The sequence below is a fragment of the Ancylobacter moscoviensis genome (assembly GCF_007559435.1).
In the GTDB taxonomy this organism is placed as follows: Bacteria; Pseudomonadota; Alphaproteobacteria; order Rhizobiales; family Xanthobacteraceae; genus Ancylobacter; species Ancylobacter moscoviensis.
On the sequence record NZ_VMBP01000006.1, the window covers coordinates 56,957 to 281,739 of the forward strand.

Sequence of the window (224,783 nt, forward strand, 5' to 3'; positions counted from 1 at the left end):
AAGGCCGGCCGGTGACACTGGCGGGGAGCCCCTTTCGGGGCGGGGTAGGGTGTGATGACGGACGTTTCGGCGCGTGCCTTTCTTGATCGGCTGTTCACGGCGGCGGTCGCCGCCGCCCATCCCGCGACGTGTCTGCCTCCGGCCCTGCCGCCGCCGCCCGCGCGCGGCCGCCTGATCCTGCTCGCCGCCGGCAAGGCGGCCGGCTCCATGCTGGAAGTCGCCGAGAAGCACTATCTCGACGAGCTCGGCTTCGACCCCGAGCGGCTCGCCGGCATCGGCGTCGCCCGCCATGGCTATGGTCGCCCGACCCGGCAGCTGGAGATGGTCGAGGCGGGGCATCCGGTGCCGGACGCCGCCGGGCTCGCCGGTGCGCAGAAGGCGCTCGACCTCGCCGCCTCGGCGACCGCCGACGATCTGGTCCTGGTGCTGCTTTCCGGCGGCGCCTCGGCCAACTGGATCGCCCCGGCGCTCGGCGTCGAGCTGGACGACAAGCGCGCCCTGACCCGCGCCCTGCTGCGCTCGGGCGCCAACATCACCGAGATCAACACCGTGCGTAAGCACCTCTCGCGCATCAAGGGCGGCCGTCTCGCGGCGCTGGCCCAGCCGGCGAAGGTGGTGACGCTCTCCATCTCCGACGTGCCGGGCGACGATCCGGCGGTCATCGGCTCCGGGCCGACCGTGCCGGACCCGACCACGCTGGCGGAGGCGCGCGACGTGCTGGCCCGCTACCGCATCGACCCGCCGCCCTCCATCGCGGTGGCGCTGCGCGATCCGGCCAATGAATCGCCCAAGCCGGGCGACGCGGCTTTCGCCAATTCCGAATACATCCTCATCGCCCGTCCGGCGGATTCCTTCGTGGCGGCGGAGAAGCTGGCCCGCGAGGCGGGTGTCGAGCCGGTGCTGCTGGGCGACAATCTCGAAGGCGAGGCCCGTGAGGTCGCGGCCGCTCAGGCGGCAAAGGCGCAGGAGCTGAAGGCGGCCGGCAAGAAGGCGGTGCTGCTCTCCGGCGGCGAGCTGACCGTGACCATGCGCGGGCAGGGGCGCGGCGGCCCGAACCAGGAATACGCGCTGGCGCTGGCGGTGGCGCTCGCCGGCGCGCCGGGCATCTACGCGGTGGCCGGCGACACCGACGGCACCGATGGCGGCGGCGGCGACGCCAGCGACCCGGCGGGCGCCTATGTGCTGCCGGATACGCTGGCGCGCGCCAAGGCCGCCGGTCTCGATCCTGCCGCCTTTCTCGCCAATAACGATTCCACCAGCTTTTTCGAGCCCCTGGGAGACCTGCTGAACCCGGGTCCCACCTGCACCAACGTCAATGACTTCCGAGCGGTCCTCGTCGACGAGTAATAGCGCTGCCGCCGGCAGGAAGCCCGGCCGGGCCGCCCTTGGCGCGCTGCTGCCGGTACTCCTCGCGGCGCCGGTGCTGCTTGCGCTGATGCCGACGCCGGCCTCGGCGGATTTCCGCCTGTGCAACCGCTCGACCAGCCGCATCGGCATTGCGCTCGGCTACAAGGACGGCAATGCCTGGGCGACCGAGGGCTGGTGGAACATCGGCCCCAACAGCTGCGAGACGCTGCTGCGCGGCGATCTCGTGGCGCGCTTCTATTACGTCTACGCCATCGACTACGATCTCGGCGGGGAATGGGCCGGCAAGGCCTATATGTGCACGCGCGAGAAGGAGTTCACCATTCGCGGCATCGAGAACTGCCTGGCGCGCGGCTATGACCGCACCGGCTTTTTCGAGGTGGACACGCAGGAACAGAAGAGCTGGACCGTGCAGCTCACCGAGCGCAAGTCGCAGCAGGCGGGCGCGCCGCCGACCGCCCCGCTGCCGCCGAAGAAGCCCTGACGGGCGGGGCGTGCGCGCCTGCCGTTTTCTCCGGCGCTTTCCTGAAAAGATGATGCGATTGCCGGGCTGATCGGACGGTGCCGTGTCGGATGCCGTCATGGGCGCGCATGGCCCCGGCGGGCGTCAATGTCCGTGGCGTATCGGCCGCGATGTCTGCGGCCATGCTCCCCGGGCCGGGGCCCGGGGATGAGGTTGGGATTATCGGGCGAAGCCCGGATCGGCCCGCGGGCGCCTCGATCTCACTCGATCGGCAGGGCGGTGAAGCGGACCTGGCCTTCGGCGTCGGACAGCATGAGCAGGGCGGAGCGCCGGCCCTCCTTCTTGAGCGCCGCCACGCGGTCCTGCACTTCCTTCGGCGTCACCGTCGCTTCCTGATTGACCTCGACGATGAGGTTGCCCGGCGCGATGCCGCGCTCGGCGGCGACCGAGCCCGGCTCGACCGTCACCACCACGACGCCCTTGAGCTCGTCCTTGATCTTGAAGCGGGTGCGCAGCTCCGGCGTCAGCTCGGCCATCTCGACGCCGAGCGCCTTGGTCGTGGCGACCGGGGGCTGCGCGTCCGGCTTCTGCTCGGGCGTCTCGGCCGCGCTGTCCTTGGTTTCTTCCTCGTCGAGGCGACCGACGACGAGCTTGAGCTTGTGCTCCTCGCCCTTGCGGATCACCACGACCTCGACCTGCTTGTCGACCGGCGTGTCGGCCACGATGATCGGCAGGCCGCGCATGTCCTTCACTTCCTTGCCGTCGAAGGTGACGACGACGTCGCCGGCCTTGAGGCCACCCTTGGCGGCGGGGCCTTCCTCGGTGACGCTGCCGACCAGCGCGCCGCGCGGCTTGCCGAGCGACAGGCTCTCGGCGATCTCCGGCGTCACCTGCTGGATGCGCACGCCGATCCAGCCGCGCCGCGTCTCGCCGAACTCCTTGAGCTGGGCGATGATCGGCACGGCGGTGTTCGACGGCACGGCGAAGCCGATGCCGATGGAGCCGCCCGACGGCGAGATGATGGCGGTGTTGATGCCGATCACGTCGCCGTCCATGTTGAACAGCGGGCCGCCGGAATTGCCGCGGTTGATGGCCGCGTCGGTCTGCAGGAAGTTGTCGTAGGGCCCGGAGTTGATGTCGCGGTTGCGGGCCGAGATCACGCCCACGGTGAGCGTGCCGCCGAGGCCGAACGGGTTGCCGATGGCCATCACCCAGTCGCCGACGCGCAGAATGTCGGAATTGCCGAACTTCACCGCCTTGAGCGGCTTGTCCTTCTCGGGCGTCACCTTGAGCAGGGCGAGGTCGATCTTGGTGTCGCGGCCGACCACCTCGGCCTTCAGCTTGGTGCCGTCGGAGAAGTTGGCGAAGATCTCGTCGGCGTCGGCGATGACGTGGTTGTTGGTGACGATGTAGCCGGTCGCGTCGATGACGAAGCCCGAGCCGAGCGAGGAGACGCGGCGCGGGGCGTTGTCCTCGCCCTGCTGCTGGCGGCGCTTGAAGAATTCCTCGAAGAACTCCTCGAAGGGCGAGCCGGGCGGCAGCTCCGGCGTCGGCACGCCGCGCGAGGGGGCGACGGTCTGCGAGGTGGAGATGTTCACCACCGCGTCCATCACCTGGGCGGCGGTGTCGGCGACCGTGTCCGGTCCCTTGGTGGCGGCGGCGAGCGTGGCAGTCGGTGCGGCGAAGGCGGATGCGACCATCAGGCCGGCGGCAGCAAGGCCGCGCATCAGGCGGCGGCCGCGGGGCGGCGCGGGACGGTTGCGAACGATACGCTCAACACGCTGAAACATAAGGCCTCCTAGGTGCCGCTGCGCCGCAGGGGCGGTGCCGCCACGCCGAATGGGCGGCACGGTTGCGCGCCGTGCGCCGCGATCCGACCGACGCTAACCCGCGCCGGGCGTGATGCAAGCCAAAAGCGCGCGAGGCGGGAGGCGTGCGGCTGACCCGGAGACGGATCAGCCGCGGATCAGCCACACGATGAGGACGCCGAGAATGGCACCGCCGATGCCGGCGATGCGCAGGGGCATGTCGGGCACCTGTCCGATCGCCTCCGCGGCGTGGCGAACCGCGCCGGGGATGGCGGCCAGCATCAGTCCCTCGATCACCAGGACGAGGCCGAGGGCGACGACGAGATCGGACATTGCCCGCCGCGTCAGTTGGCGGGCGCGGCCGGGGCGGCGCCGGCGGAAGCCGGAGCCGGAGCGGTCGGCGCGGGATTGTTGAAGAACCGGAAGAACTCCGAATCCGGCGTCAGCAGCATCCGCGTATCCCCGCTCTTCATCGAGGCCTCGTAGGCCTGCATGGATCGATAGAAGTCGAAGAATTGCTTATCGCGTCCATAGGCCTGCGCGAAGATCTCGTTGCGCTGGGCCTCGCCCTCGCCGCGCAGCTTGTCGCCGGTGGCGTTCGCCTCGGCGACGATGATCGTCGAATCGCGATCGGCGCGCGAGCGGATGGTCTGCGCCGCCTCGCCGCCCTGAGCGCGGATTTCGGACGCCTCGCGCTGGCGCTCGGTCTGCATGCGCTGGAACACCGCCTGGCTGTTGGCTTCCGGCAGGTCGGCGCGGCGGATGCGCACGTCGATCACGCTGATGCCGAAGCCGGCGGCCTCGCGGTTCACCTGATCGCGGATACGGGCCATCAGGTTCTCGCGTTGGTCGCGGACCACCTCGGTGAAGGTGGATTCGCCGAGCACCCGGCGCAGCGACGAGTTGAGGATGGTGGCGAGACGCGAATTGGCGCCCTCGATCGACCCGACCGACTGGTAGAAGCGCAGCGGGTTGACGATGCGGTAGCGCGCGAAGGCGTCCACCACGAGGCGCTTCTGGTCGGCGGCGATCACTTCCTGCGAGGGGTTCTCGAGGTCGAGGATGCGCTTGTCGACGAAGATCACGCTGTCCACCAGCGGGATCTTCACGTTGAGGCCGGGCTGCTCGATCACGCGCACGGGCTCGCCGAAGCGCAGCACCAGCGCCTGCTGGGTCTGGTAGACCGAGAACAGCGCGGAATAGAGGACGATCAGGATCGCGGCGGCGACGACCGCGAGGATCAGGCCGAGGCTGTTCTTCATTTCGCAGCTCCCTGGCCGGCCGCCGGGGCGGCGCCGCGACCACTGAGCGGGGCGAGCGGCAGATAGGGGACGACACCGGAAGTTCCGCTCGCCGCCTGATCGATGATGACCTTGTCCATGCCGCCGAACACGCGCTCCATGGTTTCGAGATAGAGACGCTGGCGCGTCACGTCCGGCGCTTTCTGGTACTCGGTCAGCACGCTGAGGAAGCGCGAGGCCTGACCGCGCGCCTCGATGATCGCGCGCTCCTTGTAGCCCTCGGCGCCCTGGGTGATGCGGGCGGCCTCGCCGCGCGCTTCCGGCACCACGCGGTTGGCGTAGGCCTGCGCCTCGTTCTGCAGGCGCTCGGCGTCGGCGCGTGCGGCCTGCACGTCGCGGAAGGCGTCGATCACCTGCGAGGGCGGATCTACCTTCTGCAGCTGGACCTGGGTGACGAGGATGCCGGACTTGTAGCTGTCGAGCGTGCGCTGCATCAGCTCCTGCACCGCCGTCTCGATGTTCTGGCGGGCGCCGGTGAGGATCGGCTGGATGTTGGTACGGCCGACCACCTCGCGCATGGCGCTTTCGGCCACGGCCTTGATGGTGCCTTCCGGGTTCTGGACGTTGAACAGGAAGTTGGCGGCGCCGATGTCCTCGGCCGAGCCGGGGGCGGCGGGCTTCACCATCCAGAACACGGCGAAGTCGACATCGACGATGTTCTCGTCGCCGGTGAGCATCAGGCTCTCTTCGGAGACGTCGCGCATGGCGGCGCCGCGGCGCGGATCGTCGCCGGTGCGGATGCCGATGTCGATGCGGTTGACGCGCGTGACCTGGGGGGTGAGCACGGTCTCGATCGGGTAGGGGAGGTGGTAGTTCAGGCCGGGATTGGAGGTGGCGACGAACTTGCCGAAGCGCAGCACCACGCCCTGCTCGTCGGGCTCGACGCGGTAGAAGCCGGAGAGCAGCCAGGCCACGATGGCGAGGACCACCACCACGACGATGCCCTTGCCGCTGCCGAAGCCGCCGGGCACGGCGGTGCGCAACCTTTCCTGGCCCCGGCGGATGAGTTCTTCGAGATCGGGAGAATTATTCGGTCCCGACGATTGCGGACCAGTGCCCCAGGGGCCGCGCGGACCACCACCCCATGGCCCACCGCTCTGGTTCTTCCACGACATTCCGCGCCCACTCCGTTTGCGCGCCCGGCAGTGTCAGGGCTCGCATGCGCAGAACCGCCAGACGCCACCGTGCAGGAAAGACCGCGCCCCTCCATGCGAAAAGCGCGGAGAGGCGGTTATAGGTGACGAGGCATTCGGTTACAACGCACCGCCAGTGCCGATATGGTGTACGGCGCGGTCTTACGCAACGGTAGGGCGCGCGGCCGCGTTCCGTTCGGGGGCGTCGATCGTGTCGCGGGTCGGCGGATTGCGGTAATGGGCCAGCACGTAGAGACGGATCGCTGAGGACAAGTTGCCCTGATTGCGCCCCGAATCAATGGAAGCCACAATCTCCGAAAGTGTACTGCGGCGATTTGCGGCGATTTCCTTGAGGGCATCCCAGAACTGATCTTCCAGGCTGACGCTCGTCTTGTGCCCGGCAATCACGATGGACCGCTTAACAACGGGGCTCTTCATGTGTCGTCCTCTCGTATGCGTCTGTGCCCGTCGAGCGACTTTTCATCTTGCCGCTCCTGTGCGGCCTCCAGCTCCCGCTGAGCCTTTGACCGGCCAAACTCCAAACGCCGCGCCGCGGCGTTTTGTTCCGCGTGCGCCCGCGCGATGCGCTTGCGATACCGATTGAGATTTACAATGTCGGCCACGAGCGCCATTTCCAGAACAAAGAGAGAAGAAACGCGGCCAGAAGTTGTTCGCGTCGCTCACTCTTCTTAGTTGATTCGATAATGTCGGCGAAAGTTTGATACTGCCAGATACCGCATTGCGAAAGAGAGTCTAGCTTCATTATTCGTTAAAGTACAAATTTGTCGGGTGTTATATAATTAATTTTGGTCGTTATTTATAAGTATAGAAATACCGCCCCCTTTGTTCGCGCGGTACTTGGTTGCTCTTCGGCTCGCGCCTTCGTGATTCCGAAAGGGGGAATGCGTCAAGCGGGCGTCCCGTCCGAGGTCGCATTTTCCCACATCCTTCCGCATGCTAAACGGACGGCGCACACCCCGGCGTCCCGCCTAATGGCGTGGCCGTGAGACGCCTGATCCCGAAAGGCTTTGACGATGACCAACACCCGCATCGAAACCGACACGTTCGGTCCTATCGAGGTGGAGAACGACAAGTACTGGGGCGCGCAGGCGCAGCGCTCGCTCGGCAACTTCAAGATCGGCTGGGAGAAGCAGCCGCTGCCGGTGATCCGCGCGCTCGGCGTGATCAAGCGGGCGGCGGCGGAGACCAATCAGGAACTTGGCCATCTCGACCCCAAGGTCGCGGCGGCGATCGTCGCGGCGGCGCAGGAGGTGATCGACGGCAAGCTCGACGCGCATTTCCCGCTGGCGGTCTGGCAGACGGGCTCGGGCACGCAGTCGAACATGAACGCCAACGAGGTGATCTCGAACCGCGCCATCGAGATGCTGGGCGGCGAGAAGGGCTCGAAGAAGCCCGTTCACCCGAACGACCACGTCAATATGAGCCAGTCGTCGAACGACACCTATCCGACGGCGATGCACGTCGCCGCGGCGGTGGAGATCGTCCGCCGGCTGCTTCCGGCTCTCGTCAAGCTGCGCGACGCGCTGGCGGAAAAGGCGGAAGCCTGGCAGCACATCATCAAGATCGGCCGCACCCATACGCAGGATGCGACGCCGCTGACGCTTGGCCAGGAGTTCTCCGGCTACACCCAGCAGGTCACGAACGGCATCGCTCGCATCGAGCAGACCCTGCCGGCGCTGATGGAGCTGGCGCAGGGGGGCACCGCTGTCGGCACGGGCCTGAACGCGCCGGTCGGCTTCGCCGAGAAGGTCGCCGCCAAGATCGCGGAGATCACCGGGCTGCCCTTCACCTCGGCGCCGAACAAGTTCGAGGCGCTCGCCGCCCATGACGCCATGGTGTTCTCGCACGGGGCGATCAACACGGTGGCGGTGTCGCTGTTCAAGATCGCCAACGATATCCGCCTGCTCGGCTCGGGCCCGCGCTCCGGCCTCGGCGAGCTTTCCCTGCCGGAGAACGAGCCGGGCTCCTCGATCATGCCGGGCAAGGTGAATCCGACGCAGTGCGAGGCGCTGACGCAGGTGTGCGTGCAGGTGTTCGGCAATAACGCCGCGCTCAGCTTCGCCGGCAGCCAGGGTCATTTCGAGTTGAACGTCTACAACCCGGTGATGGCCTATAACTTCCTGCAGTCCGTGCGCCTGATCGCCGACGCCGCGATCAGCTTCACTGACAATTGCGTCGTCGGCATCGTGCCGCGCGAGGACAATATCAAGGCGGCGCTGGAGCGCTCGCTGATGCTGGTCACCGCGCTGGCGCCAAAGATCGGCTACGATAACGCCGCCAAGATCGCCAAGACCGCGCACAAGAACGGCACCACGCTGCGCGACGAAGCGGTGGGCGGCGGCTATGTCACGAACGAGGAGTTCGACGCGATCGTTCGTCCGGAGAAGATGATTTCTCCCGGTTAATGACTATTCATGAACCTGAATGGCTGTTAATCTTTGTTTCTGAAAGTCATTCAGGTTCATTACCGAAGTTTCATTTGAAGTTCTTCGGTGTCCACTGCAACATCGGTCTCACCTCCACAGGAGATGAGACCGATGAAACGTACGATTATCGCGGCTGCCGCCGCCGCCCTTCTCGCCAGTGCAACGTTTGGCCTGGCCGCGCCGGAACTGAAGTCCGGCGAACGCTCCCGTCCCAGCCCCGAACAGATCGCCGAGTTCGCCGGCGCGATGAGCGATGCCCGCATCGCCGCGCTCAAGGCGGGGCTGCGCCTCACGGCGGAGCAGGAAAAGCTGTGGCCGGCGCTGGAGACCGCGCTTCAGGACGCTTCGAAGGCGCGTATCGAGCGCCGGGCCGAACGCCACGCCGCGAAGGCCGGGCCGGCCAAGGATGAGAATGCCGCGGGCGATGTCGCCAAGGTGGAGCGCCCCGACGTGATCGAGCGCCTGCGCCAGCGTGCCGACGGCATGGTTGAGCGCGGCGCGGCGATGAAGAAGCTGGCCGATGCGGCCGCCCCGCTCTACGACAGCCTCGACGAGGCGCAGAAGCGTCGCTTCGGCGTGCTGTTCCGGCAGGTGCAGCATCCGCACATGGCCTTCGCCGGGCATGACGGCGAGCGGGGCCACGGCGCGCACCGCTTCGGCCCGGGGCGCGGCGGCGAGGGCGGCCCGATGCACCACCGCATGGGCCCCGGCCCGATGCCGGATGGCCCCGCCCCCGAGGGCGAGCCGCTCTGAACGGCGTCTCTCCTTCTTTCGGACCAATGACTCCCGAGCATCCCCGCTCGTACTTGCCGCCGGCTCCGTGCCGGCGGCTTTTTTCGTTCAGCCGGCGGCGAGCTTCTTCAATGCCCCGCCGCTGACCCTCTGCAGGGTCCAGGCGTCCATGGGCAGGGCGCCGATCGCGCGATAGAACCGGATCGCCGGCTCGTTCCAGTTCAGCACCGACCATTCGAAGCGGTCGAGGCTTTCCTCGACGCAGCGGCGGGCGAGATGGCGCATCAGCTCCGTCGCGATGCCCCGCCCGCGGAAGGCCGGCCGCACGAAGAGGTCCTCGAGGAAGATCCCGTGCCGGCCGCGGAAGGTCGAGTAATTGTAGAACCACAGCACGAAGCCGGCCGGCGCGCCCTCCCATTCCGCGATGTCGGAGAACACGCGGGGATTGGGGCCGAAGACGTCGCGTTCGATATCCGCGACCGTGGCACCGACCTCGTGCAGCAGCTTCTCGTATTCGGCGAGCTCGCGCACGAAATCGAAGATGAGCCCGGCGTCGGCGGGCTCGGCGGGGCGAATGGTCAGCGACATCGATATCTCCGGCACAGCGTGGTGGCACCAGCGCTTGCCGGAAGCAGGCCCGCCGGGTCAAGCCCGAAGCCCGTACCGCATCAGACTGCGACGGGCGCCTTGATGGCCGGATGGGGATCGTAGCCCTCGATGGCGATGTCCTCGAAGCGGAAGGCGAAGAGGTCCGCCACCGCTGGATTGAGCTTCAAGGTCGGCAGCGGGCGCGGGGCGCGCGAGAGCTGCTCGTGCACCTGCTCGAGGTGGTTGAGATAGATGTGCGCGTCGCCGAAGGTGTGCACGAAGTCGCCGACCTTCAGCCCCGTCACCTGCGCCACCATGTGGGTGAGCAGGGCATAGGAGGCGATGTTGAACGGCACGCCGAGGAAGATGTCGGCCGAGCGCTGGTAGAGCTGGCAGGAGAGCTTGCCGTCCAGCACGTAGAACTGGAACAGGCAGTGGCAGGGCGGCAGCGCCATCTTCGGCACATCCGCCGGGTTCCAGGCGGAGACGATCAGCCGGCGCGAATCCGGATTGCGGCGGATGTCGGCGACGACCTGCGCGATCTGGTCGATCACGCCGCCATGCCCGTCCGGCCAGGAGCGCCACTGATGGCCGTAGACCGGGCCGAGATCGCCGTTGGCATCGGCCCATTCGTCCCAGATGGAGACGCCGTTCTCCTTGAGGTAACGGATGTTGGTGTCGCCGGCGAGGAACCACAGCAGTTCATGGATGATCGAGCGCAGGTGCAACTTCTTGGTGGTGACGAGCGGGAACCCCTCGGCAAGGTCGAAGCGCATCTGGTGGCCGAACAGGGAGAGCGTGCCCGTCCCGGTGCGGTCGTCCTTGCGCAGGCCCTCGCGCAGCACCCGTTCCAGAAACTCGTGATATTGCCGCATGCCTATCGTCCCGTGGGGTTCGGACCCCACTACATATAGCGCATCGACGCGGGCGGCGCATCCGGCCGCCCGCGTCCGATCGGGTGCTATCAACGCTTAGTCGCAGACCGTGCCGACCGTCACGATGCCGGAGCGCGACTGGCGCTCCACCGTCTGGCAGCCGCTATCGTAGAAGCCGTGGGGCACGGGCTCGGGCGGAAGGGGCGTGCGGCGCACATAGACCTCGGGGGCGAAGGGGCCGTCCGCCGGCTCGGTCACGATGACGCGCTCGGGCGCATCCTCCACGATCACCGGCGCCGGCGCCTCGCGGACGATGACCCTCTCTCCGGCGCCGAGATAGCCGGGCTCCTCGACGACGACCACGCCGGGCCCCACCGGTTCGGCGCTGCGTACATAAAGCTCCTGCGCCAGGCCGGGCGTCACCGCCAGCGCCGTCAGGCCGAGGCCGGTCGCAAGGCCAAGGGTGAAGTTCGCGGTCCTCATGGTCCTGTCTCCATGTCTTCCCCCATACCTGCTCCCCAAACCGTCCCGGAGCGTTCCGGGCGGTGCAGGGGCAAACGGCCGGGAGCGCCGGGCGTTCCACCCCCGGCCGGGGCATTTCTGGGGTCTTTTCGGGGCGGGATCGAACCGGAGGCTGCGGCGGCGCGCGGGCGGCGGTAGCATGGGAACCCGACGCATCGCGCGCGACTTGTTCCCGTATCGCCGCGGCCGGAGGGAGGATGGAATGATCGAGAGCATCGACACGCTGCGCACCGAGCGCCACCGGCTGCGCCGCCATCTGGAGCTGCTGGAGCAGGACCCGACGCATCCGCTCGACTTCGCGGTGGAGCATGCGCACACGACGCCGGTTCTGGTGCTGCGCGAGGGGCAGGCGCTGCGCAGCGCCCATTCGGACGTGCGGCTCGATTATGCGCTGATGCGGCGGATCATCCTCACGGCCCTGCGGGAGAAGATCGCCGGCCTCGACCAGCGGCTGGAAGGCCGCGACGCCGGCGATCCGCCGATGGAGCGGGCGCAATTCGGCGACCAGACCGAAGCGTGAGCGGGGATGACGGCGACCTCTGTTGCCGGCCCCTCTTCCAACCCGGCGGGCAAGTCCCTATATTCATCCGTGCCGGCGCAAGCCGGCTATGGCGATAAACGGTTGTCGGAATAAACCCATCGGACCCGGGGGCAGTACCCGGCGCCTCCACCGGAGCCCATCCCGCGCGGGTGGCCTGCGGCGGGGGCGAAACAGGATCGACGGGGGCGTAAAGGGCATTCTTTCGCTCGGCATGGTACCGCCGTCATCGGACCAAACTTATAGTTGCCAACGACAACTATGCTCCGGTTGCTCAGGCCGCGTGAGCGGTTTGATCTACGGAAAATAAGTCCTAGCGGGTAGCACCGTGAGGCGGGGTTCGGAGGCACCTGGCAACAGAAGCCTCCACTTCATTCTCACCTTCCGGCTGGCGATTGTCGCTGGAATCGGGTTCATTGCCGGCATGAGCGTCGACCTAATTCGTTATGACCTGCTCGTGCAGGATGCGCTGCGCGGCGTCGTGCGCCGGGTGCTGACCGATGTCGCGCGCGACGGGCTGCCGGGCGATCACCATCTCTATGTGTCCTTCGACACGCAGGCCCCTGGCGTGCGGCTTTCCCCGCGCCTGAAGGAGAGATACCCGGAGGAGATGACCGTCGTCCTCCAGCACCAGTTCTGGGATCTCGTGGTCACCGACCAGTTCTTCGAGGTTGGGCTGTCCTTCAACGGCATTCCCGAGCGGCTGCACATTCCCTTCGCCGCGCTCAAGGGCTTCTTCGATCCTTCCGTGAAGTTCGGACTGCAATTCGAGCCGATGACGGATGACGAACTGGAAGATGCCGACGAGGAAGCCGAAGAGCCCGTCGCGCCGGCGCCGGTGACGCCGATCTCCGGCGCCCGGCCGACCTCTGTGCCGTCGACCCGGACCGCCGCGCGGTCGGGCGGCGCCGCGAAGGAAGAGGCCGGCAAGTCGGACGTCGGCAAGTCGGAAACCGGTAAATCCGACGCCGACAAGTCCGATTCCACCAGAACAGAAGCGAAGGCGCCGAAGCCGGCGCCCGCCGCCAAGGCGGAACCCAAGGCTGAACCCAAGCCGGTGCCTGCTGCGGCCCGGGCTGTCGACGCATCCGGCGATGCCCCGGAGGGGAAGGCCGGCAAGCCGACCGGCAAGTCTGCTGCGGCCAAGCCGTCGCCCGCTTCGAAGGCCGACGAGGGCGAGGCCGAGCCGAAGGACGGCGGGACCGGTGGCGCGCAGGTGGTGCGGCTCGACGCCTTCCGCAAGAAATAGTTTTCTCCAGCCGGGACGTGAGCCGTGTCCGCCAGTCATGAGGTGATCGTCGTCGGCGCCGGAGCGGCGGGGCTTGCCGCGGGCACGCAGCTGCGCCGGGCCGGCATCGACGTGCTGGTGGTGGAAGCGGCCTCGCGGACGGGCGGCCGGGCGTGGACGGACACCGCGACCTTCGGCGTCGCGTGGGATCGCGGCTGCCACTGGCTGCATTCGGCCTCCGTCAATCCGCTGCGCGCGGCCGCTGACGAACTCGGCCTTTCCTATCTCTCCCGCGGCAGCCGGCAGGCCCGCGCCACGCATCTCGGCGACCGCTGGGCGGACGAGGACGAGCGCAAGGCGGCGTGGCAGGCGATCGACGCGGCCTACGCCGCCATTCACCACGCCGGCGAGGAAGGCCGGGACATCGCCGCCAGCGAGGTGCTCGACAAGGGCAGCCCGTGGATAAGGCTGGCGCGGCACTGGCTCACCCTGATGTCGGCGGCGGAGCCTGAGCGGCTCTCCACGCTCGACTACGCCGCCTATACCGACACGGGCGAGAACTACCCGGTCGAGAAGGGCTATGGCGCGCTGGTGCAGGCGGTGGCGGCCCACGCGGCGCCGGACCTGCCCGTCGTCACCGGCTGTCCGGTGTCGCTCGTCGACTGGTCGGGCAGCGGCGTGGCGCTCCAGACGCCGCGCGGCACGCTGAAGGCGCGGCTCGTCATCATCGCCGTGCCGACCACGGTGATCGCGCGGGGCGGACTGGCCTTCGCGCCGCTGCTGCCGCCGGACCTCGCCGAGGCTTTCGAGGCGCTGCCGCTGGGCGCGGCGGAGAAGGTGGCCTTCCTGTTCGACCGCGACGTCTTCGGCGTGGCGCCGACGACCTATGTCGACACCATCGACCTGCGGAATCCCGACCGCCGTCCGGTCAATTTCACGCTCAATCCCTTCGGCGCCAACATGGCCATCGGCCAGCTCGGCGGCGACAACGCCGCGCGGCTGGTCAAGGCCGGCCCCGATGCCATGCGCGACTTCGGCCTGGCGGCACTGAAGGATGCCTTCGGCGCCGATATCGAGAAGCACGTCGCCGGCTTCGCCACGACCGGCTGGGTGGCGGACCCGCTGATCGGCGGCGCCTATAGCTGCGCGCTGCCGGGCTTCGCGCATGTGCGCGCACGCCTTGGTCGGCCGCTGGGCGATCGCATCCTGTTCGCCGGCGAGGCGGTGTCGGCGCATGCCTATTCCACCGCGCACGGCGCGCATCTCACGGGCCTTGCCGCGGCGGACGCCGCGCTCGCGCAGCTCACCGGGAGGGCCGCATGACGGATCTGATCCTTGTTGCCGCCGTCGCCGAGAACGGCGTGATCGGACGAGGCGAGGAGTTGCCCTGGCGCATCTCCGGCGACCTCAAGCGCTTCCGCACCATCACCTGGGGCAAGCCGATCCTGATGGGGCGGCGCACCTTCGAATCCATCGGCAAGCCACTGCCGGGCCGTACCAGCATCGTCATCACCCGCGACACCAGCTTCGCCGCGCCGGACGGCGTGCTCGTGGTGCCGTCGCTGCCGGCAGCGCTCGACCGCGGCGGGCTGGAGGCCGAGCGGCTCGGCGTCGACGAGATGGTGGTGATCGGCGGGGCTCAGATCTATGCGCAGGCCCTGCCGCGTGCGGCTCGCCTGCGCTTCACCGAGGTGCACGGCACCCCGGAGGGCGACGTGCACTTCCCGGCCTTCGACCGGGCGCAGTGGCGCGAAGTGAGCCGCGAGGGACCGATCCAGGGCGAGAAGGACGAATATGCCTTCAGCTTCGTGGATTACGAGCGGGCGTGAGCGGGGCTTTCAGATCGGCCGGCCCTCGACGCTGATCGACAGCGTCTTCTCCATCTCTTCCACCTCGTCGAGGCGGGGATAGATCGCGAGCGCGTTGCGCGCCGCTTCCAGCGCGTGCTTCTCGTCGCCCAGCTCCTTGCAGATGATGGCGATGCCGGCCCAGGCGCCGTAATGGCGGGGCTCGCGCGCCACCACCTGGCGCAAATCGGCGAGCGCGTCGGAGAAATCCTGCTTGAGATAGAAGACGGTGGCGCGCTTGTTCCACGCCTCCAGATGATCCGGCTCGATCCGGATCACGCCGTCGAGCAGCTGGAGGGCGAGGTCGAAATCCTTGGCCTGCAGCGCGAGAGCGGCGCGTCCCATCAGGAGATCGGCGGTATCGCTGTCGGAGGGAGTGAGCGCGACGTCGATGCGCTCGGCGATGCCCTTGGCGGATTCCTCGTCCGGCGCCACCTTCAGCGCGGCGAACAGGGCGTCGAGCCGCTTGGCGCGATCCGGTTCCGACGTGCCGGCCCGTGTCGCCTCTGCGGCAGGAGCGGCGGGCGCCGTCGCGGCCGGGGTTTCCGGCGTGTTCTGGGCAAGGGCACCGGTGGCGCCTAGCGGCGCGGCGGCGACGAGCAGGACAGCAAAAAGGGCGCGCATAACTCCACTCTAGGAGCGATGGCGCCCTCGTTCAATGTTGCAAGGCAGCAGGCCGCGAAATCGTGAACGCGGCCGGCCCGGCCCTGAGGAAGCCTCAGCCCTGGCGGGCCTTGAAGCGCTTCTGGGTCTTGTTGATGATGTAGACGCGGCCCTTGCGGCGCACCAGACGGTTGTCCCGGTGACGGCCGAGCAGCGACTTGAGGGAATTGCGGATCTTCATGACACGTAACCTTCGGATCGACTGCGCCCGCGCATGAGACGGCGCCTCCATGGCCGCGCCCCGATCCGCCAGCTTGAATTCGAGGCCCGGCTGATAGCGGAGGGAAGGGGCGTTTGTCAATCTCGCGACGGGTTTTCCCGCGCGCAAAACGTCGTCATCCCATGCCGCGTGCGGCCTTGTAGGGGGCCATTCCCGCGCGGGCGAGCTCATCGGCGCGCTCGTTCATCTCGTCGCCCGCATGTCCCTTCACCCAATGCCAGCGGATCTCGTGGCGCTCCATGGCCATCTCCAGCCGCTCCCACAGGTCGACATTCTTCACCGGCTTCTTGTCGGCGGTGCGCCAGCCATTGCGCTTCCAGCCGGCGATCCATTTGGTGATGCCGTTGCGCAGATATTCGCTGTCGGTGTGCAGGTCGACCGTGCAGGGGCGCTTCAGCGCCTCCAGCGCGGAGATCGCCGCCATCAGCTCCATGCGGTTGTTGGTGGTCGGGGATTCGCCGCCGGATAGCTCCTTCTCGGCGCCGGCATAGCGCAGGATGGCGCCCCACCCGCCGGGTCCCGGATTTCCCGAGCAGGCGCCGTCGGTCCAGACGGCGACGATTCCCTTCGGCGGCTCCTTCGGCGCGTCGTCGGAGAAGACGCGGGCGGTTCCCGGCGCCGTCTTCACGCCATCTGCCCTTCGGCGATGCCGTAGTCGCGCGGGCTTTCCACCGAGCGGTGGAAGCGCAACTTGCGCAGATACTCCAGCGGGTCGTGCGGGCGCACCAGCGCGCCGGGCGGCACGTTCAGCCAGTCCACGAGGCGGGTGAGCAGGAAGCGCAGCGCCGCGCCGCGCGCCAGCAGCGGCAGCGCGGCGATCTCGTCCGCCCCGAGCGGGCGCTCGGCGCCGTAGGCGGCCAGCAGCGCGCGGCCCTTGGTCTGGTTGTAGGAGCCGTCCGGCTCGAAGCACCAGGCGTTGAGGCAGATGGCGACGTCATAGGCCAGCAGGTCGTTGCAGGCGAAATAGAAGTCGATCAGCCCCGACAGCCGCCCGTCGGTGAAGAACACGTTGTCGGGGAACAGGTCGGCATGGATCACCCCCGCCGGCAGTCCCTTCGGCCAGTGTTCTTCCAGAACGGAGAGTTCGTCGGCGATCAGGACCTGCAGGCCGGGCGCCACCGTGTCGGCCCGCGCTGCCGCCTGGTCGTAGAGGGGGCGCCAGCCGGCGACGGAAAGGGCGTTGACGCGGCTGTATCCGGTGAAATCCGCGCCGGCCTTGTGCAGGGCCGCCAGCGCCGCGCCGAGGGCGGCGCAGTTGGCGGCGGTGGGACGGCGCACGGAGGTGCCGAGCAGGAAGGTGGCGATCAGCGCCGGCCGGCCGGCGAGGGTGCCGAGCGCCACGCCCTCGCGGTTGCGCACCGGCTGCGGGCAGTCGATGCCGCGCCTGGCCAGATGCTCCATCAGCCCGATGAAGAAGGGCAGGTCCGCCGGGTTCACCCGCTTCTCGTAGAGGGTGAGGATGAAGCTCCCCACCTCGGTCTGGAGTAGGTAGTTGGAATTCTCCACGCCTTCCGCGATGCCCTTGAAGGCGCGCAGGCGGCCCAGCTCGTAGGTGGCGAGGAAGGCTTCGAGCTCTTCCGGGGTAACGTCGGTGTAAACGGCCATGGGGTTCGATCAGGCTATTCCGCCGCGTCGGGGCGGAGCTGCCGGGGCAGGGGGAAGAAGACGTCCTCGTGCGCGGTGTACACGGTCTCGACCTGAACGGCGAAGCGCTCGGCGAAGGCGTCGATGATCTCCTCGACGAGGACTTCCGGCGCGGAGGCGCCGGCGGTGATGCCGAGGGAGGAGATGGTGCCGAAGACGTTCCAGTCGATGTCGCCCGCCCGCTGCAGCAGCACGGCGACGCGGCAGCCCTCGCGGTCGGCGACTTCGCGCAGGCGCTGCGAGTTCGAGGAGTTCGGCGCGCCGACCACGATCATCGCGTCCACCTGCGGGGCGACGCGCTTGACCGCCTCCTGGCGGTTTGTCGTGGCGTAGCAGATGTCTTCCTTGTGGGGTGCCGCCATCGCCGGGAAACGCTCCCGCAGGATCGCGACGATCTCGGCGGTGTCGTCGATCGAGAGCGTGGTCTGGGTGGTGTAGGCGAGGTTTTCCGGATCGCGCGGCACGAAGCGGCGGGCCTGCTCGGCGGTCTCCACCAGCGTCACCGCGCCCTCGGGCAGCTGGCCCATGGTGCCGATGACCTCGGGGTGGCCGGCATGGCCGATCAGCACCACCTCGCGCCCCTTCTTGTGATGGACGGTGGCCTCGCGGTGCACCTTGGTCACCAGCGGGCAGGTGGCGTCGATGGCGAAGAAGTTGCGGCGGGCCGCGTCCTCCGGCACCGACTTCGCCACGCCATGGGCGGAGAAGATCACCGGGGCCGCGGTGCCCACCGGCACCTCGTGGAGTTCCTCGACGAAGATCGCACCCTTCGCCTTCAGGCCTTCCACGACATATTTGTTGTGCACGATCTCGTGGCGCACATAGACCGGCGGGCCGTAGAGCTCCAGCGCCCGCTCCACCGCGTCGATGGCGCGCACCACGCCGGCGCAGAAGCCGCGCGGGGCGCAGAGCAGGACGCGCAGGGAAGGCTTTTCGGCAGCTGACATCGCCATGTCCAGATGGGGCCGCCCAGCCGGCCACGCCACCGTCATGGGTGGCGCGGCACGTGCTGTCAAGCCGGAGAGCTATGGCTCACGGCTGCTTGGTGAAGGCGCCGACGATGTCGAGTTCCACCTCGTCCGACACGACGGGTACGGCGTAGCCCATGCCGAAATCGCTGCGCTTGATGTCGGCCGAGGCGGTGAAGCCGATGTTCTCGACCTTGCTCATCGGGTTGACGCCCGCGCCGAAAAGCTCGGCATCGAGCGTGACGCGCTTGGTGACGCCGTGAAGGGTCAGGTCGCCCTCGATGGTCGCGTCGTCGTCGTTCACCGTGACCTTGGTCGATTTGAAGGTCGCGGTCGGGAATTTTTCGGCGTCGAAGAATTCCGGGCCGGCCAGATGCTTGGCGAAGCCATCCGAGGTCACGCGCAGGCTGGATATCGGGATGGTGATGTCGAGCTTGGCTTCGCCCGGCTTCTTCGGGTCGAGGACCAGAATGCCGCTCGCCACGCCGAATATGCCGGTGAGGGGGGAGAAACCCATGTGGTCGACGGTCCAGACGACCTGGCTGTGATCGGGGTCGACCGCGTAGGTGCCGCCGGTGATGCGGGCGACGTCTTCCTTTCCGGGCATTTCCTGCGCGCCGGCGCCGGCGGTGAATCCGATCAGCAGGGCGGCTGCCAGAAGTCGAACAGGCTTCATCATTGTCTCCTTGTTTCCGGGAGCGCGGACGCTATCAGCCCTTCTGACGCAGCGGCAATGTCGACCTGCGTCTTAGGATTTGCAGGACGGCGCGCGGGAGCCTATATTTAGCGCATCCCGGTCATCGTGAGACGGTCCGAGGCTCCGCCCCCCAGGGTGGGCGGAGCGCGTGAGGATGTTTGCGCGGCCAAACGACAATTATTCTTCGAGCCAATCTCGGTTTCAGCCAGCTTGGCGCATCAATGGATGGAGACGCGTCCCATGGCGAACGCCCCCCTCATGCCGAAGGCCACCGCCGTGTGGCTGGTCGAGAACACCGCGCTGACCTTCGACCAGATCGCGGATTTTTGTAAGCTGCATGTGCTCGAGGTGAAGGGCATCGCCGATGGCGAGGTCGCGCAGGGCATCAAGGGCCTCGACCCGGTCTCGACCGGCCAGCTCGCCCGCGAGGAGATCGAGCGCGCCGAGAAGAACCCGAACCACCGGCTGAAGCTGCTGGAATCGAAGGTCCGCCTGCCGGAGGCCAAGCGTCGCCGCGGCCCGCGCTACACGCCCGTCTCCAAGCGTCAGGACCGCCCCAATGCCATCCTCTGGCTGCTGCGCAACCATCCCGAGCTGAAGGACAGCCAGATCATGCGTCTGGTGGGCACCACCAAGACGACCATCGAATCGATCAAGGAGCGTACCCACTGGAACGCGGCGAACCTGACGCCGATGGATCCGGTCACGCTCGGCCTGTGCTCGCAGATCGACCTCGACATCGAGGTGCAGCGCGCCTCCAAGGACCGTCCGGCGGCCACCGCGGCGGCGGGGGAGCACGACGTCACCCTGCTGCCGGTGGACGTCTCGACCGGCGAGGCCGAGCACGAGCCCTTCGTGGCGACCCGCAAGCCGCGCGAGGAGCCCATCGATCTCGACACCGTGTTCGCCAAGCTCGGCGGTTCGCGCAAGAGCGAGGCCGAAGACGAGGAGTGATCCTCGGGAGGGCGTTCTGCAAGGGATCGCTGGCTGAGAACAAAAAGCCCGGAGCGGACGCCGCTCCGGGCTTTTTCTTTCGCTATCGGGCGCTTCTCAGGCCGCCGAGACCTTCGCCAGCCCGCGTGCGTTGAGCGCGGCGGCGATCTCGTCCAGCGAACTGGGGTCGTCGATGGTCGCCGGCATGTTCCACGGCTCGGCGTCGGCGATCTTCTTCATCGTGCCGCGCAGGATCTTGCCCGACCGGGTCTTGGGCAGGCGGTTGACGGTGATGGCGAGGCGGAACGCCGCCACCGGGCCGATGCGCTCGCGCACCAGTGCGATGATCTCGGTCTCGATATCCGCGGGCGAACGGACGACGCCGGCCTTCAGCACGACGAAGCCGCAGGGAACCTCGCCCTTCAGCTCGTCATGGATGCCGATCACCGCGCATTCGGCGACATCCGCATGCGCCGCGAGCACTTCCTCCATGCCGCCGGTGGAGAGGCGGTGTCCGGCGACGTTGATGATGTCGTCGGTGCGGCCCATGATGAAGAGCTGGCCGTTTCCGTCCTTGAAGCCGGCATCCGCCGTCTTGTAGTAGCCGGGAAACTCCTCGAGGTAGCTCTCGCGGAAGCGCTCGTCCTGCCGCCAGAGCGTCGGCAGGCAGCCGGGAGGGAGCGGCAGCTTGATGGCGATGGACCCCATCCGGTCAGCGCCGACCGGGTGGCCGCCCTCGTCCAGTATGTCGACCTGATAGCCGGGCATCGGCACGCCGGTGGAGCCGACGCGGATCGGCAGGGCGCCGAGGCCGACCGGGTTGCCGGCGATGGCCCATCCCGTTTCGGTCTGCCACCAGTGATCGACCACCGGGACGTCCAGCTTGTTCTGCGCCCACTCCACGGTGTCGGGATCGGCGCGCTCGCCGGCGAGGAAGAGCGTGCGCAGGCTGGAGCGGTCGTAGTCGCGCATCAGCACGCCGTCCGGGTCTTCCTTCTTGATGGCGCGCAGCGCGGTCGGGGCGGTGAACAGCGCCGCGACCTTGTATTCCTCGATCACCCGCCAGAAGGCGCCGGCATCGGGCGTGCCGACCGGCTTGCCCTCGTAGAGCACGGTGGTGCAACCGGTGAGCAGCGGTGCGTAGATGATGTAGGAATGGCCGACGACCCAGCCGATGTCGGAGGCCGACCAGAAGACCTCGCCCGGCTCGACGCCGTAGAGACCCTCCATCGACCAGCGCAGCGCCACGATATAGCCGCCGCTGTCGCGCACGACCCCTTTCGGCTTCCCGGTCGTTCCGGAGGTGTAGAGAATATAAAGCGGGTCGGTTGCCTCGACCGGCACGCATTCGGCCGCCATGCCGCCGGCGATCGCCTTCTCGCGCAGCGCCGCCCAGTCATGGTCCCGGCCGGGCTGGAGCTTGGCCTCCACCTGCGGACGCTGGAAGACCACGCAGGCTTCCGGCTGGTGCTTCGCCATGGTGAGGGCGAGGTCGAGCAGCGGCTTGTAGGTGACGATGCGCGAGGGCTCGATGCCGCAGGAGGCCGAGAGCACGACCTTGGGCTGGGCGTCCTCGATGCGGCTCGCCAGCTCCGCCGCCGCGAAGCCGCCGAACACCACCGAATGGATAGCGCCGATGCGGGCGCAGGCGAGCATGGCGAACACCGCTTCCGGAATCATCGGCATGTAGATGACGACGCGGTCGCCCTTGCCGACGCCAAGCTCGCGCAGCACCCCGGCAAGCACGCTCACCTCGGTCTGCAACTCGCCATAGGTGACGGTGCGCTTCGCCCCGGCCACGGGGCTGTCGTAGAAAATGGCCGGCTGCGCGGCGTGCCCGTTCGCGACATGGCGATCCACGGCGTTGTGGCAGACATTGGTGACGCCGCCGGGGAACCAGCGCCCGTAGATGCCGAGTGCCGGATCGAAGGCCCGGCGCGGCTCCTCGAACCAGTCGATGCCACGGGCCGCCTCGCGCCAGAAGCCCTCCGGATCGCGGATGGACTGCGCATAAACGTCAGGATAGCGGCTGGCGGAGCCGGTCATTTCGGGAGCCTCCCACGGGTATCGTTCTTGTTACCGGCACATTCCGGCGTCTCTCTTTGCGTGACAAGAACGCTCAATTGCTTACGCCCTTCGTCGAGTGTCCGGGCGGAGGGCTGGGAAACGCGGCGAAGCGCGGGATGCGGGGCCCGAAATGCGAACCGCCGGCGTGGAGCCGGCGGCCGAGCGATGATCCCCGACGCTCGGTCGGAGCCTGTTGCGGTGATGCGGGCCGTCGAACCCGCATCATGACACTCCTAATGGAGGGTCGCGTCCTTCAAACGTGTGATCTCGTCCTTGAGATGCAGCTTGCGCCGCTTGAGGTCGGCGATGCGTGAATCGTCGGCCGCGGGACGAGCAACCTCTTCCCGTAGTTCCTTCTCCAATGCCTGGTGACGTCGTTCCAACTCCGCAACATGCGCCTGCATGGACATGGACAGTATCTCCCTGTCTTTCGAAGTGAACGTCATCAGTCTGTCACGGGTAGATCGGGCTGTCGACGAATCGATGCGCTGCAGTGCAACATGGCAGCGGGGCGTCCTGGCGCGTCACGGCAGGGCTGCAGACCATGTGTCGGCGGGCGCTGTTGCAGCCGGTCGCGAGGACGGCGATACTCCGTCCCTGCTCCCGCGCAAGCCGGGGCGAGTCGGGGTTTGGGTCGAGCGTTTGGCACATGACGGCAGATGAGGAACGCGAGCTCCTGGCGCTACTTGAGCGCCTGCGGCAGGAACATCGCGATCTGGATGTGGCGATCGAGACGCTGCAGGAAATGCCGGGTAACGACCAGTTGCAGCTCGCGCGCTTCAAGAAGCGCAAGCTGATGCTGAAGGACCGTATCGGCTATATCGAGGATCAGATCTGCCCCGACATCATCGCCTGACAGGGCGATGGGAAGCTCCCGGCGCGGGCGCCGGGAGCCGTGGCAATCCACTCAGAACTGCGTGAGCAGCACGTCGGCGTTGGTCTTGTCGGCCTTGCTCGGCACGTCCTCGACATTGAGGACCTTCACCTCGCCGTCCTCGACCAGCATCGAGTAACGCTTGGAGCGCAGGCCGAGACCGGCGCCGGAAGCGTCGAGGTCGAGGCCGATGGCCTTGGCGAACTCGCCGTTGCCGTCCGACAGGAAGAGGATCTTGTCGCCGGCGTTCGAGGCCTTCTGCCAGGCTTCCATGACGAAGGGATCGTTGACCGCCGTCACCGCGATGGTGCTGACGCCCTTGGCGAGGATCTCATCGGCGCGGGCGATGAAGCTCGGCAGGTGGTTCTTGTGGCAGGTGGGCGTAAAGGCGCCCGGCACGGCGAACAGGACGACCTTCTTGCCGGTGAAGATGTCTTCGGTGGTCTTCGGCACCGGGCCGTCCGCGGTGGCGACGCGGAAGGTGGCGCTCGGCAGCTGGTCGCCGACCTTGATCGTCATGGGCATTTCCTTTCATACGCTGGAAAGCGGTTGGGAACGGTGCCCGCCGCCAGCTCGCGCGCACGGAGCCCGCCGCGACCGGCGGGCCCGGTCGCGGGGTAGAATAGTCATTTCCCGCGTGTCGGGAAGCGGCTTCAGCGTGCGGAAAGAGGGGCGTCCACCTCGACGGCGCGGTTGCCGTCGACCAGGGTGAAACGCAGCTTGGTCGCGGCGATATCGGCACCTTTCGGCACGCCGTCCACCGGCAGCACGAAGACCGTGCGCCCGTCCGGCCCGGTCTCGCGGCTCGGCAGCGGCAGGGCCCAGTCCTCGTTCGGGCCCTCGACGAAAAGATCGGCTTTCGCGGCGTCGGCGACGTGGGCCTCGATGTGGATCGAAGGGCCGTCCCCGCCTTCGCGCAGCTCCGCGGAGGCGATTGCCGGCTCGCCGGCGGCGCCGATCTGCGTCGTGCGCGGGACCGTGGCGAGGGCATTGACCAGCATCGGCGGTGAGGGGGCCGCGCCGTCCGACGGCACGTCGAGGGTCAGTGAGGCGCTGGCCGGCTGGCAGATCTTCTCGCAGACGGCGAAGTCGAGGTTCAGCCGCAGCTCGACCGGCTTGCCCGCGTCGCGCGGGATGACGCGGAACGGGATCACCACGTCCCTCTTGTAGCCGATGGAGAAGGAGCCGCCGTCGTCGAAGCGCACCGGCGCCGGCCACAAAACCTCGATGTTCTCGACGTTCTGCGAGCCGCTCCAGTCGAAATGCGGCGGTACGCCGCTGTCGCCGGGGTAGCGCCAGTAGGTCTTCCAGCCGGGCGTGAGGCGGATTTCGACGCCGCCGGTCACGGCCTTGCCGTCGGGCGCGCCGGCAACGAGCCTGACCGCCGTGCCGACCGGCGAGGACCAGTCCGACATCAATTCGGCGCGCGCCGCTCCCGCCCCGATAAACGGAACAGCGGCGAGGGCGCAGAAGGCGGCGAGGCGCAGGTCCGAACGCAGATCCGAAATCATGCCCAATGCCGTAGCGTTTCCCGGTGCATTGCGAAAGCGGCGGCGGCGCACTTTCATGTGAGGGCCTCCATACGGTTGTCCGCCTACGCCGGAAGCGGGCTTGAAAATGCGCCGATGGGGTTTACGCTTCCTTGTATGTGGATCGGACGAGAGCGCCGCACGGGTTCCGGCGGCAATTCGGGCGGGACCTTTCTCGATGGGCAGATGCTGGTCGCCATGCCCGGCATGCGCGACGAGCGGTTTGCCCGCGCGGTCATCTATCTGTGCGCGCATTCGGCGGAAGGGGCGATGGGCATCATCGTCAACCAGCCGGCGCATCACATCAATTTCACCGACCTCCTGGTGCAGCTCGACGTCATCCCGCAGGACGAGCGCATCAGCCTGCCGCACAGCGCGGAGGGCGTGAAAGTGCTGCGCGGCGGCCCGGTGGAGACCGGACGCGGCTTCGTGCTGCACAGCGCCGATTTCTTCATCCAGGATTCGACCCTGCCGATCGATGACGGCATCTGCCTGACGGCGACGCTCGACATCCTCAAGGCCATCGCCACCGGCGGCGGCCCCGCCAGCGCGGTGCTGGCGCTCGGCTATGCGGGATGGGCGCCGGGGCAGCTGGAGAACGAAATCCAGCAGAATGGCTGGCTGCACTGCCCGGCCGACCGCGGGCTGGTGTTCGACGCCGAGGCGGGGGCGAAATACGATCTTGCCTTGCGCAAGATCGGCATCGATCCGGGTATGCTGTCCTCGGATGCCGGCCACGCCTGAGGGGTGGGGCCGGCGGTTCGGGGATGCCCTCCGCCCAGGATCAGGCGGAAAATCCGGTCAGCTGGACGACGCGGGGCTCGAGGCGGCGGTGTCCGCCGCCGGCGTTGCGGCCGGCCTGGCGGTGGGGGCCCGCGCCGTCGGCGCTTCCGCGCTCGCCGCCGGTTTGCCGGCAGCGGTCTGCGAGGCCTGCCGGGCCAGCCTTTGCGGCTGTGCGGCCGGCGCGGCCGCGCTCTGCATGCCGGCAGTCTGTGCCGCTTCGGAGCCCTCGGTTGCCGCGGCCGCCTTCTCGTGCGGCGCGGCGGCGTTCTCGGCCGGCTTCGATGCGCCGAGGCCGGCGACGGCCCGCGCACCGCGCGACAGCTGACGTCCGCGTTCCAGCAGCGAGGCGGGGGCCTGCTCGGGCTGGAGGCGCTTGCGCGCATCGTCGGCGCTCATCGGTTCGCCGAACAGCCGCCCCTGCCCGTAACGGCAGCCAAGCTTGGCGAGCGCGGCGGCGACCTGTTCGGTCTCGATGCCCTCGGCGATGATGTCCATGCCGAGGTCATGCGCCATGTTGATGATGGTGCGCAGGATGATCGGACGCTGGGTCTTGTTGCCGGCGCGGCCGAGCGCCTTCATGAAGGTGCGGTCGACCTTGATGCTGTCGAACGGGAAGCGCTGGAGATAGGCCAGCGAGGAATAGCCGGTGCCGAAATCGTCCAGCGTCAGCCCGGCGCCGAGTTCGCGCATGCGCAGGAGGATCTGCGAGGCGTATTCCGGGTTCTCCATGGCGAGCGTCTCGGAAAGCTCGAGCTTGAGCGTGCCGGGGGCCACGACATTGCGGGCGAGGACCGCCTTGAGGTCCTGCAGCAGGTCGTGGCGCAGCATGTGTCGCGAGGAGATGTTGACCGAGACGAAGATCGGATCGCCGCGCAGGCTGCGCTGCCACACGCCGAGCTGGCGGGCGGCGGTGTCGAGCACGAAGAGGCCGATATCGACGGTGAGGCCGGTATCCTCGGCGATGCCGATGAAATCGTCAGGGCCGAGCAGGCCGAGGGTCGGATGCTGCCAGCGCACCATGGCCTCGAAGCCGGCGATGTTGCGCGAGGTCAGATCGACCACCGGCTGGTAGACGACGCTGATCTCGTTGCGCTCCAGCGCCTGGCGCAGGTCCGTCTCCATGGTGAGGCGGTCGAGCTTGTGGGTGCGCATCGACGGCCGGAACACCTCGATGCGGTCGCCGCCGACGCGCTTGGCGAAATACATCGCCAGTTCCGCGTCCTTCAGCATCTCGGACGGCGTGCGCTTCTGCCCGTCGGCGAGCAGCAGGCCGATCGAGGCGGTGATGAAGATCTCGCGGTCGCCGAAGGTGATGGGCGCGCGCAGGGTCCGGCGCAGCGTGTCGGCGAAGGCGGTGATGCGCTCGGGATCGCGCTCGGAGAGCAGGATCAGCGCGAAATGGTCGCTGCCCAGGCGAGCGAGCGTGTCCTGCTGTTTGACGAGGCGCATCAGGCGCCGGGCAACGGTGAGCAGGATGGAGTCGCCGGCCGGCATGCCGAGGCTGGCGTTGACCTGCTTGAAGCGGTCGAGATCGATCAGCATCACCGTCGGGCGGATCTGCTCGTCGGTGCGCGCGAGCCCGTTGGCGGCGGAGAGGCGGTCGAGGAACAGCTCGCGGTTGGGCAGGCCGGTGAGGTTGTCGTGCACGGCGTCGTGCAGCATGCGCTCTTCGGCGGTACGGGTGTCGGTGACGTCCGACAGCGTGCCGATGCAGCGCACCACCTCGCCATCGGTGCCGACCACCGGCCGGGCACGCAGGTTGAACCACAGATAGTGGCCGTCATGCGCGCGCAGACGGAAATCCTGGTCGATGCGCCCGCGCCGCTGGTCGAGCAGCCCGTCCAGCGTGGCGCGGAAGCGGTCACGGTCGCCGGGATGGATGATGTCGAGCCAGCCGGCGGCCTCGGTCTCCAGCGTGCCCTGCTTGAGGCCCAGCATGTGCTCGGCCTCGGGGCTGACATGGATGCGGTCGGTGTCGACGTCCCAGTCCCACACGATATCGCCCGAGCCGGCGACGGCCAGCGCCCGGCGCTCCAGTTCCTGCGCGCTGCCGGCCACCGAGCCGATGCCGGCGAAGGCGTGCTGCATGACGGTGAAGCCGATCAGCATGACGATGAGCACGAGGCCGCCGAGCAGGGCGGGGGCCACGAGATCGTTGCCGATGCGGCCGGAGACCGCCATGCCGGCCGTGATCACCCACACGACCAGCAGGAACAGGGTCGGGATGATCAGCACGGCGCGGTCGTAGCGGTGCAGCGCGAGCCACATCACCACGCCGAAGCCCATGAAGGAGACGACGAGCAGGGAGGGGCGGGCGATGCCGGCCGCCGCCGAAGGGTCGAGCAGCGCGAGGCCGACGATGGCGGCGAGGAAGACCAGCCAGCCGGCGGTGACATGCGCGTAGCGCACGTGCCATCGGTTGAGGTTGAGATAGGCGAAGAGGAACACCACCAGCGTCGCGGCGAGGATCGCCTCGCCCGCCGCGCGCCAGAATTGCTGGGCCAGCGGCGAGATGCCGAACACCTTCGACCAGAAGCCGAAATCGAGGCCGATATAGCCGAGCACCGCCCAGGCGAGCGCCGCCGCCGCCGGGAACATCGCGCTGCCCTTCACCACGAACAGGATGGTGAGGAACAGCGCCAGAAGGCCGGCGATGCCGATGACGATGCCGTTGTAGAGCGTGAAGGAGTTGACCTTGTCCTTGTAGGCTTCGGGCTCCCACAGATAGAGCTGCGGCAGGCCGCCGTCACCGAGTTCGGCCACCAGCGTCACGGTGGTGCCGGGGTCGAGGGTGATCAGGAACACGTCGGCGTCGGGGGCGTTCTGCCGCTCCGGGCGGAAGCCCTGGCTCGCCGTGACGTTGAGGATGCGGCGGTTGCCGAGATCCGGCCAGAAGACGCCGGAGCCGACCATGCGGTAGTGCGGCGCCACGATCAGCCGGTCGACCTGCTCGTCGGTGTTGTTGGCAAGGGCGAAGATCGCCCATTTGCTGCCGTCCGGCCCGGGGGCGACGGAGCGCACCTCGATGCGGCGGACGATGCCGTCCGCGCCGGGCACGGTGGAAACCTGAATGCGGTCGGTCTCGCTGGTGCGCCGCTCCAGCGCCGGGGCGAGGTCGACGACCAGCGCGTCGAGCCGGATGGCCACCGCTTCCAGCGCCATGGCGCGCGGGGCGCCGAGCAGCAGCGTCGCGAACAGCAGGGCCGCCATCACCGCGAAAAGCCGGGCCGGGGCCAGCCGGCAGGACGCGGGACGCAGCAGATTCCACGACGATACTGGACGGACGATGGCCAAGCGAATTCCTCAGATACTGCCTGGAAGGCCGCACCACCGGCTCCCCCACGGCGACGCGGCCACGATGAGTAACGGCGGGACGCGGCCGGAGCAAGGCGTGGCGTCTATCGTCAATGAACGCCGATTTTTCCCGCCGCGGATACCGTGATGCTAATCGACTGAAATTGGGTCGTTATTTGGACCATACCGGCGGCGGCTACAGCAACTGTCCGGGCGACCAGATTTTGAGCCGGGCCTGCGCCTGCGCGCGCTCTTCAGGCGTGAGATCGGCGACGAGCTTGTCGAGCATGGAATCATCGAGCTTCTGGGCCTTGGCGGCGAGGTGCCACGCGGCGGCCGCAATAATGTCCTTCGGCACGCCGCGGCCAGCAGAAAGGATGCGGGCATAGCGGTTCTGGGCGATGGCGTTGCCTCCCAGCGCCGCCTTGCGGAACAGCTCGGCGGCGCGCTCCTCGTCCTTGGGCACGCCAGTGCCGTTGAAGATGATGATGGCGAGCTCGGTGGTGGCGACCGGATTGCCCAGCTCGCTCGCCCGCTGCAACAGCCGCGCGGCCTCGATGGGGTCCTTGGGCAGGCCGTTGCCGTCGCGATAGAGCGTCGCCAGCGCGTAGAGCGCGTCCGGCTGGTCCTCGTCGGCGGCGCGCCGGAACCAGTCGGCGGCGATGGCCGGCTCCCGGGGCGCGACCTGTCCCTGAAGATAGATGAGGCCGAGATTGTAGGCGGCGCGCGAGCTGCCGGCTTCCGCCGCCTTGCGGAACATGCCGACCGCCTCGTCCTTGTTGGTCACCGAGGCGGAGGTCATCAGGATGGAGGCGAGGGTGAACAGGGCGTCGGGATTACCTTTCGCCGCCGCGGCCTCGTACCATTTCTGCGCCGCTGCCGCGTCCTGCCGGACGCCATAGCCCTGCGACAGCAATTCGCCGGCCAGCACCATGGAGACCGGGTCGCCCTGCTTGTTGGCGCGTTCCACGGCAAGGTCGAGCGCGGTCCGGTAGTGGCCGAGCTGGTAGGCGGCGTAAGCGGGGTCCGGGGCAGGAGCGGCGGGCTTGGCGGCCTGCGCGGGCTTGGATCCGGTTGCCGGCTGAGCTGCCGGTTTGGCCTGAGCCGCAGGCTTGGCGGGAGCCGTCGGTTTGGCGGGGCTTGTCGGCTTGGCCGCGTCGGGCTTCGCCGGTGCCGGCGACTGCGCGGCGGCCGGCAGGGCGAGAGCCGTCAGCAGGGCGGTCAGCAGCGTAATGCCGCCCATCCTCGTGCCGACGATGGCATGGGTGGCGCGTCGGTAGCCCATCACGTCTCTCCGCCGGTGGAGAGGCGCTCGGCCAGCGCGTGGGCGCCGTCCTGCGGGGCGTCGAGCAGAAGGGTGTCGACGGCGATGAAGTCGGCACCGGCCTCGACCAGCGCGTCGACCTCCTCCAGCGTCCGGGCGTAGCCGACGCAGGGCGGCTCGAAGATCTGCGCCCACCATTCGATGCGCTCCAGTGTCGCCTCGAAGGGTTGCCGGCGGCCGGCGGCGTCGGGTTCGCCGAACATCACATAGTCCGCGCCGCTCTCAGCCGCCGTCATGGCGTCGTGCTTGGTACGCAGCCCGCCGGCCCCGGCGATGCCGTGGGGCCGCAGGGCGGGAAGCGCACTCTTCAGCGCGGCGATGCCGTCGAGATGCGCGCCATCCGCTTCGGCCGCGCCGGCAAGGGCGGCGTTGCCTTCCACCAGGCAGGCCGCGCCGATTGCGTGGCTCGCGGCGACGAGCGGCTGCAGCGTTGCCACCGCGTTGTCGCCTTGGGCGGCGGCGCCGGGGCGGATCAGCACGGCAGCGATGTCGGCAAGCTGCCCTGCGGCACGCAGCTCCTCGGCACGCGCGGCGACGTCGGCGGGCGTCTCCGGGAGAGACACCAGCACATAGAGCCGGGGAGCCGGCCGTGCGGGTTCGGGATCGTGTCGGGCCGGGGAACGAGCCATCGATGACAAGCCATGTGACGGGACTAGACGAGCCATTCCGCAGGATGGCGGCGAAAGCGCGGCATGCCGCACCTGTCTAGAGCCCTTTCCCCGGAGATGGAACCGTTCGGCCGGGAAATGCTCCTGCACGCCGGATGATGAGCGGCCCGGCCGGTACGTGTAGGCTGGCGGTCGTGCCGCGACAACTTCGCGTTTTCGCGAACGGCTGGCGTCTTATCGCGGGGAAATGCCGGTGATATTGATGTGCCCGGTGCCGAGCGGACCGGTCTGTCGCCGGGCGTCGCCGCCTGTGGGGGAAATATGCGCCTTCGTTCCAACCGCTTCGTTCTCATGGCCGCCGCGGCCGCGATCGTCGCCACTCCGGCCCTCGGCCAACAGCCGGCGGCCCCGGCTGGCCAGACGGCCGCGCCGGCGTCGGCCATTCCGCAAGCTCTGGCCTGGCCGCGCAATTTCGATCTCGGCGACAAGCGGCTCGAGGTCTATCAGCCGCTGATCGAGCAGTGGAACGGCGACCAGCTTTCCGGACGCGCCGCCATCGCCATCGGGCCGAAGCCTGCCGAGGGTGCCTCCACGACGTCTTCCACGACACCTTCCGCCGCGCCGACCTACGGCATCGCCCGCTTCACCGCACGGGTGGCGGTCGACAAGCCGTCGAAGCTCGCGCAGCTCAGCAATGTCGCCATCACCTCCGTCGACGTGCCGACCGATCCGTCGCAGAACACCGCCCTGCTCAGCGCCCTGCAGTCGCGCATCTCCCCGCAGGGCATGACCTTCGCGCTCGACAACCTGCTGACCAGCTACGCGGCGACCAAGCAGCTCGACAAGGAGATGACGCAGCCGGTGGACAATACCCCTCCGCGCATCGTCTTCGCCGACAAGCCGACCCTCCTTGTGCTGGTGGCCGGCCAGCCCGTGCCGCGTCCGATCGACGGCGTCACCGGCTTTCAGCGCATCGTCAACACGCCGGTGCTGATGCTGGTCGAGGGTTCGGGCACCTATCATCTCCAGGCGGCCGGCACCTGGTACCAGGCTCCGGCCGTGGAGGGGCCGTGGACGGTCACCGCGCAGCCGAGCCCCGCGCTGCAGGCGGCCGGCACGATGGCAACCTCGGTGGAGCCGGCCCAGTCGATGATGCCGGCGAACGGCCAGAAGCCCGATACCCCGCCGGCGATCCTCTCCTCGACCAAGCCCACCGAGCTGGTGATCACCGCCGGCGCGGCGCAGATGGTGCCGGTGGGCGGTACCTCGCTGCTGCGGGTGAGCAATGCCGACCACGCGATCCTGCTCGATCCGTCGAACAACCAGTACTACGTGCTGGTCTCCGGCCGCTGGTTCCGTGGGCCGGGCTTCGAGGGGCCGTGGAGCTTCGTCCCGGGCACCAGCCTGCCTGCCGGCTTCGCCAAGATCTCGCCGACCGATCCGGCCTCCAACGCGCTTGTCGCCGTGCCGGGCACGCCGCAGGCGAAGGAGGCGGCCATCGCCGCCACGGTGCCGCAGACCGCCACCATCAAGCGCGATACCCAGCTCACCATCCAGTATGACGGCGGCACGCCGAAGTTCGAGCCGATCAAGGGCACCATCCTCAGCTATGCGGTGAACACCCGCACGCCCGTCATCCAGCTCGACCCGACGCGCTACTACGCCCTGTTCAAGGGGGCATGGTTTGTCTCCAGCACGCCGACCGGGCCGTGGCTCGTCACCGACGTGGTTCCGGCGGCGATCTACACCATCCCGGTGTCCTCCCCCCTGCATTATGTGACCTATGTGCGGGTCTACGCCTCGACCGCCGACGCGGTGACGGTCGGCTACACGCCGGGCTATCTGGGCGTGGTGATCGAGCCGGGCGGAACGGTCGTCTATGGCACGGGCTACAATTGCGTCGGCTATGTCGGTACCTTCTGGTACGGCTGCCCGTCGACCTATGGCTATGACGCCTCCTTCGCCTGGGCCGACGGTTTCGGCTTCGGCTATGATGCTGACTTCGGCTGGGGCGCGATGTCTCCCTGGTGGGGTCCCTATTGGGGCGTCGGCCCGTGGTACGGCCCCTGGGCGGGCGTGAACATCAACCAGGTCAACATCTATGGCGCCTGGGGCGCGGCGGCGGCCTGGGATCATGCCTGGGGCGCCGGTCCGTGGGGCACGGGCTGGACGGCCAATGCCGTGCACGGCGTGACCCCTTGGGGCGCTGGCTTTGCCGGGCGTTCCGGCGCGGCCTTCAATCCGTGGACCGGCAATTTCGCCGCGGGGCGCTCCGCCGCCTTCTTCAATCCCTATACCGGGGCGGAAGGCGCGGCGCGGGCGGGCGCCGTCGGCAATGCCTATACCGGCAACTTCGCCGCCGGCCGGCAGTCGGCGGGGTTCAACCCGACGACGGGCATCGGCCATGCCTCGGAGACCGGCATCACCGACCAGAACGGCCATATCAGCGCCGACAGCCGCGGGATCGCCGGCAATATGCGGACCGGCAACGCGGTCGGCTGGAACAACGGCAACATCTACACCGACCACGACGGCAGCATTCATCAATACGATGCCAATAATGGCTGGCAGCACCAGACCATCAACGGCTGGAACCAGGACAGCAATGCCGACCAGATCGGCCGGCTCGACCAGCAGCGGCAGTTCCAGGACCTCGGCAACCAGCGCGTCGACAACTTCGCCCGCGCCGGCGGTTATGGCGGCTTCGGCGGCGGCGGTTTCGGTGGCGGCGACCGGTTCGGGGGCAACTTCGGCGGCGGCGGCTTCCACGACGGCTTTGGAGGCGGCGGCTTTGGTGGAGGCGGCTTCGGCGGCGGGGGCTTCGGTGGAGGCGGTTTCGGTGGCTTCCACGGCGGTTTCGGCGGTGGCGGCTTTGGCGGCGGCTTCCGGCGCTGATCCCGATAACAAAAACGCCGCCCCTCGGGGCGGCGTTCTCGTTTCCGGCGACGGAAGGAAGACGGCCCGCGCCGCCTTCCTTGTGATCTTCCGTCAGGCGGCCTTCTTGCGCTCGACCTCGGTGGTCCACTGACCCAGCGCCGCGAGATAGTTCATCTTGGCACGATGGGTGAACGCCGCCTGGCCGGCCGCGATGTTCTCGACCTTGCCCGACCACGCCTTCTGCGGCGCCGCCTGCAGCGCGCGGCCATAGGAGAAGGTGAGGTTCCACGGCAGGCCGCCGCCACGGATCATGGCGTCGAGATGGGCGGTGGCTTCCTCGTCCGACTGGCCGCCGGAGAGGAAAGCGATGCTCGGGATCGCCGTCGGCACGCAGTTCTTCAGGCAGCGCACGGTCTTCTCGGCGACTTCCTCGACCGAGGCCTGCTTCGCCGACTTCTTGCCGGCGATGACCATGTTCGGCTTCAGCACCGTGCCTTCGAGCTTCACGCGGCCGTAGAAGAGCTGCTGGAACACTTCCTTCAGCACCCACTCGGTGACCTCGTAGCAGCGGTCGATGCCGTGGTCGCCGTCCATCAGCACTTCCGGCTCGACGATCGGCACGATGCCGGCGGCCTGGGCCAGCGCCGCGTAGCGGGCGAGCGCCTGGGCATTGGCGAGGATGGAGGTGTAGCTGGGAATGTGCGCGCCGATGTCGATCACCGCGCGCCACTTCGCGAAGCGGGCGCCGAGCTCGTAATATTCCTTGAAGCGCTCGCCGAGACCGTCGAGGCCTTCGGTGATGGTCTCGCCGGGGCAGCCGGGCTGCGGCCTGGCGCCGAGGTCGACCTTGATGCCGGGGATGGAGCCGGCCTGCTCGATGAGCTTGACCAGCGGCGTGCCGTCCTTGGCGTTCTGGCGGATCGTCTCGTCGAACAGGATGACGCCGGAAATATACTGCGACATCGCCTCTTCGGACCGGAACAGCATCTCGCGATAATCGCGCCGGTTCTCGAAGGTGGATTCGACACCGATGGCGTCGAAGCGCTTCTTGATGGTGCTGGCACTCTCGTCGGCCGCAAGGATTCCCTTGCCGCCTGCCGCTAGCTTGTACGCAACCTCTTCGAGGCTAGCCGTCATTTCTCTCTCCCGCGCGAAACAGACCGGTCCGGCCCCGCGGCCGGATCGAACGCGGGGCCGGACCGGTCAGATTTATAGCACCCGGGAGCAAAGTCCCGAACCGCGGGACAATTTGCCGCCGGGCGCCCAGCTCAGCGTCTCAGGGCCTCGACCCCCGGCAGGGCCTTGCCTTCCAGCCATTCGAGGAAGGCGCCGCCTGCCGTCGACACATAGGTGAAATGGTCGGCCACGCCGGCATGGTTGAGGGCCGCTACCGTGTCGCCGCCGCCGGCGACCGACAGAAGCTTGCCGGCATCGGTGAGTTCCGCCGCCGCCTTGGCGACCGCGACGGTGGCCGTGTCGAAGGGCGGCAGCTCGAAGGCGCCGAACGGGCCGTTCCACACCACCGTCCGGGCGGTCTTCAGCTTGGCGACGACATTCGCCGCCGACGCCGGGCCGGCGTCGAGCATCATCTCGTCGGCCTTGATGTCGTCGACCGAGGCGACACGATGGGGTGCGTTGGCCTTGAATTCGGTCGCCGCCAGCGCGTCGACCGGCAGCACCACCTCGCAGCCGGCGGCCTTGGCCTTTTCGAGGATCTCGCGGGCCGTGCCGGCGAGGTCGTGCTCGCACAGCGACTTGCCGACATCCTTGCCCTGCGCCGCAAGGAAGGTGTTGGCCATGCCGCCGCCGATGACGAGGATATCGACCTTGGCGACGAGGTTGCCGAGCAGCTCGAGCTTGGAGGACACCTTGGCGCCGCCGACGACGGCGAGCACCGGGCGCTCCGGCTTCTCCAGCGCCTTGGCGAGTGCCTCGATCTCTTCCTGCATGCAGCGGCCGGCATAGGCGGGCAGCTTGTGCGCGAGGCCTTCGGTGGAGGCGTGGGCGCGATGGGCGGTGGCGAAGGCGTCGTTGACATAGAGATCGCCGAGACCGGCCAGCGCCGCCACGAAGTCGGGATCGTTCTTCTCTTCCCGCTTGTCGAAGCGGGTATTCTCCAGAAGCAGCACGTCGCCGGGCTGGAGCTTCGCGACCGCCGCCTCGGCGACGGGGCCGATGGTGGCCGGCGCGAAGGCGACCGGCTTGCCGAGCCGGGAGGCGACCTCGCCGGCGATGGGGGCCAGCGACAGCGCCGGATCCTCGCCCTTGGGGCGGCCGAAATGGGCCAGCAGGATCACCTTGCCGCCCTTTTCGGAAATCTCGCGGATAGTGGGCAGCACGGCCTGGATGCGGGTGTCGTCCGTCACCTTGCCGTTGTCGACCGGCACGTTGAGGTCGACACGCACCAGCACGCGCTTGTTCGCGACGTCGGCGTCATCGAGCGTACGAAAGGCGGAAGCCTCGCTCATGGGTATTCTCCCTCGATGTGTTGATCTTGATGCGAAACGGCCGGGCCTTCTTGGCGGAAGGCCCGGCCGGGCCGGAGATCAGATCAGCTTGCCGAGGGCGACCGCCGTGTCGGACATGCGGTTCGAGAAGCCCCATTCATTATCGTACCACGACAGCACGCGAACGAAGTTGCCCTCCAGCACCTTGGTCTGGTCGAGGTGGAAGATGGAGGAGTGCGGGTCGTGGTTGAAGTCGGTGGACACATTGGGCTGGTCGGTCGTGCCGAGGATGCCCTTGAGCGGGCCGGCGGCGGCGGCCTTGATTGCCTCGTTGATCTCCTCCTTCGTCACCTTCTTCTTGGCGACGAACTTGAAGTCGACGACCGAGACGTTCGGGGTCGGCACGCGGATGGAGGTGCCGTCCAGGCGACCGGCGAGTTCGGGCAGCACGAGGCCGACGGCCTTGGCCGCGCCCGTCGTGGTCGGGATCATCGACAGCGCCGCGGCGCGGGCGCGGTAGAGGTCCTTGTGCATGGTGTCCAGCGTCGGCTGGTCGCCCGTATAGGAATGGATCGTCGTCATGAAGCCGTGGTCGATGCCGACGGCGTCGTTCAGCACCTTGGCCACCGGCGCGAGGCAGTTGGTGGTGCAGGAGGCGTTGGAGACGACGAGGTGATCCTTCGTCAGCTTGTCGTGGTTCACGCCGTAGACGACCGTGAGGTCGGCGCCTTCGGCCGGAGCCGAGACCAGCACGCGCTTGGCGCCGGCGGTCAGGTGCGCGGAGGCCTTGTCCCTGGCGGTGAAGATGCCGGTGCATTCCAGCGCGATGTCGACGCCCAGCGCCGCATGCGGAAGCTCGGCGGGATTGCGCACCGCGGTCACCTTGATCGGCCCGCGACCGACGTCGATGGTGTCGCCGTCGACCTTCACCGTGCCGGGAAAGCGGCCGTGAACGCTGTCGAAGCGGAACAGGTGCGCGTTGGTCTCGACCGGGCCGAGATCGTTGATGGCGACGACTTCGATATCGGTGCGGCCCGACTCGATGATGGCCCGCAGCACGTTGCGACCGATGCGTCCGAAGCCGTTGATGGCAACCTTGAGCGTCATGCGTTTATTCCCCAGGTAAGCGTCTCATCACGTCCGCGCGAGGGCCTCATAGCGCGGAGGACGTTGCGACACCAGTCGCACTTTTGACGCTGCGACCTCAGGGCAGGGCTGGCGCAATCTGCATGCGCCAGCCGCATGGCTTGTCCGGTAACCCGTTCCGCCGGCTGGTGCAGCCGGCGGCCCGTGGCGGGTCGTTTCAGCGCTTCAGGCGGCTGAGCGCCGTCGCCACCACGCCTTCCGGGGTGATGCCGAAATGGGCGAAGACCTCGGGCGCGGGGCCGGAGGCGCCGAAGCCGGTCATGCCGACGAAGGCGGCGTCCGAGCCGACGATCTGGTCCCAGCCCTGGCGGATGGCCGCCTCGATGGCGATCTTCACCGGCGCCTTGCCGACGACCTGGCGGCGGCTTTCCTCGGGCTGGTTCAGGAACAGCTCGAAGCACGGCACCGAGACGACGCGGGTCGGCACGCCCTGCGCCTCGAGGCTCTCGCGGGCCTTCATGGCGAGCGAGACTTCCGAGCCGGAGGCGAAGAGCGAGACCTGCGCCTCGTCGGAGGCCGAGGCCAGCTCATAGGCGCCGCGCGCGGTCAGGCAGCGCTCGGTGTCGTCGGTACGCAGCAGCGGCAGGTTCTGGCGGGTCAGCGCCATCACGCTCGGGCCGGTCTTGTGCTCGAGCGCGAGCTTCCAGGCTTCCGCCGTCTCGACCGTGTCGCACGGGCGGAAGACGAGCAGGTTCGGAATGGCGCGCAGGGCGGCGAGGTGCTCCACCGGCTGGTGGGTCGGGCCGTCCTCGCCGACGCCGATCGAATCGTGGGTGAAGACGTAGACCACCCGCACGCCCATCAGCGCCGAGAGGCGGATCGAGGGGCGGCAATAGTCGGAGAAGACGAGGAAGGTGCCGCCATAGGGGATGAAGCCGCCGTGGAGGGCGATGCCGTTCATCGCCGCCGCCATGCCGTGCTCGCGGATGCCCCAGTTCACGTAGCGGCCGTCATATTTCGGCGGCTCGACATAGACCGAGGTCGCCTTGGTCTTGGTGTTGTTGGAGTGGGTAAGGTCGGCCGAGCCGCCCACCATCTCCGGCAGCGCCTCGGTCAGCGCTTCCAGCGCGATCTCGGAGGACTTGCGGGTGGCGACGGCGCCCCCGTCGGCGCGCGCCTTGGCGATCACGCCGGCGACCACTTCGCCGGTCTTCGACGGCAGGTCGCCGCGCACCCGGCGCTCGAACTCGCCGCGCAGCGTGGCGTCGGTGTCCTTGAGGCGCTGGGTCCAGTTCTTGTGTGCCTGGCGCGAGCGCAGGCCGGCGAGGCGCCACGCATCGAGAACGTCGCTCGGGATGACGAAGGGATCGTATTCCCAGTTGAGGAAGGCGCGGGCCGCCGCGATCTCGGCGGCGCCGAGCGGGGCGCCGTGCACGCCATTGGTGCCGCCCTTGTTGGGCGCGCCGTAGCCGATCGTGGTGCGGCAGGCGATCAGCGAAGGCTTGTCGCTGGTCTTGGCGCGCTCGATGGCGGCGAGAATGGCGTCCGGGTCATGCCCGTCGATGCGGGTGGCGTTCCAGCCGGAAGCCTCGAAGCGGGCGAGCTGGTCGGTGGCGACCGACAGGGCGGTCGAGCCGTCGATGGTGATGTGGTTGTCGTCCCACAGGACGATCAGCTTGTTCAGCTTCTGGCGGCCGGCGATCTCGATCGCCTCCTCCGAGAGGCCTTCCATCAGGCAACCGTCGCCGGCGATGACATAGGTGTGGTGGTCGACGAGATCCGAGCCGAACTGCGCGGCCAGCATGCGCTCGGCGAGCGCGAAGCCGACGGAGTTGGCAAGGCCCTGGCCGAGCGGGCCGGTGGTGGTCTCGATGCCGGTGGTGTGGCCGAACTCCGGGTGGCCCGGCGTGCGCGAGCCGAGCTGGCGGAAGTTCTTGATGTCGTCGAGCGTCATGCCCTCGTAGCCGACGAGGTAGAGCAGCGAATAGATCAGCATCGAGCCGTGGCCGGCCGACAGGATGAAGCGGTCGCGGTCCGGCCAGTGCGGGTCGGTCGGATCGAACTTCAATACCTTGCCGAAAAGAACGGTGGCGACGTCGGCCATGCCCATCGGCATGCCGGGATGGCCGGACTTGGCGGCTTCGACGGCATCCATGGTCAGGGCCCGGATGGCATTGGCCATGCGATCGTGCTTTTCGCGGTTCGACATGAGGACGGATGTCTCCGAGGGGACGCGTTGAGGGTGTTCGGCGCGATGCCTTGAGAATGGCCGCTCGCCGAGCGGCGGATGCTCCCAGGCTGGCCTTTTCAGCGTGCGGGTAAAGGGCGGCCGAGTGATAGCATCACCCGGCGCCCTGTCAAAGGCGGGGACGTTCGCGGCCGGGCGGGCCGCGGTTGACGCTCCCGGCCGGCACAGGCTCAATATCGCCGGAATCACTTGGCGATATCGCTTCCCGAATCGGGCGGGAACGGGCGGAGAAAGCATGAGCGTGCCGGGAGGGAGCGAGCCGACCGTACTGGAGGCGGCGCTCCGGCGCTTCAGCGGCGCTGTCGATGCGTTGGAAGCGGCGATCGAGCGTCGGCTGGAGGTCGAGCGACAGGAGGCGGCGCTCGCCCAGCAGCTTCACGTGCTCGGCGCCGATCGTTCGCGTCTTGCCGACGCGCTCGACGGCGCGCAGGCGCGGGCCGACCGGCTGGAGAACGCCAATGACGAGGTCTCCCGGCGTCTCGGCAGCGCGATGGAGACGATCCGCGCGGTGCTGGCCGCGCATGAGCGCTGAAGCGGGACGGAGGAACGACCATGGCCCACGTCACCGTCACCATCGGCGGACGCGCCTACCGGATGGCCTGCGATGACGGGCAGGAGGAGCATCTCGTCGGCCTCGGCGAGGAGGTCGACGCGCGCATCGACCAGCTTCGCGCCGCCTTTGGCGAGATCGGCGACCAACGGCTCAGCGTCATGGCCGCGATCACGATCGCGGACGAGCTGAGCGAGGCGCGCCGGCGCATCCGAGCCCTCGAGCAGGAGGCCGCCAGCGAGCGCGCTGCCCGCGGAGCGGCCAGCCAGCGCCTCGACCAGACCGAGGCGCAGCTTGCCGGCACCGTGATCTCTGCCGCCGAAAGGCTGGAACGCCTTGCCCGCGAGCTGGGGCCGAGCCCGTCCGGCGGGGTGGGCATGGGGTGAGCCGATCCTCGGCTGCCCCCTGTGACTGTGAGGCGTACTTGACGCGGCAGGGCGTCGGGCGCAGAGGAGCACTCCGCCCCTTATCCCGCCCGTGCCGTATCTGGAAGTCGACATGATCCGTTCCCCCCTGATGACCGTCATGGTCCAGGCCGTCCGCAAGGCCGGCCGCTCCCTGGTTCGCGATTTCGGCGAGGTGGAAAACCTGCAGGTCTCGCTGAAGGGGCCGGCCAATTTCGTGTCCAATGCGGACCGCAAGGCCGAGCGCATCCTGCAGGAGGAACTCTCCAAGGCACGCCCCAGCTACGGCTTCATCATGGAGGAGGGCGGCGAGGTCGACGGCTCCGACGAGAGCCATCGCTGGATCATCGACCCGCTCGACGGCACCACCAACTTCCTGCACGGCATTCCGCTGTTCGCCGTTTCGCTGGGCCTTGCCCGCGACGGCGTGCCGGTGGCCGGGGTGATCTACAACCCCATCACCGATGAACTCTTCATCGCCGAGAAGGGCGCCGGCGCCTTCGTGAATGATCGGCGCATCCGCGTCGCCGCCCGGCGCAATCTGGCCGATGCCGTGGTCTGCTGCGGCATGCCGCATATGGGGCGCGGCGATTTCGGCCGGTTTGCCCGCGAATACGGCGCCATCGCGCCGAAGGTCGCGGGCATGCGTCGCACCGGCTCGGCGGCGCTCGACCTCGCCTGGGTGGCGGCCGGCCGCTTCGACGGCTTCTGGGAGCGCGGGCTCAGCCCGTGGGACATGGCGGCGGGCATCGTGCTGGTGCGCGAGGCCGGCGGCTACGTCTCCGATCTCGACGACGGCGACAAGATGCTCGCCAAGGGCGACATCATCGTTGGCAACGAAACCGTCCGCCGCGACCTGCTGGGACTGCTGCGCAAGGCGTAGCCGGTGCGAAGATAGGGGCGCGCGGGAAGGCCGTCGCGCGTTCCATTTCCGTCCGGCTGTGGCATAGTCCGGCGCGAGAGGCGGTTTTGTCCGGAAGCTTTTCTCCGGCGATTGCCCCCGCCCGCAGGACGGCCACTTTCATGAACGCGACGGATTCGTTTCATCAGCTTTCTTCGCCCCGCATCTTCCTGGTGCGGATGTTCGTCTTCGTGCTGCTCTGCGTGGCGCTGGCCTCTGTCCTCTACCAGCCGATCTGGCGGGCCTTCCTCAACAATCCCGGGCTGAACGGCGTCATCTTCGGTGTGCTGTTCATCGGCATCGTCTTCGCCTTCCGGCAGGTGGTGCGCCTGCTGCCCGAGGTGGCGTGGGTGAACAGCTTCCGCATCGCCGATCCCGGCCTCGAAGTCGCGCGCGCCCCCGTCCTGCTGGCGCCGATGGCCTCGCTGCTCGGCGACCGCGTGGGGCGCATGTCGATTTCGCAGGCGACGATGCGCGGCATCCTGGAGTCGATCGGCACCCGCCTCGACGAGGCGCGCGACCTCTTGCGCTACCTCACCGGCCTGCTGGTCTTCCTCGGCCTGCTCGGCACCTTCTGGGGCCTTCTGGAAACGGTGAGCTCGATCGGCCGGGTGATCGGCTCGCTGGATGTGGGGCCGGAATCGGCCTCGGTGCTCGACGCGATGAAGACCGGCCTCGCCGCGCCGCTCGGCGGCATGGGCATCGCCTTCTCGTCCTCCCTGTTCGGTCTGGCCGGCTCGCTCGTGCTGGGCTTCCTCGATCTTCAGGCCGGGCAGGCGCAGAACCGCTTCTACACCGACCTCGAGGACTGGCTGTCCACGACGGTCGAGGACCTTGGCGTGGAGGCCGCCCGCGAGCGGCCGGCGCGCGCGCCCGCGACGGCCGCGGCCACGGTGCCGGGCGCGGCTGTGCCCGCGGCGGCGGTGCCGCCGGCGGCCGACTTCGGCAACCTCACCGACGCGATCGCCAAGCTCGATCGCACCATGACGGAAGCGGGTTCGCAGCGCGTGACCACCGCCATGGCGCATCTGGCTGAGAGCCTTCAGGGACTGGTCCAGCACATGCGCAGCGAGCAGCAGATGGTGCGCGACTGGGTGGAGGCCCAGGCGGAGCAGCAGCGCGACATTAAGCGGCTGCTGGAGCGCATCGCCGAGAAGCAGTCGGATCGCGAGAGCGCCTGATGGCCCTGGGACGCGCCCGCCGCGGCGAACGCCACATCGACTACTGGCCCGGCTTCGTCGACGCGCTGTCGACGCTGCTGCTGGTCTTCGTCTTCCTGCTCTCGGTCTTCGTGCTCGCCCAGTTCGTGCTGACGCAGGAGATCGGCAGCAAGGACGACGCCATGGCGCGGCTGCAGGCGCAGATTCGCGAGCTGACCGACCTGCTGGCGCTGGAGCGGACCAACGACGCCGAGGCGGAAAGCCAGATGGGCGCGCTGCGCGCCAGCCTGCTGCGGATGGAGCAGGAGCGCGACGCGCTGCAGGAGGCGGCGACCGCCGTCGCCACGCCGGAGGAGATCGCGGCGGCGCAGAACCGGGGCGACGACCTCGCCCGCCAGCTCGGCCAGGAGAAGGACGCGGCGGCGCAGGCCGCCTCGCAGATCGCCATCCTCAACCAGCAGATCGCCGCGCTGCGCCGGCAGATCGCGGCACTGGAACAGGCGCTGGACATCGCCGACCAGAAGGACAAGGAAAGCCAGTCGCGCCTCGCCGATCTCGGCCGCCGGCTCAACGTCGCCCTTGCCCAGCGCGTACAGGAGCTGACGCGCTACCGTTCGGAATTCTTCGGCCGGCTGCGCACGATTCTCGGCGACCGCCCGGACGTGCGCATCGTCGGCGACCGCTTCGTCTTCCAGTCGGAAATCTTCTTCGACCGCGCATCGGCGGAGATCCGCACCGACGCGGTCCCCGCCCTCGACCAGCTCGCCGCCGCTCTGGTGCAGCTGGAGAAGGAGATCCCCCCCGATCTCGGCTGGGTGCTGCGGGTCGACGGCCACACCGACGACCGTCCCATCGCGACGCCGCAGTTCCCGTCCAACTGGGAACTCTCGGCGGCGCGCTCCATCGCCGTGGTGCAGTATCTCGCCAGCAAGGGCGTGTCGCCGCAGCACCTCGTCGCCGCCGGCTTCGGCGAATACCAGCCGATCGATACCGGCAGCAGCGACGAGGCGCGTGCCCGCAACCGCCGCATCGAACTGAAGCTCACCGAGAGATGACCGAACGGCGATGACATCCGGCCCATCCGCCACGCTCGCACAGTTCGACTGGAACCGTATGCCGGCCATGACCGACCTGTGGGTGGAGGCGTGGCAGGAGGCGATGCCCGAGATCGACTTCGAGGCGCGGCGCGGCTGGCTGTGCCACCGCATCGGCACGCTGATCGAGGAAGGCGCGGTCATCGAGCTGGCGCTGGAGACGCGCGGGGAGGCGGCGCCGGCACGGCTGCTGGGTTTCGTCTCGGTGCATCCGCGCACCGGCTATGTCGACCAGCTCGTCGTCCATCCCGACCATTGGGGGGAGGGGGTCGCCAGCCGGTTGGTGGCCGCCGCCGCCGCGCGTTCGCACGGGCGGCTCTCGCTCGACGTGAACGAGGAGAACGAGCGGGCCGTGCGCTTCTACGAGAAGGCCGGCTTCGTGGCGACCGGGCGCGGCGTCAACCCCACCTCCGGCCGCCCGACGCTGCGGATGGAGCAAAAGAGCGGGTGAACTGCCGCTCCGCATCCCATCCGCGATGACGGCTCATCTGCGATGACGGCGAACCCCGCCTACTTGCCCCCATTGCCCTCGCCGAACTGCAGCGCCGCGAGGCGGGCATAGAGGCCGCCCTGCGCGACGAGGCTGGCATGGTTGCCTTCCTCCACCACGCGCCCGCCTTCCATCACCAGGATGCGGTCGGCGGAGAGCACGGTGGCGAGCCGGTGCGCGATGACGAGCGTGGTGCGCCCTTCCATCGAGCGATCGAGCGCCTGCTGCACCAGCGTCTCGCTTTCGGCGTCGAGGGCGGAGGTCGCCTCGTCCAGCAGCAGGATCGGCGCCCGGCGCAGGATCGCGCGGGCGATGGCGATGCGCTGGCGCTGGCCGCCGGAGAGAGTGACGCCGCGCTCGCCCACCGCCGTCTCCCAGCCTTCCGGCAGGCGGGTGACGAATTCGTCGGCGCGGGCGAGGCGCCCGGCCTCCTCGACCTCGGCATCGGTGGCGTCCGGCCGGCCGAGGCGGATGTTCTCGCGGATCGAGGTGGCGAAGATGGCGACGTCCTGCGGCACCAGCGCGATGCGCGCGCGCACCGCCTCCGGATCGGCCCTGGCAATGTCGACGCCATCCACCTCCACCCGCCCGGAGGCCGGATCGTAGAAGCGCAGGAGAAGCTGGAACAGCGTGCTCTTGCCGGCGCCGGACGGGCCGACGACGGCGACGCGCTCGCCCGGCCGCACGGCGAAGCTGACCCCGGAAAGGGCGGGCAGGTCCGGCCGCGTCGGATAGGCGAAGGCGACGTTCTCGAAGGCGACGGCCCCGCGCGCCGGCTCCGGCAGCGCTTCCGGCACGGCGGGGCGGGAGACCTTCGGCTGCTCGGCCAGCAGCTCGGCGATGCGCTCGGTGGCGCCGGCCGCCTGCGAGATTTCACCCCAGACCTCGCCGAGCTGGCCGAGGCCGCTGGCCGCCAGCACGGCATAGAGGACGAACTGGCCGAGCGTGCCGGCGGTCATGGTGCCGGCGAGCACGGCGTTGGCGCCGGCCCATAGGATGCCGACCACGCTGGCGAAGATGAGCAGGATCGCGAAGCCGGTGAGCCAGGCGCGGGCGCGGACGGCGTCGCTCGCCGCGTTGAACGCCTGTTCGACCTCGCCGGCGAAATGGCGGGCGGCGCTCGCTTCCGCCGTGTTGGCCTGCAGGCTGCGCACGGCGCCGATGGCCTCGGCGGCATAGGCGGAGGCCTCGGCCAGCGTGTCCTGCGCGTTGCGCGAGCGCTTGCGCACGCCGCGCCCGGCGCCGAGCAGCACGGCGACGATGACGGGAATGGCGATGAGCAGCGTCGCCGAGAGCCAGGGGCTCGTGACCACCATCATCACCGCCGCGCCGAAGAACAGCACGAGGTTGCGCAGCGCGATGGAGGCGGAGGCGCCGACCGCCGACTTGATCTGGGTGGTGTCGGCGGTGAGCCGCGAGATCAGCTCGCCGGACCGGGCGCTGTCGTAGAAGCCGCCGTCGAGGGTGAGCACATGGGCGAAGAGCTGGGCGCGCAGATCCGCCACGATGCGCTCGCCGAGCGTCATGACGAGGTAGTAGCGCGCGGCCGAGGCGATGGCGAGCACCGCCACGACGCCGATCATCACGCCGAAATAGCGGTCGATGAAGCCGGCATGGCTCTCGTCGAAGCCGAGATCGATCATTCGCCGAACGGCGATCGGCACCACCAGCGTGGCGATGGCGGCGACCACCAGCGCCGCCAGCGCCGCCGCGGCGCGGCCGCGATAGCGCAGGATGTGCGGCCAGAGCGCCCGCAGGGGCCTCAGCCGGGGGCGGCGCGGGACGGGGGCGGCCGGCGTGGTCTCGGAAGGAAGGGAGGCGGCTTGTGTCACAGGCATGTCTCGGTTATAGAGCCGCTCGGATTTCCGGCAGGATCGTTTTGTAGATCGCCGCGTGGCTCCCGCAAGGGGCCGGCCGTGCGGCGGCTGAGGATGCTACCCATGAAGAGCGACATCCATCCCGACTACCACATCGTCAAGGTGGTGATGACGGACGGCACCGAGTACACGACCCGGACGACCTGGGGCAAGGAGGGCGACGTCCTCCAGCTCGATATCGATCCGACCTCGCACCCGGCCTGGACCGGCGGCTCGCAGCAGCTGCTCGACCGCGCCGGCCGCGTGTCCAAGTTCCAGAAGAAGTTCGCGGGCTTCCTCAAGGCCTGATCGGCCTTCCGGAACCAGTCTTGCGATCCGACGATGCCGACCCTCGCGCCGGGCGATGCCTCGCGCGAGGGTTTTCGTTTGCGCGGAGGTCGGAACGGTCCGGCAGCGTGACGGGCGTTCCGCGCGGGGATTGGCGGCTCGTCGTCAGCCGCGCTCGAAGGCGCGGCGCAGGCGGCCGATCTGGCCGGCGACGGCGTTCGGCCGCAGCTCGCCGGGCGTCGGCGAGGGGGCGGAGAGGGTGTCGTCGAGCTGGACGATCTGCCGCTGCAGCTCGTAGCCGCGCAGGATGAGGTCGACGAGCGGCTCCGGCAGCAGCGATTCCTGGTCCATGTCGCGCAGCGGACCCTTGAGGTCGATCTTCGCCGCCTCGCGCCGGGCGGTCTCCCCGCTCATCTCGCCCTCCGCCACGGCGCGCCGCAGCAGCAGCCAGGAGGCGAGCTGCATCAGCCGGGTGGAGAGCCGCATGCTCTGCTGGGCGTAGGCGGCGAGGGCGGTGCGGGAGAGGGCGCGGCTCGCGGTGCGGCCCTCGCCGTCGAGATAGGCGGCGGTCTCGTCGACCAGCGCCATGCCCTGCTGGAACAGCGCGATGAAGGCGGGGGAGGCGAGGCGGCGCTCGGCGAGGCGGATCATCTCGCCGCGGGCTGCCTCGTCCGTGCCGGAATCGCCGGTGCCGGAATCGTCCCGATCGTCGTTCATCGCCCTGGGTCCGCTGCATCCGTGGCCGCGCGGCGCGCGCCGACATGCCTGTCGCCCAGCGCGGGCGCGCTGTCCAGTCGTCCCGGCGGATGAGGGCGTGGGATTGCGGGGATGAAAAAAGAGCCGCCCGGTGGGGCGGCTCGATAAGTCTAGACAGGGATGCGTCAAACAGAGTGGACAGAGGCCACTCGCGGTCAAAACTGGACCGCTGCCAGTAATAGTTCGGAAAGCTTAATGCCGGGTTAAGCCCCCCGTCGGCGGGTTCAGCGCTTGAAGAAGGTTTCCGCTGCCTCGCGCGAGGCGCGCTTCTTCTGGAGGGCGCCCTTCAGCCGCTCGATCTCGCCGGTGAGCTGGCCGATGCGCTCCTCGATCTCGGTCTCGGACAGCGCCGAGAGATCGGTGCCGATCTCGTGCCCGGGTGCCTTCACCGCGGGGGCCGAGAGGAAGAGGTCGTCTTCGATCGCCATGGCGTCACTCCTTTTCAGGTCCAGCACGCCTGTCCCAATCTAGCCCCTGCCGGCGCCGGTTGCCAGCCGGGGCGGCTTGACCTAGGACGGGACAACAATCGCGACAGGATGAGGAAGACGCCGTGACCGACCTGCCCGTTGGCTTGCCCGCCCATCTGCCCGCTACCATGACGGCCGTTGGCCTGCCGACCCCCGGCGGCCCGGAAGCGCTGGTTCCCGAGCAGCGCCCGGTGCCCGTGCCCGGCGCGGGGGAGATCCTGGTCAAGGTCGCGGCGGCGGGCGTCAACCGGCCGGACGTGATGCAGCGCAAGGGGCTCTATCCCCCGCCGCCCAGCGCTTCCGACATCCCCGGCCTGGAGATCGCCGGCGAGGTGGTGGCGCTCGGCGCGGGCGTCACCTCGTGGAAGATCGGCGACAAGGTGTGCGCGCTCGTCTCCGGCGGCGGCTATGCCGAGTACTGCCTCGCGGACGAGGGCGCGGCGCTGCCGGTTCCGGCGGGGCTTTCCATGGTCGAGGCGGCGGCGCTGCCCGAGACCTTCTTCACCGTGTGGACCAACGTGTTCGACCTCGCCGGGCTGAAGGCGGGCGAGAGCTTCCTCGTGCATGGCGGCACCTCGGGCATCGGCACGACGGCGATCCAGCTCGCCAAGGCGTTCGGCGCCACGGTGCTGACGACCGCCGGCAGCCCCGAGAAATGCGAGGTCTGCCGTTCGCTCGGCGCCGATCTCGCCATCGACTACAAGGCCGCGGATTTCGTCGCGGCGGTGAAGGCGAAGACCGGCAAGGGCGTGAACGTCATTCTCGACATGGTCGGCGGCTCCTATATCGGCCGCAACTACGAGGCGGCCGCGCCGCAGGGCCGCATCGTCCAGATCGCCTTCATGGAAGGCTCCAAGGTGCAGATCGACTTCATGCGTCTGATGCTGAAGCGGCTCTCGCATATGGGTTCGACGCTGCGCTCGCGGCCGAAGGCGGAGAAGTCCGTCATCGCCGCTTCGCTGAAGGAAAAGGTCTGGCCGCTGATCGAGGCCGGCAAGGTGAAGCCGGTGCTCGACCAGACCTTCCCGCTGGAGAAGGCGAGCGAGGCGCATGCGCGCATGGAGACCAGCGCCCATATCGGCAAGATCATGCTGAAGGTGGGGTGAGGGACTTCGCCGAGGGTTTTGCCGAAGAGGCCTGTGTGGGATCCCGGATCGGCGCTTCGGCCTCGCCTCCGCTGGTCCGGGATACGGGAGGTATCTTGGCTTCCTGTTTCCCGGACAAGCTGCACGCCCTGCAGCGTCGATCCGGGACCCAGCGCCAGACTCTTCCGCAATTTCGCGACCTGTCTGCTGGAACGCGATCCCGGCTCTCCGTTCCGCCGCGGCGGGAATGACGAACGAAAGGCCCCTATCGCGGAAAGCTGTTCGCCGTTTCCGGCTCCCTCTGGCAATATTTCCCATCGCATCCTAAATTTGTCATGCGGGGCTGCAAGGCTCGTCAGGAGAACATATTCCCCGGGGCCTTATCGATCTCCAAGGGAGCTGTCCCTGACCGAACCCCTGGGTTCGGACAAACGGCGCCCACCTACGTTGTAGGTTCCCGGGATCGATCCTCCAACGGCCATTGTGGCTCCGCACCTGTTTCATCATGCCTTATTCGCCCGACGCGCAATTCGACAAGGCCAGCCTCCGCTCGGAGGCGCTCGCACGGCGTGCGGCGCTTCATCCGGATGCCCGCGAGGCCGCCGCCGAAGCCGCCGCCGCCAACGCGCTGGCGTGGCTTGGAGACGTGCGCGGGGAGGTCGTCTCCGTCTTCACGCCCATCGGCACCGAGATCGGCACCGGGCCGCTCATCCGGCGCCTGCGCGAGGGCGGTGCCGCCGTCGCCCTGCCGGTGGTGGTGGAGAACGGCAAGCCGCTGATCTTCCGCCAGTGGGAAGCGGGCGTGGAGCTGGTGGCCTCCAAGGGCCCCGGCCGGATCGTCATTCCCGCCCCGCCGGAGACGGCGCCCGCCGTCGTGCCGGACGTGCTGGTGGTGCCGCTCGCTGCCTTCGACGCGCGCGGCAACCGGCTCGGCTACGGTGCGGGCTTCTACGATCGCACGCTGGCCCTGCTGCGCGGCGCCAAGCGCATCGAGGCGGTCGGCTATGCCTTCGCCGTGCAGGAGCTTGCCGCCGTGCCCGCCGAACCGCATGACGAGCGGCTGGACGCCATCGCCACGGATGCCGGCATCGTGCGCCCGGCGGAGGACTGAACGAATGCGCCTACTCTTTCTCGGCGACGTGGTCGGGCGCCCCGGCCGGCAGGTCGTGCTCGAACACCTGCCGCGCCTGCGCGAGCGCTGGGAACTCGATTTCGTCGTGGTGAACGGCGAGAACGCCGCCGGCGGCTTCGGCATCACCGAGGCGATCTACGAGGAATTCCTCGAAGCCGGCGCCGATGCGGTGACGCTCGGCAACCATGCCTTCGACCAGCGCGAGGCGCTGGTCTTCATCGAGCGCGCGCCGCGACTGGTGCGTCCGGCCAATTTCCCGCCCGGCACGCCGGGCCGCGGGGCGGCGCTGGTGGAGGCGCGCAACGGCGCGCAGGTGCTCGTCGTCAACATCATGGGTCGGGTCTTCATGGACCCGCTGGACGACCCCTTCGCCGCCATCGACCGCGAGCTCGACGCCGCGCCGCTCGGGCAGGTGGCGGATGCGACCATCGTCGATTTCCATGCCGAGACCACCAGCGAGAAGCAGGCCTTCGGGCACTGGTGTGACGGGCGCGCCAGCCTCGTCCTCGGCACGCACACCCATGTGCCCACCGCCGACCACCGCATCCTCCCCGGCGGCACAGCCTACATGACCGATGTCGGCATGTGCGGCTCCTATGACGGGGTGATCGGCATGGACAAGGAGGAGCCGCTGCGCCGCTTCACCCGCAAGATCGGCGCGACGCGCTTCGAGCCGGCGGGCGGGGCGGGGACGCTTTCAGGCCTCGCGGTGGAGACCGATGCCGGCCTCGCCGTCCGGGTCGCGCCGGTGCGGATCGGCGGCGCGCTGGAAGAGACGGTGCCCTCCTTCTGGTAGAAGGCTCCCGCTTTACGTGCGCATGCCCTCTCGCCTATAAGCCGCGCACCCAATTTTTCAGGACTTCAATGCGGCCGGGCGGCAAGTCCGTCCGGGACGACGTGGAGGCGGCGATGGCCGGGCATTCGCAATTCAAGAACATCATGCACCGCAAGGGCAAGCAGGACGCGGTGCGTTCCAAGCTGTTCTCCAAGCTGGCGCGTGAAATCACCGTCGCCGCCAAGATGGGCATGCCCGACCCGAACATGAATCCGCGCCTGCGCGCCGCCATTCTCGCGGCCCGCGCGGAAAACATGCCGAAGGACAATATCGACCGCGCGATCAAGAAGGCGGCCGGTGGCGACGCGGAGAACTATGACGAGATCCGCTACGAGGGCTACGGCCCCGGCGGCGTCGCCGTCATCGTCGAGGCGCTGACCGACAACCGCAACCGCACCGCCTCGGAAGTGCGCTCCTATTTCACCAAGTCTGGCGGCTCGCTGGCCGAGACGGGCGCGGTGTCCTTCATGTTCGACCGCATCGGCGTCGTCGAGTTCGACGCCGCCAAGGCTTCGGGCGACGACATGCTGGAAGCCGCCATCGACGCCGGCGCGGACGATGTGTCCTCCGACGATGACGGCCACGAGATCGTCTGCTCGGTGGAGAACCTGCACGAGGTGGCCCGCGCGCTCGAAGCCAAGTTCGGCGAGCCGCGCAAGTCCGGCCTCGTCTGGCGCCCGCAGAACACCATCGCCGTGGACGACGAGACGGCGGAGAAGCTGATCCGGCTCGTCGACACGCTGAACGACAATGACGACGTGCAGAACGTCTACGCCAATTTCGAAGTGTCCGAGGCGATGCTGGCGAAGATGAGCGACTGAGGGCTCACCCGACAATCGTCATCCCGGATGGAGCACCGTCATGCCCGGCCTCGTGCCGGGCATTCGCGTCTTCGGGACAGGGCGAAATCGTGGATGGCCGGGCCAGGCCCGGCCATGACGCTGCATGGAATGGCAGTGATTACCGGCCGAGCAGGACGTCGAACAGCGGCAGGCTGAGCAGCGCGGCGGCGGCGATGACCCAGTAGGCGGCGATGCGGTAGGCACGGTCGGACGCGCCGCGAAAGGCGCGCGCCCCGGCATAGAGGCCGATCGCATAGGCCGGGCCCAGCAGCAGCACCAGCCGCCCGACCTCGGCGGTCATCATGCCGTTGGCGATGTAGGTCGTGCCGCTGGCGAGCGTGACCAGCGCGAAGAAGCCGAACAGGTTCGCCCGCACGAGCGCCGAGGGCTGGCCGCTGCCGAGCCAGTAGGCGACGACGGCGGGCCCGGACATCTGCGCGGCGCCGCCGAAGAAGCCGGCGACGGCGCCGACCGACAGCGTCGTCGGCAGGTTCTGCCGGCCGGAATGGCGCCAGCCCGACACCAGCAGCGCGAGCAGGCCGAGGCTGAGCGCCGCCAGCGACCAGCGCAGCAGCAGCGGGTCGAGATGCTTCAGCACCCACACGCCGAGCGGCACCATGACCACCGCGCCGACCGCGAGCGGCGCCACCTGCCGCCAGAGGCAGGCGCGCAGCGCCGGCACCAGGAAGGGCAGGGTCAGCACGGTGTCGATGACGAGCAGGGAGGGCGCGGCCACCTGCGGCCCGAAGGCGGCGCTTACCAGCGGCACGTAGATGAGCGCGCCGCCGAAGCCGGAAAAGCCGCGCGTGACGCCGGCGACGAGCGCCGTGAGGAAGGCCCAGGAGAGGGCCGGATCGAACGACATGGAAGGAAACCGGGCCCGAACGCGCCGCGCGAGAGCGTGCCGGCGAGACCTAATCCGGCGCCCCCGGCCCGTCAACGCGGAAATCGATGGTTGCGGCCGTTCCATCGGGTTTCCTGCTTTGTCGCCTTCGCTCTCCCATCGCGTTTGCTGAACGTGCCTATTCGGAAAACTCGTTTGCCGGAAAGGATCGCGCGCGGCACATTCGCGGCAACCTGCCGCCTCGCGGCCCCCCATCGCCGCCTCGGCGGCCGGACCTTGAACATGGAAAAGCCCCTGGCTCCCGCGGCGACCCGCGCCGCGGCCGATCCGCCCCTTTCCGACCGCTTCGTCGGCATCGGCTGCGCGCTGCTCGCCATCGCCATCTGGGGCGGCTGGATCGTGTCCACCCGCCACGCCGTGCACGGCCACCTGCCGCCGGCGACGGTGGGATGGCTGCGCTTCATCGTTCCCGCGACCGTGCTCGCGCCGGCCTGGATACGGGTCGGGCTGTGGCCGAAGAGCGGGCTGGTTCCCTTCGTGCTCTGCTTCTTCGGGGCCGGGGGAATCTTCTTCCTCGTCGTCGCCAACGCGATGCGCTTCGTGCCGGCCGCCGATGTCGGCCCGCTGCTGCCCGGCACCATGCCGCTGATCGTGGCGGCGATCTCGGTGCTGTTCCTGCGCGAGCGGCTGGGCCGCCTGCGGGCGCTCGGCTTCCTGTGCATCGCCTTCGGCGTGCTGACGCTCGGCGGGCGGGGGCTGCTGTTCCCGGAGGACGGCGCCTGGCGCGGGCACCTGCTGCTGCTGAGCGGCGCGGCGATGTGGGCGGGCTACACGCTGGCTTTCCGCCGCACCGGCATGAAGGCGACGGAGATCGTCGGGCTAGTCGGGCTCTGGTCGACGCTCATCCTGACGCCCTACGGCCTGCCGGGGGTGATCGACGCGGTGTCGAGCGGCTACGGCACGGAGGTGCTGGTCCAGCTGCTCATCCAGGGGCTGCTGTCCGGCGTCGTGGCGCTGGTGGCCTTCGGCATCGCCATCGAACGGCTCGGCTCCTCGCGCGCGGCCGCCTTCACCGGGCTGGTGCCGGCGCTCGCGGCGCTGATCGCCGTGCCGGTGCTCGGCGAGCACCCGGACGCGGCGGCGATGATCGGCGTGGCGGCGACGGGCGTGGGCGTGGCGCTGGCGAGCGGCGCCTTCGGAGCGCCGCGCGCCAGCCGTTGAAGCCGGAGGAGAGTGGCCGCCTAGTCGTTGACGGCGTGCCAGACGCCGCCGCGCCCGTCGCCCAGCTTGTCGCCCTTCTTCTTGTCGCCGGCGAAGAAATAGACCGGCTTGCCGTCATAGGCCCATTGCTGCGCGCCGTCCTTGCGGGGGACGAGGGTCCAGCCGCTCTTCATCTTCGCGCCCTCCTTGCCGAGATAGGGCGGCCAGTTGGCGGCGCAGGAATCGTAGCAGCTGGGCATGCCGCCGGCGTCGGAATCGAAGATGTAGAGCGTCATGCCGTTGGGGGCGGTGAGCAGGCCGGCGGCCTGGGCGGGCACCAGGGTGGACATGCCGAGCAGGAGAAGACCGGCGGCGGCGCCGCGCGCGAGGCGTTGGCGGGCGAGGTCCGGGCGGGCGAGAAGAGTGCTCATGGCGTTTCTCCGGGGTGAGAGCCCCTTAATCCCATGTTCACCATGTTCCCTTTCCGTGGCGAAGTCGCGGCGATGGCGGAGGTCCTCGGTACTAGGCGTTCGTCATTTGTTCGGCTACGCACTGTGCGTATGGCGCCGCATCCGATTCGCATTCTCGGGCTCGATCCGGGCCTCCGCCGCACCGGCTGGGGGGTGATCGAGGCCGTGGGAACGCGGCTCTCCTTCATCGCCTGCGGCACGGTGATGCCGCCCGAGGACGGGGAGCTGGCGATGCGGCTCGCCCATCTCCACACCGAGCTGGCCGCCGTGCTGCGGAATTTCGTGCCCGACGAGGCGGCGGTGGAGGAGACCTTCGTCAACATGAACCCGGCCTCGACGCTCAAGCTGGGGCAGGCGCGCGGCGTGGTGATGCTCACCCCGGCGCTGGCGGGCGTGCCGGTCGCCGAATACGCGGCGCTGCTGGTCAAGAAGACCGTGGTGGGCGCCGGCCGGGCCGACAAGACGCAGATCCGTATGATGATGAAGGTGCTGCTGCCGCAGGCGGACTTCGAGACCGACGACGCGGCGGACGCGCTTGCCGTCGCCGTGACCCATGCGCAGCATCGCGGGATGGCGGCGATGACGAACAAGCTGGTGAGCAGGGTGGCGGCGCGATGATCGGGAAGCTCAAGGGTCTCGTCGACAGCTATGGCGACGACCATCTGATCCTCGACGTGCAGGGGGTCGGCTACCTCGTGCACTGCTCGGCCCGCACGCTGCAGGCGCTGCCCTCGGCCGGGGAGGCGGCGACGCTGTTCATCGAGACCTTCGTGCGCGAGGACATGATCCGGCTCTACGGCTTCGTCTCGCAGGCCGAGAAGTCGTGGTTCCTGCTGCTTCAGAACGTGCAGGGCGTCGGCTCCAAGGTGGCGCTGAGCGTGCTCTCCACCCTCTCCCCTTCCGAGCTCGCCAACGCCGTGGCGCTGGGCGACCGGGCCATGGTGGCGCGCGCCAACGGTGTGGGGCCGAAGGTCGCCGCCCGCATCGTCGCCGAGCTGAAGGACAAGGCGCCGGGCTTCGCCGATGTCGATCCGGCGGTGGCGGGGCTTGCCGCCTCGCTCGACGAGAAGCGGGCGCCCGCCCCGGTGGCCGACGCGGTCTCGGCGCTGGTCAATCTCGGCTATGCGCAGATCCAGGCGAGCGCCGCCGTGGCGGCGGCGCTGCGCGAGGGGGGCGAGGAGGCCGATACCGCCAAGCTCATCCGGCTCGGGCTTAAGGAACTGGCGCGATGAACACCAAGCGCCTCATCACGCCCGACAAGCACGAGGAGGATCTCACCGAAGCCTCCCTGCGCCCGCAGAATCTCGCCGAATTCGTCGGGCAGGAGCAGGCGCGCGCCAATCTCGACGTCTTCATCAGGGCGGCGAAGACGCGCGGCGAGGCGCTCGATCATGTGCTGTTCGTCGGTCCGCCGGGGCTGGGCAAGACCACACTGGCGCAGATCGTGGCGCGCGAGCTGGGCGTCGGCTTCCGCGCCACCTCCGGCCCCGTCATCGCCAAGGCCGGCGATCTCGCCGCGCTGCTGACGAACCTCGAGGAGCGCGACGTGCTCTTCATCGACGAGATCCACCGGCTCAACCCGGCGGTGGAGGAAATCCTCTACCCGGCGATGGAGGATTACGAGCTCGACCTCATCATCGGCGAAGGGCCGGCGGCGCGCTCGGTGAAGATCTCGCTGTCGAAGTTCACGCTGGTGGGCGCGACCACGCGCTCGGGCCTGCTGACCACGCCGCTGCGCGATCGCTTCGGCATTCCGATCCGACTGAATTTCTACACCGTCGACGAGCTGGAACTGGTCGTCACACGCGGCGCGCGGGTGCTGGGCATCCCGATCTCCAAGGACGGCGCGCGCGAGATCGCCCGCCGGGCGCGCGGCACGCCGCGCATCGCCGGGCGGCTGCTGCGCCGGGTGCGCGACTTCGCGCTGGTGGCGGGCAAGGAGATCATCGACCGCGGGGCGGCGGACCATGCGTTGTCGCATCTGGAGGTCGACGGCGCCGGGCTCGACCAGATGGACCGGCGCTATCTCTCGGTCATCGCGATGAACTATGGCGGCGGGCCGGTGGGCGTCGAGACCATCGCCGCCGCGCTCTCCGAGCCGCGCGACGCGATCGAGGAGATCATCGAGCCCTATCTGGTGCAGCAGGGCTTCCTCCAGCGCACCCCGCGCGGCCGGGTGCTGACGGCGCACGCCTTCAAGCATCTCGGCCTCGCCGCCCCGACGAGCGTCAACCAGATGCCGCTCTTCGACGAGGGCGAGGATTAACCCCTTGCCAACGGCGCCATCGACGCGCGTCCGCGCCTGATGTAAGTCCCCTTCACATGAGCTGGTCCCGAAACGGCGGAGAGTCGCGCGGCTACCATCACGGCAACCTGCGGGAAGCCCTGATGAAGGCGGCGCTCGACCTGATCGCCGAGAAGGGCACCGCCGGCGCCACCTTCGCCGAGGCGGCGCGGCGCGCCGGCGTGAGCCCGGCCGCGCCGTACCGGCACTTCCGGGACCGGGACGAGCTTCTCGCCGCCGTGGCGGCGGAAGGGTTCGAGCGTTTCGCCAAGGCGCTGCAGGCCGGCTGGAACGACGGGCGGCCGACGGCGGCGGAAGCCTATGAACGCATGGGGCGGGCTTATCTCGACTTCGCCCGCCAGCATCCGGCCGAATATGTCGCCATGTTCGAATCCGGCCTGCCGCCCGAGGCGCACCCGGTGCTCGACCAGGCCGGCCAGCGCGCTTTCGGCGTGCTGCGCGAGGCGGCGGACGTCCTCGTCGCTTCCATGCCGGTGCAGGGACGCCCGCCGGCGCTGATGGTGGCGCTGCACACCTGGGCGCTGGCGCATGGCGTCGCCTCGCTGTTCGGCCGTTCGGACGGCTCCCGGCGGAAGCTGCCGATGACGCCGGAAGACCTCCTTGAGGCCGCATTCCTCGTCTATCTGAAGGGCCTCGGCGCGCCGACGAGTTGAGCCGGACGACGGCAAGGCACCGTCATCCCCAGGCTTGATCCAGGGATCCACGTTCTGACCGATGACGTCTTTGGCCGATGAAGACGTGGATGGCCGGGACAAGCCCGGCCATGACGTCGGTCGGGGGGTATCCGGGCATCCGGCCGGCGGCGGCGCCCGCAAAATCGAACGCGCTCTTCTTGACAAGCCGGGGTTGCGCTCATACCTATGTAAATGTGATTAACATTAACCGCGGGGCTTCAAGCCGCGTGGTCTGACCCAGGAGCGGACGCCAATGGAGCTCGCGCAAAAGCTCGACAGTTACGGCAAGCCGGCCTGGATCGCGCTTACGGTCCTCGGCTTCATGGCCTGGTGGCCGCTGGGTCTGGCGATCCTGGCCTATTCGATAGGGAGTGGACGGATGTTCTGCAGTGGCAGGCGCGGCTTCGGCCGCTGGCAGGAGGAAGGCGCGGAAGCCTTCCGCAGCTTCGGCGGCCGCTTCGGTCGCGGCTTCCAGTCGAGCGGCAATCGCGCCTTCGACGAATATCGCGAGGAGACGCTGCGTCGCCTCGAGGAAGAGCAGAAGGATTTCCGGTCCTTCCTCGACCGCCTGCGGCAGGCCAAGGACAAGGCCGAGTTCGACCAGTTCATGGCCGATCGCCGCAACCGCCCGGCGCCCGTGCCGGAGTCGGCCGAGCCGCAGAGCTGATCGTCATCGGATTGCTTTCGGGCCGCGCCCTTCGTCGAGAAGGGCGCGGTTCTTTTTTTGCCGCGTGCTCTCGTTTATGAGGAGCGCCATGAACGAGCGCCCCGATCCCCTCTCTCCCGAGACCCTGAAGGCCGACCCTTTCCTGCGTCTCGCCGGAAAGCTGGTGCCGGGCGGCCATGTGCTGCCGGTGCGGGTCTATTACGAGGACACGGATTTCTCCGGCATCGTCTATCACGCCAACTACCTGAAGTTCATGGAGCGCGCCCGTTCCGACCATCTCCGGCTCATCGGGGTGGTGCAGGGCGAACTGTTCGGGGAGGCGCTGGCCGAGGCGCCGGGCTTCGCCTTCGTCGTGCGCTCGATGGACCTGCAGTTCCTGCGCCCGGCGCGAATCGACGACGTGCTGGAGGTCCATACCAGCCCCATCGAGGTCGCCGGCGCCTCGATCACGCTGGCGCAGCGGGTGATGCGCGCCGGCGAGGTGCTGGTCGAGGGCAAGGTGAAGGTCGCCTTCGTCGCGCAGGGGCGCGCCCGGCGCATACCTGACGCGCTGCGCAAGGCCATGAAGGCGGCGCAGGATGAAGCGCCGCAGGGCTGAGCGCCGAAAGCGGTTTCCCCTTACCGTGCAATCTGTTGCGATGCGGCAACGCTAACCCGCTATTAACCCTAGCAGAGGTTTAATGGGTGCGGCGCAAGCCCTTGCACGCCCTAGTTTCGACGGATTCCCCGTCGAACAGGGGCAACAGGTTAATTGCTGGACGATCCGCCGGAGTGTTTCCGGCGTCCGGCCTGCCGGACCTGCTTCAAGGGCGTCGTCGCGTCGTGAGTTCCGGCTGCCCGTCCGGGCGAAGGCCGGTCCTGTACTGAGGTTTGTGATCCAATGAATCCTGCCGATGTGGCACAGACGGCCATGGCAGCCCCGAGCGCCGACTTGTCGCTGATCGGGCTGTTCCTTCAGGCCCATCTGGTTGTGAAGATCGTCATGGCGGGGCTGATCATTGCCTCCGTGTGGGTGTGGGCGATCATCATCGACAAGACGATTCTCTTCCGCCGCATGAAGAGCCAGATGGACCGCTTCGAGGCGACCTTCTGGTCGGGCCAGAGCCTGGAGGAGCTGTACCGTTCGCTGTCGTCCCGGCCCAACCACGCGATGGCGGCGATCTTCGTCGCCGCGATGCGCGAGTGGAAGCGCTCCTACGAGGGCGGCGCCCGTTCCTTCGCCGGGCTGACGCAGCGTCTCGAAAAGGTGATGGACGTCACCATCGCCCGCGAGGTCGAGCGGCTGGAGAGCCGCCTGCTGGTGCTGGCGACGGTCGGCTCGGCCGGCCCCTTCATCGGCCTGTTCGGCACGGTGTGGGGCATCATGACCTCGTTCCAGTCGATCGCCGCGTCGAAGAACACCAGCCTCGCGGTGGTGGCGCCGGGTATCGCGGAAGCCCTTTTCGCGACGGCAATCGGCCTCATCGCCGCCATTCCGGCGACGATTTTCTATAACAAGTTCGTTTCCCAGGTGAACCGGCAGGCAGCCCGGCTCGAAGGCTTCGCCGACGAGTTCTCGGCCATCCTGTCCCGCCAGATCGACGAACGGGGCTGATCGAATGGGGATGTCCGCAGGAGGCAGCGGAGGCGGCTGGACGTCGCGGCGCTCACGCCGTCGCGGCGGCGGTGCCGTCATGTCCGAGATCAACGTCACGCCGATGGTCGACGTGATGCTCGTGCTGCTCATCATCTTCATGGTCGCCGCGCCGATGCTCACCGTCGGCGTGCCGCTCGACCTGCCGCAGACGCAGGCCCAGGCGGTCTCGCAGGACCACGAGCCGCTGGTCATCTCGATCAACACGCAGGGACAGGTGTTCCTGCAGGACACCGAGATCCAGGTCGACGAACTCGTGCCCAAGCTGCAGGCCATCGCCAAGGCGGGCTATGACGAGCGCATCTTCGTGCGCGGCGACAAGTCGGTCGACTACGGCGCGGTCATGAAGGTCATGGGCCGCCTGTCGGGCGCCGGCTTCAAGCGCGTCGCGCTGGTTTCCGAAGTCGAGCAGGGGAGCTGAGCGGTATGCGCGCGGGTCTCATGTCCTCGGCCGCCCTTCACGCCGGCATCATCGGTTTCATGGTGATCTCCTTCGCGTCGCCGTCGCCCTTCGACGCGTCGCCGACCGAGGCCATGCCGATCGATATCGTTTCCGACGCCGAGCTGTCGCAGATGATGGCGGGCAAGAAGGACGCGCCGAAGGCCGAGGCCCCCAAGCCGGTGGTCGAGAAGGTCGACACGCCCAAGCCGACCGAGCAGCTCGAGGCCAAGGTCGACGACAAGAAGCCCGAGGTGAAGGCCGCGAACGAGGCCGCCGCCCCGCCGCCTCCGCCGCCCGAGAACAAGCCGCCGGAGCCCAAGCCGCCGGCCGCGCAGGCGCAGGCCAAGCCCGAGCCGGCCCCGCCGAAGGAGGCGGAGTCGCTCGCCGCCAAGCCGCAGGAGGCCAAGCCCGACCAGCCCAAGCCGGAGCAGCAGGCCCAGGCGACGCCGCCCGCGCCGCGCCCGCCCAAGAAGCCGCCACCGCCGAAGGTCGTGCAGGCGCCGCCGAAGGAGCAGACCGAGTTCAAGCCGAACGAGATCGCGGCGCTGCTCGACAAGCGCACCGCCTCGCGCCAGGCGGCGGTCGGCGACACGATCAACAACACCGCCTCGCTCGGCACGCGCGTCGGCACCGCCGCCACGCTCTCGCAGACCGAGATCGACGCGCTGCGCGCGCGGCTGATGCAGCTGTGGAACCCGCCGGCCGGCGCCTCGAATCCGGAGGAGCTGATCGTCACGGTCCGCATCCGCCTTAATGTCGACGGCACGCTTTCCGGGCCGCCCATGGTCGTGACCTCCGGCTCCAGCCCGTTCTTCCTGACGGCGCGCGACAGCGCGATCCGCGCGATTTTCCGCGGTCAGCCGTTCGATATGCTCTCACCCGCAAAATATGACGCGTGGAAGGACATCGAAGTGACGTTCGATCCGCGTGAAATGGTACGGGGCTGACCGGCCCCCTGATTTGCTCCCTCGAGTATTGATCATGACGCATTCGACCCGCCTTGCTTTTTCGGGCCCTCTCATCGGTCGCCGCGGCCTCATCACCGGTGCCGGCGCGCTGGCTGGCGCCGGACTCCTGACCCGCCCGGCGCATGCGGTGCTGAAGCTGGACGTGACGTCCGGCACGCCGCAGCCGTTGCCGATCGCCATCACCGAGTTCGTCGGCGGCGGCAGCCCGCAGGACGCCGAGGCCGGAAAGGGTGTGACGCAGATCATCTCGGCGGACCTGCGCCGTTCGGGCCTGTTCGCGCCGATCGATCCGGCCGCCTTCGTCGAGAAGATCAGCAACCCCGACGCTTCGCCGCGCTTCCAGGACTGGCGCGTGATCAACGCCCAGGCGCTCGTCACCGGCCGCATGACGCGCCAGCCGGACGGGCGGGTGAAGGCCGAATTCCGCCTGTGGGACGTGTTCGCCGGCCAGCAGCTGATCGGCCAGCAGTACTTTACCCAGCCGGATAACTGGCGCCGCGTCGCCCACATCATCGCCGACGCCATCTATGAGCGCCTGACCGGTGAAAAGGGCTATTTCGACACTCGCATCGTCTTCGTCGACGAGAGCGGCTCGAAGGAGAAGCGCGTCAAGCGCCTCGCCATCATGGACCAGGACGGCGCCAACGTGACCTATCTCACGCGCGGCGACGACCTCGTGCTGACCCCGCGCTTCTCGCCGACCAGCCAGGAAATCACCTATATGAGCTATGGCCGCGGCGAGCCGCGCGTCTATCTGCTCAACATCGAGAACGGCCAGCGCGAGGTGGTCGGCAACTTCCCGAATATGAGCTTCTCGCCGCGCTTCGCGCCGGACGGGCAGCGGGTGATCCTGTCGCTCCAGCAGGGCGGCAATTCCAACATCTTCGTCATGGATCTGCGTTCCAAGGCGACCACCCGCCTCACCGACACGGCGGCGATCGACACCGCGCCCTGCTATTCCCCGGACGGTGCGCAGATCTGCTTCGAGAGCGACCGCGGCGGCGGTTCGCAGATCTACGTGATGAACCCGGACGGTTCGAACCAGCACCGCATCTCCTTCGGCGACGGGCGCTATTCGACCCCGGTCTGGTCGCCGCGCGGCGACGCCATCGCCTTCACCAAGCAGGCGCAGGGGCGTTTCGCCATCGGTCTGATGCGGCCGGACGGCTCGGGCGAGCGCATCCTGACCGAGGGCTACCACAACGAGGGCCCGACCTTCGCGCCGAACGGCCGCGTGCTGATGTTCTTCCGCGATCCGGGCGGCGGCGGCGGGCCGCAGCTCTATACGGTCGACATCACCGGATACAATGAGCAGCGCGTGCCGACCCCGAGCTATGCCTCGGATCCGGCATGGTCGCCGCTGCGTTCGTGAGGCGTGCGGCCCAGGGCGTCACGCTCCCGGGGCTTCACGCTAGGGAATGATTAACCATAAATGGCGGTTTAAGTCGCAGCCGCCAAATCGACGCAATTGAGCAAGGTTCCGTAAAGCACGACGGAACATTGATGAATGCAATCACGCAGATCGGGGCGCCCGGTCGGGGAATTTGGGAGTCAGCGGTTATGATCCGTATGTTGCGTCAGCTGGGCGGTGCGCGCGCCGCCCTCATCATCGGCTTCGCGATGCTCGCGGCCGCCTGTGCCAAGAACCCGATGGACGGCGCCGCCGGCCAGGCGCTGGGTTCGGCCCCTCCCGGCAGCCCGCAGGAGTTCGTCGTTTCGGTCGGCGACCGCGTGTTCTTCGAGAGCGACCAGACCAGCCTGACGCCACAGGCCCAGGCCACGCTCGACAAGCAGGCGCAGTGGCTGAACAACTACGGCAAGTACAGCTTCACCATCGAAGGCCACGCCGACGAGCGCGGGACGCGCGAATACAACATCGCCCTCGGCGCCCGCCGCGCCCAGAGCGTGCGCGACTACCTCGTCCAGCGCGGCGTCGCGGCGAACCGCATGCGCACGATCTCCTACGGCAAGGAGCGCCCGGTCGCGGTCTGCAACGACATCTCCTGCTGGTCGCAGAACCGTCGCGCCGTCACCGTGCTGAACGGCACCGGTTCCTGACCGCGTCGCCTTCGGGAGCGTCCGGAGCCCGGTCCGCCGCAAGCGGGCCGGGCTTCGCTTTTGTGAGCTCGGCTTCTGACGCTGGGTCACACTTTGGACGCGATCGGCTTCGTATGTTCAAATGATATCCGCCGGCCTGACCGGTGCGTCGCACAGCCCCCACCAGTTCATCGTCATCATGACCGTTCGCTTGACCGCCTGCCTGCCCCGCCTTGCCGTCCTCGTCCTGTCCGCTGCCCTCGTGGCGCCGCTGCTGCCCGTCGAGCCGGCGCGGGCCCAGGCCGACAACAACTTCTTCGGCAATCTGTTCAAGCCACCCGGGCAGGTGCGCTCCGGCGGACAGGCGGGGGGCGGGCAGCCGGTCGAGACCGACGATGCCGGCAGCGTCACCACCCGCATCGACCGGCTGGAGAACCAGCTCCGGCAGATGACCGGCCAGATCGAACAGCTGCAGTACCGCAACCAGCAGCTGGAGCAGCAACTGCGCCAGCTGCAGGGCGAGATCGACTTCCGCGTTGGCGGCGGTGCCGGCGGGAGCGCGGGAACGCCGCCGCGCCCGGGCCCCGCGACGACCGCGCCCGCTACGCCGGCGCCGGCCGCCGATCCCGCGACCGGACGGCGTTCGGACGCCTTCGATCCGTCGTCGCAGGCGGCGGCGCCGGGCGCGCCGCGCCCGCTCGGCACCACCGCGCCTTCCGGCGGCGCGGCCGGCGCGCCGATGGACCTCGGCGCCCTGTCCGGGGCGGTGGCGGGGGAGGGCGCGTCCACCCAGCCGCCGACCAACAGCCCCAAGGACCTCTACGACCTCGCCTATGGCTACATGCTGCGGCAGGACTACGCGCAGTCCGCCCAGAGCTTCGAGCGTTTCCTCAAGCTCTATCCGAACGATCGCGCGGCGCCCGATGCCTATTATTGGCTCGGCGAGACGCAGTTCCAGCGCAAGACCTACAAGGAGGCGGCGCAGAACTTCCTCAAGGTCTCGACGGACTATCCGAACGCGGTGAAGGCGCCGGATGCGCTGCTGCGGCTCGGCCAGTCGCTCGCCGCCATCGGCGAGAAGGATGCAGCTTGCGCGACGCTGAACGCGGTGAACAACAAGTACCCGCGCGCCTCCGCCACCATCAAGCAGGGGGTGGTGCAGGAGCAGAAGCGTGCCGGGTGCTGAGCCCGCACCGGATCTCCATCGCCTGAGCGAGGCCGACCTCGCCACCTTCTTCGCGCCCTTCGCCCGCCATGCGCGGGTGCTTCTTGCCGTCTCCGGCGGCCCCGACTCGACGGCGCTGCTGCTGCTGGCCCGGCGCTGGGGCCTTGCCGCCGGCGCCGCGACGGAGCTCCATGTCGCCACCGTCGACCATGGGCTGCGCGCCGAATCGCGCGCGGAAGCCGAGGCGGTGGGCGCGCTGGCGGCGCGGCTGAGCCTGTCCCACGTCGTCCTGACCCTGCCCGTTCCCTTGCCGAAGGCGCGGCTGCAGGAAGCCGCCCGCGACGCGCGCTACGAGGCGCTCGTCTCCCACGCCCGCGCGCTCGGGGCCGGCGCGGTGGCGACCGCTCATACCCTCGACGACCAGGCCGAGACCGTGCTGTTCCGGCTGATCCGCGGCTCGGGCATCGCCGGGCTGTCGGGCATGGCGGCAGAGCGGGAGCTGGCGGACATCCGGCTGCTGCGTCCGCTGCTCGGCCTGCCGAAGGCGATGCTCATCGGCGTCTGCCGGCAGGCGGGCGTCGCCTTCGTGGAGGACCCGTCGAACCGGAATCCGCGCTTCGCCCGGGTGCGCCTGCGCACGCTGCTGCCGGAGCTCGCCGCCGAAGGCCTCGACGCGCCGTCGCTCGCCCGGCTGGCGCAGCGCATGGCGCGCGCCGAGGCGGCGCTGGAGGCGGCGACGGACGGTGCGCAGGCGCGGCTCTGGCCGGCGGGCGAACCTTTCCACATCCGCCGCGACGCCTTCGCCGAACTGCCCGACGAGATCGGGCTGCGCCTGCTGGGCCGCGCGGTTTCAGCCGCCGGGGAAGGCGTCGTCGAGCTCGGTAAGCTGGAGGCGCTGCACGGCTGGATCGCCGCGCTCGGGGCGGAAGGCCATGGCGCGCGCACGCTCGCCGGGGCGGTGGTGCGGGTGAACCAGCGGGCCCTTCTCGTCGGGCCGGCTCCGGCGCGGCGGTTGCCGCAGCGTTCACGCTGACGTCAATTTGCACCTTCCGGACCGCACGCCTTGGCCCCGCCATCTTGGCAAGGATCAATGCCGGACCTAAATTACGGTGCGATAAGGGAGGGCCCGCCAGCGCCGGCGGTACCCGCGCGTCGGTCGAGCCCGACGCCGAAAGGAACGTGATGAACGCCAATATTCGGAATTTCGCCCTCTGGGTGATCATCGTTCTTCTGCTTCTGGCGCTTTTCTCGCTGTTCCAGAATCCGGCGCAGCGTCAGGCGACGAACGACATCAGCTTCTCGCAGCTGCTCAGCGAGGTCGATCAGGGCCGCGTGCGCGACGTGGTGATCCAGGGGCCGGAGATCACCGGCACCTTCACCGACGGGCGCGCCTTCCAGACCTATTCGCCCAACGATCCCTCGCTGGTGCAGCGCCTCTACGGCAAGGGCGTGTCGATCACCGCCAAGCCGCTGACCGACAACGTGCCGTGGTTCATCAGCCTGCTGATTTCCTGGCTGCCCTTCATCGCGCTGATCGGCGTGTGGATTTTCCTGTCGCGCCAGATGCAGGGCGGCGCAGGCAAGGCGATGGGCTTCGGCAAGAGCCGCGCCAAGCTGCTGACCGAGGCGCATGGGCGCGTCACCTTCGAGGACGTAGCCGGCATCGACGAGGCCAAGAGCGACCTCACCGAGATCGTGGAGTTCCTGCGCGACCCGCAGAAGTTCCAGCGCCTCGGCGGCCGCATCCCGCGCGGCGTGCTGCTCGTCGGCCCGCCCGGTACCGGCAAGACGCTGCTCGCCCGCGCCATCGCCGGCGAGGCGAACGTGCCGTTCTTCACCATCTCGGGCTCCGACTTCGTCGAGATGTTCGTCGGCGTCGGCGCGAGCCGTGTGCGCGACATGTTCGAGCAGGCGAAGAAGAACGCGCCGTGCATCATCTTCATCGACGAGATCGACGCGGTGGGCCGCCACCGCGGCGCCGGTCTCGGCGGCGGCAATGACGAGCGCGAGCAGACGCTGAACCAGCTCCTCGTCGAGATGGACGGCTTCGAGGCGAATGAGGGCATCATCCTCATCGCCGCGACCAACCGCCCGGACGTGCTCGATCCGGCGCTGCTGCGTCCCGGTCGCTTCGACCGCCAGGTCATCGTGCCGAACCCGGACGTCGTGGGCCGCGAGCAGATCCTGAAGGTCCACGCTCGCAAGGTGCCGGTGGCGCCCGATGTGAACCTGAAGGTCATCGCCCGCGGCACGCCCGGCTTCTCCGGTGCGGACCTCGCAAACCTGTGCAACGAAGCTGCCCTGATGGCCGCGCGCCGCAACAAGCGCATGGTCACGATGAGTGACTTCGAGGACGCCAAGGACAAGGTGATGATGGGCGCGGAACGCCGTTCGCTCGTCATGACCGAGGACGAGAAGATGCTGACCGCCTACCATGAAGGCGGCCATGCCATCGTCGCGCTCAAGGTTCCGGCGACCGACCCGGTGCACAAGGCCACCATCATTCCGCGCGGCCGCGCGCTCGGCATGGTCATGCAGCTCCCCGAGCGCGATAAGCTCTCGATGAGCTACGAGCAGATGACCTCGCGCCTCGCCATCATGATGGGCGGCCGCGTCGCCGAGGAACTGATCTTCGGCCACGACAAGGTCACCTCCGGCGCCGCTTCCGACATCGAGCAGGCCACCCGCCTCGCCCGCATGATGGTCACGCGCTGGGGCTTCTCGGACAAGCTCGGCCAGGTCGCCTATGGCGAGAACAATGACGAGGTGTTCCTCGGCATGTCGATGCAGCGCCAGCAGAATGTCTCCGAGGCGACGGCGCAGACCATCGACAGCGAGGTGCGCCGGCTGGTCGACGAAGGCTATGCCGAGGCGACACGCATCCTGACCGAGAACAAGGATCAGCTCGAGACGCTGGCCCGCGGCCTGCTGGAATACGAGACCCTGTCGGGCGACGAGATCGTCAACCTGCTCGACGGCCAGCCGCCGGTCCGCGACACCACCATCGAGCCTGCCAACACGCGCGGTTCGGTGGTGCCGAGCGCCGGCAAGAACCGTCCGCCGCGTCCCGACGCCGGCATGGAGCCGCAGCCGCAGGCGTAAGCCGGGCGAACCAGCTCTTACGAAAGGGAGACCCTCACGGGTCTCCCTTTTTATTTCCGCAAGGTCACGTTCTTCGTGTTAGCTGGGCATTCCGGTAGTCAGATGACGGTCGAGGACCGCCAATGCCCCCATCCGCCGCCCGCTCCTTCGTCTGGTCCATCGATCCGGGCGCTGTTGTCGACCAGCTCGGCATGAACGCACCTCTGGTGCGCACGGTGCCTTTGCGGCGCCCCAAGGGGTCCGAATGGATCGGCCACATTCCCTTCGCCTTCTGGCTCGTCGGCGCGCTGAGGCCCAGGCTCTTCGTGGAGCTCGGCGCCCATAGTGGCGCTTCCTACGCGGCATTCTGCCAGGCGATCCGGGAGCTGGGGCTCGACAGCCGGGCCTTTGCCATCGACACGTGGCAGGGGGACGAGCAGGCCGGCTTCTACGGCGAGGACATCCACGCCGATCTGCTGGCCTTCAACACGGCCGAGTTCGATGGTTTCTCGACGCTGTTGCGCATGACCTTCGACGAGGCGCTGCCGACCTTCGCCGATGGCTCGATCGATCTCCTGCACATCGACGGTTTCCACAGCTATGAGGCCGTACGGCACGATTTCGAGAGCTGGCGGCCCAAGCTTGGCCCGAATGCCGTCGTTCTGTTCCACGACAGCTACGAGTTCCACCCCGGCTTCGGCGTCTACCAGCTCTTCGCCGAGCTTTCCGAACGGTATCCGCATTTCGAGTTCCACCACGGGCATGGCCTCGGGGTGATCGGCATGTCGGACCGGGTGCCGGGGCCGCTCGGCGGGCTGTTGCGGCCGGCCGGCTGGAAGAAGGGCCCGTTCAACGGATTCCGTCTTCGCCGCGAGCGTCGTATTCGCGCGCATTTCGCGCGTCTGGGAGGGGCGGTAGGTTGACCGCCCGTCCGGATGCGGACGAAAGGAACGCTTACACTTTGTGAAACCCTCGCGTGCATGCTGAATGGTAGAGAGATCGCAACGCGAGCGGGATATCCATGCCGCCGGATTCGCCACGGGCGTCCGGCGGCATCTGCATGAGGCAGGTCATGGCACGTAAATTCTTCGGTACGGACGGCATTCGCGGCCGTGCCAACGGCACGATCACCCCCGAGCTGGCGCTGCGCGTCGGCATGGCGGCGGGATTGGTCTTCCAGCGCGGCGACCATCGCCACCGCGTGGTGATCGGCAAGGACACGCGGCTGTCCGGCTACATGATCGAGAACGCGCTGGTCGCCGGTTTCACCTCGGTGGGCATGGACGTGCTGCTGCTCGGCCCGATGCCGACGCCGGCCGTCGCCATGCTGGCGCATTCCATGCGCGCCGATCTCGGCGTCATGATCTCCGCTTCGCACAACCCTTACGACGACAACGGCATCAAGCTGTTCGGGCCGGATGGCTACAAGCTCTCGGACGAGCTGGAGAGCCGGATCGAGGCGCTGATCGTCGGCGACGTGGCCGGCAAGCTGGCCGACCCCTCCCAGATGGGCCGTGCGAAGCGCATCGAGAGCGTGCACGCCCGCTATATCGAGTTCGCCAAGGGCACGCTGCCGCGCAACCAGTCCTTCGACGGCCTGCGCGTCGTCGTCGACTGTGCCAACGGCGCGGCCTATCGCGTCGCGCCGGAAGCGTTGTGGGAGCTGGGCTGCGAGGTCATCACCATCGGCGACAAGCCGGACGGCTTCAACATCAACCGCGAGGTCGGCTCGACCGCGCCGGAAGCACTGATGGCCAAGGTGCGCGAAGTGCGCGCCGACATCGGCATCGCGCTCGACGGCGACGCCGACCGCGTGCTGATCGTGGACGAGAAGGGCCATCTGGTCGACGGCGACCAGCTGATGGCGGTGGTCGCCGAGAGCTTCAAGGAAGACGGGCGGTTGTCGCGCGGCGGCATCGTCGCCACCGTCATGTCCAATCTGGGACTGGAGCGCTATCTCGGCTCGATCGGCCTGACGCTCGACCGCACCCCGGTCGGCGACCGCTACGTGCTGGAGCACATGCGGGCCAACGGCTTCAATGTCGGCGGCGAGCAGTCCGGCCATATCATCCTGTCGGACTATTCGACGACCGGCGACGGCCTCGTCGCGGCGCTTCAACTGCTCGCCGTGGTGCAGCGGCGCCAGCGCCCGGTGTCCGAGGTCTGCCACCGCTTCGACGCGCTGCCGCAGGTGCTGAAGAATGTGCGCTACAAGAACGGCCGGCCGCTGGAGAATGACGCTGTTCTCAAGGCCATCGCCGCGGCGGAGCTGAAGCTCAACAGCCACGGGCGCCTGCTGATCCGCCCCTCCGGCACCGAGCCGGTGATCCGGGTCATGGGCGAGGGCGATGACCGCGATCTCGTGGAGGCGGTGGTCAACGACGTGGTCGAGGCGGTGGGGCAGGCCGCCGCCTGATCGGGCGCGTGCGCTCTCCTCGAGGAGGGTGCCGGCCTCTCCTTTGTGAGGAGAGACCGGTCCGGGCGACCCCCTCCGCGCCCGAAAGCACTTCCCGAATCGACTGTTGAGGTCCGATCCCAAGGGAAATGCTCACATCCGGCGTGCGTGGCGCGTGCGTCGGTGGGCGGCCCTAGCCGTCCAGCCGCCGCAGCAGGCCACGGTAGATTTCGTCGTCGTCGCACAGGCCGGCGAGGCGGCCGAGATTGTCGACCAGCAGGATCGGCAGATCGGTGTGCCGCTTGAGCTCGATCGCCGCCTTCAGCTTGAGATCGACCGGCGCGACGATGCAGTCGCTGTCGCTGGCGAGCTTGTCGTCGATCTTGCCCGCCTCGCCGTCGGCGACCGCCAGCAGCCCGGCGCGGCCGTCGAGATCGAGGCTGACCGGCCGCCCGTCGGCATCGACCTTCACCTTCACCCGACCGCCCTTGTCGAGCACCACGGCATCGCCCTCGCGCCGCAGGCTCGCGGCCGGGCGCATCACCGCCGTGCCGCGCAGCACGTTGAGCGGGTTCATGTGCTTCACGAATTCGGCGACATAGGCGTTGGCGGGGCGCAGCAGGATGTCCTCTGCCGTTCCGGCCTGCACGATCCGCCCGCCTTCCATGATGGCGATCTTGTTGCCGAGCTTGAGCGCCTCGTCGAGGTCGTGGCTGACGAAGACGATGGTCTTGTGGATGCGCCGCTGCAGGTCGAGCAGTTCGTCCTGCAGCTTGTCGCGGATCAGCGGATCCAGCGCCGAGAACGGCTCGTCCATCAGCAGGATGTCGGCATCGGTGGCGAAGGCGCGGGCGAGGCCGACGCGCTGCTGCATGCCGCCGGAAAGCTCGTTGGTGTATTTCTCGGCCCAGTTGGTGAGGCCGACCATGGCGAGCTTCTCGTCGACGATGCGCCGGCGCTCGGCGGCTCCCATGCCGCGCAGTTCGAGGCCGAAGCCGACATTGTCGCGTACCGTGCGCCAGGGCAGCAGGCCGAACTGCTGGAACACCATGGACACGGTGTGCATGCGGATGTCGCGCAGCGTGTCCTCGTCGCAGCGGGCGACGTCGACGGCGCCGCCCTTGTGTTCGACCAGCACCTCGCCGCGTGCGACCTCGTTGAGACGGTTGATGGCCCGCAGGATGGTGGACTTGCCGGATCCGGACAGGCCCATGAGCACGCAGATCTCGCCGCGCTCGATGGCGAGGCTGACGCCCGCCGCGCCCAGCACGGCGCCGGTGGCGGTGAGGATCTCCTCGCGCGAGCGGCCTTCGTCGATCAGCTTCAGCGCGCCCTTCTGGTCGGCGCCGAACACGATGTCGATGTTGCGGAATTCAACGGCGGGCATGGCTTATCCCTTTCGCGAGCGCCGCTCGGGCCGCTTGCAGACGCGGTCGAGGACGATGGCCAGCACGACGATGGCGAGGCCCGCCTCGAAGCCCATGGCGATGTTCACCGAGTTCAGCGCGCGCACCACCGGCTTGCCGAGCCCGTCGGCGCCGACCAGGGCGGCGATGACGACCATGGACAGGCTGAGCATGATGCACTGGGTGATGCCGGCCATGATGGTGGGCAGCGCGTAGGGCAGCTCCACCTTGAACAGCAGCTGGGTCTTGGTCGCGCCGAAGGCCTTTCCCGCCTCGTAGAGCGCCGGCGGCACCGACGAGATGCCGAGATGGGTGAGGCGGATCGGGGCGGGGAGCGAGAAGATCACGGTCGAGATCAGCCCCGGCACCGCGCCGAGCCCGAACAGCACCAGCGTCGGGATCAGGTACACGAAGGTCGGGATGGTCTGCATCAGGTCGAGGATCGGCCGGATGGCGGTGTAGAGCCAGGGGCGGTGCGCGGCGGCGATACCGATGGGCACGCCGACGATGACGCAGACCAGCGTGGCGCAGATGACGAGAGAGAGCGTCTCCATCGTCGCCTGCCAGTAGCCGAGATTGGTGACCAGCAGCAACGCGCCGACGATGAAGACCACCAGCCCGATCGAGCGGTGCATCAGCCAGGCGCCGAGCCCGAACAGCGCGATGAGCAGGAGCGGGGGCACCCAGAGGAGGGCGGCGGTGAAGCCCCCGATCAGCGCGCCGAGGACGAGCGAGACGAAATCGAAGAACCCCTGACCGTGCGTGGTGAGCAGGTCGACGAAGTCCCGCAGCCAGATCCCCAGCGGGATCTTGTGCTCGGTCAGCCAGTCATACATGGCGCACTCCCGACGGCGCAGGTGGATGTGTGGTGATGTGCGGGTGGGGCCCCCGCCCATGCGGTGGCGGGGTCAAAGCCGGTTCTCGCCGCGAAGTTGCCGACCGGGCTCCCGCCGCCGGTGCGGCGGGAGGCCGGCGCGGTCATCAGATCTTGAGGGCCTTCTTGACCGCCGGCACCGCCGGCTGGCCGTCGATGGTGGTCACGCCGGCGAGCCAGGGCTCCCAGACGGTGGGATTGGCCTTGAGCCACTTCTCGGCCGCCTTGGACGGCTCCATGCCGTCGAGCAGGATGTAGCCCATCACCACGTTCTCGGTGTCGAGCGAGAACTTCAGGTTCTTGATGAAGGTGCCGACATTCGGGCAGTCGGTGGCGTAGCCGGCGCGGGTGTTGGTGTAGATGGTCGCGCCGCCGTAGTTCGGGCCGAACACGTCGTCGCCGCCCGAGAGGTAGCTCATCTTGAACTTGGCGTTCATCGGATGCGGCTCCCAGCCGAGGAAGACGATGGCTTCCTTGCGCTTGGAGGCGCGCTCGACCTGGGCCAGCATGCCCTGTTCGCTGGATTCGACGAGATCGAAGCCCTTCAGCCCGAACTTGTCGTCCTTGATCATGTCGAGGATCAGACGGTTGCCGTCATTGCCCGGCTCGATGCCGTAGATCTTGCCGCCGAGCTTGTCCTTGAACTTGGCGATGTCGGCGAAGGACTTCAGGCCTTCCTCGTAGAGATAGGTCGGCACGGCAAGCGTGTACTTGGCGCCTTCGAGGTTCACCCCGATGACCTCGACCGACTTGTCCTCGCGATAGGGCTTGAGGTCGGCTTCCATGGTCGGCATCCAGTTGCCGAGGAAGACGTCGATGTCCTTGGTCTGCATCGACTTGTAGGTCACGGGCACCGACAGCACCTGCGTCTTCGGCGTGTAGCCGAGGGCTTCGAGGATCGAGGAGGCGATGGCGGTGGTGGCGGTGATGTCGGTCCAGCCGACATCGGCGAACCGCACCGTCTTGCAGGCGGCGGGCTCGGCGGCGCGGGCGGTGTCGCGGAGCGTCGGGGCGGCGGCCAGCGCCAGCCCGAGAGCGGCCGCGGCCGCGAGTTTGAAGGTGCGCATCGTTTCTGTTCCCGGTTGGCATCCTGGCAGGATCATGGAACCGGCATGGCCTGACGCCAAGTCCGGCACGACCTCAATCGACAAGTCGGAGTCGGATACGTCCCGCCCGCCGCCCGAAAGAGAGCGATGCTGCCCGGAACCCTGTGCGGGGCCGGACGGAGATGGACGTACTCAACCCTGTCGGCACCTGCGGCGCGCTATGGCACCCGATACCGGATGCGGCCTCTGGAAGGCTCTTTTGAATGATCATTCAAAACATGATCGGGCATTTTGTCACGCGTAATTTTTGCCCAGATTTGCGAATTCTCGTCCCGTTTTGGTGCAGTTTGACCGAATCCGCCATCGTGCCAGAAGCATTGCGACGTCAGGGGTTGGGATGCGGGAGGCTCTTTGCGGCCCGATTGGATCGATGTATTGTATGTTCATTCAATAAGTCGATCAGGAGGGGCCGGTGGCCAGGGCGAATGCGCACGCGCAAGTCCATTCCGACCGGGGCGACGATTCCCTGCACGAGGAGGAGACGCGCCGGCGCGAGCCGGAGGACGTCCGGCGGCGGCAGCTGATCGACGCCACCATCGAATCCCTCGCCGAGATCGGCTTCAACGCCTCGACGCTGGCACAGATCGCCCGCCGCGCCGGCGTCTCGCCCGGCCTCGTGGCGCATTATTTCGGCGACAAGGACGGGCTGCTGGAGGCGACGCTGCGCTCGCTCTCGCTGCGGCTCTATCGCGCCACGGCGGCCCGGCTGGCGATGGCGGGGGACGCGCGCGGGCGCGTGCAGGCGCTGATCGATGCCAATCTGGCGCCGGAGGAGTTCGACCAGCGCACCTCCAGCGTCTGGCTCGCCTTCTGGGGGCAGGTCCTGCATTCCGAGCGGCTGCGGCGGGTGCAGCGCATCTATCAGGCGCGCATGCTCGCCAATTTGCGCCACGACCTGCGCAGCCTCGTCGCGCCCGGCGATGTGCACCGGGTCGCCATCACCATCGCCGCCGTCATCGACGGGCTGTGGCTGCGCTCGAGCCTTTCCGCCGCCGGCGAGACCGATTCCGTGAGCGCCCGCCAGGTCGCCTCGCTCTTCGTCGACGCCCAGATCACCGCCGCCCGGGACTCCCTTTCCGCTCCGGCTCCCGCCACTGATGGATCTCCTTGCATGACCAGCCGCCCCCCGCTCCACGCCAATCATATCGGCGGGCGCTACCGCCCGACTGGCGGCGCGACCTTCGAGACCCGCAATCCGGCCACCGGCGAGGTGCTCGCCGAGATCGAGATCGCCGGGGAGCCGGAGGTCGAGGCGGCGGTCGCGGCGGCGCGGCAGGGGCAGAAGCGCTGGGCGGCGATGACCGGCGCCGAGCGCGGGCGAATCCTCAAGCGCGCGGCGGAACTGCTGCGCGCGCGCAACGATGAGCTGGCGCGGCTGGAGACGCTCGACACCGGCAAGCCGATCCAGGAGACCAGCGTCGTCGACGTGCTCTCCGGGGCCGACTGCCTTGAATACTATGCCGGCCTTGCCGCCTCGCTGTCGGGCGAGCATGTCGATCTCGGCCCGAGCGCCTTCGGCTATACGCGGCGCGAGCCGCTCGGCATCGTCGCCGGCATCGGCGCGTGGAACTATCCGCTGCAGATCGCCTGCTGGAAGTCGGCCCCGGCGCTTGCCTGCGGCAACGCCATGATCTTCAAGCCGGCGGAATTGACCCCGCTCACCGCGCTCAAGCTGGCGGAAATCTACGTCGAGGCCGGCGTGCCGGAGGGCGTGTTCAGCGTGATGCAGGGCTTCGCCGATACGGGGCGCCTGCTCACCCGGCATCCCGCCGTCGCCAAGGTCTCGCTCACCGGCGAGGTCGGCACCGGCAAGAAGGTCATGGCGGATGCCGCCGGCACGCTGAAATACGTCACGCTGGAGCTGGGGGGTAAGTCGCCGCTCATCGTCTTCGACGACGCCGACCTCGACGACGCCGTCTCGGGCGCGATGCTGGGCAATTTCTATTCGGCCGGCGAGGTCTGCTCGAACGGCACGCGCGTCTTCGTGCATGAGAAGGTGCGCGCGGCCTTCCTCGACAGGTTGGTCGCCCGTGTGGCGAAGATGGTGGTGGGCGATCCGCTCGACCCGGCGACGCAGGTCGGCGCGCTGATTTCGCCCGACCACATGGAGAAGGTTCTCTCCTACATCGCCAAGGGCAAGGCCGAGGGCGCCAAGGTGCTGGTCGGCGGCGAGCGCGTGGTGGCGAACGGGCTTGGGAAGGGCGCCTTCGTCGCGCCGACCGTGTTCGACGGCTGCGCGGACGGCATGAGCATCGTGCGCGAGGAGATCTTCGGTCCGGTGATGGCGGTGCTGTCCTTCACCGACGAGGACGAGGTGATCGCCCGCGCCAACGACACCGAGTTCGGCCTCGCCGCCGGCGTCTTCACGCGCGATCTGGCGCGCGGCCATCGGGTGATTGGACAGCTCGAAGCCGGCACCTGCTGGATCAACCACTACAACATCACGCCGATCGAACTGCCCTTCGGCGGGGTGAAGCAGTCCGGCCTCGGCCGTGAGAACGGCAAGGCGGCGATCGAACACTACACCCAGCTTAAGAGCGTCTACGTCAATCTTGGCCGCGTCGAGGCGCCCTACTGATGCTGAACGGCGCGGGGGAGGCCTTCGACTATGTGATCGTCGGGGCGGGTTCCGCCGGCTGCGTGCTGGCCGACCGCCTGAGCGCGGACGGGAAGAACCGCGTCCTGGTGCTGGAATTCGGCGGCTCCGACCGCTCCGTGTTCATCCAGATGCCGAGCGCGCTCTCCATCCCGATGAACATGAAGAAATACAACTGGATGTATGAGAGCGAGCCCGAGCCGGGGCTCGACGGCCGGCGCATGCACTGCCCGCGCGGCAAGGTGCTCGGCGGCTCCTCCTCCATCAACGGGCTCGTCTATATGCGCGGCGCGCCGGCCGATTTCGACCGCTGGCAGGAGGAGGGCGCGCAGGGCTGGTCCTATGCGGACGTGCTGCCCTATTTCCGCCGGGCGGAAACGCGCCGCGACGGGGGAGACGCCTATCGGGGCGCCGACGGGCCGCTCGCCACCCGCTACGGCACGCTGGCCAATCCGCTCTACAAGGCCTTCATCGAGGCGGCGCGCCAGGCCGGCTATCCCGCGAGCGAGGACGTCAACGGCTACCAGCAGGAAGGCTTCGGCCGCATGGACATGACCGTCAGGGACGGCGTGCGCTGGTCGGCGGCCAATGCCTATCTCAAGCCGGCGATGAAGCGGGCGAACCTGAAGGTCGAGACCCATGCGCGGGTCGAGCGCGTGCTGTTCGAGGGGCGCCGCGCCGTCGGCGTCGTCTGGTCGCGGGGCGGCGAGAGGCACGAGGTGCGGGCGGCGCGCGAGGTCATCCTTTCCGGCGGGCCGATCAACTCGCCCCAGCTGCTCAAGCTTTCCGGCATCGGCAATGCCGACGAACTGCAGGCGCTCGGCATCGATGTAGTCGCCCATCGACCGGGGGTGGGCGAGAACCTGCAAGACCACCTCGAATTCTACTTCCAGGTCGCCTGCACGCAGCCGATCACGCTCTATTCGCAGATGGGACTGTTCGCGCGCGGGCTCATCGGCGCCCGCTGGCTGCTCACCGGCGAGGGGCTCGGGGCGACCAACCATTTCGAGGCCTGCGGCTTCATCCGCTCGCGCGCCGGCATCGCCTCGCCGGACATCCAGTACCATTTCCTCCCGCTGGCCGTGACCTATGACGGGCAGGGGCTGGCGAGCGAGCACGGCTTCCAGGCCCATGTCGGGCCGATGCGTTCGAAGAGCCGGGGCTGGGTAAGGCTCAACTCCCCCGATCCGGCCGCGCCCCCGCGTATCCAGTTCAACTATCTCACCCATCCCGACGACATGGTGGAGTTCCGTGCCTGCGTGCGGCTCACCCGCGAGATCTTCGCGCAGAAGGCCTTCGACCCCTATCGCGGGCGGGAGATCCAGCCGGGCGCGGAGGTGACCGACGACGCGGCGATCGACGCCTTCGTGCGCGCCAAGGTCGAGAGCGCCTATCATCCCTCCTGCACCTGCAGGATGGGCGCGGCTTCCGACCCGATGGCGGTGCTCGATCCGCAGATGCGGGTGATCGGGGTGGAGGGGCTGCGCGTGGTGGATTCTTCCGCCATGCCGTCGATCACCAACGCCAATCTCAACGCGCCGACCATCATGATGGCGGAGAAGGCGGCGGACCATATCCTCGGCAAGCCGCTGCTCGCCCCGTCCAACGCGCCCTACTACGTCGCGCCGAACTGGCAGGTGGCGCAGCGTTAGGAGCGCCGGGCACCGCCAAATCGCCGGCGATGCAAGGCAACTGTCAGGCATGGGATTCTATGCCGGGTCAGGTTCATATGTGCGTCACCGACGACGCGACAGATGGGCTGGCGAACCCGGATCGGTCCATGCGTGTTTCGGTTGTGATCCCGGCCTATAACGAGGCCGGCAATATCGGGGCTCTCGTTCGCGAGACGCTGGATGTCGTCCCGCCATCCCTGCTCGGTGAGATCATCGTCGTCGACGATTGCAGTGCCGACGCCACCGCCGCCGAGGTGGCGGAGGTCGGCGATCCGCGTGTGCGTTGCCTCCGCCACCAGCGCCGCGCCGGCCAGAGCGCGGCGCTGCGTTCCGGCGTGCGGGCGGCGGTGTTTCCGGTCATCGTGACCATGGACGGCGACGGCCAGAACCCGCCCGCCGACATCGCCGCGCTTGCGGCCCGGCTGGGAGCCGAAGGGCAGGAGCCGGCGCTGGTCGGCGGCGTCCGGCAGAAGCGTCGGGCGTCCGGCTCGCGGCGCTGGGCCTCGCGCTTCGCCAACGGCCTGCGCGCCCGGCTGCTGGCCGACGATTGCCCGGACACGGGATGCGGTCTGAAGGCCTTCCACCGCGTCGCCTTTCTCGACCTGCCCTATTTCTCGACCATGCACCGCTACCTGCCGGCGCTGTTCCTCAGCTACGGCCATCAGCCGGCCTATTTGCCGGTGGGGGATCGCCCGCGGCGCGTGGGGCAGTCGAAATACACCAATCTTGGCCGGGCGTTGGTGGGCCTCTACGACCTGTTCGGCGTGGTCTGGCTGAGGCGGCGCACGCTGCTGCCGCCGGTGGTCGAGGAGAGGAGCACCAGCACCGTCGCGCCCATGCCTCTGGCGGCCTCCGCCCCGATGAGCGAGGCTCCGATCCGCCGGGCCATGGCGCGCTGAGCGCCGAGACAGGCGAGGACGGCCATGCCGGCTCCGGCGAGGCTCGCGCGGATGCTACGCCGGAAGGCCGCGCGGCGACCCGCCCAAAGCTCGCCGAACGCGGTGAGCCGCGCCTCCAGCGCCGCGTCGGCGAAGGTCTCGGCATAATCGACGAAGATCACCCGATAGAGCGCGGCGGCGAGCGTCAGCATCAGCCCGATCGAGATCGTCACGTCCGACAGGAAATGGGCGCCGAAGGCGATGCGATTGAGCGACACCGCCGCGACAAGCACGCCCAGGATCGCCGCGACCTGCACCCGCCATTCGCGCGGCACGAACAGGGCGAGCGGCAGAAGGCAGGCGATGGTGGCGGCCTCGCCGGAGGTGAAGGAGCGGTTGAGCAGCCCTTCCGGGCCGATCACCCAGGCCGGCTGGAATGGCCAGGCGCCGCCGAACTCCTCGATGTTCACCGGCCGCGGTCGGCCCCAGAAGCTCTTCAGCGCGCCGTTCACCATCAGCCCCGGGCCGATGGAGAACAGGGCGATGAAATAGAGCGAGAAGCGGGGGGAGACGAGGCTCGGCTTGGCCGGATAGAGCAGCTTCAGGCCGATGGCGAGCGCCAGCAGGATCGGCAGGGCGACCGTCAGGTGCGAGGCGAGCGTGCGGAAATCGCGCAGGACATCGATGCGCGCTGCCGGGAAGCCCTGCTCATGGACGTAGAAGAGATGCGAGAAGGATCGATCTATGAACGGAAAGAGATAGAGTAATGCCGAGATAACGAATGTCGAAATAACGCAATAGGAGATAGGGTTATTTGAAATGTAAACCATTTTATTATGAAATATTTTGCCGTTCTTGTTCATTTTAATCTGCTTTGCCCCGCCTGCAATGCAGGAAAGCAGAAATCATGAATCGATGACGCCCGAATGAAGGGGTGGAGGCTGGCGAAAATATCCTGTGACTATCGCTCGCCCCGGTCATCGGCGCGCAGGGCGGCGCGTTCGCGGGAGATGAAGTAGATGTTCCGCCCGTAGATGAGCAGGCCCACCGCCTGACCGAAGATGAACACCGGGTCCTGCCGGTAGATGGCGTAGGCGAGCAGCGTCAGACCGCCGAGCATCGAGAACAGCCAGAAGGTCGACGGCACCACGCTGCGTCCGGCCCGCTCGCTGACGATCCACTGGGCGAGAAAGCGCGCCGTGAACAGGCCCTGGCCGACGAAGCCGAGCACCAGCCAGGGATTGATCGCGCCCAGATTGACCAGCGCGGCATTGGCGAGCGTCATGGCTGGGAACCTTTCTGTTCCGGCGAGACATAGACGTTGAACGACAGGCGCCGGGAATTGGCGCTGTTGATGCCGTTCGTGGTCGTCGCGACCGTGGGGGAGCGGCCCAGCACCTGGTTGCGGATGTCGAAGAGCTGCTGCTGATGGTCGGCGACCACGACTACGCGGCAACCGGGCTGGGCGAGGAAGTCGGCCGCTTTCACCCCGTCGCCGGTCTGCGCGTCCTGGCCGAGCACGAACATGACGCTCGGCTCGCTGAAGCCGGCGACCATGACCTGCGGGCCGGGGCAGGCGACACGGGCGATGGCGGCTTCGAGGCGCGGGGCGATCCACAGCCTGTTCGCCTGCGGCGCGACGAGGCCGAAGAGCAGCAGATAAAGGGCGGGTGCCTCGACGAGCAGGACACGAACGGCGGCAGCCACGCCGGAGACGAAGGCCTGCCGGACGGCATAGCCGGCCATGAGGACGACGAGCGCCGCCACGGCCAGCGGCAGAAGCGGGAGGCGTTGTTCCAGCAGATAGAGCAGCACGGGCCCGGCGATGGCGGTCAGCCCTCCGCCGATGGCGGCCACGGCGACCAGCAGGCGGGCCCAGAGCGGATCGCGGCCGGCGCGCGGGGTCGTCAGCCCGCCGGCGGCGAGAAGGGCGAGCGCCGGATAGGCCGGCAGCGTGTAGTGCGGCAGCTTGGTGGCGATCAGCTCGAACACGATCCAGAACGGCACCAGCCAGGCGACGCAGAAGCGCACGGCCGGGCTGGTGCGGTTGGCCCAGACCCATGGCACGGCGATGGCGACCAGAGCGGCGCCCGGCCAGAAGGCGACCCAGAAGGCGGCGAAATGCGCGCCCGGCGGGGCGCCGTGGAATTCCTGCCCCTTCGCCACCTTGCTGAGCAGATCGACACTGACCGATTCATGGAAGAAGGCCGGACCGGCCTGAACGGCGATGGCGATGAGCCAGGGCAGCACCAGCAGCAGCAGGAAGGGCAGGCCGATGGCCGGCCGCAGACGCTTCAGCCACGCGGCGCGCCGGTCCCAGAGCGCCAGCGTCACCGCCGTCAGGGCGGCGAGCATCGGCACGATGGGGCCTTTGATCAGGATGGCGGCGGCCATGGCACCCCAGAACAGCAGCACCCAGCCCAGGCGCAGGCGCTCCTGCGCGCTGGCGAGGTAGAAGCGCGCCAGCGCCAGCTGCCCGGCGACGGCGGCTGCCAGCTGGGCGGCATCGGTCTTGGCGAGCCGGCCTTCCACGGCCAGAACGAGGCAGGTGCCGAGCAGCGCGGCGGCATAGAACGCCGTCCGCTCGTCGAACAGGCGCCGGCCGATGGCAAAGGTGAGCAGCACGGCGAGGAGGGCGGCGGCGAGGCTGGGCAGGCGGAACACCCAGATCGGCGCGTCCGCGCCGTGCCCCGTGAGCTTCACGGCGGCGACCTGCAGCCAATAGATGCCGATAGGCTTCTTGAAGCGGTTCGCCTCGCCGAGGCGCGGCACGACATAATCGCCGCTTTCCACCATCTGCCGCGAGGCCTGCGCGTAGCGGGTCTCGTCGCGGTCGACGACCGGGATGGAGAAGAAGCCCGGCAGCAGGCTGGCGAGCACGAGGGCGATGAGCAGCAGAAGGCGCCAGCCCGTCGTCATGTCGGCGGCGCGCGACGGCGCGGCATGGGACGGGGAGAGCGCTTCGGGAGGGGCTCCGATCGCTTCGCTCATTGCCGCCGTTCCAATCGCGTCGTGCCTCTCCATCGGCCGGGTGTGGGGGCAACGCGATCCCGCGCGGAGGGAGATTCCGCGTTGCGGATGCCCGTGCGTCCACGGCGGCAAACTTGCACGTGCTTCCTGACGGGTTCCTGACAAGCGGGCCGGAATCGGGAGCGGATTGCGGGTCTGGACGCGGAGCTAGGCGAGGACGCCGATTTCCCTGAGATGGGCCAGAATCGCACGCGCGGCGTTGTCGGGCGTGGGCTCGACCAGCAGCTTTCCCCCGCCGCTCGCCGATTCCGTGGCCGCCTTCAGCCGCTCCGCTGCCGAGGCGCCGCCGGCGGCTTTGGCGATGAGCTTCGGGCGGGGGCGATAGGGACGCTCCTCCATCTCGGAGGGCGCGCAGGCAGCCGCGATGCCGGGCCGTGTCTCGACATCGCCCCGCCGCGCGGCGGCGAAGGCGAAAGGCAGGGGGGCGGGCGCAGCCGGATGCACCGTCACCAGCGCGGGCAGACGGATGACGAGCCGGCGGCGGGCGCCGCGCGGCAGCGCCTGCTCGACACGCAGCGTGCCGGGCTGCGGCCCTTCCGCCAGCGCGACGGCATCCGCGACGATGGGCAGCCCGAGCGTACGGGCGAGCGCGTAGGGCAGGAGGCCGGCATCCTCGCCGCCCTGGCCCGACCGCCCGGCGAGCACGAGGTCGAACGCTCCCTCGCGCAGCGCGTCGGCAAGGCTCGGGGCGGGATCGTCGTTCTCTGCGAGACGCAGATGCGTGAGCCGCGGCAGGCCGTGGCCGAGTGTGTCGTGAAGCGGCCCGATGGCGGGACCGGCATGGAGGCCGAAGGCCTCGCCGCCGAGCTCGGCGGCGAGGCGGATGGCCTGAAGCTCGACCGGCACGGGGGCGGGATGGGCGGAAACCCGGTGGCGGCCGGCTGAGAGGAGAACAGCGATCCTCATCCGCGCTTTTCCTCCGCGATCAGCCGGAGCAGGGCCGGCATGACCTCCTGCGCATCGGCGACGATGGCAAGGCCGGCGCGCTCGATCATCGCCGCGTGGAGGTCGGTGTTCACCGCCACCACGTGCTCGCAGCGGGCCACGCCCTGCAGGTGCTGCGGGGCGCCGGCGATGCCGAGGGCGAAGTAGCAGCGCGCCTCCAGCACGGTGCCGGAGGCGCCGACCTGTGCGGCGCGCGGCATCAGGCCGGCGTCGCACACCATGCGGCTGGCGCCCGGTGTCGCACCGAGCGCCGCCACGAGAGCGCGGAAGACCTCGAAATCGGTGACGCCGTTGCCGGCGGAGGTGACGAAATCCGCCTCGGCGAGCGACACCTTCGCCGGATCGGCCGGAATGTACTCGGCGGAGAGGATGGCCCCGGCCGTGGGCTCGGGAAAGGCGAATTCGACCGGCAGCGCCTCGTGCAAAGTGCCGGCATGAGGCGCCACTGCGTCGGTGGCGAGGCTGATGAGGCGCGGCGGTGCGCGGCGCTGCTCGATCCGTCGGCCCTGCGCAGCCCGGGTCACGGCCTTGGCCGACAGGCTTTCCGCGCCGGCGAACAGCGCCTCGCCCGACAGGGCGGCAAGCCGGCGGGCAAGGTCGCCGCCATCGGCGCTTTCGGGAAACAGGACGTGTCGGACGGCGAGGCCGTCGAGCACGGAGAGGAGGGCGAGGGCCTTCGCCTCGGGATCGTAGCCGGAAGCGGGAATCGGCAGCACGCGGTCGGCGCCGGCGATGGCGAGTTCGTCGCTCCAGCTCTCGACGAGCGCGAGCACGGCTCCGCCGTTGGCATCGGCCAGCAGGCGCGCGGCGCCGAAGAGCTGGCGGTCGTGCGGGGTGAGCCGACCGCCCGGCGCGTCCGGCACCACGGCGACGAGACAGGCCGGCTCGGGGATCGTTCGCAGCCTCGGAGGCGTCTCCACGGCCGGCGTGGTGGGAGCGGGGAGGGCACCGACGGCCGCGACGCGCTGGGTACGGTCGAGACGGCGGCGGACGGTGCCGGGTACGAGAGCGAGCCGCTCCTCGGCACGCCGATCGCGGCGCGGACGGCCTGTCGCGGCGGGGGCGGCGGCGAGGTCGAAGCGTGGACGGATGCTACCCTCCACGCGATGGGTGGCGCGCTCGGTGCGCGGATCCTTGCGGCTGCGGCTCATGCGACCGCCTCCGCTTGCCGGCTCGCGGCCGTCTCCACCGCCATCAGCACCAGTTCGGCGATGTCGTGGACGGCGGGGCGCTCGCCGGTGACGCCCTCCAGCATGGCCGAGCACTGCGGACAGGCGACCGCCACGATGGCGGCGCCGGTGGCCGCGGCCTGATTCATGCGGAGGTCGGGGATGCGATGGTCGCCCTCGATGTCGCTCACCGGCGCCCCGCCACCGCCGCCGCAGCACATGGAGCGCTTGCCGGAGCGTTCCATTTCAAGGCGTTGCAGCCCCAGCCGGTCGAGGAGGCGGCGGGGGGCGTCGGTCTCGCCATTGTAGCGTCCGAGGTAGCAGGGGTCGTGATAGGTAGCGCTCACGTCGCGCAGCGTGGCGACGGGAAGCCGGCCCGCGGCCACCAGTTCGTCGAGGAAGGCGGTGTGGTGGACCACCTCGTAATCGCCGCCGAAGGGGCGGTACTCGTTGCGCAGGACGTGGAGGGCGTGCGGGTCGGCGGTGAGGATGCGCCCGAAGGCGTAGCGCGCGAGGGTCGCGACGTTCTCGCGGGTGAGGCGCTGGAAGGTGGCCTCGTCGCCCAGCCGGCGGGCGAGGTCGCCGCAGTCGCGCTCCTCCTCGCCCAACACGGCGAAGTCGACACCGGCCTTCTGCAGGAGGGTGACGAGGGCGCGCAGGGTGCGGCCGTAGCGCAGCTCATAGGCGCCCTCGCCGAGCCAGAGCAGCACCTCGGCCTTGCCCGTGGCGGAGATCAGCGGCAGGGTCAGGCCGGCGGCGAAATCGGTGCGGGCCTTGAGCGGGCGGCCGCCCGGCTCGTCGGCATAGCGCATCTCCACCAGCGGGGCGGCCGCCTTGGGCGGCGTGGCGCCGAGCTCCAGCGTCTGGAAGCGGCGCAGCTCCACGATGGCGTCGACATGCTCGATCATCATCGGGCATTCCTCGACGCAGGCCCGGCAGGTGGTGCAGGACCACAGCGTGTCCGGATGGATCATCGCGCCCGCGCCGACGATCGGCCGCTCCGGTCCGCCCACGCCCGCCACCTCGCGCGCATGTGGATAGGGGCTGCCGGCATAGGCGGCGTTGGTGGCGCCGGGCTGGAGGCTGGCGGCGAGGTCCTGAATGAGGCGCTTGGGGTTCAGCGGCTGGCCGGCGGCGAAGGCGGGGCAGGCGACCTCGCAGCGCCCGCACTGGATGCAGGCATCGAAGCCGATCAGCCGGTTGAAGGCAAAGTCGGCCGGAGTCGCGACACCGAGGCGTGGGCTATCGAGGTCGAGCGGGAGCAGGGCGGTGGCACGTTGCCCCTCGAAGCGGCTGGGGCGGGGATGGGCGACGAGATGCGCCGCGCCGGCGAAGGCATGGCGCATCGGGCCGCGGTCGATCTGCAGCACGAGGCCGAGGCCGCCTGCCGCCGCCAGCGCCAGCCCGGCCCAGGCGAGGGGGCCGAGGATGCCGCCCAGCGTGGCGTCGAGGGCGACGAGCAGGGCACCGCCCGAATAGGCGGCGAGAAGGAAGGGCAGGCGCTGGAAGCGCCCGCCGGAGAGCCGGGCCGGCCTCACCGGCAGGCGCCGCCGCCCGACCATGGTGCCGCCAATGAAGGCGACGGCGAAGGCGAGCGCGACGATGGCCCAGACGAGGCGCAGGCCGCCGAGCGGAGGGACGAGGGCGAGAAGCGCGAGGACAGAGCCGCCGAGCAGCCCGCCGGCGGCCAGCGCATGCATGCGTGCCGCATAGGGATCACGGCCGACGACATGGTGCACGTCGACGAGATAGCGCTTCGGCAGCGCCATGAGCCCGGCCAGCCAGTCGACGCTGGCCGGACGGCCGATGCGCCAGAGCCGGGCGCGGCGGACCATCATCGCCGCCGCCATGAGCGCGAGGGCGAGGATGACGAGCGAGAGACCGGGCGCGGCGTTAGTCATGGGCGTACCCGGAGAGCGCCGTCGGGCGGCCCCTCACCCGGCCCTTTGGGCCGACCTCTCCCCGACGAGGAGAGGTTGAGAAAGGATCGTTCTCTCCAAAACTCTCTCCTCAACGGGGAAAGGGGAGGGTGCATGGACGAACCCAGTCCGATGGCCGGTTCGCGTTCGATGGCCGTCATGGCCGGGCTTGTCCCGGCCATCCATGTCTTTCGCGGGCGAAGGAAGTCGTGGATCCCCGGGTCGAGCCCGGGGATGACGGCGTTCAGGTGTGGCACCGTCATCCCGGACCGCCGGCAGGTCGATCCGGCATCGTCCGCGGAACGGGAGGGTGATCCCGGCCCTGCGCTTCGCTTCGGCGGAGATGACGTGTTTGAGGCGAGCATCCTCCGAGGCTCACTCCGCTCGCACCTCAGGATGACGGCGTTCATGATCGGATCGCCTCACAGATCCTTGCAGAGCCGCAGCGAGTCGTAGATCGCGGCGTGGATGTTGCGGCCGGTCCAGGCGTCGCCGACGCGGTAGAGGGCGAAGCCGGGCTGGCCGGTCCAGCGCTGCGGGCGGCCGGCGACCAGCGCTTCGAGGTCCGTCTCGCCGTCATTCACCGACGAACCGCGCAGCGCCTCGAACAGGCTGTCGACGGGCAGCGTGCCGTAATCGACGACCACGCGGTCGATCACACGCTCCTCCTCGGCGTCGGTCATGGTGTTGCGCAGCGCTGCGACGAGGCGGTTGCCCTCGGGGTAGATCTCGATCAGCTCGGTGTTGGGGGTCATCACCACGCCGAGCTTGTAGAGCTCGCGCAGATGCACCGGCTTGTTGGTGGTGCCCACTTCCTGCGCGACCTGAAGATCGTGCGTCACCATCTCGACGAGGCAGCCCTTCTTCGCCAGCACCTCGGCGGTGGAGGCGGCGTTGTGGCCGCCGATCTCGTCATAGAGCAGTACCGAGCCGGTGGGCTCCACCTTGCCCGAGAGCACGTCCCAGGTGGTGACGGCATGCTCGTGGCCTTTCGCGTGGCCGGTGATCGGCAGGCCGCCCGTCGCTATGATGACGACGTCCGGTGCTTCCGCCAGCACGTCCTCCTGCGTGGCTTCCCGGCCGAGGCGGATGTCGACACCCTTCTTTTGCGCCTGCGCGTAGAGCCAGCGCGGAATGCCGGACAGCGCCTCGCGCCATGTCGCCTTCGCGGCAATGTTGATCTGGCCGCCGACGACCGGCTCCTTCTCGAACAGCACCACCTTGTGGCCGCGCTCGGCGCAGACGCGGGCCGCCTCCAGCCCGCCAGGACCGGCGCCGATGACCACCACCTTGCGCGCCAACTCCGCCTTCGGGATGACGTGCGGCATGGTCGCCTCGCGGCCAGTGGCCGCGTTCTGGATGCACAGCGCGTCGCCGCCGACATAGATGCGGTCGATGCAGTAGCCGGCGCCGACGCACTGGCGGATGTCGTCGTCGCGGCCTTCCATCAGCTTCTTGACGAGGTGCGGGTCGGCGATGTGGGCGCGGGTCATGGCGATCATGTCGACATGGCCTTCCGCCACGGCGCGGGCGCCGGTGGCGAGGTCGGTGATGCGCTGGGCGTGGAAGATCGGCACGTCCGCCTCGCGCTTGATGGCGCTCGGCAGGAACAGGAAGGGCGCGACCGGGAAGGACATGTTCGGCAGGGAAATGGCGTGGGACATCTCGTCCCGCGCCTGGCCGCCGATGATGTTGAGGAAGTCGACGAGGCCGGCTTTCGCGTATTCCGAGGCGATGGCCACGCAATCCTCATGGCTGAGGCCGTCGGCGATCATCTCGTCGCCGGACATGCGCATGCCGATGACGTAATCATCGCCCACCGCCTCGCGCATGGCGCTGAGCACCTCGATGCCGAAGCGCATGCGGTTCTCGAGGCTGCCGCCATATTCATCGGTCCGCTCGTTGACCGACGGCGACCAGAACTGATCGACGAGATGACCGTGGGCGGCGGAGATTTCGCATCCGTCGAGCCCGCCTTCCTTGCAGCGACGGGCGGCCTCCGCGAAGGACTTCACCACGCGGCGGATGTCGTTCCTGTCCATCGCGCGGGGGATGGTGCGCGAGGCCGGCTCGCGCCGGGGCGAGGAGGAGAGGGTGGGGAACCAGTTCTCCGTGTCCCACTTCGTGCGCCGGCCCATATGGGTGAGCTGGATCATCAGCTTCGCGCCGTGGGCGTGCACTCGCTCGGCGAATTGCTGGAAATAGGGAATGACGCTGTCGTCGGCGACGGAGATCTGCGCCCAGGGCGCGGCCGGGCTGTCGATGGCGACGGAGGAGGAGCCGCCGAACATGGTGAGCCCGATGCCGCCCCGGGCCTTCTCCATGTGGTAGAGCTGGTAGCGCTCCTGCGGCTTGCCGTCCTTGCCGTAGCCGGGGGCGTGCGAGGTCGACATCACCCGGTTGCGGATGGTGAGGCCCTTGATGGTCAAGGGTTTCAGCAATGCCTCGGCATTGGCGATCATGATGGCCGCGCGCTCCTTCGACCATGGGTCCGGGGCCGGCCCGGTTCCCGGCCCGATGGTCGCACGATAGGTCGCGCGCGCCTATGCCGAACAGAAGATTTGCGCCATCGCGCCGGAAGGCTTGCGACCGTCCCCCGGGTGAAAGAAGTCAGGCCGGCGAAAGCGGGCGTTTCAGCGCGCGAGGATGCGCAGCGCCGAGGGGCCGGCGAGCGCGAAGACCAGCAGCGACAGCGGCACGGCGAAGACGAAGCCGGCATAATTGAAGCCGATGGCGCCGACGATGCCGCCGCCGAAGAAGCTGAACAGGAAATAGGCCAGCAGCTTCAGCTTCTCGCGGTCGGCCAGCACCAGCGGCACATCGGTGCCGCGGCGGCGGCGGTTGGAATAGAACAGCTTGCCGAGCTCGATGCCGATATCGGTGACGATGCCGGTCATGTGGGTGGTGCGGATCTTCGCGCCGGAGAGCTTGGTCACGGTGGCGTTCTGCAGGCCCATGATGAAGCACAGCACCGCGACCTCCATGCCGAGGGCGATGCTGGAGCGGTGGGTGTAGAAGCCGAGCAGGCCGAAGGCCAGCAGCAGACACGCCTCCAGCGCCAGGGGCAGGGAATATTCGCGGCCCGCATAATGCCGCCGGCCCCAGTTGACGAGGATGGCGGAAGTGGCAGCGCCGAGGACGAAGGCGACGAGCGCGCCGCCGCCGGCCAGCACGAGGTCCATGGCGCCGAGGACGGCGTTGTCCGCCGCCGCCGAGATGATGCCCGACATGTGCGAGGTGTACTGGCCGACCGCCAGCAGGCCGCCGGCATTGGTGGCGCCGGCGACAAAGGTCATGGGCAGGCCGAGCCACGCGTCCGCGAGCGGCGTGCGCTCGGGCGCCAGCATGTCGGCAGTCAGGTGCGTGTAGCGTTCCGCCAGATGGCGGCGGTAGCTGGTCGGCTTGAGAGGCGCATTCATGTCAGTGGCGCGGCGAAGGCCGTGTCCATCGGGCGGTATGATATGCAGAAAACGCAATCGGACGGTGTGTATTTAATACCAGATGTTGCGTCGCGCCATAATAAACAACGCTTACGTGGCATGCGAACACTTCACGCTTTCGCGGCATCGCGGGAGGACGCCGCCCGTTCGCGGCTCGGCGGGCGGCCGAAATGGCGGGCATAGGCGGTGGAGAAATGCGCCGCCGACTGGAAGCCGCAGGCAAGGCCGACGTCGGTGACCGGCAGCGGCGACAGGCGCAGCAGTTCGCGCGCCCGCTCCAGCCGCAGCGCCAGATGGTAGGCGGCGGGCGTGACCCCGAGATGGCGCCGGAACAGCCGCTCCAGATGCCGGGGCGAGACGTCGAGGCGGCGGGCGATGGCGGCGATGCCGGGCGGCTGCTCGATGGCGGTCTGCATCATCTTTACCGCGCGGGCGAGCGTCGGATCGGGCAACGCCGGGCGCGGGCGGGCTTCGACCTTGGCGTGCGGCGGGCGGGCGCGGTCGACGATGAACTGTTCCGACACCTTGTCGGCCAGCGCGCGCCCGCCGCGCGCCTCGACCAGCGCCAGCATCATCTCCAGCGGCGCCACGCCGCCGGTGCAGGTGAGGCGGTCGCGGTCGATGACGAAGGCTTCCTCGACGAAGGAGATGTCGGGGAATTCCTCGCGGATGGCGGAGAGGTTCTCCCAGTGCACGGCGCAGCGGTAGAAGTCGAGCAGGCCGGCGTCGGCGAGCACGAAGCTGCCGGTGCACAGCGCGCCGAGCGCGACGCCGCGCCGGGAGAGCCGGCGCAGCGCGTCCTCGATGGGCGGGGTGGCGGCGTGGCGCACGTCGATGCCGCCGCAGACCAGCAGCAGGTCGAGCGGCCCCGCCTCGTTCAGGGCGAGGGTGGGCGAGAGGGTGAGGCCGTTGGAGGCGGTGGCGGGGGCGCCGTCCAGCGTGAGGATGCGCCAAGAATAGATCTCGGCCTCCGCCACATAGTTCGCCATGCGCAGCGCCTCCAGCGCGTTGGCGCAGGCGATCATCGAGTGGTTCGGCAAGGTCAGGAAGCCGATGCGCGTGAGCGAGGCGAGATCGAGCACGATGGAGCCGAAGACTGTTGCGTTGCCGAATGTTGCGACGGTCCATCTTCGGACAACATCGCGCAGAAATACCTAGCCTTTGTCACGGGCCAGCGCGAATGGTGCCGCAAATTTGTCGCCGGAACAGGGGGAAATGACCTCGAAACAGAGAGGTATCCTTCCATGCGGTCCCGTACGACCTTGCTTTCCGGCTTTCGCGGCTCACTGCCCGGCCGCGTCATGCTGCCGGTCGGCTTCGCCCTCATCCTCGCCGCCGGCACCTATATGGTGGCCGAGAGCGAGGGTTACCAGCGCGGCAAGACCGACCAGGCCAACGCGCAGGAGAGCGTCAAGAACCTCGCCCGCCTCGTCGCCCAGCCAATCGAGCTCGACGCCGAGCCGACCGAGAAGGGCGACCAGCTCGATATTCCGAAGATGATCCGCGCCATCGAGCCCAGCGCCGTCTATCGCCCGACCGAGAAGGCAGCGGCGAAGCCGGCCAGGCCCGCCGGCACGGTCGCCACGGCGATGCCGGTGTCGCTGCCGGTCGGCGTGGAGCGCTTCGACCGCTGCGAGGGCAACTGCGACACGCGCGATCCGATGATCACGCACAGCTCCTATCCGGTGCTGGTGTCGACCTCGGCTCCCGCTCCGGCGGCGAGCGCTCCGGCGTCCGGCACCCCGGCACCTACGGCTCCGCAGGCGCGGGCGGAGGAGGACGAGAGCTTCCTCAGCCTGACCTTCCTGCCGTCGGCGGGCGAGATCGTCGACCGCACGGTGCAAGGCGCCAGCGCCACCTACGACACGATGAAGCAGGCGGTGAGCGGCGCGATTGACTTCCTGCGCTGACGCCGCCTGTGCTTCAGCGGTCGACGACCAGGTTGCTCGTCGGCTTCGAGCAGCACAGCAGCGCCATGCCAGCGTCGATCTCGCGCTGGCGGATGCCGCCGCCGTGCTTCATGTCGACCGTACCCTCGATGAGCTTCGACTTGCAGGTGCCGCACAGACCCTTCGAGCAGGAGGAGGGCAGGCGCACGCCGGCGCGGCGGGCGGCGTCGAGCACGAAGGTGTCGGAGCGGCACTCGATGGTGCGCTTCTGCTTGGCGAATTCGATGGTGTAGGTCGCGACCTCCGGAGCGGCGACCGCCTCCTGAACCGCCTGCACGCCTTCCGCCAGCTCGACCTCGGCCGCGACCTCGGGCTCCGCCCGGGCCAGCTCGGCGAAATCGAAGCTCTCCTCGTGATGCCGGCTCATGTCGAAGCCGGCGCCCTTCAGCATCTCGCGCACCGCCGCCATGAAGGGGGCGGGGCCGCAGACGAAGACCTCGCGCTGCTTGAAGTCCGGCGCGATGTGGTTGAGCACGCCGAGATTGAGCCGGCCGCGCAGCCCGTGCCACGGGTCGCGCGGGCCGTCCGCCTCGCAGACCGGCGCGAAGCGGAAGCTGGCGGGCTGGTTGCGCGCCATGAGTTCCAGCTCGCCGCGGAAGATGATGTCGGCCGGCGAGCGTGCGGCGTGGACGAACACGATGTCGCGCGGTTCGCCGAGGTCGTGGAAGGTGCGGGCCATCGACATCAGCGGGGTGATGCCGCTGCCGCCGGAAAGGAACAGATATTTCGGCGCCGAAGCGGGATTCGGGCTGGGCGTGCCCTGCATGAAGCAGGAGAAATCGCCCATCGGCCCGATGGCGTGCAGCACCGAGCCGACCTTCACCTGATCGTGGAGGAAATTCGACACCGGGCCGCCGGGCACGCGCTTCACCGTGATGGAGAGGGTGTGGGGGCGTGCCGGCGTGGAGGCGATGGTGTAGCAGCGGTTGATGCTCTCGCCGCCAATGTCGAGATCCAGCGTCAGGAACTGGCCCGGCTGGTAGCGGAAGACGCAGGGCTGCTTCGGCGCGAGGACGAAGGTCTTCACGTCGGCCGTCTCGTCGCGGATCTCGCGGACGATGAGGGCGTCGTCGGCCTCCGGGTTCCATTCCGGCAGGGCGCCGGACAGGCGCAGGGCGGCGGGATCGGGCGATGCCATCGGGCTCAACGCGTCCATCGTCAGCGGCCGAGATGCTCGGCCATGCGGCCGACGTACCAGTTGCAGAACTTGTCCACGAGCATCTCGGTGTGCGGCGAGTAGGGGCCGGGCTCGTAGGCGGGCGAGCGGGCGCCTTCCTGGCAATAGCCGACGAGGGTCGAATCCTGATCGTTGGTGGCGTCCCACACGGCGACGAGGTTCTCGACGTCGTAGTCGACGCCTTCGACCGCGTCCTTGTGCACCAGCCACTTGGTACGCAGCAGCGAGCGCTCGGCGTCGAGCGGCAGCACCGAGAAGACGACCGCGTGGTCGGACATGAAGTGGTGCCAGGAGTTCGGCTGCGTCCAGAAATGCAGCGCGCCGTGCTTGGGATCGTTGATCCGGCCGAGCAGCTTGCGGCACGCCGCCCTGGTGTCCGAGGTGTGGCTCTCGCCGTCGCCGGCCAGCGGCAGGCGCTCGGTACGGAAGCCGGTCACCATGTCGTCGAGATGCTCGATCATCTCCGAGGGGAAGCCGCAGCTTTCCCATTCGCGGTGGCTGGCCTTGAGCAGCTTGTCGTAGCTCTCGGCTTCGGCGCGCTCATGCTCGTCTAACTCCTCGGGGGCGAAGCCGAAGCCATAGGCGAAGAGCGGCACGGTGAGCTCGGGATGGTTGCCCGCGCAGTGATAGCACTCGCGGTTGTTCTCCATGGTGAGCTTCCAGTTGCCCGGCTCGATGATGTCCTTCTCGAAGGCGACCTTGGCGTTCTTCAGGTCGTGCGGGGCGAGATAGGGCGCCATCTTCGCCGCCATGACGTCGAAGTCGGCCGGCGGATCGTCGGACAGGCAGACGAAGATCAGCCCTTCCAGCGAGCGCACATGCACGGGCTTGAGGCCGTGGCAGGCGGCGTTGAAGCCCTCGCCCATGTGCTCGGCGAAGAGCAGCTTGCCGTCGAGGCCGTAGGTCCAGGAGTGATAGCGGCAGACGAGGTTGCCGACCGTGGTCTTGTAGTCGAGCACGAGCCGCGCACCGCGGTGGCGGCAGACATTGTGGAAGGCGCGGACCTCGTTGTCGTCGTCGCGCACGACGATGATGGCGTTCTTGCCGATGTCGAGGCTCATCGCGTCGCCCGGCTCGGGAATGTCGGGATCGACGCCGACGAAAATCCAGTGCCGGCCGAAGATGACCTCCATGTCGGCGTCGAAGATCTCGGGGCTGGTGTAGAACGGGGCTTCGAGGCTGTAGCCCGGCTTGCGACGGCGAAGCAGCGCCTTGAGCGGCGTATCGGTGGTGTCCAGCATCGGTCTGTTCTCCCTCGCGGGTCCCGGCCCGCTTGTCGTCTGGAATTGTTCGACGGAAGCGTTCCGTCGACTTTCACCGAAGCGACAGGAAGTTTGCGGGAAGCGACATTCGCCGCTTCCCCGGACCGCCTATTCGAACAGGCGGTGGCCGGCGACGCTCTGGGCGGCCGGGCCGGGGGCACGGGCGCGCGCGTCGGACGGGGTGAAGCCGTGCTGGGCCTTGAACTGGCGGGAGAAATGCGCGCAGTCCGAGAAGCCGGCCTCCAGCGCGATGTCGGTCACGGAACGGCCGGTCGTGTCGAGCAGGAAGCGGGCGTAGCGCAGCCGCAGCCGCCGATAGAATTCCGCCGGGCGCTGGCCCATGATGGTCTGGAACAGCCGCTCCAGCTGGCGGGTGGAAAGCTGCAGCCGCCGGGCGATGTCGGCGATGGGCAGCGGATCGGCGAGATGCTGCTCCATCATGAGCAGGGCGCGGCGCACGCGGTCGTCCGCCACCAGATCGGCGATGGGCGGGTGCGGCTGGGATTCGGTGCCCGGGCGCTGGCGGTCGAGCAGCAAGACGTGGCGGCTCTTCTGGGCGATGGAGCGGCCGAGGAACTTCTCCACCAGCGCGGTGGCGAGGTCCGCCGCGCCGCCGCCGCCCGCACAGGTGATGCGGTCGCCGTCGATGACATAGAGCCGGTCAGCCACAGGCGTGTGGTGCGGGAATTCCTCGAGGAAGTCCTGGTAGTGGTACCAGGAGACGCAGCAGCGCCGGCCGGTCATCAGCCCGGCGCGGGCGAGCACGAAGCTGCCGGTGCACACGCCGACCAGCGACACGCCGACCTTCGCCGCGCGCTTGAGATAGGCGACGCTTTCCTCGTCGAGCTGCTGGCCGCCATGCAGCAGGCCGCCCACGACGACGATGTAGTGGAAGTTCGAGGGGTCGGCGAGCGGGCCGGAGGGCGAGACGGTGACGCCGCAGCTCGCTCGGATCGGTTCGGGCCGGGAGGACATGACCTGCCAGCGGGCGAGGATCGGCCGCGAGCGGTCGCCGTCATCGGCGGCGAGGCGCAGCTGATCGACGATCAGCGAGAAAGCCGAGAGGGTGAAATTGTCGGCGAGGATGAAGCCGACATTCAGCACCGGCGCGGCGGCGGCCGCGTTGCCGGAGGCTGGCGAGCCGAGGGGCGAGGGTCCGGCGGGTATAGGACGCTGCTGGTTCATGGCGTGCTCCGACGGGCAGCATAGCAAATTTGCCGCTTCCGGTAGCAAGGATGATGCCGTTCCCGTGGGTCATGTCCTCGTATCGGCCTTCGGTTCAGCATTCGGGCAGGTTCACCGCGAGGCCGCCGAGCGAGGTTTCCTTGTATTTCGAGGCCATGTCGCGCCCGGTCTCGCGCATGGTGGCGATCACCTTGTCGAGCGAGACGATGTGCGTGCCGTCGCCATAGAGCGCCAGCGAGGCGGCGTTGACGGCGCTGATCGCGCCGAAGGCGTTGCGCTCGATACAGGGCACCTGCACGAGCCCGCCAATGGGGTCGCAGGTCATGCCGAGATGATGCTCCATGCCGATCTCGGCAGCGTTCTCGACCTGCGCGTTGGTGCCACCCAGCGCCGCCGCGAGCCCGCCCGCCGCCATGGAGCAGGCGACGCCCACCTCGCCCTGGCAGCCGACCTCGGCGCCGGAGATCGAGGCGTTCATCTTGAACAGTGCGCCGATTGCGGTGGCGGTGAGCAGGAAAAGCCGCATGCCGGCGGCGGTGGCGCCGGGGCAGTGGTCGCGATAGTAGCGCAGCGTCGCGGGAACGACGCCGGCTGCGCCGTTGGTGGGAGCGGTGACGACCCGCCCGCCGGCCGCGTTCTCCTCGTTCACCGCAATGGCGTAGAGGCTCACCCAGTCCATGATCTCGTGCGGGGTGCGGGCGTTGCGCGCCAAAAGGCTCTCGCGGATCGCCTTCGCGCGGCGGCGCACCTTCAGCCCACCGGGCAGCTCGCCGGAGGTGGCGATGCCGCGGTCGACGCAGGCCATCATGGCGTCGATGACGCGGTCGAGATGGGCGTCGACCTCGGCGGCGGGCCGGCGGGCCCGCTCGTTGGCGGCGACCAGTTCGGCGATGGTGAGGCCCGCCGCCTCGGCCAGCGTGAGCAGCTCGCGCGCGTTGCGGAAGGGGTAGGGCACGGCGCTGTCATCGGCCCGCGCCGGCTGGCCGACCTCCGCCTCCGGCACGACGAAGCCGCCGCCGATGGAACACCAGCGGGCCTCGGCGAGCGGTTCGCCATCGGCAGCGAAGGCGCGGAAGGCGAGGGTGTTGGGGTGCGCGGGGGTGGGGGAGACGCCGTCGAAGACGATGTCGCGCTCCGGCTCGAAGCGCACGCCGTGACGCCCGCCGAGCGACAGGCGGCGGTCCTGCGCTGCCTCGGCGACGAGGGTGTCGGCGCGGTCGGGGTCGATGGTCTGCGGACGCTGCCCGGCGAGGCCGAGGACGACCGCCTTGTCGGTGCCGTGGCCCTTGCCGGTCCAGGCGAGCGAGCCGTAGAGCACGGTCTCGACGCGGGCGACGCGGGGCAGCAGCTCCTGCGTGGCCAGCTCGTCGACGAAGGTGGCGGCGGCCACCATCGGCCCGACGGTGTGCGACGAGGAGGGGCCGATGCCGATCTTGAAAAGCTCGAACGCGCTGATCATGGGCGCATCACATTCCCTCGGTCGCGCAGGCGGGTGAGGCGTGCGGCCGGACGATTCCTCTGGCAGGACCTTTGCGGCCCCTTCTTCTTGTCGCATGTCTGGCACGTCCCCCGGTCTGGCACCGGGGGACGGCAAATCTCAGGCCAGCTCGCGCCGGCCCTCTTCCAGCAGTTCCCAGACATAGGGCGCGAAGGAGCGCCAGACGTCGATGTGGAAGGTCTCCGGCGCGACGCGCGAGAGCACGATCTCGGCCTTATGGAAGACGGTGCGCGTGCACATGCCGACCGGGAAGCTCTCAAGGGACAGGTCGAGCGGGTTGCCCTGATTGAGCACGAAGGCGGCCCGGGGACCGGAGATCTCGATCCCCACGCTGCGCGAGGACACGTCCACCAGCGAATGCGGCAGGCCGGCGGCGGCGCTGTCGATCGCCGCGAAGAGCGGCGCGGGATCGGCGCCGGGAGCGAGCAGGATCCACTCGTCCGGGCCGAGCCAGAGCGCCGCGCGCCCGTTCGCCTCAGCGCGCCGGCAGGCCTCGCGCGGAAGGGCGACGCCGAAAGCCTCCCCGACCGGGCCGATGGCCGCCTCGCGGCCCCGGAAGGCGAGGCGCGCGGCTGGGCCGAGCGGGACAAGTCGCGCAGCTGCGACGTCATGCGACGCGGCGGCGAGCGCGTGCAGCGGATTGACCGAAACGGCGGCAGCCGTGGTGGCGGGGGCGGTGATCGAAGCGATCTCATCCATTGAGACGCTCTCCCTTCGGATCGTAGAAGACGGGTTCCACCACCTCGACCTCGATGGCGTGGGTCTCCATCGGCACGGTCAGCTTCTGGCCGATGCGTGCCCGACCGCCCTTGATCATGGCGAGGGCAATGGAGCGGCCGAGCACGGCGCTGTTGTAGGACGAGGTCACGAAGCCGAGCATCGGCACCGGGATCGGCGCGGAAGGATCGGTGACGATCTGCGCGCCTTCCTCCAGTACGACCCTGGGATCGGTGGTTCGCAGGCCGACGAGCTGCTTGCGGTCGGGCGCGGAGAAGGCGGCGCGGGCGAGCGAACGCTTGCCGACGAAATCCTTCTTCGCCTTGCCGACCGCCCAGCCGAGGCCGACATCGTCCGGTGTCGCGGTGCCGTCGGTTTCCTGGCCGACGATGATGTAGCCCTTCTCGGCGCGCAGCACGTGCATGGCTTCGGTGCCGTAGGGCGTGATGCCGAACCTCTCGCCGGCGGCATAGACGGCTTCCCAGACCGAGCGGCCATATTCGGCCGGCACGTTGATCTCGAAGCCCAGCTCGCCGGTGAAGGAGACGCTGAACAGGCGCGTGGGGACCCCGCAGATGCGGCCCTCGCGCACGCTCATATGGGGGAACGCCTCCTTCGAGAGGTCGATGCCCTCGATAAGCGGGGCGATGACCTCGCGGGCCTTCGGACCCTGCACGGCGATGACCGCCCATTGCTCGGTGGTCGAGGTCAGCCACACGTCGAGGTCCGGCCACTCGGTCTGGAGGAAGTCCTCCATATGGGCCAGCACGCGCGGGGCGCCGCCGGTGGTGGTGGTGACGTGGAAGCGATCGGGCGCGAGGCGGCCGACGACGCCGTCATCCATGACGAAGCCGTCCTCGCGCAGCATCACGCCGTAGCGCAGCCGGCCGGGCTCCAGCTTCGCCCACGCATTGGTGTAGATGCGGTTCATGAACTCGGCGGCGTCCGGCCCGACCACCTCGATCTTGCCGAGGGTGGAGGCGTCGAAGAGGCCGACCGAGGCCCTGACCGCCTTGCACTCGCGCGCCACGGCCGCATGCATGTCCTCGCCGGCCCTGGGGAAGTAGTGGGCGCGCTTCCAGAGGGAGACGTCCTCGAAGGCGGCGCCGTGCTCGGCGGCCCAGTCGTGGATCGCGGTCTTGCGCAGCGGATCGAACAGGTCGCCGCGCGCCTCGCCGGCGAAGATGCCGAAGGTGGTCGGCGTGAAGGGCGGGCGGAAGGTGGTGAGCCCGATCTGCGGCACCGGCGTGTCGAGCGCCTCGGAGACGATGCCGAGGGCGTTCATGTTCGACGTCTTGCCCTGGTCGGTCGCCATGCCCGTGGTGGTGTAGCGCTTCACATGCTCGATGGAGCGAAAGCCTTCGCGGGTGGCGAGCTTGATGTCCTTGGCGGTGACGTCGTTCTGCCAGTCGACGAAGGCCTTCACGAAGGCCGGGTTGCGGCTGTGCGGGGTGGCGCCGATGAAGCCGTCCGTGCCGAGGTCCTCGGCGCTGGCGGGGATGCTGCGCGAGGATTCGGCCGGAGCGGGCGTCTGGCCGCGCGCCGGGGAGGTGAAATCGCGCGCCGCCTTCGCCGCCGCCTCGCCCTGCGCATAGCCGTCTTCCAGCACGCGCTGCAGGCCCGAGAGGCCGCGCGAGGCGCCGGCCGAACGCTCGCGCTCGACCGAGGTGCCCGGCAGATAGGCGCCCGCCGCGCCATCCCAGACCAGCTTGCCGCGCGACTGCGAGAACAGGTGCACACTCGGCGTGAAGCCGCCGGACATCAGCACGACGTCGCAGGCGACGCTCTCGGAGGGGCCGACAGTGCCGTGCTTCACCTTGGCGAGGCTGGCGCCGCTGACGCGCAGGCGGCCCGACGTGCCAGTGACGACCGTGGAGGGGCGCACGTCGATGCCGGCCTTGAGCGCATGGGTGGGCAATTCACCCGTCAGCTCGGAGCGCAGATCGGCGATGGCGGCGATGGCGACGCCGCCGGCCTTGAGATCGAGCGCGGCGCGGTAGCCGGCATCGCAGGCGGTGAAGATGACGGCGCGCTCGCCGGGCCGGACGCCGTAGCGGTTGAGATAGGTGCGACCGGAATCGGCGAGCAGCACGCCCGGCCGGTCATTCTCCGGGAATACCAGCGGGCGCTCCAGCGCGCCGGTGGCGAGCACGACCTCCTTCGCCCGCACCTGCCACAGCCGCTCGCGCGGCAGGTCGGCGCCGGGGGCGGCGAGGTGATCGGTGACGCGTTCGGCGAGCGCGATGAGGTTGTGCGGGAAATAGCCGAAGGCGGTGGTGCGCGGCAGGAGCGTCACATTGTCCTTCGCAGCGAGATTCGCCAGCGTGTCCGCGAGCCAGTCCGCAGTGGGCTTGCCTTCGATGATGGCGGTGGTCTCGGAGAGCAGCGAGCCGCCGAACTCGGCCTGCTCGTCGACGAGGATGACCTTCGCGCCGCTCGAAGCCGCCGCCAGCGCCGCCGCGAGGCCGGCCGGGCCGGCGCCGACGACGAGCACGTCGCAATGGGCATAGTTCTGGGTGTAGCGGTCCGGGTCCGGCAGGGTGGGGGCGACGCCGAGGCCCGCCATGGCGCGGATCTTCGGCTCGTAGAAGCGCTTCCACGCGCCCGCCGGCCACATGAAGGTCTTGTAGTAGAAGCCGGACGGCAGGAAGGGCGAGAACAGGTCGTTCACCGCGCCGGCGTCGAAGCCGAGCGAGGGCCAGCGGTTCTGGCTCTCGGCTTTCAGCCCTTCATAGATCTCGACCTGGGTGGCGCGCAGGTTCGGCGCCTGACGGGCGCCGTCGCGCACCACGTTCACCAGCGCGTTCGGCTCGTCCGAGCCGGCGGAGATGAAGCCGCGCGGGCGGTGATACTTGAAGGAGCGGCCGACGAGATGCACGCCGTTGGCGATGAGCGCCGAGGCCAGCGTGTCGCCGCGATAGCCGGTGAAGGTCTTGCCGTCGAAGCGGAAGGAGACCGGCGTGGCGCGGTCGATGCGCCCGCCGGAGGGGGTGCGGAAGCGGTTGGTCATCTCACTTGTCCCCGCCGATGCTGGCGCCATCGACATCCGGGCCGAGGTTTTCGGGTCTCTGCTCGCCGGCCTTGTAGGTGACGACGAAGAAGTCGCTTACCGTGTCGCGCACGGCGTTGAAGTAGCGGCCGCAGCCATGGATGTGGCGCCAGCGCTCGGCGTGCAGACCCTTGGGGTTGGTGCGGTTGTAGAGGAACTCCGCCCATTCCTCGTCCGAAAGGGCGGAGGGGTCGGCCGGGCGGGCGATGTGCGCCTCGCCGCCGTAGCGGAATTCGATTTCGGGCCGCTTGCCGCACCAGGGGCAGTCGATGATGAGCATGGATCGCCCTCCTCAGTGCGCGACGGCGGCGGCCGCCGCCTCGTCGATCAGGAACCCGTCGCGGAAGCGCTCCAGCGTGAAGGGCGCGTTGATCGGGTGCGGGGCGTCGCGGGCGATGGTGTGGGCGAAGACGTTGCCCGAGCCCGGCGTCGCCTTGAAGCCGCCGGTGCCCCAGCCGCAGTTCACGTAGAGGCCGGGGACGGGGGTTTTCGCGATGATCGGCGAGCGGTCGGGCGTCACGTCGACGATGCCGCCCCAGTTGCGCAGCATGCGCAGGCGCCGGAACTGGGGAACCAGCTCGCAGATGGCGTCGAGCGTGTGGGTGGTGATGTGCAGCGCGCCGCGCTGGGAATAGGAGGTGTAGGCGTCGGTGCCGGCGCCGATGACCATCTCGCCCTTGTCGGACTGCGAGATGTAGGCGTGGATGGTGTTGGACATCACCACGGTCGGGAAGGCCGGCTTCACCGGCTCCGACACCAGCGCCTGCAGCGGGTAGCTCTCCAGCGGCATGCGCAGGCCCGCCATGGCCATCACCACCGAGGTGTGGCCGGCGGCGGAGACGCCGATCTTCTTCGCGCGGATGAAGCCCTTCGTCGTCTCGACGCCCTCGACCGCGCCGGAGGGGCCGCGGCGGATGGCCTTCACCTCGCAGTTCTGGATGATGTCGACGCCGCGCGCGTCGGCGGCGCGGGCGAAGCCCCAGGCCACCGCGTCGTGGCGGGCCGTGCCGCCGCGCCGCTGCAGCGCGCCGCCGATGATCGGGTAGCGCATCGAGGTGATGTTGAGCGGCGGGCAGAATTCCTTCACCTGCTCGGCGGTCAGCCATTCATTGTCGACGCCGTTGAGGCGGTTGGAATGGACGTGGCGCTTGAAACTGATCTCGTCGTGATGATTGTGCGCCAGCATGAGCACACCGCGCGCCGAGTACATCACGTTGTAGTTGAGGTCGGCGGACAGGCCTTCCCAGAGCTTGACCGCGTGCTCGTAGAGCGCGGCGCTCTCGTCGAACAGGTAGTTCGAGCGCACGATGGTGGTGTTGCGGCCGGTGTTGCCGCCGCCCAGCCAGCCGCGTTCGATCACCGCGACATTGGTGATGCCGTGTTCCTTGGCGAGATAATAGGCCGCGGCGAGGCCGTGCCCGCCGGCGCCGACGATGATCACGTCGTACTCGGCCTTGGGCTCGGGACTGCGCCATTGCGGCTGCCAGCTCTTGTGGCCGCCGAGAGCCCGGCGAAACAGCTCGAAGCCGGAGAATTTCTGCACCTTCGCCTCCGACGGGGATGCGCCCCGCTTTCGTGATGTCGCATGCTTGCGCGGCGGCACCATGGAAGCGAGCACTGTTTCGGCGCTGGCGTTGTACGGATGCGACATGAAAAGCGACAGTGATGTGGAGCGCGTCGCGCGCTGACATCTGCGTGCGCTGACTTGCGCCGGACATGATCGGGCCGTTTACTCCCTGGGAACGGGGACAGCGAGCCTCGGCGACAAGGAGCGGAGTGCAGCGATGAGCAACGGACGCAATTTCGACGCAGGGCAGCTCGTCGACCAGCTGCTCGGCATGAGGTCGGGCGGCGGTGGCGCGGGCAACAATCCGCTCGGCGACCTTCTCGGCGGTATCCTGGGAGGTGGTGCGCGGCAGGGTGGGGCGCCGGCGGGCGGCGCTCCGGCCGGCGGCCAGCCGGGAGGGATTTCGCTGCAGGACCTGCTCGGCGGGATTCTCGGCGGCGGTGCCGGTGGCCGCGTGGCCCAGCCGAGCGATGCCTCGCTTCCCTCGGGCGGCGCGCCCTCGGGTGGTCAGCCCGGCGGGATTTCGCTGGAAGACCTTCTGGGTGGGATTCTCGGCGGCGGCGCGGCCGGTGGTCGCGTGTCGCAGCCGGGCAACACCGCGCCTCCCACCGGCGGCGCGCCTTCGGGCGGCGGCGGTGGGTTGCCCGGCGGCATCTCGCTGGAAGACCTTCTGGGCGGCCTTCTCGGGGGCGGGGCCGGACGCGCGCCGCAGCCGGGCGGCGGCTCCGCTTCCGGCGGTGCGCCTTCGGGTGGCGGCGGCGGGCTGCCCGGCGGCATCTCGCTGGAAGACCTTCTGGGCGGCATCCTCGGCGGTGGCGGCGCGGCCGGTGGTGGACGCGCGCCACGGGGCTCGGGCGACGATTCGCTCGGCGATTTCGCGGCGGACGCGCTGGCCGGGCGCCGTGGCCAGACCCCGGCGCAGCTCGGCGATTTCGGCGGCGGCGCGCCCACCGGGCTGACGAGCGAGATCGCCGGCAATCCCGATGTGGTGAACGCCATCAAGGACTATCTCTCCCGCAATGGCGGTGTGCTGGCGGGTGGTGCCGCGGCCGGCTCGCTGGCGACGCTTGTGCTCGGCAGCAAGGGCGGGCGCAAGCTGGCCACGAACGCGGTGGCGCTGGGCGGCATCGCGCTGGTCGGCACGCTCGCCTACAAGGCCTACCAGAACTATCAGCGCGGGCAGGCGCCGCAGGACGTGGCGACCCCGCCTGAGCCGGCGCAGCTTCCCCCGCCCCAGTCGCCATTCCACCCGGCCCAGGCCAGCCAGACCGAGCTGCCGGTCGTGATCCTGCGCACTATGATCGCGGCGGCGCTGGCGGACGGGCATGTCGACGATGTCGAGCGCGCGGCGATTGGCGCCAAGCTCAGCGAGGACGGCGCCCAGCTCGACGCGGCCGAGCGCTTCCTGAGCGAGGAGCTGGCCAATCCGGCGACGGTGGAGGAGATTGCGAGCGAGGTCACCGCCCCCGAGGCGGCGGCGGAGGTCTACATCGCCGCGCTGCTCGCCATCGACGCCGACAACACCGCCGAGCGGGCCTTCCTCGCCCGCCTGGCGACGGCGCTGAAGCTCGATCCGGCGCTGCTGCCGCATCTTGAAGCCGCCGCGCATGCGGCACGGCAGGTCTGACGCCGGCTGTGCCGAGGTTTACCTGCCCGAGACGCTCGGGCAGGCCATGCGGCGGCAGGCAAACGTGGTTAATCGTTAAGGTTAAGCTCGCCTTAAGCACTCGCGGCTAAGGTCACGGCGATCGAGGATTGCCGGGACTCTCTCCCGGCATGTCTGAAAGCCGGGTCCATGCGTCGCGTCGCGTCTTGTCGTAAGTCTTCCCGCTACGGGGCGTTCGCCCTGATGACGGGGCTCCTGGGCGCCAGCCTTCTCGCGGGTCATTCCGCGCGGGCGGACGAGGCGGGCCTCTCGATGGACGACGACGATCTGCTGGCGAAGGCGCCGAAGATCGAGGACACCAGCGGCTGGTATCTGCGCGGCGATGTCGGCTACGTCTTCAACGAGACGCCCGACGGCCTGCGCCCCGGCTTCGGGTTGCGGGATTCTTCCCTCGACGACGCCTGGCTGGTCGGCATCGGCGCCGGCGTTCGGCTGAACGACATGTTCCGCGTCGACGTGACGGCCGACTACCGCACCAGCGCCGACTATGCGGCGACCGGCGTGACCGCCGACTTCAGCGCCACCACCGTGCTCGCCAATGTCTATGCCGACCTCGGCACCTGGCACGGCATCACGCCCTATGTCGGCGCGGGAATCGGCGGCGGCTATGTTTCCGCCGGCGACATCCGGCTGTTCGGCCTTCCCGCCGGCGACAGCAGCGGCTGGGGCTTCGCCTGGGCCCTGACGGCGGGCGCCGCGGTGACCGTGGCGCCGAACTGGCAGGTCGATGTCGGCTACCGCTACATCAACCTCGAAGAAGCGGGCGGCGGCCGGTTCGATTTCGGCCAGAGCACCCACGAGGTGCGCATCGGCCTTCGCTACCTGATCGATTGAAGGCCGCCGCGCCGGGTCAGCCCTTCAGCAACTGCTCGGCTTCGTCGAGGGCGCGCATGCAGGTGGCGCTGTCGCCGGCCTGATCGGCGGTCTTCGCCCGCTTCAAAGCATCGCTGAGCTGCATGGCGGCCGAGGCGCCGCCCTGCGCCGCCGTGCCGGAGCCGCTGGTCTGCGCGCGGACGTCGGCGGGCGAGGTCGCGCGGTTGCCGACCGTGGCGTTCATGCCGGCGGTGCCGCCCGTGCCGGGCGTTTCGCCAGCCCTCGGCACGCTCTCGTTCGGCGCCGTGGTCGGCATGTCGGTCGAGCGGGTCGGGCCGGAGCCGGCATCGCTGGTCGACAGCGATTTCTCCAGCGTGGTGATGCGTTCGGTGCACGGACCGGCCCAGGCGGCGCCCGCGACGCCGGCAAGAGCCGTTCCCAGAACGATTGCGGTCATCTTCATGACGCTCTCCCGTTTTTGCAACGACATGGGAGAACGACTTTGCGATCCGATACGTTCCACTGAGGAATACTGTACCTCGCGCCAGGTATTATCTGGAGGTCCGGACAATTCCGAAGCCCCTTGCGTTCGGTTCGGGACGGGAGTACATCCCCGCTCGGGCTACCCCTCCCCACCGAGGGTAGTGGGTATTAAGCTGAAACAGTTGATATTAAACGGTTTTTCGGTGCACCTTTGGGCGTTGTGCCACTGGTGTGTCAATTATTCGATTTGTGACTGTCTCATCCTCCATCGCATGACCGTAGGTCGCGAAGACGTGTTGCACGTTTTTCCATCCGCCGCGTTTAGCGACGGTCACCGGGTCAATGCCGGCATGTAGCATCGCTGTCGCGAATCCGTGCCGGCAGGCGTGCGGCGACAGATGAGCGATCCCGGCGCGTTTGATCGCGGCATCCCATGACTTCCGGACGCTATCGCGCTCCACATACCGGAACACCGTGTCCCGATCACGCGGGCAATTCGCCATCGCCACGATGAGGGGTGGCGGGAGGTGCGCAAAGCGCTCTTCACCATAAAGCTTGCTTTGTCGAATTCGCGCTTTCTGCGTAGTGAAGTCAACGTCGTCCCAACGCACGGCGAGCGCTTCTGATATGCGAGCGCCGGTCAGGAACATGAAACATGCCAGCGCTCCAAGATGCGCCGGAGAATGCTTCATGAACGACTGAACCCATCCCCAACTCGCGGGGGTCTTCTCCACCCTCGCTACTTTAAAACGAGGCACCGTGATGCGTTGGCATTTCTTGAGGCTCGCCGCGTGGTTGATGATCGCCTGCGTCGGCACGATCACTTCTCGATTCCGGGTAGCGGACTTGGCCTTTGGATAGAGCGTAACTGCGGCCTGTCTTACAGCCCCCTCGTTGATATCCTTCACGAGGGTCGTCTTCCAATAGTCCATCATCCGCAGCGTCCGGTGGTCACCCTTCCCAGATATAGTGTAGAGCGCAGCGGCCTGTGCGAAGGTCAGGACTGACTCTGGGCCATCAAGATGACCCTTCCACGCCGTGGCCTCTCTCTCGGCGGCGATGCGTTGCGCAACTGCTTTGTCACTCGAGCCCGTAGAGCCTCGTAGTCGCCTTCCGGCAACCGTGCCTCGGTAGTGCCAGACATCGCCTCGCTTGTAGATCTTGAGGGGCATGGCCGTGACGCCTCCAGAATGGCGCTGACATCTGCTTCGGTGAGCAGCATAGTCTTGCCGATCAGGCGGCAGGCGCCAAGCCGGCGAGCGAGGGAGCGAAGGTGACGCTCAGAGCAGTGCAACTCGGCTGCCACCTCGGACGGTAATCTAAGTCCAGCCATGGGACCACTCCCATAACGCCGCCCCAGCCACGAGCACGGCAGCGAACACGATCTTGATGAACCAGCTACGCCCGGTGCGTTCGGGTGTCATGGGCGGCTCCCCAAGAATGAAACCCGGATATGGTCCGGGCCGCCCCACACCGCAGCCTTCACGCTGTCACCATAGATCACGCAGTTGCGCGGCCGCGGTCGACTGCCGTCATCGTAGCCAGACTTTCGATACTCGCGGACGAAGACGGTAGCGAATATCAGATCCTCAGGCTTCCCATTGAGGATGGTGAGCTTCATTACTCCTCCCCCTCGTTCAGAGCGGCTAGCGCGGCGCGGTCGGCGGGGGTGCGCTCCCGTAGAGGCCCGGTGAATTGGTCTGCAAACTCGGCCGCGCGCATGACGAACGGCATGCATCCGAGGCGGCGCGCCATGACATAGCCTTCGGCAACCGCCATGACGCGAACGATTTCGAGCCTCGTGCCGAGCGAATAATCTCCGCGCGTGTCCCGCCACTTCTGGCCGGCGCGTGCCGCCTCACCCGCCATTCTTCCCTCCCTCGTCATCGCCAGCCGGCGGGGCAGGAAGCGGCATCCAGTGGGTGGCCTCGCCGTGCCTCGACATCCTAGACGCTACCTCATTGCGCCAGCCCCAAGAGGCCTCGCCGGCTTCCATCCTCCACTGTCCCGGCAAGGACCAGTCTCGCCACGCGAGCAATACGTTCACTTCGTGCGGCGCCGTCTCGATAGGCCGCCAGTCGTCAGCGGGCCGCGCCTCCCGGCGCACCGCGTCGGTGGAGGGGGTGAGTGGGGCAGCTAGCGCCAAAACTGACTGTGCGTCGCTGAGACAGCCGCAGTATCCTTCTCCGTTCCGCTCGCAATCGCGGTCGCAGCCGCAACCGTTGGCGATGATCTCCTTGGCTCCCGCCACCACCTCAGCGCCAGCGGGAGAGGCGGCCTTATCCCACATGGCGCGCCAGATGGCGCCTATGTTCTGCGTCGAAGGCACAGCATGATCGCGACCAGCCGTCAGCATTTCCTCAGTCGGCTCTCGCCCGACCGTCTTCACGCTATCCATGGCGCGCTCCTTCCGTGTGCTGGCGCATGTTCTCCTGGCCTTCCGGGGAGATTAGAATCTGGCCACGCCACCAATCGCGGTGAACCGTCTCTGCTCAACAAAGCGCTTGAACTGAACAAGACGGCGTTTTCCGGCCCGACCGCATCCGTTCAGGCTATGGCCGGCAACAATTTGCCCGACTGGCTGGCGCCGGGAAGCCCGGAGGCAGCGCAGGCCACCACAGAGCTGGATAATGTCGTACAGACCCAAGCCCTTACGCAGTTGAAGGCTATCTTCGGAGCCGCTCCGACCGAAGGCGAGCGTCAGATCCTGCTCGACATTTCCGGTTCGTCCCGGCTCCCGCCGAAAGTGAGAGAGGGCATCTACAATCGGGCGCTTGATGCGGTGAACCGCCGGCTGAGCTTCTACAGCCAGCGCGCCAATGCGATGCGCGGCGGCGATTATTACAAGCCCGGCGGCTCCGGGACGCCGCCAGCGCCTGACGCCACGACTGTTCCCGATCCTCTGGGGCTGCGCTGATGCCGACTATAGCTGAAGTCCGCCAGAAGTTCCCGCAGTACAATGACCTGTCGGACACGGAGCTTGGTGACGCGCTCTACAGCAAGTTCTACTCGGATATGGACCGAGGGGACTTCAATCGGCGCATCGGGCTCGATAACCCCCCCAAGCAGGACCCGGCTGGCGTTCGCCCTGCGAATGACGCACCGAACCCCTATGGCTTCATGGATGAGAGTGTGAACGCCTTTGCCCGCGCGATGAAGGATAAGCTCTATACGAACGATATGCGCGACGCGACGGCCTCGGTTTGGAACAGGCGCACGCGCGAGGTTTTCAACGAGCTGTTCCGCACGCCGCAGGACCGAGCCAATTTCGAGCGGTTCATGTCGGCGGAGCGCGGCCAGATCGCCACGCGCAATGCCGTCAGCGGCAATTCGACGACCGCCGCGCAGTTGGCGGATATGGCCGAGGAACAGGGCGGCGGGCAAGGAGCGGCCGGGTATCTGCTCGACCAGTTCCGGGGCGGTGCCGTCTCCGGCGTCGCGAATATCGCGCGTGATGCTCTCGGCCGAGCCGGCGGGCTCAATGAACGGTCGGGTGCGGAAATCGCCCGCCTGCTATTGGGGCAGGCGCCGGACGCTCAGGCGGCCATTCTCCGGTCGATTGCCGAGAGGCAGGCATCGCAGCAGGCATCGGCGCAATCGCGCGCGGCTCTTGGGCGGCTGCTCTCGCGGGGGCTTATTGCTGGAACAGTCCCACAATAAGGGCGTCCAACCATCTCCAGAATGAGTTGAGGTGCGGCGCCGCCAGTACTGCGAATGTTGCCGACCCGACGATGAAGGCAAGCACACCCCAGCGCACCGACCACGATCTATCTGCGGGGCCGTGCTGAATATCAGCTACGCGCCGCGCCCATTGCTCATCCGTCATGCTTGCGGGTTTTCGCCAGATCATCCGCCAGAAATAACACGCCCGCGATCATCCCGCGAGGCCCTGTCAGAGCCGCCCCACAAGGGCGGCTTTTTTCATGGAGCCGTGCATGCCCGGTCAGTCCCAGTGGTCTTTCTGGCGAGCGCTTCAGAACGGCGAACCCGTGCCGGGAGCGCTGCTCTACATCTACGAAGCCGAGACCAGCACGCCCAAGAGCGCCTATGCGGAATACTCGCTGGCGACCAAGCTGACGAACCCGCTGGTAGCGGATGGGAATGCCGTGTTCCCGTCCTTCTGGCTCGATGACAGCGCGTCTGCCTTCTATCGCGTCCGCATCACCGATCCAGACGGCGTGTCGCTGGTCGATATGACCACCTGTCAGGTGTTCGGCGTGGCGGCCGGCAGCGAGACGCCCCCCGAGCCTATCGACGTGACCGCCATTCCCAAGACCGGGGATCTGAAGGCGCGCTATGACACCAACGAAATCGACGGATGGCGCATCTGCAACGGCAAGTCTGTCGGCAGCGCCACATCGGGCGCCGACTATGCCAACTCCAACGCGCAGGCGCTACCCACGGCGGAACGGTCGGGAATGCTGACCCGGATGCCTTCTCGATCATCCCGCCGACTGCCGGCATCACGATCTACATCAAGCTGTGACCTTCCCCTTCCCCGTCATGCTCAACGGGATCGAGTGGGGCAACTCGATCTGGACGGACTTCCGGGACAAGTGGGCAGGCGAAACCTACCTCGGCTCCTATTCGGCCGGTTCGTTCATGCCGGATTGGTCGCTGGTCTATGGCTCCGGCACCGCGACGGCCGATATCATCGCCATCCCCGGCGCCATCAGCGGGCAGGCGTTCCGGCATGCCAACACGGAGTCGGTCGGCTCCGTCGACATGTACCGCTGGGACACGCTGCCGACAGCCGTGAACATGGATGTCCTGATGGGCGGCTTCGTCCTTCAGGCAAACGACACCTCGGAAAAGATCGTCGGCCCACTGGCGACGCTTAGCGCATCCAGCACCTTCAACGGCGCCTATCTGAACGCATCCGACGTTCTGGGAGACGAGTTCCGCATCTGGTCGCAGAACGGTGGCGTCCCGTCCGTCGCGTCGCTGAGTGCCCCTTGGGCGCCCCTTGTCTGGTACTGGTTCCGAATAAACGTCAACGGCTCGACCATCCGCGCGAAGTATTGGCAGCGTGGATCTACTGAACCGTCCGGATGGACCCTTACACTTCCGTCTGGAACAGCGCCATCAGCGCCGGGTAGGGCCGGCGTGATCATGTCCGCCGAGGTAACTCTTGGCGGGCCGTCCTCTCATTACATCGATTTCTTCTCTGTCTGCATGGATGGGAACCCCGCGTGGGGCCCGGTCTAGGGCGAGTCATGACCTATCATCAGCATTATCATCACCATCACGACCACGAAGACCGCATTGTGATCTACCGGGGCACGAACGCGCCTTCGGTGCGCATCGTGTTCAAGGGACAGGATCTCACCGGCTCGCTGATCGAGTTTGTTGTCTCGCCCGCCGCGAGCGTGTCCACGACTTTCACGACAGATGACGGGTCGGTCGTGCTGGAAGACGAGAAGACGACCGTCTGGACCTATGGGCGGGCGTTCGCGGACGCTCTTTCTCCCGGCATGTCGGCCAAGCTCGACGTGTTCCGCACGCTGGGCGGCAAGCGCGAGAAGATCGGGGCGTTTGATCTCCTGATCGGCGGCATCGGCGACTACTTCGAGCCAGATTGCCATGTCGTGCAGGTGCCGGGCATTCAGGGCCCGACCGGGCCGCAGGGCCCCGTTGGTCCGCAGGGTATTCAGGGGCCGCAGGGGGTCATTGGCCCTCAGGGCGAACAGGGCATTCAAGGCGAGCAGGGGCCGCAGGGCGATCCGGGCTTGGTGCAGTCCATTGTTGCCGGCTCGAATGTCTCGGTTGACGACACCGACCCGGCTAATCCGTCTGTGTCGGTCGATTTCTCCGGGCTTGTTCCAGCTACCCGCCAAGTCGCCACGCAGCACAGTTTGCAAGGCGGCGGGGACCTTTCTGCCAATCGCGCGCTCTCACTTGTCAACGACACCGCCGCCCCCGGCAACAACAAGCTCTATGGCACCGACGGCGCGGGCGCGCGCGGCTGGTACGACATCCCCATCACCTCCGGGGTAGAGGTCAGCCTGCTCGCGACCAGCATCGCCTCGACGATCATCCCCGGCACGATCTCCACGATCCGCACCATCGGCTATTCGGTTGTCGGCGATCGCGGTCAGGGGGCGATCTACAAGAAGGCAGTGAGCGAGCCGACGCACCCCGGAAAGGCTCAGTCGGCTGATGGCCAGTGGTGGGAGCTGACGAACACCGTCGTCACGCCTGAGATGTGGGGGGCGGTCAATTCAAGCGTGGTGAGTTCGCAGGCGGCTTTTGACGCGATGCGGCTGTATGTTGATGCGCATACTGGATGCACCTGCATCTGCGCGTCTTCTTATTATCTGCCAGACGGTTGTGTGGCATCTCCCTATACGACCTACGACGGTCAGGGTAGTGGGGCGCTATATACTGATGGAACGCCTTCGTCTCCTGAAGGTCCGAACGCCGGATTTTATGGGAGGGGTGCTCATAATTTCAAGATAAAAGATATCTACATTGAGCTGCCGTCTAGCCTAATTAGAGGCGATGATATGGCGGCTATATTCTTTATTTCGTGCAATAATTTGGTATTCAATAGAGTTACTACTAATTACGCAAATGGCATTTGGTTTTATAATTGCCATGATGCGCTTATTCAAAATTGTCAATCGCTAAACAGTCAAGCTGACGGAATTCATTTTGCGCGGTGCATTCGTCCGATTGCAGTCGGATGCAAGGTGATCGGATGCAATGACGATGCCTTCGGCGCAACTCCGGGCGATGCAGTAAATGCATCAATGGATGTTACATTTATCGACTGTCACAGCTATGACGCCCCGCGTTGGGGAGGTGGGTTTGCGTTCTACAGCGTGAAACGCGGGATTATTGCCGGGTGCTCTGTCAAGGGTATTTCTGGGCCGGCGGTAAAGCTGGCTGAGTATGTTGGGGCAGGCCCTTGCCAAGACATCACCATAAGCGGGATTCAGGCTACGGAAATAACCATGCCCGCCGTCATTCCGAACAATTTCTGGTATGGGACCTCTGACGAAGCGAATACATTCGTAACAGGGGCGCTTGATTTTACGCTTGCATCTGATGTCGTAGTCACCGCTGCTCAAATTAGGAGCGTCGCAAATCTATCCGGAACCACGTCCGGACATGGCGTTGTAATCGGTGGCTGCACAAACGTTACAATAAGCGACTGCGAAATAAACGGAGTGGCGGCTCACGGAGTTCAGTTCCCCGCTTCGCTGCCGGCGTCCGGGTTCGTCACCATTAGGGGGTGCTTGTTCAACAATGTCACATCTAATGGGATACGTCTGGCTAGAAGCACGTCAGGCGGTATTGTCATTCAAGGCAACACCATTGCATCGGTAGGGGATCCGATATTCGTATCTAGTACGACAGCGCGCGTTTTTATGGTGAACAACATGTCATTGTCTTCTGGGCCTTTTACTGATGGCGGTGGTAACTCCGATCTGATCATGCTCGACAATTACGCTTAGGTCATGAATTGTTATTTATTTGTGACGACAAAATACGACACCCCTCATGCCTCCACACTTGTTCCCGGTTGGCTAAAAACCTCTCCACCAGCGGCATGGAGCGCTTGTAGTCCTTCAGCCCAGCGTCGCACACGACAATGGCACCCAATGTATTGTTTCCGAGGAACCGCTGAGGATCGCTGAAGATCTGCTCGGCAAGCTCTGGTGGCGTCCATCCCGGGATCGTCAGTGTCTTGCGCTTCGAGTAGTAGGCGACTGCTGACGACCAATCGTCCCCCAGCACGATAAGGCTTTGCTCCGGCCCGGTGATACGGTGGGCCATGGTCGCGGCCTGCCATAGCCAATTCGGGCGCTGGTCCGTCTCCACGATGGGTTTGTAGGCGGTGACGAAAAGGGAGATCTGGCCAGCGGCGATCAGGGCAAGAAAGGTGGCCGCGACCGCGTAGTTGCCTCTGTCGAAGATGATGCCAAGGCACACGCCGACAGCGATTGCCAAGAATACCGCGTTCGCGACCTGATAGTAGGTGTGCACCATGTGAAGATTGGTGAATGCCAATATCGAGGCCAGAAAGCCGATGACGGAGACCGTTGCGATAGCGATGTTGCGGGTACAAGAGAAGGCGACAATCGCGACGGCCAGACCCAGCAGGTAGAGGTATCCCATCGCGTCGGGGATGATGCGCCCGGCGATGATATTGACCCATAGGTCACGGCTGAGCTTCTGGGAGATGCTGCCGAAATTCCATGCCGATAAGGCGGACGATGTGAGGTGCTGTCCTAGCGGATTGGCGGATTTGACGCTGTCCGTGTACCCGACCCAGAGAAGGCCTATCACGAACGGGATGGCGACGAGCAGGAGCGAGAGCGCCGTCAGTTTGATCAGCGAGCCGACAGGAGCGCCGGCACGGAGCCGCGATACGAGCACCCACAACACACCGAGGCCGCCCACTAGCGCGAACGCAGGGAACGTCGTGGCCTTCGCGAGGATGGCGAGCGACCCGGCCACGATCATTCCGACTGCTGAGCCCTTGTTCCCGCTCTGAACGAAGCGCGCCAGACAGGCGAGCCATAGAACGGAGAAGAAGAGGGCGCAGCTCTCAATGAGGAATGTCCGGCTCCAATACAGGTAGGTCGGAGAGAGGACGTAGAGGATCGCCGTAGCGAGATAGCTTGCGCGGCTGAGACCGAGCGTCTGAGCCAACATGCCGAGCGGCCAGAGTGTCGCAATATAGAAGGCGAAGTTCACGCTTCGGCCAGCTACGTCGAGATGAATTCCGAGTGACGCGACCGCCGCAGTTATCAGTTGAAAGACGGGGAATTCAAATGGAATGGACCATGGATAGCCTAGCACGGGCGTCTCGTAGGCGAGCCATGGCCCTCCCTGCGTCAGCCAATACGTGGTGAGCGCGGTCTGTGTCTGGCGGAAATAGAAATTGTCGAGGATTGGTGTCTTTATGCCGATCAGAAGGACATACAATGCGAAGCAGATGGATGCTCCCAGAGCCATCCATAAGGCACCATCGACATGGCGACTGACGGCGGCAGCTCGGCTTTCTGGCGTGCTGGTTTTGTTGATGTCCATTTGTCCCCCCGGCAATGTTCGGAAACGGTAGCAGAGGGCGGCGCCAAGTCGAAGCCCCGTAGAGACACCTAGCCCCCTCCGGGCGGCTTTTTCATTTCCGCGCGCGGGCCGGGCGACCGTGCAATCCCTGGCGGGTAGCCACCCGGCCCATACCAGCGCCGGTACAGCGAAACCATAGCACAATCTGGAGACTGCGATGAACCGCACGGTCCTGTTCGACCGGGTGCGAGCGAAGCCGTTCGGCGGTTCGCTTACCCAAACTCAGGTCAACGGCATCAATGCCATCCTTGACGCTGCCGGGACCTACGGCGTGAAGGATGTGCGGCACCTCTCCTATGCGCTGGCGACGGCCTATTGGGAGACCGCGCGGACCATGCAGCCCATTGCCGAGTATGGCCGGGGCAAGGGCCGGAAGTACGGGGTGAAGGGCAAGTACGGTCAGGTTCCTTATGGCCGGGGATATGTGCAGCTCACTTGGGACGAAAACTACGAGCGCGCCGACCGCGAGCTAGGGCTGAACGGGGCGCTGCTGAAGAACTTTGACCTTGCGCTCAAGCCCAACATCGCCGCCGCGATCATGTTCCGAGGCATGGCCGAAGGCTGGTTCACCAGCAAGAGGTTGAGCAACTATTTCAGCGGCACCAAGGACGACCCGACAAACGCTCGCCGCATCATCAACGGCACGGACAAGGCCAGCACCATCGCCGGTTATCACCGGGACTTCCTCGCCGCACTGAAGGCTGCTGGATGGACGCCCGGTGTCGCCAAGCCAACCGAAACGGGGATTCCCGCAACGGAGCCGGCGACAGGACCGGCCGCGCCGAAATCCTCCTTCTGGGCCGATCTCATCGCCGGCCTGATCGCGATCTTTCGGAGGGACGCGAAATGATCGGCCCGTTTTCACGCATCGCCCTGCGCTATGTCGCGGGCTTCCTCGTAGCCAAGGGGCTTCTATCCGGCACTGACGGCGACTTCCTGTCGTCGGACCCGGACGTGGCATTCGTGGTCGAGGCGGGGGCGGGCTTCGCTCTTGGTTTCGCCGTGGAAGGCTTCTACTGGCTCGCCAAGCGGATGGGGTGGCGGACATGATCGCAACCATACTCGGCTGGCTCACCGGCGGCACGTTGAAGCAGATCACATCATCGCTCTCGGATGCCTACAAGGCCAAGCTGGCAGCCCAGAATGACACACAACGCATGGAGGCCGATCTTGTCATCTCCAAGCTGGAGGCGGCGCGTGACATCGCCCTTGCCGAGGCGTCCGACCGCTGGTCCGCGACGCGTCTCGGGCGCCTCCTGATCGTGGTGCCCTTCTCGCTCTGGTGGACGGCTATCTATCTCGTGCAGATCGTCAACCCGTGGTTCGGGCTGACGCTGACCGTGGTGGACGTGCCGCCGCACGTCAACGACATGGCCCGAATCCTTATCCCGGCGATCATTCTCGGGGATGCCGGCGCCCTGATCGCCCGCAAGATCGGGGGCCGCTGATGGGACCGACAGTGCCAGAAAGGCTCGCCACCGTGGAATCTGAAGTGCGTCACCTCACCGAGAAGCATGAGGAATTCCGTGACGAGGTTCGAAGCGAGTTCAAGGCCGCAAAGGCCGACATTGCGGAGATCAAGGCGATCCTCACCCAGGCTCGCGGAGGCTGGCGCACCATGGTCGTTATCGGCGGCGCGCTCAGCGTGATCGCCACGGCGGCAAGCTATGTCTGGGACTGGCTCGCCCCGTTGTTCAGGGCTCTCCCTCGATAATTCCTGAGGGCCGCATCGTCCGCGACGCCAAGTCGGGCATCATCATCGTGCAGAGCGGCCATCTCCGCGTGCATGGGTATGCTCACCAGCTAAACGCCTTTGCCGCCCTGCTGATCCGAGCGGCCTATGAAGCCCCGAAGGGAATGCACGACGGGGCGCCGCTGCCAAAGAGCGATTGGCGACCGGCGGATTGACTCCCGTCCAAGTTTGTTCTCATTCTGTTCCTATGCAGGGCAAGCCGCCAGACGGGAACATTTACAGCATGATCCACCAGCATCAGGTGCTGGGGGTGGAGTGCCCGCTGTGCAAGCACCGAAAGGTCTTCCGGCCGGCCGATCTGATCGACTCCACCAACGTTGGCGAAATGGCGTCTCTGGCGGCCCTCTTGCGCCGCATGCGCTGTGCATCGTGCGGAGCGCGATACCCGGATGGGATGGTGCTGCCGGGGGCGGACGGGGAAGAATGGGCTAAGGGGCGGGTAGGCGATGACGACGCGCTATTTCCAAATCTGCTGCTGCCATTGCCCCCATGGCGCTAGTGTATTCAGCAGCGCGGGCCGCTTGGCTCTGCTGGTCGAACAAAAGAACGCGCCCATCTTTCGTTTCTCGGACCAAATATTGACCCTTGGTCCAGTCTCGTGACCCTATCAAATAGTCATAGCTCATTTCCCAAACGGCATCATTGCCCATCCAATGCCTCCGTGGCCAGCCGCCGCATATCCTCTACTGTGAGGTCGGGGCGTTCGATTATCGCCCGCAAGGTGGCCTCCAGCCGCTCGGCACGCTGGAGCATATTCTCCTGCACCGGCATATACCCTTGGAACTGCGCTAACCGCAGCATGTCCTGATCGCCACCATTCCCCAAAAGCCAGTTCAGCATCTCACCCCTCCAAAGCCTTCACCGCAATATAGCGCATATCCTGCACCTTGGACGATCCGAGAGAGCCGTTGTCGGCGCGTTCGATGATGGCGCGGAGGGCGGCGGCGTACTTGGCGCCGTTCGCTTGATCGGTCGTCAGATGGTCATTGCGTGGCATCTGATCTACTGTGAGCGCGTGCCGCTGCAATTCCATGACCGTGTTGTAGGGAAGCGGCTTTGCCCCATCTGCCCCGAAAGTCGCGATTTCCAGAGCGCGAAGCCGGCGCTCGTGATTGTCGTTCAGAATCTCAGTCATCGTCTATTTCTCCATCTCCTCACCCGCCACGCACACCGCGTGCCTGTACGGCACGCCGGCCTCGCGTCGGCAGGTTGGTCTCTCAGGGGCAAGCATCAGGATCGCCACTATCAGAATGATGGTCACAGCCGTGATGGATAGGGCGAGGAGGGCGCTTCCATCCGGAACGGCACCAGAACGGCCCTGTGTCAGTTTTGTGCCACTTCCTGACACGCGTTCCCGACTCGTTCCTGCACTCAAACTGCATTCGTCGCGTTCCGGAAAATCCCGCATACCTTGGAAACCCTTTTCCTGTTGCGCTTTCCGAACGACGGGAGTACATCCCCGCTCGGGCTACCCCTCCCCACCGAGGGGCACCCATCTGGAAGGATGGCTAAAATGACGAATATCGCTCTGCCGGCGGCGAAGCCGGCGAATCCCAATTTTTCTTCTGGTCCCTGCGCCAAGCGTCCCGGCTGGACGCTGGAGGCCTTGAGCGATGCTCCGCTCGGCCGCTCGCACCGTGCCAAGGTCGGCAAGGCGAAGCTGAAGCTCGCCATCGACCTCACCCGCGAAATCCTCGAAATTCCCGCCGACTACCGCATCGGCATCGTTCCCGCGTCCGACACCGGCGCGGTCGAGATGGCGCTGTGGTCGCTGCTCGGCGCCCGCCCGGTCGACATGCTCGCCTGGGAAAGCTTCGGCGAAGGCTGGGTGACGGACGTCGTCAAGCAGCTCAAGCTCAAGGACGCCCGCGTCCTGAAGGCGCCCTATGGCGATCTGCCGGACCTGAACGAGGTGAATTTCGACCACGATGTGGTGTTCACCTGGAACGGCACCACCTCCGGCGTGCGCGTGCCGAACGCGGACTTCATTCCGGCGGACCGCAAGGGCCTGACCATCTGCGACGCCACCTCGGCGGCCTTCGCGCAGGATCTCGACTGGGCCAAGCTCGATGTCGTGACCTTCTCCTGGCAGAAGGTGCTGGGCGGCGAGGCGGCGCACGGCATGCTCATCCTCTCGCCGCGCGCCGTGGAGCGCCTGGAGAGCTACGTGCCGGCCTGGCCGCTGCCGAAGATCTTCCGCATGACCAAGGGCGGCAAGCTGATCGAAGGCATCTTCGAGGGCGAGACGATCAACACCCCGTCCATGCTCTGCGTCGAGGACTATCTCGACGCGTTGAACTGGGCGAAGCGGATCGGCGGGCTGAAGGGCCTGCGCGCGCGCTCCGACGCGAACTTCAAGGTGCTCGCCGACTATGTGGCGAAGACGCCCTGGATCGACTTCCTGGCCAAGGACGCGGCGACGCGCTCCAACACCAGCGTGTGCCTCGTCGTCGCCGACGCCGAGGTGAAGGCGCTCGCCGCCGACGCGCAGGCGGCCTTCGCCAAGTCGCTGGCCTCCGCGCTGGAGAAGGCGGGCGTCGCCTATGACGTCGGCGCCTATCGCGACGCTCCGGCGGGCCTGCGCATCTGGGCCGGCGCCACGGTCGAGACGTCCGACCTGGAAGCGCTGCTGCCTTGGCTCGACTGGGCCTTCGCCAGCGCCAAGGCGGGCCTCAAGCAGGCCGCCTGATCCTTTCCGCGCGTTCCCCCGCCGCTGACGCGAGGGGACGGCGAAGGGGCCGCTTCCGGCTCGACGGCGAATTGGCTCTCTCCTCCCGGCCGCGTCTCGCCGTCGAACCTTTTTCCGAGCATGCGCCCGACGAACGCTTCGTCGTCCCCTCCCGCCAGCGGCGGGACCCTTTGCCCTCCCGCCAGAGGCGGGTCGACATCAACCGTCTGACTGGACGAAAACCATGGCTCCCCGCGTTCTGATTTCCGATGCCCTTTCGCCCGCCGCCGTGCAGATCTTCAAGGATCGCGGCATTGAGGTGGATTTCCAGCCGGCCCTCGGCAAGGACAAGGACAAGCTCGCCGAGATCATCGGCAATTATGACGGTCTCGCGATCCGCTCGGCGACCAAGGTGACGCCGAAGATCCTCGAGAACGCCACGCGCCTGAAGGTGGTCGGCCGCGCCGGCATCGGCGTCGACAATGTCGATATCCCGGCCGCCACCGCCAAGGGCGTGATCGTGATGAACACGCCGTTCGGCAACTCCATCACCACTGCCGAGCACGCCATCGCGATGATGTTCGCGCTGGCCCGCGAGATCCCCGCCGCCGACGCCTCCACCCAGGCCGGCAAGTGGGAGAAGAACCGCTTCATGGGCGTCGAGCTGACCGCCAAGACGCTCGGCGTCATCGGCTGCGGCAATATCGGCTCCATCGTCGCCGACCGCGCCCTCGGGCTGAAGATGAAGGTCATCGCCTTCGACCCGTTCCTCTCGTCCGAGCGCGCGCTCGACATCGGCGTGGAGAAGGTCGAGCTCGACGACCTGCTGGCCCGCGCCGACATCATCACGCTGCACACGCCGCTGACCGACAAGACCCGGAACGTCCTCTCCGCCGAGGCGCTTGCCAAGACCAAGAAGGGCGTGCGCATCATCAACTGCGCGCGTGGCGGCCTCGTCGACGAGGCGGCGCTGGCGGCGGCGCTCGATTCCGGCCAGGTCGCGGGCGCGGCCTTCGACGTGTTCTCCTCCGAGCCGGCGACCGAGAACGTGCTGTTCGGCCACCCCAACGTGATCTGCACCCCGCATCTCGGCGCCTCGACCACCGAGGCGCAGGAGAACGTGGCGCTGCAGGTGGCCGAGCAGATGAGCGACTACCTGCTGCGCGGGGCGATCTCCAACGCGGTGAACTTCCCCTCGATCACCGCCGAGGAAGCCCCGAAGCTGAAGCCCTTCATCGAGCTCGCCGAGAAGCTCGGCTCGTTCGCCGGCCAGCTCACCGACACCGACATCAAGACCGTGCGCATCACCTATGACGGCGCGGTGGCGGGGCTGAAGATCAAGGCGCTGACCTCGGCGGCGGTGGCCGGCCTGCTGCGCCCGGCGCTGCAGGACGTGAACGTCGTCTCCGCCCCGAGCATCGCCAAGGAGCGCGGCATCGTGGTGGAGGAGACCACCCGCGAGATCGCCGGCGACTATGAGAGCCTGGTGACGCTGACGGTGGTGACCGAGAAGATGGAGCGCTCGATCTCCGGCACGGTGTTCGCCGACGGGCGCCCGCGCATCGTCGATATCAAGGGCATCAAGGTCGACGCCGAGTTCGCGCCGTCCATGCTCTACGTCACCAACGAGGACCGGCCGGGCTTCGTCGGCCGTTTCGCCAGCCTGCTGGGCGACGCCGGCATCAACATCGCCACCTTCGCGCTCGGCCGCGACCGCCAGGGCGGCGACGCCATCGCGCTGGTCGAGGTGGACGGCAAGGTGCCGGCGGAACTGCTCGACAAGGTGCAGCAGATCCCCTCGGTCAAGCAGGCCAAGCCGCTGGTGTTCTGAGAACGCCGGCGTGCCGGACGGTCATGGCCGCGGGTCTCCCCGGGGCGATGACCGTGAAGCCAGAGAAAAAGCCCGGCCGCGTGTACGCGCAGCCGGGCTTTTCGTTTGCGAAGGGGTCGGAAGCGGTCAGAGCGGGAAGGAGGCCCGGTGCAGTTTCGAGGCCGCCTTGGCCAGCGCCACGATCTGCTCCCAGTCGCCCATGTTCACCGCCTCGCTCGGCGCCACCCACGAGCCGCCGACGGCGAGGATGTTGGGCTGGGCGAGGTAGGAGCCGACGTTGGACGGACCGATGCCGCCGGTCGGGCAGAAGCGCAGGTCCGGCAGCGGGCCGGCGAGGGACTTGATGAGGCCGACGCCGCCGACCGATTCGGCCGGGAAGAGCTTGAGCACCGGGAAGCCCAGGGCGTGCAGCGTCATCGCCTCGGTGGCGGTGGCGCAGCCGGGCATGACCGGCACCGGCGCCTCGGCCAGCGCCTCGGCCAGCGCGGTCGGGCAGCCGGGGCTGACGAGGAAGCGCGCGCCGGCGTCGATCGACTTCTGGATCAGCTCCGGCCGCGTCACCGTGCCGGCGCCGACGATGGCGTCCGGCACCTCGGCGGCGATGGCGGCGATGGCTTCGAGCGCCGCCGGCGTGCGCAGCGTGACCTCGATCAGCGGCAGGCCGCCTTCCGTCAGCGCCCGGGCGAGCTTGACGCCAGTCGCCACGCTGGGGACGGTGACGACGGGAACGACCGGGGCGCGGGCGAGGAGAAAGCTGGGATCGGGAAGCGACATCGGGCACCTTGGTGACTGTTCCGGCCCATCAAGACCACCAGGAGCCGGCTTGTCGAGAGGACCAAGCAAGATTTATGCGACAAGGGCGGGATAATGTTCCGCCCCTGCCTGTAACGCATTAGCCTGACGGACGGACGACGTTCGTTCCGCTTCCACCCGCCGAGTACGCTTCGCATGTTCAAGATCGATTCCGCCTATCCCCGCGACATGATCGGCTATGGCCGCAATCCGCCGGACCCGAAATGGCCGGGCGGCGCGCGGATCGCGGTGCAGTTCGTGGTCAATTACGAGGAAGGCGGCGAGAACTGCATCCTGCATGGCGACGCGGCCTCGGAGGCGTTCCTTTCGGAGATCGTCGGCGCCCAGCCCTGGCCGGGCCAGCGGCACATGAACATGGAGTCGATCTACGAGTACGGCTCGCGCGCCGGCTTCTGGCGGCTGTGGCGGCTGTTCACCGCGCGCGGCTTGCCGGTGACGGTCTACGGCGTCGCCACCGCTTTGGCCCGCAACCCGGAAGCGGTGGCGGCCATGAAGGAAGCGGACTGGGAGATTTCCAGCCACGGGCTGAAATGGATCGACTACCGCAACCATTCCCATGCGGCGGAGAAGGCGGATTTCGAGACGGCGATCCGCCTGCACACCGAACTCGTCGGCGAGAGGCCGCTCGGCTGGTACACCGGGCGCACCTCCGAGCATTCGCGGCTTCTGGTGATGGAGGAGGGGGGCTTCCTCTATGATTCCGACATTTATTCCGACGACCTGCCGTTCTGGGTCGAGGGGCCGCGCGGGCCGCATCTGAGCATTCCCTACACGCTCGACACCAACGACATGCGCTTCGCCACGCCGCAGGGCTTCAATTCCGGAGACCAGTTCTTCGCCTATCTGCGCGACAGCTTCGACGCGCTTTATGCCGAGGGGGCGGAGGCGCCGAAGATGCTGAGCATCGGTCTGCACGGGCGGCTCGTCGGGCGGCCGGGGAGGATCGTCGGCCTGCAGCGCTTCCTCGATCATATCGAGAAGCACGACCGGGTGTGGGTGCCGCGCCGCATCGACATTGCCCGGCACTGGCACGCCCACCACAAGCCGGAGTGAGGCTGAGATGCCGGGAGCTCTCAGGTCTCGTTGTCGCTCTTGCTTTCGATCCGGCTGTGGGCGATGCGCGGCAGGTGGCCCTGCAGCACATAGATGAGCAGCGCCGTCGACCAGCCGAACATGAGGATGCCGCTGCCGGCGGTCATGGGGCCGAGCAGGCGCGTGCGGGTGCCCTGCAGCACGTCGCCGTAGCCGAGCGTCGTGTAGTTGACGAAGGCGGAGTAGTAGGCATCGGCCGGATCGGCAACGAGATCGCGAATAGCATAGACGGCGGCCCAGAGGCCGACCTCCACCATATGGGCCGCGAGCAGCACGATGTTGACGATGATCAGCGCCACCATGAGTCGCAGATAGGGGCGTTTCACCAGCCATTTCTCGAAGGGAGTGACCATCAGAATCAGCAGGATGGTGGCGCTGAGGTGCACGAGCATCACCAGAAGATTCATGACGATGCCGACGATCATTTCATTCAGCATGATGGTGCTCCCATAACGAATCGGCGGCGCGCGCCATGACCGGCACGATCACTATCCGGCCTCTCGGGGCGAACGAAATATGCCTCGCCGTCGACTGGGCGGCGCAGGAGGGGTGGAATCCCGGTCTCGCCGACGCGGCCTGCTTCGGCGCGGTCGACCCCGAGGGCTTCCTTCTCGCCGAGCTCGACGGCGAACCCGCGGCGACCATCTCGGTGGTGAACTACGACGCGCGCTTCGCCTTTCTCGGCTTCTATATCGTGCGCCCGGACCTACGCGGGCGCGGCATCGGCTGGAAGCTCTGGCAGGCGGGCCTCGCCCACGCGGGCGGGCGCAACGTCGGGCTCGACGGCGTGCCGGCGCAGCAGGCGAACTATGCGAAGCAGGGCTTCGCGCTCGCCTACCGCAACATACGCTTCGCCGGGAACCCGGCCGCCGGCGAGGCAGGGGACACGGCCGATCTCGCGGACCTGCCCTTCAGCCTCATCGAGGCGAGCGACGGCGAGATCTTTCCGGCGCCGCGCGCCGCCTTCCTGAAGGCGTGGCTTTCGGCGCCGGGGCATATCGGACGCGGGCTGCTGCGGGGCGACAGGCTCGCGGGCTGGGGCGTGGTGCGTCCGGCGCGGGCGGGCCGGAAGATCGGGCCGCTGGTCGCCGAGGACGAGGCGGCGGCCGAGGCGGTGTTTCGCGCGCTGCGGGCGGCGGCGGGTTCCGACGACATCGTGCTCGACGTGCCCGAGCCCAACCCGGCGGCCCTGGCACTGGCCCGGCGCCACGGTCTTGCTCCGGTCTTCGAGACGGCACGGATGTACAGGGGCGCTGTCCGGCCGGTGGCGCTGGAGAAGCTCTACGGCGTCACGAGTTTCGAGCTGGGCTGATGCGCCTGGGTGACCAGAGGGTGGCGATCACCACGCCGAGGAGCACGAGCGCATAGCCGACCGCGTGGTAGAGAAAGGGCTGCTCCCCCAGGAACACGATCGCCAGCGCCGAGCCGAACACCGGCATGAGGTGGAAGAACGGCGCGGCCCGGTTCGGCCCGACGAGCTGGATGCCGCGGATGAAGAACAGATAGGCCAGCACCGAGGGGAAGATGGCGACGTAGATGATGGCGGCGATCGCCTGCGCGTCGAAGGTGACGGGCGGGCTGACCATGCGTTCGGCGACGAAAAGCGGGGTGAGCAGCAGCGCGCCGATGGCGAGGCTGTAGCCGAGGAAACCGAGCTGGGAAAAACCGGGGCGGCGGGCCAGCAGCGCGGAATAGATGCCGTAGATGATCATCGCCGCGATCATCCACAGGTCACCCTGGTTGAACTCGATGTTCGCCAGTACCGCCGGATCGCCCCGGCAGATGATGGTGAGCACGCCCAGCAGGGACAGGCCGATGCCGGCGGCCTGTCCGGCCGAGAGCCGATCGCCGTTCAGCACCAGCGCCCAGAAGGCGATGAGCAGCGGGCCGGTGGACTGGATGAGCAGCGCGTTGAGCGCCGGGGTGAACTCCAGCGCGTGGTACTGCATGGTGTTGAACAGCGTGATGCCGGTGAAGGACAGCACGCCGACCAGCAGCCAGTGACGGCGCACCAGCGGCCATTCCGTGCGCATCGCCCGCCAGGCGAAGGGCAGCAGGATGAGCACGGCCAGCACCCAGCGCAGCCAGGCGAGCGTCGCCGGCGGCACATGCCCGGCGATGTGCCGGCCGAGCACGATGTTGCCCGCCCAGAACAGCGGTACCAGGGTGAGCAGCAAGTAAGGCGCGTCCAGCAGGCGGCGGAACATGGCGGGACCGGGTGCGAGGTCGTTGGCGCGCAAATGCTCTAGAGCATTTCCACGTTCTGTGGCACCGGCCGATCCATGAATTAATCTGATTGCCCGGCGCGGGCGGCTTATGACGCGCCGCACGCGCCCGGTTTCAGACGCGGCTCAGCACATGCAGGCGGGTGCCCCAGGGATCGGCGATGGCGAAGCCGCCTTCCACCGGCACGACGCTCTCTCCGGCCGCGAGGATGCGCGCGCGCAGCGCCTCGACCGCCGTGGCATCGGGAAGAACCACCTCGAAATGAACGAGACCGACGCTGCCGGCGGGAGCCGGCCCGCCGCCCCGGCTCTGCCAGATGTTGAGGCCGAGATGGTGGTGGTAATGGCCGGCGCTGACGAACAGCGCGCCCGGATAGCGATCGGTCGTCAGCTCGAAGCCGAGGAGGTCGACATAGAAATGACGGGCACGGGCGATCTCGCCGACCTGCAGATGGACATGGCCGACGCGGGTTCCGGCGGGCATGGGCGTCCCGACAGTCGCCGTGGCAGGGAGATCGGCGAGCAGGCCGCGCAGGTCGAGCGGGTAGGTCGCCATCTCGACCGTGCGGCCGTCCCAGTTCCATTCGTCGGCCGGGCGATCGCGGTAGATCTCGATGCCGTTGCCGTCCGGATCGTCGAAATAGAGCGCCTCGCTGACCAGATGGTCGGACGCGCCGATACGTACGCCCTGCGCGATCAGGCGATTGAGGACGACGGCGAGGGACGGTCGGTCCGGCACGAGGATGGCGACGTGGAACAGGCCGGTGGTGCCGCGCGGACGTGGACGCGCCTCGGGCGCCTCCTCGAGTTCGACGACGACCTCGTCGCCGGCGCCGAGGCGCACGATGCCCTCGGCGGTCCTACCGAGAAGGGTGAGGCCGACCGTGCCGGTGTAGAAGGCGATGGAGCGCGCGGCATCACGCACCCGCAGGCGCACGGCACCCATGTGCAGGGTGGCAGGCAGGGAGGGCGCCTCGGCGAGGGGCGCGACGATTCCGGCATCGGCGGTGATGGTGGTCATGACGGCTCCTTCCGGCGGAAGTTCCGCCGTTTGCATAAAGTTGTGCGGGACGGGCCCGTGCGCAATCGTCCGCCGCTTGCGCGGGTGCAATTGCCTCCTGTCGTACCTGCCGACCCGGTTGATCTCCCGGTTGCGGCCTGCCGTCGCGGATGGGCTGTCCTTGCCTGACCCGGAGTCATCCCTTAAGACGATGCAGCCCCGGTCGGACCGTTTCGCCGGGGTTTTGTCTGTGCGGCGGGCACGGCACCATGCCGGCCCCCGGCTCGCAATCAGGAGCGTGGCTCGTGGCGAATGTGGTCGTCGTCGGTTCCCAGTGGGGCGACGAGGGTAAGGGCAAGATCGTCGATTGGCTCAGCGAACAGGCGGACGTCGTCGTTCGCTTCCAGGGCGGCCATAATGCCGGGCATACGCTCGTGGTGGGCAATACCACCTACAAGCTTTCCCTTCTGCCGTCGGGCCTCGTGCGCGGCGCGCGGCTCTCGGTGATCGGCAACGGCGTCGTGCTCGACCCGTGGGCGCTGGTGGACGAGATCGGCCGCATCCGTAACCAGGGCGTCGAGGTGAGCCCCGAGCGGCTGCGCGTGGCGGAGAACGTCGCGCTCATCCTGCCGCTGCACCGCGAGCTCGACGCGATTCGCGAGAATGCGAGCGCCGGCACCAAGATCGGCACCACCAAGCGCGGCATCGGTCCCGCCTATGAGGACAAGGTCGGCCGGCGCGCCATCCGCCTGATGGACCTCGCCTTCCCCGATTCGCTGGATGCCAAGATCGAGCGGCTGCTGGCGCACCACAACGCATTGCGGCGCGGGCTTGGTATCGATGAGGTGGACGGGGTGCGGCTGCGCGCCGAACTGCTGGAAGTGGCGCCCAAGGTGCTCCCCTTCATGGACCGGGTGTGGGCGCTGCTCGACGATGAGCGCCGGCACGGCTCCAAGATCCTGTTCGAGGGCGCGCAGGGCGCGCTGCTCGATGTCGATCACGGCACCTATCCCTTCGTGACCTCTTCCAACACGGTGGCGGCGCAGGCGGCGACGGGCTCGGGCCTTGGGCCGGGCGCGATCGGCTACGTGCTGGGCATCACCAAGGCCTACACGACCCGTGTCGGCGAAGGGCCGTTCCCGACCGAGCTGCACGACGACACCGGCCGCCGGATCGGCGAGCGGGGCCACGAGTTCGGCACCGTCACCGGCCGTCCGCGCCGCTGCGGCTGGTTCGACGCCACGCTGGTGCGCCAGACCGTGCGCACTTCCGGCATCAACGGCATCGCGCTGACCAAGCTCGACGTGCTCGACGGCTTCAAGGAGCTGAAGGTGTGCACGCGCTACCGGCTCGACGGCCAGGAGATCGACTACTTCCCTGCCGGCCAGGATGCGCAGGCACGGGTCGAGCCGGTCTACGAGACGCTCGAAGGCTGGACCGAATCCACCGCCGGCGCCCGTTCGTGGGTCGACCTGCCGGCCGAGGCTATCAAATATGTGCGCCGCATCGAGGAACTGATCGGTTGCCCGGTGGCGTTGTTGTCAACCAGCCCGGAGCGTGATGATACGATCCTGGTGCAGAATCCCTTCGAATCGTGATCGCTCCCTGATCCCCGCCAGCTGATTGCATTATGGCCGACTATTACCCGCTTCTCGCACGCGCCATCGGCGGCCTTCCCGACAAATCCGGGGAGGCGCGCAAGGCCGTTTATGAGCGGGCGCGCCGGGCGCTGCTCGCCCAGCTCCGCGCGGTCGATCCCCCGCTGCCGGAGGACGATGTCCATCGCGAGCAGCAGGCGCTGGAGAATGCCATCGGCCGGCTGGAGGCGGAACATGCCGGCAGTGGGGAAACGGTTTCCTCGCCCGTCGTGCCTCCGGTTCCACCGGTGTCGCGGCCGGCGCCCGAGGTCTCCGCCGCGAAGCCCGCTCCGGAAGGCGCAGAGGCGCCAGAGGTCGGGGCGGGCGGGCGCCATGACTGGCGCAGCGACGCGGCGCGCATGGTGCGCGCCCGCGAGGCCAGCGCAACGGAATACGCCGATGAAACCGAGGCAGCCGAGAACGACATCGGCGAGCCTCAGCAGGAAGAAGCGGCGCCCGCCCGCGGCGGTCGCGGCAAGCTGGTCGCGCTTCTTGCCTTCCTGCTGCTGCTGATCGCGGCTGGCGCGGTCGGCTACACGCAGCGCGAGACCATCCTCGCGCTCGTCGGCGGCCAGACGGCGCCGCGTCCGACCGCGCAGGCGCCGGCGCGCCCGGCCACGCCCGAGACGCAGAAGTCGACCGACCGCATCACGCAGGCGCCCGACTCGTCGCGTCCCGCGATGAGTGCCCCCAGCAATGCCCCCAGCGAGCAGGACATCAACGCGCCGCAGCGCGCGGTGCTGTTCGAGGAGAGCCCGGGCGGCGGCGAGCAGGGGCTGCAGCAATATGTCGGCACGGTGAAGTGGAGCACCGAGACCAGCCCCGCGAGCAACGGGCAGGCGCCGGATATCGGCATTCGCGGTGATATCACCATTCCGGCCCGCGACATCGCGGTGACGCTGACGCTGCGGCGCAACCAGGATCCCAGCATTCCGGCGTCGCACATCATCGAGGTGCAGTTCCGCCTGCCGCAGAACTTCGACCTCGGCAATGTGTCGAACGTGCCGGGCATGCGGGCGAAGGCTTCGGAAGGCGCCCAGGGCGCGCCGCTGGTGGGCCTCGCGGTGCGGGTGGCGCCGGGCTTCTTCCTGATCGGTCTTTCGGCGCTCGATGCGGATATCCAGCGCAACCTCGCCTTCCTGATCACGCGGAACTGGCTCGACCTGCCGATCGTGTTCGAGAACGGGCGCCGCGCCATTCTGGTGCTGGAGAAGGGGGCCGCGGGCAACGCCGCCTTCCGCAAGGCCTTCACCGAGTGGGGGCTTGCCGTGCCGCCGGAGCAGGAAAACAACTGACGCTCCTGCGGCGTCGGTTGGCGCCGTCGACGCTTGCGAGATTCAGCCCCGCTTCATGTCCTTTGCCATGCGCGACGCGCAGGGGCACCATCTGGCATTAGGTATACCAGATACCCGAGGCCTCCGTTACGTTGCACTGCAACAGACGGATGATCGGAGAAAGCGCATGTTCGAGACGGTGTTTCCCGTCCTGCCGCTGCTCATCGTTTGCCATGCGTGGATGACGATCCTGATCGCCGAAACGCTTGAGAACGAAGAGACCGCAGGCCTTCCACCGGAATGCTACCCGGCCTGAAACGAAAAGCCCCGCGGCATCGCTGCCGCGGGGCTTTCTGTTAGTGGTGTCGGCCTGGAGGCCGCAGCGTCAGGCCGCGACGCGCTTGTTGAGCACGTCGACCAGCGTCTTGCCGAGACGGGCCGGGGAGGGGGAGACCACGATGCCGGCCTCTTCCATCGCCGCGATCTTGTCCTCGGCGCCGCCCTTGCCGCCGGAGATGATGGCGCCGGCATGGCCCATGCGGCGGCCGGGAGGGGCGGTGCGGCCGGCGATGAAGCCGACCATCGGCTTCTTGCGGCCGCGCTTGGCCTCGTCCTTGAGGAACTGGGCCGCTTCTTCCTCGGCCGAGCCGCCGATCTCGCCGATCATGACGATCGACTCGGTGGCGTCGTCCGCGAGGAACAGCTCCAGCACGTCGATGAACTCGGTGCCCTTGACCGGATCGCCGCCGATGCCGACGGCGGTGGTCTGGCCGAGGCCTTCCTGCGAGGTCTGGAACACCGCCTCATAGGTCAGCGTGCCCGAGCGCGAGACCACGCCGACCGAGCCCTTCTTGAAGATGTTGGCCGGCATGATGCCGATCTTCGATTCGCCAGCGGTGACGATGCCGGGGCAGTTCGGGCCGACGAGGCGCGACTTCGAGCCGTCCAGCGCGCGGCGCACCTTCACCATGTCGAGCACCGGAATGCCCTCGGTGATGCAGACGATGAGCGGGATCTCCGCCGCGATCGCCTCGCAGATGGCATCGGCCGCGCCCGGGGGCGGCACGTAGATGACCGAGGCGTCGGCGCCGGTCTTCTCACGCGCCTCGGCGACGGTGTCGAACACCGGCAGGCCGAGATGGGTGGTGCCGCCCTTGCCCGGCGAGGTGCCGCCGACCACCTTCGAGCCATAGGCCAGCGCCTGCTCGGAGTGGAAGGTGCCGTTCTTGCCGGTGAAGCCCTGGGTGATGATCTTGGTTTCCTTGGTCAGCAGAACCGACATCACGCAGCCTCCTTCACGGCCTTGACGATCTTCTGGGCGGCGTCGTCGAGATCGTCCGCCGGGATGACGTTCAGTCCCGAGTCGCGGATGATCTGTTTGCCTTCCTCGACATTTGTTCCTTCGAGGCGGACCACCAGCGGAACCTGGAGGCCGACCGCCTTCACCGCGGCGATGACGCCGCGCGCGATGACGTCGCACTTCATGATGCCGCCGAAGATGTTGACGAGGATGCCCTTCACGTTCGGGTCGGCGGTGATGATCTTGAACGCCGCCGTCACCTTCTCCTCGGTGGCGCCGCCGCCCACGTCGAGGAAGTTCGCGGGGCTTTCGCCGTAGAGCTTGATGATGTCGAGCGTGGCCATGGCGAGGCCGGCGCCATTCACCATGCAGCCGATGGTGCCGTCGAGGGCGATATAGGCGAGGTCGTACTTCGAGGCCTCGATCTCCTTGGCGTCCTCCTCGGTCTCATCGCGCAGGGCGACGACGTCCGGGTGACGGTAGAGCGAGTTGGAATCGAAGGAGATCTTGGCGTCGAGGCACTTCAGCTTGCCGTCCTTGGTGACGACCAGCGGATTGATCTCGAGCATCGCCATGTCCTTGCCGACGAAGGCGGCATAGAGCTTGGTCACGAGATCGCCCGCCTGCTTGGCGAGATCGCCGGTGAGGCCGAGCGCCTGCGCGACGGTGCGCCCGTGATGGGGCATGACGCCGGTGGCCGGATCGACCGAGAAGGTGTGGATCTTCTCGGGGGTCGAGTGGGCGACTTCCTCGATGTCCATGCCGCCTTCCGTCGAGACGACGAAGGCAACGCGCGAGGTGGCGCGGTCGACGAGGGCGGAGAGGTAGAACTCCTTGTCGATGTCGGAGCCTTCCTCGATGTAGACGCGGTTGACCTGCTTGCCGGCCGGGCCGGTCTGGATGGTCACCAGCGTCTTGCCGAGGATCTGCTTGGCATTGGCGGCGGCTTCGGCGGCGGACTTGACGACGCGCACGCCGCCCTTCTCGCCCGCGTCGGCTTCCTTGAACTTGCCCTTGCCGCGTCCGCCGGCGTGGATCTGGCTCTTCACCACCCACACCGGACCGGCGATCTTGGCCGCCGCGGCCTCGGCTTCGGCCGCCGCGAGAATGGCAACGCCGTTCGGCACCGGGACCCCGAATTCGCGGAGCACCCCCTTGGCCTGGTATTCATGGATATTCATTAAATCCGCTCCTCCACAACCGGACGGCCGGGAGGGCATAGGGCCTGAAGCGCATGGCGCGAAGCCCCTGGCCTTCCCGTCGATTGGCGTATCCTATTTCCCTATAGGCGCTCGCGCGCCGGGGCGCTACTGCACGAAAGTGTTGCTGAGCGTCCCGATGCCCTCGATCACGATTTCAACCGTGTTGCTCGGGGCCTTCATGGTGCCAACGCCGATCGACGTGCCGCAGCAGATGACGTCGCCGGGGTTGAGTGTCATGTCGTGCGAGATGCGGCTGACCAGCCGCTGCGCGGGAAACACCATGTCGCTGATCGGGTAGCGCTGGCGCTCCTCGCCGTTGAGCACGGTGCGTACGACGAGGCTGGCGGGGTCGACATCGGTCGCCACCACCGGGCCGAATGGGCCGAAGCCGTCGAAGCTCTTGGCCCGCACCCACTGCGCGAAGGTGGCGTCCTTGTTGATGATGTCGGCGGCGGTGATGTCGTTCACGCAGGTGTAGCCGAAGATGTAGTCGCCGGCTTCCTCCTCGGACACCGCGGTCGCCTTGCGGCCGATCACGATGCCCAGTTCGCCCTCATAGACGATTTTGCCGTCATAGGAGGCCGGCCGGCGTACGGTGGCGCCGGGGCTGGTGAGGCTGGAGCCGGCCTTCAGCAGATAGAGCGGATCGGCCGGCACCGGCGAATTGAGCTTCGCGGCGAGGGCGTGGAAATTGTTCCACAGCGCGATGACCTTGGTCGGTTCGGTGGGGCTGAGCAGCTCGACCTCGGCGAGCGCGACGCGCTCCCCGGTCGGCGTCGCGCCGTTGAACATGTTGCCGCTGTGAACGGTGATGGTGTCGCCCTCGAGCGTGCCGAAGCCGGCCGCGCCCGAGCGCTGGAAACGAACCCAATGTGCCATTTTTCGTCGAACTCAGTTGTAGCAGCCGGCGATCTGCGCGCGCTGGCGGACCAGGCTGAGCACGACGTCGATGGTCGGGGTCGGGATGCCCGCGAGACGGCCCATCTCCTGCACCACGGTGACGAGCGGGTCGATCTCCATGGCGCGCGAACGCTCCAGGTCCTGCAGCATGGAGGTCTTGTGCGCGCCGACCGCACCGGCACCGTCGATGCGCCGCTCGACGCCGACGCGGAAGTTCACGCCGGACTGGACGGCGATCTCCTGCGCCTCGAGCATCATCGCCTTGGCGACCGCGCGGGTGCCCGGATCGGAGGCGATCACGTCGAGGGTGGCGTGGGTGAGCGCGCTGATCGGGTTGAAGCAGAGATTGCCCCACAGCTTCAGCCACAGTTCGTCGCGGATGTTCGGCAGTACCGGCGCGCGCATGCCGCCGGCGGCGAAGGCCTCGGACAGCTTGGTGGCGCGCTCGGTGATCTCCCCGGAGGGCTCGCCCAGCGGGAACTTGTCGCCGTAGACGTGCTTGATGACGCCCGGCTCGATCACTTCGGTCGCGGGATAGACGATGCAGCCGATGGCGCGCTCGGGGCGCAGGCCGTTCCACTGCTTGCCGCCCGGATCGACGCTCTCCAGCGTGCGGCCTTCGAGCTGGTCGCCGTGCTTGTAGTAGTACCAGTACGGCACGCCGTTCACCGCGGTGACGACAGCGGTGTCGTTGCCCAGCAGCGGCTGCATGGCGTCGACGACGCCCGGCACCGAATGGGCCTTGAGCGCCACGATGACGTAATCCTGCGGGCCGAGGTCGGCCGGGTTGTCGGAGCAGGGAATGTGCTCGACACGCTCCTCGTCGTCGATGAGCAGCTTGAGGCCGTTGCGCTTCATCGCTTCGAGATGGGCACCGCGGGCGACGAGGCTCACGTCGACACCCGCCCGCTTGAGCTGGACGCCGACATAGCCGCCGATCGCGCCGGCACCGTAGATGCAGACCTTCATGGGACTCCCTCCTGCGTCCGGGCTACCCCCGCGGTGCCCGGAACTTGTTTGGTATTTTGTATGCCATGATTGGGGACGACAGGTCCCTCGTCAAGGGCGAATTCAAGGGCGTGATAATACGTCGCGCATGTTGTGCCGCTTCGCGTGTCCTGCGGGGCGTGTTTGCGACGTGTCTTACAAGTTACTTCGGCGAATGCCGGCTTGTCCACGGTGTATAGGCCAGAACAATTGTCTGTCTGACTACGCAAAAGACTACCCCGGCAGCGGGGTTCCACTACCGGGGCAGCAATCCTTACTTATTCTGGCAGAAACAGATCGGGGGCGCCTGAGCGCCCCCGAAAGGTATTCTGAATTATGAATTCACTTCCCGTCAGGCATCGGGAGCGACGGTGTGGTTGGCGAGCATCTCCAGCGCCTTCACCAGCGCCGAATGGTCCCACGCCGCCCCGCCATTCGCCGCGCAGGCGCTGAAAAGCTGCTGCGCCAGCGCCGTCGCCGGAAGCGCCATCTGAAGCTGCCGCGCCCCCGTCAGGGCGAGGTTCAGGTCCTTCTGGTGCAGCTCGATCCGGAAGCCGGGGTTGAAGGTCCGCTTCACCATCCGCTCCCCATGCACCTCGAGGATGCGCGAATTGGCGAAGCCGCCCATCAGCGCCTCGCGCACCTTCGCCGGGTCGGCGCCCGCCTTGGAGGCGAACAACAGCGCCTCGCCCACCGCCTGGATGGTCAGCGCCACGATGATCTGGTTCGCGACCTTGGTGGTCTGCCCGTCGCCATTGCCGCCCACCAGCGTGATGTTCTTGCCCATCTTCTCGAACAGCGGCTTCACCGTCGCGAACGCCGCCTCTGGCCCGCCGACCATGATGGTCAGCGAGGCCGCCTTGGCGCCGACCTCGCCGCCGGAAACCGGCGCGTCGAGATAGTCGCAGCCCAGCGCGTTGATCTTCGCGGCGAACTCCTTCGTCTCCACCGGCGCGATCGACGACATGTCCACCACGATCTTCCCCGCCGAAAGACCCGACGCAATGCCGTTCTCGCCGAAGAGGGCGGCGTTCACGTGCGGGGTGTCCGGCACCATGGTGATGATGATGTCGGCGTTCTTGGCGACCTCGGCGCCGCTGGCGCAGGCGATGCCGCCCTTGCCCGTCAGCTCGGCCGACACCGGCTTGACGTCATAGAGATAGAGCGTGTGGCCCGCGTCGATGAGGTGACCGGCCATGGGCGCGCCCATGATGCCCAGACCGACAAATCCAACCTTCGCCATCGTCTTTTCCTCGTTTTCCCAGACGGTATTCTTGAATGTCGTTTCTTGACCGGACGTGGCTCAGGCCGCGCCGGTGAGCGCCTTGAGCCAGCCGAGGCCCGCCTCGGTGTCGCCCTTCGGCTTGTACTCGCACCCGATCCAGCCGGCGTAGCCGATGGAGTCGAGGTAGCGGAACAGGAACTCGTAGTTGATCTCGCCCGTGCCCGGCTCGTTGCGGCCCGGATTGTCGGCGAGCTGGATATGCGCGATCAGCGGCAGGTTCGCCTCGATGGTGCGGGCGAGATCCCCTTCCATGATCTGCATGTGGTAGATGTCGTACTGGATGAAGAGGTTGTCGGAACCGACCTCCTCGATGATGTCCTTGGCTTGCTTCGTGTAGTTCAGGAAGAAGCCCGGGATGTCGCGCGTGTTGATCGGCTCGATCAGCAGCTTGAGGCCGGCATCCTTGATGCGCGGCGCGGCGTATTTCAGGTTTTCCACGAAGGTCTTGTGCAGCACGGCACGGTCTACGCCGGCGGGAGCGATGCCGGCGAGGATGTTCACCTGCGGGGAGCCGAGCGCGGTGGCGTAGGTGATCGCCTTGTCGACGCCCGCGCGGAATTCCTCCACGCGGTCGGGCAGGATGGCGATGCCGCGCTCGCCGCCGCCCCAGTTTCCGGCCGGCAGGTTGTGCAGCACCTGGCTGAGGCCGTTGGCCTTCAGGCGGGCCACCAGCTCCTCGACCGGGAAGTCATAGGGGAAGAGGTACTCGACGCCGGTGAAGCCGGCGGCGGCGGCCTTCTCGAACCGGTCGAGGAAGGGCACCTCGTTGAACAGCATGGTGAGATTGGCGGCAAAACGGGGCATGGACCGCTCTCCTAGGCAGGGACAGGTTTGTTTGACGCGGGGCGGGGCCGGTGAAGGCCATGCCCCGACGGTATGGGCGCGCCGCCTCGATGGCATGAAAGCGCGCAAGGCGGAAGTACGCGGCTTCCGCCGAAGTACGGACGGGGCGGCGGCCGGCCACTGCCGGGCTGCGCGCCACCCCGCGCGATCAGGCCTTTTCCGTGACGCCTTCCAGCGGGAGGTCGAGCACTTCCTCGAACTCGTTGACCGCGTCGATCTCGGTGCCCATGGCGATGTTGGTGACGCGCTCGAGGATGAACTCCATCACCACCGGAACCTGATGTTCCTTCATCAGGGCCTTGGCCCGCACGAAGGCGTCCTTGAACTCGTTGGGCGAGGAAACGCGCACCGCCTTGCAGCCGAGGCCTTCCGCCACGGCCACGTGGTCGACGCCGTAGCCGGCATTCTCGTCGGCATTGATGTTGTCGAAGGCGAGCGAGACCTCGAAGTCCATGTTGAAGCCGCGCTGCGCCTGACGGATGAGGCCCAGATAGGAGTTGTTCACGACCACATGGATATAGGGCAGCTTGTGCTGGGCGCCGACCGCGAGCTCCTCGATGAGGAACTGGAAGTCGTAGTCGCCCGACAGGGCCACGATCTCGGCATCGGGATCTGCCGCGCGCACGCCGAGCGCCGCCGGCAGGGTCCAGCCCAGCGGGCCGGCCTGGCCGCAGTTGATCCAGTTGCGCGGCTTGTAGACGTGGAGCATCTGCGCGCCCGCGATCTGGCTGAGGCCGATGGTCGAGACATAGCGGGTGTCGCGGCCGAACGCCTCGTTCATCTCCTCATAGACGCGCTGCGGCTTCAGCGGCACGTTGTCGAAGTGCGTCTTGCGCAGCATGGTCTTCTTGCGGTCGAGGCATTCCTTGGCCCAAGCCGAACGGTCCTTGAGCTTGCCGGCGGCCTTGTATTCCTTCGCCACCTCGATGAAGAGGTCGAGCGCCGCGCCGGCGTCCGAGACGATGCCGAGATCGGGGCCGAAGACGCGGCCGATCTGCGTCGGCTCGATGTCGACGTGAATGAACTTGCGGTCCTTGGTGTAGACCTCGACCGAGCCGGTGTGGCGGTTTGCCCAGCGATTACCGATGCCGAACACGAAGTCCGAGGCGAGCATGTTGGCGTTGCCGTAACGGTGCGACGTCTGCAGGCCGCACATGCCGGCCATCAGGTCGTGGTCGTCCGGGATCGTGCCCCAGCCCATGAGGGTCGGGATGACCGGCACGCCGGTGAGTTCGGCGAACGCGACCAGCTTGTCGGAGGCGTCCGCATTGATGATGCCGCCGCCGGAGACGATGAGCGGGCGCTCGGCCTCGTTCAGCATGGCGATGGCCTTTTCGGCCTGCTTGCGGGTCGCCTTGGGCTTGTAGACTTCCAGCGGGGCGTAGGTGTCCTCGTCGAACTCGATCTCGGCGAGCTGGACGTCGATCGGCAGGTCGATCAGCACCGGGCCAGGGCGGCCCGAGCGCATGACGTGGAACGCCTGCTGGAACACCATCGGCACCAGCGCCGGCTCACGCACCATCACCGCCCACTTGGCGACCGGCTTGGCGATCGATTCGATGTCGATCGCCTGGAAGTCTTCCTTGTAGAGACGCGCGCGCGGCGCCTGGCCGGTGATACACAGGATCGGGATCGAATCGGCGGCGGCCGAGTAGAGGCCGGTGATCATGTCGGTGCCCGCCGGGCCCGAGGTGCCGATGCACACGCCGATATTGCCGGCCTTGGCGCGGGTGTAGCCTTCCGCCATGTGCGAGGCGGCCTCGACATGGCGCGCCAGCACGTGGCGCGTCTGCCCATGGGCCCGCATCGCGGAATAGAGCGGATTGATCGCGGCGCCGGGCACGCCGAAAGCGGTGGTCACCCCTTCCTTGGCGAGAACCCGGATTGCGGCATCGACAGCACGCATCTTGGCCATGGCAACTCCTCCTGGCGTCGTTGTCGCCGGCGGAGCGTCGCCCTGGCTCGCAGGGCTGGCGGCGCTCGGCCGGCTTTCGAACTCTGTTCAAAATCTCCGGTTCCGGTGGCCGCCGAGGCGCGTGGCGCCGGGGTTTCATCAACCGGGCGCCATGCTGCGAAGCGGCATGATTCTTCCCGCGTTGCGGGATGAATTTCCGAAATCGCGGAAAACATGCCACGTCACCCCCATTTCCGCAATACGGGATATATTTCTGATTTGCGAAAATTAGACGAATGCGCCTTTATGCTAGGAAGGGTACATGCCGACCGATGGCATAAGATCGGCAGACGGCGGGCGGCGCCTGGATCGGGTATCCCGTTCCCGCTGCCCGACTTCGGAGGTGAGTTGCAGATGAACCAGGCTGTCCCGACCGTGCGCCGTCGCGGCCGCCCATCCTCGACGGGTGGGGCGGAGGGCGGCGGGGAAGTGCAGTCGCTCGACCGCGCCATCGCGCTGCTCGAGGTGCTGGCGCGCGAGGACGGCCTGACGCTGAGCGAGGTGGCGCGGGCGGCCGAGCTGCCGACCTCCACCGTGCACCGCCTGCTCACCACGCTGGAGCGGCGCGGTCTCGTCGGCCACGACCCCGCGACGGGGCAGTGGATGGTGGGCATCGGGCTCTTCCGCGTCGGCTCGGCTTACCTGCGCATCCGCAAGCTGCCGGAGATCGCGCGCTCCCTGCTGCGCGAGCTGTCGCACGGGGTGAACGAGACGGTGAACCTGTCGCTGATTGAGGGGCCTCATCTCATCTGCGTCGCGCAGGTGGAGAGCCACGCGGCGGTGCGCGCCTTCTTCCGCATCGGCGGCGACCTGCCGATCCATGCCTCCGGCGGCGGCAAGGCGATCCTGGCAGGGATGAACCCGGAGGCCCGGCGCGCCTGGCTCGGCGGCGACCAGCTCCAGCGCTTCACCGAGCATACCCATGTGAGCCGGCGGGCGCTGCAGTCCGATCTCGCGGAGATCGCCGAGCGCGGCTATTCCATCGACGATGAGGAGCACACGCCCGGCATGCGCTGCGTGGCGGCGGCGGTGCTCGACGAATGGCGCGAGCCGGTGGGCGCGATCTCGATCTCGGCGCCGACGGTACGCATGCCGCCCGAGCGCATCGCCGATCTCGGCGCGCGGGTGCGCGAGGCGGCGCGGCGGCTGACGACGCAATATTCGGGGCGGTGAGCCTTATTCGGTGAGGCCGTAATACAGATGCCAAAGCCAATTTGTGCGGCTCTGGGCTCGTTGCAGGCAGTTGAGGTCGGGTACGTTTGAATCGATCCGCCGACACATTCCTACGATTAATGCATATCGCTGATTCTCGATTTCGATGATGCGATAGGACGTAAACGCCAGCGCAACGAGTAGAAACCCAATCGCGATGTTTTTCACGGAGACATCCGTCCGAAGTTCTTCGTGACAATACATTGTCATAAAAAAATGCCGGCGCGAAGCCGCGCCGGCACCAGTCGCCTAGGAGGAACCGAACGTCGGGCAAACCCTTCGTTCCGCTCCGGGAGGCTCTGTGGCTCGCCCGTCCGCCGCGGATATGCCGCGCAGCCTTGAAGCGGGGGCCGATCGTTCCGCGCTTGCCCCCGCGGAGGGGAGGGCGGCGCGCAGGGCGCCGCCCGGCGGGACGGTCGATCAGACCGCCTTCGCGTCGTGCATCGCAGCGATTTCTTCCTGCGAGTAGCCGAGCTGGGCGAGCACCTCGTTGGTGTGCTGGCCGAGCAGCGGCGAGGCGGTCACCTCGACCTCGACATCCGAGAACTTGATCGGCGAGCCGACGGTCAGGTACTTGCCGAGCTTGGGGTGATCGACCTCGACCACGGTGCCGCTCTTGCGCAGCGACGGGTCGTTGGCGATCTCCTTCATCGACAGCACCGGGGCGCAGGGGATGTCGAACTTGCGCAGGATGTCGATGGCTTCGAACTTCGTCTTGTCGGCGAGCCAGCTCTCGATGAAGGCGAAGATGTCGAAGATCTTGTCCTGACGGGCCTCGGCGGTGTTGTAGGCCGGGTCGTCGATCCACTCCGGCTTGCCCAGCGCCTTGCAGATCGGCGCCCAGGCATGGCCCTGGATGGTGAAGTAGATGTAGGCGTTCGGGTCGGTCTCCCAGCCCTTGCACTTCAGCACCCAGCCCGGCTGGCCGCCGCCGCCCGCGTTGCCGCCGCGCGGCACCACGTCCGAGAACTCGCCGTGCGGATACTGGGGGTATTCCTCGAGATAGCCGAGGGCGTCGAGACGCTGCTGGTCGCGCAGCTTGACGCGGCAGAGGTTGAGCACCGAGTCCTGCATCGACACGGCGACCTTCTGGCCCTTGCCGGTCTTGATCTTCTGGTGCAGCGCCGTGAGGATGCCGATGGCGAGGTGCATGCCGGTGTTGCTGTCACCGAGCGCGGCAGCCGACACGGTCGGCGGGCCATCCCAGAAGCCGGTGGTGGAGGCGGCGCCGCCCGCGCACTGCGCGACGTTCTCGTAGACCTTCAGGTCCTCATAGGCGTGGCCTTCCGAGAAGCCCTTCACCGAGGCGAGGATCATGCCCGGGTTGAGCGACTGGATGTGCTCCCAGGTGAAGCCCATGCGGTCCAGAGCGCCGGGGCCGAAATTCTCGACCATGACGTCCGACTCTTTGATGAGCTTGGTCAGGACTTCCTTGCCCTGCGCCGTCTTAGTGTCCAGCGTCAGCGAGCGCTTGTTGGAGTTCAGCATGGTGAAGTACAGCGCGTCGGCGTCCTTGACGTGACGCAGCTGCGAGCGCGTGACGTCGCCCGCGCCGGGGCGCTCGACCTTGATGACGTCGGCGCCGAACCAGGCGAGGAGCTGCGTGCAGGCCGGACCAGCCTGAACGTGCGTGAAATCGATGATCTTAATACCTTCGAGGGGCTTAGACATCGTGGTCGACTTCCCTTTTAAGCGTTAACCATTCGACGGAGGCTCACCCTGCCGCCGCAATGAGATTTTCCATCCGTTCTGAATGGAAAAGCTTTCCTTCTCCCCATGCTCCGCTTCACGAAGAAAGCGCGAGCAACTCCCAGGTGGTGATCGACTTCGAAAATACTTGCGACTTCTTCTCGCTCACCCTGGTGTCACAATCCGCCGGGCGCACGCGACATGCGCAGCCCGGCGAACCGTCTCGTCCCGGTCCGCCGCGTGGCGGGCCGTATCCTTCATGCATCCTGTCGTCGCGCTGCCGCGCGCGTCGCGAAGGGCGGATGCTTTGCCATCACTCGGCCGCGAGGCGGACCGTCTCGCCGACGGCGCCCGAGGTCTTGATGCGCTCGATTTCGTCGCCGCCCAGACCGAGCACCTCGGCGAGGATCTCCTCGGTGTGCTCGCCCAGCAGCGGCGAGCGCTCAACCTCGACGTCGTTGTCGGAGAGCTTGATGGGGTTGCCGACGGTCAGGTACTTGCCGCGCGTCGGGTGATCGAGCTCGACCAGCGTGCCGGTCGCATAGAGCGACTCGTCGGCGGCGATCTCCTTCATGGAGAGCACCGGACCGCAGGGAATGTCGAGACCGTTGAGGATCTCCATCGCCTCGAACTTGGTGTGGGCCATGGTCCACGCCTCGATGCGGGTGAAGATCTCGTTGAGGTGCGGCAGGCGCGCCGCCGGCGTGGCGTAGTTCGGATCGGTCTTCCACTCGGGCTCGCCGATCACGTCGCAGATCTTGGCCCAGACCGGTGCCTGCGTGATGAAGTAGATGTAGGCGTTGGGATCGGTCTCCCAGCCCTTGCACTTCAGGATGCGGCCCGGCTGGCCGCCGCCGGAATCGTTGCCGGCGCGCGGAACCGTGTCGCCGAAGGGCAGGCCTTCACCGAACTGGCTGTACTCGCGCAGCGGGCCGCGATCGAGGCGCTGCTGGTCGCGCATCTTCACGCGGCAGAAGTTCAGCACCGCGTCCTGCATGGCGCAGAGCACCTTCTGGCCGCGGCCGGTGAGCGTGCGCTGGTAGAGCGCGGTGACGATGCCGAGCGCCAGATGCAGGCCGGTGCCGGAATCGCCGATCTGCGCGGCGGTGACGAGAGGAAGGCCGTCGCGGAAGCCGGTGGTCGAGGCCGAGCCGCCGGTGCACTGGGCGACGTTCTCATAGACCTTGCAGTCCTCGAACGGGCCGGGGCCGAAGCCCTTCACCGAGGCGAGGATGATGCGCGGATTCAGCTCCTGGATGCGTTCCCAGGTGAAGCCCATGCGGTCCAGCGCGCCGGGAGCGAAATTCTCCACCATCACGTCGCAGATCTTCACCAGCTCCTCGAGGACCTTCTTGCCCTCGGGGTTCTTGGTGTCGAGCGTGATGGAGCGCTTGTTGGAGTTCAGCATGGTGAAGTAGAGGCTGTCCGCATTGGGGACGTCGCGCAGCTGGCCGCGGGTGACGTCGCCCTCGCCGGGACGCTCTACCTTGATCACGTCGGCACCGAACCACGCCAGAAGCTGCGTGCAGGTGGGGCCGGACTGAACATGGGTGAAATCGAGGACGCGAACGCCGTCCAAAGCCTTTCCCATGGGGTTCCTCTCGAGGTTAAGCTCGGCGTTTTTACGCCGTTATATCGTTGATACGGAAAGAGACGGGCGGGGTGGGGAAACCCCGCCCGTCTCGGCTCGACTTACTTCTTCTTCACAACGCTCTGCGGGTTGAGGCTGCCGATATTGCCGCTCTCGCTGCCGGCCGCCGGATCGATCACAGCGTTGATGAGGGTGGGCTTGCCGCTGTCCATCGCCTCGTCCACGGCGCGCTTGAGCTCGTCCGGGGTCGTGACGTGGTAGCCAACGCCGCCGAAGGCTTCCATCATCTTGTCGTAACGGCTGTCCGGGACGAACACGGTGGTGCCGGGATCGCGGCCGGTCGGGTCGGTGTCGGTGCCGCGATAGATGCCGTTATTGTTGAAGATGACGACCGTGACCGGCAGGTTGTAGCGGCAGATCGTCTCGACCTCCATGCCGGAGAAGCCGAAGGCCGAGTCGCCCTCGACCGCCAGCACCGGCTTGCCGGTCTCGACAGCCGCGCCGACGGCGAAGCCCATGCCGATGCCCATCACGCCCCAGGTGCCGACGTCCAGGCGCTTGCGCGGCTGGTACATGTCGATGACGCCGCGGGCGAGGTCGAGCGTATTGGCGCCCTCGTTGACGAGGATCGCGTCCGGACGCTCCTTGATGACCTGCTTGAGAGCGCCGAGCGCCGAATGGAAGTCCATCGGCGAGGAGTTCTTGAGCAGGCGCTGGGTCATCTTCGAGATGTTGACTTCCTTGCGGGCGTTGATCGCCTCGGTCCACTCGGACGGGGGAGCCTGCCAGCCGGACTTGATGCCCTGGTTCAGGGCCGCGACGACCGAACCGATGTCGCCGACCAGCGGCGCGGCGATCTCGACGTTGGAGTCCATCTCCTTTGGCTCGATGTCGACCTGGATGAACTTCTTCGGGGCGTCGCCCCAGGTTTTGCCCTTGCCGTGCGACAGCAGCCAGTTGAGGCGCGCGCCGATCAGCAGGACGACGTCCGAATCCTTCAGCACCGTCGAGCGGGCGGCGCCGGCCGAGAGCGGATGGGTGTCGGGCAGGATGCCCTTGGCCATCGACATCGGCAGGAACGGAATGCCGGAGGTCTCGATGAGGGAGCGGATCTCCTCGTCGGCCTGCGCGTAGGCCGCGCCCTTGCCGAGGATGATGAGCGGCTTCTTGGCCGACTTCAGCACGTCGAGGGCGCGCTTGATCGCGGCCGGGGACGGGAGCTGCTCGGGGGCGGCGTCGATGACCTTGACCAGCGACTTCTCGCCTTCGGCCGCGTCCATCACCTGGGAGAACAGCTTGGCCGGCAGGTCGAGATAGACGCCGCCGGGACGGCCGGACACGGCCGCGCGGATGGCGCGGGCGACGCCGATGCCGATATCGGCCGCGTGCAGCACGCGGAAGGCCGCCTTGCAGAGCGGCTTGGCGATGGCGAGCTGGTCCATCTCCTCATAGTCGCCCTGCTGCAGGTCGACGATCTCACGCTCCGAGGAGCCCGAGATGAGGATCATCGGGAAACAGTTGGTGGTGGCGTTGGCCAGCGCCGTCAGGCCGTTGAGGAAGCCCGGCGCGGAAACGGTGAGGCACACGCCCGGCTTCTTCGTGAGGAAGCCCGCGATGGCGGCGGCGTTGCCGGCGTTCTGCTCGTGGCGGAACGACACGACGCGGATGCCTTCGGCCTGCGCCATGCGGCCGAGATCCGTGATCGGAATCCCCGGCACGCCGTAGATGGTCTCGATACCGTTGAGTTTCAGCGCATCGATGACGAGGTGGAAGCCGTCGGTGAGCTCCTGCTCGGCTTCAACGGCCGCGTTTACGTCAATTACCTGTGCGACTGCGGACATCCCGTATTCCCTCCCAAAACGTCCTTCGGCGGGTTCTGCCGCCTTAATCTAGGTCTACGTGGCTCTCGACGTGCCGCGCGAGCCGGAGCGTATGGTCTCGCACCAGACGCTCGGCGCGGTCCGCGTCCCGCGCCTCGAGAGCAAGGATGATCTCCTTATGGTCGGACGCCGAACGCTGCGCCCGGTCCATTTCGAAGATCGTGCGATGGCGGATGGCCCGTACGTGGAAGAACAGGTTTTCCGTCATCGCTGCGAGCAGCCTGGAGCCGCTCAACCGGATCAACGCCTGGTGAAACGCGATATTCGCCGTCGAATACTCGTCGCACCGGTCGCGCTCGATCCGGGTGAGATCGAACTCCTTGAACAAAGTCCTCAGCCCGGCGATCGCCTCGTCGCTTGCGCGCTGCGTGGCGAGGCGGGCCGCCATGCTTTCCAGCGCCGCCCAGGCCTCGATCATCTCGATGATCTCGGCCTTCGAACGGCGTACCACCATAATGCCCCGCCGGGGTACGGCGCGGAGCAGGCCTTCCTGCTCCAGCATCGCAACCGCCTCGCGGATGGGCGTCCGGCTTGCGCCGAGACGCTCCGAAATGTCCCGCTCGTCGAGCAGCAACGGCTCGCTCGAGCCGTAGATATTCATGTGGGTAATGGCTTCCTTGAGAGCGGCGTAGGCCTTGCTCTTGAAGCTCTCCTTGGCCGGCAGGCGTTCGATGGTCAGGCCATTGTCACCGCTTTGCCAGCGCTTGCTCACAACTGCCTTGCTGCTCACGGAAGTGTCCTCTGCGGAAAATCCGCCGGGGATTTCCGAAAAATTGGCATACCAAATACCAACATGTCAATTCGGATGTCCCCGATCCCGGGGCCACGGCGCTCCTCATTCCCTTTCGTCACTGTCGGCGCCGCGCCTCTCTCCTGAAGGCTTTGCGAGCTGTTCGCCGAACTTACGTATGCAATATACCACAGACGAAAGCGGATTGGCGAGACCAACTGAACAGATAGCGGCGGCCTGTGAGCAAAAGTTCGGGCGCGGCTCGCCTGACAGGGCGGGCGCGGCGCGACGGAACAGTGCCGGCGTGGCGGTTTATGCTGCCGGAGAGGGCGGGCTGGCGCTCCGTCGACGTTCGGCGGGAAGGGCCGAAGGTGGGGCGAAAACGGGCTGGACGTGTGCGCCTGCCGGTTCCGGTGACGAGCGGTCCGGGTGGCGGGCTGTGATGGGCGGCGGGTTGTCATGGGCGGCGGGAGTGATCCAGCCTACCGAGGCCCGGATTCTCGTGACGGCTCGGGAGCGACGGTGCCCCCGATTCGCCCGGAAGCGCCCGAGGATCGGTTGCAGAGCCCCGTTGGGCGAGGCGGCGCTTCGTCTGATGCCGTCGAGGCGGCGCCGGGCAGATTCTTGCGGCCGCCGAACGGCGGCACGGCACTGTACCGGGGCTCGAAACCTCAGGACGGAAACCTGCCGTGCTTCTCCACATGGGCGGCGAGGCCCAGCGTGTGCTCGCGCACCAGGCGCTCGGCAAGGTCGGCGTCGCGCGCGACGAGTGCGGCGATGATCGCGCGGTGCTCCTGCAGCGAGCGCTGGGAGCGGTTCTCCTGGCGGACCGACACGGCGCGGATACCGCGGATATGAATGAAGAGATTGGCCGTCATTTCGGCGATCATCTCGCAGCCGCCCAGCCGGATGATCGTCTGGTGGAAGCGGATGTTGGCGTTCGAGTACTCGTTCATGTGCTCGGACGGCGCTTCTTCCTCGAAGTCGTGGAACATGTCGCGCAGCTCGGCGAGGTCGCGGTCACTCGCGCGGGAGGCGGCGAGGCGGGCGGCCATGCTCTCCAGCGCCGCCCAGACGATGATCATATCGATGATCTCGCGCTTGGACTTGCGCACCACGAAGATGCCTCGGCGCGGCACCGAGCGCACGAAGCCTTCCTGTTCGAGGACGGTCAGGGCCTCGCGGATGGGCGTGCGGCTGACGCCGAGGTCGTGCGAGAGCTGGCGCTCGTCGAGACGGATCTCGCTCTCCTGGCCGTACATGTCCATCTCGGTAATCGCCTTCTTGATGGCGTCGTAGGCCAAGGTTCGAAGGCTGGTATTCGCGGCCAGCGGAGCGATGTTCAGTCTCGTCTGGGTGTCTGCGCTTTCCACGGGTGGCTTCCTCGTCAGTTCGTCAAGGCTGTTGTTCTTGTTGGTTGCCCCCGCGCGACAGACGCGAGGCGTCCGGTCGCCCGGACGACTACGGGCCCGCTCACCCGATCATTGGCGATTCTCTTCGGGAAACAGGCCAAAGGAGGATCGTATATCACATACCGAATGTCCATGCGCCCCATGGCTGGGCGGCAACCGTTCCCGGAGGCCCGCGGAAAGGCCGGTGCGGCGCCTTTCGCTGCCCGTCCGGATACCCCGCGGGGAGCTTGGCGCTCCTCCGGCATCGGCTCGTGACGTTAGGTAATATTCGCCAAATATTCCCTATCGTAACGTGACGCTGGGGAAGACATGTTTCTGTTACATAGCCCGTTTCTCTGGTATGCAAAATTTTGCATAACTGAAAAATCATAGTATGGTGCCGGCAATGGCTGGTCGCTGCCGCTGCGAATCCGGCGCGGCCACGGCGCATTCAATAAGAAAAGCAGAAGTTAATCGCGCTCTTTACGTTGGGAAACGTTCGAGGACACAATGACAACTGACGCAACGTCATCTCTGAACAGGACGCGCTGGCTCCAGCTCGTGTTCGGCGTGATCTGCATGTGCATGATCGCCAACATGCAGTATGGCTGGACGTTCTTCGTGAATCCGATGCAGGAGGCCCATGGCTGGGATCGCGCGGCGATCCAGGTGGCGTTCTCCATCTTCATCGTCACCGAGACCTGGCTGGTGCCGGTCGAGGGTTGGTTCGTCGACAAGTACGGCCCGCGCGTCGTGGTGCTGTTCGGCGGTATCCTGTGCGGCCTCGCCTGGGTGCTGAACTCCTACGCGACCACGCTCACCACGCTCTATATCGGCGCGGCGCTGGGCGGCATCGGCGCGGGCGCCGTGTATGGCACCTGCGTGGGCAATTCGCTGAAGTGGTTCCCGGATCGTCGCGGCCTGGCCGCCGGCATCACCGCCGCGGGCTTCGGCGCGGGCTCGGCGCTGACCGTCATCCCGATCCAGAACATGATCAAGAACCAGGGCTACGAGGCGGCGTTCTTCTACTTCGGCGTCGGGCAGGGCATCGTCATCACCGTGATCGCGCTCTTCCTGATGGCCCCCAAGAAGGAGCAGATCGCGGCCTTCGCCAAGAACGTGGTCGCCAAGGTCGCCCAGTCGGCCCGCGACTTCTCGCCGAAGGAGATGCTCTCCACGCCGCTGTTCTGGGTCATGTACGCGATGTTCGTCATGATGGCCGCCGGCGGCCTGATGGCGACCGCCCAGCTCGGCCCCATCGCCAAGGACTTCGGCATCGCCGACGTGCCGGTGAGCCTGATCGGCATCACCCTGCCGGCGCTCACCTTCGCCGCCGCGATCGACCGCGTGCTGAACGGCCTTACCCGTCCGTTCTTCGGTTGGGTGTCGGACCAGATCGGCCGCGAGAACACCATGTTCTTGGCCTTCGCCATCGAGGGCGTCGGCATCTACGCGCTGAGCGTGTTCGGCTCCAACCCGGTGCTGTTCGTGATCCTGACCGGCCTCGTCTTCTTCGCCTGGGGCGAGATCTACTCGCTGTTCCCGGCGATGTGCGGCGACGCCTTCGGCTCGAGGTTCGCCACCACCAATGCGGGCCTGCTCTACACCGCCAAGGGCACGGCGGCGCTGATCGTGCCGTTCACCAGCATCCTGACCACCGCGACGGGGAGCTGGCATGCGGTGTTCATCTCGGCCGCGGTACTCAACATCGTCGCCGCCGTCATGGCGCTGCTGGTGCTGAAGCCGCTGGCTGCCGCCCATGGCCGCCGCTCGGCCCAGGCCGCAGGGGCCGCCAAGGCCGTCGCCGCCGAATAGTCCGCCTGGGCTTTCACCGGCTCCGTTCAGGGCGCGTCTTCGGGCGCGCCCTTTTTCTTTTACCGATGAGAGGTATTAAAATACCGAATACTCGCAATGATCTGCGACTTTAGTCGTCCAGCATTTCTGATGTAATGGCGGGTCTCCCTTGGGTGCGTGGATGGAGAAGGTGCGCTCGGATTCGGGATGTTCGCCTCCTATTTATGGACGTTCCAGAGTTTACCTTCCTCAGGGTTCCTGTTTGTCATCTGCCGAAAGGATTTAAGCTATCGCAGGGGAATGGGATGTCAGCGATATGACATCTTTCAGTTCAGGTCCGTTTGTTAAGTCGAAAGTGTACGTCGTCTTGATGCTTACGGAGAGGTTCTCGGGTCATAAATGCCAATTGGCATACATAATATTGTCGATTATGATCCTTACTCAGCGGGTCGGTTCCGCAACCCTGCGTCAGACATGGATCAAAGCGACCGGTACGGGCGCCAGGGGAGCGGAAGCCGCACAGCCTATTGGGAAGCATACGCCGCAGGAGCGGTCGTCACGGGACGCAGGGAGAGCGGCCCGTGATCAACGAAAAGCCGGCGCCCGCCCCCAGCCAGGGGCAAGGAGCGACCGCCATAAAAAGCCGATCCGCGGCAAAGATCGATTTGGGAGAGGAGATCGCCCCTTGAGTACGTCCAAGACTATTGCGGCCGTCGGGCCGGGACAGGATTTTTCGGAAAGCCGCCGCTGGCTGCAGCTGATTGTCGGCATCGTCTGTATGGTGGCAACGGCGAACATCCAGTACGCCTGGACGCTGTTCGTTCCGGAAATCCAGCAGACCTTCGGCTGGGAACGCGCGTCGATCCAGATCGCGTTCACCATCTTCGTGCTCGTTCAGACCTGGCTTGCGCCGATTGAAGGCTACTTCATCGACAAGTTCGGTCCCCGCATCATGGTCGCCTTCGGCGCGCTGATGATCGGCACGGCCTGGGTTCTCAACTCGCAGGCCGTCAGCCTGACGGGCTTCTATGTCGGCGCGGCCGTCGGCGGCATCGGCGTGGGCTGCATCTACGCCACCTGCATCAACAACGCCCTCAAGTGGTTCCCCGATCGCCGCGGCCTCGCCGTCGGCCTCACGGCGGGCGGCTTCGGCGCGGGCTCGGCCCTCACCATCCTGCCGATCGCCTCGATGATCGAGACGTCGGGCTTCCAGCAGACCTTCTTCTTCTTCGGCCTGCTGCAGGGCGGCCTCGCCTTCCTCGCGGCCTGGTTCCTGCGCGCGCCGAAGACCGGCGAAGTGAAGGCGTCCGACAAGCTCAGCCAGAGCCGGCGCGACTACACGCTGAAGGAAGCGCTGAACACCAAGCTGTTCTGGCTGATGCTGCTCATGTTCACCTGCGTGGTGACCGGCGGCATGATGGCCGTCGCCCAGCTCGGCGTCATCGCCCAGGACCTCGGCGTGAAGGAGTTCAAGGTCGACCTGTACTTCTTCACCATGGCCGCCCTGCCGCTCGCGCTGATGCTCGACCGTGTCATGAACGGCATCTCGCGCCCGCTGTTTGGCTGGATCTCCGACCATATCGGCCGTGAGAAGACGATGGTGATCGCCTTCACCCTCGAAGGCCTCGGCATCATCGCGCTCGGCTATTTCGGCCATAATCCGTGGGCGTTCCTCATCCTCTCGGGCGTCGTGTTCCTGGCCTGGGGCGAGGTCTACTCGCTGTTCTCGGCGCTGGCGGGCGACGCCTTCGGCACCAAGCACATCGGCAAGATCTACGGCGTGCTCTACTGCGCGAAGGGCATCGGCGCGCTGTTCGTGCCGGTCGGCAACCTGCTGATGGAGGCCACCGGCACGTGGTCGTCGGTTCTCTATACCGTCGCCGCCATGGACCTGTTCGCGGCGTTCCTCGCGATCACGCTCCTGCCGAGGGTGCTCTCGGCCCACGTGGCCCGCTCGGGCGTCGCGAATTCGGCGACCTCGCCGACGGAGCAGAAGACCGCCTCGGCGCATGCCTGATCGCCGGCGGTCCGAAGCGGCCACCGGCACGGAAGGCTCAAGCGGCCTTCCGGACAGGATACCTTCTCGACTTGGGGGCCCTTCGGGGCCCCTTTTTCGTGCGTGTGGAGCGGATCAGGCGCCTGCCGTCGAATCCGGCTCCGGCGCCATGGCGAGCGCCAGTTCGGCGAGATACTCGACCTTCAGGCTGGCCCTCGCGCCGAGCGCGGCCAGAGCCGGGCGATCGAACCAGCGTGCCTCCAGCGCGTCGTCCGCGGCCACCGCCTCGCCGGAGCGCCAGCGGCAGAGAACGGCGATCATCGCGAAATGATGGGCGAGCACGCCGGCCGAATCGTGCTGGATGAAATCGAGCACGGTGATGAGGCGCGGTGCGTCCGCTTCGATCCCGGTTTCTTCATGGAGCTCGCGCAACGCGGCTTCCAGATGTGTTTCTCCCATCTCCATGCGTCCGCCGGGAAAGCCCCACAGGCCCTGATCGGGCGGGTTGGCCCGGCGGACCAGCAGTACGGCGCCGTCGCGCTCGACCACGGCGAGCACGGCGGGGATGGGACGGACGGGAGAGGGCGACGACATGGATGGCCTTTCTTCGGAACGTCGGCTGCCGGCCGGGGAGGGCGGTTTCCCCGGCCGGGGCTGCTCGGCGACAACCTACTCCGCGGCTGCGGAGTCGCGATAGATTTGCCCGCCGCCGGCCCGGAAGGCCTCGCTCATCCGTTCCATGCCCTGCTCGGCTTCGGCCTGCCGTGCGGCGTCGCGAATGTCCTGGCTGATCTTCATCGAGCAGAACTTCGGCCCGCACATGGAGCAGAAATGCGCCAGCTTGTGCGCCTCCTTCGGCAGCGTCTCGTCATGGAAGGCGGTCGCCGTGTCGGGGTCGAGCGCGAGGTTGAACTGGTCCTGCCAGCGGAACTCGAACCGCGCGCGCGACAGCGCGTCGTCCCAGGCCCGCGCCAGCGGATGACCCTTGGCGAGATCGGCGGCGTGGGCGGCGATCTTGTAGGTGATCACCCCGGTCTTCACGTCGTCGCGGTTGGGCAGGCCGAGATGCTCCTTCGGTGTGACGTAGCAGAGCATCGCCGTGCCGAACCAGCCGATCATCGCCGCGCCGATGGCGGAGGTGATGTGGTCGTAGCCGGGCGCGATGTCGGTGGTCAGCGGGCCCAACGTGTAGAACGGCGCCTCGCCGCAGGTTGCGAGCTGCTTGTCCATGTTGGCCTTGATCTTGTGCATCGGCACATGGCCAGGGCCTTCGATCATCACCTGGCAGTCATTCGCCCAGGCGATCCGGGTCAGCTCGCCCAGCGTCTCCAGCTCGGCGAACTGAGCCGCGTCGTTGGCGTCGGCGATGGAGCCGGGGCGCAGCCCGTCGCCGAGCGAGAAGGTGACGTCATAGGCGCGCATGATCTCGCAGATCTCGGCGAAATGCTCGTAGAGGAAGCTCTCGCGGTGATGGGCGAGGCACCACTTGGCCATGATCGAGCCGCCGCGCGAGACGATCCCCGTCACCCGGTTCGCGGTGAGCGGCACGAAAGGCAGGCGAACGCCGGCATGGATGGTGAAATAGTCGACGCCCTGCTCGGCCTGCTCGATCAGCGTGTCGCGGAAGATCTCCCAGGTGAGATCCTCGGCGATGCCGCCGACCTTCTCCAGCGCCTGATAGATCGGCACGGTGCCGATGGGCACCGGGGCGTTGCGCACGATCCAGTCGCGGATGTTGTGGATGTTGCGGCCGGTGGAGAGGTCCATCACCGTGTCGGCGCCCCAGCGGATCGCCCACACCATCTTGTCCACCTCGTCGGCGACCGAGGAGGTGACGGCGGAGTTGCCGATATTGGCGTTGATCTTGACCAGGAAATTGCGGCCGATGGCCATCGGCTCCAGCTCGCCATGGTTGATGTTGGCGGGGATGACGGCACGCCCGCGCGCCACCTCGTCGCGCACGAATTCCGGCGTCACCACGTCGGGGATGGCGGCCCCGAAATCCTCGCCGTCGCGGACGATCTCGCGGACGCGCTCGCGCAGGCCGTTCTCGCGGATGGCGACATATTCCATCTCCGGGGTGACGATGCCCCGGCGGGCATAGGCCATCTGGGTGACGGCAGCCCCGCCTTTCGCACGCAAGGGCCGGCGCTGGAGCGGGAAGGGCGCGACGAGCCTGTCGTCGCCGACATTGCCGTTGTCCTCCGGCTTCACGTCGCGGCCGACATATTCCTCGACGTCGCCGCGCGCGAGCACCCATTCATCGCGCGGGCGGGCGAGGCCGGCCTCGATGTCGATGATGGCGGCCGCGTCGGTATAGGGGCCGGAGGCGTCGTAGACGGCGAGGTTCGGTTCCCCGGCGGAGGGGGCTAGCAGAATCTCGCGGAAGGGCACGCGGAAGCCGCGCGCTGGGCATTCGGCATAGATGCGGCGCGAGCCGGGAATCGGCCCGGTGGCGACGCCGATGGCGTCGGCATTGTTCGGGTTTTTGGTCGGCATGATGGATCTCCAGAACCAGAGGTTGGGGAGATCCGGGTGTATGACGTTGGGGAAGGATGACGTTGGGCGCACGAGCGCTATCGCCATTCGGTTCCGATCCCTTCGCCGGCATGACCCGGATCAGGTTCGAAGGGTCAGCGCGTTGCCCTGCCTCTCGGCATGGCGGGCGCTCTCTCAGCCCCCTAACGGGGCTCCCCTTGGAACGCGGCGATCTTCGACCAAAGTCGGGCGCGGGTCAATTTGGGCGGGCGGCTGTCACCCCGCCGCTGCCGCATTTCCTGTAGATTGCTGATTCGTGAGGGAACGACGCATCGAGCAATCCGAGGGATACATGGCCGGCTTGAAGAATCCGCTCCGAACGGCAACCCGCAAGGCCGCCCTGGCGGCGCTGGTCGCCGGCCCATTTCTGCTGCCTGCCGCCGCGTCGGCGCAGCAAGCCTGCGGCAACAGCGGTGCCGGCTTCGACCAGTGGCTCGCGGGCTTCAAGCAGCAGGCGGTGGCTCAGGGCGTCTCCCCCCGGACCGTGACGGCGGCGCTCAATGGCGTGGGCTACGATCCGAACATCGTCGCCACCGACCGCGGCCAGCGCGTGTTCGGGCAGAACTTCTTCCAGTTCTCCGACCGCATGGTCGCGAATTACCGCATCCAGCAGGGGCGCCAGCAGATCCAGCGCAACCCGTCGCTGTTCGGCCGGATCGAGCAGACCTTCGGGGTGCCGGGGCCGGTGCTGGTGGCGTTCTGGGGGCTGGAGACCGATTTCGGCGCCAATATGGGCGACAAGTCCACCGTCCGTTCGGTGGCGACGCTTGCCTGGGATTGCCGGCGGGCCGACATGTTCCGCACCCAGCTGCTCGCGGCGCTCAAGATCATCGATCGCGGCGACCTGACGCCCCAGACCATGCGCGGGCCGTGGGCCGGCGAACTCGGCCAGTTCCAGTTCCTGCCGGATCATTATTTCAATTACGGCGTCGATTTCGACGGCGACGGCCGTGTCGACCTCATCCGCTCCGCTCCCGACGCTTTGGCCTCGGCGGCGAACTATGTTCGCGCTCTCGGCTGGAAGGCCGGCCAGCCCTGGCTGGAAGAGGTGCGCGTACCGGCCAACATCGCCTGGGATCAGGCGGATCTTTCAACCAAGCTGCCCCGCGCGCAGTGGGCGCGGATGGGGGTAGTGCGGGCCGGTGGCGGGCAGCTCCCGGCGGACCAGCTCACCGCGTCGCTGCTGCTGCCGATGGGGCGCAACGGGCCGGCTTTCCTCGCCTATCCGAACTTCGACGTGTTCACCGAGTGGAACAACTCGCTCGTCTACGCGACCTCGGCGGCCTATCTCGCCACGCGCGTCGCCGGGGCGGGGCCGTTCAATCGCGGGCAGGGCGACCGGATTCCGGTTCTGTCGATGGCGCAGGTGAAAGAGCTGCAGAGCCTGCTCAATGCCCGCGGCCATCATGTCGGGCGCATCGACGGCATTGCCGGGGCGGCCACCCGGCAGGCGATCAAGGTCGAGCAGATGCGTCTCGGCCTGCCGGCCGATTCCTATCCGACGCCGGACTTGCTGGCGGCGTTGCGGGCGGGACGCTGACGGCGATCTCTCTTCGTCAGATCACCGGAATGCCGTGCTGCTTGGCCTTGGCTTCCGGCTCGACATGGATGTTGACGAGCACGTCCGGCACCTCGGCCTCCAGTGCGTCCTCGATCCGGTCGCAGATGGCGTGCGCCTCGCTCACCGCCATGTCGCCGGGCACGACGAGGTGGAAATCGACGAAGGTCATGCGGCCCGCCTGGCGGGTGCGCAGGTCGTGCGCCTCGATGGCGCCGGTCGCCTCCGCCGCGATTCGCCGGCGGATCAGCGCCAGCGTCTCGGGCGGCACGGCGTGGTCCATCAGCCCGTCAATGCTCTCCTTCAGCACGCTCCAGCCCGACCAGAGGATGTTGAGGGCGACGAGGCCGGCGAGGATGAGATCGAGCCTCTCCCAACCGGTGAAGGCGGCGATGGCGACGCCGACCAGCACGCCGGCTGAAGAAATGACGTCGGTGAGCAGATGGCGGGCATCGGCGATGAGCGCCGGTGAGCGCGCCCGCCGGCCCGTGCGCAGCAGTACCGCGAACCAGATCGCATTGATCGCCGTCGCACCGGCATTGACCGCAAGGCCGGGAAGCGAGGCGTCGAGCGGCGTCGGGCTGAACCAGCCGAGATAAACCTCGCGGAAGATCGAGATCGCCGCGACGACAATGAGCACGCCGACGACGACGGCCGAGAAATACTCCGCCTTCGCGTAGCCGTAGGGATGGGCGGCGTCGGCCGGCTTGTGGCTGACGCGCAGGGCGAGAACGGCGGTGGCGGCCGTGGCGACGTTCACGATGCTCTCGAGCGCGTCGGAGTAGAGCGCGATGCTGCCGGTGAGCAGATAGGCGACATATTTCAGCGACAGCACGAGGATGCTGATGCCGACATTGATCAGTGCAATCCGCGAGGACTGGTTCATCGGCGCCGCCACTACCTGCTCCGGCGCCCAGCGCCCCTGCGCCGACCGCTTAGAGAGTCGGGAACAGAAAATCAAGCAAGACCAATGACTTGCAAGTCATTCGCAGAAGCGTTCGCAAGCAATCGGGCGATGGTGTCGATCGACAGTCAGGCGTTGGCCTGCCGCGGCAGGATCGCGCCGCGATGGCGAATGACGCGGCCGGCGAGAGCGTGCCCTGCTTCCGCGGCGACGGCGGGGGCCTCGCCACCGAGGCGGGCGGCGAGGTAGGCGGCATTGAAACTGTCGCCGGCGGCGGTGGTGTCGACGGGTTCGACCGGCTGCGGAATGGGCACGAACTGCGAGGCGTCGCCGGTAACGACCAGCGCCCCCTCCGCGCCGTTCTTCACCACGATCTCCTGCACGCCAAAGGTCGCGAGGCGTTCGGCGGTCGCGGCGGGCGAGCCGTCGCCCCACAGCATCACCTCGTCATCGAAGGTCGGCAGGGCGATGGAGGCCCGCTTGAGCGCCTGGGCGTAGACGGCACGGGCGCGGGCGACATCGCCCTTCCAGTTGATCGAGCGGAAATTACCGTCGAACACGATGCGCGCGCCGCGTTCGCGGGCGAACTCCAGCGTTGCGAACAGCCGTCCGAGCCCGGTGTTGGAGTAGAGGGAAAGGGTGATGCCGGAGAGATAGATGAGGCTCGCCTCGATCATCCGCTCGGCCACGCTTTCCCAGCCGGGCAGCTCGAACAGCTCGCGCGCCGGCGCGTTGTCGCGCCAATAGGTGAAGGCGCGTTCCCCCTTGGCGTCGGTATCGATCAGGTAGAGCCCGGCCGTGCGTCCGGGCACGCGCATCATGAGCGCAGTCTCGATGCCTTCACCCTGCGCGGAGGCGAGGATCGCCTCGGAGTAGCGGTCGTCGCCGAGCGCGGTCGCATAGGCGGTGTCGACGCCGGCGCGGGCGAGATAGACGGCGGTGTTGAAGGTGTCGCCGCCGAGCGACAGGCCGAACCGCCCGTCCGCGCCGCGCGCGAGTTCGACCATGACCTCGCCGATCGAGACTACCTTGGCCATGGTGCTTCCTCCGTTCCGAGCCTCCGGCGCCAAGGGCGGCGGCCGGATTCGGCGGCCACCCTCGCCCTATTCGCCGCGAGGGGCAAGTTTCGCGGCCTGCCGGAGGAGGCCGCCCGCCGCCGGTCTCGGGCGGGAGGCGGCTATTGGCTCAGAGCTGGACGCCGCGGGTCAGGGCGCCGTCAACGACGAGATTGGTGCCGTAGATGAAGCTGGCGGCGGGGCTGGCGAGGAAGACGGCGGCGTTGGCGATTTCCTGCGGCGTCGCCATCCGGCCGGTCGGATTGAGCGCCAGCGCCTCGGCAAACAGGGTCGGGTTGGTGTCCTGGATGGTGTTCCAGACGCCGCCCTTGAAATAGGTGTTGCCGGGCGAGACGGAGTTGGCACGGATCTTTTTCGGGGCGAGCGTGAAGGCGAGGCCCTGGGTGTAGTGGATGAGCGCGGCCTTGAAGGCGCCGTAGGGGCCGGAGGCGAAGTCGATCTCGCGGCCGGAGACCGAGGAAATGGTGACGATGGAACCGGCGTCGCTCTTCTCGAGATAGGGCAGCGCCGCGTTCACCAGCCGGACCGTGCCGAGCAGATCGGTCTCGAAGCCCTTCTTCCAGCTCTCCTCGTCACTGCCGATGGCGAGCGCGCTCACATTGGCCACCACGATGTCGAGGCCGCCGAATTGCTCGGCCGCTTTCTCGACGAAGGCGGCGAGCGCCGGGCCGTCGGCCACGTCGACGCTGGCGCCGAGGGTGGACACGCCCTTCCCAGCGAGTGCCGCGGCGGTGGCTTCCGCCTCGGCGGCGTTGCGGCTGCAGAGCGCGACGTTGCAGCCTTCCGCGGCCAGTGTCTCGGCGATGGCGAGGCCTATGCCCTTGGTGCCGCCGGTCACGATGGCGCGGCGTCCCTTCAGTCCGAGATCCATATCCTGTCTTCCTTGTGCGCGGGGTGAGACGGGTATGATCCCGCGCTCTGTGTGCACAGCACAAGACCGCCGGTGTGATTATCCCGGTATTGGAGGAGAGGCGCGACGTCCGGCGCGCGGCTCAGGGCGACATCTCGATGATGCGCATTGTGCCGCCGGGCATTACAGAGCCGGATGTGGCGCTGCTTCGGGAGGTGGAGTCCGGCCCGACGGAATTCACGGTGGGCGAGACCGGCGCGGTCGGCTGGCCTTGGGCGGCAGAAGGGCTGGCGGAGGCTTCCCCGGCAACCGGCGGCGCTTGCTTCCATCCGCCGGGCGGCGCGTAGCGGTCCGCAAGATCGCTCGCCCGGTGCTCATTGTGGATGATCAGGCAGACCATGCGCTGTTCGAGAACGCCGATGCCGCCGAGCCGGCCGCCGACGCTGCGCTCGGCCTCGCTGCCCTCGAAGGGGGCGATGCTCTGGCACTCGAAATTGCGCCAGAGCACGAAGCGGCTCTGGGACTCCTCGAACAAGGCCCGCCAGCGATTGCGCTGGGGCGGCGGAAGGTCCTGCCGGGCGGCGATGGCCTGCTCCACGCCGGCTTCGGCGCGGGCAAGGGTTTCCTCGCTCGCCTTCTGGCGGGCGTTCAGGCAGTCGAGATAGGCGCGCGCATCCGAGCCGCCGCGCGTGCATCCTGTCGGCGGTTCGGCCGCCGTGGCGGAACCCAGGGTGCCCAGCAAAACGGCGCCGACCCTCGCGATGCCGGCAGGACGTGGCATTCCGGTCTCGGTCTCCTCATGCGGCGCGCGCTTCGTTGAGGAAGGCGCCCATGCGCTCGAGCGCGCGGGTGATGTTCTCGGCCGAATTGGCGTAGGAAAGCCGGATATAGCCTTCCCCGAAGACGCCGAAATCCGGTCCGCCTATGGTTGCAACTCCTGCGTCATCGAGCAAGGCCGCCGCCAGCTTTTTCGCCGAGGTCCATCCGGTGCCCCGGATGTTCGGGAAAGCGTAGAAGGCGCCCTTCGGCACAGCGCAGGAGACGCCGGGCAAAGCGTTGAGCCCTGCAACCACCAGATGCCGGCGCCGGTCGAACTCGGCGACCATTTCCGCCACGCAATCCTGCGGGCCGGTCAGCGCGGCGAGGGCGCCATACTGCGCCGGAGCATTGACGCAGGACCAGGCGTTGACCGCCAGCTTGCGCGCGGCCTCGAAGAGGCCCGGCGGCCACAGTGCCCAGCCGAGCCGCCAGCCGGTCATGGCGTAGGTCTTGGACCAGCCGTTGAGCAGGATCAGGCGGTCGCGGATTTCGGGATAGGCGAGCAGGGTGGTGTGCTGCTCGCCGTCGAACAGGAACTGGTCGTAGATCTCGTCCGACAGGATGGCGACGTGCGGGTGCTTCTCCAGACCGGCAACGAAGGCGTCGATCTCGGCCTTCGGCGTGACGCCGCCGGTCGGATTGGCGGGCGAGTTGAGGATGACGAGGCGCGTGCGGGGCGTGATGAGCGCGAGCGCCTCCTCCGCCGAGAAGCCGAAGCCGTTCTCCTCGCGGATCGGCACCGGGACCGGAGTGGCGCCGGTGAACTCGATCATGGAGCGATAGATGGGAAAGCCGGGATCGGGATAGAGAATCTCCGCGCCCGGTTCGCCCAGCATCAGGATGGCGCTGAACATGGTCACCTTGCCGCCCGGCACGATGACGACGCGGCCCGGATCGATTTCGGTACCGAAGCGGCGATGGACATCGGCCGCCACCGCCACGCGCAGAGGCTCGATGCCGATGGAGGGCGTGTAGCCGTGATGGCCGTCGCGCAACGCCCTGATGGCGGCTTCGACGATGTGGGCGGGGGTGGAGAAATCGGGCTGGCCGATGCCGAGGTTGATGATGTCGCGCCCCTGCGCCGCGAGGGCGGCGGCACGCGCCAGCACGGCGAAGGCATTTTCCTCCCCGATGCGATTGAACGCCTCGATCGGGTGCAATTGGAAGTGGGACTTGGCTGACGTCATGCTGTTCCTCGCAACGCTTCCCGGCGCAAGTCGCACAAAGCGCTTGCAGTCTTTCGCATTCCTGTCACACGGGACGGGGGCGTGGTTCAAGGGGCCCCCGGCACGGTCGGGGCGGTCAAGGGGGATGACCCAACTCATGAACATGCAGCAGAGTTCGCCGCCCGTGGGCGACGTCATTGACGCGACGCCGGCGCCGCGGCCCGAGCGGATGCGCCTGTCCGGACGCTATGTCGACATCGTCCCGTTCGATCCGGATTTGCATGCGCGTGCGCTCTACGAGGCGTCGCACGGTCCCGAGAAGGAGGCGCTTTGGGCCTATCTGGGCGTCGGTCCCTTCGCCGATCTCGCGGCCTTCGAGGCCTCCTATCGAGCGGCGGCGGAGCGCGACGACCCGCTGCTCTTCGCCATCCTCGACAAGAGCGGCCATGTGGTGGGCCACGCCACCTATATGCGCATCGACACCGCGAACCGGGTGATCGAGGTCGGCAACATCCTCTACACCCCCGCGATGATGCGCACGCCTGGCGGCACCGAGGCGATGTATCTGATGGCGCGCCACGCCTTCGAGACGCTGGGCTACCGGCGCTATGAATGGAAATGCAACGCGCTGAATGCCCCGTCGCGCCGCGCGGCCGAGCGCTATGGCTTCCGCTTCGAGGGAACCTTCCGCCACCACATGATCGTCAAAGGCCGCAACCGCGACACCGCCTGGTTTTCCATCCTCGCGGAGGAATGGCCGCAGATCGCGGTGGCGATGGAGACGTGGCTGGCGCCGGAGAATTTCGACGGCGCGGGCCGGCAGATCGTGCCGCTCTCCATCCTCAATGCGCGGGAGATGGAGGTCGAGGGTCGCGTGCTGCGCCGTGCGCGCCTCGACGAACTGTCGCAGATCGAGGCGCTGCAGAAGGCCGCCTATGCCCGCAACCGCATCCTGCTCGGCGTCGAGCCGGTGCCGTTGCTGTGGGACTATGCACGGGTTTTCCGCGAGCGCGAGGTCTGGGTTCTGGACGGAGCGGACGGCATTGCGGGCGTGGCGATTCTTCAGGCCCGCGCCGATGATCTGCTCACCGACAGCATCGCCACCTGCCCCAAGGCGCAGGGCTTCGGCTTCGGCAACCTGCTGCTGACCGCTGGCGAAGTCCGCGCCCGTGCCCTTGGAAAGCGCACCGTGCGGCTCTACACGGGCGAGCCGCTTTCGGCCAACATCCACTGGTATCGCCGCAAGGGCTACGCGATCGAGCGGGTCGAGCAACTGCCCGACCGGCGGCTGGTTCACATGGCCAAGGCGGTGGGCTGAACCGCCGGCAGGATGCCGATTGCGGCAGCTTGCTCTCGCCGGTTTCTTGCACCCGGCGGCGGATGGCTTACATTCAGCTCAGGTTTTCGTCTGGACGTTCGATGATGAGTTACGTGGAGGCAGCCGGCGCGCCGCTGCGCAAGACCGGCCATATCAAGTTGCACGGGCCGGAAGGCTTCGCGGGCATGCGCAAGGCCGGAAAACTGGCGGCGGAGGCCCTTGATCTCGTGCACGAGCTGGTGGCACCCGGTGTGACGACCGACGCGATTGACCGGCTGGTGTTCGAGTTCGCCATGGACCACGACGCCTTGCCGGCGACGCTGATGTATCGCGGCTATCGCAAGTCCACCTGTACCTCGATCAATCATGTTGTCTGCCACGGCATTCCCAACGAGAAGCCGCTGCGCGAGGGCGATATCGTCAATGTCGACGTCACGCTGATCGTCGACGGCTGGTATGGCGATTCGAGCCGCATGTACCCGGTGGGCGAGATTCCGCGCCGCGCCGAGCGGCTGCTCGACGTCACCTATGAATCGATGATGCGCGGCATTGCCGAGGTAAAGCCGGGCAGGCATGTCGGCGACATCGGCGCGGTGATCCAGGAATATGTCGAGCCGTTCCACATGAGCGTGGTGCGCGATTTCTGCGGCCACGGCGTGGGCCAGCTCTTCCACGACGAGCCGAACATCGTGCATGTCGGCCGGCGCGGCGACGGCCCGGAGCTGTTGCCGGGCATGATCTTCACCATCGAGCCGATGATCAATCTCGGCCGGCCGCATGTGAAGGTGCTCTCGGACGGTTGGACCGCGGTCACCCGCGACCGTTCACTGTCCGCCCAGTTCGAGCACACGGTCGGTGTCACGGAGACCGGTTGCGAGATCTTCACGCTCTCGCCCAAGGGCTATCACAAGCCGATCTTCGGCGACGCCTGAGCACGCGGGAGCCCGCATGGCGCGGAAAGGGGCAGGGCGGAACGGCAACGCTTTGTCGACTGACAGCTTTGCCGTGACCGATCCCCCGGGGCTCGCCGAGGCATCGGCCCACTATATCGGCCACCGCGAACGGCTGCGCGAGCGCTTCCGGCAGGCCGGCGCCGACGCGCTTCCCGACTATGAACTGCTGGAACTGGTGCTGTTCCGTGCCGTACCGCGCGCGGACGTGAAGCCGCTCGCCAAAAGCCTCATCGACCGCTTCGGCTCCTTTGCTGAGGTCGTCGCCGCGGCTCCGGGGCGTCTGCGCGAGGTGAAGGGGGTGGGGGATGCCATCGTCACCGAACTCAAGCTGATCGGTGCGGCGGTGGAGAGGGTCACGCGCGGCAAGGTACGCGAGCGGCCGGTGCTGTCCTCATGGAGCGCCGTGCTCGCGCATTGCCGCGCCGCCATGGCGTTCGCCGAGCAGGAGCAGTTCCGCATCCTGTTCCTCGACAAGCGCAACCAGCTCATTCTGGACGAGGTGCAGCAGCGCGGCACCGTCGACCACACGCCGGTCTATCCGCGCGAGGTCGTCAAGCGGGCGCTGGAGGTGGCGGCGAGTGCCATCATTCTCGTGCACAACCATCCGAGCGGCGACCCGACGCCTTCGAACGCCGACATCCAGATGACGCGGACGATCATCGAGGTGGCCAAGCCCCTCGGCATCGAGGTGCACGATCACATCATTGTCGGCAAGGACGGACACGCCAGCCTGCGCGGGCTGCGGCTGATCTGAGCCGGTGCTCAGGGGCGCGTGAGCAGCAGCGGCGTGCCTTCATCGGGCGGCACCTTCTCCCAGCCGCCATCCTCCTGCGGGGCGAAACGCAGGCCCTCGCCCTTGGCGGTCAGAAGCACCAGATTGTTGCCGTCGAGCCGCCAGCGATCGGGCGCCAGGGCGACGATGCCGGTCGCGCAGCCCGGCAGGAGCGTGGCGCGGAATGTGTTCTCACCCGCGTTGGTGTCCGTCAGCTCGACGCGACAGATTGGCTGCCCGGCAGTCTGTGCCAGGTCCCAGTTGCCGACGAGGTCGGCCGGGCGGATGGCTGGATCAGCCAGACGGGGATTGACCAGGAAGTACACGCCGTCGCCCTCGCGCAGGGCTTCCCATGTGCCGCCGACGCCCTCGGTGAACTCGGCCACGAGCCCGCCGGTCGCGCCGTGGAGGCGGATGGATTCGCCCGGTCCCGGCGTCCATGCGGCGACATCGACGCTGAACAGTATGCTGGAGGCGCAGGCTTCCTTGTCGAGGGTGACATCGAACAGCGCCGGCTCGGCGCCCTTGCGGCCATAGGGCTTGTCCGTGAGGACAATGGGGCACACGCGGTCGCCATCGGCATTGGTGAGCTGATAGCTGTCGGCCAGCGCCGCCGCGCGCCCGGCGATGTCCGGCTCCGGTGCGGGCGTTTCCTGTGCCTGCGCCGACAGGGGGAGGCCGGCAAGAACGACGGCAAGGATGGCGAGACGCGGCCGCAGTCTCATGCGTGCCTCCTCAGGCGGGCGTCTTGACGGGCGTTTCCGGCACCGGCGTCAGCGGCGGCCGGCCGGAGAACCAGGCGGTCAGGTTGTCGACGACGAGCTGGCCCATGGCATTCCGGGTGAGATGGGTGGCCGAGGCGACGTGCGGGAGCAGCACAACGTTGTCGAGCGCGATAAGCGCCTCCGGCACATGCGGTTCGTTGGCGAAGACGTCGAGGCCGGCGCTGGCGATGGTGCCTTGCTGGAGGGCCTTGATCAGCGCCTCCTCGTCCACCACTGAGCCGCGGGCCACGTTGATCAGCGACCCGGTGGGGCCGAGTGCTGCCAGCACCTCGGCATTGATCATGTGATTGGTTTCCGGCCCGCCGGGAACGATGACGATCAGAACGTCGACGTCGCGCGCCAGCCCGAGCAGGTCGGGATAGTGCCTGTAGGGTACGCCTTCGACGGGCCGGCGGCTGTGATAGGCGATCGGTCTGCCGAAGCCTTCGAGGCGCTGGGCGATAGCCTTGCCGATGCGACCCATGCCGACGATACCGATGGTGCGGTCGCGCAGCGTGGCGGTGAGCGGGAAAGCCCCCGAGGGCCACTTGCCGGCCCGCAGATAACGCTCGGCCTGCGGCAGCTGCCGGATGGTGGAGAGAACGAGGCCGACGGTCAGGTCCGCTACCTCATCGTCGAGCACGCCGGGCGTATTCGTGACGACGATGCCGCGTCGCCCGGCCGCCTCGGCGTCCACCGAATCGTAGCCGACCCCGAAGTTGGCGACGATCTCCAGCGCCGGCAGGCGCGCCATCAGCGCGTCCGTGACACGGCGGGCCCCGCCGCCGGTCGAGCCGACGCCGGTGGCAGCGGCGCGGATGTGCGGGCCGATCTCGGCAAGAACCGCCTCCGCGTCGGGGGCGTCGAGGCGGTGAACGGTGAAGTGCTCGTTCAGCTGCGCCTCGATCATCGCCATCATGGGGCCGGTCTGGAGAAGGTCGGGGCGAGCGGACATGAGGAACTCCTGAGCGAAGGGGCCGGTATTCCTCACCAAAGCGGAGGCGGTTTCAAGCCCCCGCGCGCTTGGTCAGACCGTCTCTTCCTCGGCGCCTTCCGCCTCGTCGGCCCCATCAGCGTCCTCGGCCGTGTCGCTGACGACGGTGCCGAGCTCGGTCGACAGGTTGCGCTCCATCTTGCGCAGAAGCTTACGCAGGCGCTTGCGGTCCTTCCCATCGAGGCCGGCCGTCATCGTCCCTTCGAGCGAATCCCAGATGTCGTCGATCGCGCCGGCGCGCGTGCGCCCCTCATCGGTAAGATAGACTCGCACGAGGCGGGCGTCGCCTTCCGAGGCGCGCCGCACCAGAAGGCCCTGAGCCGAGAGACGGCCGACGGTCTTCGATGCGGTGGGTGGGCGGACTTTCAGCGCCGCCGCCAGTTCGGTCATGGTGCGCCCATCCGTGTCGGCGAGCAGCTTGAGCACCGATTCCTGACCGGGAAACAACCCGATTTCCTGCAGACGACGCGCTGCGAGGGCGCGCTGGAGACGCGCCGTATGCTGCAGTCTCTGGCCGATTTTCTTTTCGAAGCCGTCCTTCATGGGTGCCCCCGCGATCCGAAACGCCAAGGCAACAACTATTTGTTGCGATAGAAGCGGCTTGCCGTGACACGAACATGGCCGCAATTGGCAATTTCGTCAAAGTTCCGATAAATCACAGCAAGATTTTTATATTTCGACCGAGAATTCACACCCGGATCCAAGTTCATATGCGCGCAAAGCGTGCTTCCACCCGGGCGAGGAACGCGGCACGCCGGCCTTCACTCACCGAGTCCATGCCGTGCAGCGCCAGCCATACCTTGCGGGCGCGGGGGTGAACAATTCCTCCCACCCCGTCGAGCAGGATGCGCCGGCCGGGCTGGCCGATCCATAGCCACCAGTACCAGGGCGAGCCGAGCGTGGTGACGGTGGCCAGGAGGCGGATATTGGTCAGCCGGCGCTCGAGCGGGCGCATCGGCTCGGGCATGCCGAAGGTCTCGTGCGGCACCAGCACCCGGTCGAGCCAGCCCTTCAGCATGGCCGGCGGGCCGTACCACCAGGTCGGGGCCACGAAGATCAGTGCCTCCGCCCGCTTCACCCGTTCGAGATGGGCGGCGATGGGCAGTACGTTGGTGCCCGGCGTGTGGTAGCCGAGGCGTTCTTCCCGGCCCATGGTGGGGTCGAAGCCTTCCGCGTAGAGATCGATCAGGTCGACCTCGTGCCCGGCCGTCCCGAGGCCGCGCAGCACCGCGTCGCGTATGGCCGCGCTGAAGCTTTCAGGGACGGGATGGCAATAGACGACGAGCGCCTGCATCACGCCTCTCTCGTCACGTCGCGTTCGAGGCCGGGGAAGAGGTAGGTCCGCCGCGTGCTGAAATCGAACGCCGGGTCCTCCCATGCGATCATCTTGCCGGGATTGAGAAGCCCGGCCGGATCGGCCTCGCGCTTGAAGGCGAGCTGCGCCGCATCAGTCTGCTTCATGCCGCCCTCCTCCAGCGTGTAGCGATGCGGATTGAATACCGGAATACCTTCCGCTTCGTGAAGCGCTATGATTTCTTCCAGCCGCTCCTCCGTGGTGAAACGCACCAGCGGCAGGCCGAAGCAGGTGATCTTGCCGTCGAAGCGCACGAATTCCAGATGCGCCGGCACTTCCTCGCCGAGCAGGGCATGGATGCGGCCGATGAGGGCCAGCTGGTTTGGAAACGGATAGAGCGTCTGCAGATAGGTGATCGTCGGGTCGACCCGCAGCGCCCGAAGGGTCGTGTGGTTCCAGGTCAGTTCGTAGAGCGGCGGCAGGCCCTTGGCCTCCTCCGTCGGCACGAGATCCGAACGGTAGAGCATCTGTCCGCCGCGCGAGGCGGTGAAGTCGTCGAAGGCGGTACGGGCGATCGGCGCCAGCATCACCAGCACCACGTGCGTGCCGTCGGGCAGGTATTTGCGATGCCGCAGGAAATAGTCCTGCGGGACGGGGGCGGCGATGACCGAGATCAGCTTCTTGAGGATCGCGTCCTGCTCGCCCAGCGCGTTGGCATAGGCGGTGGCATCAGCGAAATCGTCGAAGCCGACGATGGCCTCGATCCAGTCGCAGGCGCCGGCGAGGGGCATCTCAGCTTCCAGGATGATGCCGTTGGTGCCATAGGCATGCGCGACCTTCTGCACCTCTTCGCCCGTCAGTTCGAGAATGCGCGGGGGCATCTCCATGGTGGCGACACGCAGGGAAACGATGTTGCCGAGGTCGCGCAGACCGCCCCAGGTGATGGAGCCGACGCCGGCCGAACCGCCGGCGATGAAGCCGCCGATGGAGGCGGTGCGATAGGTGGAGGGATGCAGGCGCAGCTCCTGCCCCGACAGCCGGCAGGCGGCGTCGATGTCGGCGAGGATGGCGCCGGCCTGGGCGCGTACGCGGCCGGGCGCGATCTCCAGCACCTTGTCGAGGCCGGAGAGGTCCAGTACCAGCCCGCCGGCCAGCGGCATGGCCTGACCGTAATTGCCGGTGCCGGTGCCGGCGCCGCGCGGAGTGACGGGGACGCCGAGCTCCCCGCAGGCGGCGAGGACGCGCAGCACCTCCTCCTCGGTGGTTGGAAAGGCGACGATGTCGCCATTCACGCCGTCGAGCTGGCGCTTGAGCGTCGGTGAGTACCAGTAGAAGTCGCGGCTCTTCTGGCGCACCAGGGCGGGATTGTCCTCGGTGCGGATGTCGCCCAGCCGGGTTTTCAGGGCGACGATGTCGTAGGCATCAGATGGCATCGGAGCGCTCCATCAGGTCGTCCAGTTCGGCATAATCGGGCCGCGTGGTGTCGATTGCCCGCCCCTCGCGCAGCACGCGGCGGTCGAGCTGGGGACGGGACAGCGCCTCGTTGAGGCTGCGGGCACGAAAGAGCAGGAGGTCGGCAGGACGGCCGGGGCCGAGAAGGCCGGCCTCGATGCCCATATGCATGGCCGGCGCGCGCGCAATAATCGAGGGCCAGTCGCCATGCGGATGGTCGAGATGGGCGATGCGACTGGCCTCCCGATAGACTTCGACGAGGTCGAGGTCGCCATAGGCGTAGAAGGGATCGCGGGCATTGTCGCTCGCGACCATGACCGGGATGCTGCGCGCCTTCATCTCGTGCAGCAGCGTGATCCCCCGCCAGCGCGGGGTGTGGGAGGGGTGGCGGTCTTGGAGGTAAAGGTTGCATGTGGGTAGCGAAACGACGGCGATGCCGGCCTCCGCTACCCGGTCGAGCGTGCGGTCGGCCTCCGCCGTCTCCTGACGGGCGAGGGAGCAGCAATGGCCGACAAGCACTTGACCCTGAAAGCTTCGGCGCAGGGCGACCTCGGCGATCAGGGCGAGGGAACGGGCTCCGGGATCGGCGCTTTCGTCGACGTGGAGATCGAGATCGAGACCGTAGCGTTCCGCCGTCTCGAACAGTCGCTCCAGCCCCGCCGGTAGCGCCGCAGACATGTAGGTGACGGCGCCCAGCACGCCGCCATGGGCGCGTACCGCATCGACGAGCGGCAGGAATTCGGCGTCGTCCAGCACGAGATCGATAGGGGTGAGGCACACGGCCTGCAGCGCGATGCGCCCCGCCCAGCGCTCGCGCATCTCCGCGAAGACCGGCCAGCTGATGGCGGTCTGCGGGCCGATGGAATCGAGATGGGTGCGGATCGCCACCGTGCCGTGCGCATAGGCGCAGCGCAGGGCGAAATCCATGCGCCGGCGCACGTCCTGCGCGTTCCAGTTGGCGCGCCGGTCGGCATCGGCGGCGGCAAGGGCGCCGGCGAAGGTGCCGTCGGGGTTCGGCGCGCGCTTCCAGATGAAGCCCTTGTCGAGATGAGTGTGAACGTCGACAGGGCCGGGAAGGACCAGCCGGCCGGCGAGCTCGAGCCGCGCGGCGCCATTGAGGAGAGTTCCGGCGGGTGCGAGACGGGCGATGCGTCCCGCCTCGACCGCGATATCCAGCTCGACCAATCCTTCGGCGTCGACCGGAGCGGGGAGGGCTGCTTCGTCCGATACGAGGCAGGCGGGAACGCGGACGCGGCCGAGCACATAGGCGGAGGGGGGAGCGGCGAGATCGAATTCCTGCATGGTCATGCTCCGCCGAGTTCGCTCTCGTGCCAGCGGCGGAGCACGAGCCAGGAGAGCAGGCTCAGCGCGGCATAGATGAGGATGCCGGCCAGCGAGATGAGCAGCAGCGCCGCGAAGAGGCGCGGAATGTTCAGCCGGTAGGCGGACTCGACGATGCGGAAGGCGAGGCCGGAGCCCTGTCCCGCCGAGCCCGCCGCGATCTCGCCGACCACCGCGCCGATGAGCGCCAGCCCGCCGGCGATGCGCAGGCCGCCGAGGAAATAGGGCAGGGCGGTCGGCAGCTTGAGCCGCAGCAGCGTCTGCCAGCGGGAGGCGCCGGCGAGGCGGAACAGGTCGCGCAGGTTCGGATCCACCGAATTGAGGCCGAGCGTGGTGTTGGAGAGCACCGGGAAGAAGGCGACGATCCACGCGCAGACCAGCACCGCGGTGTCGGTGGAAAGATAGATCAGCATCAGCGGCGCCACCGCGATGACCGGCGTCACCTGCAGGATGACCGCGATGGGAAACAGCGAGAACTCGACGATGCGCGCGCTGGCGAAGATGAGCGCCAGAGCGACGCCTCCCGCAGCGGCGAGGAGGAGCGCCAGCACCGTCGTCTCCAGCGTGACCAGCATGGACTGGAACAGCACGACGCGGTCGCTGACGAGCGTTTCCAGCACCTGCCCCGGACTTGGCAGCACATAGGGCGGCAGGTTGTTGATCCGTACCACCAGCGCCCAGAGGGCGACGAGCGCGGCGAGCACGCCGATCGGCAGCAGCCAGCGGAAGGGGAACGGCCGGGAGGAGGAATGTTCGAGGTGCCGCTCCATGCGCCGCTCCATCTCCCTCCCGGCCGTCAGCGCGCTTCCATCGCCCGGGCGAGGGCGAGGGAGGTCTCGCGGCACAGGCCGGCATATTCCGGCGAGGTGCGGAATGCCTCGTCGCGCGGCTGGTTCGGGTCGATGGACAGTTCCGCCGAGACCCGGCCCGGTCGGGCGCGGAAGACGAGGATGCGCGAGGACAGGAACACCGATTCGAACACCGAATGGGTGACGAAGACGATGGTGCAGCCCAGTTGCCGCCAGACCTCGAGGAGATCGTTGTTGAGCTTGAAGCGGGTGATCTCGTCGAGCGCCGCGAAGGGCTCGTCCATCAGCAGCAGGCGCGGCTTGGTGACGAGCGCGCGGGCGATGGAGACGCGCATCTTCATGCCGCCGGACAGCTCGCGCGGATAGGCGTCCCGGAAGCCCGACAGCCCGACCATCTCCAGCGCCTCGGCGATGGAAGGCTCGGCCTCGCGGCGGCCGATGCCGGCGAGCTTGAGCGGCAGGTGCACATTGCCGAACACGCTGGCCCACGGCATCAGCGTCGGCTCCTGGAAGACGAAGCCGATGGAGCGCGGGCCGGTGGTGCGGCGCGTCGCTTCCCCGCCGTTCCAGTCGAGCCGGCCGGCGGTCGGCTCGGTGAGGCCGGCGATGAGGCGCAGCGCCGTCGACTTGCCGCAGCCGGAGGGGCCGAGCAGCGAGAGGAATTCGCCCTGCCGGACCTCCATGTCGAGGCCTTCGAGCGCCGTCACATTATTGGCGAAGCGCTTGCCGACGCCCCTGAGGCTGAGCAGCACCGTGCCGGCGTCGGCTTCCGCGATCACGTCATTCATGCGCAGCGTGCGGCGATGCGCGAGGTGCACGGCGGCTGGAGCGGCCGGGATGATGGCGAAAGGCGCGGCGTCATGGACGCTCCGTCATTTCGGCGCCAGCTCCTTGCCGACGCCCTTGTTCACGAACTGGGTGGTGTAGGACTTCACATAGTCGATGCCGGGTTTGACCACCTTGGCCTCGACCATCTTGTCATAGAAGCTCTTCACCCGCGCATCCGTCATGGCACCGACGCCGAGGGTCTTGGTGTCCCCGGAATCGACGATGCCATATTCCTTCATCTTGGCGACGGAGAAGGCGATCATCGCGTCCGTCATCTCCGGATTGTCCTGCTTGATCAGGGCGTTGGCCTTGGTGTTGTCGCCGTAGAGATAATTGTACCAGCCGATGATCGAGGCATCGACGAAGCGCTGCACGAGATCGGGGTTCTGCTTCACCAGTTCGCTGCGGGTCTCGATGGTGGTGGCGTAGGTGTCGAAGCCGTAATCGGCCAGCAGGAACAGCGCCGGCTTGAAGCCGCCCTGCTGCTCGACCGAATAGGGCTCGGAGGTGACATAGCCCTGCATGGCGCTGTTCTTGTCGACGAGGAACGGCGCCGCGTTGAAGGTGTAGGGCTTCACCTGGCTTTCGCTGAACCCGTAATCGGCGACGAGCCACTGAAAATAGCTCGCGAGCCCTTCCTTGGAGACGAAGAGGGTCTTCTGCTTCAGCTGCTCGAACGCGGTGACGTCCGGATGGGCGATGAAGACCTGCGGGTCCTTCTGGAACAGCGCGGCGACGATGATCGTCGGGATGCCCTCCGCCACGGAGGAGAACGCCTGCAGCATGTTGGCGCCCATGTAGAAATCGATCTTGCCGACCGGCAGCAGCAGCCGGTTGTTGGCCTGCGGGCCGCCCGGAACGATGGTCACGTCGAGCCCGTATTTCGCATAGGTGCCGTCCGCGACCGCCTGGTAGAAGCCGCCATGCTCGGCCTGGGCCACCCAGTTGGTGCCGAAGGTCACCTTGTCGACGGCGAAGGCGGGCATCGCCGTGGCGGCCAGCGCGGCCAGGGCCGCAAGCATGCGGAGAGAGCGGGAGCAGAAGGAACGCAAGCGCAGGAAACGCAGGCGCATCGATGTCTCCATCCGGGTGCGAAAGGCAGTGCGTTACGGGATCTGTGCCGTCATGATAGGCGAGCTTAATCGCCATGCACATATGCTGTGGCGACAAGTCTGTGAACGCCTGCCGCTTTCCTTCCCGCCGGATTTTTCGCGACCATGCTGCGCCATTTCGTCCCTGCCGCCGTCCGTCGTCCCTTCGCCCGCTACAGCCATGCCGTGGAGGTGACGGCCGGCGCGCGGCTGCTGCTCACTTCCGGCCAGCTCGGCATCGCGCCCGACGACGCGATTCCCGAGGGGGTGGAGGAGCAGGCGGAGCTGTGCTTCGCCGCCATCGCCGCCTGCCTGAGGGAGGCCGGGATGGAGCCGGCCGATGTCGTGCGCCTCAACGCCTATGTCACCGACCGGACCCATATGGCCGGCTACATGGCGGCGCGCGACCGCTTCGTCGTCGACCCGCCGCCGGCCTCGACGCTGATGATCGTCTCCGGCTTCACCCGCCCCGAATTCAAGGTGGAGATCGAGGCGCTGGCGGCACGGGCGGATTGAGCCTAGAACGGCCACCTTCATTCACTCGCCTCCCTTCACCCGCCTCCATTCGCCGACCTCGTGCTTCCGGACCTGCCGCCATGCCGCCCAAACGCTTCTGGACCGAACTGACCTGGCCCGATTTCGCCGATGGCGACACGGAGAACTGGATCGCCGTGCTTCCCGTCGCGGCGGTCGAGCAGCACGGGCCGCATCTGCCGGTCGGCGTGGATGCCTTCATCGGCGAGGGCTATCTGAAGGAAGTCGCCCGGCTGCTGCCCGACGACGTCCCGGCCGTCTTCCTGCCGTTGCAGGCGATCGGCAAGTCCAACGAGCACATCCATTTCCCCGGCACGCTGACGCTCTCCGCCGAGACGGTGATCCGCGCCTGGACGGAGATCGGCGAAAGCGTGCGCCGCGCGGGGGTGCGCAAGATCGTCCTCGTCAACTCGCATGGCGGCAACGTGCCGATCCTCGACGTGGTGGCGCGCGACCTGCGCGCCCGGCTCGGCATGCTGGCGGTGACGGTATCCTGGCATCGCTTCGGCTATCCGGAGGGGCTGTTCACGCCGCAGGAGCGCCAGCACGGCATCCATGCCGGCGGCATCGAGACCTCGCTGATGATGGCTTTCCGCCCCGACATGGTGCGGACCGGCGAAGTGCGGGACTTCCCGCCGGTGACGCTCGCCATGGAGCAGGAATTCGCCTTCCTGCGCGCCGGCACGCCGGCCGGCTTCGGCTGGATGGCGCAGGATATCCAGCCCGCCGGCGCCATGGGCAATGCCACCGAGGCCAGCCTCGAGAAGGGCGAGACCTGCGCGCTCTACGGCGCGCGCGCCTTCGTGGAGCTGCTGGCGGACGTGCATCGCTTCGATCTCGCCCGTCTGCCGGCGGGGCCGCTGGGCGGGAGCGCGCTGTGATGGAGGGCTCCATCGCCGCGGAGGCCTTCCATGACCGAACGCTCAGCCTCGACGAGGCCCGCGCCTATGCCGCCCGCGTGCTGGAGCGTTTCGGCACGGCGCCGGAGAACGCCCGCCTCACCGCCGCCGCGCTCGTGCGCGCCGAGGCGGACGGGCTCGGCACGCACGGGCTGACGCGGCTGCCGAGCTATGGCGCGATGGCGGCGGCCGGCAAGATCGACGGCCACGCCGTGCCGAGGACGATGCGGGTCGCGCCTTCCGTGCTGGCGGTCGATGCGGGCAACGGCTTCGCCTATCCGGCCATCGAGCTCGGCCTGCCGGCACTCGCCGCGCTGACGCGCGAGACCGGCATGGGGCTGATGGCGATCCGCCGCTCCAGCCATTTCGGCGTCGCCGGCCAGCCGGTGGAGACGCTGGCGGAGGCGGGGCTGGTGGGGCTGGCCTTCTCCAACGCCTCCGCCTCCATCGCCCCGTGGGGCGGGCGCCGGGCCGTGTTCGGCACCAACCCCATCGCCTTCGCCACGCCGCTGAAGGGGCGCGCGCCGGCGGTGGTGGACCTGTCGGTCGCCAAGGTGGCGCGCGGCAACCTGCTCGCCGCCGTGCAGCGGGGCGAGGCGACGATCCCCGAGGGCTGGGCGCTCGATACGCAGGGCAACCCGACCACCGACGCCAAGGCGGGGCTCGCCGGCACGATGGTGCCGATGGGCGAGGCCAAGGGCACCGCGCTCGCCTTCGTCATCGAGGTGATGGCGGCGGCGCTGACGGCCTCCACCTTCTCCTTCGACGCGCCCAGCTTCTTCGACGGCAAGGGGCCGCCGGCCGCCGTCGGCCATGTGGTCATCGCCATCGACCCCGCGCGCATCGCGGGCGACGCCTATCTCGACCATCTCGAGCGGCTGGCGCTCGCCATCGAGGGCGAGCCGGGCGCGCGGCTGCCGGGCACGCGGCGCCTCGCCAATCGCGCGCGTGCGGCGCGGGAGGGCGTGACGCTCGGCGCGGCGCTGCAGCGGGCGCTGGCCGGCATGGGCTTCGCGGGCTGAAACGCAAAAGGCCCGGGAGCGACCCGGGCCTTTCCATGAACCGTGGCTGCGGCTCACATCACTTCTTGGCGGCTTCGATCGCCTTGACGATGAGCTCGCGGGCGCGCTGCGGGCCTTCCCAGTCGGCCACCGAGACCTTCTTGCCCTTCTCCAGATCCTTGTAGTGGGTGAAGAAGTGGGCCACCTGCTCGACGACGAGCGGCGGCAGGTCAGCATAGCTCATGACCTTCGAGTGGTAGGGATAGACCGAGTCCGCCGGCACGGCGAGGACCTTCTCGTCGCCGCCCTTCTCGTCGGTCATCATCAGCACGCCGATCGGGCGGGCGGCGATCACGGAGCCGGCGAGCAGCGGGATCGGCGAGATGACGACGACGTCGAGCGGGTCGCCGTCGTCGCCGAGCGTCTGCGGGATGAAGCCGTAATTGCCCGGGTAGAACATCGGCGTGTGCAGGAAGCGATCGACGAACAGCGCGCCGGATTCCTTGTCGATCTCGTACTTCACCGGCGCGCCGCCGGCCGGGATCTCGATGATGACGTGAATCTCGTCAGGCGGATTCGGGCCGATCGAAATGCGCGAAATATCCATGAATGGGCTCCAACGGGCTCCGGATCGAACAGGCTGGCCCGCGCCGGCGGGCAAGGCGCCTTCTCATAAGGCGTGGCGGGCGTGGCGTCGAGACGCAAGAACCCCATCAATTCGACGAGGCGGTTTCAGGCCGGAGCGCGGGGTGGCGGAGAGGCGGTCGCGCGAGGCTTGATACAGTGTATCTTTCGGCTGGACGGAGCGACATGATATACTGTATCAACTTCTCCCAACGGAGATTTCCATGCCTGCCGCGTCCCCCCGCCTGCACGTCCACGAGCCTCACGCCCCTTCGCATGACCATGCCGCGCACGATCACGCCCCGCACGATCACGGGCATGCCCATCATTCGCATGCGGCGGGAGAGCGGCATCCGGCGGCGCGGCCGGGTTTTTCGCTGCTGCGCCTGTCGGTCTGGCAGCGGCTCGCCATCGCCCTGCCGCTGGCGGCGCTTCTCTGGGCGGCGGCGCTCGCCGTGATCGGGGCGGGCGCGTGATGGGAAACGTTCTCTCCTTCCGCGACCTGACGCTGGGCTATGACCGGCACCCGGCGGTGCACCATCTCGACGGCGATGTGCCGGATGGCGCGCTGCTCGCCATTTGCGGGCCGAACGGGGCCGGCAAGTCGACGCTGCTCAAGGGGATCGCCGGGGTGCTTTCCCCCCTCGCGGGGCGCATCGAGGGAAAGCTGCCGGACCACGCCGTCGCCTATCTGCCGCAGGCGGCGGAGGTCGACCGTTCCTTTCCCATCGATGTCTATGATCTCGTGGCCATGGGGCTCTGGCGCCGTTCCGGCCTGTTCGGCGGCATCGGCCGTGCCGACCGGCGGCTCATCGAGGAAGCCATCGCCGCGGTGGGGCTGGAAGGTTTCGAGGCGCGCCCCGTCGGCACGCTTTCCGGCGGGCAGATGCAGCGCACCCTGTTCGCGCGGCTGCTCCTCCAGGACGCAAGGCTGATCCTGCTCGACGAGCCCTTCACCGCGCTCGATGCCGGCACGGTGTCCGATCTCGTGGCGCTGATCGAGCGCTGGAACGGGGAGGGGCGGACCGTCATCGCCGTGCTGCATGATCTCGAACTGGTGCGGGTGCATTTCCCGCAGACGCTGCTGCTCGCGCGCACCCCGGTCGCCTGGGGCGAGACCCGCGAGGTGCTGACCACGCACAATCTCGCCGAGGCGCGCCGCATGTGCGAGGCATGGGACGAGGACGCGCCGGCCTGCGCGCCGGATATGCCCTCGCACGGCATGAGGGTGGCGTGATGTACGATCTTCTCATCGGGCCGTTCGCCGAATTCGACTTCATGCGCCGCGCGCTTGTCGGCGTGCTGGCGCTCGGCGTCGGCGCCGGGCCGGTCGGCGTCCTGATGATGCTGCGCCGCATGAGCCTCGCCGGCGACGCGATGGCGCACGCCATCCTGCCGGGAGCGGCGGTCGGCTTCCTCGCGGCCGGGCTGAACCTTTTCGCCATGACGGTCGGCGGTCTCGTCGCCGGCTTCGCGGTGGCGCTGGGCGCCGGCGCGGTGGCGCGGGCCACGCAGATGAAGGAGGACGCGGCGCTCGCCGCCTTCTACCTGATCTCGCTGGCGCTCGGCGTGCTGCTGGTCTCGCTGCGCGGCTCCAACGTCGATCTGCTGCATGTGCTGTTCGGCACGGTGCTGGCCCTCGACGACGCCACGCTGCTGCTGATCGTCTCCATTTCCACCCTGACGCTGGCGGTGCTGGCGCTGCTCTGGCGGCCGCTGGTGCTGGAGAGCGTCGATCCCGGCTTCCTGCGCTCGGTCAGCCGGGCGGGGGCGCCCTCGCACCTCGTCTTCCTGGCGCTGGTGGTGACGAACCTCGTCGGTGGCTTCCATGCGCTGGGCACGCTGCTCGCCGTGGGCATGATGATGCTGCCGGCCGCCGCCGCGCGCTTCTGGACGCGCGAGCTGACGGCGCTGGTCGGCGTGTCGGTGCTCGTCGCCTGCGTCTCCGGCGTCGTCGGCCTGCTGGTCTCCTACCATTCCGGCGTGCCTTCGGGCCCCGCCATCATCCTTGTCGCCGGCGGCGCCTACGCGCTGTCGGTGCTGTTCGGGCCGGTCGGCGGGCTGCTGCTCCGCCTGATGCCGCGCCGTCATCTCGAAGCCTGAGGAGTAAGCCCATGCTGACCCGTCGCCCCTGGCTCGCCGCCGCGTTTGCGCTCGGCCTTGCCGCGCCTGCCGCCGCGCAGGACGCCACGCCCGCCGCCGCGACCCAGATTCCCGTCGTCGCCTCGTTCTCGATCCTCGGGGATTTCGTGAAGGAGGTCGGCGGCGATCGCGTCGCGGTGACGACGCTGGTCGGCCCCAATGGCGATGCGCACGTCTTCCAGCCGGCGCCGGCCGACGCCAAGAAGGTGGCGGGCGCCAAGGTGGTGTTCGTCAACGGGCTCGGCTTCGAGGGCTGGATCGACCGGCTCGTGAAAGCCTCCGGCACCAAGGCGGACGTGGTCGTCGCGACCAAGGGCATCGAGCCCCGCGAAATGGCCGAGGAGGAAGACGGCCACGAGGCCGCCCATGACCACGACAAGGCGCACGACCACGATCACGACAAGCATGCCGAGGGGAAGGCGCAGGACCACGATCATGCCCACGATCACGCCCATGACCATGGCGGCATCGATCCTCATGCGTGGCAGTCGGTCGGCAATGCGAAGCGTTACGTCGCCAATGTCCGCGACGCGCTGATCGCCGCCGACCCGGCGGGCCAGGCGACCTATGAGGCGAATGCGGCCGCCTACACGGCCAAGCTCGAGGCGCTCGATGCCGAGGTGAAGGCGGCGGTGGCGAAGATTCCCGCCGACAAGCGCCGCATCATCACCTCGCACGACGCCTTCGGCTATTTCGGCGCGGCCTATGGCATCGAGTTCGTCGCCCCGCAGGGCGTCTCGACCGAGGCGGAGGCCTCCGCCAAGGACGTTGCCCGGATCATTCGTCAGATCAAGACGGAAAAGATTCCGGCGGTGTTCGTCGAGAACATTTCCGACCCGCGCCTCGTCAAGCGCATCTCGGAAGAGACCGGCGCGAAGATCGGCGGCGAGCTCTATTCCGACGCGCTGTCCGATGACAAAGGCCCGGCGAGCACCTACATCGACATGATGAACAACAACGTCCGTGAGCTGTCCTCGGCCCTGTCGAGCTGAGTTCGCGGTTCACCACACCGTCATGGCCGGGTTCGTCCCGGCCATCCACGACTTCCCGCCGCAAGGCGTGGATGCCCGGGCCAGGCCCGGGCATGACGTTCTGAAAGATCGAGGTCGACAATGTCCGACGTGCAGCCCAACAAGATCCCCGTCACCGTGCTGACCGGCTATCTCGGCGCCGGAAAGACGACGCTGCTCAACCGCATCCTCTCCGAGCCGCACGGCAAGAAATTCGCCGTCGTCGTCAACGAGTTCGGCGAGATCGGCATCGACAACGACCTCGTGGTGGGCGCCGACGAGGAAGTGTTCGAGATGAACAACGGTTGCATCTGCTGCACCGTGCGCGGCGACCTCATCCGCATCATTGACGGCCTGCTGCGCCGCAAGAACGACTTCGACGGTATCATCGTCGAGACCACGGGCCTCGCCGACCCGGCGCCGGTCGCCCAGACCTTCTTCGTCGACGAGACCGTCGGTGCCAAGACCACGCTCGACGCGGTGGTGACGGTGGCCGACGCCAAATGGCTGAAGGACCGGCTGAAGGACGCGCCGGAGGCCAAGAACCAGATCGCCTTCGCCGACGTCATCCTGCTCAACAAGACCGATCTGGTCTCGGAGACCGAGCTGAAGGACGTCGAGATGCGCATCCGCGCCATCAACCCCTTCGCCCGCATCCACCGCACGCAGAAGTCCGACATCGCCATCGACAAGGTGCTGGGGCAGGGGGCGTTCGACCTCGACCGCATCCAGGCGATCGACCCGGATTTCCTCGAGGGCGGGCACAAGCACTTCCACGACGAGGACATGCAGTCCTACTCGTTCTCGTCCGACAAGCCGCTCGATCCCGACCGGTTCTTCCCGTGGATCCAGGAACTGACCCAGCGCGAGGGGCCGAACATCCTGCGCTCCAAGGGCATTCTGGCCTTCAAGGACGACCCGGACCGTTTCGTGTTCCAGGGCGTGCACATGATCCTCGACGGCGACCACCAGCGCCCCTGGCGCGACGACGAGGCGAAGACGAGCCGCATCGTCTTCATCGGCCGCAAGCTCGATCCCAAGGCGCTGGAGGCGGGCTTCCTCTCCTGCGTGGCCTAGCAGGGGCCGGTCAGCGGCGGATTTGAACGTGGGGCCGAAGAAACGTTGCCCAGCCCGGCAACGATTCTTCGGCCTCTTTTCCTCCGGGCGGGTCGTCGGGGGGCACCCCCGACCTTCGGGTTGCGTGACGCCGGGCGCGAATTGGGCTAACCCGACACCGTCTCCCAGAAAGCCGGTAAGCCCATGGCCGCCCTGTCTTCCGCTCCCTCCTCGCTCACTTCGAAACTGCGTCCGGTCGATCTCGGCGGCGGCGTTGCCGGCGTGCGCTTTCTCGGCACCACGGCGGCCTTCGCGCTCACCGAGCGCGAGGTGGTGCTCGTCGGCGCCGAGCAAAAGCGGGTCGCGGCGCACAGGGGCGCGATCCTCTCCGTTTCCGGCGACGCGAAGCGGCTGCTGACCGGCGGCGACGACGGCCGGGTGGCGGCGACGCTCGCGGACGGCACCAGCGAGACGCTGTTCGAGCAGAAGGGCCGCTGGATCGACCAGGTCGCGGCCGGGTCGGACGGGGCGGTCGCCTTCTCCGCCGGCAAGACGGCCTATTTCCAGCCGGCCAGGGGCGAAGCCAAGTCGCTGGACCTGCCCTCGACGGTCGGCGGGCTCGCCTTCGCGCCGAAGGGCACGCGGCTTGCCGTCGCCCATTATGGCGGGACCACGCTGTGGTTCCCCAATGCCGTGGCCAAGCCCGAGCTGCTGGAGTGGAAGGGCTCGCATCGCGGCGTGCTCTGGCACCCGGAAGGGCGCTTCGTGGTCACGACGATGCAGGAGGCGGCGCTGCATGGCTGGCGCCTGCCCGACGGCGCGCATATGCGCATGTCCGGCTATCCCTCGCGGGTGCGCTCCATGGCCTTCACCGCCGGCGGGCGCTATCTCGCGACCTCCGGTTCCGGCGAGGCGATCCTCTGGCCGTTCGCCTCCAAGGAAGGACCGATGGGCAAGCAGCCGACCATGCTGGCCCCGCGCGACGTGCGGGTCTCGGCGGTGGCGGCGCATCCCAAGGAGGAGGTGATCGCCTGCGGCTATGAGGACGGCCTGGTGCTGATGGTGCGCATCTCGGATGCGGCGGAGATTCTCCTGCGCGCGCCGGACGGGCAGCCGGTCAGCGCCATGGCGTGGCGGGCCGACGGCGGTGCGCTCGCCATCGGCACCGAGGGCGAGACGGGCGGCCTGCTCGAGCTGTGACGGCATGGTGACGCGGTTTGCGCTATTGCGGCGCAGCAGGGTCGGATAGGCTTACCACGTCCGTTCAGCCGAGGATCGCCAGACATGAAGATCGAGGACGTCCGCCGCACCGCCTATTCCATGCCGCTGACCAATCCCTCCTACCCGAAGGGGCCGTATCGCTTCTTCAACCGCGAGTTCTTCGTCATCACCTACCGCACCGATCCGGCGGCGCTGGCAAAGGTGGTGCCCGAGCCGCTGAAGGTGGTGGAGCCCATCGTCAAGTATGAGTTCATCCGCATGCCGGATTCGACCGGCTTCGGGGACTACACCGAGACGGGGCAGGTGATCCCGGTCGAGCTGAACGGCGTGAAGGGCGGCTACGTCCACTCCATGTATCTCGACGACGAGGCTCCCACCGCCGGGGGGCGCGAGCTGTGGGGCTTCCCCAAGAAGATCGCCAAGCCCAGCCTGCGCGTGGAGAGCGACACGCTGGTCGGCACGCTGCATTACGGCAGCGTGCTCTGCACCTCCGCCACCATGGGCTACAAATATCAAGAGCTCGACCTGGAGGCGCTGCACAAGTCGCTGCTGGCGCCGAACTGGATGCTCAAGATCATCCCCCATGTCGATGGCTCGGCGCGGGTACTGGAACTGGTCGAGTACTATCTCGAGAATCTCGTGGTGAAGGAGGCCTGGACCGGTCCGGCCGCGCTCGGCCTGTTCCCGCACGCGCTGGCCGACGTGGCCAAGCTGCCGGTGCTGGAGGTACTTTCGGCGGCGCATTTCCGCACCGACCTGACCCTCGGCCTCGGCAAGGTGGTCTTCGACTATCTGAAGGACTGAGGCCCTCCTTGCCGGCCTCGAACCGAGGACGTGGATGGCCGGGCCAAAACCCGGCCATGACGGTGGCGCTGTGAGGGGTGCCGCTATCCCAGCGTCAGCCGCTCGCTCGCCATGAAGCCGAGCAGCAGCGCGAGGCCGAAGGCGACGAGGGCCAGCGCGGCGAGGAATTCCACGCCGCGCAGCACCACCGCCCCGGCCGAGCCCGGCCGGTTGGCGGCGAGCCGTACCGCCGCATGCTTGGCGAAGACCGCGAGCGCGGCGATGGCGCTCACGGTGAGCGCGGTGCCGACACCCATCAGCAGGGTCGAGGCGGCGCCGACCCAGAAAATGCCCTGCGCCAGCGCGAAGACCAGCACGAGGATCGCGCCGGAGCAGGGCCGCAGCCCCACCGACAGCACCGCCCCCCACCATTCGCGCCAGCCCGAGCCTTTGGGCAGCGCCTCGGGTCCGGGCATGTGGGCGTGATCGTCGCCGCAGCCGCAATCCGCGCCGTGCACATGCGCCGGCACGCCGCGCCAGGCGGCGGCCAGCGCGCGGCCCTTGGTCCAGGCGAGGCGCAGGCCGATCAGCACGATCAGCCCATAGGCGGCAATCTCGATAATGGAGACGGCCCGGCTCATCGAGGCGGCGGTGGTGCCGAGCAGCACCGCGAACACGCCGGCGACGAGGATGGCGGTGAGCGACTGCGCCAGCGCGCTGGCGAAGGCGAGGCCGATGCCGCGCCTGAGCGTCGCCTCGTTGGCGAGCAGGTAGGAGGAGATCACCGCCTTGCCATGGCCGGGACCGGCGGCGTGGAAGATGCCATAGGCGAAAGAGATGCCGCCCAGCAGGAAGAGAGCGTTGCCGTCTTCCTTCGAGGCGCGCACCGCGGCGGTGAGCAGCCGGTAGAATTCCGCCTGCTTGGCGAGGATGAAGCCGGCGATGCCGTCCATTTGGCCGCCCATTTGGCCGCCGCCCGAATCCGGCGCGGGCGGGGCGCCGACGCCGAAGGGGCTCTGGGCGAGGGCGGGATGCAGGCTGAGCCAGCCGGCCGCGACGGCCAGCAGCGCCAGAAGCAGGCGGTGCTTCACGAGCACGTCACCGTGACGCGGTTGGCGAATTGCGAGCCGAACTCGCTCGCGGAGGTGAGCGCGTTGAAGAAGCTCTCCGAGAGCGTCGCCGAGCTGGTGCCGACGGCCGGGTCCGGCCGGTGCAGGGCGAGCGCGCAGCCCGCCGCATCGCCGGCGAGCGTGACCGGATCCTTGTCGGCGAGCTGGAAGGAAACGAAATAGGTCGGGTCGTAGACGTCGAGCGTCAGTGCTCCCGCCTTCACCGGCGGCTCGGCGAAGGGCAGGGTGAAGTGCAGGGTGAGCTGCGTGCCGTCATAGCTGAGGGAATAATCCTTCGGCTGGAGGAACTTCACGTCCTGCTTGTTCCGCTTGGCGTAGGTGAAGAAATCGAACTCGTGCAGGGATTCGATGTTCACCTGGGCGAGTTCCTTCAGCGTCTTGTCGCTGGGCTTGCCGTCCGGCGTGGTCTCCAGCCCCTGCAGCGCATAGGTCGAGAACGCTTCGTCGAACTTCCAGTGATGGCGCACGCCGGCGAGCTTGCCGTCGGGCGTGTAGTCGAGCTCGGAGTGCACCTCCACCCACACATGCGGATGGGCGAGCGCCGGCCCGATGAGCGCGCCGAGCGCGAGGATGGTCGCCAGAAGTCGCCGGATCACGGTGGGCCTTCTCCGAAGCAGCCGCGTTGGTCGATTGGTGGCTGCCGAGTTCGGCGGAATGGTGACGGCGACCGCCAGAAACGGCAACGGCCGCCCGGAGGCGGCCGCATCAATTCCTGCCGAGAAGAGAAAGCGTGGATGCCCGGGACAAGCCCGGGCATGACGCTGTTCCCGCTCACGCCGCCTTCCGGGACACTGCTTGCTTCCGTCCCCGAAGTCGGCTCACGCCGCCTTCTGGGACACTGCCTGCTTCTTGTCCCCGAAATCGGCTCACGCCGCCTTCTGGGATACTGCCTGCTTCTTGTCCCCGAAGTCGGCTTACGCCGCCTTCTGGGACTTGGGCTGGAGCAGCTTGCGATTGACCAGCACTTCGGCGATCTGCACCGCGTTGAGCGCCGCGCCCTTGCGCAAATTGTCCGAGACGCACCAGAAGCTGAGGCCGTTCTCCACCGTCGCGTCCTCGCGGATGCGCGAGATGTAGGTGGCGTCCTCGCCGGCCGCCTCGTAGGGCGTGATGTAGCCACCCGGCTCGCGCTTGTCGACGACGAGCACGCCCGGCGCGTTGCGCAGGACCTCGGTGGCTTCCTCGGCGGTGATCGGATTCTCGAACTCGACGTTCACCGCCTCGGAATGGGAGATGAACACCGGCACGCGCACGGCGGTGCAGGTGAGCTTGATCTTCGGGTCGAGAATCTTCTTGGTCTCGGCCATCACCTTCCATTCTTCCTTCGTGTAGCCGTCTTCCATGAAGACGTCGATGTGAGGAATGACGTTGAAGGCGATGCGCTTGGGGAACTTCTTGGCTTCGACCGGATCGGAGACGAACACCGCGCGGGTCTGGGCGAACAGCTCGTCCATGGCGTCCTTGCCGGCGCCGGAGACGGACTGGTAGGTCGCCACCACGACGCGCTTGATCGTCGCCTTGTCGTGCAGCGGCTTGAGGGCCACGACGAGCTGGGCGGTCGAGCAGTTCGGGTTGGCGATGATGTTCTTCTTGGTGAAGCCCTTCACCGCGTCGGCGTTCACTTCCGGCACGATCAGCGGAACGTCGCTGTCGTAGCGGAAGGCCGAGGAGTTATCGATCACGACGCAGCCCTGCCGGCCGATCTTGGGCGACCATTCCTTGGACACCTCGCCGCCGGCCGACATCAGGCAGATGTCGGTGTCGGAGAAGTCGTAGTTTTCGAGGGCTTTGACCTTGAGCGTCTTGTCGCCGAAAGAGACTTCCGTCCCGACCGAACGGCGGGAGGCAAGCGCAACGACCTCGTCCGCGGGAAAGCCCCGCTCGGAGAGGATGTCGAGCATTTCGCGGCCCACATTGCCCGTGGCACCGACGACGGCGACCTTGTAGCCCATGTCGTTTCTCCTGAAGGCCCTGCCATTCACAGGCTCGGGCGAGCGCGGGCTTTTACGCGATAAGGCGAAGCGAGGCAACGGGCGCCGGACGGAGGGCACCCCGGCGCGCCGCTCAACCCTCGCGACGGGGCAGGCTCTCGATCTCGCCGCCCGCGGCCTTCCACGCACCGAAGCCGCCCTTGAGGTGGCAGACCTTCTCCAGCCCCATGTCCTGCGCGGTCCTGGTGGCGAGCGCCGAGCGCCAGCCGCTGGCGCAGAAGAAAACGAAACGCTTGTCCTGCTGGAAGACCGGCTTGGCGTAGGGGCTTTCCGGGTCGATCCAGAATTCCAGCATGCCGCGCGGGCAGGAAAAGGCGCCGGGGATGGAGCCGTCGCGCTCGCGTTCGCGCGGATCGCGCAGGTCGACGAAGACGGTGTCGTCCCGGCCGCGAAGCGTCGCGGCTTCGGCGACGTCGATGGCGGCGATCTCGGCCTCCGCTTCGGCCAGGAGCTGCTTGTAGCCCTTCTTCATCGGCTCACTCCGCCGCGTCGACGCCCGAAGCCGGACGCCCGACGCCGAACCGCCGCTGCACATAGTCCTCGACGATCTTCTTGAAGTCCTCGCGCAGCGTCGGGCCGCGCAGGGTCATGGCCTTCTTGCCGTCGAGATAGACCGGGGCGGTGGGGAACTCGCCGGTGCCGGGCAGCGAGATGCCGATATCGGCGTGCTTGCTCTCGCCCGGTCCGTTCACGATGCAGCCCATCACCGCGACGTTCAGCGTCTCGACGCCGGGATAGTGCTTCTTCCATTCGGGCATGGAGGTGCGGATGAAGTCCTGCACCTCGAAGGCCAGTTCCTGGAAGGTGGTGGAGGTGGTGCGCCCGCAGCCGGGGCAGGCGGCGACCAGCGGCACGAAGGTGCGCAGGCCCATGGTCTGCAGCATCTCCTGCGCCACCGTCACCTCGCGGGTGCGGTCGCCGCCGGGCTCGGGGGTGAGCGAGACGCGGATGGTGTCGCCGATGCCCTGCTGGAGCAGCACGCCCATGGCGATGGAGGAGGCGACGATGCCCTTCGAGCCCATGCCAGCTTCCGTCAAACCCAGATGCAGCGCGTAGTCGGCGCGGCGGGCGAGCTCGGCATAGACGGTGATCAGGTCCTGCACGGCCGAGACCTTGGCCGAGAGGATGATCTTCTCCTTCGGCAGGCCGATTTCCTCGGCGAGCGCCGCCGAGAGCAGGGCCGAGCGCACCAGCGCCTCGCGGGTGACGGCGCGGGCATCGGCGGGACGCGGCAGGCGGGCGTTCTCGTCCATCAGCGCGGTGAGCAGGTCGCCGTCGAGCGAGCCCCAGTTGGCGCCGATGCGCACCGGCTTGCCGTGCAGAATCGCCTGCTCGACGATGGTGGCGAAGTGACGGTCGCGCTTCTCGCCGAAGCCGACATTGCCGGGATTGATGCGGTACTTGTCGAGCGCGGCCGCGCAGTCCGGGTACTTCGTCAGCAAGAGGTGGCCGTTATAGTGGAAATCGCCGACGATGGGGGTGTCGAGGCCCATCTTGAGCAGGCGTTCCTTGATCTCGGGCACGGCGGCGGCGGATTCGTCGCGGTCCACCGTGATGCGCACCATCTCCGAGCCGGCGCGGGCCAGCGCGGCGATCTGCAGGGCGGTGCCGGCCGCGTCCGCCGTGTCGGTGTTGGTCATCGACTGCACGACGACCGGAGCGCCGCCACCGACGGTGACGCCGCCGACCTTCACCGCGACGGTGAGGCGGCGCGCGGCCGGGCCGGCGGCTTCCAGCTCGGGCGCGACGATGGGGGTGATGGCGTCGGTCGGGCTATTCATGGGCGATCAGATCCGGCGGCGCGCGGCGAAAGCGGAAGCTGCCGCATGCGGGCGGCGAAGGGGGTAAGCCGGCGTCCGGCCGCCGTCAACGGGGGCTCCCCGCACCCTCGATGGCCGGCGCGGCCTCCGCCGCGGCGCGGCAGCGGGCGCAGGTGCCGGCGATCTCGATGACCGGGGTGCGCGGGGTGAAGCCGGCGGCCCGCGTCGCCCAGGCGAGATCGCGGCCGATGGCGTGCGAGGCGACTTCCGAGGTCAGCCCGCAGGCTTCGCAGATCAGGAACACAATGACGTCATCGGTGCCGTGGTCGCGCCCGCAGGCGATGTAGGCGTTGCGGCTCTCGATGCGGTGGGCGAGGCCTTCCGACACCAGGAAATCGAGCGCGCGATAGACGGACATGGGCGGCGGCTTCTCGCCGGAGGCGCCGAGCCGCTCCACCAGATCATAGGCGCCGAGCGGCACGTGACTGTCCGCCAGCCCTTCCAGCACGCGCCGGCGCAGCGGGGTCAGCCGCGCGCCGCGCTCGCCGCACGACGCCTCCGCCCGCGCCAGCGCGTCGGCGACGCAGGCGCTGTGGTCGTGGTCATCGTGAGGGTGGGCGTTCGTCGTCATCGCGCAATCGTACTCCAGCGCTAGGAAACCGAAAACCATGTCTCGCATGTGACGCGGCGTACGGTGCCATGGGAAGGAAAGACCTCTTTGCACCGCACACCGGCGTGCTAGCCTGCGACATGTAGGAATTCCTGCGGCACGGCGCGAGGCCCGGAACGGGCGCGCCGGCCGTCATCTCGTGTGAGGAGCTCTTGAATGCTTAAGGGGAAGAACGCGGTCGTCACCGGCTCGACCAGCGGAATCGGCCTCGCCTATGCGCGTGCGCTGGCCGCCGAGGGCGTGAACGTGACGCTGAACGGCTTCGGCGACGCTGCGGCGATCGAGAAGGAGCGCGTCGGCATCGAGAGCGAGTTCGGCGTCAAGGCGATCTATTCCGGCGCGGACCTCACCAAGGGCTCGGAATGCGCCGCGCTGGTGAAGTTCGCCGAGGATACGCTCGGCTCGGTCGACATCCTCATCAACAATGCCGGCGTCCAGCACGTCTCGCCGATCGAGGAGTTCCCTGATGACAAGTGGGACCTCATCATCGCGCTGAACCTTTCCGCCGCCTTCCACGCCATCAAGGCCGCCGTGCCGGGCATGAAGGCGCGCAAATGGGGCCGCATCATCAACACCGCCTCGGCGCACGCGCTCGTCGCCTCGCCGTTCAAGTCGGCCTATGTCTCGGCCAAGCACGGCATTGCCGGCCTGACCAAGACGGTGGCGCTGGAGACGGCGACCTTCGGCATCACCTGCAACGCCATCTGCCCGGGCTATGTCTGGACGCCGCTGGTCGAGAAGCAGATTCCCGACACCGCCAAGGCGCGCGGCATGACCGAGGAGCAGGTGAAGCGCGACGTGCTGCTCGCCGCCCAGCCGACCAAGGAATTCGTGACGGTGGAGGAAGTGGCGGCGCTTGCCGTGTTCCTCGCGTCGGATGCGGCGCGTTCGATCACCGGCTCGTTGCAGCAGATCGACGGCGGCTGGGTCGCCGAATAGCGTTCCGGAGGTAGAGAGTGGCCCGAAGCCCGAAACCGCCCGGCACCGCAAAGCCGGCCACCGGCGCGCCCCGACGCGGGCGCGCCAAGGCGGCGCAGACTCCCGTTGCGACGCCGTCCCCCGTCGCGAAGGCCGCTGCGACCGAGGCGACGTCTGTCGCAACGCCTGCTCCCAAGCCGGAAGCCGCGGCCAAACCCGCGCCGTCCAAACCGGTGGCTGCCAAACCGGCGGCTGCCGGGCCGAGAGCGGCGCAGCCGAAAGCGCCGGCAAAGGCCGAGGCTGCCAAGCCCGCAGGGTCAAAACCCGCCGCGCAGAGGGTTCCGGGCGCCAAGGACGCCGCGGTCGAAAGTGAGCGGGCCGAGGCAACGGCTCCCACGCCAGTGACCGCCCAACCGGCGGCTGCCAAACCTGCTGCCGCCAAACCTGCCGCCACTAAGCCGGCCGCGCCCAAGCGCGCGGCCGCGAGATCGGCCGCCGCCAAGACGTCAGGTCCCAAGACGTCTGGTCCCAAGCCGGCTGCCAAGGTGGCGGCGGAGGTCCGGAAACTGTCGGCCTCCGACCAGGAAAAGGCGGAAGCGGCGGCCGGAGCGCTCGCCACCCCCGCCGGATCGGGCGAGGTGAAGCGCGAGCCGGGCCCGGCCGAGGAGGCGAAGAAGGCGTCGAAGGCGACCGGCCCGGTCATCAAGCCGATCAACCTCGCGCTTCAGGGCGGCGGCGCGCACGGCGCCTTCACCTGGGGCGTGCTCGACCGGCTGCTGGAGGACGGGCGCATCGCCATCGAGGGCATTTCGGGCACCAGCGCCGGGGCGATGAACGCGGCCGTGCTGGCCACCGGTATCGCGCGCGGCGGCAATGAAGGCGGGCGCGAGGCGCTCAACCGCTACTGGCGCGCGGTGTCCAAGGACGGGCGGACCAGCCCGTTGCAGCGCACGCTGCTCGACCGGCTGATGGGCAACTGGTCGCTCAACACCAATCCGAGCTATATCGCCTTCGACGTGATGAGCCGGTTCCTGTCGCCCTATGACTTCAACCCGCTCAACATCAATCCGCTGATGGACCTCATCGAGGAGCACGTGGATTTCAAGGCGCTGCAGTCCTGCAGCCATGTCCACGTCTTCATCAGCGCCACCAACGTCCACACGGGCAAGGTGCGCGTCTTCGCCAAGCATGAGCTGACGGCGCAGGCGGTGATGGCTTCCGCCTGCCTGCCCTTCATGTTCCAGGCGGTGGAGATCGACGGCGTGCCCTATTGGGACGGCGGCTACATGGGCAACCCGGCCCTGTTCCCCTTCTACAATGCGGTGAAGACCGACGACATCTTGCTCGTCCAGATCAACCCGATCATCCGCCGCGAGACGCCGAAGACGGCGCGCGACATCAACAACCGGATGAACGAGATCACCTTCAACGCCTCGCTGCTGGCGCAGCTGCGCGCGGCCGAGTTCGTCACCCGCCTGCTCAAGCATGGCAGCCTCCAGAAGAAGGGCGGCGACGGCATCGACGGCTATCGCGACCTGCGCATCCACCGGATCGACGGGGCGGAGAAGCTGGTCGCGCTCGACGCCTCCACCAAGATGAACGCGGAATGGGAGTTCCTGCTCTATCTCAACGCCATCGGCCGCGAGGCGGCGGAGAGCTTCCTGGAGAAGCACTTCGACGATATCGGCGTGCGCTCGACGCTCGACGTGCGCGAGGAGCTGAACAGGGGCTGAGGCGCGCGCGCCTCTCGACGCGCCAGCGGCTTTGTGGTGTGACGGCGGGATGAACCCGACCGTCGCATCCGAACCCGCTCTCGACATCGCTTCCCGCGTCCTGCACCGCGACGGGATGATGCTGGTCATCGACAAGCCGGCAGGTCTCGCCGTGCACAAGGGGCCGAAGGGCGGCGAGACGCTGGCCGACCACCTCGACGCCCTGCGCTTCGGCCTGCCGAACGCGCCGGAGCTGGCGCACCGGCTCGACAAGGACACGTCCGGCTGCCTCGTGCTCGGCCGTCACCGCAAGGCGCTGGCCGACCTCGGCAAGGCCTTCGCCGACGGCACGGTGGGCAAGACCTACATGGGGGTGGTGCGCGGCGTGCCGGCCGAGGCGGGCGGGCGCATCGAGCTGAAGCTTTCCAAGCGCTCGCCGACCCGTGGCTGGTGGATGACCGTCGATCCGCGCGGGCAGGAGGCGATCAGCGAGTGGCGCAAGCTCGCCGAGGGCGAGGGCTTTGCCGTGCTGGCGCTCTCTCCGCTGACAGGCCGGACGCACCAGCTGCGCGTGCATCTCGATGCCATCGGCCATCCGATCCTCGGCGACAGCATCTATGGCGGGGCTTCGCGCCTGCCGGGCGGCCCGATACTGCACCTGCATTCGCGCCGCGTCGTGATCCCCCAGCGCAAGGGGCGGGAGCCGGTCGATATACGCGCGCCGCTGCCGGCTCATATGCGGGCGACGCTGGAGCGGGCGGGACTCGACCCGGCGGCGCTGGAAGCGGCGGCGGATGCCGCCGATTTCACACCACGTGCAGGCCGGGCTTGAGGGTGCGGGCGAGCCGCGCGCCGAACTGGCCGCAGCCGATCAGTCCCGGCGTCGCGTGCACGATGATGTGCACCGGCGTGTCGATCAGGCGCGCCTCGAAGGGCGGATGCTCCGCGAAGGCGTCGCGGAAGGGTGAACCGGCGAAGAGAGGCGCCAGCGCCGCCGAGACCCCGCCGGCGAGATAAACCCCGCCGCGTGCATTGGTGATGAGCGCGAGGTCGCCGGCGATGCGGCCGAACAGGCGCAGGAAAACGTTGCAGGTCTCGCGCGCCGCGTCTTCGCCGCGCTTGGCGGCGGTGATGACGTCTTCGGGGCTTTGCGTCGCGCCGGTCAATATGCGGTGGATGCGGGCGAGGCCCGAGCCCGACACGGCATGCTCCACCACAACGGGGCCGAGCTCGCGGACCATATGGCCGAGCAGCAATGCCTCCTCCGCATCGGCGGCACCCAGCCGCACGCGCCCGCCCTCGCCGGTGAGGACGTGGCGGTTGCGGCCCTGCTTCACCAGCATGGCGGTGCCGAAGCCGGTGCCGGGGCCGCAGACGAGGATGGGCGCATCCGGTTCGGCGATGCCGCTACCCACGGCCACGAGATCGTCTGGTCCCAGAGCGGGGACGCCGAGCGCGAGGGCTTCGAAATCGTTCACGGCGGCGAATTTCTGCCAGCCGAAATGCCGGCGCATGTCGCGCTTGGTGAAGGACCAGTCGCGATTCGTCAGCTTGATGATCTCCCCGTCCGCCGGCCCGGCGACCGCCAGCACGGCACCGCCCACCGCCCGGCGCGCGCCATCGCCACGCCGGGTGAGGTCGGCCTCGATCATCTGCTTGAAGCCGGCAAAGTCATCGTTGCGGTGAATCTGGATGTCGCGGGGCACGCCGTCGGTGCCGACGACCGCCAGACGGGAGGAGGTTCCGCCGATATCGGCGATGAGGATGAGATGGGGCATGATCCAGACGCTACGGGGCGAAGCACGGGGCGGGATCGGATAGGAACCAATCTCGCCTGCTTCCACAAGTCCCGGCCGACAATTCGGTTCGATCGGCCATGGCGGCGCGGCGCGGGAGTTGCCTTCGCGGACGTGCGGGCCTAGTGGCATGCGAGATGAAAGATGCTCCGCATTCCTCCCGTCGCCCGAAGGCTCCCGCCCCTGCGCCGGACACGCCGGGCCTCGCCGCCCGCCGCGCCGCGGCCGACGCCGTCGACACCGTGCTGGAGAAGGGGCGGCCGCTGGAGGAAAGCCTCGAACGGCTGACGCGCGATCTCGACGAGCGCGACCGGGCGCTCACCCGCATGATCGCCGCCACCGCGCTGCGCCGGCTCGGCAGCCTGCGGGCGCTGCTGCGCACGCTGCTGGAGCGCGGCGTGCCGGACAAGGCGCGGCGCGTCGAGACGCTGCTCGTCATCGGCGCGGCGCAGATCCTGTTCATGGATGTGCCGGACCATGCGGCGGTGGGCACCAGCGTCGCCCTCGCCGGCGAGAATCCGGGAACGGCCGGCTTCAAGGGGCTGGTGAACGCCGTGCTCAGGCGGATCGCCCGCGAGGGGCGCGCCGTGCTGCCGGACGTGCCGGACCAGCCGACCTGGATGGTCGAGGGCTGGGCGGGGGCTTATGGCGGGGAGGCGGCCGAGGCGATCTCGCGGGCGCTCGCGGCGGAGGCGCCGCTCGACGTCACGGCGAAGGAGGACGCCGCCGGCTGGGCCGAGAAGCTCGGCGGCCGGCTGCTGCCGACCGGGAGCATCCGCCTCGTCGATGCCGGCAACGTCACCGCGCTGCCGGGCTTCGCCGAGGGGGCGTGGTGGGTGCAGGACGCGGCGGCGGCGCTGCCGGCGCGGCTGCTGCACGCCGGGGAGGGGCAGCGCGTCGCGGATCTCTGCGCCGCGCCGGGCGGCAAGACCGCCCAGCTCGCCGTCACCGGCGCCGAGGTGGTGGCGCTCGACCGTTCGGCGCCCCGCCTCAGGCGGCTGCGGCAGAATCTGACGCGCCTGGGCCTTACGGCGGACATCGTCGAGGCGGACGCCACGAACTGGCGCGGCGGTCCGTTCGACGGCGTGCTGATCGACGCTCCCTGCTCGGCGACGGGCACCATCCGCCGCCATCCGGACGTTGCCTGGACCAAGGTGCCGGCGGACATCGCCAGCCTCGCCGATCTGCAGTCGCGCATCCTCGCCCACGCCGCGCGTCTGGTGAAGCCGGGCGGGCGGCTGGTCTATTCCACCTGCTCGCTGGAGCCGGAGGAGGGCGAGCGGCAGGTGGAGGCCTTTCTCGCCCGGCACACCGATTTCGTCCGCGAGCCGGTGACGCCCGGCGAATGCGGCATCGCGCCCGAATGGATCAACGCCGCCGGCGAGGTCCGCACGCTGCCGACTCACCTGCCCGACGCCGATGCGCGCTTTGCCGGCCTCGACGGCTTCTTCGCTGCGCGCCTGCGCCGGAAATGAGCATCCACAAGCGCTCCCGCGCGCGGCTGGACGTGACCGGCGGCTCCGCTAAGCTCCCCGCATGGCGAAGGGTGATTCCCCATCGCGTCGAGAAGAACTGAGGCGCTGATGGCCCGCGAGATCTACGCGGACCGCGCCCGTCTGGCGCTGTTCGCGAGCGAAACCGGCTGGAACAGCCTCGTGGCACGCGCCATGGCGCACCCGTGGTTCCCCTGGCGCACGGCTTCCGTGCCGGTGCCGTCCCGCCTGATGTTCGCCCCGCACGACCTGCGCACCGGCGACCCGGCCCGCGCGGGGGAGCTTTATGCCGGGCGGTTCTCCTTCGCCGGCAAGCTGGTGCTCACCGACGGCTCCTCGCCGTTCGAGATGGAGCCGCCCTCGGCGGAATGGGCGCGCGAGCTCTATTCGTTCGGCTGGCTGCGGCATCTGCAGGCCGCTGCCTCGCCGATCGCGCGGGCGCATGCGCGGGCGCTGGTCGGGGACTGGATCACCATTCGCGGCCACCGCCTGCCGCAGGCCTCCTCGCCGGAGGTCGCGGCGCGGCGGGTGATGAGCTGGCTGAGCCAGTCGCCGCTCATCCTGCAGGACGCCGATCCCGGCTTCCATCGCCGGTTCATCCGCAGCCTCACCGCGCAGGTGCGCTACATCAAGAGCGTCGGGCCCAACGCGCCCGACGGCCGGCCGCGCCTCACCTGCGCGCTGGCGCTCGCCTTCGCCAGCCTGTGCATGGCCGATCAGGCGCGGCTGATGAAGACGGCGCAGAAGCGCCTCGTCGACGAGATCGAGCGGCAGATTCTCGGCGATGGCGGCCATGCCAGCCGCAATCCCGGCATGCTGATCGAGCTGCTGCTCGATCTCTTGCCGCTGCGCCAGTGCTTCAGCGCGCGCCATGTGCCGCCGCCACAGGCGCTGATGAACGCCATCGACCGGATGATGCCGATGCTGCGCTTCTTCCGGCATGTCGACGGCGCGTTCGCGCTGTTCAACGGCATGGGACCGACGCCGGCGGACGCGCTCGCCACGGTGCTCGCCTATGACGATGCGCGCGGCCGCCCGGTCTCCAACGCGCCCTATTCCGGCTACCAGCGCATGGAAGCGGGGGGCACGGTGGTGATCGCCGACACCGGCGCGCCGCCGCCCATTTCCATGAGCCTCGAGGCGCATGCCGGCTGCCTGTCCTTCGAGCTGTCGGCGGGCCGGCACCGCATCGTGGTCAATTGCGGCCTGCCGGCCACGGGCCGCGACGAGTGGCGCTCGGTCGCGCGGCAGACGGCGGCGCATTCCACCGCCGTGGTCGAGGACACCTCGTCCTGCCGCTTTGTGGCCGGCGGGGCGCTGGCGCGGCTGTGCGGAACGCCGGTGCTGGGCGGGCCGACCGACATCCATGTGGATCGCGGCGAGCGCGGCGGGGCCGATGTGCTGCGCGCCAGCCATGACGGCTATGCGGCGCGTTTCGGCATCGTGCACCAGCGCTCCTGGCGCCTGTCGCCGGACGGCATGCGCGTCGACGGCGAGGACCTTTTCCGCGTGGCGCAGGGCGAGGAGTTTCCCGCCGATCAGCCGGGCCGCTACGCCATCCGCTTCCACCTGCACCCTTCCGTGGAGCCGTCGCGGGCGTCGGACGGGCAGACCGTGATCCTCAAGCTGCCGGATGGCGACGACTGGGCGTTCACCGCGCCCGGCAGCACGGTGGTGATCGAGGAGAGCATCTTCCTCGCCGGCGGTGCCGGCCCGCGCCGCACCGAGCAGATCGTCATTTCCGGACAGGCGCGGGACGTGCCGCGGATCGAGTGGACCTTTGTCCGCCTGAAGGCGCTGCGCGACTGATTCCGGCGCCACGGAGCCGCATGCGCAGGCCAGCCTTGCCCCCTGCGGCGGTTCACGCCGGGGCCGAGACGTGATAGGGCGGCGGCCATTCCTCGCTGCAACACATTGGCCATTCCCATGCCCGCTGACGTCCGCCCCATCGCCCGCGCCCTGCTTTCGGTCTCCGACAAGACCGGCCTCGTGGCGTTCGCCCAGCGGCTTGCCGCCAAGGGGATCGAACTCGTCTCGACGGGGGGGACGCGCAAGGCGCTCGCCGAGGCGGGGCTGAAGGTGCTGGACGTCGCCGACCTGACCGGCTTTCCCGAGATGATGGACGGGCGGGTGAAGACGCTGCACCCCGCCGTGCATGGCGGCATTCTCGCCGTTCGCGACGACGCCGCCCACCGCGCCTCGATGCAGGAGCACGGCATCAGCCCGATCGACCTGGTGGTGGTGAACCTCTATCCCTTCGAGGCGACGGTGGCGCGCGGCGCCGGATATGACGATTGCGTCGAGAACATCGACATTGGCGGCCCCGCGATGATCCGCGCGGCGGCGAAGAACCACGCCGATGTCGCGGTCATCGTCGATTCCTCGAGCTATGAGACGGTCCTCGCCGAGATCGAGGAGAAGGGCGGCACCACGCTGGTGACGCGCCGCAAGCTGGCGCAGCTCGCCTATGCCCGCACCGCCACCTATGACGGGGCGATCGCGAGCTGGTTCGCCGAGGTCGAAGCCAAGGAAGCTGCGGCCAAGGAAGCCGAGGCCAAGGCGGAGGAGGTCGCGGCGCCGCAGAGCCGCGTGTTCGGCGGCCGCCTCGCGGAAGCGCTGCGCTATGGCGAGAACCCGCACCAGCAGGCCGCCTTCTATGTCGGCGGCGCGGCCCGTCCGGGCGTCGCCACGGCGCGCCAGCTTCAGGGCAAGGCGCTCTCCTACAACAACCTCAACGACACCGATGCCGCCTTCGAGGCGGTGGCCGAATTCGACCCGGCCCGCGCCCCGGCGGTGGTGATCGTCAAGCATGCCAATCCGTGCGGCGTGGCGGAGGGCGCGACGCTGGTCGAGGCCTATCGCAAGGCGCTGGCCTGCGACCCGACCTCTGCCTTCGGCGGCATCGTGGCGCTCAACCGCACGCTCGATGCGGATGCCGCCCGCGCCATCGTCGAGATCTTCACCGAGGTGATCGTGGCGCCCGACGCCACCGAGGAAGCCGCGGCGATCGTCGGCGCCAAGAAGAACCTGCGCCTGCTCGTCACCGGCGCGCTGCCGGATCCGCGCGGTCCGGGGCTCGCGGTGAAGTCGCTGGCCGGCGGCTATCTCGTGCAGTCGCGCGACAATGCGGTGGTGGACGACATGGCGCTGAAGGTCGTCACCAAGCGCGCGCCGACGGCCAAGGAACTGGCGGACCTCGCCTTCGCCTTCCGCGTGGTGAAGCACGTGAAGTCGAACGCCATCGTCTATGCGAAGGACCTCGCCACGGTCGGCATCGGCGCGGGGCAGATGAGCCGGGTGGATTCGGCGCGCATCGCCGCCCACAAGGCGCGCGACGCGGCGGCGACGGCCGGCCTCGCCGAGCCGCTGACCAAGGGCAGCGTCGTGGCGTCCGACGCCTTCTTCCCCTTCTCCGACGGGCTCATCACCGCCATCGAGGCCGGGGCGACCGCCGTGATCCAGCCGGGCGGCTCGATCCGCGACAACGACGTGATCGCGGCGGCGGACGAGGCGGGCATCGCCATGGTGTTCACCGGCGTGCGCCATTTCCGCCACTGAGTCGCGGCGTTCCGGGCGCGATACGAAAAAGGGCCGGCGGATGCCGGCCCTTTGCTTTTGTAACGGCTTTCGCGTGGCTCAGAAGCGGTAGGTCACGCCGAGACCGACGATCCACGGATCGAGATCGGCCTTGCCGGTGAGCTTCTGGCCGGCGACGGTGACGTCGAAGTCCGGCTGCAGGAAGAGCTTCTTGAGGTCGACGTTGATGCCCCAGTGCTCGTCGAGCATGTAGTCGAAGCCGACCTGCAGCGCCCAGCCGAACGTGTCCTTCACGTCCAGCGCGTCGGCGGCGGCGGCCTTCTGGTCGAAGAAGAAGGTGTAGTTGATGCCGGCGCCGATATAGGGCTTGAAGGCGCCGAAATCGGTGAAGTGGTACTGCAGGGTCAGCGTCGGCGGCAGCAGCCAGACTTCGCCGATCTTGCCGAGATTCGAGATCGTGCCGGCGCCGTCGATGTCGTGGGGCGTCACGCCGAGGATGAGTTCGGCCGCCCAGTTCTTCGTGAAGTAGTAGGTGATGTCGAGCTCGGGCACGACGGAGCTCGAATAATCGAGATCCGAGCCCTGAACGCCGTGCACCTTGCCCCCGTCATCGGGAATCACCCCGAGCAGGCGGACGCGAATCTGCCACGGGCTCTGCTCCTCGACCGGCGGCGGCGCCTTGTAGACCGGCGCGGCGGCGACGTCCGCGGCCATGGCCGGCGCACTGGCGAGCGGCGCGGCCAGTGCGAAAAGCGCTGCGAGCGCAGAGAGTTGATTGATGGCTGATCGATGCATCGGCATGCCCAAACCCCTTGAATCCCCAAGCCCCCGTGAGCGGGACATGGGTTATCAGTGGGGCGCGGGGGCATCGACGAGCTTGATCGAAATCAAGGGCCGGCTAGTCTTCAGCGGCTGTGACATGACAGCAACAGACAGGTGGTAGAGAAACCACCGCTTGAAAAGCCGCGCAGGAGAACGATGCGCAGGTGCATCGCGGACCATGCGGCAGGGTGACGGAAATCGGGGATGGCTATGGGTGTCGAAGGGTTCTTCGCCAGCGAAGACGAGCGCGTCGCGCGCAAGCTGGTCGAACAGGCCGATCTTGTCCTTGGGGCGACGGACGCTCACGCGCCGCCTCATTTCGCCAGCTTGCTGTTCGGCCGGGCGGTGGCCGAGGACGCCCGGGTCTACACCGCCCACGAGCTCGCCAGCCTGGCCGGGCTCGCCTATGGCCATCTCGCGGCCCGGCAGCCGGGCCGTTTCGACATCCGCATCGTGCAGCCCCACGCGGTGGAGGGCGGCGAGCGGTTGGGACGGGTGTCGGTCGTCGAGATCGTCAATGACGACATGCCGTTCCTGCTCGATTCCGTCATGGCGACGCTGACCGCGCAGGGGCTCACGGCGAGTTTTGTCGTGCACCCGATTCTCGCCGTGGAGCGCGACGGGGCAGGGGCCCTGCTGGCGGTCGCGGCAAGCGAGGCGCGGGGGACGATGACCGGCGAGGCGGCGGCCGGTATCCGCCCGCACCGGGAAAGCTTCATCCATATCCACGTGCCGCGCATCGAGGACGAGGGTCGGCGTGCGGCGCTCGTCGACGAGCTCACCCTCGTGCTCGATCAGGTGCGTACGGCCGTCCATGACTGGCAGCCGATGATGGGGCAACTGCGCGATGCCGTCGCCAATCTGTCGCGCGCGCCGGTGCCGCAGGAGGACCGCGACGAAGCGGTCGCTTTCCTGGAATGGCTCCTCGACGGGCGTTTCACCTTCCTCGGCTGCCGTCACTATCAGGCGGCCGGTGGCCCGGCGGGGATGCCGCAGTTCGAGCGGCGTATGGAGAATGCCTTCGGCCTGCTGGCGGACGAGGATTTCCGCCTGTTCCGTCGCACCGACGACACGCGCAGCGTGAGCGCCGACCTGCGCGAGGTGCTCGCCGATCCCAGCCCGTTGCTCGTCACCAAGTCGCGCATGGTCTCCAGGGTGCACCGGCGCGTGTGGATCGATGTGGTGCTGATCAAGCGCTATGACGAGCAGGGGCAGGTCATCGGCGGCCTGTGCATCGCCGGCCTGTTCACCGCCACCGCCTATACGAGCTCCGTGCACACCATTCCGATGCTGCGCCGGAAGGCGGCGGGCGTGCTGGCGCGCGCCGGCTTCGCGCCCGACAGCCATTCCGGCCGGGCGCTGGTGAAGGTGCTGGAGACCTATCCGCGCGACGACCTGTTCCAGATCGACACCAACCTGCTCTTCCAGTTCGCGCTGGCCATCCTCCAGCTCGACGAGCATCCGCGCGTGCGCGTCCTGGCGCTCAACGAGCGTTTCGACCGCTTCGTCTCCGTGCTCGTCTTCGTGCCGCGCGACCGCTACGGGTCGGAGGTGCGCGAGCGCATCGGCGACCTGCTGGCGGAGAGCTTCGGCGGCCAGGTCGCGACCTTCCGGCCGCTGTTCATGGACGGGCCGCTGACGCGCGTTCACTTCATCATCGAGCGCGATCCGGGCGCGATGCCGAAGGTCGACCGCGCCACGCTCGAGGCGGGTATCTCCGACATCATCCGCACCTGGGGCGACGGTTTCAGCGAAGCCGTCGCCGCCGCCTTCCCGGCGAACGTCGCGAGCGGTCTGCTCCAGCGCTACGGCGAGGCGTTCCCGGCCGGCTTCCAGTCGAGCTACACGCCGGAAGAAGCGGCGGCCGATGTGCGGCTCATCGAGCGTCTGGGGCCGGAAAGCCCGGTGGCGGCGGATTTCCGCGCGCCCGCGCTGCGCGAGCCCGACCGCGTGGGGCTGAAGGTGCTCAGCTACGAGGTGCCGCGCCTGCTCTCCGAGCGCGTGCCGCTGCTGGAGGCCATGGGCTTCATCGTCATCGACGAGCGCACCTTCACGGTGCGGCCGGAAGACGGCGCGCCGGTCTATGTGCACGACATGGTGCTGGCGCGGCGGGGCGGCGGTCCCATCGCCCTCGACACGCTGGAGGCGCGCCTGCACGCGACGCTGATGGCGGTGCTGCGCGGCCATGGCGAGAGCGACGGCTTCAACGCGCTGGTGCTGAGCGCCCAGCTCGGCTGGCGCGACATCGTGCTGCTGCGCACGCTCGCCCGCTATCTGCGCCAGGTCGGCATCCCGTTCAGCCAGGACTATCTGTGGGCGACGCTTAACGCCCATCCGGCCATCGTGCAGAAGCTGGTGGCGCTGTTCCACGCCCGCTTCGATCCCGCCCATGCCGAGCATCGCGACGAGCGGCAGGCGGCGATCCGCGAGGAAATCGAGACGGCGCTGGTCGATGTGCAGAGCCTCGACGAGGACCGCATCCTGCGCCGCTTCGCCAATCTCGTCGAAGCGGCCGTGCGCACCAATTTCTACCAGCAGGGCAGTGAGGGCGGGCACCGGCCGACGGTCGCCATCAAGTTCCTCAGCCACAAGGTGGAGGGTCTGCCGCTGCCGCGTCCGCTGTTCGAGATCTTCGTCCATTCGCCGCGCGTGGAGGGCATCCACCTGCGCTTCGGCCGGGTGGCGCGCGGCGGCCTGCGCTGGTCCGACCGACCGCAGGATTTCCGCACGGAGGTGCTGGGTCTCGTCAAGGCGCAGCAGGTGAAGAACGCGGTCATCGTGCCGGTGGGCGCCAAGGGCGGCTTCGTGCCCGCGCAGCTTCCCGCCGGCCCGCGCGAGGCGATCCAGGCGGAAGGCGTGGCGGCCTACAAGCTCTTCGTCTCCAGCCTGCTCGACGTCACCGACGATATCGAGGGCGGCGAGACGGTGCATCCGGCGCTGACCGTGCGCCATGACGAGGACGACCCCTATCTCGTCGTCGCCGCCGACAAGGGCACGGCGACCTTCTCCGACACCGCCAACGCGCTGTCGCAGGAGCGCGGCTTCTGGCTGGACGACGCCTTCGCCTCGGGCGGCTCGGTCGGCTACGACCACAAGGCGATGGGCATTACCGCGCGCGGCGCCTGGGAGGCGGTGCGCCGGCACTTCCGCGAGCTGGACACCGACATCCGCGTGACGCCTTTCGCCGTGGTCGGCGTCGGCGATATGTCGGGCGACGTGTTCGGCAACGGCATGCTGCTGGAGAACACGATCAGGCTGGTCGCCGCCTTCGACCACCGCGACGTCTTCCTCGATCCGAACCCGGATCCGGAGCTGTCGTTCCGCGAGCGGCAGCGGCTGTTCTCCCTGCCGCGTTCGAGCTGGCAGGATTACGACAAGTCGCTAATCTCGGCCGGCGGCGGGGTGTTCCCGCGCTCGGCCAAGAGCATTCCGCTCAGCCCGGAGGTGCGCGCGGCCCTCGGCTTCGACAAGAACGCCGCTTCGCCGGCGGAAGTGATCAGCGCCATCCTGCGCGCGCCGGTGGACCTGCTCTGGTTCGGCGGCATCGGCACCTATGTGCGCGCCTCGGGCGAGACCGACGCGCAGGTGGGCGACCGCGCCAATGATGCCATCCGCATCACCGGCGGCGAGGTGCGGGCCAAGGTGATCGGCGAGGGCGCCAATCTCGGCGTTACCCAGCGCGGGCGCATCGAGGCGGCGCGCCGTGGCGTGCGGCTCAATACCGACGCCATCGACAACTCGGCCGGCGTGAACACCTCCGACGTCGAGGTGAACATCAAGATCGCCATGGGCCCGGCGCTGCGCGAGGGACGGCTCGACCCGCAGAGCCGCGCGCAGCTTCTCGCCGGCATGACCGACGAGGTGGCCGGGCTGGTGCTGCGCAACAACTACCTGCAGACGCTCGCGCTGTCGCTGGCCGAGCGGCACAGCCTGGACGAACTGGGCTTCCTGCAGCGGCTGATGCAGCGGCTGGAGGCGCGCGGGCTGCTCGACCGGGTGGTCGAGTTCCTGCCTGCCGACGCCGAGATCAACGAGCGGCGCGGGCGCGGGGAGGGGCTCACGCGGCCGGAACTCGCGGTGCTGCTGGCCTATGCCAAGCTCACCGCCCATGCCGACCTGCTCGACACCGGCGTGCCGGACGACCCCTATCTCGCGCGCGAACTCGCGGCCTATTTCCCGGCGGAACTGCGCGAGCGCTTCCCCGAGGGCATCGAGGGGCACCGGCTGCGGCGCGACATCATCGCCACGCGGCTGTCCAACGCCATGATCAACCATGGCGGCCCCGCCTTCGTCGCGCGGCTGGCGGACGAGACCGGGGCGGGCATCGAGTCGATCGCCAAGGCCTTCGCGGTGGTGCGCGACGGTTTCGGCCTCACCGCCCTCAACGGCGAGATCGATGCGCTGGATGGGCGCGTGCCCGGCGCGGTACAGCTCGACCTCTACGGCGCGGTGCAGGAGATGCTGCTCGACCGCGCCGTCTGGTTCCTGCGCAATGTCGATCTCCGGCGCAGCCTGGACGAGCTGGTGGCGCATTACGCGGCCGGCATCGCGCCGGTGGAGCAGGTGCTGAGCGGTCCGGTGCGCGAACTGCTGCCCGAGGAGGCGCGTGCCCTCTACGATGCCCGCGTCGTGCAGTGGACGCAGGCGGGCGTGCCCGAGGTGCTGGCCCGCAAGATCGCCCGCCTCTCGGCGGTGGAGAGCGCCACCGACATCGTGCTCATCGCCGACCGCACGAAGGCGCCGCTGACGGAAGTGGCGGTGACTTTCTTCGCCGTCGCGCTGCTGTTCCGGCTCGACCGCGTGCTCGGCGCGGCACGCACCCTCTCGGTGGCGGACTATTACGACCGGCTCGCCATGGAGCGGGCGCTCGCCGCCTTCGAGATCGCGGTGCGCCGCCTCACCGCCGAGGTGATCGAGGCGCACGGCACCGGCGCGGAGGGTGTCGCCGCCTGGGCGGCCGCGCGCGGCGAGGTTGTGGAGCGTGCGCGCAACGGCGTGCACGAGATCGCCGGGTCCGGGCTCAGCGTCTCCAAGCTGTCGGTGGCGGCGAGCCTGATCGGCGATCTGGTACGCGGGTGAGGCCGACCGGGCGGGCTGAGGCTCGCCCGGTTCTTTCCCCGTATGCAGGCTTCACGCCTGCCGGGCGATGGTGCCGATCACGTTGACCAGAACCCGCGAGGCAGTGAGGGCCGACAGGCCGTCCCTATCGGCGGGCGGGTAAAGCTCGACGAGATCGAACCCCGCGATCCGGGCGCGCCGGCCGAGGCCCGCGATCAGGTCGATCACTTGCGTGTAGGTGAGGCCGCCGGGCGTGCGCGCCGCCACGCCCGGCATGATGCCGGGATCGAGGCCGTCGCAGTCGAGGGTGACGACGACCCGCGCGTCTTCCGGGATATGCCGCAGGGCGGCTTCGACGCCCTGCGCGTGAATCTCGCGGGCCGTCACGAAGCGGCTGCCGTAGCGCCGCGCCGCCTCGATCTCCGGGCGTCGCGCGCTGCCGACGCTGCGCAGCCCGACCTGCACGATGCCGGCGACATGGGCCATTTCGCTCGCCCGCCGCATCGGGCTCGAATAGCCGTGGCGTTCGCCATGAACCTCGTCGCGCCAGTCGATATGGGCGTCGATCTGCAGGATCCAGACCGGCCCGTGTTCCGCAAAGGCGGCGAGGAAGGGAATGGGCACGGAATCGTCGCCGCCGAGCAGGATCGGAACGGCCGGCAGGGCCAGGATCTCGCGCGTCTTCACCTCGATCCGGGCTCGATTGCCGGCATTGTCGCGCGGCGTGGTCGGGACGTTGCCGGCGTCGATGCAGCAGACCGGCTCGCCGTCGAACAGCGGGCCGCCGAGATCGAAGTCCCAGTGTTCCACAAGCCCGGCGTCTTCCTGGCTCGCCGCGCGGACGGCAGCGGCGGCCAACGCGTAGCCGCCGCTGTCCTGTCCGGGATAGGTGCTGCCGTGACCGGCGCCGAAGATCACCGCACGAGGCATGCGACCATCGGAGAGGCGATCAGGAAAGCCGAGAAAGGAAGGCGAGGCGATCACTCCCGATGGTCTGGCCGTGGGGTCGACGGGCGCAGGGGGCGGCACGGCCCCCTGTCCGCTACGCTGCCGCGTGCTTCTTGTTCTGCCGGTGCGAGATCAGGTCGTCGACGACCGTCGGGTCGGCGAGCGTCGAGGTGTCGCCGAGATTGCCGAACTCGTCCTCGGCGATCTTGCGCAGGATGCGGCGCATGATCTTGCCCGAGCGCGTCTTCGGCAGGCCGGGCGCGAACTGGATGAGGTCCGGCGAGGCGATGGGGCCGATCTCCCGCCGCACCCAGTTCACCAGCTCCTTGCGCAGATCCTCGGAGGGCTCCACGCCGTCCATCAGCGTCACATAGGCATAGATGCCCTGGCCCTTGATGTCGTGGGGGTAGCCGACCACGGCGGCTTCCGAGACCTTGGGATGGGCGACGAGGGCGCTTTCCACCTCGGCCGTGCCCATGCGGTGGCCGGAGACGTTGATCACGTCGTCGACGCGGCCGGTGATCCAGTAGTAGCCATCGGCGTCGCGCCGGCAGCCGTCGCCGGTGAAGTACTTGCCGGGATAGGTGGAGAAATAGGTCTGCATGAAGCGCTCGTGGTCGCCGTAGACCGTGCGCATCTGGCCGGGCCACGAGTCGGCGATCACGAGGTTGCCCTCGCAGGCGCCTTCCAGAACGCCGCCCTCGGCGTCCACCACCTGCGGGATGACGCCGAAGAAGGGGCGTGTGGCCGAGCCGGGCTTGAGCCGCGTGGCGCCCGGCAGCGGGGTGATGAGGATGCCGCCGGTCTCCGTCTGCCACCAGGTGTCGACGATGGGGCAACGCTCCTCGCCGACCACGCGGTGATACCACTCCCACGCCTCCGGGTTGATCGGCTCGCCGACCGAGCCGAGCAGGCGCAGCGAGGCGCGCGAGGTCTTGGTCACCGGCTCGTCGCCCGCCTGCATCAGCGCGCGGATGGCGGTGGGGGCGGTGTAGAAGATGTTGACCTTGTGCTTGTCGATCACTTCCCAGAAGCGGGAGTTGGTCGGGTAGTTCGGCACGCCCTCGAACATCAGCGTGGTGGCGCCGTTGGCGAGCGGGCCATAGACGATGTAGCTGTGGCCCGTGACCCAGCCGATATCGGCGGTGCACCAGTAGACGTCGCCCTCGTGGTAGTCGAACACGTACTGGTGGGTCATCGAGGCGTAGACGAGGTAGCCGCCCGTCGTGTGCAGCACGCCCTTGGGCAGGCCGGTCGAGCCCGAGGTGTAGAGGATGAACAGCGGGTGCTCCGCCTCCACCGGCACGGCGGGGCATTCGCTGGTCACGAGGTCGGCGGCCTCGTGGTACCAGACGTCGCGGCCGGGCTTCATGTCGACGCTGCCGCCGGTGCGCTTGACCACGATCACATGGTCGACCTCGACGTCGGACGCCTTGGCGATGGCGGCGTCGACATTGGCCTTCAGCGGCACCTTGCGCCCGCCGCGCAGGCCTTCGTCCGTGGTGATGATGACCTTGGAGCCGCAGTCGCGGATGCGGCCGGCGAGGCTGTCCGGCGAGAAGCCGCCGAACACCACCGAATGGATGGCGCCGAGCCGCGCGCAGGCAAGCATCGCATACGCCGCCTCGGGGATCATCGGCATGTAGATGGTGACTCGGTCGCCCTTCTCCACGTTGCGATTGCGCAGCACGTTGGCGAAGCGGCAGACCTCGTCGTGCAACTCTTGATAGGTGATGCTGCGCGACTGCGAGGGGTCGTCGCCCTCCCAGATGATGGCCACCTGGTCGGCGCGGGTGGGCAGATGGCGGTCGATGCAGTTCCAGGCGACGTTGGTCACGCCGTCCTCGAACCATTTGATCGAGACGTTGCCGGGGGCGTAGGAGGTGTTCTTGACGATGGTGTAGGGCTCGAACCACTCGATCCGCTTGCCCTCCTCGCCCCAGAAGCCCTCGGGATCGCGCACGGACGCCTCGTACTTCGCCCGGTAGGCGTGATCGTCCAGGAAAGCGCGCTTGGCCCACTCCGCGGGCACGTCGTAGATCTTGTCGGACATGGCGTTTCTTCCCCTTCAGGCAGGCGCTGACGCGCCTCTCTTGCTTCGCCCGGATTATGGTGACCCGGCACAGGGCCGACAAGCGCGTGGGCGCGCGACTTTGGTCGGTATGTAATCGTGCGGATCAGCCGCCGGTCCGCCCGCGCGGGCGCCAGACGCTGGTACGCTTGATCTCCGTGTCCTCCAGATCGCGCGAGACCGGCACGCCGTATTCGGCGATTTTCTCCAGCCTCTCGCGCGGCAGATAGGAGCGGCCGGGATCGCCGATCCACACATCGGCCCCGCGCGCCGCAAGGCTTTCCAGCCAGGCGAAGACACGTTCGGCGAGGTCCCGCTCATAGGCGATGTCGCCCGCCAGCACCACGTCCCAGCCGCCGTCGATCCCCACGATATCGGTGGCGAGGACGGTAATCCCGCAGGTTGTGCCGGGAGTCGCATCGACAGTAGCGTTTCGCGTAGCGTTCTCAGTCGCATTGAGTGCTATCGCGGCGTGCGCGAAGCGATCGATGTCCGCCGCCTCGACCGCCCGCGCGCCCGCCCTGCCGGCGGCGATGCCGACGAGGCCGGAGCCGGCGGCGAAATCGAGGATGCGCTTGCCGCGCACGATCTCGGGATGGTCAAGAACATGCCGGGCGAGAGCCTGCCCGCCGGCCCAGGCGAAGGCCCAGTAGGGCGGAGGCAGGCCGATCTCGCCCAGTTCCTCCTCGGTGCGCTGCCAGATGGGCAGCGATTCCTCGGCGAGATGGAGGAGGATCTCCGGCACCAGCGGCGGCGCGATGAGGCGCGTCTGCTCGCGAATGAAGGCGTGCGGGTCGGCGGCGGTGCGCGGCGTCACCGCGTGCCGCCGGCCATTTCCAGCACGATCTCCCATTCCCGGTCGGTGACCGGCTGGACCGACAGGCGGGAATATTTGAGAAGCGCCATCTCGGCGAGGCGGGGCTCGGTCTTGATGTCGGCGAGCGAGACCGGATTCTTCAGCGGCTGGACCGCCTTGAGGTCGACCATGACGAACTTTCCGGTCGGGTCGGAGGGATCAGGATAGGCTTCCTTGATCACCTCGACGATGCCGACGATCTCCTTGCCCTCGTTCGAATGGTAGAAGAAACCACGGTCGCCGGTCTTCATGGCGAGAAGCTGCTGCTTGGCGAGATGGTTGCGCACGCCGTCCCAGTGGGTGCCCTTCGCCCCGGCGGCGACCTGCTGGTCCCAGGACCATTTGAAGGGTTCGGACTTATAGAGCCAGTGCGCCATTTCCAATCCTCGTGAACCTCATCGTGAGGAGCCGACTCGCATTCCTATTTTACCCCGGCATCGCCGTCATCCCCGGGCGCGGGTCGGGAAACCGCGACTTGCCGCGTGCCCGGCTGAACCGAAGGCGTGGATGGCCGGGACAAGCCCGGCCATGATGAACTTCCAAGCATCCCGGTCGTGAATTACGGGTCAGGCACTCAGGACGAGGCTGATCTTGATCTCACGCTTCCGCTTTCTGGGGGCGGGCCAGCAGCGACCCGATCGCCTGTTCGATATCGCTGCGCCCGGCCAGCACCGCCTCGACGGCGCGGGCGATGGGCATGTCGACGCCCCGCGCCTGCGCCATCGCCACCAGCACGGCGGCGGTCAGCGCCCCCTCGGCCAGCTTGCCGGTGGGGTGGAGCCCTTCGTTGCGGCCGAGGCTGAGGCCGAGCGCGTAGTTGCGCGACTGCGCGGTCGAGCAGGTGAGGATGAGGTCGCCGAGGCCGGAGAGGCCGGTCAGCGTTTCCGTGCGGGCGCCGAACGCCTTGCCGAAGCGCATCAGCTCGGCGAAGCCGCGCGCGATGAGCGCCGCGCCCGCCGAGGCGCCGAGCTGCCGCCCGCCGACGATGCCGGCGGCGATGGCGAGCACGTTCTTGGCCGCGCCGCCGATCTCGACGCCGCGCACATCGTCGCTGTGGTAGAGCCGGAACGAGGACGAGCCGAGGGCGGTGGCCAGACCTTCCGCCACGCCGAGGTCCCGCGCCGCCAGGGTGACGGCGGTCGGCAGGCCGGCGGCGACGTCCGCCGCGAAGCTCGGGCCGGAGAGGATGGCGGGCGTCGCGCCGGGGCACGCCTCGGCCAGCACCTGCGTCATGAACAGCGAGGTGCCGCGCTCGATGCCCTTGGCGCAGGTGACGACCGGGGTACCGGCCGCCAGATGCGGGGCCAGCGCGTGGGCGACCTCGCGGCTCGCCTGAGCCGGCACGACCAGCAGCACCGCGTCGCAGCCCGACAGGGCGGCGAGCGAGGCGGAGAGGGTGATGGAATCGGCCAGCCGGACGCCGGGAAGATGCGCCGGGTTGGTGCGGCTGCGGGCCATGGCCTCGACGGCTTCGGCGTCGCGGCCCCACAGCACGACCTCGCGCCCGGCGCGGGCGGCGGCGTTGGCGAGCGCCGTGCCCCAGGCGCCGGCGCCGACCACGCCGATGGTGGAGAAGCGTGCCGGCATCAGTCGGCCGGCCCCGTGGTGCCGGGTCCCGTGGCACCGCGCTCCGTGGCGCCGCGTTCCGCGCTCTCGATCTCGCCCAGCGGCCAGCGGGCGCGGGGGGAGACGTCGAGCCCGTCGACGAGGCCGCGCGCCATGCGCTCGGCGCCCGCCCAGGCGATCATGGCGCCGTTGTCGGTGCACAGCTCCGGCGGAGGCACGGCGAGGCGCGTGCCGCCATCGGCCGCCACCTTGTGCAGCACGCGGCGCACCGCCTGATTGGCGCCGACGCCGCCGGCGAGCACGAGGGCGTGGGGCTTCAGCCCGCGCTCGCGCATCACCCGCAGGGCGCAGCGCACGCGGTCGGCGAGGATGTCGACGACGGCGGCCTGGAAGGAGGCGCACAGGTCGTTCACATCCTCCTCGCCCAGCGGCGCGATCTTCAGCGCCTCCAGCCGCACGGCGGTCTTGAGGCCGGACAGCGAGAAATCCGGCACCGGCTTGCCGTGCAGCGGGCGCGGCAGGGCGAAGCGGCTGGCATCGCCCTTGAGCGCCGCGCGCTCCACCGCCGGCCCGCCGGGATAGGGCAGGCCGAGCATCTTCGCGGTCTTGTCGAAGGCCTCGCCGATGGCGTCGTCGATGGTGCCGCCGAGCTTGGTGTATTCGCCGACCCCGGTGACGGCGACGAGCTGGGTGTGCCCGCCCGAGACGAGCAGCAGCAGGAAGGGGAAGGGCACCTTGTCGGTCAGCCGGGCGGTCAGCGCGTGCGCTTCCAGATGGTTGACGGCGACCAGCGGCTTGTGGGCGGCGAGCGCCAGCGCCTTGGCCGTGGTGAGGCCGACGATGACCCCGCCGATGAGCCCCGGGCCGGCGGCGGCGGCGATGCCGCTGAGCTCCGGCAGGCCGAGGCCGGCCGCGCGCAGCGCCCGCTCGATCACATGATCGAGAATTTCGACATGGGCGCGGGCGGCGATCTCCGGCACCACGCCGCCATACTCGGCATGGTCCTGGGTCTGCGAATGCACCACGTTGGACAGGATGGTGCCCGTGCCGTCCCCACGCCGGCGCACGACCGCGGCGGCGGTTTCGTCGCAGGTGGTCTCGATGCCGAGGAGGAGAAGATCGCTCATTGACTTTATATGGTTGGACGGTGATCTGAACCTGCACCGAACCGCTAGCACCGCAGGACCGCATGACGCAATCGCTTCCCAAACTCCGGCTCGGCACGCGCGGCAGCCCGCTGGCGCTCTGGCAGGCCCATGCGGTGCGCGATGCCCTCGTGAAGGCGCATGGCTGGCCGCAGGAGGCGGTCGAGGTGCAGGTGATCCGCACCACCGGCGACGCCATCACCGATCGCGCGCTGGCGCAGGCCGGCGGCAAGGGGCTTTTCACCAAGGAGCTGGAAGAGGCGCTGCTGGACCGGCGAATCGATCTCGCCGTGCATTCGGCCAAGGACATGGCGACGCGCCTGCCCGACGGGCTGCACCTCGTCGGCTACCTGCCGCGCGCGGATGTGCGCGACGCGCTGATCCTGCGCGAGGGCTCCTCGCTGCGCGACCTGCCGCCGGGCGCGAAGATCGGCACCGCCTCGCTGCGCCGGGAAGCGCAGCTGCGCCGGGTGCGGCCGGACCTCCAGGTCTCGCTGCTGCGCGGCAATGTGCACACGCGGCTCGGCAAGGTGGAGAGCGGCGAATTCGACGGCACGCTGCTGGCGCTCGCCGGGCTGACCCGGCTGGGCCTCGCGGACAAGGCGAGCGCGGTGCTGGACGTGACCGACTTCCTGCCGGCGGTGGGGCAGGGGGCGGTCGCCATCGAGACCCGCTTCGGCGACATCGCCGTCGACGCGCTGATCGTGCCCGTGGTGTGCCCGGCGACCGGGCTCGCGGTGCGGGTGGAGCGCGCCTATCTGGGCGAGCTGGACGGCTCCTGCCGCACGCCGATCGGCGGGCTGGCGGAGGTGATCGGCGACGAGATCCGCTTCCGCGGCGCGGTGCTGTCGCCGGACGGCACGCGCTATTACGAGATCGTGCGCTACGGCTCGACCTCGCGGGCGCTGGAGCTCGGCATCGCCGCCGGGCAGGAGATGCGCGCCATGGTGCCGCCCGAGCTGATCCCGAGCGGGACGTGATGCGGGTGCGATGATGCGGGTTCTGGTGACGCGGCCGCGGCCGGACGCCGAGGCCACCGCCGCGCGGCTCGCCGCCGCGGGGCATCAGGCGATCGTCGATCCGATGCTGGCCGTCGAGCCGATCCCTGACGCCCGCCTGCCGGAGGGGCGTTTCGACGCGGTGGCGCTGACCAGCGTGAACGGCGCGCGGCTGCTGGGGGCTCGGTTGCTGGAGGCTCGGCCGGAGCGGACGGCGCTCGCCGGCCTGCCGCTCTACGCGGTCGGGCGGCGCACGGCGGCGGCGGCGCCGGGAGGCTTCGCCGATGTGCATGTGGCCGGCGGGGACGGCGTGTCGCTGGCGGCGCTGCTGCGGGCCGAGCTGCCACGCGGGGCACGCCTGCTCTATGTGGCCGGCGAGGACCGGGCCATCGATCTCGGCGCGGCGCTGGCGGGCGACGGCATTTCCACCGAACTCTTCGTGATCTACCGCGCGGTACCGGCGGCGGGACTGGCGGCGGACACGCTCGCGGCGGCGGCGGCGGGGCGGATCGACGCCGCCTTCCATTTCTCCCCGCGCACCGCCGCGACGCTCGCCGCGCGGGCGAACGAGGCCGGGGCGGCGGCGCATTTCCGCCATATCGAGCATCTGTGCTTCTCGGCCAATGTGGCGGCGCCGCTGAAGGCGGCCGGCTGGCCGACCCGGGTCGCCGCCGAGCCGACCGAAGAGGGCTTGTTCGCGCTGCTTGGCCGGTAAAACATGGGGGCTCTCCCGAGGTTGCGGGCGGGGGACAGGCGGTCTATCCGGGAACCAGGGGCGGCCCGGCGCTTTATGACGGCAGAGGTAAGCACGTGGCGAAAGACGATCCGACCAGCGGCGCGAAGGACAAGGCGGGAACCGGCGGCAAGCCCTCGCGCCGCGCGCCGCCGACCCTCGACCTTTCCGCCAAGGATGTGACGCCGGTCTCCGACGACGCGGCCACCGCCGAGCCGCTGCCCGGCGAGAACGCGAAGCCGGCCGATGATGGCGGTGTGCCCGCTGAAAGCGCCTCCGCCGAAAGCACCCCGGGTGACGCGGCTTCCGCCGCCGGGGACGTGCCGGTGCTGGATGTGGAAGCCGAGCCGGAGACGCAGAATGGCCGACCTGGCGACGCCGCGCCGGAACCCCGGCCGGAGCGCCGGCTCGGGCTGATCGGCGGCATCGTCGCCGGGCTGGTTTCGGGCGTGATCGGCGGGGCGGTGGCCTTCGCCCTCGTCTCCGCCTTTTACGGCGCCGATCAGAATGTCGATGCCATCACCGAGCTGGAGGCGCGCGCGCTCGATCTGCGCCAGCGCGTCGAGGTGCTGGAGTCCCGTGCCGGGGAGGCCTCGGCGCTGGACGCTTCCGCCCCGCAGGAACTGGCGACGCGGCTCGATGCGCTGGAGAGCGGGCTCGACGCGCTCGGCCGCAAGGTCGAGACGCTGCCCGCCCCGGCGCCCGCCGAGGGCGCGGCGCCGACCGCCGCCGTCTCGGTGGAGGATGTCGCGGGGCTGGCGAACCGTGTCGGCGCGCTGGAAGGCCGGGTGACGGCGATCCCCGCGCCGGTCGTGCCGCCGCCGGCCGCGTCTCCGGCCGATCTCGACGCCGCCCGTTCGCGCATCGCCGCGTTGGAGGAGAGGCTCGACGCCGTCGCCACCGCCCAGAAGGCGAGCGGGCAGGGAGCGGCCCAGCTCGTGGCCCTGCGCGCGCTGCGCGACGCGGTGGCGAGTGGGCGGCCCTTCGCCATGGAACTCAAGGCCTCGCGGGCGCTGCTCGGCGCCGAGGGGGCGCCACTCGCGACGCTTGAGCCGGCGGCGGCGGAAGGCTTTCCGTCCGCGTCGGCTCTGGCCGCGCGGCTGAAGACGGCGACCGCTCCGGCCGAGACCGCTCCCGCTCCCGCCACGGCGGAGGGCGGCGTGGTCGAGCGGCTGATGCGCAGCGCGCAGGGCCTCGTCAGCGTGCGGCGCTCGGACGACGCGGCGGCCTCGCCCGGCCTCGCCCGGGCGGAAGCCGCGCTGGCGCGGGGCGATTTCGCCGGTGCCAAGGCGGCGCTCGCGGCGCTGCCGGAGACGGAGCGCGCGGCGGCCCAGCCGGTTATCGCCGTTCTCGACGCCCGGCAGGCGGCGCTCGACGCCATCGCCGGGATCGACCAGCATGTGCTCGCCACGCTCGGGGGAGGCGCCCAGTGATACGGCTCGTCGTCTATCTGCTCGTCCTTTCCCTCATCGCCTTCGGCGTCGCCTGGCTGGCGGACCGTCCCGGCTCGGTGACGATCGACTGGCAGGGCTGGCAGATCGAGACCAGCATCCTCGTCGCGGCGAGCGCGCTGCTGGCGCTGCTGGCGGCAACCATCCTGATCTGGACGGCGCTGCGCATGATCGTCCGCTCGCCCGACCTGATCGCCTTTTCCTGGCGCGCCCGGCGCCGCAACCGGGGCTGGACGGCGGTGTCGCGCGGCCTCGTGGCGGTCGGCTCCGGCGACGCGGTGGGCGCCCGCCGGGCGGCCAACGACGCCGAGCGGCTGCTCGGCCGCGAGCCGCTGACCCAGCTTCTCGCCGCGCAGGCGGCGCAGCTTTCCGGCGATGCGGTGGGCGCGGAAGCGGCCTTCCGCTCGATGACCGAGGCGCCCGGCACGCGCCTGCTGGGCCTGCGCGGCCTGCATGTGGAGGCGCGCCGGCGCGGCGATGCCGGCGCCGCCCTGCTGGCGGCGGAGGAAGCCGCGCGCCACGAGCCCGGCCTTGCCTGGGCGGCGGACGCGGTGATCGAGGCGCGCTGCCTCAATGGCGATTTCGCCGGGGCGCTGGCCATGCTGGAGCGCGAGGCCGCGCATGGCGGGCTCGACCGGGCGGCGCATCGCCGCCGGCGGGCGGTGCTGCTCGCCGCGCAGGCGCAGGCGGTGGAACTTTCCGACCCTGTGACCGCACGCGAGAAGGCGGTGGAGGCGACCCGCCTCGCGCCGACGCTGGTGCCGGCCGCCGAGGTCGCCGGCCGGCTGCTCGGCGCGGCGGGCGACGCGCGCAAGGCCGCCAAGATCATCGAGGCGGCCTATGCCGCCACCCCGCATCCCGACCTTGCCGACGCCTATCTGCACCTGCGGCCCGGCGATGCCTCGCGCGAGCGGCTGAAGCGCATCCGCACCCTGACCGCGCGCATGCCGGGCCACCCGGAAAGCGCCATGGCGCTCGCCCGCGCGGCGATCGACGCGCAGGATTTCGACGTGGCGCGCACGGCGCTGGCGCCGCTGCTGGGCGACCCGACGCAGCGTGCCTGCCTGCTGATGGCGGAGCTGGAAGCCGCCGAGAACGGTGATGTGGGCAAGGCGCGCGAATGGACCGCCCGCGCGGTGCGGGCGCAGCGCGACCCGGCCTGGGTGGCGGACGGCGTGGTCGCCGACCGCTGGGCGCCGGTCTCGCCGGTGACGGGCCGTCTCGACGCCTTCGAATGGAAGCTGCCGCCCGGCGTCGCGACGACGCCGATGCTGGAGAACGAGGCCGAGCGGGTGAAGGCGGCGATCGCCGCCGCCATCGAGAGCCGCCCGGCGGTGGAGCCGGCCTCCGGGCCGGTGGTCGACCTGACCGAGCCGGAGCATGCCCCGAGCCTCGCGCCGGAAGCCGAGAAGGGCGAGCCCCCCAAGGCCGATCTTCCGAAGGCTGACTTCGTGAAGCCGGAGCCGGTGCGGCCGAGGCCCGCGACGGCGGCCATCGTGACGCCGGTGGTGGCGATGCCGCATCTGCCGGACGATCCCGGCCCCGAGGATGCCTATCCGGACGAGACCATCGGCCGCTCGCGCCCGCCCTTCGGCATCTGAAGGGCGACCGCGCGCGGCGTTGAGGCGCGCGGCGGCGGGCGCAAAAAAAAAGCGCGCCGTGACGGCGCGCTGCTTCCAGGTTCGGGTCCCCGCCAGAGGCCGGCCGCTCGTCAGGCGGCCGGAGGGAAAGAACACGGTCGGAGTACATCCGTCCTGACCGTGTTCCGTCCGGCGAGGCGCTGACGAAGCGCCAACATACCGGAAGCCCTGTTCTGGCTGGGTTGAAGCATATCTAGGCAGCCGGAACGGCATTTCAAGGGGCGGGTGCGGATTTTGCCGCCGCGACGTCATTCCGGGCGCGCGGTGGCATCGTGTTCACGGCCGGGGTGGAAGACGTGGATGGCCGGGACGAACCCGGCCATGACGGCGGTGCCGTTCGGATGGCGATTTCGGGACGGTCGGCGGATCCGGGATGACGGAGGCGGCCCTTCGACCTCTCCCTGTGGGGGAGAGGTCGCTGCGCAGCGGCGGGAGAGGGGCGCATGCTGCGGAGCGGCGAAGGCTCCTCATGGGGCGACGCAGGCTTCTCACGAGGCGTCGAAGGCCCCACACCCCCAGCCCTTTCCCCGATGGGGAGAGGGAGCGAGGTCGTTCCCTCAATGCACCTGCCGGGTTGGCAGGGCGACGGGGGCGGGGCGGGAGGCGGCGCGGGTGCGGGCGCCGGGATGACCGGCGGGCGCCCGCGGGGGGCGCTCGTCGAACAGCTCGGCCAGCTTCTCGGTCATGGCGCCGCCCAGCTCCTCGGCGTCCACGATGGTGACGGCGCGCTTGTAGTAGCGGGTCACGTCGTGGCCGATGCCGATGGCGATCAGCTCGACCGGGGACTTGTCCTCGATCTGCTGGATTACCCAGCGCAGATGGCGTTCCAGATAGTTGCCGGGGTTCACCGACAGGGTGGAATCGTCCACCGGCGCGCCGTCGGAGATCATCATCAGGATGCGGCGCGATTCATTGCGCGCCAGCAGCCGGTTGTGCGCCCAGTCGAGCGCCTCGCCATCGATGTTCTCCTTCAGCAGGCCCTCGCGCATCATCAGGCCGAGATTGCGCCGGGCGCGCCGCCACGGCGCGTCGGCGGCCTTGTAGATGATGTGTCGGAGGTCGTTCAGCCGGCCGGGCGCGCCCGGCTTGCCGGCGGAGAGCCACGCCTCGCGTGCCTGCCCGCCCTTCCACGCCTTGGTGGTGAAGCCGAGGATCTCGACCTTCACGCCGCAGCGCTCCAGCGTCCGGGCGAGGATGTCGGCGCAGGCGGCGGCGACGGTGATGGGCCGGCCGCGCATGGAGCCGGAATTGTCCAGCAGCAGCGTCACCACCGTGTCGCGGAAGTCGGTGTCGCGCTCACGCTTGAAGGAGAGCGGCTGCATCGGGTCGGTGATGATGCGGTGCAGGCGCGCGGGATCGAGCATGCCCTCCTCGAGGTCGAACTCCCAGCCGCGGTTCTGCTGCGCCATCAGGCGGCGCTGCAGCCGGTTGGCGAGGCGCGCGACGACGCCGGACAGATGCACGAGCTGCTTGTCGAGATAGGCGCGCAGCCGCGCCAGCTCCTCCGGGTCGCACAATTCGTCGGCGTTCACCGTCTCGTCGAAGCGCGGGGTGAAGGGGTGGTACTCCGGCGGGCGCGGCTCGGCGGGAACGGCGTTCTGCGGGCGCCAGGGCTCGGAGCTGTCGTCGGATTCGCCCAGCTCCGCATCATCGGAGAGCTCGGAGTTGGGCTGCTCCTGCTGCTCCTCGGACTCCTCCGGATTCTGGTCGGAGGAGAGGTCGGTGTCGACCTCGGTCTGGCCCTCGGCGTTCTCCTCCTCCTCGGCGTCGCTGCCCTTGCCGGAATCGTCGTCGCGGGTGTCGTCGGCCTCGGTGGAGGGGTCGTTGTTCTCGTCGAAGGGGGCGATGTCCTCGCCCATGCCGAGCGAGGAGAGCAGGTCGCGCATGGCTTCTGCGAAGCGCGACTGGTCGTCGGCGGAATGGGAGAGCTCGTCCAGCGCCGAGGAGCCGTGCTCCTCGATGAAGCCGCGCCAGAGATTGACCATCTCGCGGGCGGCGGCGGGCGGGGCCATACCGGTCATGCGCTCGCGCAGGATGAGCGAGAGCGCGTGCTCCAGCGGGGCGTCCGAGCGGTCGGCGAGATTGGCGAAATTGGCCTTCTGGTAGCGGTCCTCCAGCATGGCCGACAGGTTGAGCGCCACGCCGTCCATGCGCAGCGCGCCGAGCGACTCGCAGCGGGTCTGCTCGGCGGCGTCGAAGGCGGCGCGGGCCTGCTGGCCCATGGGCACGAGGCGCTGGTGCACCTTGGGGTCGTGGCAGGCCATGCGCAGCGCCATGGAATCGGCGTGGCCGCGCATGATGGCGGCATCCTGCTTCGACATGCGGCGCGAGGGCTCGGGCAGGCGCGCGCGCCCGTCCGCATAGCCGGGCTTCTCGGCACCGAAGGTCACGTCGATCTCGCGATTGCCCGCGATGGCGCGCAGGCAGCCGGTGACGGCGCGCTTGAGCGGCTCGGTCGGGGCTTCCTTCGGCGGGGTGCGGGTGGTGCGGTTCGAGGTGGACATGGCAAGCCTTGAATGTTGGCATCGCTCCCCCGCCCGATCCGGCGCGGCCGGTCGGGCGGAGAGAGGGGGACGTCGCTCAGGAAAGCACGACGTTGACGGCCGACTCGGTCAGCTCCTTGCCGAAGCAGCGCTGGTAGAACTCGGCCACCAGCGGGCGCTCCAGCTCGTCGCACTTGTTGAGGAAGGTCACGCGGAAGGAGAAGGCGAGGTCCTGGAAGATCTCGGCGTTCTCCGCCCAGGTGATCACCGTGCGCGGGCTCATGACCGTCGACAGGTCGCCGTTGATGAACGCCTGGCGGGTGAGGTCGGCGAGGCGCACCATGCGGGCGACGGTGTCGCGGCCGCCCTCGGTCTGGAAGTGCTTCGCCTTGGAGAGGACGATGTCGACTTCCTTGTCGTGGGCCAGATAGTTCAGCGTGGTGACGATGGACCAGCGGTCCATCTGCGCCTGGTTGATCTGCTGGGTGCCGTGATAGAGGCCCGTCGTGTCGCCGAGGCCGATGGTGTTGGCGGTGGCGAACAGGCGGAAGGCGCCGTGCGGGCGGATGACGCGGTTCTGGTCGAGCAGCGTCAGGCGGCCGGCGCTCTCCAGCACGCGCTGGATCACGAACATCACGTCCGGGCGGCCGGCGTCGTACTCGTCGAACACCAGCGCGACGTTGTTCTGGTAGGCCCAGGGCAGGATGCCGTCGCGGAACTCGGTGACCTGCAGGCCCTCCTTCACCACGATGGCGTCCTTGCCGATCAGGTCGATGCGGCTGATGTGGCTGTCGAGGTTGACGCGCACGCAGGGCCAGTTGAGGCGGGCCGCGACCTGCTCGATGTGGCTCGACTTGCCGGTGCCATGATAGCCGGTGACCATCACGCGGCGGTTATGGGCGAAGCCGGCGAGGATGGCGAGGGTGGTCGGACGGTCGAACAGATAGTCCGGATCGACCTCCGGCACGTACTCGTCCGGTTCGGCATAGGCCGGAACCTCGAGATCCACATCGATGCCGAACACCTGACGGACGGAGACCTTCATGTCCGGCAGAGCGGGCGCTTGCGTGAGCGGGGCAGTCATTCTTCCTCCGTTGCCGCACTGATCGTCGCGGACTGGTCTGGCACACGCGCTTCCTAGCAGAAGCCCGCGCTCTTGAGGTGATTATAGGCCTGGATGACGTCGCGCAGACGGTCCTCGGTCGAATTGTCGCCGCCATTGGCGTCCGGGTGGTACTTCTTCACCAGCACCTTGAAGCGGGCCTTGATCTCTTCCGCCGTGGCGGAGACCTCGACGCCCAGCGACTCGAAGGCGCGGCGCTCCGCGTTGCGGATCATCCGGCTCTCGCGTGCCGGCTCCGGCTCGGGACGGGCGCGGCCCCCCACCTCGCCGAACATGCCGAACGGATCGCCGAAGCCGTCCGCCGAGTGCTGGCTGGCCTGCGCCGAGGCCTGGGCGCCGCCGCCGCGCGAGCCCATCTTCCAGGTGGGGCGATGGCCGGTCAGCGCGTCCTTCTGGTAGGCGGCGACGGCATCGTCCGCCATGCCGGAGAAATAATTGTAGGACTGGTTGTACTCGCGCACATGGTCGAAGCAGAAGCGCCAGAACTGCCCCTCCTGCTGCCGGCCCTTCGGCGCGCGATGAGTCGCGGCGTTGCAGCAGCCCGCCCATTCGCAGGCCGGGCCTTCCGCCTTCACGCGGCGATCACGGTCCGGCTTGACGCGGATGCGATCGAATATCGGGGAGTCGAGCTTCATGATCCGGCGATTATGCTAGGGCTGGCACAGGTATACAAGAAACCAGAGACCCGTCACCGTCCTCCCGGACGATATTGACGGGGGTGATGCGTCGGCGTACCGCATCGCTCATGAACGCGAACGCCGCCCCCTCCGACGACGCCGTGGCGCAGGCTCTCGCCCGCGTGCGCGTCGCGCTGGCCGAACTCTCCCCCACGGTGCTGGAGCTGGAGGACGAAAGTCATCGGCATGAAGGCCATGGCGGGCACCGTGCGGGTCAGCTCACGCATCTGCGCGTGCGCATCGTGTCGGAGGCGTTCCGCGGACAGGGCCGGCTGGCCCGCCATCGCGCGGTGAACGGCCTGCTCGCGGACGAGATCGCCCGCGGCCTGCACGCTCTGGCGATCGAGGCCAAGGCACCGGGGGAATAGCCGTCCGGGGAAGCCTCCCCAATATGGGAGCGGACGGCCGGAATTCCAGAGAGGGAGACGCGGGTGCGGGCCGCCTCACACCCCGGCGCGGCGCAGGGGCGCCACCCGCAGCAGGGTGACGCGGTTGCGCTGCTTGCGCATCACCTGGAAGCGGAAGCCGTGGAACAGGAAGGCCTGCCCCGGCTCGGGGATGATGCGGGCCTCGTGGATGACGAGGCCGGCGATGGTCGTCGCCTCCTCGTCCGGCAGGTCCCAGCCCATGGCGCGGTTGAGATCGCGGATCGCCACAGAGCCCTCGACGCTGACCGAGCCGTCGGGATGGCGGCGGGCGCCGGTGAACGCCTTGTCGTGCTCGTCGGTGATGTCGCCGACGATCTCTTCGAGAATATCCTCCAGCGTCACCAGACCCATCACCTCGCCATACTCGTCGACGACGAGGGCGAAGTGCTGCTTGCGGCGGCGGAAGGCCTTGAGCTGGTCGGTGAGCAGGGTGACGTCGGGCACGAACCAGGGCGGGCGGGCGATCTTCTCGACATCGAGCCTGGCGATGTCGTTGCCGAGCGTCTGCAGCTCGCGCAGCAGGTCCTTGGCGTGCAGCACGCCGACGATGTTGTCCGGCGTGTCGCGCCACAGCGGCAGGCGGGTGTAGGGCGAGGCGAGCACCTCGCGCACGAGGTCCACGGGTGGCTCGCCGGCGTCGAGCGTCGCCATCTTGGTGCGGTGGACCATGACGTCGCTGACTTCCAGCTCGCGCAGGTTCAGCAGGCCTTCCACCATGGCGAGGTCGTCGCCCACGATGCCGGCGGCGCGGCGCAGCGCGTCGAGCGCCTGCTTCAGTTCATCGTTCTCCGGCGGCTCCGCGGGCGGCGGCTGCTGCGCCGGCCGAGCGGGTGGACGGCCCTTGAGCCAGTGCTTCAGGCCGTTGAGCGCCGGGGCCCGGCTCATGGATGGGCGCCCCCGGCGCGCTCCGCCTCCAGGAAGCTGCGCACCGCGGCCGGGTCGACGTCGCGGGCGATGAAGCTCTGGCCGATGCCGCGGGCGAGGATGAAGGTGAGGGCGCCGCGCGAGACCTTCTTGTCCTGCGCGATGAGGTCCATCAGCCCGTCCGTGTCGGGCAGCTCGCCGGGAATGTCGGCGATGCGGGTCGGCAGGCCGACCGCCTTGAGGTGCGCCGCCACCCGCTCGGCGTCGGCCGGCGCGCACAGGCCCTGCGCGGCCGAGAAGCGGAAGGCCTGCGCCATGCCGATGGCGACCGCCTCGCCGTGCAGCAGGCGCTGGGAGAAGCCGGCGCCGGCTTCCAGCGCATGGCCGAAGGTGTGGCCGAGATTGAGCAAGGCGCGGTCGCCGGTTTCCTTCTCGTCGCGGCTGACCACGGCGGCCTTGGAGGCGCAGCTGGTGGCGATGGCCTCGATGCGCGCCGGCCCGCCGCCGAACACGTCCTGCCACTTGCGTTCCAGCCAGGTGAAGAAGGGGGCGTTGTCGATGAGCCCGTATTTCGCCACCTCGGCATAGCCGGAGCGGAACTCGCGCAGCGGCAGCGTGTCGAGCACCCCGGTGTCGGCCAGCACGAGGATGGGCTGGTGGAAGGCGCCGATGAGGTTCTTGCCGTGGCGCGAATTGATGCCGGTCTTGCCGCCGACCGAGGAATCGACCTGCGCCAGCAGGCTGGTGGGAACCTGCACGAAATCGACGCCGCGCCGCAGCGCCGCCGCCGCGAAGCCGGCGAGATCGCCGACCACGCCGCCGCCCAGCGCCAGCACGAGGTCGCGCCGCTCGATGCGGGCGGCCAGCAGGCCGTCGAGCACCTGCTCCAGCACCGCGAAGCTCTTCGATTTCTCGCCGGGCTCGACGATGACCGGGGTGGGAACGAGGCCGGCGGCGCGCAGGGATTCCTCGACCGTGCCGAGATGGCGTTCGGCGACGTTGCGGTCGGTGACGATGCCGACCCGCGCGCCCGGACGCAGCGCGGCGATGCGCGCGCCCGCCTGCGCCAGCAGGCCCGGCCCGATGACGATGTCGTAGGAACGATCGCCGAGGCCGACGCGCAGCTGCGTCACGTCGCTGGGAAGGGTCGTCGCTGCGGGAAGGGGCATGGCGGCCTCGGTCACGTCTCGTCTCCTGAACGCGGCGGGGCGAGATGGCACGCGAGCGCCTCGATCACCTCGTCGACCATGGTTTCCTGCGGAACGTCGCGCGACGTCACGGTGACGTCGGCCAGGGCATAGACCGGATAGCGCTGGTCGATCAGCCGCGCCAGCGTGGCTTCCGGGTCGGCGGTCTTCAGCAGCGGCCGGTCGTCGCGCCGGCGCACCCGGCGCAGCAGCACGTCGAGCTCGGCCTTCAGCCACACGGCGACGCCGTGGCGGGCGACCGCCGAGCGGGTGTCCTCGCTCATGAAGGCGCCGCCGCCGGTGGCGAGCACCATCGGGCCGCTCTCGATGAGCCGGGCGATGACCTTCTTCTCGCCGTCGCGGAAGGCGGGCTCGCCGTGATGCTCGAAGATCTCCGGGATCGTCATGCCCGCCGCCTGCTCGATTTCGGTGTCGGCATCGGCGAAGGGCAAGGCGAGGCGCCGGGCGAGGCGCTTGCCGACCGAGGACTTGCCGGCGCCCATCATGCCGACGAGCACGATGGAGCGCGTGCCCAGAAGCTCACGCAGCGCCGACGCCCTCTCGTCCTGCTCGATCTCGGCCGTCATGGTCTCCGCCGTCATGATTTCCCCCGCCGGGGCACATGCTCGCTCATCGCAGGGCGGACTATCATCCGCGACGTGGAGACGCAATGTAATGCCGCTCCGGCCGTCCGGCACGGCGGGCTTGCTTCCGCCCGGACGGCGAAAGGCGGTAAGATCGCAACAATTCCGACGTTCGAATCGCGCAGGGCCTGCCTCTCCATGCCGAGCCTCATCCGTCTTCTCATCGTTCTCGGCGTGCTCGGCGGCATCGGCTACGGCACGCTGTGGGCCTTCGCCAATCTCGTGCAGCCGCAGACGCGCGAGATGAGCATCGCCGTGCCGCCCGACCGGTTCGCCAAATGAGCGCGGGGAACGCGGCGCGGCTGTTCCTCGACATGATGGCCGCCGAGCGCGGGGCGAGCGCCAACACGCTCGGCGCCTATGGGCGCGACCTCGACGACTATGAGGGCTTTCTCCTAACCCAGGGGGTCGGCGCCGGCGAGGCGCAGACCTCCCATATCCGCGCCTATCTCGCGGAATTGTCGGGCCGGGGGCTCGCCAGCGCCAGCGTGGCGCGCCGGCTGTCGGCGGTGCGGCAGTTCCACCGCTTCCTCTATGTCGAGAATTATCGCGGCGACGATCCGGCGGCGGTGCTGGAAGGCCCGCGCCGGGGCCGGCCGCTGCCCAAGGTGCTGACGCTCGACGAGGTGACGCGGCTGATCGAGACCGCCCATGCCCGCGCGGCCGAGCCGTTGCCGGGCCTCGGCGAACAGGCGCGGCGGGCGCGCACCGCCTGCTTCGTCGAGCTGCTCTACGCGACGGGGCTGCGCGTGTCCGAGCTGGCGGCGCTGCCGGCCTCGGCGGCGAATGCGAAGGGCGACGCCATCATCGTGCGCGGCAAGGGCAACAAGGAGCGCCTCGTGCCGCTCGGCGAGGCGGCGAAGGGGGCGATGCGCGTCTGGCGCGCCGCGCTGGAGCGGCTCGCGGCGGAGCGGGCGGCCAAGGCGGGCGCGAAGGCGAAGGGCGCGGCGAAGGAGGAGGCGGCGGGGCGCTGGCTGTTTCCCTCGGGCGCGGCAAGCGGCCACATCACCCGCCAGCAGGTGGCGCTCGACCTGAAGGAGCTCGCGCTCGCCGCCGGGCTCGACCCCGGCAAGCTGTCGCCGCACGTGCTGCGCCATGCCTTCGCCAGCCATCTGCTGGCGCACGGGGCGGACCTGCGCATCGTGCAGACGCTGCTCGGCCACAGCGACATCTCGACCACGCAGATCTACACCCATGTGCTCGACGAGCGGCTGAAAAGCCTCGTGCGCGACCTTCATCCCCTGAGCGATGCGGGCGGCGACTGAACCTATTCGCCAGCTTGCCTTGACGTCGCCACCCTGTCGGGGCAGCTTCCGCGCGTCCTCGCGGGCCGCCCGTCCGGGTCGGCCTTCCCTCCTGAGAGCCGGTTCACCGTTTCCGATGCGCAGCTACCTCGACTTTGAAAAGCCCGTGGCCGAACTCGAGGCCAAGCTGGAAGAATTGCGTGCCATGGCCGCGCAGGGCGACGCGGTTGCCATCGGCGACGACATCACGCGCCTGGAAGGCAAGGCGCGGGAGGCGCTGGTCCAGCTCTATTCCAACCTCTCGCCCTGGCAGAAGACGCAGGTGGCGCGCCATCCGCTGCGCCCGCACTTCACCGATTACGCCCGCACGCTGTTCGAGGAATTCGACCCGCTGGCGGGCGACCGCAAGTTCGGCGACGACCACGCCATCCTCGGCGGCTTCGCGCGCTTTCGCGGGCGTCCCGTCTGCCTGATCGGGCAGGAGAAGGGCTCGACCACCGAGACCCGCATCAAGCACAATTTCGGCATGGCCCGCCCCGAGGGCTACCGCAAGGCGGCGCGGCTGATGGAGCTGGCCGACCGCTTCGCGCTGCCGGTGATCTCGCTTGTCGACACCGCCGGCGCCTTTCCCGGCCTCGACGCGGAGGAGCGCGGGCAGGCCGAGGCGATCGCCCGCTCGACCGATGCGTGCCTCTCGCTCGGCGCCCCGAACGTCGCCGTGGTCATCGGCGAGGGCGGTTCCGGCGGCGCCATCGCCATCGCCACGGCGAACCGGGTGCTGATGCTCGAGCACTCCATCTACAGCGTGATCTCGCCGGAAGGCGCGGCCTCGATCCTGTGGCGCGACACCGCCAAGGCGCAGGAAGCGGCGGTCAACATGAAGATCACCGCGCAGGACCTGCTGCGCTTCCACATCATCGATTCGGTGATTCCCGAGCCGGCGGGCGGCGCGCATCGCGACCCGCAGGCGGCGATCACCGCAACCGGCGACGCCATCGAGGCGGCGCTGGGCGAGCTGGAGGGGCTGGACGCGGCGGCGCTGCGTCGGGCGCGCCGGGAAAAGTTCCTCGCCATCGGGCGGAACCTGTAAGGGCGCCGTTTACGACGCCGGCGGTAATTCCGGTATCGGGGGGCGGGATTGCGATCCGTCCCGGTCGGCGTATAACGCTTTAGCATCGGAACCGCCTTCGGGCGGGTGCTGTTGGGGAGTCTCGGGGTGAGGGTTCCAGTGTTTTCGAGCCTCCTGCGCCACGGGCGCAACCGGAGGCCCGGCACCGGGTGGCGCGCTGCCCTGCTCGCGGGAAGCGCGGCGCTGATCCTTGCCGGCTGCAACGCCAATGACGGCCCCTCGCCGATGTCCAAGGCGAGCAGGACTCTCTCGCCGCAGACGCTCGCCCTTCTCCAGGAGAAGGGCATGGCGAAGACCAGCCCCATCGTGGTGCGTATCTTCAAGGAAGAATCCGAGCTGGAGGTCTGGAAGCAGACGACCAGCGGTGGCTACGCGCTGCTGAAGACCTATCCGATCTGCCGCTGGTCCGGTGAATTGGGGCCGAAGGTGAAGGAAGGCGACCGGCAGGCGCCGGAAGGCTTCTACACCGTCACCCCCGGCCAGATGAATCCGAACTCGCAGTATTATCTGTCCTTCGATCTCGGCTATCCCAACGCCTTCGACCGCTCGCTCGGCCGTACCGGCGCCAATCTGATGGTGCATGGCGACTGCACCTCGCGCGGCTGCTACGCCATGACCGACGAGCAGGTGCAGGAGGTCTTCGCGCTCGGCCGCGAGAGCTTCATGGGAGGACAGCGCTCCTTCCAGGTGCAGGCCTATCCGTTCCGCATGACCACCGCGAATCTGGTGCGCCACCGCAACAACCCGAACCTCGCCTTCTGGAAGATGCTGAAGGAAGGCAGCGACGTGTTCGAGCTGACCAAGGCGCCGCCGAAGGTCGATTTCTGCGGCAAGCGCTACGTCTTCAACGCGACCCCCGCCGACCCGAGCCAGCGCTTCCAGGCCGCGGCCGCGTGCCCCGAATACACCCAGCCGGGCGGGCTGGGCGAAGCGGTCGCCATGCGCCAGCGCGAGGTCAGCACCCGCATCGCCAGCGCCGGCGCGCAGCCTTCCGCGCCGGTCAAGACCGGCAAGGACGGCGGGATGCACAAGGTGTTCCTCGCCAAGCTGGAAAACCCCGAGCTTTCCGCGCCAGGTTCGCTGCCGGCGGTGGTGAAGCCGCCGGGAAGCGACTACGGCGTCGCCACCAACGAGCCGGCGCCGGCCGAGAGCATCGCGCTCGCCAATGCCGACGCGGTGCCGCAGGCGGCCAACGTGCCGCTGCCGACGCCGCGTCCCACCGATGCGCCGGGCGCGGCGGCCACGCAGGTGGCGGCGGCGCCGCCAGCCGCGAGTGGCGGTCTGTTCAGCTTCTTCTCGCCCTCATCCCCGGCCGCCGCACCCGCGCCGGCCGCCACCAGCACTGAGGCAGCCACGGCTGCGACGACGGGGGCCGCCGCCACGTCCGCACCCGCAAGCGCTCCCGCTCCCGCGCCGACGCGTGTCGCCTCGGTCGATTCCGGCAGCATGGGATTCCTCAGCGGGCTCAAGAACTGGTTCGGCGGCAGCCCAGAGCCGGCGCCCGCTCCGGCGACGGAAGCGGCCGCGGCTCCGGCCGATGTTCCGGTGCCGCCGGCCAAGCCTTCCGCGCAGCGCCAGACGGCGGGCGGGCCGCAGGCGTCGTCCGCGACGTCCACCGGCCGCCGGACCAATTCGGCTTCGTCGGCTCCTGCCGCGCCGCCGCAGGCTGCCTCGACGTCGGTCGTGCCGCGCCCGACCCATCCGGGCTATGGCGACACCTCCAGCACTGCCGCCGCGACCTCGGCCACGGCGCCGGCCCAGACGGGTTCGACGGGCGCCCCGGCGCTGCGCCCCTCGGTGGCGGCATCCAGCAGCGAGGCGCTCTACGGGACGCAGGCGCTGCCCGGCGCCAACATTCTGACGCCCGGCAGCTTCTCGTCGGTGCAGTAGGCGCGTTCGCGGAGCGCGCGGTTTTCTAGGAAATGGCGGTCGAATGGGCGCTGGCGACCCGCCAGCCCGTCGGCTCGCGCCGCCACAGGCGCGAGAAGCGCAGCGCGACGGTGAAGGCCTCCCCGGCCGCGCGGCCGGCGGCATCGGCCCTGAGCACCGCCAGCACCAGCCCGGGCGCCAGCGCGCGCAGCCGGTAGTCGGAAAAGCGCAGCGTGTCGAGCGTGAGGGCGCCGCTGCGGTGCAGCTCCAGATCGTCCGCCTTGGAGAGGAAGCGCCCGGTCTGGTCGACGAAGATCAGATCGTCGGCCAGCAGGGCGTCGAGCGCCGCCACGTCGCCATGAAGGGCGGCATCCCGCAGGCGCCGCTCGGCCGCCTCGACGCCGGCGAGATCACCCGCCGGGTCTTCGGCCGCCGAGGCGGCCTCGCTCATACGAACTTGCCGTGGCAGTGCTTGTATTTGAGGCCCGAGCCGCAGGGACAGGGCTCGTTGCGCCCGACCCGGCCCCAGGTCGCCGGATCGTTGGGATCACGGTTGGGCGCGCCGGCATCGGCGTCCGGCGCCAGCGTCGCCTCGGCGGCGATCTCGGCGTCGGCATAGGCGAACTCGTCGTCGCCGGTGAGGGCGTCGACGTGGTGGGCGCTCATCTCCGGCAGCGGTTCGGTCGGCGGGGCGGTCATCACCTCGACGCGCATGAGCTGGGCGGTCACCGCCTCGCGCAGGTTCGAGAGCATGGCCTCGAAGAGCTGGAACGCCTCGGACTTGTACTCGTTCAGCGGGTCGCGCTGGGCATAGCCGCGCAGGCCGATGACCTGGCGCAGGTGATCCAGCGTGACGAGGTGCTCGCGCCAGAGATGATCGAGCGTCTGCAGCAGGATCGACTTCTCGACATAGCGCATGATCTCCGGGCCGTATTTGGCGACCTTGGAGGCCATGAACTCATCGGCGCGCTGCTGGACGCGCTCGCGCATCTCCTCGTCGGCGATGCCCTCCTCGGCCGCCCATTCCTTGACCGGCAGGTCGAGGCCGAGAGCGCGGTTCAGCTCCTCGCCGAGCCCTTCCGTATCCCACTGCTCAGGATAGGCGTTCGGCGGAACGTGCTTGGTCACGATGTCCTCAATGACGCCGTGGCGCATCTCGACGACCGTGTCGGCGACGTCCTCGTCCTGCATCAGCTCGACGCGCTGCTCGAACACGACCTTGCGCTGGTCGTTCATCACGTCGTCGTATTTCAGCAGGTTCTTGCGGATGTCGTAGTTGCGGGCCTCGACCTTCTGCTGCGCCTTCTCCAGCGCGCGGTTGATCCAGGGATGGACGATCGCCTCGCCCTCCTTGAGGCCGAGCTTCTGCAGCATGCCGTCGAGCCGGTCCGACCCGAAGATGCGCATCAGGTCGTCTTCCAGCGACAGGAAGAACTTGGAGTGGCCGGGGTCGCCCTGACGGCCGGAGCGGCCGCGCAGCTGGTTGTCGATGCGCCGGCTCTCGTGGCGCTCGGTGCCGAGCACGAACAGGCCGCCGGCGGCGAGCGCCTTCTGCTTGAGGGCGGCGACCTCCTCGCGGATGCGGGCCTCGGCGGCGGCGCGCTGCTCGCCCTCGGGCATGTCGGCGAGCTCGTGCTGGATGCGCATCTCGGCGTTGCCGCCGAGCTGGATGTCGGTGCCTCGGCCGGCCATGTTGGTGGCGATGGTAATGGCGCCGGGAACGCCGGCCTGCGCCACGATGTAGGATTCCTGCTCGTGGTGGCGGGCGTTGAGCACCGCGAAGACCTTCTCGTCGGCCTTGCCCTGGTCGCCGTCATAGAGGGCGCGGAAGGCGTCCGGGTCGGAGAAGTCCTTCTGCTTGAAGCCGCGCTTCTTCAACAGCTCGGCGAGCAGCTCGGACTTCTCGATCGAGGTGGTGCCGACGAGGACCGGCTGGCCGCTCGTCTTGCACTCGGCGATGAGGTCGATGATGGCGTCGTACTTCTCGCCGGCGGTGCGGTAGACCTCGTCGTCGTCGTCGATGCGCTGGACGGGCAGGTTGGTCGGGATCTCGACCACCTCGAGATTGTAGATGTCCTGGAACTCGGCCGCCTCGGTGTTCGCCGTGCCGGTCATGCCGGCCAGCTTCTCGTACATGCGGAAATAGTTCTGGAAGGTGATGGAGGCCAGTGTCTGGTTTTCCGGCTGGACCTGCACCCGCTCCTTCGCCTCCAGCGCCTGATGGAGGCCTTCCGAGTAACGGCGGCCCGGCATCATGCGGCCGGTGAACTCATCGATGATGACGACCTCGCCGTTGCGCACGATGTAGTCCTTGTCGCGCTGGAACAGCGTGTGGGCGCGCAGGGCCTGGTTGACGTGGTGGACGACCGAGACGTTCTCGACGTCGTAGAGGCTGTCGCCCTTCAGCAGGCCGGCGTCGCGCAGCAGGGTCTCGATCTTCTCCATGCCGGCTTCGGTCATGGCGACGGAGCGCTGCTTCTCGTCGACCTCGTAATCTTCCTTCGACAGCTTGGGGATGTAGGTGTCGATGGTGTTGTAGAAGTCCGAGCGGTCGTCGAGCGGGCCGGAGATGATGAGCGGGGTGCGCGCCTCGTCGACCAGAATCGAGTCGACCTCGTCGACCACGGCGTAGAAGTGCGGGCGCTGGACCATCTGGTTCAGCTCGTACTTCATGTTGTCGCGCAGATAGTCGAAGCCGAGCTCGTTGTTGGTGGCGTAGGTGACGTCGCAGGCATAGGCGGCGCGGCGCTCGTCGTCGTCCATGCCGTGATGGATGATGCCGACCGTCAGGCCGAGGAAGCGGTAGACGCGGCCCATCCACTCGGCGTCGCGCTTGGCGAGGTAGTCGTTCACGGTGACGACGTGCACGCCCTTGCCGGTCAGCGCGTTGAGATAGACGGGGGAGGTCGCCACCAGCGTCTTGCCTTCGCCGGTGCGCATCTCGGCGATGCCGCGCTCGTGCAGCACCATGCCGCCGATGAGCTGGACGTCGAAATGGCGCTGGCCGAGGGCGCGCCGGGAGGCCTCGCGCACGGTGGCGAAGGCCGGGACGAGCAGGTCGTCGAGGGTGGCGCCGTTGGCGAGCTGCTCGCGGAAGGCGAGCGTGCGCGCACGCAGCTCCTCGTCGGAGAGCGCCCTCAGCTCCGGTTCGAGCGCGTTGATGGCCGCCACCTTGGGCTGGTAGCCGCGCACGCGGCGATCATTGGCCGATCCGAAGAGCTTTCGCGCGAGAGCGCCGAACATGAGACTTCCAATCCGTGTCCGCCAGGATCAGTTGTCGGACGGGCGGTGACGGGCCGCCGCGTCCTCCTGTGCAAGCCGCTGACGCGAGCGCGCGGGCCGAAAGCCTCATCGAGACGCCATTTGCGGCCGAAATGGGTCTTCAGGGCCGGACGGCCGCGAACGGCTTGCGGGTTCTTGCGTCACATAAATGCGAGCGCCGGGGAGGGCTCGCACCGCGTGCCACACTTATGAACGGGTTTGGGGGTTGTCAATCGCGGGCCGGACGACAGTTTTGCCCGCAGGCAAGGCGTCGCGCCGGTTGTCGCCATCGCCGCCGCCGCGCCGAATTATGTGGCGTCGGTGTTCATACCCGCTTGCAACCCGGCCCCGGCTGGGCCAGCTTTCGCCGCCTATTCGCGGACAACCGCAACTTGAGGAACG

The 224,783-nt window shown here is 68.3% G+C and carries 206 protein-coding genes, 2 other RNA genes, 2 pseudogenes and 1 riboswitch; of the genes and pseudogenes, 97 read left to right on the forward strand and 113 right to left on the reverse strand.

Going from position 1 to position 224,783, the window contains the following annotated elements:
- Nucleotides 1-54 precede the first annotated feature (54 nt).
- A complete protein-coding gene (locus FO470_RS16740) occupies nt 55-1,347 on the forward strand; it encodes a glycerate kinase type-2 family protein (RefSeq protein WP_144344132.1) in 1,293 nt (430 codons plus the stop codon).
- On the forward strand, nt 1,316-1,849 hold the full coding sequence (locus tag FO470_RS16745) for a DUF1036 domain-containing protein (RefSeq protein WP_144344133.1): 534 nt from the start codon (nt 1,316-1,318) through the stop codon (nt 1,847-1,849). Before FO470_RS16740 ends, FO470_RS16745 begins: the two co-directional genes overlap by 32 nt.
- Nucleotides 1,850-2,088: 239 nt before the next feature.
- On the opposite strand, the gene FO470_RS16750 is transcribed toward FO470_RS16745, so the two are convergent.
- From FO470_RS16750 to FO470_RS16775, 6 genes are all read right to left on the reverse strand, one after another.
- Nucleotides 2,089-3,618: a Do family serine endopeptidase gene (locus FO470_RS16750; protein ID WP_144344134.1), complete on the reverse strand. Its 1,530-nt coding sequence runs from the start codon at nt 3,616-3,618 to the stop codon at nt 2,089-2,091.
- Nucleotides 3,619-3,783: 165 nt separating this feature from the next.
- A complete protein-coding gene (locus tag FO470_RS16755; protein ID WP_144344135.1) occupies nt 3,784-3,969 on the reverse strand; it encodes a DUF2065 domain-containing protein in 186 nt (61 codons plus the stop codon).
- Nucleotides 3,970-3,980: 11 nt separating this feature from the next.
- Nucleotides 3,981-4,898: a protease modulator HflC gene (hflC, locus tag FO470_RS16760; protein WP_144344136.1), complete on the reverse strand. Its 918-nt coding sequence runs from the start codon at nt 4,896-4,898 to the stop codon at nt 3,981-3,983.
- Nucleotides 4,895-6,052, reverse strand: coding sequence for an FtsH protease activity modulator HflK (hflK, locus tag FO470_RS16765; RefSeq protein WP_144344137.1), 1,158 nt, complete (start codon nt 6,050-6,052; stop codon nt 4,895-4,897). Before hflK ends, hflC begins: the two co-directional genes overlap by 4 nt.
- A 180-nt stretch (nt 6,053-6,232) precedes the next feature.
- A complete protein-coding gene (locus FO470_RS16770; protein ID WP_144344138.1) occupies nt 6,233-6,508 on the reverse strand; it encodes a ribbon-helix-helix domain-containing protein in 276 nt (91 codons plus the stop codon).
- A complete protein-coding gene (locus FO470_RS16775; RefSeq protein WP_244616782.1) occupies nt 6,505-6,702 on the reverse strand; it encodes a DUF4169 family protein in 198 nt (65 codons plus the stop codon). The genes FO470_RS16770 and FO470_RS16775 overlap by 4 nt, the downstream gene beginning before the upstream one ends.
- A 402-nt stretch (nt 6,703-7,104) precedes the next feature.
- Here FO470_RS16775 and fumC point away from each other — a divergent pair, with 402 nt between their 5' ends.
- Complete coding sequence (gene fumC / locus FO470_RS16780) at nt 7,105-8,496, forward strand: class II fumarate hydratase (protein WP_144344140.1); 1,392 nt, start codon at nt 7,105-7,107, stop codon at nt 8,494-8,496.
- A gap of 132 nt (nt 8,497-8,628) precedes the next feature.
- Nucleotides 8,629-9,270 carry a Spy/CpxP family protein refolding chaperone gene (locus FO470_RS16785; RefSeq protein WP_144344141.1) on the forward strand — a complete coding sequence of 214 codons (642 nt, stop codon included), beginning with the start codon at nt 8,629-8,631 and terminating at the stop codon, nt 9,268-9,270.
- Between the two features lie 87 nt (nt 9,271-9,357).
- Here the strand turns inward: FO470_RS16785 and FO470_RS16790 are convergent, their stop codons facing one another.
- The 3 genes from FO470_RS16790 to FO470_RS16800 all read right to left on the reverse strand — a co-directional run bounded on the left by FO470_RS16790 (nt 9,358) and on the right by FO470_RS16800 (nt 11,195).
- On the reverse strand, nt 9,358-9,837 hold the full coding sequence (locus FO470_RS16790; RefSeq protein ID WP_144344142.1) for a GNAT family N-acetyltransferase: 480 nt from the start codon (nt 9,835-9,837) through the stop codon (nt 9,358-9,360).
- A gap of 80 nt (nt 9,838-9,917) precedes the next feature.
- Nucleotides 9,918-10,712, reverse strand: coding sequence for a thymidylate synthase (locus FO470_RS16795; RefSeq protein ID WP_144344143.1), 795 nt, complete (start codon nt 10,710-10,712; stop codon nt 9,918-9,920).
- Nucleotides 10,713-10,808: 96 nt separating this feature from the next.
- On the reverse strand, nt 10,809-11,195 hold the full coding sequence (locus FO470_RS16800; RefSeq protein WP_144344144.1) for a hypothetical protein: 387 nt from the start codon (nt 11,193-11,195) through the stop codon (nt 10,809-10,811).
- Between the two features lie 241 nt (nt 11,196-11,436).
- On the opposite strand from FO470_RS16800, the gene FO470_RS16805 reads away from it, so the two are divergent.
- The 5 genes from FO470_RS16805 to FO470_RS16825 all read left to right on the forward strand — a co-directional run bounded on the left by FO470_RS16805 (nt 11,437) and on the right by FO470_RS16825 (nt 14,829).
- Complete coding sequence (locus FO470_RS16805) at nt 11,437-11,754, forward strand: hypothetical protein (RefSeq protein ID WP_144344145.1); 318 nt, start codon at nt 11,437-11,439, stop codon at nt 11,752-11,754.
- Nucleotides 11,755-11,785: 31 nt separating this feature from the next.
- Nucleotides 11,786-12,143, forward strand: a transfer-messenger RNA (tmRNA) gene (gene ssrA, locus FO470_RS16810).
- 53 nt (nt 12,144-12,196) lie between these two features.
- Nucleotides 12,197-13,021, forward strand: a complete 825-nt coding sequence (locus FO470_RS16815) for an SspB family protein (RefSeq protein WP_144344146.1) — start codon at nt 12,197-12,199, stop codon at nt 13,019-13,021.
- Nucleotides 13,022-13,045: 24 nt separating this feature from the next.
- The gene (locus FO470_RS16820) at nt 13,046-14,323 is read left to right on the forward strand and encodes a flavin monoamine oxidase family protein (RefSeq protein ID WP_144344147.1); all 1,278 of its coding nucleotides are present in this window, start codon (nt 13,046-13,048) and stop codon (nt 14,321-14,323) included.
- Complete coding sequence (locus FO470_RS16825) at nt 14,320-14,829, forward strand: dihydrofolate reductase (protein WP_144344148.1); 510 nt, start codon at nt 14,320-14,322, stop codon at nt 14,827-14,829. Before FO470_RS16820 ends, FO470_RS16825 begins: the two co-directional genes overlap by 4 nt.
- Nucleotides 14,830-14,838: 9 nt before the next feature.
- Here FO470_RS16825 and FO470_RS16830 read toward each other — a convergent pair whose 3' ends face one another.
- The 6 genes from FO470_RS16830 to FO470_RS16855 form a co-directional block, all read right to left on the reverse strand.
- Complete coding sequence (locus FO470_RS16830) at nt 14,839-15,471, reverse strand: tetratricopeptide repeat protein (protein WP_144344149.1); 633 nt, start codon at nt 15,469-15,471, stop codon at nt 14,839-14,841.
- Nucleotides 15,472-15,565: 94 nt separating this feature from the next.
- Nucleotides 15,566-15,691 carry a type B 50S ribosomal protein L36 gene (gene ykgO / locus FO470_RS16835; RefSeq protein ID WP_013167868.1) on the reverse strand — a complete coding sequence of 42 codons (126 nt, stop codon included), beginning with the start codon at nt 15,689-15,691 and terminating at the stop codon, nt 15,566-15,568.
- A 154-nt stretch (nt 15,692-15,845) separates the two neighbouring features.
- Nucleotides 15,846-16,358: a ribonuclease HI gene (gene rnhA / locus FO470_RS16840; RefSeq protein ID WP_144344150.1), complete on the reverse strand. Its 513-nt coding sequence runs from the start codon at nt 16,356-16,358 to the stop codon at nt 15,846-15,848.
- Entirely contained in the window at nt 16,355-17,335 is a 981-nt protein-coding gene (locus FO470_RS16845; RefSeq protein ID WP_144344151.1) for a homoserine kinase, read from the reverse strand. Before FO470_RS16845 ends, rnhA begins: the two co-directional genes overlap by 4 nt.
- Nucleotides 17,336-17,349: 14 nt before the next feature.
- On the reverse strand, nt 17,350-18,321 hold the full coding sequence (gene ispH, locus FO470_RS16850; RefSeq protein ID WP_144344152.1) for a 4-hydroxy-3-methylbut-2-enyl diphosphate reductase: 972 nt from the start codon (nt 18,319-18,321) through the stop codon (nt 17,350-17,352).
- An 85-nt stretch (nt 18,322-18,406) separates the two neighbouring features.
- Nucleotides 18,407-19,018: a YceI family protein gene (locus FO470_RS16855; RefSeq protein WP_144344153.1), complete on the reverse strand. Its 612-nt coding sequence runs from the start codon at nt 19,016-19,018 to the stop codon at nt 18,407-18,409.
- A 261-nt stretch (nt 19,019-19,279) separates the two neighbouring features.
- On the opposite strand from FO470_RS16855, the gene FO470_RS16860 reads away from it, so the two are divergent.
- The gene (locus FO470_RS16860; RefSeq protein ID WP_144344154.1) at nt 19,280-19,993 is read left to right on the forward strand and encodes a DUF1013 domain-containing protein; all 714 of its coding nucleotides are present in this window, start codon (nt 19,280-19,282) and stop codon (nt 19,991-19,993) included.
- Between the two features lie 96 nt (nt 19,994-20,089).
- On the opposite strand, the gene FO470_RS16865 is transcribed toward FO470_RS16860, so the two are convergent.
- Both FO470_RS16865 and FO470_RS16870 read right to left on the reverse strand, forming a co-directional pair.
- A complete protein-coding gene (locus FO470_RS16865) occupies nt 20,090-22,018 on the reverse strand; it encodes a propionyl-CoA synthetase (protein WP_144344155.1) in 1,929 nt (642 codons plus the stop codon).
- 254 nt (nt 22,019-22,272) lie between these two features.
- Nucleotides 22,273-22,449, reverse strand: a complete 177-nt coding sequence (locus FO470_RS16870) for a YdcH family protein (RefSeq protein ID WP_144344156.1) — start codon at nt 22,447-22,449, stop codon at nt 22,273-22,275.
- Between the two features lie 239 nt (nt 22,450-22,688).
- Here FO470_RS16870 and FO470_RS16875 point away from each other — a divergent pair, with 239 nt between their 5' ends.
- The gene (locus FO470_RS16875) at nt 22,689-22,895 is read left to right on the forward strand and encodes a YdcH family protein (RefSeq protein WP_144344157.1); all 207 of its coding nucleotides are present in this window, start codon (nt 22,689-22,691) and stop codon (nt 22,893-22,895) included.
- Nucleotides 22,896-22,946: 51 nt separating this feature from the next.
- Here the strand turns inward: FO470_RS16875 and FO470_RS16880 are convergent, their stop codons facing one another.
- On the reverse strand, nt 22,947-23,432 hold the full coding sequence (locus FO470_RS16880; protein WP_144344158.1) for a peroxiredoxin: 486 nt from the start codon (nt 23,430-23,432) through the stop codon (nt 22,947-22,949).
- Between the two features lie 134 nt (nt 23,433-23,566).
- Nucleotides 23,567-24,424 (reverse strand): protein-disulfide reductase DsbD domain-containing protein, encoded by an 858-nt coding sequence (locus tag FO470_RS16885; RefSeq protein ID WP_144344159.1) that lies wholly within the window; start codon nt 24,422-24,424, stop codon nt 23,567-23,569.
- A gap of 135 nt (nt 24,425-24,559) precedes the next feature.
- Between FO470_RS16885 and FO470_RS16890 the strand changes: the two genes are divergently transcribed.
- The gene (locus FO470_RS16890) at nt 24,560-25,186 is read left to right on the forward strand and encodes a YqgE/AlgH family protein (RefSeq protein ID WP_144344160.1); all 627 of its coding nucleotides are present in this window, start codon (nt 24,560-24,562) and stop codon (nt 25,184-25,186) included.
- Between the two features lie 57 nt (nt 25,187-25,243).
- Here the strand turns inward: FO470_RS16890 and FO470_RS16895 are convergent, their stop codons facing one another.
- The 3 genes from FO470_RS16895 to FO470_RS16905 all read right to left on the reverse strand — a co-directional run bounded on the left by FO470_RS16895 (nt 25,244) and on the right by FO470_RS16905 (nt 30,472).
- Nucleotides 25,244-28,435, reverse strand: a complete 3,192-nt coding sequence (locus FO470_RS16895; protein WP_246659634.1) for an EAL domain-containing protein — start codon at nt 28,433-28,435, stop codon at nt 25,244-25,246.
- Between the two features lie 280 nt (nt 28,436-28,715).
- Nucleotides 28,716-29,804, reverse strand: coding sequence for a tetratricopeptide repeat protein (locus tag FO470_RS16900; RefSeq protein ID WP_272482980.1), 1,089 nt, complete (start codon nt 29,802-29,804; stop codon nt 28,716-28,718).
- Nucleotides 29,804-30,472: a thiamine phosphate synthase gene (locus FO470_RS16905; RefSeq protein WP_144344162.1), complete on the reverse strand. Its 669-nt coding sequence runs from the start codon at nt 30,470-30,472 to the stop codon at nt 29,804-29,806. Before FO470_RS16905 ends, FO470_RS16900 begins: the two co-directional genes overlap by 1 nt.
- Before the next feature lie 300 nt (nt 30,473-30,772).
- Here FO470_RS16905 and FO470_RS16910 point away from each other — a divergent pair, with 300 nt between their 5' ends.
- Nucleotides 30,773-33,346 (forward strand): DUF3300 domain-containing protein, encoded by a 2,574-nt coding sequence (locus FO470_RS16910; RefSeq protein WP_144344163.1) that lies wholly within the window; start codon nt 30,773-30,775, stop codon nt 33,344-33,346.
- 93 nt (nt 33,347-33,439) lie between these two features.
- On the opposite strand, the gene FO470_RS16915 is transcribed toward FO470_RS16910, so the two are convergent.
- From FO470_RS16915 to tkt, 4 genes are all read right to left on the reverse strand, one after another.
- Nucleotides 33,440-34,465: a class I fructose-bisphosphate aldolase gene (locus tag FO470_RS16915; RefSeq protein WP_144344164.1), complete on the reverse strand. Its 1,026-nt coding sequence runs from the start codon at nt 34,463-34,465 to the stop codon at nt 33,440-33,442.
- 131 nt (nt 34,466-34,596) lie between these two features.
- Nucleotides 34,597-35,796, reverse strand: a complete 1,200-nt coding sequence (locus tag FO470_RS16920) for a phosphoglycerate kinase (protein WP_144344165.1) — start codon at nt 35,794-35,796, stop codon at nt 34,597-34,599.
- A 78-nt stretch (nt 35,797-35,874) separates the two neighbouring features.
- Nucleotides 35,875-36,882, reverse strand: coding sequence for a type I glyceraldehyde-3-phosphate dehydrogenase (gap, locus tag FO470_RS16925; RefSeq protein ID WP_144344166.1), 1,008 nt, complete (start codon nt 36,880-36,882; stop codon nt 35,875-35,877).
- Nucleotides 36,883-37,078: 196 nt separating this feature from the next.
- Nucleotides 37,079-39,070, reverse strand: coding sequence for a transketolase (tkt, locus tag FO470_RS16930; protein WP_144344167.1), 1,992 nt, complete (start codon nt 39,068-39,070; stop codon nt 37,079-37,081).
- Nucleotides 39,071-39,344: 274 nt separating this feature from the next.
- On the opposite strand from tkt, the gene FO470_RS16935 reads away from it, so the two are divergent.
- From FO470_RS16935 to FO470_RS16960, 6 genes are all read left to right on the forward strand, one after another.
- Nucleotides 39,345-39,641 (forward strand): DUF4164 domain-containing protein, encoded by a 297-nt coding sequence (locus FO470_RS16935; protein WP_144344168.1) that lies wholly within the window; start codon nt 39,345-39,347, stop codon nt 39,639-39,641.
- Nucleotides 39,642-39,661: 20 nt separating this feature from the next.
- Nucleotides 39,662-40,045: a cell division protein ZapA gene (locus tag FO470_RS16940; RefSeq protein ID WP_144344169.1), complete on the forward strand. Its 384-nt coding sequence runs from the start codon at nt 39,662-39,664 to the stop codon at nt 40,043-40,045.
- Between the two features lie 112 nt (nt 40,046-40,157).
- Complete coding sequence (locus FO470_RS16945; protein WP_186292004.1) at nt 40,158-40,946, forward strand: inositol monophosphatase family protein; 789 nt, start codon at nt 40,158-40,160, stop codon at nt 40,944-40,946.
- Between the two features lie 140 nt (nt 40,947-41,086).
- A complete protein-coding gene (locus FO470_RS16950) occupies nt 41,087-42,145 on the forward strand; it encodes a flagellar motor protein MotA (RefSeq protein ID WP_144344170.1) in 1,059 nt (352 codons plus the stop codon).
- Entirely contained in the window at nt 42,145-43,179 is a 1,035-nt protein-coding gene (locus tag FO470_RS16955; RefSeq protein ID WP_144344171.1) for a peptidoglycan -binding protein, read from the forward strand. Before FO470_RS16950 ends, FO470_RS16955 begins: the two co-directional genes overlap by 1 nt.
- Before the next feature lie 10 nt (nt 43,180-43,189).
- Complete coding sequence (locus tag FO470_RS16960) at nt 43,190-43,669, forward strand: GNAT family N-acetyltransferase (RefSeq protein WP_144344172.1); 480 nt, start codon at nt 43,190-43,192, stop codon at nt 43,667-43,669.
- A gap of 59 nt (nt 43,670-43,728) precedes the next feature.
- On the opposite strand, the gene FO470_RS16965 is transcribed toward FO470_RS16960, so the two are convergent.
- Entirely contained in the window at nt 43,729-45,546 is a 1,818-nt protein-coding gene (locus FO470_RS16965; RefSeq protein ID WP_144344173.1) for an ABC transporter transmembrane domain-containing protein, read from the reverse strand.
- Nucleotides 45,547-45,648: 102 nt separating this feature from the next.
- Here FO470_RS16965 and rpmE point away from each other — a divergent pair, with 102 nt between their 5' ends.
- Nucleotides 45,649-45,873, forward strand: a complete 225-nt coding sequence (rpmE, locus tag FO470_RS16970; protein WP_144344174.1) for a 50S ribosomal protein L31 — start codon at nt 45,649-45,651, stop codon at nt 45,871-45,873.
- Nucleotides 45,874-46,017: 144 nt separating this feature from the next.
- Here rpmE and FO470_RS16975 read toward each other — a convergent pair whose 3' ends face one another.
- Nucleotides 46,018-46,569: a DUF1465 family protein gene (locus FO470_RS16975; RefSeq protein WP_144344175.1), complete on the reverse strand. Its 552-nt coding sequence runs from the start codon at nt 46,567-46,569 to the stop codon at nt 46,018-46,020.
- A gap of 263 nt (nt 46,570-46,832) precedes the next feature.
- Nucleotides 46,833-47,036, reverse strand: coding sequence for a DUF1192 domain-containing protein (locus FO470_RS16980; protein WP_144344176.1), 204 nt, complete (start codon nt 47,034-47,036; stop codon nt 46,833-46,835).
- Between the two features lie 167 nt (nt 47,037-47,203).
- Between FO470_RS16980 and FO470_RS16985 the strand changes: the two genes are divergently transcribed.
- The 5 genes from FO470_RS16985 (at nt 47,204) to FO470_RS17005 (ending at nt 50,948) form a co-directional block, all read left to right on the forward strand.
- Complete coding sequence (locus tag FO470_RS16985) at nt 47,204-48,181, forward strand: NAD(P)H-quinone oxidoreductase (RefSeq protein WP_144344403.1); 978 nt, start codon at nt 47,204-47,206, stop codon at nt 48,179-48,181.
- A 316-nt stretch (nt 48,182-48,497) separates the two neighbouring features.
- Nucleotides 48,498-48,654, forward strand: a non-coding RNA gene (gene ssrS, locus FO470_RS16990) — 6S RNA.
- A gap of 11 nt (nt 48,655-48,665) precedes the next feature.
- Nucleotides 48,666-49,271, forward strand: a complete 606-nt coding sequence (locus FO470_RS16995; RefSeq protein WP_144344177.1) for a 5-formyltetrahydrofolate cyclo-ligase — start codon at nt 48,666-48,668, stop codon at nt 49,269-49,271.
- 4 nt (nt 49,272-49,275) lie between these two features.
- Nucleotides 49,276-50,088, forward strand: a complete 813-nt coding sequence (locus FO470_RS17000; protein ID WP_144344178.1) for a TIGR00282 family metallophosphoesterase — start codon at nt 49,276-49,278, stop codon at nt 50,086-50,088.
- Between the two features lie 113 nt (nt 50,089-50,201).
- The gene (locus FO470_RS17005) at nt 50,202-50,948 is read left to right on the forward strand and encodes a YebC/PmpR family DNA-binding transcriptional regulator (protein ID WP_144344179.1); all 747 of its coding nucleotides are present in this window, start codon (nt 50,202-50,204) and stop codon (nt 50,946-50,948) included.
- Between the two features lie 139 nt (nt 50,949-51,087).
- Here FO470_RS17005 and FO470_RS17010 read toward each other — a convergent pair whose 3' ends face one another.
- The gene (locus FO470_RS17010) at nt 51,088-51,834 is read right to left on the reverse strand and encodes a sulfite exporter TauE/SafE family protein (protein WP_144344180.1); all 747 of its coding nucleotides are present in this window, start codon (nt 51,832-51,834) and stop codon (nt 51,088-51,090) included.
- A gap of 261 nt (nt 51,835-52,095) precedes the next feature.
- Between FO470_RS17010 and FO470_RS17015 the strand changes: the two genes are divergently transcribed.
- Nucleotides 52,096-53,034: a DMT family transporter gene (locus tag FO470_RS17015; protein ID WP_144344181.1), complete on the forward strand. Its 939-nt coding sequence runs from the start codon at nt 52,096-52,098 to the stop codon at nt 53,032-53,034.
- 20 nt (nt 53,035-53,054) lie between these two features.
- On the opposite strand, the gene FO470_RS17020 is transcribed toward FO470_RS17015, so the two are convergent.
- Complete coding sequence (locus FO470_RS17020) at nt 53,055-53,444, reverse strand: COG4315 family predicted lipoprotein (protein WP_144344182.1); 390 nt, start codon at nt 53,442-53,444, stop codon at nt 53,055-53,057.
- 129 nt (nt 53,445-53,573) lie between these two features.
- Between FO470_RS17020 and ruvC the strand changes: the two genes are divergently transcribed.
- The 16 genes from ruvC (at nt 53,574) to glmM (ending at nt 68,871) form a co-directional block, all read left to right on the forward strand.
- On the forward strand, nt 53,574-54,101 hold the full coding sequence (gene ruvC, locus FO470_RS17025) for a crossover junction endodeoxyribonuclease RuvC (RefSeq protein WP_144344183.1): 528 nt from the start codon (nt 53,574-53,576) through the stop codon (nt 54,099-54,101).
- Nucleotides 54,098-54,715 carry a Holliday junction branch migration protein RuvA gene (gene ruvA / locus FO470_RS17030; protein ID WP_144344184.1) on the forward strand — a complete coding sequence of 206 codons (618 nt, stop codon included), beginning with the start codon at nt 54,098-54,100 and terminating at the stop codon, nt 54,713-54,715. The genes ruvC and ruvA overlap by 4 nt, the downstream gene beginning before the upstream one ends.
- A complete protein-coding gene (gene ruvB / locus FO470_RS17035; RefSeq protein WP_144344185.1) occupies nt 54,712-55,749 on the forward strand; it encodes a Holliday junction branch migration DNA helicase RuvB in 1,038 nt (345 codons plus the stop codon). The genes ruvA and ruvB overlap by 4 nt, the downstream gene beginning before the upstream one ends.
- A gap of 56 nt (nt 55,750-55,805) precedes the next feature.
- A complete protein-coding gene (locus tag FO470_RS17040; protein ID WP_144344186.1) occupies nt 55,806-56,441 on the forward strand; it encodes a TetR/AcrR family transcriptional regulator in 636 nt (211 codons plus the stop codon).
- A gap of 274 nt (nt 56,442-56,715) precedes the next feature.
- Nucleotides 56,716-57,129 (forward strand): DUF2852 domain-containing protein, encoded by a 414-nt coding sequence (locus tag FO470_RS17045; protein ID WP_144344187.1) that lies wholly within the window; start codon nt 56,716-56,718, stop codon nt 57,127-57,129.
- 88 nt (nt 57,130-57,217) lie between these two features.
- Nucleotides 57,218-57,727, forward strand: a complete 510-nt coding sequence (ybgC, locus tag FO470_RS17050) for a tol-pal system-associated acyl-CoA thioesterase (RefSeq protein ID WP_144344188.1) — start codon at nt 57,218-57,220, stop codon at nt 57,725-57,727.
- 282 nt (nt 57,728-58,009) lie between these two features.
- Nucleotides 58,010-58,723, forward strand: a complete 714-nt coding sequence (gene tolQ, locus FO470_RS17055) for a protein TolQ (RefSeq protein ID WP_144344189.1) — start codon at nt 58,010-58,012, stop codon at nt 58,721-58,723.
- 4 nt (nt 58,724-58,727) lie between these two features.
- The gene (tolR, locus tag FO470_RS17060) at nt 58,728-59,183 is read left to right on the forward strand and encodes a protein TolR (RefSeq protein WP_144344190.1); all 456 of its coding nucleotides are present in this window, start codon (nt 58,728-58,730) and stop codon (nt 59,181-59,183) included.
- Nucleotides 59,184-59,188: 5 nt separating this feature from the next.
- The gene (gene tolA / locus FO470_RS17065; protein ID WP_144344191.1) at nt 59,189-60,151 is read left to right on the forward strand and encodes a cell envelope integrity protein TolA; all 963 of its coding nucleotides are present in this window, start codon (nt 59,189-59,191) and stop codon (nt 60,149-60,151) included.
- Nucleotides 60,152-60,185: 34 nt separating this feature from the next.
- Complete coding sequence (gene tolB / locus FO470_RS17070; RefSeq protein ID WP_144344192.1) at nt 60,186-61,544, forward strand: Tol-Pal system beta propeller repeat protein TolB; 1,359 nt, start codon at nt 60,186-60,188, stop codon at nt 61,542-61,544.
- 197 nt (nt 61,545-61,741) lie between these two features.
- Nucleotides 61,742-62,230 (forward strand): peptidoglycan-associated lipoprotein Pal, encoded by a 489-nt coding sequence (gene pal / locus FO470_RS17075; protein WP_418655066.1) that lies wholly within the window; start codon nt 61,742-61,744, stop codon nt 62,228-62,230.
- A 178-nt stretch (nt 62,231-62,408) separates the two neighbouring features.
- Complete coding sequence (ybgF, locus tag FO470_RS17080; protein ID WP_144344194.1) at nt 62,409-63,395, forward strand: tol-pal system protein YbgF; 987 nt, start codon at nt 62,409-62,411, stop codon at nt 63,393-63,395.
- Nucleotides 63,382-64,407, forward strand: a complete 1,026-nt coding sequence (gene tilS / locus FO470_RS17085; protein WP_144344195.1) for a tRNA lysidine(34) synthetase TilS — start codon at nt 63,382-63,384, stop codon at nt 64,405-64,407. The genes ybgF and tilS overlap by 14 nt, the downstream gene beginning before the upstream one ends.
- 149 nt (nt 64,408-64,556) lie before the next feature.
- Nucleotides 64,557-66,476, forward strand: a complete 1,920-nt coding sequence (gene ftsH, locus FO470_RS17090; RefSeq protein ID WP_144344196.1) for an ATP-dependent zinc metalloprotease FtsH — start codon at nt 64,557-64,559, stop codon at nt 66,474-66,476.
- A gap of 122 nt (nt 66,477-66,598) precedes the next feature.
- Nucleotides 66,599-67,378: a class I SAM-dependent methyltransferase gene (locus FO470_RS17095; RefSeq protein WP_144344197.1), complete on the forward strand. Its 780-nt coding sequence runs from the start codon at nt 66,599-66,601 to the stop codon at nt 67,376-67,378.
- A gap of 149 nt (nt 67,379-67,527) precedes the next feature.
- Nucleotides 67,528-68,871: a phosphoglucosamine mutase gene (gene glmM / locus FO470_RS17100; RefSeq protein WP_144344198.1), complete on the forward strand. Its 1,344-nt coding sequence runs from the start codon at nt 67,528-67,530 to the stop codon at nt 68,869-68,871.
- A gap of 172 nt (nt 68,872-69,043) precedes the next feature.
- On the opposite strand, the gene choV is transcribed toward glmM, so the two are convergent.
- From choV to FO470_RS17115, 3 genes are all read right to left on the reverse strand, one after another.
- A complete protein-coding gene (gene choV / locus FO470_RS17105) occupies nt 69,044-70,237 on the reverse strand; it encodes a choline ABC transporter ATP-binding protein (RefSeq protein WP_144344199.1) in 1,194 nt (397 codons plus the stop codon).
- A 3-nt stretch (nt 70,238-70,240) separates the two neighbouring features.
- Nucleotides 70,241-71,092, reverse strand: coding sequence for a choline ABC transporter permease subunit (gene choW, locus FO470_RS17110; protein ID WP_144344200.1), 852 nt, complete (start codon nt 71,090-71,092; stop codon nt 70,241-70,243).
- 145 nt (nt 71,093-71,237) lie between these two features.
- Entirely contained in the window at nt 71,238-72,197 is a 960-nt protein-coding gene (locus tag FO470_RS17115; RefSeq protein WP_144344201.1) for a choline ABC transporter substrate-binding protein, read from the reverse strand.
- 451 nt (nt 72,198-72,648) lie between these two features.
- Between FO470_RS17115 and betB the strand changes: the two genes are divergently transcribed.
- The 3 genes from betB (at nt 72,649) to FO470_RS17130 (ending at nt 77,404) form a co-directional block, all read left to right on the forward strand.
- Nucleotides 72,649-74,814 (forward strand): betaine-aldehyde dehydrogenase, encoded by a 2,166-nt coding sequence (betB, locus tag FO470_RS17120; RefSeq protein WP_210244932.1) that lies wholly within the window; start codon nt 72,649-72,651, stop codon nt 74,812-74,814.
- Complete coding sequence (gene betA, locus FO470_RS17125; RefSeq protein WP_144344202.1) at nt 74,814-76,484, forward strand: choline dehydrogenase; 1,671 nt, start codon at nt 74,814-74,816, stop codon at nt 76,482-76,484. The genes betB and betA overlap by 1 nt, the downstream gene beginning before the upstream one ends.
- 128 nt (nt 76,485-76,612) lie before the next feature.
- Nucleotides 76,613-77,404: a glycosyltransferase family 2 protein gene (locus FO470_RS17130; RefSeq protein WP_144344203.1), complete on the forward strand. Its 792-nt coding sequence runs from the start codon at nt 76,613-76,615 to the stop codon at nt 77,402-77,404.
- Nucleotides 77,405-77,568: 164 nt separating this feature from the next.
- On the opposite strand, the pseudogene FO470_RS19790 reads toward FO470_RS17130, so the two are convergent.
- The 9 genes and pseudogenes from FO470_RS19790 to FO470_RS17175 form a co-directional block, all read right to left on the reverse strand.
- Nucleotides 77,569-78,246, reverse strand: a pseudogene (locus FO470_RS19790) (phosphatase PAP2 family protein); the annotation flags it as partial.
- A gap of 98 nt (nt 78,247-78,344) precedes the next feature.
- Nucleotides 78,345-78,668: a lipid-A-disaccharide synthase N-terminal domain-containing protein gene (locus tag FO470_RS17140; protein ID WP_144344205.1), complete on the reverse strand. Its 324-nt coding sequence runs from the start codon at nt 78,666-78,668 to the stop codon at nt 78,345-78,347.
- Complete coding sequence (locus FO470_RS17145) at nt 78,665-80,374, reverse strand: ArnT family glycosyltransferase (protein WP_186292005.1); 1,710 nt, start codon at nt 80,372-80,374, stop codon at nt 78,665-78,667. Before FO470_RS17145 ends, FO470_RS17140 begins: the two co-directional genes overlap by 4 nt.
- Nucleotides 80,375-80,560: 186 nt before the next feature.
- The gene (locus FO470_RS17150) at nt 80,561-81,319 is read right to left on the reverse strand and encodes an adenine nucleotide alpha hydrolase family protein (RefSeq protein WP_144344207.1); all 759 of its coding nucleotides are present in this window, start codon (nt 81,317-81,319) and stop codon (nt 80,561-80,563) included.
- A complete protein-coding gene (locus tag FO470_RS17155; protein WP_144344208.1) occupies nt 81,316-82,509 on the reverse strand; it encodes an electron transfer flavoprotein subunit alpha/FixB family protein in 1,194 nt (397 codons plus the stop codon). The genes FO470_RS17150 and FO470_RS17155 overlap by 4 nt, the downstream gene beginning before the upstream one ends.
- A complete protein-coding gene (locus FO470_RS17160) occupies nt 82,506-84,428 on the reverse strand; it encodes a DUF3483 domain-containing protein (protein WP_144344209.1) in 1,923 nt (640 codons plus the stop codon). The genes FO470_RS17155 and FO470_RS17160 overlap by 4 nt, the downstream gene beginning before the upstream one ends.
- Nucleotides 84,429-84,868: 440 nt before the next feature.
- A complete protein-coding gene (locus FO470_RS17165; RefSeq protein ID WP_144344210.1) occupies nt 84,869-86,908 on the reverse strand; it encodes an NADH:flavin oxidoreductase in 2,040 nt (679 codons plus the stop codon).
- Nucleotides 86,909-87,079: 171 nt separating this feature from the next.
- Entirely contained in the window at nt 87,080-87,865 is a 786-nt protein-coding gene (locus tag FO470_RS17170) for a YoaK family protein (RefSeq protein ID WP_144344211.1), read from the reverse strand.
- A gap of 131 nt (nt 87,866-87,996) precedes the next feature.
- Entirely contained in the window at nt 87,997-88,968 is a 972-nt protein-coding gene (locus FO470_RS17175; RefSeq protein WP_144344212.1) for a GlxA family transcriptional regulator, read from the reverse strand.
- A 162-nt stretch (nt 88,969-89,130) separates the two neighbouring features.
- On the opposite strand from FO470_RS17175, the gene FO470_RS17180 reads away from it, so the two are divergent.
- Nucleotides 89,131-89,796: a hypothetical protein gene (locus tag FO470_RS17180; protein ID WP_144344213.1), complete on the forward strand. Its 666-nt coding sequence runs from the start codon at nt 89,131-89,133 to the stop codon at nt 89,794-89,796.
- Nucleotides 89,797-89,809: 13 nt separating this feature from the next.
- On the opposite strand, the gene FO470_RS17185 is transcribed toward FO470_RS17180, so the two are convergent.
- From FO470_RS17185 to FO470_RS17220, 8 genes are all read right to left on the reverse strand, one after another.
- Nucleotides 89,810-90,991: an FAD-binding oxidoreductase gene (locus tag FO470_RS17185; RefSeq protein ID WP_144344214.1), complete on the reverse strand. Its 1,182-nt coding sequence runs from the start codon at nt 90,989-90,991 to the stop codon at nt 89,810-89,812.
- Between the two features lie 2 nt (nt 90,992-90,993).
- Complete coding sequence (locus FO470_RS17190; RefSeq protein ID WP_144344215.1) at nt 90,994-92,253, reverse strand: aromatic ring-hydroxylating oxygenase subunit alpha; 1,260 nt, start codon at nt 92,251-92,253, stop codon at nt 90,994-90,996.
- A 129-nt stretch (nt 92,254-92,382) separates the two neighbouring features.
- Nucleotides 92,383-93,459, reverse strand: coding sequence for a GlxA family transcriptional regulator (locus FO470_RS17195; protein WP_144344216.1), 1,077 nt, complete (start codon nt 93,457-93,459; stop codon nt 92,383-92,385).
- Nucleotides 93,460-93,553: 94 nt separating this feature from the next.
- Nucleotides 93,554-94,918, reverse strand: a complete 1,365-nt coding sequence (locus tag FO470_RS17200) for an L-serine ammonia-lyase (protein WP_144344217.1) — start codon at nt 94,916-94,918, stop codon at nt 93,554-93,556.
- 138 nt (nt 94,919-95,056) lie between these two features.
- Nucleotides 95,057-95,656: a sarcosine oxidase subunit gamma gene (locus FO470_RS17205; protein ID WP_144344218.1), complete on the reverse strand. Its 600-nt coding sequence runs from the start codon at nt 95,654-95,656 to the stop codon at nt 95,057-95,059.
- On the reverse strand, nt 95,649-98,684 hold the full coding sequence (locus tag FO470_RS17210) for a sarcosine oxidase subunit alpha (protein WP_144344219.1): 3,036 nt from the start codon (nt 98,682-98,684) through the stop codon (nt 95,649-95,651). The genes FO470_RS17205 and FO470_RS17210 overlap by 8 nt, the downstream gene beginning before the upstream one ends.
- Before the next feature lies 1 nt (nt 98,685).
- Complete coding sequence (locus FO470_RS17215; protein WP_144344220.1) at nt 98,686-99,003, reverse strand: sarcosine oxidase subunit delta; 318 nt, start codon at nt 99,001-99,003, stop codon at nt 98,686-98,688.
- Nucleotides 99,004-99,015: 12 nt separating this feature from the next.
- The gene (locus FO470_RS17220) at nt 99,016-100,374 is read right to left on the reverse strand and encodes a sarcosine oxidase subunit beta family protein (protein ID WP_418655063.1); all 1,359 of its coding nucleotides are present in this window, start codon (nt 100,372-100,374) and stop codon (nt 99,016-99,018) included.
- A 133-nt stretch (nt 100,375-100,507) separates the two neighbouring features.
- On the opposite strand from FO470_RS17220, the gene FO470_RS17225 reads away from it, so the two are divergent.
- On the forward strand, nt 100,508-101,917 hold the full coding sequence (locus FO470_RS17225) for a tellurite resistance TerB family protein (protein ID WP_246659623.1): 1,410 nt from the start codon (nt 100,508-100,510) through the stop codon (nt 101,915-101,917).
- A 222-nt stretch (nt 101,918-102,139) separates the two neighbouring features.
- The gene (locus FO470_RS17230) at nt 102,140-102,790 is read left to right on the forward strand and encodes an outer membrane protein (RefSeq protein WP_186292006.1); all 651 of its coding nucleotides are present in this window, start codon (nt 102,140-102,142) and stop codon (nt 102,788-102,790) included.
- 16 nt (nt 102,791-102,806) lie between these two features.
- Here FO470_RS17230 and FO470_RS17235 read toward each other — a convergent pair whose 3' ends face one another.
- From FO470_RS17235 to FO470_RS17250, 4 genes are all read right to left on the reverse strand, one after another.
- Entirely contained in the window at nt 102,807-103,232 is a 426-nt protein-coding gene (locus FO470_RS17235; protein WP_246659624.1) for a hypothetical protein, read from the reverse strand.
- Between the two features lie 208 nt (nt 103,233-103,440).
- Nucleotides 103,441-104,424, reverse strand: coding sequence for a tyrosine-type recombinase/integrase (locus FO470_RS17240; protein WP_144344223.1), 984 nt, complete (start codon nt 104,422-104,424; stop codon nt 103,441-103,443).
- A 248-nt stretch (nt 104,425-104,672) separates the two neighbouring features.
- Nucleotides 104,673-104,873: a hypothetical protein gene (locus tag FO470_RS17245; protein ID WP_144344224.1), complete on the reverse strand. Its 201-nt coding sequence runs from the start codon at nt 104,871-104,873 to the stop codon at nt 104,673-104,675.
- Nucleotides 104,873-105,121 (reverse strand): hypothetical protein, encoded by a 249-nt coding sequence (locus FO470_RS17250; protein WP_144344225.1) that lies wholly within the window; start codon nt 105,119-105,121, stop codon nt 104,873-104,875. The genes FO470_RS17245 and FO470_RS17250 overlap by 1 nt, the downstream gene beginning before the upstream one ends.
- Nucleotides 105,122-105,584: 463 nt before the next feature.
- On the opposite strand from FO470_RS17250, the gene FO470_RS17255 reads away from it, so the two are divergent.
- The 4 genes from FO470_RS17255 (at nt 105,585) to FO470_RS19795 (ending at nt 110,712) form a co-directional block, all read left to right on the forward strand.
- On the forward strand, nt 105,585-106,169 hold the full coding sequence (locus FO470_RS17255) for a hypothetical protein (RefSeq protein WP_144344226.1): 585 nt from the start codon (nt 105,585-105,587) through the stop codon (nt 106,167-106,169).
- Nucleotides 106,169-106,912, forward strand: a complete 744-nt coding sequence (locus FO470_RS17260) for a hypothetical protein (RefSeq protein ID WP_144344227.1) — start codon at nt 106,169-106,171, stop codon at nt 106,910-106,912. Before FO470_RS17255 ends, FO470_RS17260 begins: the two co-directional genes overlap by 1 nt.
- Nucleotides 106,913-107,734: 822 nt before the next feature.
- Nucleotides 107,735-108,460, forward strand: a complete 726-nt coding sequence (locus tag FO470_RS17265; RefSeq protein ID WP_144344228.1) for a hypothetical protein — start codon at nt 107,735-107,737, stop codon at nt 108,458-108,460.
- Between the two features lie 8 nt (nt 108,461-108,468).
- Entirely contained in the window at nt 108,469-110,712 is a 2,244-nt protein-coding gene (locus FO470_RS19795; protein ID WP_144344229.1) for a right-handed parallel beta-helix repeat-containing protein, read from the forward strand.
- Nucleotide 110,713: 1 nt separating this feature from the next.
- Here the strand turns inward: FO470_RS19795 and FO470_RS17275 are convergent, their stop codons facing one another.
- The gene (locus tag FO470_RS17275) at nt 110,714-112,294 is read right to left on the reverse strand and encodes an ArnT family glycosyltransferase (protein WP_144344230.1); all 1,581 of its coding nucleotides are present in this window, start codon (nt 112,292-112,294) and stop codon (nt 110,714-110,716) included.
- Nucleotides 112,295-112,490: 196 nt separating this feature from the next.
- On the opposite strand from FO470_RS17275, the gene FO470_RS17280 reads away from it, so the two are divergent.
- The 5 genes from FO470_RS17280 to FO470_RS17300 all read left to right on the forward strand — a co-directional run bounded on the left by FO470_RS17280 (nt 112,491) and on the right by FO470_RS17300 (nt 114,585).
- Nucleotides 112,491-113,183 (forward strand): lysozyme family protein, encoded by a 693-nt coding sequence (locus FO470_RS17280; RefSeq protein ID WP_186292007.1) that lies wholly within the window; start codon nt 112,491-112,493, stop codon nt 113,181-113,183.
- Complete coding sequence (locus FO470_RS17285; protein WP_144344231.1) at nt 113,180-113,383, forward strand: hypothetical protein; 204 nt, start codon at nt 113,180-113,182, stop codon at nt 113,381-113,383. Before FO470_RS17280 ends, FO470_RS17285 begins: the two co-directional genes overlap by 4 nt.
- Nucleotides 113,380-113,781 (forward strand): SPFH domain-containing protein, encoded by a 402-nt coding sequence (locus FO470_RS17290; protein WP_144344232.1) that lies wholly within the window; start codon nt 113,380-113,382, stop codon nt 113,779-113,781. Before FO470_RS17285 ends, FO470_RS17290 begins: the two co-directional genes overlap by 4 nt.
- 44 nt (nt 113,782-113,825) lie before the next feature.
- Nucleotides 113,826-114,047 (forward strand): hypothetical protein, encoded by a 222-nt coding sequence (locus tag FO470_RS17295; protein ID WP_144344233.1) that lies wholly within the window; start codon nt 113,826-113,828, stop codon nt 114,045-114,047.
- A gap of 262 nt (nt 114,048-114,309) precedes the next feature.
- On the forward strand, nt 114,310-114,585 hold the full coding sequence (locus FO470_RS17300) for a hypothetical protein (RefSeq protein ID WP_144344234.1): 276 nt from the start codon (nt 114,310-114,312) through the stop codon (nt 114,583-114,585).
- Nucleotides 114,586-114,725: 140 nt separating this feature from the next.
- Here FO470_RS17300 and FO470_RS17305 read toward each other — a convergent pair whose 3' ends face one another.
- Both FO470_RS17305 and FO470_RS17310 read right to left on the reverse strand, forming a co-directional pair.
- Nucleotides 114,726-114,926 (reverse strand): hypothetical protein, encoded by a 201-nt coding sequence (locus tag FO470_RS17305; protein ID WP_144344235.1) that lies wholly within the window; start codon nt 114,924-114,926, stop codon nt 114,726-114,728.
- Nucleotide 114,927: 1 nt separating this feature from the next.
- Nucleotides 114,928-115,221 carry a hypothetical protein gene (locus tag FO470_RS17310; protein WP_144344236.1) on the reverse strand — a complete coding sequence of 98 codons (294 nt, stop codon included), beginning with the start codon at nt 115,219-115,221 and terminating at the stop codon, nt 114,928-114,930.
- Nucleotides 115,222-115,599: 378 nt separating this feature from the next.
- Between FO470_RS17310 and FO470_RS17315 the strand changes: the two genes are divergently transcribed.
- Nucleotides 115,600-116,775, forward strand: a complete 1,176-nt coding sequence (locus tag FO470_RS17315) for a phosphoserine transaminase (protein ID WP_144344237.1) — start codon at nt 115,600-115,602, stop codon at nt 116,773-116,775.
- Between the two features lie 223 nt (nt 116,776-116,998).
- Nucleotides 116,999-118,585, forward strand: coding sequence for a phosphoglycerate dehydrogenase (serA, locus tag FO470_RS17320; protein WP_144344238.1), 1,587 nt, complete (start codon nt 116,999-117,001; stop codon nt 118,583-118,585).
- A 126-nt stretch (nt 118,586-118,711) separates the two neighbouring features.
- Here the strand turns inward: serA and eda are convergent, their stop codons facing one another.
- Nucleotides 118,712-119,359 carry a bifunctional 4-hydroxy-2-oxoglutarate aldolase/2-dehydro-3-deoxy-phosphogluconate aldolase gene (eda, locus tag FO470_RS17325; protein WP_144344239.1) on the reverse strand — a complete coding sequence of 216 codons (648 nt, stop codon included), beginning with the start codon at nt 119,357-119,359 and terminating at the stop codon, nt 118,712-118,714.
- A gap of 174 nt (nt 119,360-119,533) precedes the next feature.
- Here eda and puuE point away from each other — a divergent pair, with 174 nt between their 5' ends.
- The gene (gene puuE / locus FO470_RS17330) at nt 119,534-120,451 is read left to right on the forward strand and encodes an allantoinase PuuE (RefSeq protein WP_144344240.1); all 918 of its coding nucleotides are present in this window, start codon (nt 119,534-119,536) and stop codon (nt 120,449-120,451) included.
- Between the two features lie 20 nt (nt 120,452-120,471).
- On the opposite strand, the gene FO470_RS17335 is transcribed toward puuE, so the two are convergent.
- On the reverse strand, nt 120,472-120,927 hold the full coding sequence (locus tag FO470_RS17335) for an ion channel (RefSeq protein ID WP_144344241.1): 456 nt from the start codon (nt 120,925-120,927) through the stop codon (nt 120,472-120,474).
- Between the two features lie 35 nt (nt 120,928-120,962).
- Here FO470_RS17335 and FO470_RS17340 point away from each other — a divergent pair, with 35 nt between their 5' ends.
- A complete protein-coding gene (locus tag FO470_RS17340; protein WP_144344242.1) occupies nt 120,963-121,802 on the forward strand; it encodes a GNAT family N-acetyltransferase in 840 nt (279 codons plus the stop codon).
- Here FO470_RS17340 and FO470_RS17345 read toward each other — a convergent pair.
- Both FO470_RS17345 and FO470_RS17350 read right to left on the reverse strand, forming a co-directional pair.
- A complete protein-coding gene (locus FO470_RS17345) occupies nt 121,780-122,697 on the reverse strand; it encodes a DMT family transporter (protein WP_144344243.1) in 918 nt (305 codons plus the stop codon). The genes FO470_RS17340 and FO470_RS17345 overlap by 23 nt on opposite strands.
- A gap of 133 nt (nt 122,698-122,830) precedes the next feature.
- Entirely contained in the window at nt 122,831-123,736 is a 906-nt protein-coding gene (locus tag FO470_RS17350; protein WP_186292008.1) for a VOC family protein, read from the reverse strand.
- Nucleotides 123,737-124,020: 284 nt separating this feature from the next.
- On the opposite strand from FO470_RS17350, the gene FO470_RS17355 reads away from it, so the two are divergent.
- The 3 genes from FO470_RS17355 to FO470_RS19800 all read left to right on the forward strand — a co-directional run bounded on the left by FO470_RS17355 (nt 124,021) and on the right by FO470_RS19800 (nt 126,942).
- Nucleotides 124,021-125,313, forward strand: a complete 1,293-nt coding sequence (locus tag FO470_RS17355) for an adenylosuccinate synthase (protein WP_144344244.1) — start codon at nt 124,021-124,023, stop codon at nt 125,311-125,313.
- A 32-nt stretch (nt 125,314-125,345) separates the two neighbouring features.
- Nucleotides 125,346-126,647, forward strand: coding sequence for a hypothetical protein (locus tag FO470_RS17360; RefSeq protein ID WP_144344245.1), 1,302 nt, complete (start codon nt 125,346-125,348; stop codon nt 126,645-126,647).
- A 166-nt stretch (nt 126,648-126,813) separates the two neighbouring features.
- Complete coding sequence (locus tag FO470_RS19800; RefSeq protein ID WP_272482981.1) at nt 126,814-126,942, forward strand: hypothetical protein; 129 nt, start codon at nt 126,814-126,816, stop codon at nt 126,940-126,942.
- 69 nt (nt 126,943-127,011) lie between these two features.
- Here FO470_RS19800 and sucD read toward each other — a convergent pair whose 3' ends face one another.
- The 7 genes from sucD to gcl all read right to left on the reverse strand — a co-directional run bounded on the left by sucD (nt 127,012) and on the right by gcl (nt 135,058).
- On the reverse strand, nt 127,012-127,908 hold the full coding sequence (gene sucD / locus FO470_RS17365; RefSeq protein ID WP_144344246.1) for a succinate--CoA ligase subunit alpha: 897 nt from the start codon (nt 127,906-127,908) through the stop codon (nt 127,012-127,014).
- Nucleotides 127,908-129,107 carry an ADP-forming succinate--CoA ligase subunit beta gene (gene sucC, locus FO470_RS17370; protein ID WP_144344247.1) on the reverse strand — a complete coding sequence of 400 codons (1,200 nt, stop codon included), beginning with the start codon at nt 129,105-129,107 and terminating at the stop codon, nt 127,908-127,910. The genes sucD and sucC overlap by 1 nt, the downstream gene beginning before the upstream one ends.
- A 126-nt stretch (nt 129,108-129,233) precedes the next feature.
- Nucleotides 129,234-130,007: a fumarylacetoacetate hydrolase family protein gene (locus FO470_RS17375; RefSeq protein WP_144344248.1), complete on the reverse strand. Its 774-nt coding sequence runs from the start codon at nt 130,005-130,007 to the stop codon at nt 129,234-129,236.
- Nucleotides 130,008-130,019: 12 nt separating this feature from the next.
- Nucleotides 130,020-130,997 (reverse strand): 2-dehydropantoate 2-reductase, encoded by a 978-nt coding sequence (locus tag FO470_RS17380; protein ID WP_144344249.1) that lies wholly within the window; start codon nt 130,995-130,997, stop codon nt 130,020-130,022.
- 370 nt (nt 130,998-131,367) lie between these two features.
- Nucleotides 131,368-132,258: a 2-hydroxy-3-oxopropionate reductase gene (locus FO470_RS17385; RefSeq protein ID WP_144344250.1), complete on the reverse strand. Its 891-nt coding sequence runs from the start codon at nt 132,256-132,258 to the stop codon at nt 131,368-131,370.
- Between the two features lie 60 nt (nt 132,259-132,318).
- Nucleotides 132,319-133,104: a hydroxypyruvate isomerase gene (hyi, locus tag FO470_RS17390; RefSeq protein ID WP_144344251.1), complete on the reverse strand. Its 786-nt coding sequence runs from the start codon at nt 133,102-133,104 to the stop codon at nt 132,319-132,321.
- 187 nt (nt 133,105-133,291) lie between these two features.
- Nucleotides 133,292-135,058 (reverse strand): glyoxylate carboligase, encoded by a 1,767-nt coding sequence (gene gcl, locus FO470_RS17395; RefSeq protein ID WP_144344252.1) that lies wholly within the window; start codon nt 135,056-135,058, stop codon nt 133,292-133,294.
- Nucleotides 135,059-135,451: 393 nt separating this feature from the next.
- Here gcl and FO470_RS17400 point away from each other — a divergent pair, with 393 nt between their 5' ends.
- Nucleotides 135,452-136,270, forward strand: coding sequence for an IclR family transcriptional regulator (locus FO470_RS17400; protein ID WP_144344253.1), 819 nt, complete (start codon nt 135,452-135,454; stop codon nt 136,268-136,270).
- A gap of 459 nt (nt 136,271-136,729) precedes the next feature.
- Here the strand turns inward: FO470_RS17400 and frc (FO470_RS17405) are convergent, their stop codons facing one another.
- The 5 genes from frc (FO470_RS17405) to FO470_RS17425 form a co-directional block, all read right to left on the reverse strand.
- A complete protein-coding gene (frc, locus tag FO470_RS17405; protein WP_144344254.1) occupies nt 136,730-137,980 on the reverse strand; it encodes a formyl-CoA transferase in 1,251 nt (416 codons plus the stop codon).
- A gap of 331 nt (nt 137,981-138,311) precedes the next feature.
- The gene (frc, locus tag FO470_RS17410) at nt 138,312-139,589 is read right to left on the reverse strand and encodes a formyl-CoA transferase (protein ID WP_144344255.1); all 1,278 of its coding nucleotides are present in this window, start codon (nt 139,587-139,589) and stop codon (nt 138,312-138,314) included.
- A 101-nt stretch (nt 139,590-139,690) separates the two neighbouring features.
- Nucleotides 139,691-141,430 carry an oxalyl-CoA decarboxylase gene (gene oxc, locus FO470_RS17415; RefSeq protein WP_144344256.1) on the reverse strand — a complete coding sequence of 580 codons (1,740 nt, stop codon included), beginning with the start codon at nt 141,428-141,430 and terminating at the stop codon, nt 139,691-139,693.
- Nucleotides 141,431-141,473: 43 nt separating this feature from the next.
- Nucleotides 141,474-142,199 (reverse strand): GntR family transcriptional regulator, encoded by a 726-nt coding sequence (locus tag FO470_RS17420; protein WP_144344257.1) that lies wholly within the window; start codon nt 142,197-142,199, stop codon nt 141,474-141,476.
- Between the two features lie 671 nt (nt 142,200-142,870).
- On the reverse strand, nt 142,871-143,572 hold the full coding sequence (locus FO470_RS17425) for a GntR family transcriptional regulator (protein WP_144344258.1): 702 nt from the start codon (nt 143,570-143,572) through the stop codon (nt 142,871-142,873).
- Nucleotides 143,573-144,100: 528 nt separating this feature from the next.
- Here FO470_RS17425 and oxlT (FO470_RS17430) point away from each other — a divergent pair.
- Nucleotides 144,101-145,405 carry an oxalate/formate MFS antiporter gene (gene oxlT / locus FO470_RS17430; RefSeq protein ID WP_144344259.1) on the forward strand — a complete coding sequence of 435 codons (1,305 nt, stop codon included), beginning with the start codon at nt 144,101-144,103 and terminating at the stop codon, nt 145,403-145,405.
- Nucleotides 145,406-146,069: 664 nt separating this feature from the next.
- Nucleotides 146,070-147,401 carry an oxalate/formate MFS antiporter gene (gene oxlT / locus FO470_RS17435; protein WP_144344260.1) on the forward strand — a complete coding sequence of 444 codons (1,332 nt, stop codon included), beginning with the start codon at nt 146,070-146,072 and terminating at the stop codon, nt 147,399-147,401.
- Between the two features lie 114 nt (nt 147,402-147,515).
- On the opposite strand, the gene FO470_RS17440 is transcribed toward oxlT (FO470_RS17435), so the two are convergent.
- Both FO470_RS17440 and thiC read right to left on the reverse strand, forming a co-directional pair.
- On the reverse strand, nt 147,516-147,974 hold the full coding sequence (locus FO470_RS17440; RefSeq protein WP_144344261.1) for an NUDIX hydrolase: 459 nt from the start codon (nt 147,972-147,974) through the stop codon (nt 147,516-147,518).
- Between the two features lie 75 nt (nt 147,975-148,049).
- On the reverse strand, nt 148,050-149,879 hold the full coding sequence (gene thiC / locus FO470_RS17445; RefSeq protein ID WP_144344262.1) for a phosphomethylpyrimidine synthase ThiC: 1,830 nt from the start codon (nt 149,877-149,879) through the stop codon (nt 148,050-148,052).
- Nucleotides 149,880-149,958: 79 nt separating this feature from the next.
- Nucleotides 149,959-150,087: riboswitch (TPP riboswitch) on the reverse strand.
- A gap of 123 nt (nt 150,088-150,210) precedes the next feature.
- Between thiC and FO470_RS17450 the strand changes: the two genes are divergently transcribed.
- Nucleotides 150,211-151,458: a lytic murein transglycosylase gene (locus FO470_RS17450; protein ID WP_144344263.1), complete on the forward strand. Its 1,248-nt coding sequence runs from the start codon at nt 150,211-150,213 to the stop codon at nt 151,456-151,458.
- Between the two features lie 16 nt (nt 151,459-151,474).
- Here the strand turns inward: FO470_RS17450 and FO470_RS17455 are convergent, their stop codons facing one another.
- The 5 genes from FO470_RS17455 to FO470_RS17475 form a co-directional block, all read right to left on the reverse strand.
- Nucleotides 151,475-152,362, reverse strand: coding sequence for a cation diffusion facilitator family transporter (locus tag FO470_RS17455; protein WP_144344408.1), 888 nt, complete (start codon nt 152,360-152,362; stop codon nt 151,475-151,477).
- A gap of 146 nt (nt 152,363-152,508) precedes the next feature.
- A complete protein-coding gene (locus FO470_RS17460; protein WP_144344264.1) occupies nt 152,509-153,417 on the reverse strand; it encodes a sugar kinase in 909 nt (302 codons plus the stop codon).
- Between the two features lie 148 nt (nt 153,418-153,565).
- Nucleotides 153,566-154,327, reverse strand: a complete 762-nt coding sequence (locus tag FO470_RS17465; RefSeq protein WP_144344265.1) for an SDR family NAD(P)-dependent oxidoreductase — start codon at nt 154,325-154,327, stop codon at nt 153,566-153,568.
- Between the two features lie 121 nt (nt 154,328-154,448).
- On the reverse strand, nt 154,449-155,087 hold the full coding sequence (locus tag FO470_RS17470; protein WP_144344266.1) for a lysozyme inhibitor LprI family protein: 639 nt from the start codon (nt 155,085-155,087) through the stop codon (nt 154,449-154,451).
- Between the two features lie 16 nt (nt 155,088-155,103).
- A complete protein-coding gene (locus tag FO470_RS17475) occupies nt 155,104-156,312 on the reverse strand; it encodes a pyridoxal phosphate-dependent aminotransferase (RefSeq protein ID WP_144344267.1) in 1,209 nt (402 codons plus the stop codon).
- 124 nt (nt 156,313-156,436) lie between these two features.
- On the opposite strand from FO470_RS17475, the gene FO470_RS17480 reads away from it, so the two are divergent.
- From FO470_RS17480 to radC, 3 genes are all read left to right on the forward strand, one after another.
- Nucleotides 156,437-157,609, forward strand: coding sequence for a GNAT family N-acetyltransferase (locus FO470_RS17480; protein WP_144344268.1), 1,173 nt, complete (start codon nt 156,437-156,439; stop codon nt 157,607-157,609).
- Nucleotides 157,610-157,713: 104 nt separating this feature from the next.
- Nucleotides 157,714-158,541 carry a type I methionyl aminopeptidase gene (map, locus tag FO470_RS17485; RefSeq protein ID WP_186292018.1) on the forward strand — a complete coding sequence of 276 codons (828 nt, stop codon included), beginning with the start codon at nt 157,714-157,716 and terminating at the stop codon, nt 158,539-158,541.
- Nucleotides 158,542-158,614: 73 nt separating this feature from the next.
- Complete coding sequence (radC, locus tag FO470_RS17490; protein ID WP_246659625.1) at nt 158,615-159,316, forward strand: RadC family protein; 702 nt, start codon at nt 158,615-158,617, stop codon at nt 159,314-159,316.
- A gap of 8 nt (nt 159,317-159,324) precedes the next feature.
- Here radC and FO470_RS17495 read toward each other — a convergent pair whose 3' ends face one another.
- The 9 genes from FO470_RS17495 to FO470_RS17535 form a co-directional block, all read right to left on the reverse strand.
- The gene (locus FO470_RS17495; RefSeq protein WP_144344271.1) at nt 159,325-160,059 is read right to left on the reverse strand and encodes a protease inhibitor Inh/omp19 family protein; all 735 of its coding nucleotides are present in this window, start codon (nt 160,057-160,059) and stop codon (nt 159,325-159,327) included.
- A 10-nt stretch (nt 160,060-160,069) separates the two neighbouring features.
- Nucleotides 160,070-161,053: a 2-hydroxyacid dehydrogenase gene (locus tag FO470_RS17500; RefSeq protein WP_144344272.1), complete on the reverse strand. Its 984-nt coding sequence runs from the start codon at nt 161,051-161,053 to the stop codon at nt 160,070-160,072.
- 72 nt (nt 161,054-161,125) lie between these two features.
- Entirely contained in the window at nt 161,126-161,539 is a 414-nt protein-coding gene (locus FO470_RS17505; RefSeq protein WP_418655064.1) for a MarR family winged helix-turn-helix transcriptional regulator, read from the reverse strand.
- 259 nt (nt 161,540-161,798) lie between these two features.
- Complete coding sequence (locus FO470_RS17510) at nt 161,799-162,386, reverse strand: NAD(P)H-dependent oxidoreductase (RefSeq protein ID WP_144344409.1); 588 nt, start codon at nt 162,384-162,386, stop codon at nt 161,799-161,801.
- Nucleotides 162,386-163,819 carry an FAD-binding oxidoreductase gene (locus FO470_RS17515; protein WP_144344274.1) on the reverse strand — a complete coding sequence of 478 codons (1,434 nt, stop codon included), beginning with the start codon at nt 163,817-163,819 and terminating at the stop codon, nt 162,386-162,388. The genes FO470_RS17510 and FO470_RS17515 overlap by 1 nt, the downstream gene beginning before the upstream one ends.
- Complete coding sequence (locus FO470_RS17520; protein WP_144344275.1) at nt 163,809-165,140, reverse strand: cytosine deaminase; 1,332 nt, start codon at nt 165,138-165,140, stop codon at nt 163,809-163,811. Before FO470_RS17520 ends, FO470_RS17515 begins: the two co-directional genes overlap by 11 nt.
- A 2-nt stretch (nt 165,141-165,142) precedes the next feature.
- A complete protein-coding gene (locus FO470_RS17525; protein ID WP_144344276.1) occupies nt 165,143-165,949 on the reverse strand; it encodes an ABC transporter permease in 807 nt (268 codons plus the stop codon).
- Between the two features lie 26 nt (nt 165,950-165,975).
- Entirely contained in the window at nt 165,976-166,776 is an 801-nt protein-coding gene (locus FO470_RS17530; RefSeq protein ID WP_144344277.1) for an ABC transporter ATP-binding protein, read from the reverse strand.
- An 84-nt stretch (nt 166,777-166,860) separates the two neighbouring features.
- Nucleotides 166,861-167,889, reverse strand: coding sequence for an ABC transporter substrate-binding protein (locus FO470_RS17535; RefSeq protein WP_186292009.1), 1,029 nt, complete (start codon nt 167,887-167,889; stop codon nt 166,861-166,863).
- Nucleotides 167,890-168,033: 144 nt separating this feature from the next.
- On the opposite strand from FO470_RS17535, the gene FO470_RS17540 reads away from it, so the two are divergent.
- The 3 genes from FO470_RS17540 (at nt 168,034) to FO470_RS17550 (ending at nt 170,362) form a co-directional block, all read left to right on the forward strand.
- On the forward strand, nt 168,034-168,423 hold the full coding sequence (locus FO470_RS17540; RefSeq protein ID WP_144344278.1) for a RidA family protein: 390 nt from the start codon (nt 168,034-168,036) through the stop codon (nt 168,421-168,423).
- A gap of 80 nt (nt 168,424-168,503) precedes the next feature.
- A complete protein-coding gene (locus FO470_RS17545) occupies nt 168,504-169,322 on the forward strand; it encodes a creatininase family protein (RefSeq protein WP_144344279.1) in 819 nt (272 codons plus the stop codon).
- Nucleotides 169,322-170,362: an Ldh family oxidoreductase gene (locus FO470_RS17550; protein ID WP_144344280.1), complete on the forward strand. Its 1,041-nt coding sequence runs from the start codon at nt 169,322-169,324 to the stop codon at nt 170,360-170,362. Before FO470_RS17545 ends, FO470_RS17550 begins: the two co-directional genes overlap by 1 nt.
- A 58-nt stretch (nt 170,363-170,420) precedes the next feature.
- Here FO470_RS17550 and ppa read toward each other — a convergent pair whose 3' ends face one another.
- Nucleotides 170,421-170,948 (reverse strand): inorganic diphosphatase, encoded by a 528-nt coding sequence (gene ppa / locus FO470_RS17555; RefSeq protein WP_144344281.1) that lies wholly within the window; start codon nt 170,946-170,948, stop codon nt 170,421-170,423.
- A 241-nt stretch (nt 170,949-171,189) separates the two neighbouring features.
- On the opposite strand from ppa, the gene FO470_RS17560 reads away from it, so the two are divergent.
- The 7 genes from FO470_RS17560 (at nt 171,190) to FO470_RS17590 (ending at nt 177,198) form a co-directional block, all read left to right on the forward strand.
- Nucleotides 171,190-171,441 carry a hypothetical protein gene (locus FO470_RS17560; RefSeq protein ID WP_144344282.1) on the forward strand — a complete coding sequence of 84 codons (252 nt, stop codon included), beginning with the start codon at nt 171,190-171,192 and terminating at the stop codon, nt 171,439-171,441.
- Nucleotides 171,441-172,202: a zinc ABC transporter ATP-binding protein AztA gene (gene aztA / locus FO470_RS17565; protein WP_144344283.1), complete on the forward strand. Its 762-nt coding sequence runs from the start codon at nt 171,441-171,443 to the stop codon at nt 172,200-172,202. The genes FO470_RS17560 and aztA overlap by 1 nt, the downstream gene beginning before the upstream one ends.
- A complete protein-coding gene (locus tag FO470_RS17570) occupies nt 172,202-173,068 on the forward strand; it encodes a metal ABC transporter permease (protein WP_144344284.1) in 867 nt (288 codons plus the stop codon). Before aztA ends, FO470_RS17570 begins: the two co-directional genes overlap by 1 nt.
- Before the next feature lie 11 nt (nt 173,069-173,079).
- Nucleotides 173,080-174,099, forward strand: a complete 1,020-nt coding sequence (locus FO470_RS17575) for a metal ABC transporter substrate-binding protein (protein ID WP_144344285.1) — start codon at nt 173,080-173,082, stop codon at nt 174,097-174,099.
- Between the two features lie 120 nt (nt 174,100-174,219).
- Nucleotides 174,220-175,194 (forward strand): CobW family GTP-binding protein, encoded by a 975-nt coding sequence (locus FO470_RS17580; protein WP_144344286.1) that lies wholly within the window; start codon nt 174,220-174,222, stop codon nt 175,192-175,194.
- Between the two features lie 183 nt (nt 175,195-175,377).
- Entirely contained in the window at nt 175,378-176,373 is a 996-nt protein-coding gene (locus FO470_RS17585; RefSeq protein WP_144344287.1) for a WD40 repeat domain-containing protein, read from the forward strand.
- Between the two features lie 84 nt (nt 176,374-176,457).
- Complete coding sequence (locus tag FO470_RS17590) at nt 176,458-177,198, forward strand: acetoacetate decarboxylase (protein ID WP_144344288.1); 741 nt, start codon at nt 176,458-176,460, stop codon at nt 177,196-177,198.
- Between the two features lie 83 nt (nt 177,199-177,281).
- On the opposite strand, the gene FO470_RS17595 is transcribed toward FO470_RS17590, so the two are convergent.
- The 6 genes from FO470_RS17595 to FO470_RS17620 form a co-directional block, all read right to left on the reverse strand.
- Nucleotides 177,282-178,268 carry a nickel/cobalt transporter gene (locus tag FO470_RS17595; protein ID WP_144344289.1) on the reverse strand — a complete coding sequence of 329 codons (987 nt, stop codon included), beginning with the start codon at nt 178,266-178,268 and terminating at the stop codon, nt 177,282-177,284.
- The gene (locus FO470_RS17600; protein WP_244616773.1) at nt 178,265-178,903 is read right to left on the reverse strand and encodes a DUF1007 family protein; all 639 of its coding nucleotides are present in this window, start codon (nt 178,901-178,903) and stop codon (nt 178,265-178,267) included. The genes FO470_RS17595 and FO470_RS17600 overlap by 4 nt, the downstream gene beginning before the upstream one ends.
- Nucleotides 178,904-179,221: 318 nt before the next feature.
- Nucleotides 179,222-180,259 carry an aspartate-semialdehyde dehydrogenase gene (locus tag FO470_RS17605; RefSeq protein WP_144344290.1) on the reverse strand — a complete coding sequence of 346 codons (1,038 nt, stop codon included), beginning with the start codon at nt 180,257-180,259 and terminating at the stop codon, nt 179,222-179,224.
- 112 nt (nt 180,260-180,371) lie between these two features.
- Nucleotides 180,372-180,770: a rhodanese-like domain-containing protein gene (locus FO470_RS17610; protein WP_144344291.1), complete on the reverse strand. Its 399-nt coding sequence runs from the start codon at nt 180,768-180,770 to the stop codon at nt 180,372-180,374.
- 4 nt (nt 180,771-180,774) lie between these two features.
- Nucleotides 180,775-182,079 (reverse strand): flavodoxin-dependent (E)-4-hydroxy-3-methylbut-2-enyl-diphosphate synthase, encoded by a 1,305-nt coding sequence (ispG, locus tag FO470_RS17615; RefSeq protein WP_144344292.1) that lies wholly within the window; start codon nt 182,077-182,079, stop codon nt 180,775-180,777.
- Between the two features lie 85 nt (nt 182,080-182,164).
- A complete protein-coding gene (locus tag FO470_RS17620) occupies nt 182,165-182,689 on the reverse strand; it encodes a Fur family transcriptional regulator (protein ID WP_144344293.1) in 525 nt (174 codons plus the stop codon).
- Nucleotides 182,690-182,884: 195 nt separating this feature from the next.
- Here FO470_RS17620 and FO470_RS17625 point away from each other — a divergent pair, with 195 nt between their 5' ends.
- The 3 genes from FO470_RS17625 (at nt 182,885) to FO470_RS17635 (ending at nt 186,190) form a co-directional block, all read left to right on the forward strand.
- Nucleotides 182,885-183,667 carry a 3-hydroxybutyrate dehydrogenase gene (locus tag FO470_RS17625; protein WP_144344294.1) on the forward strand — a complete coding sequence of 261 codons (783 nt, stop codon included), beginning with the start codon at nt 182,885-182,887 and terminating at the stop codon, nt 183,665-183,667.
- A gap of 524 nt (nt 183,668-184,191) precedes the next feature.
- Entirely contained in the window at nt 184,192-185,379 is a 1,188-nt protein-coding gene (locus FO470_RS17630; RefSeq protein ID WP_244616915.1) for a patatin-like phospholipase family protein, read from the forward strand.
- Nucleotides 185,380-185,428: 49 nt separating this feature from the next.
- Nucleotides 185,429-186,190, forward strand: coding sequence for an RluA family pseudouridine synthase (locus FO470_RS17635; protein ID WP_144344295.1), 762 nt, complete (start codon nt 185,429-185,431; stop codon nt 186,188-186,190).
- Here FO470_RS17635 and FO470_RS17640 read toward each other — a convergent pair.
- On the reverse strand, nt 186,165-187,136 hold the full coding sequence (locus tag FO470_RS17640; RefSeq protein ID WP_144344296.1) for a glucokinase: 972 nt from the start codon (nt 187,134-187,136) through the stop codon (nt 186,165-186,167). The genes FO470_RS17635 and FO470_RS17640 overlap by 26 nt on opposite strands.
- A 155-nt stretch (nt 187,137-187,291) precedes the next feature.
- On the opposite strand from FO470_RS17640, the gene rsmB reads away from it, so the two are divergent.
- The 3 genes from rsmB to purH all read left to right on the forward strand — a co-directional run bounded on the left by rsmB (nt 187,292) and on the right by purH (nt 192,205).
- Complete coding sequence (gene rsmB / locus FO470_RS17645) at nt 187,292-188,629, forward strand: 16S rRNA (cytosine(967)-C(5))-methyltransferase RsmB (RefSeq protein ID WP_144344297.1); 1,338 nt, start codon at nt 187,292-187,294, stop codon at nt 188,627-188,629.
- 108 nt (nt 188,630-188,737) lie between these two features.
- On the forward strand, nt 188,738-190,456 hold the full coding sequence (locus FO470_RS17650; RefSeq protein ID WP_144344298.1) for a heparinase II/III family protein: 1,719 nt from the start codon (nt 188,738-188,740) through the stop codon (nt 190,454-190,456).
- A gap of 117 nt (nt 190,457-190,573) precedes the next feature.
- Nucleotides 190,574-192,205 (forward strand): bifunctional phosphoribosylaminoimidazolecarboxamide formyltransferase/IMP cyclohydrolase, encoded by a 1,632-nt coding sequence (purH, locus tag FO470_RS17655; RefSeq protein ID WP_144344299.1) that lies wholly within the window; start codon nt 190,574-190,576, stop codon nt 192,203-192,205.
- Between the two features lie 78 nt (nt 192,206-192,283).
- Here purH and FO470_RS17660 read toward each other — a convergent pair whose 3' ends face one another.
- Nucleotides 192,284-192,964, reverse strand: coding sequence for an OmpW/AlkL family protein (locus tag FO470_RS17660; RefSeq protein WP_418655067.1), 681 nt, complete (start codon nt 192,962-192,964; stop codon nt 192,284-192,286).
- A 252-nt stretch (nt 192,965-193,216) separates the two neighbouring features.
- On the opposite strand from FO470_RS17660, the gene FO470_RS17665 reads away from it, so the two are divergent.
- Complete coding sequence (locus tag FO470_RS17665; protein WP_144344414.1) at nt 193,217-198,085, forward strand: NAD-glutamate dehydrogenase; 4,869 nt, start codon at nt 193,217-193,219, stop codon at nt 198,083-198,085.
- A 51-nt stretch (nt 198,086-198,136) separates the two neighbouring features.
- Here FO470_RS17665 and FO470_RS17670 read toward each other — a convergent pair whose 3' ends face one another.
- From FO470_RS17670 to tsaD, 6 genes are all read right to left on the reverse strand, one after another.
- Complete coding sequence (locus FO470_RS17670; RefSeq protein WP_144344300.1) at nt 198,137-199,048, reverse strand: agmatinase; 912 nt, start codon at nt 199,046-199,048, stop codon at nt 198,137-198,139.
- A 58-nt stretch (nt 199,049-199,106) separates the two neighbouring features.
- Nucleotides 199,107-201,065 carry an acetate--CoA ligase gene (acs, locus tag FO470_RS17675; protein WP_144344301.1) on the reverse strand — a complete coding sequence of 653 codons (1,959 nt, stop codon included), beginning with the start codon at nt 201,063-201,065 and terminating at the stop codon, nt 199,107-199,109.
- Nucleotides 201,066-201,189: 124 nt separating this feature from the next.
- Nucleotides 201,190-201,900 carry a class I SAM-dependent methyltransferase gene (locus FO470_RS17680; RefSeq protein WP_144344302.1) on the reverse strand — a complete coding sequence of 237 codons (711 nt, stop codon included), beginning with the start codon at nt 201,898-201,900 and terminating at the stop codon, nt 201,190-201,192.
- Nucleotides 201,897-202,316: an EVE domain-containing protein gene (locus FO470_RS17685; protein ID WP_144344303.1), complete on the reverse strand. Its 420-nt coding sequence runs from the start codon at nt 202,314-202,316 to the stop codon at nt 201,897-201,899. The genes FO470_RS17680 and FO470_RS17685 overlap by 4 nt, the downstream gene beginning before the upstream one ends.
- A gap of 220 nt (nt 202,317-202,536) precedes the next feature.
- Nucleotides 202,537-203,526, reverse strand: coding sequence for an NAD(P)H-dependent glycerol-3-phosphate dehydrogenase (locus FO470_RS17690; RefSeq protein WP_144344304.1), 990 nt, complete (start codon nt 203,524-203,526; stop codon nt 202,537-202,539).
- Complete coding sequence (tsaD, locus tag FO470_RS17695; protein ID WP_246659627.1) at nt 203,526-204,632, reverse strand: tRNA (adenosine(37)-N6)-threonylcarbamoyltransferase complex transferase subunit TsaD; 1,107 nt, start codon at nt 204,630-204,632, stop codon at nt 203,526-203,528. The genes FO470_RS17690 and tsaD overlap by 1 nt, the downstream gene beginning before the upstream one ends.
- 62 nt (nt 204,633-204,694) lie before the next feature.
- On the opposite strand from tsaD, the gene hemC reads away from it, so the two are divergent.
- From hemC to FO470_RS17715, 4 genes are all read left to right on the forward strand, one after another.
- Nucleotides 204,695-205,630: a hydroxymethylbilane synthase gene (gene hemC / locus FO470_RS17700; RefSeq protein ID WP_144344305.1), complete on the forward strand. Its 936-nt coding sequence runs from the start codon at nt 204,695-204,697 to the stop codon at nt 205,628-205,630.
- 10 nt (nt 205,631-205,640) lie between these two features.
- Complete coding sequence (locus FO470_RS17705; RefSeq protein WP_246659628.1) at nt 205,641-206,363, forward strand: uroporphyrinogen-III synthase; 723 nt, start codon at nt 205,641-205,643, stop codon at nt 206,361-206,363.
- A 95-nt stretch (nt 206,364-206,458) separates the two neighbouring features.
- Entirely contained in the window at nt 206,459-207,814 is a 1,356-nt protein-coding gene (locus FO470_RS17710; protein ID WP_144344306.1) for a COG4223 family protein, read from the forward strand.
- Nucleotides 207,811-209,433, forward strand: a complete 1,623-nt coding sequence (locus FO470_RS17715) for a heme biosynthesis protein HemY (protein WP_144344307.1) — start codon at nt 207,811-207,813, stop codon at nt 209,431-209,433. The genes FO470_RS17710 and FO470_RS17715 overlap by 4 nt, the downstream gene beginning before the upstream one ends.
- Before the next feature lie 596 nt (nt 209,434-210,029).
- On the opposite strand, the gene cobT is transcribed toward FO470_RS17715, so the two are convergent.
- The 3 genes from cobT to FO470_RS17730 all read right to left on the reverse strand — a co-directional run bounded on the left by cobT (nt 210,030) and on the right by FO470_RS17730 (nt 213,713).
- Nucleotides 210,030-211,976: a cobaltochelatase subunit CobT gene (gene cobT, locus FO470_RS17720; RefSeq protein ID WP_144344308.1), complete on the reverse strand. Its 1,947-nt coding sequence runs from the start codon at nt 211,974-211,976 to the stop codon at nt 210,030-210,032.
- 76 nt (nt 211,977-212,052) lie between these two features.
- Entirely contained in the window at nt 212,053-213,039 is a 987-nt protein-coding gene (gene cobS, locus FO470_RS17725; protein WP_144344309.1) for a cobaltochelatase subunit CobS, read from the reverse strand.
- Between the two features lie 53 nt (nt 213,040-213,092).
- Nucleotides 213,093-213,713 (reverse strand): J domain-containing protein, encoded by a 621-nt coding sequence (locus tag FO470_RS17730; RefSeq protein WP_144344310.1) that lies wholly within the window; start codon nt 213,711-213,713, stop codon nt 213,093-213,095.
- 110 nt (nt 213,714-213,823) lie between these two features.
- On the opposite strand from FO470_RS17730, the gene FO470_RS17735 reads away from it, so the two are divergent.
- Nucleotides 213,824-214,123: a BolA family protein gene (locus FO470_RS17735; RefSeq protein ID WP_144344311.1), complete on the forward strand. Its 300-nt coding sequence runs from the start codon at nt 213,824-213,826 to the stop codon at nt 214,121-214,123.
- 75 nt (nt 214,124-214,198) lie between these two features.
- Here FO470_RS17735 and FO470_RS17740 read toward each other — a convergent pair.
- The 3 genes and pseudogenes from FO470_RS17740 to FO470_RS17750 form a co-directional block, all read right to left on the reverse strand.
- Nucleotides 214,199-214,966 (reverse strand): annotated as a pseudogene (locus tag FO470_RS17740) (transporter associated domain-containing protein); the annotation flags it as partial.
- A 98-nt stretch (nt 214,967-215,064) separates the two neighbouring features.
- Entirely contained in the window at nt 215,065-216,216 is a 1,152-nt protein-coding gene (gene aroB / locus FO470_RS17745) for a 3-dehydroquinate synthase (RefSeq protein ID WP_144344416.1), read from the reverse strand.
- Between the two features lie 11 nt (nt 216,217-216,227).
- Nucleotides 216,228-216,821, reverse strand: coding sequence for a shikimate kinase (locus tag FO470_RS17750; protein WP_144344417.1), 594 nt, complete (start codon nt 216,819-216,821; stop codon nt 216,228-216,230).
- A 195-nt stretch (nt 216,822-217,016) separates the two neighbouring features.
- On the opposite strand from FO470_RS17750, the gene FO470_RS19575 reads away from it, so the two are divergent.
- From FO470_RS19575 to FO470_RS17765, 4 genes are all read left to right on the forward strand, one after another.
- The gene (locus tag FO470_RS19575; protein WP_186292011.1) at nt 217,017-217,160 is read left to right on the forward strand and encodes a hypothetical protein; all 144 of its coding nucleotides are present in this window, start codon (nt 217,017-217,019) and stop codon (nt 217,158-217,160) included.
- A complete protein-coding gene (locus FO470_RS17755) occupies nt 217,157-218,143 on the forward strand; it encodes a site-specific tyrosine recombinase XerD (protein WP_144344313.1) in 987 nt (328 codons plus the stop codon). The genes FO470_RS19575 and FO470_RS17755 overlap by 4 nt, the downstream gene beginning before the upstream one ends.
- Nucleotides 218,144-218,258: 115 nt before the next feature.
- Nucleotides 218,259-219,212 carry an acetyl-CoA carboxylase carboxyltransferase subunit alpha gene (locus FO470_RS17760; protein ID WP_144344314.1) on the forward strand — a complete coding sequence of 318 codons (954 nt, stop codon included), beginning with the start codon at nt 218,259-218,261 and terminating at the stop codon, nt 219,210-219,212.
- Nucleotides 219,213-219,350: 138 nt separating this feature from the next.
- Nucleotides 219,351-221,141 carry a L,D-transpeptidase family protein gene (locus FO470_RS17765; RefSeq protein ID WP_144344315.1) on the forward strand — a complete coding sequence of 597 codons (1,791 nt, stop codon included), beginning with the start codon at nt 219,351-219,353 and terminating at the stop codon, nt 221,139-221,141.
- 25 nt (nt 221,142-221,166) lie between these two features.
- On the opposite strand, the gene FO470_RS17770 is transcribed toward FO470_RS17765, so the two are convergent.
- Nucleotides 221,167-221,571: a nuclear transport factor 2 family protein gene (locus FO470_RS17770; protein ID WP_144344316.1), complete on the reverse strand. Its 405-nt coding sequence runs from the start codon at nt 221,569-221,571 to the stop codon at nt 221,167-221,169.
- Nucleotides 221,568-224,363, reverse strand: a complete 2,796-nt coding sequence (gene secA / locus FO470_RS17775; RefSeq protein ID WP_144344317.1) for a preprotein translocase subunit SecA — start codon at nt 224,361-224,363, stop codon at nt 221,568-221,570. Before secA ends, FO470_RS17770 begins: the two co-directional genes overlap by 4 nt.
- Between the last annotated feature and the right edge of the window lie 420 nt (nt 224,364-224,783).

What these genes read in the sequence shown, in the direction of transcription:
- glmM (WP_144344198.1), top strand. Translation starts at nt 67,528, where the DNA reads ATGGCACGTAAATTCTTCGGTACGGACGGCATTCGCGGCCGTGCCAAC.
- choV (WP_144344199.1), bottom strand. Translation starts at nt 70,237, where the DNA reads ATGCCCGCCGTTGAATTCCGCAACATCGACATCGTGTTCGGCGCCGAC.
- FO470_RS17750 (WP_144344417.1), bottom strand. Translation starts at nt 216,821, where the DNA reads ATGACGGCCGAGATCGAGCAGGACGAGAGGGCGTCGGCGCTGCGTGAG.
- FO470_RS16785 (WP_144344141.1), top strand. Translation starts at nt 8,629, where the DNA reads ATGAAACGTACGATTATCGCGGCTGCCGCCGCCGCCCTTCTCGCCAGT.
- FO470_RS17760 (WP_144344314.1), top strand. Translation starts at nt 218,259, where the DNA reads ATGCGCAGCTACCTCGACTTTGAAAAGCCCGTGGCCGAACTCGAGGCC.
- FO470_RS17590 (WP_144344288.1), top strand. Translation starts at nt 176,458, where the DNA reads ATGAAGATCGAGGACGTCCGCCGCACCGCCTATTCCATGCCGCTGACC.
- FO470_RS16915 (WP_144344164.1), bottom strand. Translation starts at nt 34,465, where the DNA reads ATGACGGCTAGCCTCGAAGAGGTTGCGTACAAGCTAGCGGCAGGCGGC.
- FO470_RS17275 (WP_144344230.1), bottom strand. Translation starts at nt 112,294, where the DNA reads ATGGACATCAACAAAACCAGCACGCCAGAAAGCCGAGCTGCCGCCGTC.
- FO470_RS17145 (WP_186292005.1), bottom strand. Translation starts at nt 80,374, where the DNA reads ATGAGCGAAGCGATCGGAGCCCCTCCCGAAGCGCTCTCCCCGTCCCAT.
- gcl (WP_144344252.1), bottom strand. Translation starts at nt 135,058, where the DNA reads ATGGCCAAGATGCGTGCTGTCGATGCCGCAATCCGGGTTCTCGCCAAG.
- tolQ (WP_144344189.1), top strand. Translation starts at nt 58,010, where the DNA reads ATGAATCCTGCCGATGTGGCACAGACGGCCATGGCAGCCCCGAGCGCC.
- FO470_RS17180 (WP_144344213.1), top strand. Translation starts at nt 89,131, where the DNA reads ATGCGGTCCCGTACGACCTTGCTTTCCGGCTTTCGCGGCTCACTGCCC.
- FO470_RS17015 (WP_144344181.1), top strand. Translation starts at nt 52,096, where the DNA reads ATGGAAAAGCCCCTGGCTCCCGCGGCGACCCGCGCCGCGGCCGATCCG.
- ppa (WP_144344281.1), bottom strand. Translation starts at nt 170,948, where the DNA reads ATGGATATTTCGCGCATTTCGATCGGCCCGAATCCGCCTGACGAGATT.
- ruvB (WP_144344185.1), top strand. Translation starts at nt 54,712, where the DNA reads ATGAACACCAAGCGCCTCATCACGCCCGACAAGCACGAGGAGGATCTC.
- FO470_RS19800 (WP_272482981.1), top strand. Translation starts at nt 126,814, where the DNA reads ATGTTCGAGACGGTGTTTCCCGTCCTGCCGCTGCTCATCGTTTGCCAT.
- FO470_RS17465 (WP_144344265.1), bottom strand. Translation starts at nt 154,327, where the DNA reads ATGGATCTCGGACTGAAGGGACGCCGCGCCATCGTGACCGGCGGCACC.
- tkt (WP_144344167.1), bottom strand. Translation starts at nt 39,070, where the DNA reads ATGTCGAACCGCGAAAAGCACGATCGCATGGCCAATGCCATCCGGGCC.
- FO470_RS17300 (WP_144344234.1), top strand. Translation starts at nt 114,310, where the DNA reads ATGATCCACCAGCATCAGGTGCTGGGGGTGGAGTGCCCGCTGTGCAAG.
- FO470_RS17095 (WP_144344197.1), top strand. Translation starts at nt 66,599, where the DNA reads ATGCCCCCATCCGCCGCCCGCTCCTTCGTCTGGTCCATCGATCCGGGC.
- FO470_RS16745 (WP_144344133.1), top strand. Translation starts at nt 1,316, where the DNA reads ATGACTTCCGAGCGGTCCTCGTCGACGAGTAATAGCGCTGCCGCCGGC.
- oxc (WP_144344256.1), bottom strand. Translation starts at nt 141,430, where the DNA reads ATGTCCGCAGTCGCACAGGTAATTGACGTAAACGCGGCCGTTGAAGCC.
- ispH (WP_144344152.1), bottom strand. Translation starts at nt 18,321, where the DNA reads ATGTCAGCTGCCGAAAAGCCTTCCCTGCGCGTCCTGCTCTGCGCCCCG.
- FO470_RS16955 (WP_144344171.1), top strand. Translation starts at nt 42,145, where the DNA reads ATGGCCCTGGGACGCGCCCGCCGCGGCGAACGCCACATCGACTACTGG.
- rsmB (WP_144344297.1), top strand. Translation starts at nt 187,292, where the DNA reads ATGAAAGATGCTCCGCATTCCTCCCGTCGCCCGAAGGCTCCCGCCCCT.
- FO470_RS16935 (WP_144344168.1), top strand. Translation starts at nt 39,345, where the DNA reads ATGAGCGTGCCGGGAGGGAGCGAGCCGACCGTACTGGAGGCGGCGCTC.
- hemC (WP_144344305.1), top strand. Translation starts at nt 204,695, where the DNA reads ATGACGCAATCGCTTCCCAAACTCCGGCTCGGCACGCGCGGCAGCCCG.
- FO470_RS17525 (WP_144344276.1), bottom strand. Translation starts at nt 165,949, where the DNA reads ATGGAGCGGCACCTCGAACATTCCTCCTCCCGGCCGTTCCCCTTCCGC.
- FO470_RS17635 (WP_144344295.1), top strand. Translation starts at nt 185,429, where the DNA reads ATGAACCCGACCGTCGCATCCGAACCCGCTCTCGACATCGCTTCCCGC.
- FO470_RS17495 (WP_144344271.1), bottom strand. Translation starts at nt 160,059, where the DNA reads ATGAGACTGCGGCCGCGTCTCGCCATCCTTGCCGTCGTTCTTGCCGGC.
- fumC (WP_144344140.1), top strand. Translation starts at nt 7,105, where the DNA reads ATGACCAACACCCGCATCGAAACCGACACGTTCGGTCCTATCGAGGTG.
- FO470_RS17450 (WP_144344263.1), top strand. Translation starts at nt 150,211, where the DNA reads ATGGCCGGCTTGAAGAATCCGCTCCGAACGGCAACCCGCAAGGCCGCC.
- FO470_RS17730 (WP_144344310.1), bottom strand. Translation starts at nt 213,713, where the DNA reads ATGAAGCTCGACTCCCCGATATTCGATCGCATCCGCGTCAAGCCGGAC.
- cobS (WP_144344309.1), bottom strand. Translation starts at nt 213,039, where the DNA reads ATGACTGCCCCGCTCACGCAAGCGCCCGCTCTGCCGGACATGAAGGTC.
- FO470_RS17755 (WP_144344313.1), top strand. Translation starts at nt 217,157, where the DNA reads ATGAGCGCGGGGAACGCGGCGCGGCTGTTCCTCGACATGATGGCCGCC.
- FO470_RS17470 (WP_144344266.1), bottom strand. Translation starts at nt 155,087, where the DNA reads ATGCCACGTCCTGCCGGCATCGCGAGGGTCGGCGCCGTTTTGCTGGGC.
- tsaD (WP_246659627.1), bottom strand. Translation starts at nt 204,632, where the DNA reads ATGAGCGATCTTCTCCTCCTCGGCATCGAGACCACCTGCGACGAAACC.
- ruvC (WP_144344183.1), top strand. Translation starts at nt 53,574, where the DNA reads ATGGCGCCGCATCCGATTCGCATTCTCGGGCTCGATCCGGGCCTCCGC.
- FO470_RS16865 (WP_144344155.1), bottom strand. Translation starts at nt 22,018, where the DNA reads ATGACCGGCTCCGCCAGCCGCTATCCTGACGTTTATGCGCAGTCCATC.
- oxlT (WP_144344259.1), top strand. Translation starts at nt 144,101, where the DNA reads ATGACAACTGACGCAACGTCATCTCTGAACAGGACGCGCTGGCTCCAG.
- tolB (WP_144344192.1), top strand. Translation starts at nt 60,186, where the DNA reads ATGACGCATTCGACCCGCCTTGCTTTTTCGGGCCCTCTCATCGGTCGC.
- acs (WP_144344301.1), bottom strand. Translation starts at nt 201,065, where the DNA reads ATGTCCGACAAGATCTACGACGTGCCCGCGGAGTGGGCCAAGCGCGCT.
- FO470_RS17350 (WP_186292008.1), bottom strand. Translation starts at nt 123,736, where the DNA reads ATGACCACCATCACCGCCGATGCCGGAATCGTCGCGCCCCTCGCCGAG.
- gap (WP_144344166.1), bottom strand. Translation starts at nt 36,882, where the DNA reads ATGACGCTCAAGGTTGCCATCAACGGCTTCGGACGCATCGGTCGCAAC.
- FO470_RS17530 (WP_144344277.1), bottom strand. Translation starts at nt 166,776, where the DNA reads ATGAATGACGTGATCGCGGAAGCCGACGCCGGCACGGTGCTGCTCAGC.
- FO470_RS16775 (WP_244616782.1), bottom strand. Translation starts at nt 6,702, where the DNA reads ATGGCGCTCGTGGCCGACATTGTAAATCTCAATCGGTATCGCAAGCGC.
- frc (WP_144344255.1), bottom strand. Translation starts at nt 139,589, where the DNA reads ATGGGAAAGGCTTTGGACGGCGTTCGCGTCCTCGATTTCACCCATGTT.
- FO470_RS17230 (WP_186292006.1), top strand. Translation starts at nt 102,140, where the DNA reads ATGACGGGGCTCCTGGGCGCCAGCCTTCTCGCGGGTCATTCCGCGCGG.
- FO470_RS19575 (WP_186292011.1), top strand. Translation starts at nt 217,017, where the DNA reads ATGCCGAGCCTCATCCGTCTTCTCATCGTTCTCGGCGTGCTCGGCGGC.
- FO470_RS17205 (WP_144344218.1), bottom strand. Translation starts at nt 95,656, where the DNA reads ATGGATGAGATCGCTTCGATCACCGCCCCCGCCACCACGGCTGCCGCC.
- FO470_RS17245 (WP_144344224.1), bottom strand. Translation starts at nt 104,873, where the DNA reads ATGAAGCTCACCATCCTCAATGGGAAGCCTGAGGATCTGATATTCGCT.
- FO470_RS16980 (WP_144344176.1), bottom strand. Translation starts at nt 47,036, where the DNA reads ATGGCGATCGAAGACGACCTCTTCCTCTCGGCCCCCGCGGTGAAGGCA.
- FO470_RS17570 (WP_144344284.1), top strand. Translation starts at nt 172,202, where the DNA reads ATGTACGATCTTCTCATCGGGCCGTTCGCCGAATTCGACTTCATGCGC.
- FO470_RS16890 (WP_144344160.1), top strand. Translation starts at nt 24,560, where the DNA reads ATGTGGATCGGACGAGAGCGCCGCACGGGTTCCGGCGGCAATTCGGGC.
- FO470_RS17605 (WP_144344290.1), bottom strand. Translation starts at nt 180,259, where the DNA reads ATGGGCTACAAGGTCGCCGTCGTCGGTGCCACGGGCAATGTGGGCCGC.
- FO470_RS17480 (WP_144344268.1), top strand. Translation starts at nt 156,437, where the DNA reads ATGACCCAACTCATGAACATGCAGCAGAGTTCGCCGCCCGTGGGCGAC.
- FO470_RS17560 (WP_144344282.1), top strand. Translation starts at nt 171,190, where the DNA reads ATGCCTGCCGCGTCCCCCCGCCTGCACGTCCACGAGCCTCACGCCCCT.
- FO470_RS17225 (WP_246659623.1), top strand. Translation starts at nt 100,508, where the DNA reads ATGAGCAACGGACGCAATTTCGACGCAGGGCAGCTCGTCGACCAGCTG.
- cobT (WP_144344308.1), bottom strand. Translation starts at nt 211,976, where the DNA reads ATGTCCACCTCGAACCGCACCACCCGCACCCCGCCGAAGGAAGCCCCG.
- FO470_RS17610 (WP_144344291.1), bottom strand. Translation starts at nt 180,770, where the DNA reads ATGAAGAAGGGCTACAAGCAGCTCCTGGCCGAAGCGGAGGCCGAGATC.
- FO470_RS17045 (WP_144344187.1), top strand. Translation starts at nt 56,716, where the DNA reads ATGGAGCTCGCGCAAAAGCTCGACAGTTACGGCAAGCCGGCCTGGATC.
- FO470_RS17460 (WP_144344264.1), bottom strand. Translation starts at nt 153,417, where the DNA reads ATGGCCAAGGTAGTCTCGATCGGCGAGGTCATGGTCGAACTCGCGCGC.
- FO470_RS16920 (WP_144344165.1), bottom strand. Translation starts at nt 35,796, where the DNA reads ATGAGCGAGGCTTCCGCCTTTCGTACGCTCGATGACGCCGACGTCGCG.
- secA (WP_144344317.1), bottom strand. Translation starts at nt 224,363, where the DNA reads ATGTTCGGCGCTCTCGCGCGAAAGCTCTTCGGATCGGCCAATGATCGC.
- FO470_RS16875 (WP_144344157.1), top strand. Translation starts at nt 22,689, where the DNA reads ATGACGGCAGATGAGGAACGCGAGCTCCTGGCGCTACTTGAGCGCCTG.
- FO470_RS17705 (WP_246659628.1), top strand. Translation starts at nt 205,641, where the DNA reads ATGATGCGGGTTCTGGTGACGCGGCCGCGGCCGGACGCCGAGGCCACC.
- FO470_RS17770 (WP_144344316.1), bottom strand. Translation starts at nt 221,571, where the DNA reads ATGAGCGAGGCCGCCTCGGCGGCCGAAGACCCGGCGGGTGATCTCGCC.
- FO470_RS19795 (WP_144344229.1), top strand. Translation starts at nt 108,469, where the DNA reads ATGACCTATCATCAGCATTATCATCACCATCACGACCACGAAGACCGC.
- ybgF (WP_144344194.1), top strand. Translation starts at nt 62,409, where the DNA reads ATGACCGTTCGCTTGACCGCCTGCCTGCCCCGCCTTGCCGTCCTCGTC.
- FO470_RS17545 (WP_144344279.1), top strand. Translation starts at nt 168,504, where the DNA reads ATGCCGCCCAAACGCTTCTGGACCGAACTGACCTGGCCCGATTTCGCC.
- FO470_RS16770 (WP_144344138.1), bottom strand. Translation starts at nt 6,508, where the DNA reads ATGAAGAGCCCCGTTGTTAAGCGGTCCATCGTGATTGCCGGGCACAAG.
- FO470_RS17040 (WP_144344186.1), top strand. Translation starts at nt 55,806, where the DNA reads ATGAGCTGGTCCCGAAACGGCGGAGAGTCGCGCGGCTACCATCACGGC.
- FO470_RS16830 (WP_144344149.1), bottom strand. Translation starts at nt 15,471, where the DNA reads ATGCGCGCCCTTTTTGCTGTCCTGCTCGTCGCCGCCGCGCCGCTAGGC.
- hflK (WP_144344137.1), bottom strand. Translation starts at nt 6,052, where the DNA reads ATGTCGTGGAAGAACCAGAGCGGTGGGCCATGGGGTGGTGGTCCGCGC.
- FO470_RS17620 (WP_144344293.1), bottom strand. Translation starts at nt 182,689, where the DNA reads ATGACGACGAACGCCCACCCTCACGATGACCACGACCACAGCGCCTGC.
- FO470_RS17115 (WP_144344201.1), bottom strand. Translation starts at nt 72,197, where the DNA reads ATGCGCACCTTCAAACTCGCGGCCGCGGCCGCTCTCGGGCTGGCGCTG.
- FO470_RS16825 (WP_144344148.1), top strand. Translation starts at nt 14,320, where the DNA reads ATGACGGATCTGATCCTTGTTGCCGCCGTCGCCGAGAACGGCGTGATC.
- FO470_RS17220 (WP_418655063.1), bottom strand. Translation starts at nt 100,374, where the DNA reads ATGTCGCATCCGTACAACGCCAGCGCCGAAACAGTGCTCGCTTCCATG.
- ybgC (WP_144344188.1), top strand. Translation starts at nt 57,218, where the DNA reads ATGAACGAGCGCCCCGATCCCCTCTCTCCCGAGACCCTGAAGGCCGAC.
- FO470_RS16975 (WP_144344175.1), bottom strand. Translation starts at nt 46,569, where the DNA reads ATGAACGACGATCGGGACGATTCCGGCACCGGCGATTCCGGCACGGAC.
- FO470_RS17240 (WP_144344223.1), bottom strand. Translation starts at nt 104,424, where the DNA reads ATGCCCCTCAAGATCTACAAGCGAGGCGATGTCTGGCACTACCGAGGC.
- FO470_RS17515 (WP_144344274.1), bottom strand. Translation starts at nt 163,819, where the DNA reads ATGCCATCTGATGCCTACGACATCGTCGCCCTGAAAACCCGGCTGGGC.
- FO470_RS16995 (WP_144344177.1), top strand. Translation starts at nt 48,666, where the DNA reads ATGCCTTATTCGCCCGACGCGCAATTCGACAAGGCCAGCCTCCGCTCG.
- FO470_RS17155 (WP_144344208.1), bottom strand. Translation starts at nt 82,509, where the DNA reads ATGAGCCGCAGCCGCAAGGATCCGCGCACCGAGCGCGCCACCCATCGC.
- ispG (WP_144344292.1), bottom strand. Translation starts at nt 182,079, where the DNA reads ATGAATAGCCCGACCGACGCCATCACCCCCATCGTCGCGCCCGAGCTG.
- map (WP_186292018.1), top strand. Translation starts at nt 157,714, where the DNA reads ATGAGTTACGTGGAGGCAGCCGGCGCGCCGCTGCGCAAGACCGGCCAT.
- betA (WP_144344202.1), top strand. Translation starts at nt 74,814, where the DNA reads ATGCTGAACGGCGCGGGGGAGGCCTTCGACTATGTGATCGTCGGGGCG.
- pal (WP_418655066.1), top strand. Translation starts at nt 61,742, where the DNA reads ATGTTGCGTCAGCTGGGCGGTGCGCGCGCCGCCCTCATCATCGGCTTC.
- FO470_RS16945 (WP_186292004.1), top strand. Translation starts at nt 40,158, where the DNA reads ATGATCCGTTCCCCCCTGATGACCGTCATGGTCCAGGCCGTCCGCAAG.
- eda (WP_144344239.1), bottom strand. Translation starts at nt 119,359, where the DNA reads ATGTCGCTTCCCGATCCCAGCTTTCTCCTCGCCCGCGCCCCGGTCGTT.
- FO470_RS17475 (WP_144344267.1), bottom strand. Translation starts at nt 156,312, where the DNA reads ATGACGTCAGCCAAGTCCCACTTCCAATTGCACCCGATCGAGGCGTTC.
- FO470_RS16800 (WP_144344144.1), bottom strand. Translation starts at nt 11,195, where the DNA reads ATGAGGACCGCGAACTTCACCCTTGGCCTTGCGACCGGCCTCGGCCTG.
- FO470_RS16795 (WP_144344143.1), bottom strand. Translation starts at nt 10,712, where the DNA reads ATGCGGCAATATCACGAGTTTCTGGAACGGGTGCTGCGCGAGGGCCTG.
- ftsH (WP_144344196.1), top strand. Translation starts at nt 64,557, where the DNA reads ATGAACGCCAATATTCGGAATTTCGCCCTCTGGGTGATCATCGTTCTT.
- FO470_RS17150 (WP_144344207.1), bottom strand. Translation starts at nt 81,319, where the DNA reads ATGAGGATCGCTGTTCTCCTCTCAGCCGGCCGCCACCGGGTTTCCGCC.
- FO470_RS16985 (WP_144344403.1), top strand. Translation starts at nt 47,204, where the DNA reads ATGACGGCCGTTGGCCTGCCGACCCCCGGCGGCCCGGAAGCGCTGGTT.
- sucC (WP_144344247.1), bottom strand. Translation starts at nt 129,107, where the DNA reads ATGAATATCCATGAATACCAGGCCAAGGGGGTGCTCCGCGAATTCGGG.
- FO470_RS17690 (WP_144344304.1), bottom strand. Translation starts at nt 203,526, where the DNA reads ATGCCGGCACGCTTCTCCACCATCGGCGTGGTCGGCGCCGGCGCCTGG.
- FO470_RS17280 (WP_186292007.1), top strand. Translation starts at nt 112,491, where the DNA reads ATGAACCGCACGGTCCTGTTCGACCGGGTGCGAGCGAAGCCGTTCGGC.
- puuE (WP_144344240.1), top strand. Translation starts at nt 119,534, where the DNA reads ATGTTCAAGATCGATTCCGCCTATCCCCGCGACATGATCGGCTATGGC.
- FO470_RS16940 (WP_144344169.1), top strand. Translation starts at nt 39,662, where the DNA reads ATGGCCCACGTCACCGTCACCATCGGCGGACGCGCCTACCGGATGGCC.
- FO470_RS17510 (WP_144344409.1), bottom strand. Translation starts at nt 162,386, where the DNA reads ATGCAGGCGCTCGTCGTCTATTGCCATCCCGTCCCTGAAAGCTTCAGC.
- FO470_RS16750 (WP_144344134.1), bottom strand. Translation starts at nt 3,618, where the DNA reads ATGTTTCAGCGTGTTGAGCGTATCGTTCGCAACCGTCCCGCGCCGCCC.
- FO470_RS16855 (WP_144344153.1), bottom strand. Translation starts at nt 19,018, where the DNA reads ATGAAGCCTGTTCGACTTCTGGCAGCCGCCCTGCTGATCGGATTCACC.
- rpmE (WP_144344174.1), top strand. Translation starts at nt 45,649, where the DNA reads ATGAAGAGCGACATCCATCCCGACTACCACATCGTCAAGGTGGTGATG.
- FO470_RS17335 (WP_144344241.1), bottom strand. Translation starts at nt 120,927, where the DNA reads ATGCTGAATGAAATGATCGTCGGCATCGTCATGAATCTTCTGGTGATG.
- ruvA (WP_144344184.1), top strand. Translation starts at nt 54,098, where the DNA reads ATGATCGGGAAGCTCAAGGGTCTCGTCGACAGCTATGGCGACGACCAT.
- FO470_RS17290 (WP_144344232.1), top strand. Translation starts at nt 113,380, where the DNA reads ATGATCGCAACCATACTCGGCTGGCTCACCGGCGGCACGTTGAAGCAG.
- FO470_RS17375 (WP_144344248.1), bottom strand. Translation starts at nt 130,007, where the DNA reads ATGGCACATTGGGTTCGTTTCCAGCGCTCGGGCGCGGCCGGCTTCGGC.
- aztA (WP_144344283.1), top strand. Translation starts at nt 171,441, where the DNA reads ATGGGAAACGTTCTCTCCTTCCGCGACCTGACGCTGGGCTATGACCGG.
- FO470_RS17340 (WP_144344242.1), top strand. Translation starts at nt 120,963, where the DNA reads ATGACCGGCACGATCACTATCCGGCCTCTCGGGGCGAACGAAATATGC.
- FO470_RS17190 (WP_144344215.1), bottom strand. Translation starts at nt 92,253, where the DNA reads ATGCTGGACACCACCGATACGCCGCTCAAGGCGCTGCTTCGCCGTCGC.
- purH (WP_144344299.1), top strand. Translation starts at nt 190,574, where the DNA reads ATGCCCGCTGACGTCCGCCCCATCGCCCGCGCCCTGCTTTCGGTCTCC.
- FO470_RS17235 (WP_246659624.1), bottom strand. Translation starts at nt 103,232, where the DNA reads ATGAAGATGACCGCAATCGTTCTGGGAACGGCTCTTGCCGGCGTCGCG.
- hyi (WP_144344251.1), bottom strand. Translation starts at nt 133,104, where the DNA reads ATGCCCCGTTTTGCCGCCAATCTCACCATGCTGTTCAACGAGGTGCCC.
- FO470_RS17380 (WP_144344249.1), bottom strand. Translation starts at nt 130,997, where the DNA reads ATGAAGGTCTGCATCTACGGTGCCGGCGCGATCGGCGGCTATGTCGGC.
- FO470_RS17305 (WP_144344235.1), bottom strand. Translation starts at nt 114,926, where the DNA reads ATGCTGAACTGGCTTTTGGGGAATGGTGGCGATCAGGACATGCTGCGG.
- serA (WP_144344238.1), top strand. Translation starts at nt 116,999, where the DNA reads ATGGCTCCCCGCGTTCTGATTTCCGATGCCCTTTCGCCCGCCGCCGTG.
- FO470_RS16910 (WP_144344163.1), top strand. Translation starts at nt 30,773, where the DNA reads ATGCGCCTTCGTTCCAACCGCTTCGTTCTCATGGCCGCCGCGGCCGCG.
- FO470_RS17520 (WP_144344275.1), bottom strand. Translation starts at nt 165,140, where the DNA reads ATGCAGGAATTCGATCTCGCCGCTCCCCCCTCCGCCTATGTGCTCGGC.
- FO470_RS17185 (WP_144344214.1), bottom strand. Translation starts at nt 90,991, where the DNA reads ATGGACGCGTTGAGCCCGATGGCATCGCCCGATCCCGCCGCCCTGCGC.
- FO470_RS17540 (WP_144344278.1), top strand. Translation starts at nt 168,034, where the DNA reads ATGCTGCGCCATTTCGTCCCTGCCGCCGTCCGTCGTCCCTTCGCCCGC.
- FO470_RS16885 (WP_144344159.1), bottom strand. Translation starts at nt 24,424, where the DNA reads ATGATTTCGGATCTGCGTTCGGACCTGCGCCTCGCCGCCTTCTGCGCC.
- FO470_RS17315 (WP_144344237.1), top strand. Translation starts at nt 115,600, where the DNA reads ATGACGAATATCGCTCTGCCGGCGGCGAAGCCGGCGAATCCCAATTTT.
- FO470_RS16755 (WP_144344135.1), bottom strand. Translation starts at nt 3,969, where the DNA reads ATGTCCGATCTCGTCGTCGCCCTCGGCCTCGTCCTGGTGATCGAGGGA.
- FO470_RS17010 (WP_144344180.1), bottom strand. Translation starts at nt 51,834, where the DNA reads ATGTCGTTCGATCCGGCCCTCTCCTGGGCCTTCCTCACGGCGCTCGTC.
- FO470_RS17170 (WP_144344211.1), bottom strand. Translation starts at nt 87,865, where the DNA reads ATGAATGCGCCTCTCAAGCCGACCAGCTACCGCCGCCATCTGGCGGAA.
- FO470_RS17400 (WP_144344253.1), top strand. Translation starts at nt 135,452, where the DNA reads ATGAACCAGGCTGTCCCGACCGTGCGCCGTCGCGGCCGCCCATCCTCG.
- FO470_RS17535 (WP_186292009.1), bottom strand. Translation starts at nt 167,889, where the DNA reads ATGCGCCTGCGTTTCCTGCGCTTGCGTTCCTTCTGCTCCCGCTCTCTC.
- FO470_RS16965 (WP_144344173.1), bottom strand. Translation starts at nt 45,546, where the DNA reads ATGCCTGTGACACAAGCCGCCTCCCTTCCTTCCGAGACCACGCCGGCC.
- FO470_RS17215 (WP_144344220.1), bottom strand. Translation starts at nt 99,003, where the DNA reads ATGCTCATCATCGACTGCCCCTGGTGCGGCAAGCGGCCCGAAATCGAA.
- sucD (WP_144344246.1), bottom strand. Translation starts at nt 127,908, where the DNA reads ATGTCGGTTCTGCTGACCAAGGAAACCAAGATCATCACCCAGGGCTTC.
- FO470_RS17260 (WP_144344227.1), top strand. Translation starts at nt 106,169, where the DNA reads ATGCCGACTATAGCTGAAGTCCGCCAGAAGTTCCCGCAGTACAATGAC.
- FO470_RS17195 (WP_144344216.1), bottom strand. Translation starts at nt 93,459, where the DNA reads ATGAACCAGCAGCGTCCTATACCCGCCGGACCCTCGCCCCTCGGCTCG.
- FO470_RS17385 (WP_144344250.1), bottom strand. Translation starts at nt 132,258, where the DNA reads ATGGCGAAGGTTGGATTTGTCGGTCTGGGCATCATGGGCGCGCCCATG.
- FO470_RS17165 (WP_144344210.1), bottom strand. Translation starts at nt 86,908, where the DNA reads ATGATCGCCAATGCCGAGGCATTGCTGAAACCCTTGACCATCAAGGGC.
- FO470_RS17360 (WP_144344245.1), top strand. Translation starts at nt 125,346, where the DNA reads ATGGCCGACTATTACCCGCTTCTCGCACGCGCCATCGGCGGCCTTCCC.
- FO470_RS17455 (WP_144344408.1), bottom strand. Translation starts at nt 152,362, where the DNA reads ATGAACCAGTCCTCGCGGATTGCACTGATCAATGTCGGCATCAGCATC.
- FO470_RS17580 (WP_144344286.1), top strand. Translation starts at nt 174,220, where the DNA reads ATGTCCGACGTGCAGCCCAACAAGATCCCCGTCACCGTGCTGACCGGC.
- FO470_RS17285 (WP_144344231.1), top strand. Translation starts at nt 113,180, where the DNA reads ATGATCGGCCCGTTTTCACGCATCGCCCTGCGCTATGTCGCGGGCTTC.
- FO470_RS17735 (WP_144344311.1), top strand. Translation starts at nt 213,824, where the DNA reads ATGAACGCGAACGCCGCCCCCTCCGACGACGCCGTGGCGCAGGCTCTC.
- FO470_RS16870 (WP_144344156.1), bottom strand. Translation starts at nt 22,449, where the DNA reads ATGTCCATGCAGGCGCATGTTGCGGAGTTGGAACGACGTCACCAGGCA.
- FO470_RS16895 (WP_246659634.1), bottom strand. Translation starts at nt 28,435, where the DNA reads ATGGCGGCCCTGCTGTTCGCGACGCTGCTGCTCGGCGCCCCGCGCGCC.
- FO470_RS16960 (WP_144344172.1), top strand. Translation starts at nt 43,190, where the DNA reads ATGACATCCGGCCCATCCGCCACGCTCGCACAGTTCGACTGGAACCGT.
- FO470_RS16880 (WP_144344158.1), bottom strand. Translation starts at nt 23,432, where the DNA reads ATGACGATCAAGGTCGGCGACCAGCTGCCGAGCGCCACCTTCCGCGTC.
- FO470_RS16805 (WP_144344145.1), top strand. Translation starts at nt 11,437, where the DNA reads ATGATCGAGAGCATCGACACGCTGCGCACCGAGCGCCACCGGCTGCGC.
- ykgO (WP_013167868.1), bottom strand. Translation starts at nt 15,691, where the DNA reads ATGAAGATCCGCAATTCCCTCAAGTCGCTGCTCGGCCGTCACCGGGAC.
- FO470_RS17020 (WP_144344182.1), bottom strand. Translation starts at nt 53,444, where the DNA reads ATGAGCACTCTTCTCGCCCGCCCGGACCTCGCCCGCCAACGCCTCGCG.
- FO470_RS16815 (WP_144344146.1), top strand. Translation starts at nt 12,197, where the DNA reads ATGAGCGTCGACCTAATTCGTTATGACCTGCTCGTGCAGGATGCGCTG.
- FO470_RS17200 (WP_144344217.1), bottom strand. Translation starts at nt 94,918, where the DNA reads ATGATCAGCGCGTTCGAGCTTTTCAAGATCGGCATCGGCCCCTCCTCG.
- FO470_RS17345 (WP_144344243.1), bottom strand. Translation starts at nt 122,697, where the DNA reads ATGTTCCGCCGCCTGCTGGACGCGCCTTACTTGCTGCTCACCCTGGTA.
- FO470_RS17625 (WP_144344294.1), top strand. Translation starts at nt 182,885, where the DNA reads ATGCTTAAGGGGAAGAACGCGGTCGTCACCGGCTCGACCAGCGGAATC.
- FO470_RS16790 (WP_144344142.1), bottom strand. Translation starts at nt 9,837, where the DNA reads ATGTCGCTGACCATTCGCCCCGCCGAGCCCGCCGACGCCGGGCTCATC.
- FO470_RS16860 (WP_144344154.1), top strand. Translation starts at nt 19,280, where the DNA reads ATGGCGAACGCCCCCCTCATGCCGAAGGCCACCGCCGTGTGGCTGGTC.
- FO470_RS17000 (WP_144344178.1), top strand. Translation starts at nt 49,276, where the DNA reads ATGCGCCTACTCTTTCTCGGCGACGTGGTCGGGCGCCCCGGCCGGCAG.
- frc (WP_144344254.1), bottom strand. Translation starts at nt 137,980, where the DNA reads ATGTCTAAGCCCCTCGAAGGTATTAAGATCATCGATTTCACGCACGTT.
- FO470_RS16845 (WP_144344151.1), bottom strand. Translation starts at nt 17,335, where the DNA reads ATGGCCGTTTACACCGACGTTACCCCGGAAGAGCTCGAAGCCTTCCTC.
- FO470_RS17310 (WP_144344236.1), bottom strand. Translation starts at nt 115,221, where the DNA reads ATGACTGAGATTCTGAACGACAATCACGAGCGCCGGCTTCGCGCTCTG.
- FO470_RS17255 (WP_144344226.1), top strand. Translation starts at nt 105,585, where the DNA reads ATGATCGCGACCAGCCGTCAGCATTTCCTCAGTCGGCTCTCGCCCGAC.
- thiC (WP_144344262.1), bottom strand. Translation starts at nt 149,879, where the DNA reads ATGCCGACCAAAAACCCGAACAATGCCGACGCCATCGGCGTCGCCACC.
- tolA (WP_144344191.1), top strand. Translation starts at nt 59,189, where the DNA reads ATGCGCGCGGGTCTCATGTCCTCGGCCGCCCTTCACGCCGGCATCATC.
- FO470_RS17440 (WP_144344261.1), bottom strand. Translation starts at nt 147,974, where the DNA reads ATGTCGTCGCCCTCTCCCGTCCGTCCCATCCCCGCCGTGCTCGCCGTG.
- FO470_RS17550 (WP_144344280.1), top strand. Translation starts at nt 169,322, where the DNA reads ATGGAGGGCTCCATCGCCGCGGAGGCCTTCCATGACCGAACGCTCAGC.
- hflC (WP_144344136.1), bottom strand. Translation starts at nt 4,898, where the DNA reads ATGAAGAACAGCCTCGGCCTGATCCTCGCGGTCGTCGCCGCCGCGATC.
- FO470_RS17005 (WP_144344179.1), top strand. Translation starts at nt 50,202, where the DNA reads ATGGCCGGGCATTCGCAATTCAAGAACATCATGCACCGCAAGGGCAAG.
- FO470_RS16950 (WP_144344170.1), top strand. Translation starts at nt 41,087, where the DNA reads ATGAACGCGACGGATTCGTTTCATCAGCTTTCTTCGCCCCGCATCTTC.
- FO470_RS17140 (WP_144344205.1), bottom strand. Translation starts at nt 78,668, where the DNA reads ATGACGCTCGCCAATGCCGCGCTGGTCAATCTGGGCGCGATCAATCCC.
- FO470_RS17210 (WP_144344219.1), bottom strand. Translation starts at nt 98,684, where the DNA reads ATGACCAACCGCTTCCGCACCCCCTCCGGCGGGCGCATCGACCGCGCC.
- aroB (WP_144344416.1), bottom strand. Translation starts at nt 216,216, where the DNA reads ATGCCCCTTCCCGCAGCGACGACCCTTCCCAGCGACGTGACGCAGCTG.
- tolR (WP_144344190.1), top strand. Translation starts at nt 58,728, where the DNA reads ATGGGGATGTCCGCAGGAGGCAGCGGAGGCGGCTGGACGTCGCGGCGC.
- FO470_RS17250 (WP_144344225.1), bottom strand. Translation starts at nt 105,121, where the DNA reads ATGGCGGGTGAGGCGGCACGCGCCGGCCAGAAGTGGCGGGACACGCGC.
- FO470_RS17585 (WP_144344287.1), top strand. Translation starts at nt 175,378, where the DNA reads ATGGCCGCCCTGTCTTCCGCTCCCTCCTCGCTCACTTCGAAACTGCGT.
- FO470_RS17500 (WP_144344272.1), bottom strand. Translation starts at nt 161,053, where the DNA reads ATGTCCGCTCGCCCCGACCTTCTCCAGACCGGCCCCATGATGGCGATG.
- FO470_RS16905 (WP_144344162.1), bottom strand. Translation starts at nt 30,472, where the DNA reads ATGGCTCGTTCCCCGGCCCGACACGATCCCGAACCCGCACGGCCGGCT.
- FO470_RS17665 (WP_144344414.1), top strand. Translation starts at nt 193,217, where the DNA reads ATGGGTGTCGAAGGGTTCTTCGCCAGCGAAGACGAGCGCGTCGCGCGC.
- FO470_RS17575 (WP_144344285.1), top strand. Translation starts at nt 173,080, where the DNA reads ATGCTGACCCGTCGCCCCTGGCTCGCCGCCGCGTTTGCGCTCGGCCTT.
- choW (WP_144344200.1), bottom strand. Translation starts at nt 71,092, where the DNA reads ATGTATGACTGGCTGACCGAGCACAAGATCCCGCTGGGGATCTGGCTG.
- FO470_RS17130 (WP_144344203.1), top strand. Translation starts at nt 76,613, where the DNA reads ATGCGTGTTTCGGTTGTGATCCCGGCCTATAACGAGGCCGGCAATATC.
- FO470_RS16740 (WP_144344132.1), top strand. Translation starts at nt 55, where the DNA reads ATGACGGACGTTTCGGCGCGTGCCTTTCTTGATCGGCTGTTCACGGCG.
- FO470_RS17640 (WP_144344296.1), bottom strand. Translation starts at nt 187,136, where the DNA reads ATGCCCCATCTCATCCTCATCGCCGATATCGGCGGAACCTCCTCCCGT.
- FO470_RS16900 (WP_272482980.1), bottom strand. Translation starts at nt 29,804, where the DNA reads ATGGGCTACCGACGCGCCACCCATGCCATCGTCGGCACGAGGATGGGC.
- FO470_RS17160 (WP_144344209.1), bottom strand. Translation starts at nt 84,428, where the DNA reads ATGACTAACGCCGCGCCCGGTCTCTCGCTCGTCATCCTCGCCCTCGCG.
- FO470_RS17685 (WP_144344303.1), bottom strand. Translation starts at nt 202,316, where the DNA reads ATGGCGCACTGGCTCTATAAGTCCGAACCCTTCAAATGGTCCTGGGAC.
- FO470_RS17650 (WP_144344298.1), top strand. Translation starts at nt 188,738, where the DNA reads ATGGCCCGCGAGATCTACGCGGACCGCGCCCGTCTGGCGCTGTTCGCG.